Below are 226,487 nucleotides of genomic sequence, written 5' to 3' on the forward strand. Positions count from 1 at the left end.
GCCCGCCGTCGGCGATCGGGCTTCCCACACCCGCGGGGGTGAAGAACGCCGGAATCCCGGCTCCCCCGGCCCGCAACCGCTCGGCGAGCGTGCCCTGCGGCGCCAGTTCCACTTCGAGCTCACCGGCCAGGTACTGCCGGGCGAACTCCTTGTTCTCCCCCACGTACGACGCGGTGACCCGGCGGATACGACCGAGACTCAACAGGATTCCCAAGCCGTGGTCGTCGACACCGCAGTTGTTCGAGAAGACCTCGAGATCGCGGGCACCCGTCCCCGCCAGCGCCGAGATCAACGCATCGGGAATGCCGCACAACCCGAATCCACCGACGGCGATCGTGGCGCCGTTTCCGATATCGACAACGGCTTCCGCCGCCGTCCCGGCAATCTTCGTGCCCATGTCCAACCTTCCCGCAGCCCCGAGCGACCATCCATCCGCTCGATCAGTGAACGCATCTCCGCTGCCGATGACACAAACAAACTGGGCTATGAACTGGCAACTCATCCGGCGCCCGCGGCCGGAATTGATCGCTGAGCGAACCGGGTGGACACACGGCGTCCACTGAGTGGACGTACGATCGGCGGATGGACGACAGGCCGCACGTCATCGGACGCGCCACCGCTCTGCTCCGCGCGATCGGCGATCACGAACCGCACGGCGCGTCCACCACGGACCTCGCGCGCGAGGCACAGGTGGCCCGCCCCACCGCGCACCGCATGCTCACCGCGCTGGCCCGGGAGGGATTCGTCGATCGCGACAACGCGACCGGACGCTGGAGCCTGGGACCGGAGATCTACCTCCTCGGCGCGCTCGCCGCCGACCGCTACGACATCACCACCAGTGCGCACGACATCCTCCGTGACCTCGCCCGCGATACCGGCGAGAGCGCGTTCCTCTCGGCCCGGCGCGGCGACGAGACCGTCTGCCTCGCGGCCGAGGAGGGCAGTTTCCCGCTCCGCTCCCACGTGCTGCATCCCGGTATCCGTTTCCCTCTCGGCGTCGCCTCCGCCGGTCTGGTAATCCTGGCCCATCTCCCCGACCGCGATATCGGCGACTACCTGAACCGTGCCGAGCTCACCGCCACCCACGGCACCGCACACGCCACCGAGGCGCTGCGCGAACGCATCACCCGCACCCGCACCGACGGCTATGCCACCAACCCGGGCCTGCTCGTCGAGGGCAGTTGGGGCATGGGTGCCGCTGTCTTCGATCACCGTGATTCCCCCGCCTGGGCACTCAGCCTCACCGGCGTCGAAACCAGGTTCTCCGCCGAGCGGCGCCCGGAACTCGGCACCCTGCTGCTGCACGCGGCCCACCGGCTCACCCGCCGTCTCCGCACCCGCCATCAGCGGACGCCGGACCGTTTCCTCCCCTGAACCACGGCTCGAGGGTCCTCCGTCGATACGCCACCGGCCGGATCACCACATCGCGGCACTGCCGGAGCTCGCTGCGGCCCGCACTTGTCGGACCGGCCCCGGCACTGATTCGGACCACAACAATTCAGCGGCGGATAGATTCGGTACAAAAGATCCCCGGTAGAAACTCTGGAGAATTCGCATGACCGCGAGTGACACACCCTGCATCCGATCGCTCCCGTTGCACGGCGCGGTGAATGCCCGCGACCTCGGCGGGCTGCGTACCGACGACGGACGCACGGTGCGGCGACTGCGGGTGATCCGCTCCGACAGCCTGCACGAGCTCCGTGACGACGATATCTCGTTCCTGCTCGACCGCTGCGGTCTCGCCACGGTCGTCGATCTGCGCGCTGCCGACGAGATCCGGGTCGACGGTCGTGGTGTCCTGCCGGATACCGTCCGTGCCTACCGGCACGTGCATGTCACCGGCGGCAGCAGACTCCGGCTCGACCTGGCCCAGGTCACCGCCGAGGACACCATGTTCGCGCACTATCTCGGCTATCTCGAGCACAGTTCCGCCGCGATCGTCGAGGTTCTCGGCCTGCTCGCCGAGCCCGAAGACCTACCGGCCCTGGTGCACTGCGCCGCGGGTAAGGACCGGACGGGTGTGGTGATCGCGCTCCTGCTCGGCGTCCTCGGTGTCCGCGCCGACGAGATCGTCGCCGACTATGCCGCCTCCGCTGTCAACGCCGACCGCCTGCGCGACCGGGCCGGGCGGACCCGGTCGGTCCGCGACCGGGGCGTGGATGTGACCGGGCTACCCGCCTGGGTGTTCGCCGCCGAAGCCGCGACGATGCACCGTTTCCTCGAGCATATGGACACCGAATTCGGCGGCATCACCGAGTGGGCGACCGCGGCCGGGCTGGACGCCACGACACGGCGGCAGCTGGCCGCGAATCTGCTGGAGACCCCGGGTACCGAGTGACTGCGGGCCGGCCGGTGCAGGCAGGTTCCGGCCGGGCCCGCGACGCTAGGCTCAGTTCTGGAGCAGGGTGATCGGCAGGCCGTCCTTGGGGAACGGCAGCGAGTGGTAGTCCATCGGCGGCACATAGGCCGGGTCGAGGGTCCAGTGGTAGTCGCGCAGCAGCCGGTGCATGATCGCCTTCACCTCGAGGCCGCCGAAGTACAGGCCGATGCATTTGTGCACACCGCCGCCGAACGGCTCCCAGGCGAACCGGTGCGATTTGTCCTCGCGGCGGTCGGGGCCGAAGCGGGCGGGGTCGAAGGACAGCGGGTCCGTCCAGTAGTCCTCCATCAGGTGGGTGAACTGCACGCCCACGATCAGGTCGGTGCCGGCGGGGATGTGCACGCCTTGGATCACGGTGTCCTTCACCGCATAACGCACCAGCACCGGAACCGGGGCCTGCAACCGGAGCGCTTCGCGCATCACCAGGTCGAGGGAGACCAGCCCGTCCAGCTCCGCCATCGACGGTTCGGGACCGAGTGCGAGCGCCTCGTCCCGGCAGCGCTGCTGCCACTCCGGGTTCTGGCCGAGATAGCGCAGGATGGTCGAGGTGGTGATGGTAGAGGTGTCGTGCGCCGCCATCATCAGGAAGATCATATGGTTCACCACGTCGTCGTCGGAGAACCGTTCGCCGTCCTCGGTCTCGACATGGCAGAGCACCGAGAAGATATCGTCGGTCTGCTCGGCGCGTTTGGCGGGCAGATAGTGGCGCAGGAAATCCTCGAGCACCTTGCGGCCGCGATAGGCGCGGCCCCACCGGGTGAACGGAATGTTCGCGCGCACGATCCCGGCGGCGGCCTGAACGCAGGCGATGAACGCCTTGTTGATCCGGTCCATCTCGGCCTGGCTGGTGTCCTGCGCGCCGCCCATGAACAGGTCCGCGGCGATATCGAGGGTGAGCTGCTTGAGTTTCCAGTACGACGGGAACTCCTTGCCCGGCTCCCAGCCGGCCACACCCTGCTCGATGGCGGGATGCAGGCGGCGGGTGTAGGCCTCGAGCCGCGGGCGGGTGAAGGCCTGCTGCATGATCCGCCGGTGCCCGTGGTGCTCTTCGAAGTCGATGAGCATGAGGCCGCGATTGAAGAACGGGCCGACCAGCTCGGACCAGGCCGGACCGTTGGCCAGCGCCTTGTCCTTGTTCTGGAATGCCTCGCCGCAGGCATCGGGCCCCAGCAGCATCACCGCGTTCTTCCCGAGCGCGCGGAACGGCGCCACCGAGCCGTAGCGCTCCCAGCGGCCCCGGCACAGCGCGACGGGATCCTTCGCGTACTCGAAGACCTGGCCGATCACGGGCAGGCCCCGGTCGTCGCGGTGCTGAACCGGGATGGGCCGCGGTGTGACGGCCTCCTCGTGCACCGCTGTCTCGCGTGGTCCCAGGGCTTCGGCCGTCATGGCTCACCTCATGTCGTGTGGCTTGTGTCACGTCCAGCCTGATTCAGGAAGGACATCCTGTCAACCTTTGTCGCGAATCCCCTGTGGCATGCTGGTACCGTGGCCGTGCAATCGGGGGTCTACCGGGGTGTGAGCGCGGCCGATCGCGCCGCCGAACGCCGGGCCCGGCTGCTCGAAGCGGCCCTCACGGTCTGGGCCGACCCGGAAACACGGACCACCATGACCGCAGTCTGCGCCGAGGCCGGGCTCACCGAGCGGTACTTCTACGAGAGCTTCACCGGCCTCGACGCGGCGCTCGAAGCCGTGCTCGACGAGATCGCGGCCGAGATCGAGGAAATCAGCCGGCGGGCCGCCGATGACGCGGGGGCAGAGCCGGAGGCACGGGTGCGCGCATCGATCCGCTCATTCGTCCAGCTGCTACTCGACGATCCCCGTAAGGGCCGAGTGGCCATCGTGGAGTCCGTCGCCATCCCGAAACTGCGGCAGCGCCGGACCCAGCTCCTGCGCCACCTCGCGCATCAGTCGGCACTCGAAGCCCGGGAATTCCTCGGCACACCCGGCCGCAGCGTCACCGCGGACGAGACCGCGGGCCTGCTCTTCATCGGCGGGATGGCCGAACTGGTCACCGCCTGGCTGGACGGCTCCCTGCAGGTGACCGCCGACGACATCGTCGATGCGGCATCACGCGCACTACTCGGCCTGTACCGCTGAGAGCCCCGGACAGAATCCGCGATACAAAGCCACCTCACCGTTTCGGCCGTGAACTTCCGGGAATCGCCTCCGGTAACCGAGACGAAGGAGGCGGTGACTGTGCCGGACCCCGAGGGCACCATCGACAGCAACGCCGGTTCGCGGCGGGTCGTCATTGTGGGCAGCGGATTCGCCGGGTTCACCTGTGCTCGCCGACTCTGCCGCACGCTGGCGGCGGCGGGCGACGATACCGAGGTCGTGCTTGTCACGCCCACCGACTACATGCTGTACACACCGCTGCTGCCGGATGTGGCGGGCGGGCTCATCGACCCCCGGTTCGTGGCCGTCTCGCTGACCGACGCCCTGCCCCGGGTCCGCCTGGTGGTCGCCACCGCCGAATCGATCGATCCGATCCGCAAAACGATCACGGTGACCAGCGAATACCACGGCCCGCGCGAACTGTCCTGGGACCGCCTCGTGCTGACCCCCGGGTCGGTGACCAAGCTGTTCGATGTTCCCGGCCTCGCGGACCACGGACGCGGCCTGAAAACCGTCGCCGAAGCGCTGTACCTGCGCGAACAGTTGCTCCGCCAACTCGAACTCGCCGACCACGAAGACGACCCCGGAGTACGACAGGCGCGACGCACTGTCGTCGTGGTCGGTGCGTCGTACGCCGGCACCGAACTCGTCGCCCAGCTCCGGGCGCTGGCCGACGCCTACGCCGCCCGCCGCGCTTTCGCCCCGTCCGAGATCCGTTTCGTGCTGCTGGATATGGCCGACCGGGTGATGCCCGAGGTCGGCGAGAAACTGAGCGACCAGGTGCTGGCCGTTCTCCGCGACCGCGGCATCGATATCCGGCTCGGCACCTCGCTGAAGGAACTCACCGGCGACCATGTCGTACTCACCGACGGGACCACTGTCCCGACCTATACCGTCGCCTGGGTGACCGGCGTGACCGGGGCGCCGGTCCTCGGCACGCTCGATCTGCCGATGGAACGCGGACGGCTGATCGTCGACGCGAAACTCCGGGTACCCGGCCATCCCGACGTCTTCGCCGGCGGTGACGCGGCCGCCGTTCCCGACCTCACGAAGCCCGGCGAGATCACCCCACCGACCGCCCAGCACGCCACCCGCCAGGGCAAAACTCTGGCCCGTAACGTCGCCGCGAGCCTGGGAATCGGCGTGGCCAAGGCCTACAAACATCGGGATATGGGTTTGGTGGTCGACCTCGGACCTCGCTTCGCCGTCGCCAATCCCCTCGGTCTACGCCTGTCCGGTCTCCCGGCCAAGGCTGTCACCCGCGCGTACCACACGTACGCCGTACCGCGCGGGATCAACCGGTGGGCGATCACCTTGACGTACCTGACCAACGCCGTCACGTCGCGGCCCCTGACCCTGCTGGGCCTGGTCGGCCCCGAAGAGTCGAGCTTCGGCGCCAGCGAAGGCATCCGGCACCACGCGCGAACATGAGCGGCGTCACGGTCCCGCGACCCCGGCCACCACACCGGAGAGCTGCCTGAGAGCCTCCGCGAAGGCCCGCTCCACATCGGCGGTCTGATCGGCCGCACTGCCCCGCGTATGGGCCGCCACCGTGAATCCCGGACCGAAGGACGCCGACGCGACCTCCGGCGGCGGAATATCCGACCAGCCCCATTTGCTGCCCACAACCCCCGGGAGCCGGGCGGTGCCCCAGTTCTGGCGGGTGCCGTCCGCAGCGACCGGTGGTGCCGTGGCCATCCACCCGAGGATCGGCGAGGCCGCGTCGGTCGCCTGTTTCGCGGCGAGGAAGTCGGCGAGGTCGGCCGCACTGGTGGTGGAGGTGTGCCAGCTGGCGGTGGGTGTGGTCTGCTCCAGGCCGTACTCCGCGGCGATCGCACCGATGGCCTGCGGGTACTTCGCGGCGACGGCATCAGCGGCGGCATCGTCGGAGAGGCGGATCATGCGTTCCGCGTGGACCCGGTCTTCCGCGGAACCGTCACCGTGGCGCAGGGCGAAATCGGCCAGGTAGAGCTTGGCCATCGACAGCGCGCTCCGCGTTTCGTCCTCGTTCGCCGTACCCCAGCGGATGCCGTTGGGGCCGCGGAACGAGATGGCGCTGCGCGCGGGCACGCTCTCGACCGGGGTACCCGGTTCCGGGATCGGTTGCGCGGCCGACGGCACCACACCGGAACAGGCGGCGGCGAGCAGGGCCGTCAGGACCAGGATCCGATAGCTCATTCCCGTCTCCTCCGTAACACAACGCTGGACGCCCGCGACCGACTCGGGGCGCGGCCCGTCGGCTCGAAGGCCGGCGCAGGGACCCGCCTCCCGCAACCGTGACCATGCGGGTTGGGCGGCGGGACGGAGACTCCTTCCTGCTCGGACCACGGTCGGCCGATCGGATGTACCCCGCCCGCCGGTTTCGAACACCCCGGAACAGGCCGGCGGTGGCCACGACCGGGAACCGACGCGCAATCGAGACCACCGCGGGAGCCCACCCCGGACCGAGATGCTGTCACCGAGGCCGGAGACGGCGCCGGGCCTGGTAGCAGGTTCTCAGTTCTTCCGGCCGACCGCTCCGTAGAGCACCAGTTTGGTTTCCGGGAGGTCGTCGGCGAGCCACTGCTGCAACGGGACCACACCGGGCTCCAGGTTCTCGAAACCGTCCAGGAAGGAGGTCACCTGGTCGAGAGATCGGTATCTGACCTGCGCGGAGGTGTTCATGGCGTCCTGCGAGGTCCGCGCGATGATCTCCGGGTGACTGATATCGGCGCCGTGCGTGAAGGCCAGATAGCTGCCGGGCGCCATGGCATCGCGATACCGCGCGACGAGTTCGGCGGGATGCTCGTCGTCCATCACGAAGTGCAATACGCCGACCATCGTGATCGCCACCGGCTGGGTGAAGTCGATTCCCGATTCGGATTCGAGCAGTTCGAGCAGCCGGTCGGCGTGGCGTACATCGGCGTGCAGCGCTGTCACCGCGGGATGGTTTCCCATGAGCGCATTGCAGTGCACGAACACCACCGGGTCGTTGTCGACATAGGCGACCCGGGCCGTGGGATCGGTCTCGTGCGCCACCTCGTGCACATTCGGTGAGGTCGGGATGCCCGAGCCGAGATCGATGAACTGCCGCACCCCGGTCGCCCCGGCGATCCGGACCGCTTCCAGCAGGAAGTTGCGGCTGAACCAGGCCAGCGATCTGGTTTCCGGGGCCACCTGCAGGATGCGATGGGCGAACTCCCGATCGACGTCGTAGTTGTCCTTGCCACCGAGCAGGTAGTCGAACACGCGCGCCGAGCGCGGCTCCTGTGGAGCCACGCCCTCCGGTACGCGTTTCATCTCCGCCACAGCACCTCCGATCGTCTGCCACGGTGGGCGGCGAGTACACGGTCCGGGTTCACGCGGGCGGTTCTCCTGCCGCGAGTCGTTCGGCACGAGCCATCAGCGCGTCGGCGATATCGCGGGGACGGCGGCCCAGCCCGCAGGCGGTGGCGACACCGTCGAGCGGGCGCCCGAGCGCGTTCTCGACCAACGACAGCACCTTCCGCTGTTGCTGCTCGGAGGGTATATCGTGCACCAGCCCCGCGTAGAACGCGGTCCCCGCGCCCAATGCCAAACCGCTCAGGGGCGCATAGAATTCCGGCCGTCCCGGCGGCGGAATATCACCCGCGGCAAGTGGTGCGTGCACGAATTCCAGGGGCCGGCCAGGGGGCCACTGCCGGACGATCGCGTTGGCCAGGTCCACCAGCGGCCGGGTATCCCGCAGGGTGGCCCGTGCTTTGTTCCGCAGGCTGCCCAGGCACAGGTGCACCCCGAACCGGGTGCCCTCCGGCGCCGCGGCGGCCGTCGCCGCTATTCCGCGGGCCAGCCCCAGTGCCCGGTCGGCCAGTTGGTGTCCCGGCTGCGCCGTCGCCATCAACACCAGTTCGGCGGTGGCCTCGAGCTGGATCACGACGTCCTGCCCGGCGAGTTCGTGGACAGCGGCGATCTCGCGAACGGTCGCGCCCGCGAAGGCATTCCGATATCGCAGCACACCACCGGCCCCCAGCGCGATGAAGGCGAGAGTGAAATCGGTGGGCATGCCGATCTGCAGCGACATCCCGGACAGGCGACGGGCCGCGCGCAGCTCCGCGAAAATCGGTAGCGCCTCTTCGGTTTCCTGCCGGTACCCCAGTTCGATGGTTTCCGCGGTCAGCGCCCGGCCACGCGGCACCCGGTAGCGGGTGCGGTCCCGGCTCGTCCGCCACTCCCGGGGCTGTTCCACCTCGAGGACACCTTGCGTCACCAGATCCTCGATGATCGGCCGGATATAGAACTCGTAGCGGCGCGTCTCGCCGGTGGGCAGCGTGCGCAATCGGGTACCGGCGGCGTCGAGCATGGCCCGCATGGCCGCATCGGTACTCTCGGCCGGAAAACTTCCGACGAAATGTACGGCCCGCCTGGTCACCTCCCTGATCCTACTGGGCACATCCGGCCTGCGCCCCTCCATCGGCCACCCCCTGTCGAAGCGCAATTCGAGCCGGGCATTCGAGTAAAGGTGGGCGACAGTCGATATCGCGACAATGCCGTCCCGCACCTCGCCGCATCACGGTCGCCGTGCCACCCGTTGCGCGCCGGTGGACCCCCGATTAAGGTCCCGATCCGATGACTGCACACGCGCCGCTGCCCGGCCGCCCGCACGGAATACGTCGCGCGCGCGCCGCCGCACGAATCCTGGCCACCGCAACGGCCCTCATGGCGGGTCTGACACCCGGAGTCGCGCAGGCCGGCGAACCGGAACCCGCGCGCTGCGAGTCGATTCCCTTTACGGTGCGCGCCGGCGGCACCCTGGCCACCACGCTGTGCCGGCCGGCCGGGACACCGGCCGATACGGTCCTGGTGCTGATGCCGGGTTCCAACTACAACCACACCTACTGGGATTTCCCGCACGCACCGGAGACCTACAACTTCCGCCGCGCGATGAATGCCGCGGGATTCGCGACGCTGGTGATCGACCGGCTCGGTACCGGCGCGAGTAGCCGGCCGGCCAGCACGGCCGTCACCGCGACCGGCGATGCGCAGGCCCTGCACGAGATCATCGGCGCCCTCCGCGCCGGCCTGGCCGGCACGCAACCTTTCGATACCGTTGTCACCGGGGGCCATTCGCTCAGTTCCGGTGTCGCCGTGCTGGAGGCGACCACCCATCACGATGTCGACGGGGTCCTGCTCACCGGGTACTCACACGGCCTCAACGTGCCCGGCGCGCTAGGCGTGATCAGCACGTATCAACCCGCCGACCGGGATCCCGCTTTCGCCGGCCGCGGTTACGACACTGGATATCTCACCACCCGGCCGGGTACGCGGGAGCAGTCGTTCCACGCACCCGAGACCGCCGACCCGCAGGTCGTCGCGGTGGACGAGGAGACCAAGGACGTTTTCGCCGCGACGGAGTACCCGGACGGCCTGGCCTCGACCCTGCCGCCGATGTCCACGGAGATCACCGCCCCCGTACTCGTGGTCAACGGCAGCGCCGATGTGCTGTGCAGCGAGGTATGTGCCGATACCGCCACGCTGCAGGCGGCCGAAGCACCGCATTTCTCGCCCGCCGCACGCCTGCGCACATTCGTCCTGCCGGGCAGCGGACATTCGGTGAATCTCGCCCGCAATACCGGCGAGTACCAGGCCGTGGTCCGGGAGTGGATGGACTCGATCACCGGCTGATCGGTGGGCGGCCGGCTATCCGAGGTTCTCGGCGAACCAGTCGTAGACCAGCCCCGAGGTATAGGGGACGTTCCCCACACCGCAGTGGTCGGCGGCGCCCTGCCGGGCAGTCAGCTCGACGAATCGCTTGTGACCCGTCACCAGGTCGTGGAACCGCCGGGCCTGTTCCATCGCCACCGCTGTTTCGCCGGTCGCGGCCAGACTCAATGTGGGACAGGCGATATCGCCGGCCAACCCGTCCAGGGTGAATCGCGCGGCATGGGTAAGGAACTCCTCGGGTCCCGATACTCCGTGGTGCCACAGAACGTAATTCTCCACATAGGCCCGCGAACTCCACGGCGCGGCCCGCAACTCGTCCTCGACACCGGTGGTTCCGGCCGCCGTGCCCAAGATGATTGCCGGCAGGTCGAGTATCGGGGCGTTACATGCCAGCGCCCGGATCCGCCGGTCGTGGACCGCGGCGCGGGGCGCCAGATAGCCCCCGAAACTCACTCCGTACAGACCGATCCGAGCCTCGTCGACCTCCGGTCGAGAGGACGCATAGTCGACGACGGCGGCGAGGGGAACCTCGGCGTCCGGGCGGAAGCCGAGTTCCGGATGGTAGAGCTGCAACCCGCGCTGGCCGGGGCCATGGAAGGTCAGCACATTCAGTCCGCGGGCCAGCGCTTCCGGGACACCGGCCAGAAAGTACATTTCCTCACCGGCTCCGTCCTGCCCACCGTTGACGACGACGGTGGCCCGGGGTTCGTCGTCCGCCGCGGCACGGAACAGATAGCCGGGCAGCGAAACTCCGTCCCGATAGGGCACGTCGATCTTCTCCGCCGGGAACGGCATCAACGGGAGTGCGGTATCGAATTGCGCAACGCTTTCCGCGTATCTTTCTCTTCGCTCGTCCAGCAGATGCGCCGGGAAGAAATATTCCGCGGCCCGCAGATAGTTGTATGCACGCAGCGAGGCACTCAGCGCGGTGGCACGGCGCCCGGATTTCCGCGCTTCCGCCGCGGAATCGGCGACTCGCCTGCCGAGCTCGGTCCAGCAGTCGATATAGCCGGCCCGGGTTTCGCCCCGCGCCGCCACTTCACGCGCCACATGAAGCACCTCACCGAGCGTTGCGCCTCCATAGGGAGCTCCCGCCGCCGTTCGCACGTACTCGGCATGCAACGCCCTGTCTCTGCTGAACTCCGACCGGCCGGTCGGAGAAACTACTTCTTCGGACACCGGAACCCTCGCTTTCCGATTCGTTTTCCCCCGATACACCCGAGCGTAGGAACGGCCTAGGGTTGGCGTCATCCGACAGAATTCACTCTGTGTCGCAGAGACAACAGACGAGCGGAGTTGTCGCATGAGCCAGGATCCCGGCGACCGGCCCGATATCCGGGTGCGGCGCACCCGGGCGCAGCTGCGCTCCGCACTCCTGAGCCTCGCCGGCGAGCGCGGGTATCAGAAGGTGACCGTGGGTGATATCGCCGAGCACGCCATGATCAACCGGGCCACGTTCTACCGTTACTACGAGGACAAGGACGACCTCGCCGCGGATATCCTGGTGCACGCCGCCCGCAGTACCGGCCGGTCGTCACCGATCACCGGCGGCCCCCTCGATATGACCGCGCGGATCGCGAGCGGTGCGCTGTTGTTCGACCACATCGCCCAGCACGACCGGCTCTACCGGCCGCTCCTGGCCTATCCCCGCAGCAGGCGGTTCCTCATCCGGGCCAGGAGCCTGCTGGGTGATCTGGTCCAGGAGCGAATCGACGCCGTGCCGAAACCCGCGGAACGGCTCATGCCGGAGGAGATGGTCGTCACCTTCGCGGCCGAACTCTTCCTCGGGATGGCCGCGTGGTGGCTCGAGAACGGCACCGCCCACTCCTCGCGGCAGATGTCGACCTGGTTCACCCAGTTCCTCTTCTTCGGATACTTCAATGTCCTCGGCCTCGACGACCTGCTCCCCCGGCCACCACACCGGCCCGGACCATGAGATACCGGTCCGTCCGATCCACCGCGGCCGGATCGGCACAATTCCCGGACCGGGCGGAGGTGCCACGGACCCGGCGCAGGTACGCTGAGCGCATCAGTCGACCGTGACGGTCGGCCGGCGGCGGTCAGCGTGATCCACCGGCGAAACGACACCTGTGCACAGATCGGTTACCACATGACGGCAAACGCCGCCGAATACGACGTACCCGCCGACCGGATCCGGACATCGAAACCCGCCCGCACCACCGACTACTCCGTGCTGTTGCGGCAGGTCCGTGACGCGGGCCTGCTGGACCGGCGGCCGGGGTATTACGCCTGGAAGAGCGCGGTCGTCCTGCTCGCCCTGGTGGCCGGCTGGACCGCGTTCGTGCTGATCGGCGATTCCTGGTGGCAGCTCGCCACCGCCGCCTTCCTGGCCGCGGTCTTCGCCCAGTTCGCCTTCCTCGGTCACGATGCCGGGCACCGGCAGATCTCCGGCCGCCGCAGCACCGACTTCCTGCTGGGGCTGGTGTTCGGGAACCTGGCGATCGGGGTCAGTATCGGCTGGTGGACCAGTAACCACAACCGGCACCACGCCCATCCCAACACCGAGGATGCCGATCCGGACATCATGGGTGTGCTGGCCCATTCGAGTCTGCGCGCCCGTGCGGGCCGCGGGGTGCGCCGGCTGATCTTCCGCTACCAGGGCTGGCTGTTCTTCCCGCTGCTGCTCCTGGAGGGCTGGAGCCTGCACTTCGCGGGTGTCCGGGCGCTCGTGAACCGGTCCATCCCCCGGCGCCGGCTGGAAGCGGCGACGCTGCTCGCACACGCCGCCGGATATCTCGCGATCGTCTTCTTCGTACTCCCGCCGCTCCAGGCGGTCGTCTTCATCGTCGTGCACCAGGGTCTGTTCGGGCTGTACATGGGATCCACGTTCGCGCCCAACCACAAGGGTATGGAAGTGCTGCCCGCCGGTGACAACACCGACTACCTGCGCCGGCAGGTACTCACCTCGCGCAATGTCCGCGGCGGGCCCGTGGTCGACACGGCGTTCGGCGGTCTCAACTATCAGATCGAGCACCATCTGTTCCCCTCCATGCCGCGCCCCAACCTGCGCCACGCCCAGCCGATGGTCGCCGAGTACTGCGCGGAAATCGGGGTGCCCTACTGCGAGACCGGTCTGGTCGCCTCCTATGCCCAATCCGTCGGCCACCTCCATGCCGTCGGGCGCAGCATCGCCCGGCCCGAGCCCGTTCCGGCCGGCCGCGGATAAACCGGGCTCCGACAGCGGGCCCGGCCGCTACCCGTCGTCGCGGAGGGCAAGTTCCTGCCGGGTGAACCCGTCGCGGGCGACCGACGGCGGAACACTCGACGAGGACTCCTCGATCCGGCCGGAATCGCCGATCAGGAATATGGCCCGCCCCACCGGGATGTCCAGGAAGGCCAACGGGTCGCTTTCGTCGATCTCGACCGGCGCATAGACGGACCACCCCACGGAAAAACGTTCGGCCTTCAGTCCTTCGGTCGGATAGTCCAGACCGTGCGCTCTGATCCACAGGACCACCCGGGAGATCGCCTCGGTCTCGTCCATCCGGCCGGCAGCCGCGGTGGCACGTTGCCGTTGCTCGTGCTCGGCTTCGAGTTGGGTCGCCAGCGCCTCACGTTCGGCCTGATGACGCGCGAGCAACTCGGCGCTGTAGGCGCCCCAGGCGGCATCCTCGGCATCCGTCATGGGGATTTCGCCGAATTCGGGATCCGGGTGGGCGTCCAGAAACCGCTTGTGCAACTTGCCCATTTCCCGGCTGTGCCGGCGGTTGAGCTCGATCCGTCGCGGGTCCATCGCAGCACCGATCCCTTTCTCGCGGAAGTACACACGCCCACAGGTGTGCGTGGACGCCAAGTCCGCCGATGCTAGCGCAGCGCCACCAGAGTCATCGTGCCGCCGGGGCCGGTACGGGCCCCGCGACCGTGCGGCCCGAATAGACCACGGCGAGACCGGTGACCTCCAGCAGCGGAGCCGGCGCGGCCGCTTCCTGTTCGGCCGGGTTCGCCGCAAGGGCCGAATCGGCGTCGAGGTGCCGCAGCACAGAACCGGCGGTTGGAATCGCTGCGATTTCAACTACTCGGCACGGTCGTGAGCAAACGTAATATTTTCCCGGCTCGAGCGGGAAATGTTTCTCCGTGCCGAGATGTTTCCCGGCCTCCGCGGGAATGTGCCACCACGTGAAAGGAACTGCCACCGTGCCGGATTCGAGTATTCCCGCCGACGCACGAGGATATGAGGGGTTCGGCGGGCATATCGCGCGGACCAGCGCGGAGTCCACGCCGTGGTGGGCGCCGGAGCCGAAGGCGCCCGCCGGTGCACCCAATATCGTGGTCGTCCTGATCGACGATATGGGCTACTCCGATATCGGCCCCTTCGGCTCCGAGATCGCGACGCCCAATCTCGACCGGCTCGCGGGCACCGGGTACCGGCTGTCGAACTACCACACCACCTCCGTCTGCTCCCCCGCGCGGGCGGCGCTGCTCACCGGACTCAACCCGCACCGCGCCGGATACGGAACTGTCGCCAATTCCGACCCCGGCTTCCCCGGACTCCGGCTCGAACTGGCCGACGATGTCCTGAGCCTGCCGGAGATCCTGCGCGCCAACGGGTACGCGACGCATGCCGTCGGCAAATGGCATCTGGCCCGCGACACCAACCTGGCGCCGGGACGCACCCGCGACTCCTGGCCGCTCCAGCGCGGATTCGACACCTACTACGGGTCGATCGAGGGGATGAACTCCTTCTTCTATCCGAATGCCCTGATCGCCGATAATTCCGTCGTCGATATCGAGGAGTACCCGGCGGACTACTACGTCACCGACGACATCACCGACCGCGCCGTCGCACAGATCAAGAGCCTGCGCGCCCACGACGCCGGCAAACCGTTCTTCCTCTACTTCGCCCATATCGCGATGCACGGCCCCCATCAGGCGAAACCGGAGGACCTGGCCAAATACCGCGGCCGGTACGCCGAAGGCTGGGACGAGGTCCGGCGCAACCGGTTCGAGGCGCAGAAGGCGGCGGGTTTCTTCGCACCGGATACGGCAATGGCCGAGCGCAATACCGAGCCCGGTTTCGACGCCCCGCCGTGGGACGAGTTGAGCGACGAGGAGCAGCAGCGTTACGTCCGCTACCAGGAGGTGTACGCGGCGATGGTCGACAGCATCGACCAGAGCGTGGGCAGAATCCTCGACACCCTGGACGAACTCGGCGAAGCCGATAACACCATCATCGTGTTCACCTCGGACAACGGCGGTACCGCGGAGGGCGGCGCGGCCGGAACCCGCTCGTACTTCAGCCAGTTCGTGCACGGGCCGGTACCGCAGGACTGGGTGCGCGATGTACCCCTCGACGAAGAACTCATCGGTACCGACAAGATCGGCGTCCACTACCCGCGCGGCTGGGGCCAGGCCTCCAACACACCGTTCCGCTTCTACAAGGGGCAGACCTTCGCCGGTGGGGTGCGGGTACCGTTCCTGATCTCCTGGCCCGCCGGACTGCAGCGGCCGGAAGGCGACAGCGGACTGCGCAAGCACTACTCCTACGTCACCGATATCACGCCCACACTTCTCGATCTCGCCGGGCTGCGGACGCCCACCCATCGGCACGGCCGACCCGCCCAGGAACGGGACGGCGTCAGCATCGCCGAGGTACTGCGCGATGCCACGGTGCCGACCCCGCATTCCGAGCAGTACGCCGAGTTCGGCGGTCACCGCGGGTTCTACCGGGACGGCTGGAAGCTGCTCTCGCTGCACACTGATCCGGCCCGGGTGGACGATCCGCAGTGGCAACTGTTCGACGTGGAATCGGATCCGGCCGAAACCACCGATGTCGCTCACCTGTTCCCCGAGAAAGTACGCGAGCTCGCCGCAGCCTGGGACCGCGCTGCCTGGTACAACACCGTCTTCCCGCTGCTCAACGACCGGCGGGCGGGTGGCCGGCGCCCCGACGAGCGGCGACTCGCCCAGCCGGTGAAGATCCTCGCCGGAACGCCGCCCCTCGAGCGATACCGGTCGAGTGTGCTGATCCAGTACCGGGACTTCACCATCGACGTGGTCACCGACGAGATCTCCGACGGCACGGAGGGCGTGCTCGTCGCCCACGGCGACCCGCACGGCGGATACATCCTCTACGTGGAAGACGGGCAGCTCGTTTTCGCGCTGAACAGCTACGGCCGCGTAGCGCGCACCTCGGCGCCGCTGCCCGCGGGCGTGGTGGGTGTGCAGCTGCGGGCGACCGCCACCGAAACAGTGCGGTGGAATTTCGTCCTCGCCGTCACCGACACGGCCGGGAACACCACCGATATCGCCACCCTCGACAACCAGTTCCAGTTGGTCGGTATGGCGCCATGGACCGGTATCTCGGTCGGAGTCGACGCACGCGGCCCTGTCGTCTGGGACCTCCGCGAGCGACGCGGACCGTTCCGTTTCACCGGCCGCCTCCGCTCGGTGACCTATACGCCAGGCGAAGTACGCGTCCCTGCCCCGGTCATCCGCGAGGTGGAGGAACTCGCGGAGGTGATAGCGGACTGAGAAACACGCACCATCGAGTCCCACTCCACTCCGGTGGCCACGGTCGCTCCCCCACCACCCGAGCCGGGGCCACGTGACTCCTTCACCATCTGTGCAGGAGCCGCCGGCGCTATCCAGCGCCGTTCATTCAGCGACACGACAGCGCAGGTCACGGTCATATCCGATGCGGAAATGCTATAACCCTTCGGCCGGATACGATCACGCCCCTCCGTGGCCTACCAGCAAGGACCCGTCACCGGCGCCATTTCCGCGGCACCGGTTGTGGCGACCACGAGACCCGCGAAGCCACGGCAGTGGATCCGGAGATCCACTCGCTCGTCGACGTGGGCCTCCGCAGTACGGAGCCACGTCCACCGACCTCATGCCGACCGCGCTGTTGGGCCGGCACCCGAACACACCCCCTCCTGCACCTCGAGCCGGGTACCCCGGAAGCGTTCGCGGATCCGCCGGTCGTGGGTGACGACCACCAGCGCGCCCCGGTATCCGATCAGCGCCTCCTCGAGCTCTTCCACCAGCGCCGGGGAGAGATGGTTGGTCGGTTCGTCGAGCAGCAACAGGTCGACCGGATCGCTCACCAGGCGCGCCAGTTCGATCCGCCGGCGCTGCCCGTAGGAAAGGTCACCGACCCGCATGCCCAGATCGTCGGGCCGGAACAGGCCCAAGCGCAGCAATTCCCCGGCGTATTCCTCCGGATGCCAAGGGCGGCCGTCGGCGAACGCCTGCAGCACGGTCATCTTCGCGGGCCACGGAACCTCCTCCTGTCGTAGAAATCCGACGCGGCCGCGAACCCGCACCGAACCGCTGTCCGGATCCAGTTCCCCGGCCAGCAACCGCAACAGCGTGGTCTTACCGGCACCGTTGGGCCCGGTGACCAGCAGGCGCTCGCCGGCGGCAAGGGAGAGATCCCCGGCCGCGAGCCGGTCGGCGACCCGCACACCGGTCAGCTCGGCCACCGGCCCGTCCGGAACCGGCGCCTGGTTGTCCAGTTCCGGTGTGAAACTCAACGGGTCCGGTGGTGCGGCAACCGGGTTGCCGGTGAGCCGCTCGAGGCGTTCCTTCGCATTGCGGATACGCCCGCGGGCGCCGTGGTCGCGCCCGCGGGCCCGGAACGGCCCGGCCGCGAAGACCGCCAGCGGCAGTTTTCGCGGAATAGCGTCCAGCCGGGCACCATTCGATTCGGCCAGCCGGCGATTACGGGCCAGCTCCTCCTTCCATCGTTCGTATTCCTCGGCCATCCGCCGCCGTTGCGCCGCCTTGGCACGCAGGTAACCGTCGTAGCCGTCGCCGAACCGGGCGATCCGCCCGTCCGCGACCTCGAGCACCACGCTGGTGATCCGCTCCAGGAACACCCGGTCGTGCGTGACGGCGACAACGGTGCCGCGATGGCCGCGCAGATACTGTTCGAGCCAGGCCACCGCGGCATCGTCGAGGTCGTTGGTCGGTTCGTCGAGCAGCAGCAGCTCCGGTGCGGCCGCCAGCGTCGCCGCGAGTGCGAGCCTGGACCGTTCCCCGCCGGACAGCTCGCCCAGCAGCCTGTCTCGCGCCAGACCCGGGAGCCCGAGCCCGGCCAGGGCGATATCGACACGTCGATCGGCCTGGTATCCGCCGCGGGCCTCGAACCGGGTCAGCAGGTCCGCATAGCGGCGCAGCACCGGCTCGAGCGCGCCACCGGCACCCAGTTCGGCTTCCGCACTCCGCAACCGGGCTTCCAGGTCGCGAATATCGGCCAGCGCCAGGTCGATCGCGTCCGCGACGGTCGCGGTGCCGGGCAGGTCGAGTGTTTGCGGCAGGTAGCCGATCCCGCCTGGTGCCGAGACACCGACCTCGCCGTTATCGGGCAGTTCGCGCCCGGCGAGCAGTCTCAGCAATGTCGATTTCCCGGACCCGTTGTCGCCGACGACGCCGACCGCCTCGCCGGGTTCGATCGAGATCGAAACCCGGTCCAGGACGGTGCGGTCACCGTAGCGTTTGCTGGTTCCGGAGAGGGTGAGTTGAGCAGCAGTGAGCATGAATGTCCTCCTGTTCTCGGCCCGACGGCCGCGATCACGGGAACCCACACACGCCGAGAGAACCGGCGGGACCGGTGAACGTGGTGGGGGAAGAACGCGGAGGCCCACTCGGTAGATGAGGGCGCTCGACGCGTCGGGACGTGATTACAGGAAGAACAACAAAGTACCCATGAGGGGCACGACATTATCGACGGATGACCGCGCTGTCAATCGCTATTCGACGCGTGCACACCGGCTCGCGGCCCGGATCGGCAATCGACGGTGCCCGGCGCGGACCTATGCGCTGCGCAGATGCTGATGCGCCCAGGTCTCGAAGCTGGTGAGCGGAATCCCGAGAGCGCGTGCGTATTCCGGCCGGGCCGCCCCGCAGAGCTGAAGGTCCGGCTCGTGCACGGCCCGAGCGTCCACGACCGGGCCCAGGAGAACAACGCCGCCGGGGAGCGCCGCCGGGCCGCGCAGTACACGACCGGCCGCCCGGCCCTCGACCGTTTGATCGCGTCACTGCCCGGCTCCCGGGGTTGAACCCGACGCGGACGGTTCGACCGGCGCCGGTATGCGTGGCCGCTCGACAGCCGTCGATACCGGCGGTAAGCATGAGCGCGTGGTGAACCGCCGAGACCAGATCAAACATGTTGCCGCCGGGCTCTTCGTCGAGCACGGGGTGGCGGGGACCAGCGTCCGGGATATCGCCGAGGGCGTCGGCATGTTGTCCGGCAGCCTTTATCATCATTTCCCCTCCAAGGATGCGATCGCGTTCGCGATCCTCGACGATTTCCTGACCGACCTGAACGCCCGGTACCGATCGGTGCTGCCCCATGTCAGCGGAATGCGCGAGGAGCTGCGCGCCCTGGTCTATTCGTCGATCGAAATCGCCGAGGCGCATCCGTACGCGACCGAGATCTACCAGAACGAGCGGGCTTACCACGGACCCGATGCTCCCGAAGCGATCGCGGACGCCGTCCGCGAGGCGCACACCTTCTGGATCGACGCCGCCACCAGGGCCAGCACGTCCGGGGAACTCCGTGCCGGGCTCGACCCGGTCGAGTTCGCGCGGATGCTGCGCGAGGGTGTGTGGTGGTCGATCCGCTACCACCGAGAGCACCTGTCCGAGCGGCGCGACGAGGTGACCGACACCGTGGTGGCCGCGTTCGTCGACGGTGGCGCCGCCCCGGAGGCCCCCGCGATCAGCGGCCTGGCCAGTGACTCCAGGGTGGTCACCGAGCGTCTCGACCGGATCGAGCGTCAGCTCGCGGAGCTGACGAAAACGCTGCTCACCGACCCGTAGTCACGTTCACGATGGATACGTGCGCGGCAACCCGTTGACAGAAGCAGTGGCGCAGGACACACTCTCAAGCATCCGCTTGGTAATGCCCAAGCGTTTGCTTGATTGGTGGTGGTCCCATGAGACGTGCCCGGGTACTTGCCTGGGTGCTCGCCGCGGCGTTGTTGCCGGCGGGCTGTGCCCAGGTCCGTGAACCGGTGGACGACTACATCGTCATCGGTATGGACGAGGATTCGACCGGGCCGGGGGCGTCGTATTCGACGATCGCCGGTGACACCGTCCGCGCCACAGTGGATCGGCTCAATGCCGAGGGCGGAATCGGCGGCAAAGAGGTCCGGCTGGTGGTGGAGAACGACGAGAGCAGCCCGACGAATACGCCCTCCATCATTCGCAAGCTGGTCGACCAGGGCGCCTCCGCCGTCATCCTCGCCACGGGCAGTGGATCCGCACTCCAGGCCAAACAGATTTCGCAATCCACCGAGGTCGTCACCATCGCACCCACCGCGCTGACCGATGCGGTCGCCGGCCCGCCCGGCAACGAATTCGCCTATATGGTCCCCAACCCGCTGGCCCAGTACGCCGACGTCTATTGCGGGGCGTTCGCGGCGCAGGGCAAGAAACGGCTCGGTGTCCTGGCCGATTCGAGTCCGGCGATCGCGGGAATCCTCGATACGCTCTATCCGAAACTGCGGGAGTGCATCGACATCGTCGGCACCCAGAAGGCCGCCGTCGACGCCGCCGATCTCACCGCGGGCGTGAGTCGCCTCCTCGACAGTGATCCGGATGTGGTGCTCGTCGCGAGTGTCGGCGGCAATTTCGAACTGCTCGCGCAGAACACGGTGCACCGGCTGGCACCCGGGCTCCAGCGCTTCTCGCTGGCATCCATCGGAAACCAGCCCCAGTCGTGGAAACTCGCGGCGCCCGGATCCCTCGACGGCCTGGTCTATATGGGCAGCCTGAGCGAGGACAACCCCCGGACCGCGGAATTGCAGGACTGGCTCCGAACCGTCAAGGGGCCCACCTATTCCCTGACGGCCTACGATGCGCAGGCCTACGACTCGGTGATGCTGCTCGCGCGGGCGATCGAGGTCGCCGGCACCCATACCGATCGGCACCGCCTCAATGAGGCGATGCAGCAGGTCCGTGATGTTCCGGCGAGTTTCGGGCAGGCACCGCTCACCCTGTCGTTCGCGCCGGACGACCACATCGCTCCCGATTCGGCCTGCGGGCTGGTGCTCGTCGAATTCGGTCCCGGCAACGTTCCCGCCGGACCCTGGACGGAATATCAGCCGGAGTGCACGCCGAAGGGATCCGGTCGATGAGTGATCCACAGTTGTGGCTGGCTGCCACCGAAATCGGCTGTTTCTTCGCGCTGGTCGCATTATCGATCTACCTGGTCGTGGTGGGCGCTTCGTTCTTCAACTTCGCCGCGGGCCCCTATGCGATGGCCGCCGCGCTGCTCGCGGGCTACGCTGCCGCACACTGGGGTCTGCCGATCCTGCTCGGCGCGATCCTGGGCATCGCGGTGGCCGTAGGGATATCGCTGCTCACCGAGATCGTGGTGGTCCGGCCGGTGCAGCGACGCTCCGGGGGGGCCGAACTTCCCGCCCTGGTCGCCGTCACCGCGACCCTGTTCGCGATTCAACAGCTGGCGGGCACAGTCTTCGGCCGGACCCCGGTGTCGGTGCCGAATCTGCTCGGATTGCCGGACTTCCGCATCGGCTCGGTGGGCGTACAGGGAACGACAGCGACCATCATTCTGGTCACCGCGGTCGCCCTGGGGGCCACGGTCCTCTGGCTCCGCGCCACCGCGACGGGCCAGCTGTTACGCGCGGTCGGTGACAACCACGACGCGGCTCGGATGATCGGAGTGAATGTCAACCGGGTCCGGTTGTGGGCCTTCGGCTTGTCCGGAGCCGTCGCCGGGATCGCGGGAATCGTCTTCGCGGCCAAATCCGGTGCCCAGTTCACCAGCGGATTGTCCTGGACGCTCACCGGATTCCTCGCGCTCGTCGTCGGCGGCACCGGAAAGCCGTGGGCGCCCCTGATCGGCGGGCTCGCACTCGGCTTTGTGCAGGTGTTCGGCAGTTTCTATTTCGGCGCGACCGGTAGTTCGATCGCCATCTTCCTCGTCGCCCTCGTGTTCTTCGCGTTCCGGCCCGAAGGCCTGTTCCAACGAAAGGTGCGGGTGTGATGGCCGTGACCACTGGAACCGCTACCCCGACCGGCGCCGCCGCGCGGACCGTGCTCGGGGAACTGGGCATCTGCCTCGCCGTCCTCGCCGCGGTGCTGCTCTGGATGGGGCCCAGCCTGTATCGGCAGGACCTGGTTTTCCTGGCCGCCACCTACGCGCTGGTGGCGCTGGGCATGTATCTGCCTTTCGTCCTGGCCGGCTCGCTGTCCATGGCCTACAGCGCTTATGCCGCCATCGGCGCGTACGCGGTGGCGTATCTGTCGGTGAAGCAAGGGCTTTCGCCGTGGTGGGGCTGGCTCGCCGGAATGCTGATCGCCGCCGCGGTCGCCCTGGTGCTGGCGGTGGCGACCAGGAAGCTGTCGGGTTTCTATCTGGCTGCCGTGACCCTGCTGTTCGCCATCGCTTTCGAGCACTGGCTCGGCGATGCCACCACGATCACCGGCGGGTCCTCCGGGATCGCGAATATTCCGGTGCCGTCACTGTTCGGTTGGGATCCCCCGCGGTATGCCCAGGTGGTGGCCGCGATCGTGTTCGTCTGCGCCATCGCGGTGCTGATCGATCGGCTGCGCCGGTCGGCGTGGGGGCTGTCGCTGTCCGCCGCGCGGGAGAACGCGCCGGCGGTGCAGTCCGCCGGTATTTCCCCGGCCCATCTCACCGTGGTGGCGCTGGCCGTCGGTGCGGCGATCGCCTCGACGGGTGGCGCGCTGTTCACCGTATCGGTGCAGGCGGTGACTCCGGAGACGTTCGGATTGGACCTGGTGTTCCTCGCGATCTTCATGCCGATCATCGGTGGCCGGGGTTCGGCGTGGGGCGCTCCGCTGGGTGCGCTGATCGCCGTCGGCGTCACCCTGAACATGCCCGGATACCAGGGCTCGGGTGAGTTGCTGCTGGCCGTCATCGTGCTGGTGATCCTGTTGCTCGCACCGGGCGGCGTGATCGGCTGGGCACAGCGACTGCTGCGGCTCGTACCGTCCCGGAAACCGGACAGGAAGTGACGACGATGGCATCCACGGCTCTGCTGTCCGTGACCGGGTTGACCAAACGCTACGGCGGCGTCACCGCGGTCGACGACGTAAGTTTCGACCTGCCCGCCGGACGGGTGCTCGGTCTGGTCGGCCCGAACGGTGCGGGGAAAACTACCCTGGTCGACTGCATCGTAGGAACCCAGATCCCGAACGCGGGCACGGTGCATGTCGACGGCCACGCCCTGCCCGACGGCCCCGCCGTGCGGGCACGGGCCGGCCTGGCCCGCACTTTCCAGCACCCACAGCTGGCGCTGGAACTGACCCCCGTCGAGAACATCGTGCCAGGTATCGTCGGCCGGTCGATCGGCTCCTACGGCGCGTCGGTGCGTGCGCTCCTGCGCGGCCTCGCGGGCACTCCCCGTTCGGTGCTCGAGCAGGCGGCGGCGGTGGCCGAAGAGTACGGCGTCACCACGGACCGGGTACCCACGGGCAGCCTCGGTCTCGGCTCCCAGCGTCTCGTCGAAATCGCCCGCGCCATGGCCGCCGGGCCCCGGGTCCTGCTGTTGGACGAACCCTTCGCCGGATCCGATACCGAGGGAATCGCGGCGATCTCCCACGCTGTTCACCAGGTCCGCGACGCGGGGCAGTCGGTGGTCCTGGTGGACCACAATGTCGACCTGATCGCGGAACTCGCCGATGCGGTGGTCCTGCTGGCCGACGGCGCGGTGGCTTTCACCGGCAGCCCCCAGGACTGTATGCGCAGCGCGGAAATGCAATCCGTGTACTTCGGTACCGGCCCACAGGTATCTACCTCGGAGGAGTTGCAGTGATCGGGGTGCACGGACTCACGGTTCGGTACGGGAAGGCCGTCGCGGTCCGCGATGTGGCGTTCGAGGCCCACTCCGGGGAGGTCACAGCGGTGGTCGGGCCGAACGGCGCCGGTAAGTCGAGCCTGCTGTCGGCGGTGTTCGGCAGCACACCGGCCACCGGGACCGTCACCGTCGACGACCGCGACCTCCGTGGCGCGCCGGCCCGGACACGGTTGCGCGCCGGGGTCGCGTTCGTGCCGCAGGGCCGGCAACTCTTCCCGCGTCTGACCGTCCGGGAGAACCTCGAGATCGGGGCGCGCTTGCTGGGCGCCCGCAACGATGTGCTCGATTCGGCGTTCGACCGCTTCCCGATTCTGCGGACCCGCGCGAAACAGTTCGCCGGCGTGCTCTCCGGCGGAGAACAGCAGATGCTGTTGCTCGCCCGTGCCCTGTTGGTGCCGCCGCGCGCACTGCTGCTCGACGAGATGACCACCGGGCTCTCCCCCAAGATCGCCGGTGAACTGCTCGACCACGTACGGGAACTGGCGGATTCGGGGATCACGGTGCTGGTCGCCGAGCCGGCGCTGTACCGCGTGTCCCGGATCGTCGATCGCGGGTACGTCATGATCCGTGGTTCGCTCTCGGAGCCGAAGAACAGCGCCGACGACCTCGACACCGCCTACCGGGCGTCCATGGGGATGCTCGAGGAAGCTCTCTGATGCCACCCGCCTCTCGCACCGATATCACCGCCGCCCCGGATTTCACCACGGACCCCGAGGCATACACCGGCTACTCCGTCAGCGATCTGGTCCGTCGCTGGGGCAGCACCCGCGCCGACGAACCCGCCTACATCGGCCCGGACGGAACCACCAGCTGGGCCGGATACGACCACCTCGCCGACCGCGTCGGCGCAGCGCTGCTCTCCCTCGGGGATATTCCCGCAGTCACGGTGTATCTGCCCGACACCGTGGAGTTCCACGCCACACTCGTCGGCGCCTACCGGGCGGGGATCCTCGCCGTCGCGGTCGGGGCCCGCTCCGGGCCGGCGGAACTGGCCCATCTGATGTCGGCCTCGGGCTCCACCGTGCTCGTCACCGCGTGCGAGAACCGGGGCGTGCCTGTCTCGGAGTTGGTGCGGGAACTACAGATACGGAACACCGCCCCCGATCACGTGGTGCTCGTCGACGGAACACACGTCACCATCGACGGTTCCGCGGCGCCGGCAAGCATCGACCGGCCGGCCCGGGAATTCTCTGTCGACGATGTCTGCCTGCTCAACAGCACATCCGGCACCACCGGGCGGCCGAAACTCGTCATGCAGACGCAGCGCCGGTGGAGCGCTTTCGCCGCGATAGCCTGCCGGAACGCCGAGATGAGCGCCGCGGAGATCGTCGCCGCGTTCGTGCCCGCCCCGTTCGGATTCGGGCTGTGGACCTCGCATTTCCTGCCCGCGCTCCTCGGCCGGCCGGCCTTGGTGATGAGCCGGTTCGATCCGGCGGTCGCGATCGATCTGATGGCCGAGCACCGCGCCACGGTCCTCGCCTGCGTGAGCACCCAGTTCCGGATGATGCTGCAGACCCCGGACCGGGAGCTGTCCCGGGCGGAGGCTCTACGCGTCATGTTCACCGGCGGTGAAGCCGTGCCCTACGCCGAGGCCAAGCGTTTCGAGGACATCACCGGAGCCCTGGTCCTGCAGTTCTACGGCTCCAACGAAACCGGAGCGGCGAGCGCCACCACGATCCGCGACGACGAGGAGACCCGGCTGGGCACCGGCGGCCACCTCATCGAGGAGATGAACGTTCGCATCCTCGCCGACGACACGAACGAGGCCGGCCCGAATGTCCGGCGTGGCCAGCCCGCGGTCCGCGGACCGCTCATGTCCCCCGGCTACTGGAACGACGACACCGCGAACGCCGAACTGTTCACCGCCGACGGCTGGATCCGGCTCGGCGATATCGTGGAAGTCGACGATACCGGCCGATTGCGCGTGGTGGGCCGCCTGGCGGATTTGATCATCCGCGGTGGAAAGAACATCTCCGCCCTCGAAGTGGAGGATTTCATCCGCGAGCACCCCGCGATCGAGATGGTCGCGGCGGTCGGCGTGCCCGACCCGCTCTTCGGTGAGCGTCTCTGCGCGGCAGTCACAGTGACGCCCGGAGCGGCGCCTCTGTCGCTCGCAGAGCTGAATTCGTGGCTGCGCGACCAGGGCATCACCCGGGAGTACTTTCCGGAACGGCTGCGAGTGCTCGACCGGATGCCCTTGGCGCCCGGCGGAAAAATCGCCAAGGCTCAGGTCAAGCAGATGGTCGAGAGGAGCGCGGAAGACAATGCCGGATAACGCTGTGAAAGGTGATCTCGACGGCCGCACCGCCATCGTGACCGGTGCCGCGCGGGGCCAAGGTCGCGCCGTCGCGCGTGCCCTGGCCCGCCGCGGCGCCACCGTCCGACTCGCGGACCTGTGCGCACCCAGCGATACCGCCCCGTATCCGCTGGCCACCGCAGATGATCTCACCGAAACCGCCCGGCTGATCGAGGAGGAAGGCGGGCGCTGCCACGCAACCGCACTCGATGTCCGGGATTCCGGCTCCGTAACAGCCTTCGCCGACTCGGTGGCCGAAAATTCGGGCGGTATAGACATTCTCGTCACCTGCGCGGGAATCGTGGGATTCGCGCCGATCACCGAACTCTCGGACGCCATGTGGTCGGATATGCTCGCCACCAACCTGACCGGAACGTTCCATTGCCTCCGCGCGGTACTCCCCCATATGACCAGCGGGTGGGGCAGAATCGTCGCCATCTCCTCGATGAGCGGCCGGCAGGGAACCCCGAATCTCGCCCACTATTCGGCATCGAAATGGGGGGTCATCGGCCTGGTCAAATCCGTCGCCCTCGAATACGCGGAAACCGGCGTCACCGCGAATATCGTCTGCCCCACCAATGTGGACACCCCGATGCTCCACAACCCGGCGCTGTACTCCCTGTTCGCCCCCGAGCTCGACAACCCCGCCCGCGAGGATGTCGAAGATCGCTACGCACGCATGAGCCCCATGCGCATTCCGTGGTGCCCGCCGGAGGCGATAGCCGACGCCGTCGATCATCTCGTCGCCGAATCCGGGCGTTATGTCACCGGAACCGTCATCGACGTCGGTCTCGGGGCGGCCGCCCGGATGCCGTGAGAATCACCGGTTCGCTACTCGCTCAGTCCAGGTCGGACAGGTCGAGCACGAATCGGTAGCGGACGTCGTTACGTTCGAGCCGATCGAGGGCCTCGTTCACGCGCGCCGAGGGCAGGATTTCGATATCGGCGGTGATGTGGTGGCGTGCGCAGAAATCCAGCAGTGTGGCGGTTCCGGCGCGACCACCGCTGCCGGCCGAGCCGAGTTTCTTGCGTCCGATCAGCAGATCGGTGGTCTGCACGGTCACCGGTCCCAGGTATCCGACCTGGCTGAGTGTTCCGTCCAGCGCGACGAGCCGTAGGTAGGGCTCGAGATCGTGTGGGGCGGAAATCGTGTCGATGACGACATCGAATCGGTCTCGGGCAGCATCCATTTCGGCCTCATCGGCGGAAACGAGGAATTCGTGCGCGCCGAGCCGGTGGGCGTCGGCGGCTTTGTCCCGGGATCTGCTGACCACCGCGGTCTCGGCACCCAGCGCGACGGACAGTTTGACCGCCAGATGCCCCAGGCCACCCAGCCCGACCACCGCGACGCGGGTGCCCGGCCCGACACCGAGAGCGCGCAACGGCTCCCAGACGGTGATCCCGGCGCACAGCAAAGGAGCCCCGCCGGCCGGGTCGAGACCGCCGGGCAGGTGGAAGGCGAATCGGTCGCGGACGAGGTATTCGCGGGCGTAGGCCCCCAATGTGGTCGACCCGTCCCGCCGATCGGTGCCGCCATAGGTCAGCGTGGGAAACTCGCGGCAGAAGTTCTCCTGGCCTGCGAGGCACATGGCGCAGACACCGCAGGAGTCGACGATATTGCCGACCGCCACCGGATCGCCGACGGCGAATCCGTCCACCTCGCTTCCGACTTCGGTGACCACACCGGAGAATTCGTGTCCCGGCACGAGCATCGGCGCTGTCGCATCGCGATGACTGCGGACCGCATGGAGGTCGCTGTGGCAGACGCCGCAGTAGTCCACCCGCACCGCGAGATCGTCGGGGCGCAGACCGCGCCGCGGGATGGTTGCCCGCCGTAGCGTCGTGACGCCTTCTGCTTGCCATCCGACCGTAGTTCTCACATCAGCTCCCTAAACAGACTGTTCTGTCTATCCAGCGTAGACCTGAATCCGCCAACCGTAAACAGACTGTTCTGTTGTAAGTTGGGGGTATGACCGATCGGCCGCTGACCGCCCGCGGCGCCGCCACCCGCGAGCGCATTCTCGACGCGGCAACCCGCGAATTCGCCGAGCACGGGATCGCCGGTGCGCGTATCGAACGGATCGTGGCGGAAGCGCGCACGAACAAGGCGCAGCTGTACGGCTACTTCGGCAACAAGGAAGGCTTGTTCGACGCCATCTTCGCCGGTTCCCTCGAACGGATCGTGAACGTCGTTCCCATCGACGCGGCCGATCTCCCCGGCTGGGCCGTGCGGCTGTACGACGAATACCTCCGCCGCCCCGATCTCATCCGCCTCGCCACCTGGGCCCGCCTGGAGCGCCGGCCCGCGGGCCACCTGGTCGACGATCCCGACCGGCTCGACGACCACAAACTCCGCGCCATCGCCGGGGCACAGGCCGAGGGCATCGTGTGCCCGGGCGACCCGTTCGATGTGATGGCCCTGGTCATCTCGATGTCGATGGCATGGTCGCCGGTCAGCAATGTGTATGCCGCGACCGCGGGAGAACCGCCGGAAGAACATGCCCGGCGCCGTGCCCTGCTCCGGGAAACCGTCCACCGTGCCGTGATGACCGGCTGACAACCCTGCCCGGCGCACGGTCGCGTGAGCCGGGCCGATCGCCACCGGCGCCGGACTGCACTCACCGCTATGGCGGCTACGGTGGCGGAACAGTGTGGACAGGAGTCGTTCATGGTGCGGTTGGATCATCTGGTCAACGTGCTCGGCGGGTACGGGGTGCGGTTGCGCTGCTGCCCGGTGTCGCGGGCGACCATGATCCGCAGTGTCGCCATGCACGACGTGACCGGTGCTGAGGAGGCGACCGGCGATATCTTCCTCGCGGTGGGCGCGGGCTCCGCGAGCGAGGCCGTCACCGGGGCACGGGCAGCGAAAGCGGTGGCCGTACTGATCCGCGGGGGCGCCGACGCCGAACGGGAGGCAGCCGCAATCGGGCCCGGCGGTGGAGTCGCGGTGCTGATGGTCGATCCCGCGGTGTCGTGGAGCCAGCTCGCGGGCGTGGTGTACGGGCTGGTGCTGGAGGGGCGGGAAACCGCGTCCGGGCGTGGCCCGACGGACCTTTTCGCACTGGCGGACAGCCTGGCGGACGCGGTCGACGGGGCGGTGACCATCGAGGATCCGCTGTCGCGTGTGATGGCGCACTCCACCCTGCAAGGCGGTGCCGACGACGCCTTGGCGGAGACGGTGCTGTACCGGCGGCAACCCGCCGCGCTGCGGGAATTCTTCGAATCGCGGGGAGTCCACGCGCATCTGCTGAGGTCCGAGGAACCGTTGTTCGTCGAACCGGATTCCGGACACGGGCTGGACGGGCGGACGGTGATCGCGGTGCGGGTGGGCCGGGAACTGCTCGGCTCCGTGTGGGTGGCCTGCGTCGCGCCGTTGCCACCTGCTCGGCGGACCGCGCTGGCCGACGGCGCCCGGACGGTGGCCCTGCATCTGCTGCGGTCGCGGGCCAGCGCGGATCTGGAGCGTCAGGTGGAGTCCGACTCGGTGATCCGGCTACTGGAGGGCAGCCCGGACGCCGCGACGGTGGCCGGCCGGCTCGGGCTGGCGCCGGAACCGTTGCGGGTGGTGGCGGTGCGCGCCCAGATCGCCGCGGAACGGCATGCCGGGCTGCTGCTCGCCTTCGAGCAGGCCACGTTCGGTTTCGGCTGGTCGCGGCCGGGCCGCAGCACGCTGTCGGACAACACCGTCTACACGATTCTGCCCGGGGAACAGGTCCGCACCGCTCGGGACTGGGTGGCGGCGCTACGGGCCGCACTACCCGCCCGCGTGACGATGTCGGCCGGGATCGGCGGACCGGCCACGGCCACCGACCTGCCCGCTTCCCGGCAGGAGGCGGACGAGTGCCTGGCCCTGCACGAACAAGGGTCGACGGCCACGGCTCCCGCCTACGACGAGTCCTGGGGGGAAATTCTGCTGCAGCGGTTGCGGACCGCGGCGCGGACCGGCCGTATCCCGGCACGCGGCCCGATCGCGGAGTTGCGGCGATACGACCGCGTGCATGCCACGGACTACGTCGCGACACTCCGCGCATGGCTCGACGCACAGGGCGATCCGGCGGAGGCTGCCGTCCGGCTCGGTGTCCACCCGAACACCGTCCGCAACCGGGTGCGCAAGATGCGCGAGATCGCCGTGCTCCGGCTGGACGATGCCCGCACCCGGCTGGCGATGACGATCGATCTGGCGGCCTTCGGCGACGAGTGACCGCGTTGTGCAGATAGAACAATGCACAGGGTCGAAACTGTGCCGGACGGACATGCGCACCGCGGCTCCACCGGTCATGATGGCTTTAACAGCGCATCGTTCGACGTGGAGGTGAGCATGGCGCCCACAACGAGCCGGCTCGACCGCGAACGAGCAGCACAGCACCGGGTGGAGAACCCGACCCCCGGCTGAATCCTCGGCTATTCCCCCATCCGTGGAGCCGGTGTCGTCAGAACCCGGCTCCACGGAGTTCTGCCGTCGGGGCGGTCCTCCCTCTCTCCGCCGCCCCGACGGCCGGCACCGCTATTCCGATCGAACCTTCTAGGACGGATATGACCAGCAGCTCGCACATCTGGCTGACACCCCACGCCCGTGAACAACTCGAGGCCGAGCTGACCGAACTGCTCGCCGTCGATACCACCGGCGACGCCGAGTCCACCGCTCCGGAAGACCGGCTCGCCGCACGCCACCACCGCCTGGCCCGGATCGCGCATATCCGGGACCTGCTCAGCAACGCCGTGTTCGGCGAAGACCCGCCGGACGACGGAATCGCCGAACCCGGCATGGTGCTCACGGTCCACTACACCGGCACCGACGACACCGAAACGTTCCTTCTCGGCAGCCGGGACGCCGAGCACGGCTATCTCGAGGTCTACTCACCGGACTCTCCCCTCGGCGCCGCCCTCACCGGGGCTCGCCGCGGCGAACAACGCAGTTACCGAGTGCCCAACGGCACCGAAATCCGGGTCACCCTCCTCGAGGCCGTCCCCTACGGCCGCATGGTCACGGACGCAGCCCGCAGCGCCTGATGACCACAGGCGAACGATCGACCGCGAGGACACGCATGCCGGCGAGCGATATCACCCTGATCCACGTCGACTCCCCGGCGATCATGCGGGACGACCGGACGATCGCGCTGCCGATCCATTCGTGGCTCTCCGCCGGATTCTGGGATCTCTTCGGCCTGCCCCGCGTCGACTGGGCTCTGGCCGCGCTCGCGTTCGGCACCCCGGATTCCCCGCGCACCTACCTCGCCCGCTACTACGATTCCCCGACCACCTGGACCGCCGAACCCCTGACCGTTCACCTCCCCGTATCCCTGGGTCCGGGCCCGGGAGTCCTGGAGGTCTCCGGCCCGATGACCTGGGAGCGCCGCCGGCTGATCGAACGCACCACGGTGGTGATCGCACTGTCCGCACCCGTCGCGCCCCGGCCGCACGAAGCCCTTCCCGAGCAGTTGTGGGAGGAGAACCGGTGGCACACCACCGTCCTGGTGCCCGACGTCCGGCCCGGGGCGCATTCGCCGAGGCGGTACAGCGAATCCTGGTGACGCCGTTCAGTTCCGGCGCAACTAGCGCGAGGACCGTGTCGTGCATCTGCACCACGCCGTGGGATCCGCTGGTCCGCCAATCCGGTTCCGATTCCTCGAGTCCGGCGACCATACCGGGGCGAGACCGACGGCGACATCGCATTTGAGGGTCCGCAGTGCGATCACCCGGGTGGGAAAGTATTCGGTGAGTGCGGCGAACGATGTGGTGGCGGGCCGATTGCAGTCGCCGATGAGTTGTTGGTAGTTGAGGTCTCCTTTGACAGCGTGTCTGATAACTCGTAACGGGTTATCGGACACCGCCCTTCTCGGGCGTCCTCGGTTCACACCCCGACCGGGGTGCGAGCCTCGGTTCCCGCGTCGTCCGGGCCGGTTTCACCGGCACCCGTAGGGTGCCGGTCAGTGCCTTCCCGTCGGCGGGCATTGGTGACCCGGCCCCCTGCTCGGAGGTCCGGGGATCGTGAAACGGTCTCATGATGGGTCACCGCCCAGGCGGCGAGGTTCACCGCGGCATTCAGATCCCGATCGGCGTGGTATCCGCATCCGCAGGTGAAGACCCGGTCAGCGAGGGTGAGCTGGGTGTTGACGGCACCGCAGCCAGAACAGCGTTTGCTCGAGGGGTACCAGCGGTCGGCGGTGGCGACGGTACCGTTGCGCCACTGTTGTTTGTAGCGCAGTAGCCGCGCGAAATCGGCCCACCCGGCGTCACCGATCGCCCGGGCCAGGCGAGGGTTGCGTAGCATTCCGGCCACCTGCAGGTCTTCGATGACGAGCCGGTCGTGGGTTTTGACCAGCTCGTTGGTGACCTGATGCAGGAAACGACGGCGCACAGCGGCGACTCGGTGGTGGTGGCGCGCCAGGCGCGCGGCGGCATCCTTTCGGTTGCGTGACCCTTTCGTCTTCCGGGACAGCGTTGTGGCCAGCCGCCGCTGCTGTTTCAGCCCGGCGGCCAATGGTTTGGGCGGGGTGTCGACCCGGGCGAGTTCGCCGCCGCCGGTGTCGGCGGCGACCAGGAACGCCGACAATCCCCGGTCGATCCCGACCCAGCCACTGTGGTCGCCGGTGTCGCGGGGCCGATGGTGGTGGGCGGGGTGTAGATCGGCGGCTTGGGTGGCCAGGCTGATCCACCAGCGCCCGGCCCGGGTCGAGATCGTGGCGTACAGGATCTTCGCCCGCCCACCGGCGAGCATGCGCCGCAGCCGGCGAGTATCGTCACGCACCCGCAGTGTCCCGAGCCCCGGCAGGGTCACCGACCGCGGTATCCCGTGTTCACCGACCCGGATCGCTGGGCGTCCGGTCTTGGCGTGCTTGTTCCGCAGCCGGAACGACGGGATACCGGCGTGTTTCTTCTTGAATTTCGGAAACCCGACCCGTGGGCCTTGTCGATTGCCGGTGCGGGAGTCCGACCACGCGGCCAGGGCGCGGCCGCAGTCCACCGCGGCTTCCTCGAATACCTGCTGGCATATCTGGTTGCGCCAGGCCAGCCCCGTCCCCTTGATCTCGGTGACACCGTCGGTGTCGACGGCGAAGACGCGGCCTGCAGCTTCGGTTTTCTTCCAGGCGTTGAATGCGTTGATCAGACTGAACCCTGTCCACGGCACTGGATACTCGGGGTTGGTTCGGCGGCGGGTGAGGGCGGTTTTGACCATGTGCAGGCATTGATTGAACGCGAACCGCGCCGCGCCGGTGTGGCGGGCGAGCAGCACTTTCTGCTCGACTGTGGGGTCGAGGCAGTACCGGAACGTGGTGTGGCGGCTCATCATCGGCGAGTGTGGCACACGCCACCGACACAATCAGTGCGCGTCTGGGAACTCTGGTTCACTGTCGGGTGAGGCGCCGCGACAGTGTGGCGATCATCGCGATGTAGACCATGGCCTCGTGATGGTCGGCCGGGTTCGTAGTCACGGACGCAGCGGCAGTGTTTGACGATCCATCCGTAGGTGCGTTCGACGACCCAGCGGTGGGGTATCTCACCTGGAATACCTTGCTGGTGTCGCTGCGTCTGATGATCTGAAAGGTCAGTGCGAGAATATCTTTCGCCCATACGACGAGCCGTCCGGTGTAGCCGCCGTCGGCGAAGACTAGGGTGACTGTCGAGCACGCCGACTGCAGCGCGGTCAGCAACCGGTGCGCGCCGTCACGATCCTGGATACTCGCGGCAGTCACCACGACGGCCAGCAGCCAGACCACAGGTCCACTGCGATGTGGCGTTTACGGCCGTTGGTTTTCCTGCCGGCGTCGTAGCCGCGGCTCGGCTCGGACCGGGCACGGTGTCGGCGCCGCGCACGCTCTGGGAGTCGATGATCGCTGCCATGGGCTGCGGTGCGCGGCCCACACAGGCACGGTCGCGGAGCGCGTCGTGGACGCGCTGTCAGGTCCCGACCCGGGTCCAGCGGCGGTACATGTCGTAGACGGTTTGTACGGCGGGAAATCCGCCGGTAGCTGCGCCCAGGCGATACCGCCGGGACACAGGCAGAAAACGGCGTCCAACACCTGGCGGCGGCAATACTTTCACTCCTGCCGCCACGGCCGCCCGTGTTACCCGGGGCAGGTCAATGGTTGCAGTAATGCCCATTGGGCGTCGGTCATCGACGAGGACGGATACACCCGGCACCGGTGATCGGCGGCCGGGCACGACGAACACACGGCGATGAGCGATCATGACGCACGAGCTCCTGGTACTTGGTGACTTCAGCACTCACTTCAGTACCAGGAGTTCACTCAACTCACGAGCCCTACGAATCGGTCAACCCCGAGTTCCCAGACGCGCACTTGCACCCGCGCTGAACGCCGGGTGAACCGGGCTGCCCACCGGTTCCGATCACGCACCGGAATCGGTGGGCGGCGGGTTTGTGGTCAGCGCAGCACGCAGCGGAACCCGAGGTGGCTCATACCCGTATCGACCATCTGGGGCCGGCGGGCCGCGGGCCGGTATCGCATGCAGTAGCTGTCCGCACACAGGAACGATCCGCCCTTGACGACTCGTCGCGGGATGGGGAACTGCGGCTGGGAGCGGTCGTAGGACCCCTCGGCGCAGCACGGTGTGGTGGCGCGGTCCTCGCCGTAGTAGTCGGTGGTCCACTCCCAGACGTTGCCCGCCATATCGAACAGTCCGTAGCCGTTGGCCGGGAAACTGCCTACCGGGGTGGTCTGCCCGTATCCGGTGTCCGGGAGGTACGGAAACTCGCCGTGCCAGTAGTTGGCCAGTTTCCGGCCTGCCGGTTCGGGTTCGTCGCCCCAGGTGTAGGTCGCGTGGTCGAGCCCGCCGCGGGCCGCCACCTCCCATTCGGTCTCGGTCGGCAAGGCAAGTCCCGCCCAGTCCGCGTAGGCCTCGGCGTCTTCGAACGCGATATGCACCACCGGATGGTTCTCGCGGTCGCGGAGTGACGAGCGTGGTCCGCGGGGATGGTTCCAGCACGCGCCGGGCGTCCAGACCCACCACTGACTCAGGTGCTTCAGGTCGACCGGTCCCGCGGTACGACGGAACACCATCGAACCCGGGTGCAGATTCACCGGCGGTGCGTCCGGGTAGTCGGCGGGATTCAGCGGCCGCTCGGCGACCGTGACGTAGCCGGTGGCAGCGACGAATTCGGCGAACCGGCCGTTGGTCACCTGATACTTCTGTATCCAGAAACCGTCGGTGGTGACTTCCTCGGCCGGCCCTTCCTCCGGGTATTCGTTATCGGCCCCGACCGTCGTCGTCCGGGCCGGGATCCAGACCGAATCCGCGTCCACTCCGAGCTCGGATAAGCGAGTGTCAGTCACCGAAAACCGTGGTCCAATCGTTTTTTATACCGGCCACGGTCCAGCCCGCGGCGGTCGCCAGGTCCAGTGCCTTCTCCGCGCCCCCGGTATAGTCGAATTCGCGTTCGGCGTCGTCGTGCAGTACCAGCAGTTGCATCGAGGGGTGTTCGGACGCGGCGGTGAACTCCAGCATCTCGATATCGCCGTTCGAATTACCGGCCGCGAAGATCGGCCGGCGCCCGATCCGGCTCCACAGCCGGACGGGTTTGCCGGGCCCGTCGTCGACGAACTCCATTTCGGCGGTCGTGTACACGTCGGTGTTCTTGTAGACGAGGCCCACGGTGCTGCCGACCACCCGCTCCGGGGGAATTCCGTACATCGGCCCGGAGACGGGTCGCATGAAATCTCGACCACCGCCGGAGACGATGTAGCAGGTGAATCCGTTGGCTTCCAGATACCGCAGCAAGTCGATCATCGGCACATACCCGCATGCCGTGTACGGCCGCCCGAGTGTCGGATGCCGCGCCTCGTCGAAGAACGCCGCGACCCTGGCAGCGTGCTGCTCGACCGTGATCGCCGGGTGCGCTGCCAGGATCGCGGCCATCAGCGGTGGGAGATCACTGTCGTCACCCTGATAGTGCTTGGTCACCGCGTCGCCCAGCCAGGTCAGGTCTCCGGTGTAGGCGGCCCGGTAGGGCTGTTTGTCGCGTAACGACGGGTCGGCCTCGGCCTGTTCTCTGAAGCGTCGCAGCAGGAAATCGAGCTGGATGTACATCGGTTTCTCACACCACAGCGTGCCGTCGTTGTCGAAAACGGCCACGCGCGCGTCCGGCTCGACATAATCCGGCCCCTCGGTGGTGACCCGGCCGACGAAATCTACGATCGCCGACTTCGTCCGGCCGTCGGTCCAGGTATCGAGCACGGCTCAGTCCTTGGCCAGGAACTTCTGAAGCTTCTCGACCGCGTGGTCGACATTGAAGCTGGCGGGTTCGTGCCGCGGCGGGAATTCCCGGAACGTCTCCAGGAACTGCGACGCCATCGCGGTCATATAGAGGATGAAGTAGTCGTGGCGTAACAGCCACTCGTAGTACGTATTCGAGGTGACATCGGCGAATTCGAACGGATCGGTGCGCAGATTGAAGAGCTTGGGCACACGTAGATGGACGAACGGTTCGGCCCACACCTGCAGGGTCCCCGGGCACCGCTGCTCCAGGAAGACCGCTTTCCAGTTCTCGAACCGCATGGCGACCAGATCGCCGTCGTCGGAAAAATAGAAGAAACCGCGCCGCGGGCTCGTCTCTTCCTCGCCGGTGAGGTACGGCAGCAGATTGAAACCGTCGATATGGACCTTGTACTCGGTCTTGCCGTCGGCACCGGCGACGTGCCCCTTCTTCAGTTTGCCGGCGATATCCGGTTCACCGGCCGCGGCCAGCAGCGTCGGGAGCCAATCGTGGTGCTGGATGATGTCGTTGGACACCGAGCCGGCCGCGATCTTTCCCGGCCAGCGGATCAATTCCGGGACCCGGAACGCACCCTCCCAGTTGGTGTCCTTCTCACTCCGGAACGGAGTCATACCCGCATCCGGCCAGGTATTGCGGTGCGGGCCGTTATCGGTGGAGTAGATGACGATGGTGTCCTCGGCGATACCGAGTTCGTCGAGCACATCGAGCACGGTTCCGACATTCTCGTCATGGTCGATCATGGCGTCGTGGTAGGACGACTGCCACAGCCCGGCCTGGCCGCGGCTCTCGGGCTTCACATGGGTGTAGAGGTGCATATGAGTGAAATTGCACCAGACGAAGAACGGATTTCCTTCCGCATGCTGGCGCTTGATGTAATCGACGGTGGCGTCGGCGATATCGTCGTCGATGGTCTCCATACGTTCCGCGTTCAACGGACCGGTGTCCACAATGCTCTGCTTGCCGACCGGCCCGAACCTCGGATCGTCGGGCTCGGTGGAGACCTCGCGGGTCGCCTTGCACCGGAGTACGCCGCGGGGCAGTGCGAATTCGTGCAGCCGGGGGAATCGGTCGGCGTGCGGGTAGTCGTAGCTTTCGGGTTCCTCTTCGGCGTTGAGGTGATAGAGGTTGCCGAAGAACTCGTCGAAGCCGTGCGCGGTCGGCAGGTACTTGTTCAGATCCCCGAAGTGATTCTTGCCGAATTGGCCCGTCGCGTAGCCGAGGGGTTTCAGCAATTCGGCGATGGTCGGGTCTTCGGCGGCCCAGCCGATATCGGCTCCCGGCATACCGACCTTGCTCATTCCGGTGCGGTACACGCTCTGTCCGCTGATGAATGCGGCCCGGCCCGCGGTGCAGCTCTGCTCGCCGTAGGAATCGGTGAACCGCATCCCTTCGTCGGCGATCCGATCGATATTCGGGGTGCGATAGCCCATCAGACCGTCGCTGTAGCAACTCAGGTTGGTTATTCCGATGTCATCCCCCCAGATGACGAGAATATTCGGCTTTCCATCAGGCATATCGGCATCCCTCGGTTGTCGCGACCTGCACAGCGTGGAATATCGATCGTCGACCGCCGCAGCGGTCCGGCAGCCCTCCCCCGAGATGAGCGTCGAGGGTTGATTCCGGGCGTTGGCCAGCGTACTCGGCCCGCAGCGCCTTCCAAGCCTTCGTGCCTACGCGTGTTCCAGTGGTGGACCATGCCGACCCGGCCGCCGACACTTCCCCTCCCTCTCGTCGATTACGCGATTTCGCGAAACCCCCCAGCCGTCCTGTGTGATCACATAGGTTGGAGAAGATAATTCTCTCATGAGTAGAGGGACGTTTACTGCGCAGGTCGGAAGGAGTGAACCGTCCATGGCCGTCAGGAACCGGTCCCGGCGCGGTGCCGCGACATGCGTCGGATCATCGGACGCAGTGTGTTCGTGGCGGCGCACTATTCGCAGGACGAACAGGAGAGAACCGAAGTGACGAACGTGCAGGACGCCGGTGCGCTCGCCGGTGATGCCCAGATCGCCGCGCTGCTGTATCGGTACGCTCGCGCCGTCGACACCAAGGACTGGGAGCTGTACCGCTCGGTGTTCACCGCCGACGCCTACATCGACTACTCGTCGGCCGGCGCCACTGTCGGCAGTCGCGACGAGGTCATCGACTGGTTCGCCGCGAATTTCGGTGCGCTGCCGTGGAGTATGCACTACATCACCAACATCGAAGTGCTGGCGCGCGGTCCCGAGACCGCGACCGTGCGCGCCATGTTCTACAACCCCATGCAACTCCCGGGTTCGACCGAAGTCAGTGCGTGTGGCGGTTACTACCATCACGACCTGGTGCTCACCGGCGACGGTTGGCGCAGCCGGGCACTGCGCGAGGAGAACGTCTGGTTCACCGGCCGCCCCACCGATTCTCCCGGCTGAGGACGCGTATGCAGATCTGGACCGGTACAGCGTTCATGCACACCACCGAAGCCGTTCCCGTCGCGCGCATGCTCGATGAGGCGGGCTTCGACGGAATCGTGGTCTCCGACCACATGATCTACCCCCGGCACCTGACGTCTCCGTATCCCTCGCCCACCGGTAAGCCGATGTGGACACCGGAGACCGCCTGGCCCGACTCGTGGGTACTCATCGGCGCGATGGCCGCGGTGACCCAGCGAATCCGGTTCACCAATGCCGTGTACATCGCTCCGGCTCGCCCATTGCTCGAGGTCGCCAAACAGGTCGCCACTGCGGCGGTCCTCTCGGCGGATCGGGTAGCGCTGACCGTCGGTGCGGGATGGATGCGCGAAGAGTTCGACGTGATGGGCCAAGACTTCACCAATCGAGGCAAACGACTCGACGAGATGATTCAGGCGCTGCCTGCGCTATGGCAGGGCGGTTGGGTGTCGTGGCGTGGAAAGCACTACCAGGTGCCGGAATTGATGCTGGAGCCACATCCGAGCAATCCCGTGCCGATCATGTGTGGCGGAGAGTCCGACGCGGCGCTGCGCCGGGCAGCACGGCTGTGCGACGGGTGGGTGGGTAATGCCTACACCTGGGAAGACGCAGCGCAGAAAGTCACCCAGCTCAACACCATGCGTCGCGAGTACGGCCGCGAACATGAGCCGTTCGAGATCATGCTCGCCCTGCGAGACCCGCCGACGGTCGAGACCTTCACCCGCGCCGAGGATCTCGGGGTGACCGCGGTGATGTGCAGGCCGTGGGCGACAACCGACGGAATCGCCTCCGGTGCCCACCACGGCCTTGAACTGCCCGCTGAACGCTACCGGGAACCGATCGAGCGGTTCGCCGAAAACGTCCTGGCCAAGATCCCGTAGAGCTGCGTACTCGGCACCCGCCGCCGGCAAGGCCTCCGGAGACCAGCGCAGCCGGGCTGTGAATACTCGACACCGAAACACGCCCGCAAGCGTGGTGAAATGTCGGATCATTACTCTCACGCTGTCCAGGTGTCGTGTGTTCACCCGACGGAGACGAAATCCGTACGGGCAGCATCGTTGCGGGGAGTAGTGGAATGAGTGTCACCAAGCCCGGCGAGCCCGGACCAGGGATCGACGACGAATACCTCGGTAAGCGGACCCTGCGTGCCGGAACAGCGGGCTGGGTGCTGTTGGCCGGCCTCGGCATCAGCTACGTCATCAGCGGTGACTACTCCGGCTGGAACTTCGGCCTGGCCGAGGGCGGGTTCGGCGGCTTGGCCGTTGCCACGGTCGTGATCGCGGCCATGTACGGCGCGATGGTGCTGAGTATGGCCGAGATGTCCGCCGCCCTGCCGACAGCAGGTGGCGGCTATACCTTCGCGCGCCGGGCCCTGGGCCCGTGGGGCGGGTTCGCGACCGGAACAGCCGTGCTGATCGAATACTCGATCGCGCCCGCGGCGATCGCCACGTTCATCGGCGCCTACGTCGAATCCCTCGGATTGTTCGGCATCGTCGACGGGTGGTGGGTGTATCTCGCCGTCTACGCACTGTTCGTCGGCATCCATCTGGCCGGTGTCGGTGAGGCGCTGAAGGCGATGTTCGTCATCACCGCGATCGCCCTCGTCGGTCTCGTGATCTTCGCGATCGCGAGCATCGGAAGCTTCTCCTGGTCGAACCTCACCGATATCGTCCCCGACCCGGATGCCGCGGGCGCGAGTGAGTTCCTGCCGTTCGGCTACCTCGGGATCTGGTCGGCGCTGCCCTTCGCCATCTGGTTCTTCCTCGCGGTCGAGGGAGTCCCGCTGGCCGCCGAGGAAGCACGAGATCCCGCGCGCAATGTGCCGCGCGGCATCATCGCGGCCATGACGGTCCTCCTGGTGACAGGGGCGGTGGTGCTTGTCCTCGTCCCGGGCGCGGGCGGTGCGGCGGCGATGCAGGCATCCGGTAATCCACTCGTCGAAGCGCTGGGGTCGGGCACCGCGGCGACCGTCGTGAACTACATCGGCCTGGCCGGTCTGGTCGCCAGCTTCTTCTCCATCATCTTCGCCTATTCACGGCAGCTCTTCGCGCTGTCGCGGGCAGGCTATCTGCCGCGCGGACTCTCGATCACCAACGGCCGCAAGGCTCCCGCGGCGGCGTTGATCGTGCCCGGGGTCATCGGCTTCGTGCTGTCGATCCTCGGCAACGGCGCGACACTGCTCAACATGGCCGTGTTCGGCGCGGCACTGAGTTACGTGCTCATGATGATCAGTCATATCGTGCTTCGGATCCGGGAACCGGGTATGGAACGGCCGTACCGGACACCCGGCGGCCTCGTCACCGCCGGCTTCGCGCTGGTGATCGCCGTGCTGTCGGTGATCGCGACTTTCCTGGTGGACTCCACCGCGGCCTTCGGCTGCCTGATCGTGTTCGTGCTGTTCATGCTCTATTTCGCCCTGTACAGCCGGACGCGGCTGGTCGCCGGCTCTCCCGACGAGGAGTTCGCCGCACTGGCTGCCGCGGAGGACGAACTGCGCTGATCATCGTTCACCCCCTCCGGGTAAACTTCGAGGTTGCGCAGGGTTCGAGTGGAGTCTGTACCGGCACGGAGTCCGATCATGAGCACGCACACCGACGAGATCGCGGACGGACAGGACAGCCTGCAACTACGCGTGTACGCCGAACTCAACGACTTCCTTCCCCCGCGGTCCCGGTTCGCGGAACTGCGGCGTCCGGTGCGGTCCCATCAGACCGTGAAGGATATCGTCGAAGCGGCCGGTATCCCGCATACCGAGATCGATCTCCTGCTGGTGAACGGGGAATCCGTCGACTTCGGGCACCGGCCCCGGCCGGGCGATCGGCTGGCCGTCTACCCCGTGTTCGAAAGCCTCGATATCGCCGCGCTGACCCGGGTGCGACCGCACCCCCTGCGTGAACCGCGCCTCCTCGTCGACGTGAATCTCGGCGGTGCTGCTCGGCTGCTGCGGCTGATGGGCCTCGACGTCCGCTGCGAATTCGATGCCGAGGACACACAACTCGCCGAAATCGCCGTGGATGACCATCGCATCCTGCTCACCAGAGACCGCGGGCTGCTCGCGCGCCGAATCGTCACGCACGGCCTCTTCGTGCGCGCCGACCTCCCGTTCGATCAGGTCGTGGAGGTGATCGACCGGCTCGACCTGTCCAACTGTCTGTCCCCGCTCACCCGTTGCCTCCGCTGCGGCGCGCCGCTGGCGGATGCGGCCAAGACCGAGGTGATCGACCGGCTTCCGCCCCTCACCCGGCGCCATCACCACACCTTCCGCCGATGCACCGGCTGCGGCCGGATCTATTGGGCGGGCACGCACCAGGACCGACTCGACGAACTCGTCACCCGGATCCTGTCGACGATCCGGCGGACGTCTCCACCGAACGATGCCCGGCCCCCGGATACGCCGGCGTAGCAGCCGCGGACATGTTCGCCGCGCAGGTGGGTCTCAGTCGCCGCCACGCTCCGCTTCGATCGCACCGGCGGCACGGTGGAGCGTGGCGACGAGGGTCGGTAACCGGTGCCGGTCGTAGCGGACCGAGGGCATCGAGACCGACAGTCCGGCCACTGCCGCACCGTGTGCGTCACGCACCGGAACCCCGATCGCGACCACCCCGCGCTCGGAAAGCCCGTTGTTGAGGGCGAACCCCGCACGGCGAACACGGCCGAGCTGAGCGCGCAGGCTCGGTAGATCCGGCCGTTCGTCGGGACGCTCCGCGAACCGCCGTTCATCGTAGAGTTCCGCCACCTCGGCCGAGTCGAGATCCGCGAGCAGGACCAGACCCGCGGTCGTGCGGTGTGCCGGGAACACCATTCCCTCCCGCGAACCCACCCGCAGGGCCTGCCGGCATTCCACGCTGGCAATGAATCGTGTTGTATCCCCCGTCCGAATCGTCAGGTTCGCCGACTCCCCCACGAGGTCGACTACACGCTGCAGATGGGGCAGAGCCGCGGCCCGGAGTCGCGAAGTCCTCGACTGGGAGTGTGTGGCGAGCTCCAGTACCGGACCGGGGTGATAGAGGCGCTGGTCGTCTTGGATCGCGAAATCGCGGTAGACGAGCGTTTGCAGCAATCGGTGCGCGGTCGACCGCGCCACCCCGAGCCGCTCGGCGACTCGGCTGACCGAAAGCCCACCCTCGAGCTGCAGCATCACCGCAGCTCGCAGTGCGTGGTCGGCGCTGGTCACCACATACGCCGGCGGCGTCTTCGGTTCCGTACCCATTACCCGTCCGTTCTGCTGTGCAGAATTCTGTATTCCGCAGGTGCGGCAAGGGCCACTGTAGGCGATATGAGCACCACTGACACTCCCGTCCGGTTGCAGGCGGTCACCGCGCCGAACCAGCCGGATGTGACGCCTGCCCTCGAGGAGCTGTACCGAGGTTTCGAGCAGGAACTGCTCGTCCCGCTGTGGACCGAGATCGGCGACCTCATGCCGGCGAATCCCCGCTCTCGCGCGGTACCGCACGTGTGGCGGTGGGAGAACCTGCTCCGGCTGGCCGCGCAGGCCGGCGATATCGTGCCGGTCGGCCGCGGCGGGGAACGCCGGGCGATCGCGCTGGCGAATCCCGCACTCGGCGGGCGGCCCTTCGCTACTCCCACCCTGTGGGCGGCGATCCAGTACCTGATGCCCGGTGAGGACGCTCCCGAGCACCGCCACACCCAGAACGCCTTCCGTTTCGTGGTCGAGGGATCGGGGGTGTGGACCGTGGTCGGTGGCACCGGCGATATCGCGAACGGCGACGCTGTGCCGATGCGACGCGGCGATTTCCTGCCGCAGGCCGGCTGGAACTGGCACGCGCACCACAATGCGACCGCGGAGCCGATGGCCTGGATCGACGGGTTGGACATCCCCTTCCAGTACGTCGTGGAATCGCAGTTCTTCCAGTTCGGCCGGGAGGAACTCAGCGCGGCCGAGCGGATCACGCCGGAACGGTCGAGGTCCGAAAGGCTGTGGGGGCACCCTGGTCTGCGGCCGCTCTCGGTGGGGGAGATCGCGCCGGGGTCGCCGCTGCTGGCCTACACATGGGAGCACACCGATGCCGCGCTGAACGATCAACTGCTGCTGGAGAAGGAAGGGTACGGCGGCACCGTCGAACCCGGACATGCGGCGGTGCGGTTCTCGAACCCGCACAACGGCACCGACGTTCTGCCCACGATCCGCGCGGAATTCCACCGGATCACCCGCGGCGCGGAGACCGCGCCGGTCCGCGAGACGGGGTCGTCGGTCTACCAGGTGTTCGACGGTTCCGGCACGGTGACCGTGGGCGACAAGTCCTGGTCGGTCACTCGCGGCGATCTGTTCGTCGTCCCGTCGTGGGAACCCTTCTCCGCCGGATCCGAAGCCGGGTCGACCGATTCCGATTCCGGCGCGCTCGACCTCTTCCGTTTCTCGGACGCTCCCGTGTTCGAGGCCTTGCAGCTCAACCGTCAGGAGACCCTCCGATGAAACTCGCCACCCTCCGCGTCGACGGCGGCACCCGCGCGGTCCGCCTCGACGGTGACACGCTCGTCGATCTCGGCTGCCCCGACCTCGGCGCACTGTTCGCCCAGGACGATTGGGCCACGATCGCCGCGAACGCCTCCGGTGCGACCTGGTCCGCAGCGGGCGCGAACTTCGCCCCGGTCGTGCCGAACCCGTCCAAGGTGATCTGCGTCGGGCACAACTACACGAACCACATCAAGGAGATGGGCCGCGAGCTCCCCAGCTACCCAACTCTTTTCCCGAAGTTCGCCGACAGCCTCATCGGAGCGAACGATCCGATCGTGAAGCCCGGTGAAACCGAGGCGCTCGACTGGGAGGTCGAACTGGTGGTCGTCATCGGCAAGCCGGTCCGCCGGGCGACCGAGGACGAGGCCGCCGACGCCATCGCGGGCTTCACCGTTATGAACGATGTGTCGGTGCGGGACTGGCAGTTCCGGACGATCGAGTGGACCCAGGGCAAGATCTGGGATTCCTCCACCCCGGTCGGCCCGTATGTCGTGACACCCGACGAGGTCGGCGGGGTCCGTCCGGCGCTCGAGGTCGAGACGGTCGTCGACGGTGCCGTGATGCAGCACGACGACTCCGGCACGCTGCTGTTCGATCCCGTGCGCCTCGTGCAGTATGTCTCGACGGTAATCCGTCTCAACCCCGGCGACCTGATCGCCACCGGGACCCCCGCCGGGGTCGGCCACGCCCGGGACCCCAAGGTCTACCTCGTCGGTGGCGAGACCGTCGTGACCCGGGTCGCCGGCATCGGGGCCTGCACCAACCAGGTCGTGAAAGCCTCGTGAGCGCACGGGCACACGCCGACTCGCTGACATGGGCCGAGCACGGAACGGCCCTGTTCACGACACAGGTGGCGCGGCTCGACGAGCAGACGATGTCGCAACCGTGCGCCCTGCCCGGCTGGACCCGCAAACACCTGGTCGCGCACGTCGCCGCCAACGCCGACGCGCTCGGCAACCTCGTCCACTGGGCCCGGACCGGTGAGTGCACCCCGATGTACACCTCGGCGGAGCAACGCAACGCCGATATCGAATCCGGCGCGCACCGTTCCGCCACCGAACTCACGGAGTGGCTGAACACGTCGATCCAGAAGCTGGGCGTCGCGATGGACGCCCTGACCGGCGAGCAGTGGCGCACCGACGTCGTCACCGCCCAGGGCCGGACCGTCCCGGCCACGGAGATCCCGTGGCTGCGGGCGCGCGAGGTGTGTGTCCATGCCGTCGACCTCGGCACGGGCACCACCTTCGCGGATCTCCCCGGTGATTTCCTCGCCGCGCTGATCACCGATATCCGGGGCAAGCGCGGTCTCGGCACTGTCCCCGGCGGGCCGCTACCCGAGGTAGCCGCCTACCTCGCCGGCCGTCCCCATTCTCTCGCCGAGGTCCCCGGCCTCGGCCCCTGGCTGTAGAGGAGCTGCACCGTGAGCACCCCTGACGTGGTTGTCGTCGGCGGCGGAATCGGCGGACTGAGTACCGCCTACGCACTGTCCCGGATCGGTCTGCGGGTCCGGGTTCTGGAGCGGTCCAAGGAGTTCGGTGAGGTGGGGGCGGGGATCCAGCTCGCGCCGAACTGTACCCGGATCCTGGACGACTACGGTCTGCTGGCGGCGGCGAAGACGCGAGGGGTCGTCCCCGATCGGATGGTGATGCGCGATGCGGTCGACGGCAGTGATCTCACCGCCCTCGACCTGCGCGACCTCGAACGGAAGTACGGCTTCCCGTACATGGTCATCCACCGCAGCGACCTGCACGCCCTGTTCCTGGACGCGTGCCGGGACGCCGGTGTCGAACTGCTGACCGAACAGCGGGTCACGTCGTATGCCCAGGACGGCGAGAAGGCCACCGCGACAACGGTCACCGGGGCGGTCCACGAGGCGAGGGTGGTGATCGCGGCGGACGGATTGCACTCTGTCGCCCGGAAACTCTTCGTCGACGACGAACCGGTCTCGTCCGCCTACGTCGCCTATCGCGGCACGGTGCCGATGGCGGAGGTGGACGGTCCGGTCGATCTCTCCGAGGTGGTCGTGTATGTCGGGCCGCGCTGCCATTTCGTCCACTACGGACTCCGCGGTGGTGATCTGCTCAACCAGGTCGCGGTCTTCGAATCCCCCAAAGCTCGTGCCGGACTGGATGACTGGGGCACTCCCGATGAACTCGACGCCGCGTTCACCACGACCTGTGATTTCGTGCAGGAGCGACTGCCGCATATGTGGCGCGACAAATGGTGGCGGATGTACGACCGCGATCCGATCGGCACCTGGGTCGACGGCCGGATCGCTCTGCTCGGCGACGCCGCCCATCCGCCGCTGCAGTACATGGCCCAAGGAGCGATCATGGCGATCGAGGACGGCTGGGTACTCGCCGAGCACGCGAAGCGTCTACGCGGCGATGACGGCATCGTCGATTGGGCGGGTGCGCTCGCGGCCTACGAGGCGGTCCGGCCGGAACACTGCCGGCGGGTGATCCTGACGGCCCGGACATGGGGCGAGCTGTGGCATCTCGACGGTGTGCCGCGCGAGCAGCGCAATGTGCTGCTGCGGGCGCGGGCGGTGGACGACTACTCGTTCACCGACTGGGTCTACGGCCCGACCGCGCTCTTCCCCGAGGACGAACCCGCGATGTTCGAGCCGGTCCCGCTGGCCGCGGCCGACCGGGTGGGAGCCGGCCCGGCTGGCTCGTTCACGCCGTAACCGCCGTGGCCGGTTCACCGTCGAATATCCGGGTTCGGCTGCGGCACTTGCCGCGACCGCACCGTTGTGCCAAGGTCCTGGGTTTCGCACACCCAGGATCGCGAGTACCTGCATCGACAGGTATCGGGAGAAATGCCGCGCATGTCCGATGATGCGGAAGATCGCATCTAGGAAAGGAAGACCGCCATGCGCGTTCGTATGCGCCATCTCCTCCTCGGCCTGACGGCGGCGGTGACTCTCGCCTGCACCACTGCCGCCCCCACCGAGCCGCTCGACCACTATGTGATACCCGGTGATAGAGCGTTCCCCACCGGTCTGGCCTACGACCCGGATACCGGGCACTATTTCGTCGGCAGCGCCGCGGACGGCGCGCTCTATCGCGGGCATGTGGACCGGCCCGAAGCGGAACTGTGGTCGCCGGACGGCGCCGACGGGCGGACAGTGACCTCGGGGATGACCATGGACGCCGCGGGCCGGCTGTTCGTCAACGGCGCCGGCAGCAACGTGACCCGTGTCTACGACCCCGAAAGCGCCGGCCTGCTCGCCGAACTCCGTGGGCTCCCCGGCGGATTCGTCAACGAGGTATCCATCGCGGAAGACGGCACAGCCTACGTCACCGACTCCTACCTGCCGGTGATCTACCGGATCACCGAGAGCGCCGGTGGTTGGCGGATGGAACCATGGCTCGATATCGATCGGACAGCCATCGATTGGGTGCACGGGGAGCACAACCTCAACGGAATCCTGGCGGTCGGCCCGTATCTGCTGTCGGTGCAGAGCAATACCGGCCGGCTCTGGCGCATCGATCGTGCCACCGGAGAGGTCACCGAGGTCGACCTCGGTGGCGAACTGCTGCCCAGCGGGGACGCCCTGGTCTCCGATGACGGCCGGCGAATCTTCCTGACCCAGGGAAACCTCTATGCCGATACCGATCAGGAGCCCCGGGTGGCCGTGCTGGAGATGAGCGAAGATCTGACCAGCGCCCGGATAGTCGACAGTCTCGTCCCGCCGGGCGGGCTGCTGCATCCCAGCCAGGCAGCACTGACCGGGAACGGGCGCCTGCTGGTCGTGAACAGTCAGTACAACCGGCTGGTGGCAGGGCAGGAGCCACAGTCCCTGCCGTTCACGGTCTCCAGCATCCCGGTGCCCGCCGAGACCGAGACGACACCCGCCGTCTCCCTGGGAATCCGCCTACCCTGAGTAGGTGGACCGACGACACGAACTCCGCGATTTCCTCACCACCCGGCGGGCCCGGCTCTCCCCCACCGATGTCGGTCTCCCGCCGGCCGGCCCGCGCCGCACTCCGGGGCTGCGCCGGGAAGAGGTCGCGGTGCTCGCCGGGGTCGGGGTGTCGTGGTACACCTGGCTCGAGCAGGGCCGTGATATCCGGGTGTCGGAACGCGTACTGGATGCTCTCGCCGGCGCGTTACGTCTGAACGCCCACGAACACGCCTACCTGTATCGGCTGGCAGGCCTCAACCCGCCGTCCCTGATCGCCACGACCGCCGCGATCGCGCCGGAGCCCCCGATCACGCCGGAGTGGCATCGCATACTCGACGCGTGGCTGCCCCGCCCGGCCTACATCATCGACCGTTACTGGGGCTTCGCGGCCGTGAACAGCACCGCGCGGGAAATTTTCGGTCTCACCGAGGACGACGACAACTGCCTGGTGGCGTTTTTCACCAATGACCGCTACCGCGCCGCCTTCACTCACTGGGCGGAGGCGGCGCCCGAAATCGTCGCACGCTTCCGCGCGGATGCGGCGCGGCATCCCGATGATAAAATTTTTGACCGGCTCACCCGCGAACTCGGTGCGATCAGCGACGAGTTCACCCGGCTGTGGGCCCGGCACGATGTCACCGAGTCGGCGACGGGCACCAAGGCCATCACCCACCCGGACGGCGGTGAGCTGCACTTCGAGTACACCAGGCTGCCGGTGCCGGACCATCCGGGACACCATATGGTCCTGCACAATCCCACCCCCGGCACCGGCACCCTGGAATGGCTGGAGTCCTTCGCCGAGGAGTCCCGCCTCATCGGCTGAACCCGGGCACAGGCACGGTGCCTGGTGGTGCCACACCCAGTATCAGCTCGGTCTGTTCCCCGGCCGGTGGAACACCCACGCTCGAACCATGACTCGATACACCGACAAGGTCGCACTGGTCACCGGCGGAACCAGCGGAATGGGAAAGGCCACGGCGCAACGCCTGCTCGACGAGGGCGCACAGGTCGTCATCACCGGCCGCGACGCCGACCGCCTGAAAACGGCAGCGGCCGACCTCGGCGACCGGACCCACGGGTTCGTCGCGGACGTCGCCGACCTGACCGCCCTGGACGACCTCGTGCAGGACATCCGAAACCGGTACGGCCGGCTGGACGTGGTCTTCGCCAACGCCGGGGTGGGCATCTTCAAGCCGAGCCGAGAGATCACCGAGGACGATTTCGACCGGTCCGTGGCGGTCAACTTCAAGGGCGCGTTCTTCACGGTGCAGAAAGCACTGCCCCTCATCCCGGACGGTGGTGCCATCGTTGTCAATGCTTCGTGGACCCTGCACCGGGGCGTCGATGGGTTGTCGGTCTACTCCGCCACCAAGGCGGCGGTGCACAATCTCGCCCGCACCCTCGCCGCGGAGCTCGCCCCTCGCGATATCCGCGTCAATTCCATCAGCCCCGGCTATATCGACACGCCGATGTACCCCGAGGCCGGCCTCCCCGAAGAAGTCGCGGCCTCGAACAGAAACCGCGTCGCCGCGCATAGGTTCGGCCGCCCCGAAGAGGTCGCCGCGGCGGTCGCTTTCCTCGCCTCCGCCGAGGCTTCGTACATCAACGGCCAGGATCTGATCGTCGACGGCGGGCTCGTCGGCACCATCCCTGCCTGATCGCCGCGGCGCCGCTACCTTGCCGCCGCTACACCCGCCGCAGTAGAGTGTGATCCAGATCATATCTATTTTCCCGGGCGTGCCGGTTCGTACGGCGCCGCAGGTGGGTGGGGAACACGTCGACGCAGCGCGGCGCGGCGAACTCGATTGTGTGTCGACGTAATGAGGCGCAGAGCAGGACGAGCGATCGGCTGTGTGCTCGTACTCGGTGGCAACGAAGCGACCGGGGACGATTCCGACCCATCCGAAGCAGGGGCAGTAGTACCGAGGAGAACGGACATGTCCGGTTTGGTACGCAAGAATTTCGATTCGCCCGAGGAAACCCGCCCGTTCGAGGCGGGCAAGGGCAAACTCGACCTGGTCAATCTGGATACCGGTCCGGTGGGCCGGGCGGTGTTCGAACCCGGCTGGCGGTGGTCGGACCACGTCAAGCCGATTGCCGGGACCGATAGTTGCCAGGCGCCCCATATGGGCTACTGCGTGTCGGGACACCTGACGGTGGTCATGGACGACGGCGAGAAACAGGAGTACGGACCCGGCGATTTCATGATCGTGCCGCCCGGACACGACGCCTGGACCGTCGGCGACGAACCCTGCGTCATGATCGACTGGCAGGGTGTCACCGACTACGCCAAGCGGTGAACGCGAGGCCGGCACCGCACGCATACCGCAGTCCGGCCGTCATCTCGGCGGTTCCGCCCCAAGTCGTGGGGCGGAACTGCCGACCGGTGCCCGATAGGACCGCGGCGGAGCTCAGTTGACCTGCCGGCCGCGGCCACTCCAGTACGGTGCGCGCAGCTTGAACTTCTGCAGTTTGCCCGTCGCGGTCCGGGCCAGCTCGTCGCGGAACTCGACCGAGGTCGGCGCCTTGTAGCCGGCCAGCCGGTGTTTGCACCAGGCGATCAGCTCCGGCTCGGTCGCGCTGTCCGGCTCGGCGTCCGGGTGCAGGACGACCAGCGCTTTGATCGTCTCGCCCCACTTCTCACTCGGCACCGCGATCACCGCCACCTCGGCCACGGCGGGATGGGAGAAGAGGCAGTCCTCGACTTCGATCGACGAGACGTTCTCGCCGCCGGTGATGATGACGTCCTTCTTCCGGTCGGCGATGGTCAGGTAGCCGTCCTCGCCGAGGGTGCCGCCGTCGCCGGTATGGAACCAGCCGTCGGCGAGCGCGTCCGCGCTCTCCTCGGACCGGTCCCAGTAGCCCTCCATCACCACGTTGGACCGGGCCAGCACCTCCCCCGCGCCCTCCTCGGACTCCTCGACCCGCAATCGGACGCCGAGGGCCGGGGCGCCGGCGCGGGTCAGTTTCGCGGCCTTGGCCTCGGGGTCGAGATCGTCCCACTCCGCTCGCGTGCGGTTGACGGTCAGCAGCGGAGAGGTTTCGGTCAGACCGTAGATCTGGATGAACTCCCACCCGAGTTCCTGCTCGACGCGAGCGACGGTCTTCGTCGGCGGCGGGGCACCGGCCATGATGATCCGCACCCGGTCGCGCCCCGGGATCTCCCCCTCCCACGCCTGCGCGGCCTCGAGCACCGCGGCCGCGACCGCGGGTGCCGCACACATCACCGTCACCCCGTGGTCGCGGACCCGCCGCAGGATCTCGACGCCGTCGATCTTGCGGAGGACGATGTGCCGGGCGCCCACCCCCGTCATCGCGAACGGCTGCCCCCAGCCGTTCGCGTGGAACATCGGCAGGGTGTGCAGGTAGACGTCGCGATCACTGATCGTCGCGTGCAGTCCGAAGGTGACCGCGTTGACCCAGATATTGCGATGGGTGATCTGCACACCCTTCGGGCGCGCGGTGGTACCGGAGGTGTAATTGATGGTGGCGGTAGCGGATTCGTCCGGCTCCCACGGCGCCGGCACCGAACCCGGCGCAGCGTAGAGGTCGGCATCCGAGCCCAGCACGAACGTGTGCTCGCAGTCGATCTCACCGAGCGAGTCCGCGAGCTCCGGATCCACATACAGCACGCGGGCACCGGAATCTTCGAGGATGTAGCGCACTTCGTCCGGACGCAGGCGGAAGTTGATCGGCACCAGCACCCGGCCCCATCCGCTCACACCGAAGAACGAGGTGAGCAACCGGCTCGAATTGTGGCTGACGATCGCGACCCGCTCACCGATTCCGATGCCGAGTTCATCGAGCCGGGCGGCCTGCCTGCGGGCGAGGTCGGCGACCTGGGAATAGGTGAGCGCCCCCTGGCCGGGCGCCGGCTGCGCGGGTTCGTCGACCACACCGATCCGGTCGCCGTACACGGTTTCGGCGCGGTCGAGGAAATCGGAGACACTGAACGGGACAAACATGGTTCTCCTACGAATCTTGCCTGCGCCTGAGCGACGATTGTGCGGACCTTCCGACGGCTCGACGATTGTCTCCCCTGAAGCGGCCCCGGCGGGCCGGAATTCTTGCGGTGATCGCCCGGCGGGCCCGCACTCCGCCCGTTCCGCTCCCGCCGGGCGCCTGGAACTCGGCGGCTTCGCCGAACCCCCCGCCTCATGACCCATGTGTGCCAGCACCGTGACTTCACCGCGACCATTTCGTAATCTAACGGTGATCTTGTCTCCGAGCGTAATGAGTGGTCACGATAATGCCTGGTCAACACCGCAAACCGGCCCGAGTCAAGAAGATCGCCCCACTGGCCGGAAGCGCGATCGCGGCCACGGCGGTGATCGCCCTGTCGGTGACGGCCCGGCCGGGACCGGATCAACAGCCTGCCACCGCGGCCGTCGACTCGCCGGCAGTACCCGCCGCCGGCATGGACCAGGCCCCCCAGCCGGCACCGGACGCACCGCTGGCGGTCGCCGCGGTCGATCGGCCACGGGAGCCGGCCAGATACGCCAAACGTCTCGCACCCCCACCGCCGCCCCCGATGCCGTGTTCGACCGAACTCGCGGGGGCTCAGCCGCAGGTGGCAGCGGTGGGCAACCTGATCGACCAGACCTTCGGTGTTGCCGATATCGGTGGCGCGAACGGCCGGTACGACGGCGATCACGGCGCCGGCCTGGCGCTGGACTTCATGACCAGCGATCCCGCACGTGGTGACGCGATCGCCGACTTCGTCCTGGCGAACAAAGAACGGTTCGGCGTGACCTACGTGATCTGGCAGCAGCGATACAACGACGGCAGCGGCTGGTCGTACATGGAGGACCGCGGCAGTCCCACGGAAAACCACTACGACCACGTCCACGTATCCTTCGATTCGGCCGCCGACGTCCACGTGACCTGTTGATCACCCCTCGGAACACCCCTGTGGGCGAACTCACCCCTGAAGGTGATCTGTTGGCGCCGACAGGTTTTCGTACCGGGGCAGCACTACCGATATCGGGACCCCGGCGCCGGGATGCCCGAGAGTGTGGCAAGATAGTCGTCGAGACCGGGCCAATCGAAGTGATCTACTCGGCTCACCTACAGAAATGAAGTTGTAAAGCATGGCGCAAGGCAGTGTGAAGTGGTTCAACGGCGAAAAAGGCTTCGGCTTCATCGCCCAAGACGGAGGCGGACCTGACGTCTTCGTGCATTACTCGGCCATCAGTGGCTCGGGTTTCAAGTCCCTCGATGAGGGTCAGCGCGTGGAGTTCGAGATCGGCCAGGGCCAGAAGGGCCCGCAGGCTCAGGACGTCCGCGCCATCTGAGACGCGTGAGTTCCAGGCTCCGCACCCTATGGGTGTGGAGCCTTTCTCATTCTCGGGCGACGTTCCCACCCGGAGCGGGGACAAGCGCGGCGCGCAGGTGCCGGCCCGCGGCTACCTCACGACAGGCGGCCGGACGGGTTCTCCGGAAGAAGCGGACCGAGGGGTCCGAGGTCGATGTTGAGGTCTTCGGGTGTGAGGCCGAAATGCTCGCGCAGCTCGTCCATCCGCTGTTCGAGCAACATCAGTGTGGTGCCGATGCGCTCGATCTGTTCTTCACCGAGGCTGCCGTCGTCCACCCGCCGCAGCGCTTGGCGTTCCATCAGCTGCCGCAGCAGTTCCACCAGGGTCAGGACCAGCGTGACCAGGCCGCGCTCCACCGACTCCGGGTCCGTGTCGATACGCGGTGACAGGCCGTCGAATTCGGTCATCGTGGAAGCTCCGGCGGGGGCCCGGACAGCGCACTGATCGAGGAGATCAGGGCTCGCAGCGAGATCTGGACGAGGTCCACGTCCGCGATGGCGAGTTTGATATCGCCGGAGACGACCACCCCACCGGCGAGCACCCGGTCCAGCAGATCGACCAGGGCGACGCGGCGTTCGCCGTCGACGGTACTCACAACGGCTCGCGTTCCACGCCCGCGAACGAATACGGCGGCCACGGACCCGTCAGTTCCAATCGGATACCGGGGAATTCGTCGCCGAGAGCCTTGACCGTCGCGGCGAAATCATCGGACCGATCGTCGTCCACCAGGTAGGTGCCGTTGAGGACCATCCAGTCGCGGCGCCCGCTCAATGCCGGATCGGTGGTCGCCTGACGCCGGCCGGCCGCGGCTCGGCGGGTCAATCGTGCGTGGATCTTCTCCGCACGCTGGGCCGCATCGTTTTCCACGGTCTCCTGGGCGGACAGCTGCGCACGACGGCGGGCCAGGTAGGCGGTGCCGGCGCCCGCTGCGTTACCTTCGTCCGCGGCGCGAGCCGCGGCCACCGCCGCGGTGAGTGCGCCACGGTCACCGTAGGCTTTCACTCCCCACTCGGTCCGGCCGCTCACCAGGACCAGCGCCGCCTCCAACGCCGTTCGCCGGTCGCCCAGCAGCTCACGCACCCGCTCGTCGTCGAGGAAAACGGTGGCCAGGCGTAGCGGAACCGCGGCAGCGCGGCCCACCACGGCGGCGACCACGACATCGTGTGCCCGGGCCGTCGCCGCCAGCCAGTCCAGATCCTCCAGGTTCCGGCGCAGCGGTTGTTCCCCGAAGACCTCGAGCGGTACCGAACCGACAACGGCGGCCAGCGGGTCCTCCACAACCACCCGCACGGATTCCCCTGCCACACCGGTGATCTCGCCGAAGTCCGACACGGCGTCCGCGGCGAGCGTCACCGCGTACAGCCAGACCCCGTCGGTCACGGCTGCTCGTCTTCCTGGTACTCGCGCCGGGCCTCGAGGGCCGCGCGGCGTTCCTCGCGCGCCTCGAGTTCTGCGATACGGTCACGTAATTCGCGGTTCTCCAGCTCCACTGTGCGCTGCGGCCGTTCCAGTGACCGGGCTTTGCTGTTGAGCCACGGGTCGGTCTCCCACCAGTCGATACCCACCGCCTTGGCCGTCTCCAGCGAGGCGACGACCAATCGCAGTTTGATGGTGAGCAATTCGATATCGAGGAGGTTGACCTGGATATCGCCCGCGATCACCAAGCCCTTGTCGAGCACCCGCTCGAGAATATCGGCCAGGTTCGACGACTGATGGCCGCCGCCGTAGGGTTCCGGCGCATACGAGCCGCCGCCGACCACCGTCATCTCCGGCCACCGATGTCGGTGCTGCCGCGGGCATAGCGGGCCGTTCTCCGGTAGGCGAGCAGATTGCCGTCGAAGTCGATCTCCACTTCGTAGAGCGCGAGCATATCCGACGACGACGGAATGCGGTGGTCCTCGAGCACCTCGATCTCCACCAGGCGGCCGTCCTCGAGGGGTTCCATGGAGGTGACGCCTTCCACCGATTTCGAGGTCAGTGCCGTCAGCTGTTCGATCGCCGCGCTGGCGGCGGCCGTTGCGGTCATCGGACGCCCGGCCGAGCCGGTCTCGACCTCCCCGGAATCGTCGGCGGTTGTTCTACGGCTCACGCTGTTCACTCCCTTCATCGGCCGGTGCCGCACCGAGCGGCCGGCTCATCCGGGCGACAACCGTCCGGAGCGCCTGGTCGCGCTCGTCCTCGGAGATATTCCCGGCCTCGGCCGCCGCCTCGATCTCCTCGATCTCCCGCCGGATGGCGGCGGGGCTGCGCATCTCCTGTTCGACCTGGTCCTGGATCACTTCGCCCAGCCAGATCACCCCGCGGACCGGCGCCAGCGGCAACGAGACGATCGCGGAGAGCAAACCCATCACTCACCCCGTGGGCTCATGCGCGGTGACAAAATCGTAGGGCGCCATCGGCCCCAGCAGGCTCAGCCGGACCCGCCCGTCCCATTCGTCGCCGAGATCGGTCAGCGCCCGCGCCAGGGCGTCCTCTCGGGACAGGTCGATGAGCACAGCGAGGTGAGCGGCGTCCTCTTCGTGCGTGGGCTGCCGCTCCCGTACTTTCGCATCGACTTCGCCGAGCGCCGCGACCACCCGCTGCGTGTCCTGGGCACGTTTGGCCTCGATCGTCCGGTTCACGATCTCGCCCAGCGCGATCCGCGCGTCCCTGGTGGCCGCTTCCGGTCTGTCACGGATCTCCGCCCGTAACCGAGCCGCATCGGCGTTCTCGTGCAGCACCTCCCGCAGGATCGCGTCCTCGGCGTAGCGGCCGCGGATCACGAACTGCGCGTGACCCTCGAGCTCGTTCAGCGCCGCCCGGAACTCGTCGTAATTGGGGGCGAGCAGTTCGTTCTCCACCGCCGCCGTATCGGTCACGACACCGCCGAATCGCAGCGGCAGCACCGGGGCCACCGCCGCGGTCCCGTCGAGCAACCGCGCGTGCGCGGTGAGGTCGTCGGGGGTACCGAGCGGGCGGTCGAGCGAAATCTCGCTGATCAGTGCGGCGATCTCGCCGTGGCGCACGACGGCGACGTCCACCGGCGGATCGCCGATACCGCGCGCGTGCGGTTCCGTTTCGACATCGCCGGCCACGATGCCGTACACGTATACGGCGGTGCGCTCCGCACGATCGTTCTCCCGTACCGTGCCGGCCGCGGACATCAGTTGTCGTCCCGTCCCGGAGACCGCCCGGACGCCCGCTGTTTCTCCTGCATGTCACCGAGGAAGTCCTGGACCTTCTGCCCCGCGGCCTCGATCGCGCCCTTCGTCTTGTGCTCCGCCGCGCCTTCCGTGACATCGCCGACCAGATCGGTGAGGCCCTTGGGCTCGCTGCCGGATATCTCGAGGCGGTCGACAGCCTCGGCGAAACGCAGGTAGGTATCGACGCTGGCCACCACGACCCGGGCGTCGATGGTCAGCAGTTCGATTCCGACCAGCGAAACCCGGACGAACGCATCGACGACCAGTCCTTTGTCCAGAATGGTGTCGACGACTTCGGCCAGTCCGGAGGAATTCGGCCGGGCCAAGGTGCCGGTTCCGGCACCGCCGGCGGGTTCGATCGTCATGAGCGCGCTCCTCGCCTCTCCCGGGTACGCCGCGGTGTCGTGGCGCGACGCCCGGTGGAGCGGCGCCGCGTTCCGGACTCCCCCGCTGGGGCCTCCGCCTCGTCGTCGTGCTCGTCCGGCTTCTCGGCGTCGAGCGCCTCGTCGTCCTCGGCTGCCTCGTCGTCCTCGTCCGGCTCCTCGCCCTCGTCGTGGGTTTCGTCGGCTTCGTCGTGGTCCCGCTCCGCCGCTTCACCGTCGTCTTCCGGCGCCTCCTCCTCGTCTTCGGTGTCCTCTTCGGCCCGTTGCCGGGCGGTCTCGTCGTCCTCGACGATCTCGCCGTCGTGGATCTCCCCGTGCCAGCCCTCGATCGTCGGGATGGAGGACGGCCTCGGTCATCAGATGCCGCTCGAACAATTTGAGTTCCAACCGGCAGCGGCGGCCGGCCGCGCGCCACATATTGGCGGTCTTCTCGAAGAAACCGTTGGGGTGGTATTCGAGCACCACGATGATCCGCGTGAGATTCGGCCCGATCTCATGGAAGGTCACCGCACCGTCGATATAGCCCTTGGCGCCTTTCGATCGCCAGACGATCCGCTCGAAGGGCACCTGTTCGAGGATGGTGGATTCCCAGGTCCGCCGGGACCAGAACACATGGCCGGTCCAGGAGACCTTCTCGTCGGAGACCTGCTCGACCTGCTCGACCTTCTTCATGAACTTGGGATAGTCGGCGAACTGGGTCCACTGGTCGTAGACGAGGTCGATCGGCACTCCGACGTCGATATGTTCGACGATATTGGTGACTTTGGACTTCTTCGCCCCGGAGCCCTTGCCCCCACCACCGGTGAGCGATTCCTTGGCCGACGAGATCGTGCCTTTGACCGAGTGACCGAGTTTTGTCATCCCGGCGCTGAAAGCTGCCTTCACCGGGGACGCCCCCTCGGCCAGCTTCTCCGCCCCGGTCACCGCGGACAGCAGATTCCCGCCGTCACCCCCGGCATACTGATCGAGCCGGCCGGCCGCACCCGACACTCTGCCCGATAACCCGGACACAGCGCGTTCGGCCAGGGTGACCCCGAGGTTCTGCACCGACTGCCGGAGCAGTTCGGTGGGCGTGGGGGCCACGCCCTCGGCCGTCCGCCGGGCCGCCGAACCTGCCGCCGTCGCCGTGCCCGCGGCCCGCCCGGTGGCACCGGAGGCCGCCCGGCCGGCGCCGGACACTGTGTCGCGCAAAGCTTTCGCGGCCGCCATGACTGCTACCTCCTCGTGCGCCGTACAGGTGCTTCGTCCGTGCCGGACCGGGCCCGCCGTCGATTCGGTGCGGCGGCGGTCCGGTCCGTCGAGGCGGGAGATCGGCTGGATGTCCGGGAGCCGGACCGGCTCCCCTTCGCCGCCTCTGCCCGGCGGGCACGCGTTCGCGGCGCGGGCTCCTCGGTATCGTCTCGGTCCGTTTCCTCGTCGGCGGACTCGTCGAGATCGTCTTCGACCGGCTCCTGCTCGTCGTCCTCGGGCAGTTCGGCAGCCGTCGCACCCCGGTCGTCGCCGCCTTCGTCGCCGAGCGCGGCGGGCGGCCGCTGCAACCGGGCGTTCAGCGCATCGACCCGATTGGCCGCCGCGGTCACGGCGGCGGAGCGCACCGCATCCATCAGCTCGCCGCGCACAGTTTCGGTGATCTTGGTCAGCTCCGGCGACTTCAACGACGCGGCCCCCTGCTCGAGCAGTTCCCCCGCGACTCCCGACGAGCGTTTCGACATCGCGGCGCCGGCCAGCGCCAGCGCCCAGCGCATCTTGCGTGTACGCCCGAGCAGGTAACCGACACCCACCCCTACTGCAATTCTTGCTCCGCCTTTCATGCCCTCTCCTGACTCGCCCCGGCTGCCGCTGCGCCGGCGACGCGGAAGCGGCCGAGACTCGAGAATCCCCCACTGTGGCGTAGACCACATCATGCTGGACGAGCCTCCAGCGTATTCCTGGTTATCCCTGGGGTCGATAGGTGCGAGCGGCAAAAATCCAGGACTTCGAACGGATACCAGGCGGTCACGAATCGTCGATCGGTTCCGGGGCCCGTGATCACGAGTGGTTACATGGACGAGTTCATGCGCCCACGAGCGCCTTTCGCAGCACGTGCTTGGTGAGCTTGCCGGACGGGTTCCGCGGCAGCTCGTCCACGAGGACCAATTCGCGGGGAATCTTGTATCGGGCGAGCTTGTCCGAGAGGTAGGCGCGCAACTCCACGACATCGAGTTCCGCACCCTCGGCCGGGGCCACCACGGCGACCACGGTCTCACCCCACTCCGGATGCGGACGACCGATCACCGCGACATCCCGGACATCCGCACGAGGGCGGATCGCTTCCTCGACTTCCTGCGAATAGACGTTCTCACCTCCGGTGATGATGACGTCCTTGGTGCGATCGACGATGTAGATGTAGCCGTCCTCGTCCAGCCGCGCGACGTCACCGCTCCGGTACCACCGGCCGTCGAATACCTCGGCGGTGGCCTCGTCGTTGTTCAGATAACCGCTCATCCGGGTGTCGCCGGCGAGCCAGATCTCACCCGTCTCGCCGGGTCCGGCATCCGCGCCATCGGGCCGGACCACACGTAGATCCACCCCGGGCATACCGCAACGCCCGATCGAGCCGGCCTTCGTGAGCTGTTCGTCCGGGTACAGCGCGGTCCCGGCCGGTCCCATCTCGCTCATCCCGTACACCTGGTAGAAGTTCTCGGACCGGTACGCCTGCTGTAGCTGCCGCGCCACTTCGGCGCCGACGGGCGCACCGCCGTAGGTCCACCGCCGTACGGACGACAGGTCGAAGTCACTCATCTCGGCGCCGGCCGCCTTCGTCGCCTGCAACGGGGCCAGGTAGGCGATCGGCGCGCCGAAGAACGCCGTGATCCGCTGCTCTTCGATGATCTTCAGGACAGCCAGGGGGTGGTATTCGCGCATCAGGACGACCGTGCCGCCGAGGAACAACGTGGTGACGAACCAGACGTTGAGCGGGGCCGCGTGCCAGATCGGCATCGCGATCAGCACTCGCTCGTCCCGGTCGAGACCGAGCGTGGTCGCGATGTAGGACGCGACCGTGGTGATCGAGCGGTGGGTATGCAGGCATCCCTTGGGCGCACTGGTGGTGCCGGAGGTGTAGAGCACCTGCGCGATCTCGGACTCCGCCACCGGCGGCCCCGGCCACTCGTCCGCCCCGGCGACCAGCCCGTCGAAGTCGTCGTGCGCCCCGGTGTGCTCACCCAGCTCGGTCGACAACCAATCGACCTGCGGCGCACCGGCTTCCGCGGTCGCGCGGAGATCCGCCGACACCACACCCACCCGCGCGCCGCAGTGGCCGAGGGTGTATTCCACCTCCGGCACTGTCAGCTTGTGATTGACCGGCACCAGCGCCGCGCCGGCCCGCCAGGCACCGAACGCCGCGACCGCGAACCCGGGAGAGTTGTAGGTCATCACCGCGACCCGATCCCCGGGCTCGACGCCGCGAGCACGCAGCAGGTTCGCGGCCCGCTTCGACGCCGAGAGCAGCTCGGCATAGGTGATCTCCTCGGCACCGTAGGCGATGGCGACCTTGCCGGGATATCTGCGGGCGCTGCTCTCCAGCATCGTGGTCAGGTCCATCGGCTACTCCTCGCGGTCGGCATCGATCCAGCGGGCGTTGCCGTGGGTCGGGAATGGGTCTACAGTTCGAGCGGGAAGAATTGAATCACGATTCAAACCTTATGGAAAGGGGTCCGGACGAGTGGCGTACCGGCCGACCGAGAAGACGCGTGCCGCCCGGGCACGGCGTCGAGCCGCGCTCCTCGACGAAGCCGGCGCCTTGGTCGCGACCGGCGGATTCGCCGCCGCGACCGTCAAGGCGATCGCCGAGAGATCCCAGCTCAGCGTGGGTACGGTGTACTCGTACTTCGACAGCAACGCCGACCTGCTGGCGGCCGTGTTCCGGGCCGGCGCCGACCGGGAGCTCGCGGCCACCCGGGCAGCGGTCGAATCCGCGGAAGGTCCGGCGGCTCAGCTGCGGGCGCTGGTGGAAACGTTCGCACTCCGCGCCATCCGGGGCAGGCAGATGGCGTGGTCACTGCTCTTCGAGCCGGTCGATCCCCGTATCGAGGCCGAACGCCTGACCTACCGCGCGGCCTACCACCGGCTGACGACGGAGATCCTGCGCGACGGTATCGCGTCCGGGGTCTTCCCCGACCAGCATCTCGGCGTGACCGCCGCCGCCCTGATCGGCGCCATCAGCGAATCACTGACCGGGCGGCTGTCCGCCGGCCACGCGGTGACCGACGACGCCGACGACCACCGGATCGTCGAATCCATCCTCCGGTTCTGCTTCCACGGCATCGACTACACCGGAGACGCTCCGCCCATCCGCCCGTCGGCTTCCGCCGGCACCGTGCGGCGTATCGAAGGGAAAGACTCATGACAGCCACCGTCGCGCCGGGTTTCCGCACGCACGAAGTGTTCAATCAGGCCCCACCGCGCACCGGCGTGAACGAGTACACCTCGAATATTCCGCTGGCCGAGGGGGTGGCGCGGTACGACGCCGGCTGGGCGGCCGGGTCCCTCACCGATGTCGGCGACCTGGTGGGTACCGAGTCCTTCCAGCACGACGCCGAACTGGCGAATACCGTTCCCCCGGTCTTCCACTCCCACGACAGGTACGGCAACCGGATCGACGAGGTCGAGTTCCATCCGGCCTATCACCGGATCATCGGCGCCGCCGTCGCGCACGGAGCGCACACCTCCGCCTGGGCGGATCCCCGGCCCGGCGCCAATGTCGCACGAGCCGCGACGTTCATGCTTTTCGCGCAGGTCGAGGCGGGCCACGCCTGCCCGATCTCGATGACCCATTCGGTCGTTCCGGCGCTGGAATTCTCGCCCGAGATCGCGCACCTGTGGTTGCCGCGGCTCTACAGCCGCGGCTACGACGGCCGCCTGCGGGCTCCCGGTGACAAACCCGGAGTGCTGTTCGGTATGGCGATCACCGAGAAACAGGGCGGCTCCGACGTCCGGGCCAACACCACCCGCGCGGTACCCAACGGCAACGGAAGCTGGTCGCTGACCGGCCACAAATGGTTCTGTTCGGCCCCCATGTCCGACGGCTTCCTGATTCTCGCGCAGGCGCAGGACGCGCACCTGGCCGATTCCGCGGCGCTGTCCTGCTTCCTGGTGCCGCGCGTACTCGAGGACGGTACCCGCAACGTGTTCCGGATCCAGCGGCTGAAGGACAAGCTCGGCAACAAGTCCAATGCGTCGTCGGAGATCGAACTCGACGGCACCCTGGGCTTTCTCGTCGGCGAGCCGGGTCGCGGTGTGCGGACCATCATCGAGATGGTGTCCCGCACTCGCCTCGACTGCGTGTACGGCTCGGCGGCCGGGATGCGGCAGTCCGTCGCCGAGGCGCTGTGGCACGTCCGGCACCGCGCCGCCTTCGGCGCGACCCTGATCGACCAGCCCGCCATGACCGCGGTCGCCGCCGATCTCGCGCTCGAGTCCGAAGCGGCCACCGTCACCGCGCTGCGCCTCGCCCGCGCCCACGACGCGGACGCCGGCGATACGGAGCAGGCGTTCCGGCGGCTCGCCACCGCGGTCGCGAAGTACTGGATCTGCAAGCGCGGGCCGCACCATGCCTACGAGGCTCTGGAATGCCTCGGCGGTAACGGCTACACCGAGGCGTTCCCCCTCGCTCGCCGGTACCGTGAGCAGCCGGTCATGGCGGTCTGGGAGGGTTCCGGCAATGTCATCGCTCTGGACGTCCTGCGCGCGATGACCCGCGAACCCGAGTCGGTGGATGCCTTCGACGCGGAGCTCGCCACGGCTCGCGGTGCGTCGGCCCTGTTCGACAGCCACCACGATCGGCTTCGCGCCGCGCTCGCCGAACTGTCGTCGCTTCCCGCCGAGCAGGCACAACTGCGGGCCCGCGGAGTCGCCTCGGCGATGGCGCTGGGTCTGCAGGCATCACTGCTGCTGCGTCACTCGCCGGCACCGGTCGCCGAGGCGTTCCTCGCGGCCCGCCTCGGCGCGGACCGCGACTTCCAGTACGGATCCCTGCCGGCGGGAACCGATTTCGCCACCATCCTCGACCGCCACTGAGGCTCGGCGCCGGCGATCGGTCAGATCACCACTCCGACATCCTGGGCGACGAGGTTGTCCACGGCACGTTCGGCCACGGCCGCGATGGTCATCGACGGATTGCATGCCGCGGCATTGCCGGGCAGCAGCGCACCGTCGAGAACATACAGACCCCGCTGCCCCAGGACCCGCCAGGGCTATACCGGCTGTCGCCGCGGATCCGCCGAGGAAGGAACGTCGTCAAATTGCGGTCACGACCGACCTCCGAACAACTGCGCAGACACCTCCGCACGACGGCGCCGAGGCGCGCCGGCCCAGCGCTGGCGCAAGTAGTCGGCGGGGCGGAGGGCTCAGCGTCGCTGTCCCGATACGCGCGCATCGTTGTTCACGTCCTGCCGTGACCTGTCGCACCCCCGGAGTACGCTCAGCTCCGATCGGCGTGGCGGTGACGGCATGGAGGTCGGCGATGGATGTTTTGCTCGGAATCGGGACACGCAAAGGCTTGTTCCTGGCGCGTAGCAGGAACGGCCGGTCGAGCTGGGAGGTGAGCGCGCCGCAATTCGCGGTGGCCGATGTGAAGGCCTTGGCGATCGACACCCGGCGGGCGACCCCGCGCGTACTGGCGGGAGTACTGGACAGCCATTTCGGTCCGACGCTGGTGGTCAGCGACGATCTGGGCGAGACGTGGAGCGAACCCGACGATGCACCGCTGGCATTTCCCGCGGATACCGAAGCGGCGCTGCAGGGCGTATGGCAGATCGCCCCCGCGACGGCTGCGGAGCCCGATGTGGTGTACGCGGGCGTCGAACCGTCGGCACTGTTCCGCTCCACCGACCGAGGGCGGACCTTCGAACTGGTCCGCGGGCTGTGGGACCATCCGCACCGGCCGGAGTGGATGCCCGGCGGTGGTGGGTTGGCATTGCACACCGTCCTCCCCCATCCGGGCGACACCCAGCGGATCGCGGTCGCCATATCCACCGGGGGTGTCTATCAGTCCGCCGACGGCGGGGCATCGTGGAAGCCGACGAACAAGGGGGTCACCGCCGATTTCATGCCCGGTGAACTGCCGGAGTGGGGGCAGTGCGTGCACAAGGTCGCGATGGACGCCGAGACCCCCAGCACGCTATATCTGCAGAATCACGGCGGAGTCTTCCGCAGCACCGACGACGGCACGAGCTGGCAGTCCATCGACGGCGGCCTCCCGGCATCCAACTTCGGCTTCCCGATCGTCGCGCATCCCCGGCGTCCCGGCGTCATCTACACATTCCCGCTGGTCGCGGAGATGGAACGGTTCCGGTTTCCCCCGGAGGCCCGCTGCGCCGTGTATCGCAGCGACGACGGTGGCGAGACCTGGTCGGCGAAGACCGAGGGACTCCCGGACGAACCGTTCTGGGCGGCGGTCATGCGCGATGCCATGTGCGCCGACGACGCGGACCCGGCAGGTATCTATTTCGGCACCCGCAACGGCGAGGTGTACTGCAGCGCCGACGAAGGCGAACACTGGCAACTGGTGGCCGACAAGCTGCCGGACGTGCTGTGCGTGCGCGCGCGAGTCGTCGGATAACGCCGTGGCACGTGTGCATCTGCCGTCCATGCTGCGCACCTACGTCGACGGGGAGAAGGAATTCGATGTCGAGGGTGCCACTCTCCGCACCGTTCTCGACACCCTGCGCGAGCGATCCCCCGCGTTGGAACGCCGGTTGCGCGACGAGGCCGGCGCACTGCGTCGCTACGTGAACTTCTATATCGACGGCGACGAATGCCGCACCCTCGCCGGTCTGGATACACCCTTGAGCACCGGCACCGAGGTCATGATCATCCCGTCGGTCGCCGGGGGGTGAGCACGCCGGGCGGGCGGCGATCCGACGCCCCGCCCCGCGGACCATGTCTGCGACGGGGCGCCGCCACTTATGTGCCGGCCCCCGACCCGCTCGGCACGACGGCGTCTATCCGGGATCGGACCGGGCTCCCGGCCGTCACGGGCTGGGCGGCCGCCCGCGCCGGCAGACGAGCGTGCTGCTCCTCGAACCGTTTCACATCCTCGGGCGAGTTCTCGAGATACTCGCCGAGCTCCAGATCACTGGTGTCCGGCTGCTGTTGCAGCCGGACACCGGTGCGAACTTTCGGCCGGGCGGGAGATCGGTGACGTCCCCGGCCGTATATCTCGGGTGCTCTTCTCGGCCCGCAGGGCCTATGGATGCGGGTGCACTGGCGATCAGGGAATGGCGACCGGGCCCGCGACCGGCGACGGATCGTCGGCCCAGAGATGTCCGGTATCGCGCGGGGTGACGCCCGCCTCTGCCCACGCGGCGAGGAGCTGCTCGACCTTGCTGTGCATGATCGTGCGGAGGCGGTCGAACGAGTTCTCCGGGATATCGTCGACCTCGCCCAGAAGCAGCCACCAGGCCCACGCCACGGCCCCGGCGTTCGCCACGAAATCCGGTATCACCGGAATACCGCGGGCGGCGAGCATGGCCTCGGCCTCCGGTGTGGTGGCGGCGTTCGCGGCCTCGACGACGATCCGGGCCCGGACATCGAACGAGTTGTCCGGCGTGATGGCATAGGAGATCGCCGCCGGGACAAGGATATCGACGTCGGAGGACAGGATCGCGGCGCGCGGCAGCTGCTGGACGTCCGCAGGCAGGCGGGTGCGGTCGACCTCGCCGTAGCTGTCGCGCAGATCCAGCAGCGCCGGAACATCCAGCCCGTCGGGGCAGTACAGCGTGCCCGCGGCGTCGGCTACGGTGGTGACCTTCATCCCGGCCTCGTGCAGGTAGTAGGCCGCCGCCCCGCCCATGGTGCCGACGCCCTGGATCGCGACCGTGGCCTCGGCGGGCGCCTGGCCCCACCAGACCGCGGCGGCGAGGCAGGCGTGCGCGACGCCGTAGCCGCCGATCACATCGCCCAGCAGGAACCCGCCCTCGACGGCGGCGTTCAGTCCGGCGCGGACCCGCTCCAGCGTCGCGGCCGGATCAGCGGCACGGCTGATCGCGGCGTGGTAGCTCTGGCCGAGGCCGAGTTTCTCGAAGACCTCGTCGATCAGGTGCTGCGGGACCCCCAGATCCTCCGCGGTCACCCAGTGCGAGTCCAGCCATGGGCGCATGGCTTCGCAGAACCGTTCCAGCACCTCGACGGCGCGCGGGTCCTTGGGGTCGAAGTCGATACCGCCCTTGGCGCCGCCGACCGGCAGATCGAAGGTGGCGGTCTTGTTGGCCATCCCGCGGGCCAGATCCTCGACCTCGCCCAGCGTGCAGCCGGCCCGCATCCGGGTACCGCCGGTGGCCAGACCGGCGCGCATGGTGTGCACGACCAGATAGCCGACCGCGCCCGTGAGCGAGTCCGTCCAGTGCAGGCGCATATACGGCTCGGAACGCCGGATCGCGGGGGCGACGGTCACTGCCGCCGGGATGGACGGAACAGCCTGCGCGGTCACCTGCGGAGCATCCCCGACCGGGTCATGCATCGTCGTCACGACGAACCACCTCCTCTTCGTACTCGTGCCGGTCACCACCACCCACGGGGAAACGCCTGGTCGCTTTCTCTCCCGTCCGGGCCTCGTCGCCCCCGGCCGATGGCTCGGGTCCGGTGCTCTCAGCGTGCATTCGCACCGGTCCGCGCGTCTATTTACGGTTCGTTCACGGCAGTGTTCAGCGTTACTGCACAACGAATAGGCTCGAGGTATGGATCTGTCGCTGGCCCGCCTCCGGATGCTGCGTGAGCTGCACCGGCGCGGCACGATCACTGCGGCAGCGAATGCGCTGCACTACACCGCCTCCGCCGTCTCTCAGCAGCTCGCGCAACTGGAGCGCGATGTCGGTACCCGGCTGTTCGAGCGGCGGGGGCGCCGGGTGCAGCTCACCGATCTCGGGGTGCTGCTCGCCGAGCACGCCGAGGAGATCCTCGCCTCGGTGGAGCGCGCGACGCAGGCGCTCGAGGAGGCCGGCGAATCGGTGACGGCGAAACTCACCGCCGGTGTGTGGGCCTCGGTGGCGTCCGGGCTGCTTCCCGACGCGCTCACCGCCCTCGCCCGTAATCATCCGGGCATCCTGGTGCGCACGCGGGAACTCGCGCCGGAAGCGACCGCCGCGGCCGTCCGCGACGGCGCACTGGACCTCTCCTTCGTCCTCGACTACTCGAATTACCCGATGACCTGGGACCGCGGCTTGGAACGCGCGATCATCGCGGTCGAACGAATCTACGCCGCCGTCCCCGCGGGTGCGCTGCCGGCGGCCAGCGTGACGCTGGCCGAACTGGTCGAACACCCGTGGATCCTCGCGCCCGCCCGGTCGCATTTCGGGCATTCGGCCCGGCTGGCGTTCCAATCCGCCGGACTGAAACCACGGATCGATCACGAGGTCGAGGAGCAGGCGACCGCGATGGCGATGGTGGCGGCCGGGCTGGGTGTGACGCTCGTGTCGGACCTGGGGCTGGCGCTGCGCCCGCCGGGCGTCGACATCGTCGCACTGGGCGACCCGCTCACCCGGACCGTATCGCTGGCCTACCGCACCAATACCGCGCGCCGCGCGGCCCTGTTACTCGTCGTGGACGCGATCCGGACGGCATCGGCGGAGAAGGGACTGGGCGCCGACACCGCACTACCCGCCCCGACCGTCGCGGAACCGGCGGCTCCACCGCCGGAGCCACCCGAGGTGGGCGACAAGAACCTCGGCTTCGGCTGATCGCGGGGCGGTCGCGGGCCGAGGTCTTCCCGGCTTCCGGCACACTGGGCGGATGGCACGTTCCGCTGCGCCTCGTCCCACGCCGGCCGACCTGGCCGCGGCCGAAGGAAAGACCATCCCCGATGTCGTGGCGCCGGATCTGCGGGTGCTGTTCTGCGGGATCAATCCGGGATTGTGGTCGGGCGCCACCGGCCATCATTTCGCCCGGCCCGGAAACCGCTTCTGGCCCGCGCTGTTCCGATCGGGATTCACGCCTCGGCTGTTCCGTCCCGACGAACAGGAGGACCTGCTCGCCCTCGGCCTGGGCATCACGAATGTGGTACCACGGACCACCGCGAAGGCGGCCGAGCTGACCACAGAGGAACTCCGCGACGGCGGCCGCGCTCTCGCCGAACGGGTGAGCCGGTACGGCCCGCGAATTCTCGCGGTCCTGGGCCTCGGCGCCTATCGCACCGCGTTCGGTCGGCCGCAAACCACCGTCGGACGTCAGCCAGATGCTTTCGACGAGGCCGAGGTCTGGGTACTGCCGAATCCGAGCGGCCTGAACGCCCACTACACGCTGGATGCGCTGGCCGCCGAATTCCGCACCCTCCGCGAAGAGTCGGAACGGGTTTCCCGGCGCGGGCCGCACTAGGTTCTGTGGGTTGGTGCTCCCGGTTCTGACAGATCCGGGATCGACCCGCTGTATGCGAGAGGCCCCTACAGCAGGGCGCCGCCGGACACTTCGAGGCGCTGGCCGGTGACCCATCGCAGGTTCTCGGAGGCGAGCGCGGCGATGGCATCGCCGATCTCCTGCGGTTCGCCGACGCGGCCCAGCGCGGTCTGCGCGCCCAAGCTCTCGCGCATCTGGGCGTCGTCGCGCATGGCGCCGCCGTTGAAGTCGGTGGCCGTCGGCCCGGGCGCGACGGCGTTGACGCGGATCCCTCGTCCTCCCAGCTCCACGGCCAGGGTCCGGCCGAGAACCTCGATCGCCGCCTTGGACGCCGAGTAGACCGAGGTGCCGGCACTGGTGTGGCGGCTGAGGGAAGAGGAGACGTTGATGATCCGTCCGCCGTCGGCCAGCAGGGGTGCAAGCGCCTGGATGAAGAAGAACGTGCCGCGCACGTTGGTGTCCATCACCGCGTCGAAGTCGTCGACCGTGACTGCTTCCAACGGTCCGAACAGCCCGATCCCGGCATTGTTGACCAGGACATCCAGCCGCGTGGCGCCCCAGCGCTCCAGCTGCGCGGTCAGGTCCGAGGCGAAGGCGGGGAAGGAAGCCACATCGCTGATGTCCAGCCGCAGCGCGACGGCCTTCCCGCCCGCTTCCTCCACGCTCTCGACTGTCCGCTCGGCCCCGTCGGCGTCGCCGCGGTGTGTGACGATGACGTGCCGCCCGTGCCGGGCCAGCGCCTGGGCCGTGGCACGGCCCAGGCCACGGTTGCCGCCGGTCACCAATGCGATTCGGCCTGATTCCATGAGTGTTTCTCCTCCTGTGCGCGGATCGACGCCGGCCGGGAGTGCTTCCGCCGACTCGAGGTGAGTCGCACGACTCGCCTCTGCATCCACCAAAGCACCTGCGCAGTGGCGAGTCAAGTGACTCGTCTCGTGATGAGTCATACTGGGTCCATGAAGGCAGGACTCTCCGCGCACCATCAGCGACTCGCTCAGTCCAAGCGCGAGGCGATCACCGCGGCTGCCACGCGGCTGTTCCTCGAGCGGGGCTACGACGGGACTTCGCTGGCGAAGATCGCGCAGGAAGCGGTGGTGTCGAAGTCCACGCTGTTCAAGCAGTTCCCCACCAAGGCGGCGCTGTTCGAGGCCATCGTCACGGAGTACTGGAATGGCGGGCCGGACCTTGCTTCGCCCACGGTGCCGCCCGGCGACCTGAGCGCCGGCCTGAGCGCGATCGGCCGCCGGTACGCCGACCTGATCGGCAGGCCCGAGATGGCGGCCCTCTTCCGTATCGTCGTCGCCGAGCTGCCGCGCTTCCCGGAATTGGGGCGGGCGCAGTTCGAGCTGGGCAAGCTGCCCTACTTCATCTCCGTCCAGCGCTACCTGGAGGCCGAGCACAACGCGGGCACCGCCGTGGTGCTCGATGCGCAGAGCGCGACCAATCAGTTCCTCGGCATGATCGCGAATTACGTCCTGTGGCCGCGGATGCTGCTCGCCGACTGGAACCCTTCACCGGCCGACGTCCGTCACGCCGTGGAGGAGGCGGTCACGACGATGCTCGCCCGCTACGACCGCAGCAGCGTCGGCGGGCAGCCCGCCGGAGAGGACCCGGCCTAGCGCACGTCCGCGACGGGCCCGCCAACGGAATCCGCACCGGTGAGCCGGGTCGCAGGTCAGCTTCCGGGCTGCGGGACGAGTCGCTTGGTGGTGCGCCGGAATGCCCAGAGCACGATCAGCCCGGCCAGAATCGTCAGCGGCGTACCCAGGACGACCTTGGCGACCGCCAGCCATGTCGTGGAATCGGCGAGGTACAGCCACTCCTTGATGACGAACCGGGCGCCGAACACGGTCGCCGCGGCAAGGGTGGCGATATCGTGTGCGCGCAGCGCCACCTTGTCGGCGCGCCAGGCGACCTTGCCGCCGTGCACCAGGTTCCAGATCACGCCGGTCAGCGGGCGACGGGCCAGTACCGACGCGAAGGTCACGACGAAACCTGCCAGTGCGGCCCAGATCCCGATCACGAAGAAGTCCTTCGCCGAACCGGTCCACATCACGATGCCCACGGCCGCGGCGATGCCGAGCAGTCCGCCGATCGCCGAGGAGAAACGTTCGCCGCGGAACAAGCGGAATCCGGTCAGCAGGACCCCGACCGCGATCGAGAGCCCGATCGTCACCGAGAGCGGCAGGACCGCGTTGGCCGCCACGAACACGACAACGGGGAGGGTCGAGTAGACGAACCCCATCGGGCCGCCCATCTGGTCGAGCAGGGTCGGCCGCGCCGCCGGCTGTTCGGCACCCGGCGGCACCTCGGCGGGCACGGCGGTGGCGGGGGAATCCTTCTGGTCGGTCATATCTTCCGGCCTTTCCAGGCTAGGAGGCTGTGCGGTACCTCCATGAGAAACTGTGCCGCTGCGGCATACTCAAGTCGGTAGCGGCCGCCGCGGCCGGAGCATCACCGCTGCCCGCCGGGTTTCAGTCCCCCGACCAGGCACGTAAGGAATGTTCCGCTGTCGCACACAGATTCTCGATCACCTCGCGGGCGGGCCGGCTTCCGGTGAGCAGTCCGACGCCTTGGCCCGCGTCGACCGGGGCCACGGCCGGGTCGTCGGCGGCCATCGCCGCGGCCAAGGCATCCCGGGCCTCGGGTGCACCGGCCAGATCGTCCGCACGGCTGTCCCACCGCCGGGTGAAATCGTTGCGTAGCACCCGTGACGGGAACCGCGCCGGCCACGGCAGGTCCTGACCGATATCGAAGACACGGGTGGTCACGGTGTCGGTACCGTCCGCGCCGGCCAGCGCCGCGCGGCTGCGGTCCGGTGTGCGGGCTTCGGTGCACATCGACAGTCGTGTTCCCAGCCAGGCACCGGCGGCGCCCGCCGCGAGCACCGCGGCCAGGGTCCGGCCGGAGGAGATTCCACCGGCCGCCAGCACCGGGCCGTCGACGGCGTCCAGGACGGCATCCAGCAGCGGCAGCGTGCCCAGGGCCGGTGTCCCGTGACCGCCGCCCTCAGCTCCCCTTGCGACGAGGACATCCACTCCGGCATCCCGGGCGCGGCGCGCCTGTTCCGCGTCGTAGACCTGGGTCACCGCGGCGATCCCGGCCCGGTGCACTCTGTCGACCCAGGCGAAATCCTCGGTGAAGCTGATCGAGATCAGGGCCGGCCGCGCCGCGACGGCCGCGTCGAGCAGGCCGGGTTCGCGGGCCAGCACCCAGTCGACCACGCCGATCCCGAACGGCCCGGAGATCTCGCCGAGCGCCGCCAGCTCGCCGCTCAACCGGGAGACCGAGCCCGCGCTGCCCATCCCGATCATGCCGAGCCCACCGGCCGCGGTGACAGCGGCCGCGAGACGGCCACCCGCGACGCCGCCCATCGGGGCGTTGACGATCGGAGCACGCAGGCCCATATCCCGCGACCAGGGAGTCACCAGCATGACAGTCCACCTCGCTCGTCTGTGCACCGGCAGCGGAACACCGCGCCCGTTGCCGCCGGACGGTACCCGGCCGACGATATCGGCAGCCCGCCACCGACCGGACTCGACCGCCGCCTTCGCGGACGGGCGGCGTCTCCGACGGAAGCGCCGATACCGGCCCTCCCGCTTCCGGAATCAACTACTGTCGTTTATTCAGTAGTCGAATTGCCCTTGCCCGAGGGAGAGGTCGCGGTTCGGACCAGGACGACAGTCCCCACACCCAGGAGGACACCGATGGGCATTGCAGTAACCGACGTCCACCGCGAACTGGCGACAGTGGCCCGCTCATTTCTCTCCGCCGGAAAGGCCCGGGCCGCGGCACGCGCACTGCTGGAGGCGGAGGAAGAAGGCCGGCCACCGTTCTGGTCCGACTTCGCGGACCTGGGATGGCTGGGACTGCATATCGGCGAGGAATTCGGTGGCGCCGGCTCCGGGTTCCCGGAACTGGTGGTGATCGTCGAGGAGCTGGGGCGCGCCGTGGCGCCCGGACCGTTCGTCCCGACCGTGATCGCGTCGTCGGTGCTGTCGGTGTCCGGGGATACCGCTCAGCAGGAGCGGTTGCTACCAGGTCTCGTGGACGGCTCCCGCACCGCGGGCATCGGACTCGACGCGCGCATCACACTCTCCGGCGGGCGCGCCGGCGGCGACGCCGGAGTGGTGCTCGGCGCGGGTACCGCCGACCTGCTGATGCTGGTGGCCGGCGCGGATGTGCTGGTGCTGGAGGCCGATCGTGTCGGTGTGACGGTGGAGGTGCCGCAGAACCTGGACCCGACCCGCCGCTCCGGCCGGGTGCGCCTGGACAGCGTCGCGGTCACCGACGCGGACGTACTGCGCGGGGCCGGGCCGGGCGCGGTGGCCCGGGCCCGTACCCTCCTTGCCGCCGAGGCGGCGGGCGCGGCCGCTGATTGCGTGGACAGTGCTGTCGAGTACGCGAAAGTGCGCGAGCAGTTCGGCCGTACCATCGCCACGTTCCAGGCGATCAAGCATCACTGCGCGAATATGCTGGTGGCCGCCGAATCCGCGGTCGCGCTGGTATGGGACGCCGCCCGCGCGGAAGCCGAGAACGAACAACAGTTCCAGTTGATCGCCGCCGCGGCGGCAACGCTCGCGTTCCCCGCGTATGTCCGCAATGCGGAGCTGAATATCCAGGTCCATGGGGGCATCGGTTTCACCTGGGAGCACGATGCGCACCTGCACCTGCGCCGCGCACTGACCACCCGAGCCGTCGCCGGCGGTGACGGCCCGGCCGAGACGGTGTTCACGCTCACCGCGGCCGGCGTCACCCGGACCAACAGTCTCGACCTGCCACCCGAGGCCGAACAGTTGCGCACCCGGATCCGCGCCGACGCCACCGAGATCGCCGCGACCGCCCACAGCGCGGCGCAATTGGACCGGCTGATCGCGACCGGCTACGTGATGCCGCACTGGCCCGAACCGTGGGGCCGGGCGGCGACCGCGGTCGAACAAGTGGTCATCGACCAGGAATTCCGGGCCGCGAAGGTCGAGCGTCCCGACTATTCGATCACCGGGTGGGTGATCTTGACGCTGATCCAGCACGGAACCCCCTCGCAGATCGAACGATTCGTGGAGCGCGCCCTGCGGCGCGAAGAAGTGTGGTGCCAGCTGTTCTCCGAACCGGCCGCCGGGTCGGACGCGGCCGGGATCAAGACCAAAGCAATCCGGGTGGACGGTGGCTGGCGTGTCACCGGCCAGAAGGTCTGGACCAGCGGCGCCCACTATTGCCGCCGCGGGCTGGCTACGGTCCGGACCGACCCGGCCGCGGCCAAACACGCCGGTATCACCACGATGATCATCGATATGCACGCGGACGGCGTGACGGTGCGGCCGCTGCGCATGATCAACGGTGGCGCCGAATTCAACGAGGTGTTCTTCGACGACGTGTTCGTTCCCGATGCGGATGTAATCGGGGAGCCCGGCACCGGGTGGACCGTCGCCCGCGCCACGCTCGGTAACGAACGGGTCAGCATCGGCGGCGGGTCGGGCGCGGGAACACTTCCGGCGGACGCACTCGTCGCACAGGTCGGGAAACATCCGAACCCACCGGCCGGAACAAGGGTCCGGACCGGCCGCTACGTCGCCGAGGATCATGCCCTGCGCTTGCTGAACCTGCGGCGCGCCGCACGCAGCATAGAAGGCGCCGGACCCGGACCCGAGGGCAACATCACCAAACTCGTACTCGCCGAGCACATGGCCGAGTGGGCGGCCATCTCGGCCGGCCTGCTCGGCGGCGAGATGGCCCTGTCGGACGGCCCCGGGGCGGCGGTTTCGCTGATGACCTTCGGCGCGCGCGGAATGGCGATCGCCGGGGGAACCTCGGAGGTCACCCGCAACCAGATCGCCGAGCGGATCCTCGGTATGCCGCGCGACCCCTTGATCCGATGACACCGGGCGCGATTCCTCCGCGCCGCCACTCCCCCGGGCCGCATTTATCGAGTCGACTCTGTCGATTACCGGCACTCAGCTGAGCGAGTAGCGGATCGGCAGATGCTTGAGCCCGCCGACGAACGTCGTCGCGATCAATTCGGGTTCCCCCGCCGATTCGACCGACCGCAGCCGCGGGAGGAGCTCGGCGAAGAATTTCCCGACCTCCATCCGGGCCAGCCCGGCACCCAGGCAGAAGTGGATCCCGAACCCGAACGCCACATGCTTGTTCGGTTCGCGGTGGATATCGAACCGGAAGGGCTCGTCGAAGGCGTCCTCGTCGCGGTTGGCCGAGACATAGGACAGCAGCAGCGATTCCCCCTCGGCGATCGGCACACCGTTGACCGTGGTGTCCTGGGCCGCCGTGCGCATGAAGGCCTTCACCGGGGTGACCCAGCGGATCATCTCCTCGGTGGCCCGGGGCATCAGGCCGAGGTCCGCACGGAGTTGTTCTCGCTGTCCGGGGTGCTCGATCAGGGCGTGCATACCACCGCCGATGGTGGCGCTGGTGGTGTCGTGCCCGGCCGTGGCGATGATCGCGTAATAGGACATGGTGTCGATATCGGACAGCGGTTCCCCGTCGATCGTCGCGTTCGCGATGGCCGAGGCGAGATCGTCGGTGGGGTGCGCGCGCCTGGCCTCGGTCAGGCTCTGGAAGTAGGCGAACATCTCGCCGAGCGCATTCATCGTCTCCTCATCGGACATGCCCCGCTTGTATTCGTCGTCGTCGCTGCCGATCAGTTCCTGCGTCAGCTTCAGCATCAGGGGGAAATCGGATTCGGGGACGCCGAGCAGCGACATGATCACATACAGCGGATAGTTGACGGCGACCTCCTGAACGAAATCGCATTCGCCGCCCGCGTCCCGCATCTGGTCCACGTATCGCACGGCGAGCTGCTCGATCCGCTCACCCATGGCGCGCATGGATTTCGGGCTGAACCAGTCCGCCGCGATCGCCCGCACGACCCGGTGCTGCGGATCATCCATATGGATCAGCGTCCGGATACCCACCGCCGCCTGCATCTCGTCCGATGCCGCGGGCATCAGAACGGGCCGCGGCCAGTTGGTGAAGGTCCGGTTCGCGCGCTCGACCACCAGGACATCGGCGTGTTTGGTGATCGCCCAGAAGGGTTTGTAGCCGGGCACATCCACCCGCGAAACCGGTGCCTGCGCCCGGAGCGCACTCAGTGCGGCGTGCAGGCGCACCTCGTCCGTGTAGGCGGCCGGATCCGCAAGCACCTTCGCGGCATCGTCGACGATCGGCATGCTCATATGTGGTTCTTCCGTTCACTATCGATGTGCTGCGCCTGAGTGGAGGACTGTCTCCAGTGGCCTGCCGGCGCGTTGTGTCGCTCACCGCTGCCGGCCGTCGCGGAACTGGCCGGCCGAGCGTCGTTCAGGAGGCAGCCGCCGCCTGCTCGCGGGCCCATCGGTAGTCCGCTTTACCGGCCGGGCTGCGGACGATCGCCGGGCAGAACACCACCGCCTTCGGCAGTTTGTAGCGGGCCAGGGATTCGGCGGCGTGGGCGACCAGGTCGTCGAATCCGGCCGACGCACCCTCGACCAGCTCGACGACGGCCACCACCTCCTGCCCCCAGCGTTCGCTGGGCCGGGCGACCACCAGCACATCGGCGACCGCCGGGTGCGAGGAGATCGCTATCTCCACTTCTTCGGCGAAAATCTTCTCGCCGCCGGAGTTGATGGTGGCGGAATCCCGGCCCAGCAGTTCGACGACACCGTCGGCGAGATGCCGCGCGCGGTCGCCCGGCAGGACATAGCGGACACCGTCGATCGTCGGGAACGTCGCCGCGGTCTTCTTCGCATCGCCCTTGTATCCGAGCGGGGTGAACCGGCGTTGCGCCAGCCACCCGATACCGTCGTGGCCGGGCTCCAGCACGGAACCGAAATCCTCGGCAACCACCCGGGTATCGACTCCCGCCGAAAACTTCCCGGTGGAGACGAAACCTGCCGCCGACACATGGTGCATCTGCGTCCCGGTCTCCGAGGAACCGACACCGTCGAGAACGGCCAGGCCCGGCACCGCGGCGATCCAGCGCTCCTTGACCGCGGGACTGAGCACCGCACCGCCGTTGGCCAGCGCCACCAGCGAGGACGTATCCGCCGTGCCGGCTTCCACGGCCGCGAGCAGCGGCCGCGCCAGCGCATCGCCCACCACGATCGCGACGGATACCTGCTCCCGTTCGATGGTGCGCACGATCTCCTCGGCGTCGATACGGTCGGTGACCGGGGACAGCACGATCGTCTGCCCGGTGGTCATGGCCGTCAATAACGCCCACTGCGCCGCGCCGTGGATCAGGGGCGGTACCAGCAGCAATTTCACCCCGGGGTTGGCCGCCGCCCGCTCCGCGATCTCCGCGCAGGAGCCGACCGTGACGCCGCTGTTGACATCCTTACCGCCGCAGGCCCCCATGTAGATATCGTGCTGGCGCCAGAGCACACCCTTCGGCATCCCGGTGGTTCCGCCGGTGTAGAGCACATACAGGTCGTCCGGTGACGGTTCGACCGGAAGTGGTTCCGGTTCCGTAGACGCGATCACGGTCTCGTAGTCGACGGCGCCGTCGAGCAATGCGTTACCGGAGGAGTCGGCGATCTGGATCAGGACCCGCAGACCGGGCAGTTCCGGCAGGACTTCGGCGAGTGTCGGCGCGAACGCGGCATGGTAGACCAGTGCGGCCGCGCCCGAATCGGCCAGCAGATAATGTAATTCGTTCTCGACGTAGCGGTAGTTGACGTTGAACGGCGCGACCCGCGCCCGGAACGCGCCGATCATGCTCTCGACGAACTCGGAACCGTTGTAGGCGTATATGCCCAGGAGGTCCTGCCCGACTTCGTGGTTCGCGAGGTCCGGCCGTTCGGTCCGGCATCCGAGACCCTGGGCGTGCAGGTAGGCCGCCAGCCGTCGAGAGCGGTCGGCGATCTGCGCATAGGTGTGGGTCCGGTCGCCCTGGACGATCAACGCCCGGTCCGGGATCGCGGAGGCAGCGGCATCGGTGGCGGATACGAGCGTGAACAAGGGTTCGGCTCCGGTCGCGGAAGGGGTCAACGTGGCTCCTCGTTCGTCTGCTGCGCGCGAGCGCAGGGGGCGGTGGCTGCGCAGAAGTGCAGGCCGGGCCCGCAGCCGCCGGTGGGTGCGCCGGCGTGCGGAGCGGAGCGAGAAGTCGGTCACGCGCCCGATCATGCGGCCGAACGGCGGGGCGGCCATGCTGGTGATCGGAACCGGCAGGTCCGTACCGACCACGGTTCGATGGTGGCTGAAGGTGTCGAAACCGGCTTTGCCGTGATACGCGCCCATCCCGCTGTCGCCGACCCCGCCGAACGGCGCGTTGTCCGGGAACATGTGGATGGCGAATTCGTTCCGGGCCACGCCGCCGCTGCGAGTGTTGGCGACAAAGGTCCGGAAATCGGCCCGATCCGGCCCGTGCCAGTAGGCGACCAGCGGTGCGGGCCGCTGATTGATGTAGTCGATGACCTCGGTCAGCTCCCGGTAGGGCAGCACGGTGAGGACCGGCCCGAAAACCTCCTCCGAGGCGACGGCCATCTCGTCGGTCACCGCACGGATGATGGTCGGCGCGATCTTGCGTGTCCCCGGATCCGGCAGTGCTTCCGCGGCCGGAGCGATCTGCTCCACGTGCGCACCGTGGGCTCGCGCGTCCTCGATCAGGCCGATGATCCGCTCGTAGTTCGCGGTGTTCACCGCGGCCGTGTAATCCGCGTTGCCGAGAATCTCGGGGAACATGCGGCGCCAGGCCGAGCGCAGGGCATCGACGAAAGGCTCGATCCGGTCCTCGGGAACCAGCACGTAATCCGGGCACACGCACACCTGGCCACCGTTGACCATCCGGGCCCGGGCTATCCGGTCCGCGGCTCGGGAGAGATCCGCATCCGTGGCGACCACCACCGGATTCTTTCCGCCGAGCTCCAAGGTGACCGGCACCAGGTTCGCCGCCGCGGCGCGCTGCACCAGCCGGCCCACCCGTGTCGACCCGGTGAAGAACAGGTGGTCGAACGGCAGCTCGGTGAAGGCCGCCCCGACTTCGGGGCCCCCGGTGACGACCGCGAGCTCGGATTCGTCGAAATATCTCCCCGCCAGCAGGCGCGTCAGTTCCGCCGTATGGGAGGTGATCTCGGACATTTTGATCATCACCCGGTTACCGGCGGCGAAGGCGGTCGCCGCGGGCAGGATCACCAGGTTGAGTGGGAAGTTCCACGGCCCGATGATCCCCACGACACCGAGTGGGCAGGGCCGCACTTCCGCGCGGATGCCGTACAGCCGGGCCGTCCTGCCGGGCCGCCGGGGCCGCATCCACCGACCCAGGTGGGCGCGCACGTATTCGATGGCGGTGAGCATGCCCATGATCTCGGTGAACAGGCTGCCGGTCCGCGACCGGGTCCCGAAGTCCGTAGTGAGGGCATCGAGGTAGGCGTCGGTGTTGTCCAGCACCATCGCGAGCAACCGGTCGATGCGATCGCGGCGGACCGCGGCGTCCGGCGGGCCCTCGTTCCGGAACGCTTGCCGCTGGGCCTCCAGGGTCGCGGACAGATCGGGTGCGACCCGGTAACCCGCTCCGTCGGGCCGATCCCCCTCCGGCCCACCCCTCCGCCTCGCGCCGGCGGATTCGACGATCTGCGACATCAGCGCTCCTCACGCGAGTACGACCCGAGCCCGCCGGGACACGGCTCCCGACGGGACGGCGACCCACACCGGCAGATAAACCTCCAGTAATGGCAACAGTAACATCGTCCGAGCACGCTCGGCGCGCGTTCGCCGATTCCACCGAGTCGGCCGATCAGCCCTCCGGCCGGCGATCGACGACCCCCCTCGCCGACGACCGCGCCAGGCCCGCCGCGGGTCGGCAACGTCCCGGCAACACGCGGGCCCGGCTCCGTTCGGAGCCGGGCCCGCCCGGGGTCGCAATAGGTGCTCAGTCGTCACGGAACCGGCGATTCGATCCGCCCACCGGGTTATCCGGGCTGCTCACACCTCGATGACGACCGCGCCGCCCTGCCCGCCGCCGGCACACATGGCGGCGATCCCGATCCCGCCACCGCGCCGGCGCAGTTCGTAGACGAGAGTGGTGATCATCCGGGCGCCGGAGGCGGCGATGGGATGTCCGAGACTGCACCCGCTGCCGGAGAAGTTCACTCGCTCCTCGTCCAGGCCGTGTTCGCGGCAGGCGGCGATCGGGACCGAAGCGAAGGCTTCGTTGATCTCCCACAGGGCCACATCGGCAGCTTTCAACCCGGCCCGGTCCAGCACCTTGCCGATGACCTTGCCCGCGGCCAAACCGTTCTCCGCCGGGGTGACCGCGGCATTGGCCCAGGCCCGCACCCGCGCCAGGACGTCGAGGTTCTCCGCGGCCGCATAGTCGCCCGCGGTGAGCGCTACCGCCGCGGCGGCGTCGTTGATCCCACTGCTGTTGCCCGCGGTGACGGAGAACCCGTCGATCTCCGGATGTAGCACCGGCAACTTCGCGAGCCGCTCCACACTGGTGTCGCGGCGCGGATGCTCGTCGACGACGAAGTCGATGACGGTGCCGTCGGGGCGCTCGACCTTCAATGCCACGATCTCGTCGGCGAATTTGCCGTCATCGATCGCGGCGACGGCCCGCTGATGTGAGCGGGCAGCCCAGGCATCCATGTCCTCCCGGGAGATCCCGGCCAGCCGCGCGGTGTTCCAGCCGACGGTGATCGCCATATCCAGCGTCGGCGCGTCGGGAGTTTCCGGATGTGAGGGCGGCATCCAACCCTGCCGGATCTCGGTCGTTCCCGGCACCCGCCAGTTCATGAACGGATTCGTCGACAGCGACTGCACGCCACCGGCCACGATCACCCGCTCCATGCCGGTCCCGATATGGGCGGCGCCGTTGGCGATCGCGGTCAGGCTGCCCGCGCAATGCCGGTTCACCGCCTGTCCCGGCACCGCGGTCATCCCCGCCGCGACCGCGGCATACCGGGCCAGGTCACCACCGCCGTAATGGGATTCGGCCAGAATCACATCGTCGACCACGTCCGGATCCAGCCCGGCCCGGCGCACCACCTCCGGCACCACGGTCACCGCGAGGGTCTCCGAGGGCACATCGGTCAGCGTGCCTTTGAACGAACGTCCGATCGCGGTACGCACCGCGCCGACGATCACGGGTTCGGCCATAACTCTCAACCTTCGAACTGTCAGGGCGCACCCGGAGGGGACGGCGCCATTGGATAGTAATGCCTACAGTATGCGCAACAGCAGTTTACCGGCACACCGTTCCACGACTGCCGGATCGCCCGCGCGCCGAACCCGGTGAAGGAATCGGGCGCCGTCCGATCGGTTTCGGTCGCCCCAATGCGCTGTCCTGACATATGATTCCTCCTACCGGGTGGGAGGTTTGTGTGGTTTCCGGACGATCGTCGATCTCTCGCAACCAGGTCGGTGCGATGGTTGTCCGCTGTACCGCCGGGCCGCTGACGGCGGCATGGATTACCCGGCACGAACTGGCGCTGGTCTGGCGGCGATCCTGGGGATGGTTGATCGCCGCGGGCATCGTCTTCGCCATCGCGGCGTGCTGCGTCTTGTTGTACCTGATCGCGTGGACCGGGTTCCTCGGCACCTACTACGCCTGGATCCCCACCATGGGCGCGCTCGAGGTCGCGCTGGTGAGCTATGTGGGGGTGATCGGGATCCCCACCCTGCTGACGATTCTGGTCGCGGTCTCCCTGCAGGATGCCGGCCGCGGCTCGGCCCGGGTGCGACGGTATGCCGATCCCGGCGCGGAACTGCAGCTCCGGTATCTCAGCGACGGCCTGCTGCTGACGACGGCGGCCAGATCTGTCGCCATCCACTACCACCGGATCGGACGGATCCACATCCGGGAACACACCGTCGCTGTGACCGGTGAGGCAGGCGAGTGGGTCCTGCCCCGTGAGCTCTTCCCCATGGAGGCACTGCGATATCTCGCGCGCACAACAGCAACGAGAATCCGGTGACTGCGTCCGAACCCGGAAGGACCGCGGCCGTCCCGCCCGGCGGCACCGCACGTCGGCAGGACACCTAACCCTCCCGCGTGCGGCCGGTCCGCACCGAAACGGAACCGGTGTCGGCCGCGGTGTGTACATCATCCTGAACTATTTCGCCCGCCACGGCGTTCGAGCTGCCGGCCCGGCGACCGGGTGAAGGCGTGCCGTTTGTCCCGGCCGTTGAACTGATTTATAGTCGTCCTTACTGTCATACATTCTGTATGTATTTCGGAACTACGGGACGGCGGTGGCCCTATGGGGCAGGAACAGCGCAGGATCGTGGTGGTGGGCGCCGGTTCGGGAATCGGCGCCGGCACTGCGGCGCACTTCCATTCGGCCGGCGATCATGTGCTCGCCGTCGACCTGTGCGACAACGACACCCCCGCCACCGAACACCGGCGCTGCGACCTGCGGGACCCGGCGCAGATCGCCGAACTGCTCGCCGCGATCGGCGACGGCTGGGACCTGCTCGCCTACGTGGCCGGCGTCCCGGGCACGGCCCCTGCCGCCGATGTGCTGAAGGTCAACTACCTGGGTATGCGGCTCACCACCGAGGGTATGCTGCCCCGGCTGCGCACCGGCGGTGCCGTGGTCACCGTCGCCTCGGTTGCCGCCCTCGGCTGGCAGCAGCGGATCGCCGACCTCGCGGGCCTGCTCGCGGCCACCGACCCGGCTGCCGTCGAAACCTGGCAGGCCGCACAGGATCCGGCCTATCCCGTGTACAGCACGTCGAAACAAGCGGCTGTGCTCTACTCGAAGCGGCTGGCGATTGCCGCCTGGCAGAAATACGGCATCCGGGTCAACACCGTCAGTCCCGGCCCCACCGAGACGCCGATTCTCGGCGACTTCGAGACATCCATGGGCAAGGAACTGCTCGACGGAGTGAAAGCCACCGTCGGCAGGCACGCCACCGTGGCCGATATCGTCCCGGTCATCGACTTCCTCGGCTCACCCGCGGCCCGCTGGGTGAACGGGCAGGATATCCATGTCGACGGCGGCTTCGTCGCACCCATGTCGGTGGGCGGCCCGATCCCGCTGTGAATACGCTCGATAGCGACGCGGGTCAGGCAGACGGCCCACGCTCGGGAACGTGGTCCATGCGCGGCATTCCGCCGGCGTCCACAATTCGCACCGTCGGCACATTGTCGGAGGCCACATAGACCTGAGATGCCCGAAGATGTTCGCGGGCCAGTCGCCCGGTGAGTTCCGCGTCCCCCGCCGTAATAGCCCTCGCCATCGCATCGTGTGACTGCAAGACCATGCGACGCAGTTCGACCGATGGATAACGCGACTCCTCGGCGGCCTGACGAGCCCATCTGCGTTCCTGCACAGTCCAGACGCTTTCCAGCATGCCCGCGAAGATCCGCAGCGTCTGGTTGCCGGCGGCTTCGACCAGGGCCTGGTGAAATGCCATCGCGGCGGCGGTGAACGCCGGACCGTCCTCGATCACTTCGGCGGCTTCGGCGATGAGTTGCTGTAATCGTGCACCGATGACCTGATTGTCGTCGCGCAGCGCCGCCTCCTGGGCACAGAACGGCGCCAGCAGATCCCGGGCCGTTGCGAGATCGAGCAACGGAGTCTGCTGCGACTGCAGCAGCAGCCCCATATGATAAGCCGCCGTCCGCGGCACCGGGCTCCGCACCACGGTGCCCCCGACCTTGCCGCGACGCACCGTGACCAGGCCCTCCGTCTCGAGGATGCGGACAGCCTCGCGGAGACTGGGGCGACTCACCCCGTACTCCCGAATGAGCACCGCCTCCGGTGGCAGCTCGTCACCATCGGCCAGATCCCCGTCGAGGATGCGCAGCCGCAACTGCGCCGCGACGATTTCGCCGACCCGTGGAGTCGCCAGCTGCCCCCGTGAAGCCGGTACTGCTGTCTCGTACCCGTCCATCAGCGCACCTCCACGACGCGGGCGAACCGTGCATCCGTATCCCCGCCGATCAGAGGCAGATCACCCAGGACGCCCGAGTCCTCCCGGGAGTCCGGCAGCACGGACGTCCGGTCAGCGTCCGATACCTATCGAACTCGACAATGTGGACAGATTGCAGGGGATGTTGCCGGGGTAATTGACGCACGGCGGTGGTGCATCGACCGCCGTTGCCGACCCGGGGGCCGCCGGGGTCAACGACAATCCTTCCGCCGCGGCGGGTGCAGCCATTACCAGTGGCGCCGCAACGAGCCCGACAGCGGAGACCCAGAACTTCGAACCGATTTTCGTCATCAGTATCTTTCAGCCGTTTCGCGTTGACGTGAAGGCTTCATCGTAGGTGCGATGAACCGACTGTGGCAGCCCTTCCGATCGATATGCTGCACGCAGCTGTCCATCAGCCCTGTCCCCCTGAATTCGGCCTCGTCCACCGGCCCCGTGGGCTGTACGTAGGCGAGCAGTACGGCATGACTCATGCGTCGATCTCCTTGTTCCGGTGACCGTTGTCGCGGTGGACACCGGCGGGCGCGCGTTCCGCCCGGACAGCGCCACACCGAGGCCGGCGCTAAGTCGCTATCGAACTGTCTTCTCGCGGACAGGGACACACGCGCCCTGGGAGCAGGGCTGTGCGGGCAGGAACATGGCGAGCTGATCGGCCTCGATACCGATCCGCTTGTCGGGTCCGAAGGTGTAGGTACCGTTCGCACCCTCGAAGGGCTCACCGGCGACGAGTTGATCCTTGATCTTCTCCGGGTTCCCGGATTTCACTTTCTGTGCCGCCTGATGGACGAGCAGGACCCAGTCGAAGGACACGGCGCCCACCGTATCGAGAGCTACGAAATCGCTCTTTCCCTGAACCTCCAGGAACAGCTCGACGAACTCGGCCGCAATGCCCGTGGGTGAGCCGCCCGGGTGCTGGGCCAGGAACGTCTTTGCCATCGGACCCGCCGCCAGGGTTTCCCTCATCCCGGGGGGAATCAGTTCGGCAGTGGCCGGATCACCGACGCCGAGAACACCCGACATCTGCGGATTCCAGCCCATCCTGTTCAGACTCGACATCACGGCGACCAACGACGAACCGTAGGCCCAGACCACAGCGGACGGTGCCCCCGAATCGCGGAGCTTGTTCAGTTGCGCGGTGACATCGGACGCGGTCGCGGGGAAGCTCTCGCTGACGAGTTCGATCTGCGGGAACCGGTCGGCGGCAATCGATGTGGTCAGTTCCGCCTGGGAGGTGTTGAAAGCGGATGAGTCGTTCAGCATCGCGACCCGGTTCCCGGCACCGGCGGCGTACTCGAGCAGCGGTACGACCGAGGCTTCTCCGGACGTTCCCGCACCGGTGCTGAAGGCGTACTTGTAGCGTTTGCTGTCCCCGACCTCGTCCAGAATCGGACCGATCCCGCCCGCCGTATCGGCCGGGATCCGCACCTGGTTGAGGACGTCCTGCACCGGCGCGAACGCCTCGGTGGTGTAGTAGAGCGCGGTCACGCCCTCCTGGGCGAGCGAGCGGGTCGCGGCGACGGCTGCCGTCGGCTCCCCCTTCGTATCGCGCTGCACGATCTCCACTGTCGAACCGGGATGGTGGCTTTCGATGTACCGGGCGCCGGCTTTCAGCCCGTCGAGGGAGATCTTGCCACTGGCGGCGAGGGGCCCCGTCAGCGAGCCGACGAAACCGATCGTGATGACCGACCCGTCGGAATCGGCGGCCGGTCCCCCACTGCAACCGGCAACGGTACATGCCATGGCACCGGCCAAGCCGACGGCGAGCAGCCTGATCAGAGGTGTGAACATCGTTGTTGCTCCTCGGAATGATTACGAGAGGTACATGGAGTGCAGGAGGTCGGGCAACGCCGGATCGGTGCCCGAACCGCGGTGCGCTGTTTCCCCGTGCCGCAGCACGACGACGTCCGATCCGAGTTCTTGTGCGACCTCGAGTCGTTGTTCGACGAGCAGCACGGCATAGCCGAGGTCCCGGAGTTCCGCGATGATCTCGATCGTTCGCGCAACGAGTTTCGGGGACAACCCGTTCGTCGGTTCGTCGAGCATGACGGCCCGCGGCCCGCCGGCGATCGCACGCGCGATGGCCAGCATCTGCTGTTGCCCACCGCTCAATCCACCGGCGGGCCGGTCCAGGTGCGAGCGCAGTTCGGGGAGGAGTTCCAGCGGATCTCGCCGCGTTTCGCGGGGAGCGCGCCGCCGGGCGACCGCGATGTTCTCCGCGACGGTGAGACCGGGGAACACATGCCGTCCTTCGAGCACATGACCGAGGCCGGCGCCGGCCCGCCGGGCGGCGGACTTGCCGTCCAGCCGGCGTCCACCCAGGGTCACCGTTCCCGACGCCCGGATCAGTCCGCCGATACCGCGCAACGCCGAAGTCTTCCCGGCGCCGTTGGCTCCGAGCAGTGTCGTGCAGGTGCCCGCGCGCACCGTGACGGTCAGGTTCGTCAACGCCCGGACTCCGCCGTAATGGACGTCGAGATTCTCGATGATCAGATCGCTCGTCATGAGATCCCCATGTAGGCGGCGCGGACGGCTTCGTCGTCGTGCAGATCGTCCGGGTCGCCCTGCCACAGCACCTTTCCGAGGTCCAGCACGACGATCCGGTCCACCAGCCGGCTCACCATGTCGAGATGGTGTTCGACGATGATGGTGGAGACTCCGCCCGCCGCGACGGTCGCGACCACGTGTTCGAGCCCCGCGATCTCGGTGGCCGACAAGCCGGCCGCCGGCTCGTCCAGGAGCAGGACGGACGGGCCGGACGCCAGCGCCGTGGCGATCTCCAGGAATCGCAGTTGCCCATGACTCAGTACGCGCGCTTCCCGGGTGCGGATTCCGCTGTCCCGGGGGTCGAGCCCGCCGAGTTCCAGCAGTCGCAAGGCGCCCCGGCGGCAGGCCCGCAGACGTGAATCCGCACCCGTGCCCCGATCGATCGCAAGGGCCAGATGCTCCTCGACGCTCATCCCGGCGAAGGTTTTCGGTGTCTGGAACGTCCGGGCCAGCCCGAGCGCGGCGATCGAGGCGGGATTACGCGACGCGATATCCACTCCGTCGAGCCGGATGCGGCCACTATCCGGCGGATAATGGCCGCAGACGACATTCAGCAGGGTGGTCTTTCCGGACCCGTTCGGACCGATGAGGCCCAGCACCTCGCCCCGACCGAGCTGGAGCGACACACCGTCCAGCGCGTGCACACCACCGAAGCTCCGCCGCAGATCGGCCACTTCCAGGACAGGCTCGCCGATACTGCGCTCACCCGCGGGGCTCTCGGTCGCCGCCGCGATCTGCTCGGCGCCCCGCGGGGCGATCGCGGCGGTCCGGGTCAGGATGCCCTTGGGGCGGAGCCGCATGAGCAGTACCAGAAGCAGGCCGTAGACAATGACATTGACGTGCGGGTACTTGTCCAGTTGCAGGGGCACGAGAACGAGGACGACAGTGCCCACAACCGGTCCCAGGCGCGAGCCGGATCCGCCCAGGATGACCATCACCAGCAACAGGATCGACAGATTCGGCGAGAAGGCATCCGGCGCGATGTATGCGGAGAGGTAGGCGAACAGCCCTCCACTCAGCGCACCGAGACCCGAGCCGACCGCGAAGGCGCTGACCTTGGTCAGGTAGCCCCGGATTCCGAGCGCCGACGCCCCGAGTGGTTCGTCGCGCACCGCCGCGGTCGCCCGCCCGAACCGGGACAGCCGGTACCGGGCGTGCAACCAATAGGAGATCGCGGCGACCAGCACGATCGTGGCCGGCACGAACCACTCGGAATCCACGTACGGCCCGTCGAAGACGAGCAGGGCGTCGATCGCGGCGATACCGTCGTTGCCGCCGGTGACCGAACGGAACTGCACGATCATGTCGTTGACCACCAGGACCGTGCCCAGCGAGACCATGGCCAGCCCGATGACTCCCAATCGCCCCGCGGGAAGGCCGATCGCCGCCCCCACGAGTATTCCGCCGCAGAGCGATACGGGCAGCGTCGCCCACAGCGGCCAGGCATGGGTACCGGCCAGCACACCCGTGCCGTACGCACCGACCGCGAAGGCTGCGCCCTGCCCCAGGGACAGGGCGCCCGCGTACCCGGTCGTGATGTTCAGCCCCAGAGTGGCAACCAGGTACACCGCGATGAGCTGCAGGACATAGCCGTTGTAGGAGGCCGGGCCGTTGGCGGCGAGGAACGCCAGGGCCACGACCAGCAGCGTCACACTCTGCGCGAACGGGGCGCTCGCGACCCGGCGCACCGGACGCGGAAGCGCCCCGTACCACCTGCTCCACCGGGTCCGCGCCGACTCCCAGCCAAGGAGCGACCGCCGGATAGTTGCGTTCGTATCGAATCGCATCGGTCAGACCTCCCGGACGGCGGCGCGGCCGAACAGCCCGTGCGGACGGATCGCGTACACCACGAGCAGCAACCCGAACACCACGACGTTCACGTACAGGCCGTCGAGATAGACCGCGGCGGACTGACTCACGACTCCCACCACGAGCCCGCCGACGAGGGCGCCGGCAATACTTCCCATACCACCCATCGCGGTGGCGACGAAACCGTAGAACGTGTAGGTGAGCCCCAGCGACGGAGTCACCAGCTGGGTCGACGCCACCAGCACCCCCGTGACCGCCGCGACCAGGGTCGACAGGACCATCGCGGTCCGGGACACGCGAGCGCGCGAGATACCGATGGCCTCCGCGCCGTCGAGGTCCTCGGCCATCGCCCGAATTTCCAGGCCCATGGCCGTTTTGCGGTAGAAGATCATCAGCGCGACCGCGATGACGATCAGCGCGGCGACCGTCGCCACATTGGCCGGGCTCGTCGCGAATCCGAAGAGTTCCACGCGCTCGGCACTGATCCCGTGGGGGAAGTTCCTGGACTCACCGCCGTAAGGGATGGCCAGCAGTTCGGCGAGAACGACGCTCACGCCCAGGGTCGACAGGATCCAGGAGACCGAGTGACCCGACTGCATGAACGGCCGGACCGCCACGAATTCCTGGAGCAGGCCGACCGTCACCATGACCACCAGCGCCGCCGCGTAGGCGAACCAGATCGGCAACCCGGCCCCGACCGCTACCAGTACGGACATCGGCATCAGCATGACCATCTGCCCATGAGCGAAATTGATGACACCGGTTGTCGTGAACAGCACCGCAAAAGCGACCGCTACCAGGCCGTAGATCGCGCCCTCGGACAGACCGGGCAACAACGCGGACTGCACAAACTCATGCATCGGAGCTCCGAACCACACCATCATTTGAATCTTCATAAACTTAGATATGATTCAGCTCACGTGTCAACAGGCCCGCGCGACCCTGCTCGCGTGATGACTCGGACAGTCGCACAGTCGATGTCCAGCGTTGACCGCTATGCGACAGGCGCCCGCCCGCGACCGCCGGACGCGACAGCCGGCCACGCGGAGACCTCCGGTCCGGCCATGTTCTGTATCGGTTCCACACAATCGATCACCATCACCGAGATGGATTCTTACAGTAAGCTCAACGGTAGCCGCTTCTGCACACCGGTTCCGGTCAACAGCGGACCGGGACGCTCGTCCATCTCACGGGTCGACCGATTCGCTACGAGGTGGAGCCATGAACCCGAGGAGAAACTACCGGCCCCGGCACTTTCCGCATCGCTCCGATAGGCACCACGGTTCGGGCGTTCCACCCGTCCGACCGCGCTATAGTTTGACTTACTGTATAGGGCTCAGAAGGGAGCACCTAACGTGGACAAGAACGATATGATCCTCGTCAGCGTCGACGACCACATCATCGAACCGCCCGATATGTTCGCCAACCACCTGCCGGCGAAATACGCCGACGAGGCGCCCCGGCTGATGCATATGGACAACGGCGCCGATATGTGGAAGTTCCGCGATCGGGTGATCCCGAACGTGGCGCTCAACGCCGTGGCGGGACGGCCGAAAGAGGAGTACGGACTCGAACCGGAGGGTCTCGACGAGATCCGCCCGGGCTGCTACGACGTCGACGAACGCGTGAAGGATATGAACGCCGGCGGCGTCCTCGCGCAGATGAACTTCCCGTCGTTCCCCGGTTTCGCCGCACGCCTGTTCGCCACCGAGGACTCCGATTTCTCCCTTGCCCTGGTGCAGGCCTACAACGACTGGCATATCGACGAGTGGTGCGGCGCGTATCCGGGCCGCTTCATCCCCATGGCGCTGCCGGTGATCTGGGATGCCGAATTGTGCGCCCAGGAAGTGCGCCGCGTGGCGAAGAAGGGCGTGCACTCGCTGACCTTCACCGAGAATCCGGCGGCCCTGGGGTACCCGAGCTTCCACCACGAAGACTGGAATCCGCTGTGGAAAGCCCTCGTGGACACCGATACCGTGCTGAACGTCCACATCGGCTCGTCGGGCAAGTTGTCGATTCCCGCGGCCGATTCACCGCCCGACGTGATGATCACGCTCCAGCCGATGAACATCGTCTCCGCTGCCGCAGACCTGCTCTGGTCACGCCCGGTGAAGGAGTACAAGGATCTCAAGATCGCCCTGTCGGAGGGCGGCACCGGGTGGATCCCGTACTTCCTCGAGCGCGTCGACCGGACCTTCGACATGCATTCCACCTGGACGATGCAGGACTTCGGCGGCAAACTGCCCAGCGAAGTGTTCCGTGAGCACTTCCTGACCTGCTTCATCAGCGATCCGGTCGGCGTCCGGCTGCGGAACGACATCGGCATCGACAACATCGCCTGGGAAATGGACTACCCGCACAGTGATTCGATGTGGCCGGGCGCACCGGAGGAACTCGACACCATCTTCAAGGCAGAGAACGTGACCGACGACGAGATCCAGAAGATGACACACCTGAATGCGATGAAGTGGTACTCGTTCGACCCGTTCAAGCATGTTCCACGTGACAAAGCCACCGTCGGCGCACTTCGCGAAGCCTCGGCCGGTCACGACGTCAGCATCAAGGCGCGGAGCCACCAGCAGACCGCCCCCGCGGAGAAGCTGGCGGCCTTCCGGTCCCAGATAGAAGCGGCCACCGCGCATACCGCCACCCAATAAACCCTGACGGCGACGTGCCCGCTGACCGATACACCGGCCGCGGTGCGCGAAACTGGAGCGGTGAGTACCGACAACGACCGGACACCGCCGGTGACCAGCGCCTCGATCATCATATTGACGCTGGCACGGCGGGTGGAGACCGAACTGAACGCGGGGCTGTCTCCCCTGGACCTCACTGTCGGGCGCCTGGGACTACTCGGCCATATCTCCGGCATTCCGGGAGCATCGTTCAGCGAGCTGGCGCGGATGTCCGGAATCAGCGTGCAGAGCGTGCACACCGCCGTGAAGGCGCTCGCTGCCGCGGGACTGGTCCATGACCGCACCGCCCGCGCCGGATCGGCGTCCGCGATCGAGCTCACCCCCGAGGGTGAGCGGCTGCTGCAGGCGGCCCGGCAGGTGGTCGTGGCGGTAGACGAGCGCCTGTTCGGACCCGAGGCCGATCCGGTCCAGCGACGGATCGGTGCCGGTGTCATCGACGCGTTCCGCGACGCGACATCCTGATCCGAATCGCGCCTCGAGAGGCGCGTAATCGACGCAGCCTTCAACCTCCCTGAAGGACCTGTTAGGCTTCAGTCAGCCTGAAGGCTATAGGGAGTTGTCCATGCACAATCTGCTGCTGTCGGTCCATGTCCTGGCAGCCATCGTTTTCATCGGCGGCTCCGCCGTCGCGACCAGCCTGTTTCCCCGCTATGCGCCCGTCACCGAGACAGCAGGCGTGGACTCGGAGCGCCACCCCGCCGTCGCCGGCGTACTGCACCGGATCACCGGTACCTACGCGCGACTCGGTCTCATCGTCCCGGTCATCGGAATCGCGCTCGCCGTTCTCCAGGACCGGATGGGCGAAATCTGGATCACCGCGGCCATCATCCTCACTGCCTGCGCCGCCGCGATCATCGCCACGATCATCCACCCGATGCAGCGCGAAGCGCTCGGAGCGGCACACGACTACGGACCCTCGGCATGCTGGCCGGTATCTACAACACGCTGTGGCTCGTCGTCGTGATCCTGATGATCGGCCGGCCGGGCGCGCACGCCTGACACCACGGAAAATGCACCGGCGCAAGCCATTCCGTGACGGACGACCGGCCGGAAATCCCGCCCTGAACGAAACGAGGTTCAATCCCCATGAGCATCCGTCACTATCTCTACCGCGCACCCTCTCTTTCGGCAGCAGAAGCGATCGAAGCCGTCCGAAACGGTGCCTTGATCGTGGACGTGCGCCGGCCTTTCGAGTGGAACCGCACCCATATCCCGGGAGCGGTCCATCTCCCCCTGGAACAGCTGACAACCGGATGCGAAGAACTGCCGGACGATCGACTCCTGATCACTTTCTGCACCGGCGGCCTGCGGTCCTACGGCGCTGCCAATCTACTCATCGAGTACGGCTTCGATGCCGAGAACATGTCCGGCGGATTGGTCGACTGGCGCGCCGCCGGCGGCGCGCTCGAGGTAGGGCAGCGACAAGGCCGCTGAGCTACTACCGAACAGGCCCCAGCGCTCATCGTGCGATCCGACCCGAGCCGACAGGGTTCTGGGCGCTCTTCCGGTCTTCGATGCGCCTGCCGAGCATCCGGAGCAGAACCAGTTCCAGCGCAATGGTTATCGCGCCCACGAGAGCTGTTACCGGGGTGCCCGGCATCATGAACGCGGTATGGCCAACCGAGATGCCGCCGGCCAGCCGGACTCGGTGCCGGTCACTCCAACCGGTTGCGGAACACCACCGCAGCACCATCCACCCGGAGCCGAGCGCGACCAATGCAGCGACGGCGAACGGAATCGACAGCGGAATACTGTCGCCGAACACCGGATCAGGTCGCAGAGCAGGCGGGAGCAGGAGCACCAGGAACACCAGAGTCGCGGCGCCGGAGGCCGTGCCGACCACCGCCGGTTTCGGGACGTGCACCACCGGGAGCGGCTCGGGCACGGCCCGGAGCGGCAGAATCCGAAGCGCCGCGAACGCGAGCAATGCGATCGCGACGATGAATCCGGCTGTCCACCCCCACGGGGTCCGGTAGCCGGGATCTTCGCTGGCGGAGATCACCACCCTGAGCCCGAGTACGCCCAGCACCGCCACCGCGCCGGCACCCACGAATCCGGGGGTACGCAGGTACCGGCGTCCGCGGTGGGCCGGGAAGATCAAGTCGGTGATCATGATCGGGAGGAGCACGCTGAACACGACGTGCACGCCGACCTGGGATTCCCAGTAGGTCCAGTTCACACCGAGCGCTCGCCATCCCCACTCCGCCGCGCCGTACATGTTCGGGCTCGTCAGTGCCTGTAACCCGAGGCCGTCCTCGGCCAGCTGGTAGGCCAGTCCGAGCAGCACCAGGCTCGGCCATCCGGCTCCGGCCCGTACAGCGGCCTCACGGAGCACGAGGACACCCGCCCCGTACATCACCATCAACAGCGGCAGCAGCAGCCAGGTCAGCGGTACCGCGACTGCTGTGAACGTCAGCTCCGCGCACACTGTCGTCAGTACCACCAGCGTCCAGGCGGGACGCAACCGTCCCGGGGCCGAAGGCGCACCGGTGTAGGACACAGCCGTCCTCCTCGGTTGTCGTGGGACAGGGCTGCACCGCGCAGCGGCGGCACGGCGATTCCACCCCGGGTTTCACCGGTCGCGCGCGTCGACCAGTCCTCGGATTTCGATTTTCTTCATCGCATGCACGGCATTCAGAATGCGTTCTGCCGCCTCGGGTTCCGCGTGGCCGAGCAGCTCGCTCAGAACTTTCGGGACAACCTGCCAGGTCACTCCGAATCGGTCGGTCAGCGAACCGCCCGGCCCCTCCTCGCCCCCGTCGGTGAGGCCGGTCCATATCCGGTTCAGCTCCTCTTGTGTCTCGCAGTCGACATACAGCGAGATAGCTTGGGTGAAGCGGAACTGCGGGCCGCCGTTATGAGCGATATACCGCTGCCCGCCCAGATCGAAGGTCACCGTCGCGACCTTGCCGTCTGCCGTGCGTTGCCGGTCCAGAATCTCGGCGCCGGCAAAGAGCCCGGTGTAGTGTTCGGCAGCTTCTTCGGCTCGGCCGTCGAACCACAAGAATGTGCTCACCTGCATATTTCTTCTCCTCGGGTATCGGTTTTCAGTGGTGCACCGAGATCGGGTAGTCCTCGAGCGCGACGGTGTTGGCGACGTTCTCCATGCCGCGGCCGACGAAACGTTTCGGTAGGTACGGGAGCATCCGGATGGACAGGTTGCGCAGCCGGAGCTGGGCCCGCGAGTCCGGCATCAGACCGCCGTCGCCGGCGCCGCGGGCGAATTCCTGGGCGGCCCGTACGAATCGGCGCATTTTTCGTTCGTAGGCGGGATAGGCGAGCAGGTGGTCACCGGCGGCGACCGCGAGTTCACCCGCCAGTATGTACGCGCCGACAAGGGCGAGGCTGGTGCCGATCCCCGACATCGGCGAAGCACAGTAGGCAGCATCGCCGAGCAGCACTGCCCGCTGCCGCGACCAGCTGTCCATCTGCACCTGGACGACCCTGTCGAAGTAGAAGTCGGGTGCGTCCCAGATGGCGGACAACATCCGGGGGATCTCCCATCCATCTCCGTCGAAGGCACGAACCACGACCCGTTTCTGCGCGTCGATATCACCTCGGTCGTACGACAGGGGGTCGGAGCGCAGAAAGAACCCCGCCAACGCTCGACCGGGCTCGGACTGCGGATAGATTCCGGCCGTTCTGCCCGGCCGTCCGTCGCCTCCGGGCATGGTGTACATCAATTGCCAGCCATCGTGGTCGAGCGTGGTGTCGGTGCTGAACAGTGAGACGTAGCAGCCGAGGTCGCGGATATAGCGCTCCTCCGGGCCGAACACCAACCGGCGGACGGCGGAACGCACTCCGTCTGCGCCGATCAGCAGATCGAACCGCTCGGACCTACCGTTATCAAACTCGACACCGATGCCCTCGCCGTCCTGTTCGATCGCGGTGATGGAATCGCCGAAAATGTAGTCGACGTCGTCCCGGCTGCTGCTGTAGAGGATGCGGGCCAGATCAGTGCGACGAATCGCCAATTCCGCGACAGGGCCACCGGAATCGCCGAACACCTCGGTGCTCATCGTCGCGACCCGCTTGTTCGTGCGATCGACGAATGCCATCCCCCGGGCTCCGGTATGCGCCCCTCGGACTTGCGCGAGGATGCCGGTGCGATCGGCCACCTGCCGTGCGGTACCACGGATGTCCACCGCGTGCCCACCGCTGCGGAGCCCGGGTGCGCGCTCCACCACGGTCGGATGGAAGCCGTACTTGTGCAGCCAGTACGCCAGGGTCGGCCCGGCGATCCCGGCGCCGGAAACAAGAATGCTCCGGTTCTTCATAGGTTCTCCCTGCTCTCTCCTCGGGCGATACCACGCTCGACCGGCCGGGCATCCCGGGACATGTCACCGCGCAGACCGATCCGCACCCACCGGTGCGTACGGCGTATTTTCGCTTCGCCCCGAAAGTATCGAACCCAATTGCGTTGCACCATAGCCAGCGGCAGATAAGTGCACTGACCTATCGCAACAAGTGAACTAGTACACTATGGCCGGAACGATCACCTCGACGGGCTGGAGACCCCCATGTCGTCAACGCAACGTCCGGATTCGCCGTACCGGGTGATCGCCGCACATATTCGAACCCGGATCGAGACCGGCGAGTTGCGGCCCGGAGACCGGGTGCCGTCCATCCGGCAGATCGCCCGGCGGTGGGGTGTCGCGGTCGCCACCGCGACACGGGTGATGGCTACCCTGCGCGACGAGGGGCTGATCGACACCGAGGTCGGCTCGGGCGCAGTGGTCAGCGACCTCGCCCGCGCGCTACCGGCCGGCCCGATCGCTGCCGCCGCGGCAACGGCGTCGGCGCCCGGCAGGACTCCGCACCTCGCGCATGTACTGCGCACTGCCATAGCGATCGCCGACAAAGAGGGACTCGAGGCGGTATCGATGCGACGACTCGCGGCCGAACTCGGAATCGGTCCGATGTCGCTGTACCGGCATATAACGAACAAGGACGAACTCTTGGTCCAGATGGCCGACGAGGTGTTCGGCGAACTCGACCCCACCGACCCGGTTCCACAAGGATGGCGCGCCGAGCTCGAATCCATCGCCCGCCGGCAATGGCAGCTGTGCCGTCGGCACCTGTGGCTGCCCAGGGTCGTCTCGTTCACCCGTCCCCTGCTCGCGCCGAACATGATGGCACAGACCGAGTGGACCCTGCGCGCACTCGACGGGCTCGGACTGCCCATGGACATCCGGATGCGCGAGGCACTCACCCTGCACGCGCTGGTCCTCACTGCCGCCGCGTCCCTGGCGGAGGAAGCCGAAGCGGAGCAGAACACCGGCGTCACACTCGACCGCTGGCATGCCGAACAGCGAACCCGTGCAGCGGAACTCCTGGAGAGCGGACGATTTCCACTGCTGGCAACGATTCCCGCAGAAATCGCCACGGACCTGGACGAACTGTTCGAATACGGTCTCGCGCGCCATCTGGACGGTCTCGCCACCCTGCTCACAGAACCGGATCTCTCCCGATAGCTCTCGGCAGACCTGGACCGGAGCGAGACCGGTCGCGATATGTCCCGGCCGGCCACTGAGGCGACGGCCTCTGCGTCCGTCGATAGCCGATATTCGGCCGATATCGATCAAACTGTTTCTGGGACAGGATATTCTGTCGTCGGCCGGTTGGCCGACCGTACGACAGGATCGATGCCATGACAGAATCCCGGATACGCGGCCTGCGGGGGCCGGCCGCCGTCGTCACAGTGCTGGTGTTCGCCGTTGTGTTCATTCAGCTCATCTGGTGCGTGCGGATCTGGCAGGCCAACCACACGGTCGTCGAAACCCACAGTTGGGGAACGACCGCGAGTCATGGAGGCATCGACCGCATGCCGTTCGTGTACTCGACGCTCGGCTGGCTCGCCGCGGTGCTGGCCGCCGGAACAGTACTGCTCGTATGGCTCTGGCGGGCCCGGACCAACTCGGCGATTCTCGGTACGGCCGAGCATCGGCTCGGTCGCGGATGGACCATCGGGTCGTGGTTCACCCCGGTTCTCTCGCTGGTGTTGCCGGCCATCGTGGTGGAAGACATTGTGCGGGCCAGTGATCCGGCGTCACCGGCCGGTGGAACCAGCCTGAAAGGCGTCCCGCACAGCGGGCTGGTGTGGACCTGGTGGATCGTCTGGGCGCTCGCCTGGGTATCGGTCGTTGTCGAACGATCCGCCTTCATGTCGACCAACGACTCGTACAGCGACATCGACGAGGCTGCCGATGCCTGGACCCGGTGGGCAGCCACCTATACGGGTATGACGCTGCTCTTCGGTATCTCCGCCGCGCTGCTGGTCACGATTCTCGCGCGGGTCGGTGGATGGCAGGCCGGGCGCAGCTGAGAGACGACCGGCGCTCAGAGCCTGCCGTTCGCCGACAGCACCACGAAGGCGGCGTCGGCGCTGCGCCACAGCGCATCGATCTCGGCACGGGTAGCCGGTTCCAGCGCGGGGTCCTGCAGGGCCAGGCCGTTGGCGAAGATCACCGTGTTCGCCCCGGCGTCGGCCAGCCGCAGTAGCGCGGTGGAGCCCACCCCGGCGCCGAGCACCGCGTCGAGACCCTCACCCAGGAAATAGAACCGCCACAGCGGTCCGAGGTCGGCACCGTAGACGTCCTTCGTAACATCGACGATGAGCGAGCCCTGACTTGCGATGGCATCCACGATCCGGAAGTGGTCGGGCGCATTCGCCGGGGTGGCGCGCACCGCGGCGACCGCGTTGGCCAGGTCGACGGTGAGGTGCGCGTTGTATCCCGCCATCGCCACCCGGCCGGGTGACAGTCCGCAATCGCGGGTCAGGGTGAAGTAATACGCCCACTGCGGCTCGGTCGCGGCTCCGGTGAATTCGGCGTGGGTATTGCGCAGGAACCGCAGGAGCAGATCCAGACTGATCCGGTGCGCGAACTCCGGGTCGTCGAAAGCGGCCGGATCACGTTGCAGAGGCATGACCGCGGACCGTTCCACGGTATCGAGTCCGAGAGCGAACAGTCCGCGCCGATCGCGGTGCTGTACCAGTATTTCGGTGATCCGCCGGTGCTGTTCCACCGCCTGCTCCAGGCGCTGCAGCGAGGTACCGGCCAGAGTCGTGGTGTCCGAGAGCTGCACGATATCGTCCACCGCGGCAGCGGGTAGCGGAGCTCCGCAGGCGAGATCGAGCCGCGTGCCGGACGCATTCGCCGGGGCGATCAGCGCCGCGACGATCGTCGCGCACGCCAGCAGCGTCGCCGTCGTATGCCCGCGGAAGTGGACCCGCGGGCGCCGGTGCGGGACCAGCTCGGCATCGACACGCATGACTTCTCGCCTTCGTTCGGTTCGACTCAGCAGCGGGTCCCGATGCGCGCACAGCCTAACCTCGACCACGGCAGGATCCGCACGCGACGCGCGGCACATTGTGGTGCCCCGGACAAGGACCGGTTCGGCACGGGACACAGTCGCTTTCTTGCATTTGACCGATTCGAGCCATTTCGAAACAAGACACCGCACTCGGTTGGTGACAATACTGCCGAATTACACGGTCTCGGCGAGAGTTTTTTCTCCGACCCGGTGTAGCCCCCCTCGCGGCTGCCCGATTTCTACGCCCGCCAGGCCGAATTCAAACCATTTCGTTTGTCCTCGGCGGACCACAACCGAGCTTCACCTGATCGCGCCCTTCCACCGAACGCAGCCGGAGAATTCATCCCTGTGAGAAACTAATTCCCATGAAGGGAAATACCATTTCCGAATTATCGAAGGGCACCACCCAGGCCAGGTGGCCCCGACTGCGCAGATCCGTTCGTTCGCTGGGTGTCGCCGCCGCGGTCATCGTCGCGCTCACACCGTCCGGCCTCGGCGCCGGGATCGCCAGCGCCGAAAAAACCTCCGCCACACCGTCGTCGGGATGCGCCGCGACACCGGCCGCGCCGGGCAGCACAATCGAGCAGTTTGCGGCCGCCGGGCGGTCCGGCACCTACATCCGGGATGTCCCCCGCGATGCGCCCGGCCCTCGTCCCGTCGTGCTCGACCTGCACGGCTATATGGAACCCGCGGCGATCGCACACGCCAGCAGCGGGTTCGGTGACTACGGCGCTAGCCACGGATTCATCACCGTGACACCACAAATCGAGGAACCCGGTCTGCCACGCTGGAATTTCCAGCCGGGCAGCACCGATATCGACTGGATCGCCCAGTTGATCGACCACGTCGAATCGACGCTGTGTGTCGACACCCGCCGCGTCTTCGTCACCGGACTGTCGATGGGTGCGTTCACCACGTCTTCGCTCGGCTGCCAGCTCTCCGACCGGATAGCCGCCATCGCACCTGTCGCGGGCGTACAGGATTTCGCCTGGTGCACAACATCCCGTCCGGTCCCGGTCATCGCCTTCCACGGCACCGCCGACCCGATCATCGCCTACACCGGCGGCGCCGGACCCAACGCCCGGTTGCTGCCCGCCCCCGACGGCACCGGATCTTCCGTTGGCACCCAGCGCGAGGGTCCCGCGGTCAACGGGCCGGGACCCGCGAGTGTTCCGGACAGTATGGCCGGCTGGGCGCGGCGCAACGGCTGCGAAACCACGCCGGCCCGTCAGCCGGTGGCACCCGATGTCTACCGCGAAAGCTACCCCTGCCCGGCGGATGCCGACGTAGAGCTGTACTCCATCCAAGGCGGCGGCCACGTCTGGCCGGGGAACACCTCGGTCCCGTTCCCCGAGATTTTCGTCGGCAGCAACACGACGTCGATCAATGCCACACAGCTGATCTGGGATTTCTTCGAAGCCCACCCGCTACCCGAGTGAACCGCCTCGCCGGCCGAGCTCGAAACGCCGCATCGCCTCCGATGTGCTCCGCAAGTCCCACATCCACGCTGCCGAGGCGCATTCGACCGGTCGTCACGGTTCAGAACTTGCCGGTGTGATGTTCGATTCGGTGCCCGAGGCGGCCGGCGAATTCGGTGACGAAGTCCTCGGTGAGGGGCGGCCAACCCCAGAAGTCGAAGGCAAGGGCGCCCAGGGCGAAGCCGTCTGCCCACTGCCAGGTGGTGATGGGGCTGGATGTGGTGCAGGAGGGGCAGATTGCCGCGCCGGTGCCGGTTTCTTTCCAGGCGTCGATCGCGTCCGAGAACGGCTGCCATACCGCGGGATCGGCCTCCCATGCCTGTGGATAGTCGATGATCACGGTGGTGGCCCGGCACCGCGGACATTCCGCGGACGACGGTTCGATGGCGCCCTGTCCGGAATAGTGGTCGTGACGGCCGACGATGACGGCGACGGGGCCGGAGATCCAGTCGGCGCCCCAATCTTCGGCGATTCGCAGCCCGTCGGGCCCCAGCACATAGCCTTCATCGACCTGGAGGCTGTACATCGCGTCGCGGGATGTCTCCCGGAGCAGCCATCGCTGCGACACCATCCAGTCCACCATGTCCTCGGCCAGCGCACCCGCGTCGGCCGCGGTCACCTCGAGGTCAACGATTCTTTCGAAGAAGTCACCCACGCCCGCATCCTGCCAGAGCGGACCGACAGTCCGACCCGAGGCCAGCGGCGCCGAGTCGACTTCATTCCATCGGCCCCGACAACCTGCACCGGCGATGCGGCCACGGTGCACGCGATGCGACGCGGATCCCGCCGCCGGCGGCACTCCCCGGCGCGGATCCTCGGCAAAGCGTATTGGGCACGCGGGCGTAGCGGGCTCGCATGAACGGGTCTTCTTCGACGCCCGGCCGCTACCCCAGTGAGTCCTCGTCGACCCGATCGGACAGTTCGGCCGCGGCCTTGACGAGTCCGAGCGGTCCGTCGAAATCGAAGTTGCGGTAGACGGCTTGGTAGTGCGCGAACGGCGGGGCCTGGGCGAAGAGCTGGAAGGTCAGCCGGTGACCGGCGTAGTCGCTGTTGAGCAGGTCGCGGGCGAAGGCGAGCAGCTTGCGGCGGTCGTCGGCCTGCCACTGTTCGGTGATCGAGTAGTACTTCTCGAGCCACGGTGCGGCCTCCGGCACCGCGAAGGTCGCCGAATCCGGGGTGATGCAGATCTGCCCGCCGCACAGTTCTCGGGCCCAGTGCATCATCTGCGGCAACTGGGTCTGCGCCCAGACCCGGCCCGCGTAGAGCAGGGATTGATTCGGCATGGTCAGCCCGCCCGGGCTGGTCTCGGCGGTCGCGATCGCCGCGGTGAGGTGCGCGTCGATACCTTCGCGATAGCAGGCGAGCATCGCCAGCTTCTCCTGCACGGCGGGGTTCTTGTCGAGGCCGGTCTGCCGTACGTTCCAGAGCGCCGCGCCGATCATCAGGTCGGCGAACCGGATCGAGCGGTGCACATACGGCAGGGCGCTGTAGCGGTGCAGCGTGCTGCGCACGAAGGTGGCGGCGCGAGTGTGCCGGTAGAACAGCACGTTGTCCCAGGGGATCAGCACATTGTCGAAGATCACCAGCGCTTCCACTTCGTCGACCCGGTTGGCGAGGGGGTAGTCGGCGGGGGCGCGGCGTCCCGCGAAGCCGGTGCGGCAGATGAATTTCAGGTTCGGCGCGTTCAGATCCAGGACGAAACCGACGGCATAGTCGGACAGTTCACTGTCGCCCCAGTTCGCGATCGTCGGCTTGGTGAAGGCCTGCGTGGCGTAAGGGGCGGCCGTTTCGTACTTCGCGCCGCGCACGATGATCCCGTCCGCGGTCTCCTTCACCACATGCAGCAGCATGTCCGGATCCTGGTCCTGTGGGCGTTTGGAGCGGTCGCCCTTGGGGTCGGTATTGGCCGAGATGTGGAAAGGGTCGTCGGACACGGCGCGGTGCACATGATTACGGATGTTCTCAGCGAAGCGCGGGTCGACCTCGTTGAGCACGTCCTGGCCGTCGTAGAGGGCCCACATCTCGCCGATCGTCTCGTCGCCGACCCTGGTGACCACACCCCGGGCCTCGTCGAGCACCAGGTCGATGGCAGTGCGCTTATCGTGCCAATCCTGTTGGGAAAGTGGCAGTTTGTTGGCGACCGAGTTGCGTTCGCCGGCGCTGTCGACGTAGCTCATCACGTCCTGGCTGCCGGGTTCGTGGGCCAGGTCGTAGATGCGCGCCCGGATATCGACGATCGGCGCGAACATGGGGTGTTTCGTGATGTCGCCGACCCGCTCGCCGTCGATATAGATCTCCCGGCCGGTGCTGATGGACTCGCGGTATTCGTCCCCGGTTTTGATCATGAATGGATTCCTTCCGTATCGCTCGCGGCGAGAGCACGATGAGATCCGGCGTGGCCGCGTACGGCGGGTTCGCCGGAGGCTCGACTCGGAGCCGAGCCGGGGGATCGCGGAGTCGTGCTCGTCCGCGAGTTCGATACTTCCGCGCGGACGAGCATCCGGCAAAGAGCCGGTTCCGTTGCCCTGCATCTGTTTTCCCGTTTCAATCGCCGCACCCTTCGGCCATCACGACCGCGACCTTTCCCACACGACCAGGATCCTCGAATCTCCGGTGTGCTTCGGAGATCTGATCCAGCGGGAACCGGCGGTCGAGTACCGGCCGCAGTTCGCCGACGGCGATTCGGGGCAGCACCTCGCGTTCGACCTCGCGGCACAGGCGGAGGCGATACGCGTCGTCGAGCTTGCCGAGACTGGACGAGGAGATCTCGGCGCCGCGGGCCATCAGCATACTCAGGTCGAGTGCGGCACCGGCGCCACCCTGGGTACCGACTACGACGAGCCGGCCCAGCGGGGCCAGTGCGGCCAGGTTCGCGGCCAGGGTGGGACCACCCTGATTGTCGATGATCACGTCCACGCCGTCCGGAGCGAGGCGGCGCAGTTCCGCGAAGATGTCCTGGGCTCCGTAATCCAGCACGTGGCGGCAGCCGAGGTCCACGCACAGCCGGGTTTTCGACGGGCCGCGCGCCGTGCCGATCACCTCGGCGCCGAGGCCGCGGGCCAATTGCACCACGAAGGATCCGACACCTCCGGCGGCGCCGTGCACCAGCACCCGGTCGCCCGCGCGCACCCGCCCGCGGTGGACGAGATTCCACCAGGCGGTGGCCGCAGCCTCCGGAAGAATGCCGGCGACCACCGGGTCCAGTCCTTCGGGCAGCCGCAGGCACGCTCCTTCGGGAACCGCCACGTACTCGGCGTAGGCCCCGGAGCGAGTGAGCGCCGCGACCCGGTCGCCGGGGCGGAGCGCGGTGACTTCCGGGCCGGTGACAGCGACCGTACCCGCGCATTCGAGCCCCGGCACACCACCCGGCGGCGCGGGCAGTGCGCCGCGCCTCTGCAGTACCTCCGCGTTGTTGAGGCCGAACGCGGCCACTCGAATGAGCACTTCACCGGAGCGGAGCACCGGCACGGGTATTCGTTCGACACGCAGAGTCCCGGGTCCGCCGGTCCCGTTCAGGACCGCGGCGCGCATGGTCTCGCTCATCGTCGCGCCACCTCGCGGTGAAAGTCCGTCACGATGCCGGCGAACTCGGCGGGGCAGGTCTCGGGGCTGGCGATATCTCCGTCTTCCAGGACGATTTCCTTCGCCTGCGGGAACGCGGTGCGGACCCGGTCGCGCAGCGGGAACGCGCGCGGATCGCGCGCCGAGGCAAGACACAGCACCGGACCTGGATACCGCCCGGCACCGTCCTCGGAGCGATACGCCGCAACGGCAGCGTGCCCGCGGTCGGGATCGGGGTGGGCAAGAACATCGCGGACATACCGGGCCAGGACCCCCGGCTCCGGTTCGGCCAGGTAGGTGCTGCGCCGCTGCCACAGCTCGGCGAGATGACTGCCGTCCCTCCGCACATCCACGGCATTGAAAGCGGGTGCGTTGCGTCGGCGTGCACGTTCCGCGGCGTCGATATACGGCGTCGAGGACAGCACCAGCGAGGCGACGCGATCCGGTGCCGACACGGCGAGGTGGTAGCCGACCAGCCCGCCGTAGTGGTGGCCGGCGACGTGCGTCTCCCGGATTCCGAGCGCGTCCAATACGGCCAGGACCGCAGCCGCTGCCGCCTCGATGGTGTTCTCGGCGGACGGTTCCGACGCTCCGTAGCCGGGCAGGTCGGGTACGACGACACGGTAGCCGGCCAAGTGGCCCAGGACGAGACGGTATTCGTCCCAGGAACGCGGCGTCTGGTGCAGCAGCACCAGGCACGGCCCACCGTCGCCCTGGGTGACGGTGTGGACGCGCCCCGCGTGGGTGGGTATGTAGGCGGGTATCGGTTCGGCCTCGGCCACAGATCCTCCAGTACTGTTCGGGCTCTTCATATTTCGATCGAAGGCGCGGGAGAGCCGCGGTGGGCATCGGACGGGCCGATTTTCAGCGGGCCCAGGGGCGGGTAGCGCGGATCAGTGGGAGCGACCGAGGTCGTGTGCGACCACCGCCCGGCAGCGTTCGGCGAAGGCGCGCGCCCGCTGACTGATCCGCATCGACCCCAGCGTGGCCACCACCACGCGCAGCGGTTCCACGTCGTCGGCGATCGGCCGGGCGACGACGCGGCCGCCGCCGTAAGTCGTATCGGTTGCCGGGCGCTGGTGCAGCAGGCTGTAGCCGTGATCCTGTGCCACCATCGCCCGCACGGTTTCGTAATTGCTGGACCGGAATTGAATAGTGGGCTGCAATCCGCGATCGGTGAACACGCCGGTGAAGTAGTCCCGGCTGTGCGGTAGGTCGACCAGGATCATCGGCTCGGCCGCCAGATCGGCGAGGTGCACGGCACGCTCCTCCACCAGCTTGTGCCCCGCAGGCAGGGCGACGTACGGACGGATCTCCGCCAGCACCTCGCGGTCGATGCAGTCGCCGAGTGCCAGATCGTAGGTGAGGGCGATCTCGGCCCGGCCGGATTCCAGGTACTGGCCCACCTCGCTGGCGTCCGCCTCGCTGACGTGGACGTCCAGGGCGGGATGGGCAAGCTTCAGCCCGGACAGGACGGAAGGCAGATAGAACGGTGCCAGCGGAGAGAAACACGCCACCTGCAGCGTGCCCGCGAATGCCTGTGCGTCCCCGGCGATCACCTCCAGCGATTCCGCCAGCGAGGTGAGCAGTTGCCGGGCGCGCAGAAGTAACTCCCGGCCGGCCGCGGTGAGAATGAGGCCTTTCGCGTGGCGGCGGATGAACAGCTGGACGCCCAGCTCTTTTTCCAGGTGCGCGACAGCGGAGGACACTGCCGACTGGGCGACGTAGAGGTCCTCGGCCGCACGGGTCATGCTTTCCCGTTCGGCCGCGCGGATGAAATAGCGCAGCTGGGTCAGCGAGATCTCGCGCAGCAGGTCTCCGGTACTCATGGCTCTCCCAAGACGGACGGCAACCAGGTCGACAGCGACGGGAAAAGCATCACCAGCACGAGCACCAACACCGTGGCGAGCAGAAACGGCGTATTGGCGCGCAGCACCTGCCAGGCGTCGACCTTCGCGATCTTCGCCGCCACCACCAGCGACATCGCCACCGGCGGAGTCACCTGCCCGATAACGACCGCCATCACGATGATCACGCCGAAATGGACCGGATCGATTCCGGCCTGCAGCATTGTCGGCAGCAGTACCGGCATGATCACCGGGATCAGTGGATCGAACAGCATTCCCGCGACGATCGCCACGAGGGTGAGCACCACGACGTAGCCGAGCTGGGTGTCGCCGGGCACGATCGCGGTCGCGAGATCGGCCAGCGCCGCCGGGAGACCGGCCATCGCCAGCACGGCACCCAACGCCACGGACACCCCGACGATCAGCATCACCTCCCCGGTGAGCACGGCGGCCTCGACCAGGCAGCGGTACAGCTTGCGGACACCGAGCGAGCGATAAACAAAGGCGGACACCGCGATCGCGTACACCACTGCGAAGGCACCGGATTCTGTCGGGGTGAACACGCCGAGGGTGAGCCCGAGCAGGATGATCACCGGAACCCCGAAGGCCGCCGCCGACGACCACAGGGTGCGGCCGACCTCCGTCCAGCGGAACCGGGTCTTCTCGCCCCAGCCGTTACGGTGTGCCTGTACCCCGACGACGATCATGAGTACGACCGTGAGGATGATCCCCGGGACAACACCCGCGAAGAACAATGTGCCGAGCGAGGTACCGGTGGCCGCCGCGTACAGGATCATCGGTGACGACGGCGGGATCAGCGGCCCGATACCCGATGACGACGCGGTGACCGCCGCGGCATACGGGGCGGGATAGCCGTGCCGTTTCATCTGCGGGATCAGCGTGGAACCGGTGCCGGCGAGATCGGCCACGGAGGTGCCGACCATACCGCCGAAGAACAGGCTCGTCGACACGTCCACCTGGGCGAGCCCGCCCGGCAGTGATCCGAACAGCGAGCGGGCGAAGGCGAATACCCGGTCGGCGATACCGCCGGTATTCATCACCACTCCGGCGAGAATGAACAGCGGCATGGCCAGCAGTACGAAGCTGCCCATCCCGTCGGAGACCTGCTGCGGATACTGCAGCATCCACGAGCCCTCGACCGTCGCGTAGACCGCGACGCCGCCCGCCATGGCGACGATGAGCGGTGTGCCGAGTACCAGCAGGCCGATGATCACGGTCAGGGCCAGCGCCAGGGTCATGACTGGTCCTCCCGATCACGCAGCACCAACTCCCGCACCCGGGGCAGCTGCACCAGGACGATCAGGGCGGCTGCCAATGCCCCGACAGGGAGCGCCGCTGTGAAGAAACCGCGGGGCAGGCGCAGGTAAGGGGTGGTGTCGGAGCCGAATTCACTCACGTACAGAAAGGCGAACCAGGCCAAGTGCAGCAGTACCGCCGCGGTCACGAGGCCGGTGAGCAGTTCGAGCCACACCCGGACGGTGCCGGGCAGCCGGTCGACGAATGCGCGCACCGTAATCGTCTCCCGTCGGCGGACACCGAGCACGAAACCGAACATCGTCAGCCACAGCATCAGTCCGGTCACGATCTCCTCGGTCCAGCCGAGTGGTGAATCCGCCAGATACCGCAGGGATGCGTTGACGAACAACAGCACGGTGATCGAGGCGAGTGACAGCGCGGCCAGTGCTTCCAGGACGCGGTCGATCAGTGTGCGAGTCCCCGGCACCGGATCACTGCCGGCCGCCGAATCGAGCTGTTCGGCGATATCGGCCGACCCCGACAGGACATGGTCGTGTTCCGTGCTCATCCGGGTACTCCTTGTCCGGCGGCCGGGACGCGGGAGTTCAACAGCCGGCCGAAGCCCGGTTTCGCGGCATCCGCGCCGGCCAGCTCGAGGGCGTACCAGAACGACGCCTGCACCGCGCTGACAACAGGTTTGCCCAGTTCTTCCTCCAACGCGGCGATAGCGCCGACACTGGCGAAGTTGGTGCAACTGATGAATACCGCTGTCGCTTCGGGGGTATCGGTGCGCACGGCGAGGTCGTAGACGTCCTCCAGCGGAACCTCGGCGAGTTCGCGGTCGCTGGTGATCCCCAGCCCGACACTGTTCAGTACCGGGTGGCCGTTCTCGGCGAAAAACCGTTCCGCGCGCTCGATCACCTCGCTGCGGTAGGGCGTGACCAGCGCGATCGGACCGGCGCCGAGGGCATCCAGGGCGGCGATACTCGCCGTCGATGTCGTGGTACAACGTCCGGTGAGCCCGCTCCACCTCTCGAGGTGATCCACCAGCATCCGGTCCCATGCGGTGCCGTGCAGGAACGACGCGCTGGTACCGCCGAAGACGAGAACATCGAGCGGGGCCTGCGCGACGAGGTCGGCCGCGGTCCGCAATTCCGGGGAGCGCATCATCGCGTCGATACCGTCGACGGTGACACTCGGCAGGGTGATCCTGCTGGTGTGAATGGTCGCCGAATGCGTTGCCATCGCATACATCTCGGCCTCCATGAGCGTGCTGGACGCCATGTAGATCAGGCCGATACGGGTGGCAGTGTTCAGTGCGGCGAGCGGCAGGGGTGGTCGCATCTGTCCGTCTCCTCCGGTCACCGGCCGTACTCGGCCAGGACGCGTGCGGCGAAATCGCCGGGGATATCGCCGGCGATCTCGTCCCGTACCCCGGCGACCACCCGGCGCAACTGGTCGACATCGGCTTCGTTGACCTCCATACCGGCCGCCCCGAATTCGGCGATCAGCTTCGTATCGGCATCGGCGCCGAGCTGCCTGCTGGTCGCCGACGCCGCGGTGGCTGCTCGCTCCAGGCCCTGCCGGATCTCCGGGGAGAGGCGCTGCCAGCTGCGCTCGTTGACCGTCAGATACACCGGGCTGTAGATATGCGAGGTCAGCGAGAGGTAGCGCTGTTTCTCGTAGAAGGAGAACGCGTCGACGACCTTGAGCGGGTTCTCCTGACCGTCGAGCACACCCTGGTCCAGCGCGAGGTAGGCCTCGCCGAGATCGACCTGCGTCGGTGCGGCACCGAGGGCTTCGAACAATGAGACCCGCGCGGGGCTACCGGGGACGCGGATACGCAGGCCCGCGAGGTCGGCCGAGGTGGTGATGGGCCGCTCATTGTTGGTCACGTGCCGGAACCCGTTCTCACCGAACGCGAGCACCCGCGCACCGATCGATTCGACGAGTGAATCGCTGAGCTCGGTACCGAAATCGCCGTCCAGGAATCCGGAGACCGTATCGCGGTCGGTGAACAGGAACGGCATCTCCATGATGTTGAACATCGGATCCAGATTGGCGACCGAGCCGCTGACAGCGGCGATATCGACGGCACCGCCCCGCAGGGCCTGCAACACCGCTTCCTCATCGCCGATCGCGCCTCCGGTCTGCACCTTCAGGGTGACGGCATCGCCCAATTCTGTTTCCACTTCGTCGGCGAATGCGAGCAACATATCGGCCAGCGGATCACCCTCGCTCGTTTCGACGGCGAGCACCAATTCCGGTGTTCCCGACCCGCTACCGCCCGCGGCCGAGCACCCGGTGACCAGAAGTGCGGCGACAAGGCCGCAGACCGCGGCTGCTTTGTGGAGTGACCTCAACTGCGTTTCCTCTCCTGCGCCCGTAGATTCGCGACGGGCTCTGACGGCCGGAAGCTTCCGTTCCGGGCGTACCGCGCCGACGCGGTGGGCCAATTCAGATTCCGGCAGCGCCCGGAGTCCGTCAAACAATCAAAAGCGGCACTTTGCATCTGCCGGGGAGATACCGTTTACCGGGTTGGCAATTGTCGCGACGGAAACCTTGCGGTGACGGATAGGCAACCTGTTTCGACTGAACTGAAGAGTTCGCAACAGAATCGAGAAGCGCCATACAGGCGATTTCTTGTTTTGTCTCGGCCGGCCTGCTTGTCCGGCACACCCGATCCCGGTCGGGCGGCATGCGGGTGATAATCATCACCAGATCCTGTTACAGCACCGCAGGTAGATGGACCGCCCCGAGTCGGCTGCACGGCACGCCGACTCGCGCCGCCGGCTCGCGGATTCACGAATCCGGGCCGTTCGGAAGCGTATGGCGAGATTTCTACAGGAGTCGTCCGGTACCCGACGAAAAGGGCATGACAACCGCGATCAGCATTCCGATTATCCAGCCATGACACATTTGTTACGCTCCGGAAAATTCGCCCGGGCCGGGGTGGAACCATCTGTTCCGCAGATACAACGGCTCGGCTTTCTTTGTTTGACCGGTGGTTCCCCGCCGTGTGAGGCTGCAGCGACACGACGAAAACCTCGACCGTCCTCACCCGGAACGTTTCCCGGCTTTCCTCGTTACCGGCCATTGCCTATTTCGAATGGAGTTTCGGTGGGCCCACTATCCACACCGCGAAGGCTGCTGACCGCCACCCTGGCGACGATGCTCGCCGCAACTCTCACCGCATGCACGCTCGCGGGCAGCGAGCCGACCGACGATTCGAAGACGACGATCACCGTCGGCTTCATGTACGACGTCCACGCCGCGAACGCCTGGACCATGGACCGATGCGAATCCGATGCCGTCGCCATCGAGTTGACCGCGTTCAAACAATTCGCCGAAATCCAGCGCGGGCTGGAACAGGGTCAGATCGACGCCGCGATGATGGGTTACCAGAACCTGGGCCAGATGCTGGACAACGGGTTCGAGGAGTTCCGCGCGGTGGCGGGGGTGTACCGGGGCGGCGAACATATCACCGTGCGAGCGGGTTCCGGTATCGAAACCTGGGCCGATCTGCGTGGAAAGAAGATCGGCGTACCACCGAACAGCTTTGTCGAGATGCTGCTGCGCTCCTCGCTGCGGGAAGCCGGGGTCGATATCGCCGATGTCGAGCTGGTGCCCTTTGCGGGAGCCGGGCCTCCGCTACAGACCGCCCTGCGCGACGGCGCGGTCGACGCGATGGTGGCCTGGGAACCGAATGCCGCCACGGCACTGGTTCAGGGCTTCGGCGAGGCGCCGCCGTTCGATATCCAGGACGGCGCCCTCGGCGACGCAACCAGCCTCCTCTACGTCGCGAAGGCATTACACGATGATCCCGCAGCCGTCGACGCCCTGGTGGGTTGCCTCCGTGAACGCACCGACGCGCTCACCGGCGACGCCGAGGCATGGGTCACCGCGCTGACCGAGAAGACCGGAATGGACGAGCAGGTAGCCCGCGCCGCAGTGACCACCGGCACGATGGATATTGCCCTGCCGCAGGGTTCGGCCGAGAAGATCATCAGCGAATTCGCCGGCAACGGTTTGCTGTCCGACACCAGCAGCCGCGTCGCGGAGTTCTTCGACTACGGCCCGCTGGAGCGGGTCACCGGTTCCCCGCGTGCCGAACTGGGCGCCGCATGAGCGAGTCAGGGCCGGAGGCGGCAGCGCAGCGTCACCACGCAGGCCCCTCGCCCATGCGCAATCAACACAGCATGAGCGAGTCAGGGCCGGAGGCGGTAACGCCGAGTGATCACGCAGAGCCCTCGCTTCTGCGCAATGGACACAGTGCGCGCACCACGGCCGATCCGAGCCCGGCTCCGGTATCTCCGACCACTCCCCGTGCGAGCCGGCGAGGCGTGCGTGGGCTTCGAATCCGGTTCCGGCCGCAGTACTTGGCCGTGCCACTGCTCCTGATTGTGCTGTGGGAGCTGGCAACCCTTACCGGGCTGGTCGATACGCGATCGGTGCCCGCCCCGCACACGGTGGTGCAGACCTGGTGGACATGGACGTTCGGCAACGGAGGCGGTACCGCCGATCCCTACAGCGGCACCTGGCTCGCAGCGGTGTTCGCCAGCACGCAGCGGGTGGTCCTCGGGTTCCTCGTCGCCGCCGTCGCGGGCACGGCGATCGGACTGCTGATCGGATGGTCGCACTGGGCGCGGGTGCTGCTGCAGCCGGTGATCGATATCCTGCGACCCATTCCGACCACGGCGTGGGTTCCCTTCGCGGTGGTGTTCTTCGGTATCCAGCCGACCGCCTCGATATTCCTGATCGCCCTGGGGTGTTTTCCGCCCATCGTGCTCAATGCGTCGGCCGGAGCGCTCGGCACCCCGAAGGTTCTCGTCTCGGCCGCTCGGATGCTGGGTACGAGTCCCCGGATGACACTGTGGCGGGTAGGGCTGCCGTCGGCGCTGCCCGCCGTCCTCACCGGGCTGCGCGTCGGACTGGCCCTGGCCTGGGTCCTGGTCATCGTGTCCGAGATGGTGGCAGTCAAATCCGGTCTCGGTTTCAGCCTGTGGGATGCCTATTATTTCGGAAGGATGGACGTGATCGTGGTCGCGATGCTCACCGTAGGGCTGCTGGGCTACGTATCCGACAAAGTCCTCGCGCTCGCCGCGAGGCCGGTGCTGAGGTGGTCGCCCGATGTCCGTTGACGCCGAACACACTGCGACCGAGCGCACCGAGCGCGGCGCGATGATCAGCTGCCGGGATTTGGCCAAGACCTTCCCGTCGGGCGGCGCGGTATTCGTTGCGCTCGACGGCGTCGATCTCGATATCGCGGCCGACGAATTCGTGACCGTTCTCGGGCCGTCGGGGTGTGGTAAATCGACCCTGCTCAATATGATCGCCGGTTTCGACCGGCCGACCGGTGGATCGCTGCTGGTGGACGGTGCGCCGGTCGACGGTCCCTCCCCGGGCAAGGGCGTGGTGTTCCAGGATTTCGCGCTCTTCCCCTGGCTGTCCGTGCGGCGCAATATCGCCTACGGTCTGCGCGAAAAACGGACGGGGAAACGCGAAACGGCCCGGATCGTGGACGAGATGCTGGAACTGGTCGGGCTGCGGCAGGTGGCCGACCATTATCCGCACCAGCTCTCGGGCGGCATGAAACAGCGCGTCGCGCTGGCCCGCGTCCTGGCCATCGACCCGGCGATCCTGCTCATGGACGAACCCTTCGGCGCACTCGACGAACAACGGCGGATGCAGTTGCAGGACGAGCTGCTTCGAATGTGGGAACAGCGGCGCAAGACCGCCGTATTCGTCACCCACTCCATCGAGGAAGCGATCGTGCTGGGCGATCGGGTGGTGGTGATGGCTGCCGCGCCCGGCCGCATCAAGGCTGTCGTGGATGTACCGCTCCCCCGCCCTCGGGACCGGACCTCGGATGACTTCAACGCACTGCGCCGGCGCCTGACCGCCGAGCTCTGGTCCTGACAGGGGTCCCATGCACTTACCCGTCGTCTTGACCACCAGCCCCGCCGATATCGTTGTGCCCGTGCACCGGAAGACGCCGGGTCTGCCCGGCCACGAACTTCGGGTGCTGGATCCCCGCTCCCCGGAAGAACTGCTCGCCTGTATCTCCGAAGCCGATTTCCTCGTCGGCGACTGGGCGGGTGAAATACGCCTCGACCGGCGGGCGCTGGAGGCGGCGCGACGCTGCCGGCTCATCGTGCAACCGACCGCCGGATACGACTCGATCGATGTCGAGGCGGCTCGCGAGCTCGGAATACCCGTGGTCAATGCACCCGGCGCCAACGCCCGTGCGGTCGCCGAATGGACGGTCATGGCCATGCTGATGCTGGTCAAGAACGCGTTGATCAACCACGAGCGCACCGTACGGGGCGAGTGGTGGATGCTGGCCGCCGCCGACGAAGGGGTGCGCGACCTCGGCAGCCGGACCGTCGGGATCCTCGGGATGGGGCGCATCGGACAAGGTGTCGCCCGGCGGCTACACGCGTTCGGTGTCGAGCGCATCCTGTACCACCACCGCTCCGCGGTGCCCGCCGCGCTCACCGCGGACCTACCGCTCGAACGCGTCCCGGACGTGGACGAGTTGTGCGCGCGCAGCGATGTGCTGACGATTCATGTTCCCCTCGCCCAGGACACCCGGCACCTGATCGACCGGCGCCGGCTGCGGCTGCTCGGGCCGGACGGTGTCCTGGTGAACACCGCCCGCGGCGCTGTCGTCGACGAGGACGCACTGCACGCGGCGCTGGTCACTCGCGAGATCAGAGCGGCCGCACTCGACGTGTTCGCACATGAACCGCTGACCGGCCCGCACCGATGGGCCCAGGTGGACAATGTGTTCCTGTCGCCGCACCTGGCCGGATCGACCGTCGAGGCGAGAGCAGCCATGGTGGGCGCCGCACTGCGGGCACTCGACGAGGGTCTCCGAGGTGTCCTGCCCGGCAATGTAGTCAACGATGTCGGCGCCCTGCGCGCGCCGAACGGGTGAGCAGTTCTTCCCGCATGCGCGGGTCCGCGGCCGCACGGGCGAGGGTGAGCGCGAGCGCCTGCGCGCCCTGCACTACCGCGGTATCCGCCGCGGACCCCACCGCCGCGGCGGCGAACTCGGCCTGATGGTTGACCGCAGGGAGCGAATCGATACCGATATACGGGTGGATAGCGGGCACCACCTGGCTGACATTGCCGAGATCGGTGGAGGCACGGTTCATCCGCGCGGCCGGCCCGGGGTCGAAGGTTCTGCCCAGTTCACCGGCCGCGGCCGCGTAGAGATCGGTCAAGCCGGTGTCGTTGCGGAACTCGGCGTAGGGCTTGCTTTCCGGTTCGATGGCCAGCTCGCACCCGGTGGCGAGCGCGCCGGCCCGAAAACAGTCGAGGACGCGCTCCTCGATGACCGACAGTTCGGTGAGGTCGGCGGCCCGCACATACCAGCGCCCGGCCGAATCACCGGGGATGGCGTTCGGTGCGGTCCCCGCCGCGGTGACCACCCCGTGTACACGTGTGGTCGGTGGCAGGTGCTGGCGCAGCAGCCCGATCGCGACCTGGGCGACCGTGAACGCGTCGGCAGCGTTCACGCCGAGCTCGGGGTAGGCCGCCGCGTGGGCGGCGGTCCCCCGGTAGGTGATGTGGGAATGCGACACAGCGAACGGTTCGGCCCGAGCCACATCGACCGGCCCCGGGTGCACGAGCGCGGCGGCGTGGATATCGGCGAAGGCGCCGCGGTCGAGCAACTCGATCTTGCCACCGCCGCCCTCTTCTGCCGGGGTGCCCAGGACCCGCACGGTAAGACCGAGGTCGTCGGCGATTCGCGCGAGAGCGATTCCCGCTCCACAGGCGATCGCGGCAATGATGTTGTGCCCGCAGGCATGCCCCAGGCCGGGCAGCGCGTCGTATTCGGCACACAGGCCCAGATGCAGCGGCCCGCTGCCGATCGTGGCCCGGAACGCCGTCGGAAAGCCGAGGTAGGGCGTTTCCACCGTGAAACCGGCATCGGACAGTTCGCCGGCCACCCGGGCGCTGGACCACTCCTCTTCCCAGGCGACCTCCGGGTGTGCGTGGACATCGTGGGACAGTGCGAGGAGCGCCGGTGCCCGGGAAGCCACCGCACGGCACAGCATCTCGTCGCGGGGGTTCACCGGTCGCCTGCCACGCCGAACGAGGGGGCGCACCCGGGGTCGAGCGCCCGGATCCGGTAGTCCGTCTTCTGCGGCTGCCACAGCCGCCACAGCCGGTGCAGTTCGCCCAGGGGGTCGTCGGCATCGTCGACGCGGAGATCGGTGACAGGCCATGGCACATCCTCGGCGACGAGGAGCCCGGCTGACCGTACCGGCCCTTCCTCGCCGCCGGCCCGCACGGCCGCGGTGAACCCCGCCAGCAATCGCGCCTCGAACGACTCCTCGGCGCTCGAGTGGTAGCCGTCGAGCATGGCCGTGGCAACCTGCTCACCGCGCAGAAGGTTACCCGCCACGACCGCCTGACCGGTCGATACGACGGCGTACGTGCCGAGGGTCCGCGCACCGGAACGTCCGGCCGTGGTGCCGTCGGCCGAGACCACGGCGAGCTGCCGGAACTCCGTAAAGCCATCGGCGGCGACCATCGCTTCGAGGGCGCCGGGCGCATGCGCGCCCCGTGACAGGGCGTTCAGTCCGACCTCGCCCAGAGCGGGATTGGTGACATTCTGCGAGGCCACCGCCCCTACCCCGGCACGAATATGTGCGCAGCGCGCCGCCACGGCCGGGCTGGACGAACTCACGACTATGCCCAGGGCGCCGGTGCCCGGATCGCGGGCGGTGAGGGAGAAGGTCATGCGCCCGCGTCCGCACCGAGTACCGCCGTCGCATCTATTTCGACGACCCATTCCGGGCGCGCGAGACCATCGACGATGAGCCCGGTGGACACTGGGTGAACGCCTTTCAGCCAGCGGCCCATCTCCCGGTACACCGGTTCCCGATAGCGCGTATCGGTTAGGTACACAACGATTTTCACAATGTCGGCCAGTTCACTGCCTGCCTCGGTGAGCAACATGTCGATATTCGCCATCGCCTGCCGTGTCTGGGCGACCGGGTCACCGATCCCTACGCTCTCCCGGGTGTCGAGATCCTGGCCGACCTGCCCGCGCAGGTACACCACACCGCCCGCGACGACGGCCTGGCACAGATCGTTGTCCAGATTCTGTTCCGGGTAGGTGTCCGCGGTGTTGAAGGGACGAATTCGGCTGTGCTTCATACAATGTCCTCGGGGGAGAATCTCGGTCGATCGGGATCCGGCGGCACGCCACCGGAACGGACAGTGCGGCGGAGCCCACGGTGTGATGCACCGAAAGCGAATCCGTGCACCTGGCCCGCACCACAACGGCGGTATCGCCGGGCAGGTCAGGCGGAGGCGCGTTCGGTGAGCACCGCGAGCCGGTGGTAGCGGTGGCCGGTGTAGGCGAGCGGCGGATTCGTCCGATGCCGGGTTGAGGAGACAGCACCCAGATAGACGAAATGCGAGCCGGCGGGCACGATCTGCGCCACCACACAGTCGAAAACGGCGACGGCGTCGAGCAGCCGAGGTGGCCGGGCCCCGCCGGTATCCCAGTCACCGCAGGTGAAATCCCACGCCGCGTACCCCGGCCTCGGACGGCCCGCGAAGGAATCGGCGACCGGGCTGTGGTGGGCGGCGAGCGCGTTCACGCAGAACGTGCCGTTGGCGCGGACCAGGTCGTTGATCGGGCTACGCCGATTGACGCATACCAGCAGCATCGCCGGATCGTAGGAGGCGACGGACATGGCACTCACCGTCTGTCCGCCGCTGCCGGCCGGGCCGGCGGTACTGACCACGGACACCCCGGTCGCGAGCAGGCCGGACGCATGCCGGAATTCACCATCGTCTCGGTCCGCGGACGGATACTCGGTCACGGGACTCCTTTCGGACGCGCTGACTCACCTCTCAACAATGGCGCTGCCCGAGTCGATCTGTACAGCATGGATCAGCGATTCGCGGAATCGGAAAATGAGATGAACCCTGGTGCGCAATATCGGCACCGCAGGTCATCCGAGCAGGGCGCCGGTCCGGGTTCCGAGCAGGTGGGCGGCCACGTGTTGCCCGTACTCGGGTTCGACTCGGTCCAGCGCACTCCGTACCCGCCGCATGGCGGCCGGGGCCAGAGCGTTGTAGAGACGGACGAATGCCGCCTGCGCGTCCGCCCGGGGCCAGTTCCCGGGGAGCAGGGCGAGCGGAAGATCGGGATCGAGCCGCGGGAACGACCGCCAGACGTTGACCAGCTCGGTGCGGAGGACGAGGGCCGCGACCGGGTCGGTGCTCACCTCACCGAGGCCGTCGACACCGTCGAGGAACTCCCGGTACAGGCCCGCTATGGCCGCGATATCCCAGGCATCGGTGGGCTTTCCGTGTGACACCCCGATTCCCTCGATGTCGCCTTCGACGATGGAGGCCTGGACGATACCCAATTTCACGATGAGGGCCTGGGCGTCGTCGGCCACCGGCCGCGGGGTGATCCACAGGCCGTCGTACAGTGGCGCGAACCCGAGCCAGGGCCACGACGGCAACGAACTGGGTCGATGCCTGGCGCGCCCAGGACGCCCAGCGGGTCGCCCGGTTCAGCGAGGAAATGTACGCGGTCGCGCGCCGGCTCGTCGCCGACCGGAGCGGCAGCCCGCGCGAGATCACCCTGGATCCGGCGAGTTCGCTGCTGAGCGAACGGGTGGACCGCCGGCCCCTGGACACCGAACTCGTGGTCGGCGCACTGCGCCAATCGCTGGTGGTCGGAATGGTGGCACCCCCCGCTGCTCATCGGTGCGATCGCCGAGCATCTCGCGACCCATCCGGACCTCCAGGATCAGCTCCGGCGCTGCGCACACAGCCGCCCCGCCGCGGTGGAGGAATACCTCCGGCTGTTCACCCCGTATCGCGGTTTCGCTCGAACGGTCGCCCGCGAGACGACCATTCGCGGCACGACGATCAGGCCGGGTGGGGTCTCGGGCGTATATGAGGGACGCCCGAGACCCCACCCGCGGACGGCCGTATTGTCGGCTACGACCGCCCTGACCGCCGAGCAGAACGGGGACACCAGCCATGCCGAAGATCGTGTTGTTCGGAGCCACCGGATATACCGGCCGCTTGATCGCCGAGTCCCTGGTCGCCCGGGGCGCCGCACCCGTACTGGCCGCCCGCAATGCCGCATCGGTCGAGAAATTCGCCACGGAGATCGGTGGCGCGGAGACGGCGGTGGCCGATGTGACCGATCCCGGCTCGATCCGGGCACTGCTCGGACGGGGCGATGTACTGGTGACCACCGTGGGGCCGTTCCTGCGCTACGGCCAACCCGCACTGAACGCCGCGATCGCGTCCGGAGCACACTACTTCGACTCCACCGGGGAGGGTCCGTTCATCCGCACCGTGTTCGACCACGACGAGCAGGCGCGTAAGGCAGGCGTGGGGTTGCTGACCGCGTTCGGGTTCGATTACGTCCCGGGAAACCTGGCCGCGGCCCTCGCCCTGCGGGAAGCGCCGGACGCCGTCCGCGCGGATATCGGCTACTTCATCGCCGACCCCGGCACCAGCGGCGGCACCCGCGCGTCCATGGCGGGCATGCTGTTCGAAGGCGGGTTCGCCCTCCGTGGCGGCCGGGTCGTCCCGGAGCGGACCGCCGCGCACACACGGACCTTCGACGTGGCGGGGCGATCGCAGACGGGTGCGTCGGTTCCGGGATCGGAGCATTTCGCCCTCACCCGCTCGTATCCGCGCCTGCGGGAGGCCGACGTCTACCTCGGTCTGCCCGGGCCCGCGGCGCACGGCCTGCAGCTCACCTCGCTGCTCACCGGTGCGGTCGCCCGGGTGGAGCCGCTGCGGCGACTGGCCGAGGGCGCGCTGACGGGGATCGTCAAAGGATCGACCGGGGGCCCGACGCCCGCTTCCCGCGCCCGGACCCGCACGTGGACGGTCGCCGAGGTATCCGACGACACCGGCCGCACCGCGGCGTCGGTAACCCTCGCCGGGGTCGACCCGTACACCTTCACCGCCGCGATTCTGGCCTGGGGTGCGCAGTCCGCGCTGAACGGTGGTCTGCTCGGGACCGGTGCGCTCGGCCCGGTCGACGCCTTCGGCCTCGACGCACTCGAAGCGGGCGCACGCGAAGCCGGCCTGTCCCGGTAACCGGCGGCATCCGGAAAATGCCCGGCACGGTGAGTTCCGCCCGTCGGAACCAATCGGAGACCCGGGAACCGCACACCGGCCCCGCAACCGCCGGTCGGGTGCCTCTAGTTCAGTACGTCGAGCAATTCTTGTTCCAGCGCGACGAATTCGGGAGCCGTGATCATCGAGAGCTCCCGGGGCCGCGGGAGGTCGACACGCACCTCACGGCGCACTGTGGCAGGGCGGGCGGACAGCACGATCACCCGGTCGGACAAATACACTGCCTCGCGGATGTCGTGGGTGATCATCAGCACCATCCACCGGTACCGCTGCCAGACACCTTGCAGCCATGTCTGCATCTCGGTGCGTGTCAGCGAGTCGAGCGCGCCGAAAGGTTCGTCCAGCAGCAGGAGCTCGCGCTCCTGGACCACGGTCCGCAGCATCGCCGCGCGCTGCCGCATACCACCGGACAAATGAGCCGGACGGGCCTGCTCGAACCCGGACAGCCCGAAGACATCGAACAGTTCCCGGGCCCGTCGGCGGGCCTCGGATTTCGGGACACCGTGCACCTGCAAGCCCAGGATCGTGTTGTCGAGGACCGTGCGCCACGGGAACAAGAGATCCTTCTGCGGCATATAGGCGCAGTGGGCGGAGGCCGGTTCGCCATCGCTCGTGCCGAAGTGGATACTGCCGGAATCAGGATTTTCCAGGCCGGCCAGCATATTGAACAAGGTGCTCTTGCCACATCCGCTCGGGCCGATCACGGAGACGAACTCACCCGGTTGAGCCGTGAACGATACGCCGTCCAGGACCAGCCGGTTCGCGCGCCGCCGGCCGGGCTGCGGAAAGGATTTGCTGAGAGCGTCGACGACGATCCGGTGACCGCGCGCATCAGTCACGAGGGCCTCTGTTCTCCGCGCGCGACCAGGGCGCGACGACCCGTTCGATCGCGAAAGTCAGCAGGTACAGCGCGATACTGAGGCACGCGGTCACCAGAACCGCCGCCAGTACGAGGTCGGTGCGGAACGAATTCTTCTGCAGATTCATATAGATGCCGAGACCCTGGCGAGCACCTACGTACTCCGCGAACACCGCGCCGACGACGGCGTAGGTGATCCCGATCCGCAGCGCCGTGAAGAACCGGGGTATCGCGGACGGTAAGCGCACATACCGGAACACCTGACCCCGTGAGGCGCCCATACTCCGCAGCAGCGCACCGGCATCCCGGTCGGCCGCGGCGAAACCCTCGATCAGGCCGATCGCCATGGGAAAGAAGGTGACCAGCGCGACGACGAGGACTTTCGGCAGGATGCCGAAGCCGAACCAGATGACCATCAGCGGTGCGATCGCGATGATCGGCAAGGTCTGGGAGGCCACGAACAGCGGGACGAACGCGCGCCGCAGCCACGGCGAGAAGTCGACCACCACAGCCAGCAGCCAGGCCAGGCTGAGCGATACGGCGAAACCGATCAGTGTCACCTGCAGGGTGGCGGCGGCGTGGGTGCCGATCTCGTCGCGATGCGCCCACCCCTGTTCCACCACCCGCAGCGGTGACGGAAGCAGTTGCGGCCGGATACCGCTGAACCCGACATAGAGCTGCCAGATCGCGACGAGAACCGCCACCGTCACGACGGACGGCACCACCCAGCCGATTCCCACGGTTCGCCCGGACGCGGTACCGGCCGGGGGAATCTTCCCGCTAGGTGACGGGGTGGCGCCGTCGCTACGGGGTGGTGAGGTAGTCATCGGTGAAATACGTCGACCAGTCGGGTTCCTCGGTCAGCGGTGCGCCGTCGGGGCCGGTGAGCAGACCTTTGTCGTACAGGAAACCGGAATTCGCCGCCCACTGCTCCCGGGTCTGGGTACCCACCCGGCCGTCGGGAGTTTTCATGAACTGTTCGGCCAGCATGCGCTGGCTCTCGAACACCAGCTCCGGGTCGTTGAATGCCCCGGGGTCGGCGTCGATGAGGTCCTGTGCGGCCGCGTCCGGGTTGTCCGCGGCGAACTGGTATCCGCGCTGCAGCGCCTGGACGAATTTCGCCGCGCGGTCGGGGTTCGCGGCCAGCCAGTCCTCGTTGGCGTCGATCACGATGGCGTAGCTCTCGGGAAAGCCGAAATCGCTGTACCGGAAGTACTTCATCGGAGTTCCGTGGTGCTCGGCCTCGATACCTTCCCAGGCCAGGTAGGAGACGGTGAAATCCGCCTGGCCGGAGTAGACCGCCTCGTACGCCGACGTGCCCAGGGTGACCGATTCGAAATCACCGGTACCGCCGTCGTTGCGGATCACCTGCTGCAGTGCCTCCACCTCGCCGGGATCGCCGAAACCGGCGTAGGTTTTCCCGTCCAGATCCTTCGGTCGCGTGATATCGGCTCGGTCGGCTTTCACCCCGATACCGGTCGCCCAGCGTTGCAGGGGGGCCAGCACGGACAGTGTGTGCCCGCCGGAGGCGCGCGAGAAGGTCGACGAATTATGGGTGCTGACACCGAATTCGGCGTTACCGGCGTCGATGACCGTATCGACCGCGGTGTTGTTGTACGGAAGAACCTCCACGTCCAGCCCGGCGTCGGCGAGGTAGCCCCGCTGCTGCGCCACGAACAGCCCGGTGTGGTTGGTATTCGGTGTCCAGTCCAGCGCGAACCGGATCGTCTGATCGTCGCCGGTTCCCCCGGTGCACGCCGTGACCGCGGACAGTGTCGCCACCGCGGCGACGGCCACCGCCAGTGCCCGGCGCAGGCGGCCGCTCACGCAGCCGGCCAGGGCTGCGGGTTCAGGGCGGTATCCCAGAACATCAGCTCGTAGCGGGTGGCAATGGTGAACGCCGTCGCCATCGCCTCGCGTTCCCGCGCGCTCGCGGCCTCGGCCGCGGCGTCGACCCAGGTCCGGGCCGCGGCCGCCGACTCCTGAAATTCCGCGGCACCGTAGGTGGACACCCACTGCGCATACGGGTGATCGGGATCGGCGGCGAGCACCGCGGACGCACGGGCGGCCAGGTCACGCCCCACTTCGGCATAGATCCAGAAGCACGGCAGGGCCGCGGCGGCGCCGACGGCGTACGACTCGGTGGCCGCTGTCGCGATCAGATAGGACACATAGCCGAGGCAGGCGGCCGAATGTTCCGGCTCGCCGTCCCGCGCGGGCAACCGGCCCCCGCTGAGCATGTCGTCGTGCAGCGCCGATTCGACGGACACCGCCGTGGCGGCGGAACTCGCCCAGAACTGCGCGGCGGCCGCGTCGGGCGATTTGGACGACAGGATGGCCAGCACCTTGGAGTACCCGGCGAGATACAGCGAATCCTGCTCGATATAGGTGCGGAACACCTCGGGCGGCAGGGTGCCGTCACCCAGCAGCCGGAGGAACTCGAGGTCGTCGATGGCGCCGCGCAGGCCCTTCGTCCGGTCCCAGAGGTGATCGGTGAATCTGCCGGATTCGGCGGTGTGCGCGAGCAAAACCAGACATCCCTTCGTCAGCATTACCTGGACAGGTTCTCGGGTGTGATCTCAGCCCCGCAGTCGCGGAGCACCCCGTGTCAGAACAAAACCGACCATACCAGTGGCGCGTCGCATGACAAGCGGCCAGGTCGCCCGGATAATGCGCGGCCCGGCACGCTCCGGTCGACCACGGCCACCTAGCGCACCGGCCGGGTGGCGCTGCCGGATACGATCGCACGCGGTCCACTCGCCCTCGGCTTCTTCGGCGACGCACCGAAGGTCTCCCCCACCCGGCACAACCCGGACACTGTCTACCGGTGGCTCGACTACAACGAACTCGACGCCACCGCAGCGGCTTTCACCTCTCCTGGCAGTGAGGTCACGTCGATCGCCCAGCTGGCCCGGAGTCTGTGTGAGCCACCGCGGGACTTCACCGAGTGGTACTTCCCGACCCGCCTGGCACTGGACCTGCAACAGAAGACCGCGCCCTCGATCGCCGCGAACACCGGCCCGGCGGCTCACCCGAACCGGTCGCAGCCCACCTGGCCGCCTTCGCCGCCACCTGAGCCGCGTCCACGGAACTTCCCGAGCGCCTCCGGCCGACGGACACGTTCACTCCCGCCCCGACCTATCGCCGATATCCGCGATGCCTGACTGTTCCCCGGTCCGGCATTCGGGTCTGCGATGGCACCGAGCACCGCGACGGCGGTAGCGTGGGTGAACGAGATGCGCGCCGGGGCGTGCTCGTGTCGACCGCCGGCGTCCACGGCAATATCCTGAAAGCGCGTCCGCTGCTGACCCTCACCGCCGGCGATTTCGGCTACTTTCCCGACGTGACGGCGGACGCATCGACGGAGGTGGCGGCACGATGACGAGATACCGGCAGCAGCTCGCGGGAGTGTCCTACGAATTCCACGGCCTGGTGGACCTGATGGCGAAAGCCACCCCGCTACGGTCCGGTGACGAGCTCGCCGGCTGCGCGGCCCACTCGGATGCCGAACGGGCCGCCGCCCAGTGGGCGCTGGCCGAGGTCCCCCTCGCCACGTTCCGCACCGAAGCCCTCGTTCCCTACGAGACCGACGAGGTCACCCGCCTGATCTTCGATACCCACGACACCGCGGCATTCGCACCGATCGCCCACCTCACCGTGGGCGGGCTGCGCGATCATCTGCTGGCCGCCGCGGCTGCGGACGACCACGCGGAACGGCTCGGCGCGCTCGGCCCGGGGCTCAAGCCCGAAATGGTCGCGGCGGTCTCGAAGATCATGCGCAACCAGGATCTGATCGCGGTCTCCGCGGCACTCACCGTCACCAGCGGCTTCCGGACGACGATCGGGCTGCCCGGCCGCCTGGCCACCCGGCTGCAACCGAATCATCCGGTCGACGACCCGCACGGAGTGGCCGCTGCCGTGCTGGACGGGTTGCTGCTGGGGTGCGGCGACGCCGTGGTGGGGATCAACCCCGCCGGTGATTCACCGGCCCGTGCCGCCGAACTACTGTCTCTGCTCGACGAGATCCGGCAGCGCTTCGATATTCCGGTCCAGTCGTGTGTACTCACCCATGTCACCACGACCCTCGACCTGATCGGCCGCGGCACCCCCGTGGATCTGGTGTTTCAATCGGTGGCCGGAACCGAGCGCGCGAATAGCGCCTTCGGCGTCGATATGGCATTGCTACGCGAAGGCAACGAAGCAGGCCGGGCCCTGCGCCGCGGGACCGTCGGCAACAATGTGATGTACCTGGAAACCGGTCAGGGGTCGGCGTTGTCGTCCGGCGCTCACCTGGGCACCGACGGCCGGCCGGTCGACCAGCAGACTCTCGAGGCCCGCGCCTACGCGGTCGCCCGGGAACTGGATCCGCTCCTGGTCAACACCGTGGTGGGGTTCATCGGCCCCGAATACCTCTACGACGGGAAGCAGATCATCCGGGCCGGCCTGGAGGATCAGTTCTGCGGCAAGCTGCTGGGTCTGCCGATGGGCGTCGATGTCTGCTACACCAATCACGCCGAGGCCGACCAGGACGATATGGATACCTTGCTGTCGCTACTCGTGCTCGCCGGAACAGCGTTCGTGATCACCGTGCCCGGCGCCGACGACATCATGCTGGGCTACCAATCGCTGTCGTTCCACGACGCGCTCTACGCCCGCGCGGTCGGAAAACTCCGCCCCGCACCGGAATTCGAACGCTGGCTGCAGAACCAGGGCCTGGCCGACGACACCGGCCGCGTCCTGGACATCGACCTCTCGGCGTCACCCCTGCGGGCCATCGCATGACCCCCGACCCCTGGGACGCGCTGCGCCGGCACACCCAGGCCCGGATCGGCCTGGGCCGGGCCGGCTCCGGCCTGCCCACCCGCGAGCATCTCGCCTTCGTCGCGGCCCATGCCGCCGCGCGCGATGCCGTGCACACGCCGCTGGACGTCACGGCCCTCACCCGGCAACTCGGTGAGCTCGGGCTCGGCGAACCGCTCACCGCGGCCTCCGCCGCCCCGGATCGCGCCACCTATCTGCGGCGCCCCGATCTCGGCCGGCAACCCGCGCCCACCACCCGGCTGCCCCGGCTCGGCGCCGATCTCGGGATCGCCGTGTTCGACGGGCTGTCGGCGCAGGCAGTGGCCGCCCACGGGCCCGGTCTGGTACGGGCGATCACGGCCGCCCTGCCCGGCCTCACCCTCGCGCCACCGGTCGTCGCGACCCAGGCACGCGTTGCGCTCGGCGACCACCTCGGAGAACAACTCGGTGTCACGACCGTGCTCGTCGTCATCGGTGAGCGGCCCGGGTTGTCGGTCGCGGACAGCCTGGGCGTGTACCTGACCCATCACCCGCGACCGGGCCGTAGCGACGCCGAACGCAACTGCGTATCCAATATCCGCCCGCCACACGGCCTGAGCTACGAACACGCGGCACGGGTGATCGCCGCCCTGGTCGACGGGGCCCGGCAGCTCGGCGCGTCCGGGGTCGGCTTGAAGGACACCACCACGAGGGATTCGGCCGCGCCCCTCACCCCCTGACTCCCGGATCGATACGCGGGGTCGGGGTTTGCCACCAGCACCGCACGTGCCATGCGTGCCCCGGCAATTACGGGTGCGAGGTAGCATCGGCCCGTGTCCGAGACTCCCGGAGGAATATCGCGCCGGGTGCTCGACTGGGCCGAGAGCGGCATCCCCGCGCTCACCGGATATCCGGACGGACCAGCACTGATTCCCCCCGGTTCCGCGGCAACGGCCGCCCGGCGGCATACCGACCGGATCGCCACGATCAGCGACGGCCGGGTCCGCCTCGACGGGGCCCGCTTGCTGTCCGAACGCGCCGCCTTCACCGGTTCCCGGCGCGGCGGCACGATATCGGCCGGCCGGCACTGCCGGTTGTTGCCCACCGCAGACGGCTGGGCTGCTGTCAGCTGCGCACGCCCCGACGATCCCGCCTTGCTCGGCGCCCTCGTGGGCCGGGACGTCGGTGACGATCCATGGCCCGCCGTGACGGACTGGTTGGGCACACATTCCGGCGCCGAACTGGCCGAACGCGCGGAACTGCTGGGGCTTGCCGCCGGTCCGGTCACGGACGCGGAGTCAGTGGTTCCGGGACCACTGACTCCCCGTCCCGTGGCCGGACTGCGGGTGGTCGACTTCAGCGCACTGTGGGCCGGCCCGCTGTGCGCCCACCTGCTCGGGTCGGCCGGAGCACGCGTCATCAAGGTCGAGACCCCCACCCGCCCCGACGGCGCCCGCCGGGGCAATCCGGACTTCTACCGTCTGCTGCACGGCGGCCACGAATCGGTCGTACTCGACCCCGGCGACAACTCCCAGCGCCGGGCGCTGGCCGAACTCGTCGAATCCGCCGATATCGTGATCGAGGCGTCCCGGCCGCGCGCACTGGCCGGATTCGGGCTGGACGCAGCGGCATTCGTCGACGCGGGCGGGACCTGGGTATCGATCACCGCCCACGGCCGCGCCGCGGACCGGATCGGATTCGGCGACGATATCGCCGCGACCGCGGGACTCGTAGCCCGCCCCGACGGGAACACACCACTGTTCGTGGGCGACGCGATCGCCGACCCGCTGGCGGGACTGACGGCGGCGGTACTGGCGATGTCGGCGCCCGCCGACGGCTCCGGCCGGCTGTGGGATATCGACATGTCCTCGGTCGTTGCCGCGACACTCGATCCCGGGTCGGCCACCCTCCCGATCGACGAATCGGAAATCCGCGCGCCGAGCCGGCGGGAAAGCGCCGGGCCGGCCCCCGGCAGCGGCGTGGATACCGCCGCGGTGCTCGCCGAACTGGGCATACGGCCCGGATGACAGATCTTGTGATCCGTGACGCCGAGGTCCGCGCCGGATCCCTGACCGATGTCCTGGTCCGCGACGGCGTCATCGCCGCGCTCGGGCCCGGCCTGCCCACCGCCGGCCTCCGGGTGATCGATGCCGCGGGTGGGGCGCTGCTTCCCGGACTGCACGACCATCACCTGCATCTGCATGCGCTCGCGGCGGACGCGAATTCGGTGCGCTGCGGTCCGCCACAGGTGCATACCGCCGGCGACCTCGCCCGCGCGCTCGCCGCCGCGCCGGGCAGGGGATGGATCCGCGGGGTCGGCTACGTCGAAACCGTGGCCGGGCTGCTCGATGCGGCCGCGCTCGACACACTGTGCCGCGAGCGCCCGGTCCGTATCCAGCATCGCAGTGGCGCGATGTGGATCCTCAACTCCGCCGCCGCGGATCGGGTCGGCCTCGAGGCGGCGACAGAGCCGGGGGTGGAACGCGATGACAACGGCCGTGCCACGGGTCGCGTATGGCGCGCGGACACCTGGTTGCGGGCGCGCTTGCCCCCTACCGACCCGCCGGATCTGACGGCGGTGGGCGCCCGTCTCGCCCGCTACGGCATCACCGGAACAACCGATGCCACACCCGATCTCACCGAGAGTTCGCTGTCGGGGCTGATCGATGCGGCGGATTCCGGTGCGCTGCCACAGCGACTGAATATCCTGGGTGTCCCGCTGGGCCGAACCGGTGGCCCCGGTGTCACCACCGGCCCGTACAAGATCGTTCTCGCGGATTCCGGTCTGCCCGATATCGACACCCTCGCCGCCACCGTCGCTCGCGCGCACGATCTGGGACGTCCGGTCGCCGTGCACTGTGTGAGCCGCGAGGCCCTGCTCATACTCCTCGCCGTTTTCGGCGAGACCGGGACGGTGCCGGGTGATCGGATCGAGCACGGCGCGTTGATACCGGCCGAATCCCTCGGCACACTGCGGCGTCTGGGAGTCACCGTTGTGACCCAGCCGGGGTTCCTCGCCGCGCGCGGCGACGACTACCTGCACCGCGTGGACCCCGTCGATCTGCCCGATCTGTACCGTTGCCGGAGCCTCTGCGATGCCGGCGTCGAGCTGGCACTGTCCAGCGATGCACCGTTCGGCCCCGTCGATCCCTGGCAGGTGATCGCCGCGGCCGTCACCCGGCGTGTGCCCGGTGGGACCGTGGTCGGCCCCGCGGAAACACTGCGGGCGCCGACCGCTCTCGCGCGATATCTGGCGCCGCTGGACGATCCGGGTGGCCCGGCCCGTGCCGTCGGCCCGGGCGCACCGGCCGATCTGGTACTCCTGGATCGACCGGTGGCGCGGGTGTTCGCGCACCTGTCCGCCGACGTGGTGCGTGCGACGCTCATCGACGGACATGTGGTGTTCGAACGCTGACAGCCCGGATCAGTGGTAGTACCGACCGAAGGATCGACCAGAATGACCCCACCGGACCACCCCGCCGACCGGCCGCTCGCCGGACTGCGCGTCGTCGAGATCTCGAGTTTCGTCGCCTCGCCTCTGTGCGGGCTCACGTTGTGCCAGCTGGGCGCCGAGGTCATCCGGATCGATCCGCTCGGCGGCGCCGCCGATATCGACCGCTGGCCGCTGACCGGGGCCGGCGAATCCATCTACTGGACAGGGCTCAATCGCGGGAAGCGCTCGCTCGCACTCGATCTGCGCAGCGATTCGGGTCAGGAGATCGTCCGCCGCCTGGTGACCGCGCCCGGACCCGGGGCCGGAATCCTGGTGACGAACGCGGGAGGCCGGTCCTGGATGAGTCACGAAAAGCTGTCCGCGCTCCGCCCGGATGTCATCACGCTGGAACTGCTCGGCCGTCACGACGGCCGGCCCGCCGTCGACTACACGGTCAACGCCGCCCTCGGATTCCCGCAGATCACCGGTCCCGTCGACCACGACGGTGTGGTGAACCACGCGCTCCCCGCCTGGGATATCGCCGCCGGACTCCACGCGGCACTCGCGATCACCGCGGCGGCCCACCGCCGGGCGGCCACCGGGACGGGTTCGCGGATCGTCCTCCCGCTCGAGGATGTCGCGCTCGCGACCGCGGGCGCACTCGGCTACCTCACCGAAGTACAGGTCAACGGTTCCGGCCGGCCCGGGATCGGCAATGCCGTATATGGCACGTACGGCACCGATTTCGGAACCGCCGACGGCGAGCGGTTCATGGTGGTCGCGCTCACCGCGCGTCATTTCCGGGATCTCGCCGCCCTCACCGGCACCGAGCAGACAGTTACCGCACTGGAGTCCGCTCTCGGCGCGGATTTCGGCCGCGAAAGCGATCGGTTCGAACACCGGGATCTGCTCACGGCCCTGTTCGCGCGCTGGTTCCGGTCGCACGATGCCGACGAGGTCGGCCGGGCCCTCGCCGGGTCCTCGGTTCTGCACGAGCGGTATCGCAGCTTCGAACAGACCGTCCGCTCCGGCGATCTCGAATCGAATCCGCTGTTCGCCCCCCTGACCCAGCCACGAATCGGCGACTACCTCGCCGCTGCCCTGCCGGCCTCGTTCGACGGTGTCCACCTGCGGACCGGACCGGCAGCCGAACTCGGCGCGAACGGCTCGGATATCCTGCGTGACGTCCTCTCGCTCGACGACTCCGAGATCGCCACACTCACGGACGCGGGAGTTCTCGGTGTACAGCCGAATCCATGACTGCCGTATGGCCCGCTCGGATCGAGCGGTTCCCTGCACACCGCCGATCACGGCGCGGCGACCCGGCCCGGTGTAGGAACGCCTACCGCTCGGGACCGCCGATGATCTCGTCGACCAGTCCCCATTCGAGCGCATGCCGGACGTCGAGCGAGGCACCCGTCACGAACAGATGCAACGCGCGCCACCGGCCGATGCGGCGAGGCACGCTCACGGTGCCCCCGGCGCCGGGTATAAGCCCCATACCCACTTCGGGCAACCGGATCACCGTATCCGCGGCGGCGACCACCCGGCCGGCGAAGGCGGAGATCTCGATTCCGGCCCCGACACAGTGCCCGTGCAACCGGACCTCGGTGCGATCGGCCAGGCGCGCCATCAGCCGGGCCGCCCCGCCGCGCGTCCGGATCTGATGAGCGGTCGCGGTATCGGGGGCGTGACCGAACTCGTCGAGATCCCCGCCGGAGCAGAACGAGGAACCGGCACCGTCGAGCACGATCGTGCCGAACGTCTCCGCGAGCAGCGCGATCCGCAGGGCATCGACCAACGCGTCACGCAGGGCCGTGCCGTAGGCGTTGCGCCGCTCCGGACGATTGAGGGTTATCCGCAAGGTGTCGCCGTCCGCCGCGAGCAGGACCGGATCGGTCTCCGGGGGCGGCGGAAGCGGCCGGCCGAGGCGGCGCCGTTCGCCGAGCCAGTCGCCGAACTCCGCACCGCCCTGCAGTGTGGAGTAGGCGAACGACTCCACATCGATCGCGGCGGGCACCGGCAGGCTTTCCGAAGCCCGCAGAACCTGCGCGGCGATATGCGACGCCTGCGGATACCGCCGCACGCAGTCGACGAACTCGGCGACGGCGAGTTCGACATCGCCGGTCCGGACGATCGCCCGGTCGGCGGCATCCGCTTCCGCCGCATAGGTCACGTCCAGCGCCGCGGTCAGGGGCGCGAGCTGCGACGGAACCGTGCCGGAGCAGAACCCCACCGCCAGGCCCCCGAGCGCCGGTAGCCGACCGGCAGCTGCCGCGGCGGTCACCCCGTCGGTGCCGTCGAGATCGACCAACAGCACCGGTTCGAGCAGGGAGGTCGCATCCAGGACCGGTTCGGCCACCGCCCCTGCGGCGAGTTCCGCCGCGCTGAGCGTCCGCACGTCGATGCCCATCTCCACCGTCCTGATTTCGTGTCCCGAAACCTAGCAGGGGAGGCTGCCGAGCCACGCCGCCGCCCCGGCCGCGGCCGAACTCCCTGCGCCCGCGACGCCCGCCACGGCCGCCGGTCAGACGGTTTGGACACGGAGATGCCAGACCAGGGTGCCAGGTATCCGGCGTAGTCGGCGTTCCAGCTCGTCACTGTGATGGCTGGGCAGCACGTGGTCCCATCCGCTGGGCGGGTCGATCTCGGCGACGAGGACTACTGTGCGGCCGCCGATGTTCGACTCCCGCACGAAGCGGGCGATGGGCGCGCCGACCGTGGCCTATCAGGGCTTGCCGCACCGCGGCGACAACCGTGGTGAGACCCATCCCGGCTCACCAGCGTCACTCGTCGCTGTACAGGGACAGGCGCTGCCGGAGAGCCGGCCCGTTTCGGGCGCACCGGCGGCAGCGCCACCCACGCCCCGATTTCAGATGATCAAGGAGCCCAGGGCGAACAGCAGGCTGACGGCAGCCCCTGCGGCCGCGGAGCCGAGACCGATTACCGCACTCATGACGTTTCTCTCTTCCTCCGAGGAAATATTCGGATTGTTCTCCGGCAAAGAAACCCTGAAACGACGAAGCCCTCGGATCCATAATCCGGGATCGGCGAGCGCACCGAAACACCGCCACCGAGAATTTTCGTCCGGCTGGGATCTCCCTGTCCCGGGCGATCCCCGTGTGCAGATTAGCACCGTGATTCGATATCGTCAGGGCCCCTTCGGGGAATAACGGTCGCACGAACACCGGCGCCACGGTAGCAAGATTCCATGTACCGGAATTGTTAGACCGATCCGCCGCAGAATAACGAACCGGACGGCGAAAAAAGCCGGTAAACCTCATTGTCATTCGCTCTCCGGAAACGACTACTGGAACAACAATCGAATTGTGACGGTCCCCCGAATACGGGAAAACAGCGAGAAATTATGTGATCAGAATTTTTCCTGAGAGACGATCCTGTGAGCAATTTCGAATTCAGCTCGATAACTGCGCCGGAATCCGCAGGACCATTCGCCGACCGGTTCGTCAGCACGTAGGCAGCCGCCGTATCTGCGCTCCGCGGCACCGCCGGGACGCGCACGTCCGGCGGGCGGGCCCACTCAGTCCCCGAGGTAGGCGACCAGGGCGCCGATCAGGCCGTCCAGTGCGTCGTCGAGATCGCCATAGGTGCCCAGCGTCCGTTCCGAGGTGATGCCGCGCATTGCGGCGGGGACGAGTGCGGCGACCTGCCGGATTTTCACCGGGTCCACCTGCAGGTCCGCGAAGGCCCGCTCGCATGCCTTGTCCCAGCTGGGTTTCCAGGAGGACAGCTCGGCGGCGGTCCGCGGGTAGTCGCGTTCGAGTTCGGCATGGTCGCGCGGCAAGGCCGCCCGGAGGGTTTCGATCGCCAGCGACTCCGGCTCGCGCAACCCCGTCGCCATCGTGCGGATCAGGGCGGATACCCGTTCCTGCAGCGTCCCGGTGGGTTTGATCCCGGCGGGGAGGTCGCCACGTTTCTCGGCTGTGTGGCGCAGGACCGCGGCCCACAAGCCGTCGATATCGCCGAACTGGTACTTGATCACACCCCAGGTCGAGCCGATATCGCGGGCGATCCGGTTGCCCGATACCGCGGCGGGGTCGCCGGTGGCCAGCGAGGTGATGGCCGCTTCGAGCATGCTCTCGCGGGAGGCGATACCGCGCTTGTTCGCACGTCGCCCGCCGATCACCGCATCCGTCACGAGGCCCGAGTGTACTGGCCACGACCGGGCCGGAACAGTTTCACAGAGGGCTCTTGTTTTCTTTCACAGAGGCTTCTATGCTCGGGGTCGCCGCGCGGCCGGGTCCACCCGTGAAGGTCGCCATGGCTCCCGCAGCGCCCTCGAAAGCCGGAGGATCGAGATGGCAAAACCACCACTGTCGATGGAGCCGACGGGCTGGTTCCAGGTGGCCTGGTGTGCCGAGATCACGGTCGGGACGGTGCACAAGATGACGTACTTCGGCCGCGAGATGGTCGCCTGGCGATCAGTATCGGGGCAGGTCGCGGTGTTCGACGCCTACTGTGAGCATCTCGGAGCCCACCTCGGGTACGGCGGCCGGGTCGAGGGCGAGAATCTCGTCTGCCCGTTCCACGGCTGGGAATGGAACCGGGAGGGCCGCAATGTCTGCATCCCGTACGAGAACCACCCGAACAAGGGCCGCCGCATCCGCAGCTACCCGGTCGTCGAGCGCAACGAAGCGGTCTGGATCTGGTACGACGTGCAGGGACACGCTCCCTACTTCGATATCCCGGATATGTTCACGGCGTTCGGCGACGGCAAGACCGCGGCCGACTACTACCCGCCGGTACCCGCGGCCGCCCTGTACCGGCCGGGCCTGGAGCTGCATCCGCAGTACGTCATGGAGAACGGCGTGGACTTCGCGCATTTCAAGTTCGTGCACAAGACACCCTTCGTCCCGGAATTCACCCGGCACGATTTCACCGGACCGGTCTCCTACGTCGACTTCACCATCGCCTTCGACGAGGGCGTGACCGAGGATCAGGTCAACAGCGGGGTCGAGTCGATCAACGCGGGGTTGGGCTGCTCGATCACCAAGAGCTGGGGCATGGTCGACAACCGCACCATGCCCGCCGTCACGCCGGTCGACGACCGGACCTGCGACGTCCGATTCACCGTCTGGATCGGGCGGAAACCCGGTGACGACAGCCCGGATATCACCCGGTACGGCAAGACGATGGCCGATTTCGTCATCGAACAGTTCGAGGCCGATATCGAAATCTGGTCACACCAGCGCTATTCCGACCCACCCGCACTGTCGCGCAAGGAATTCGAGGGGTTCACGGCGCTGCGGAAATGGGCCGAGCAGTTCTATCCCGAACCGATGACAGAAAGGCCCACGCGATGAGCGACTCCGAGAAAGTCCGGGTTTTCCAGGTAGCGACCGGCAACCTCGGCACCGAGATGATCGGCCGGATCCGCGATCACCCCGACCTCGAACTCGTCGGCCTGCACTGCTATTCACCGGACAAGATCGGCCGGGACGCAGGCGAGATCGTCGGCATCGACCCGGTCGGCGTGACTGCCACCGGCACGGTCGAGGAGATCCTCGCCGCACGTCCCGATGTCCTCACCTTCCACGGGGTGTTCCCCGACGAGGACCTGTACGAGAAGGTTCTCGAGGCCGGGATCAATGTGGTGACGACCGCCGACTGGATCACCGGCTTCCACCGCGACACCAACCATCCGCATCCGTCCGGCCGGAAGGTCAGCGAGATCATCCAGGCCGCCTGCGAGCGCGGTAATTCGACCTTCTACGGCACCGGAATGAACCCGGGCCTGGCCCAGATCCTCGGTATCGTGCACACCGCGGATGTCGCCGAGATCGAGAACATCACCGTCACCGAATCCGTCGATGTCTCCTGTCACCACTCCGTCGACACCTGGAAAGCCGTCGGCTACGGCCGCCCGGTCGACGACCCGACCATCCCGGACTCGCTGCACAAATACACCGCCGTCTTCGCCGATTCGGTCTACCTGATGGCCGATGCCTTCGACCTCGCACTCGACGAGGTGACGTTCAGCTACGAACTCGGCGCCTGCACCAAAGATGTCGATCTGGGCTGGTACTTCCTGCCCAAGGGCTCCCTGGGTGCGAACTACATCAAATACCAGGGCATGGTGGACGGGGTGGCGCGGGTGGAATCCCATCTCGAATGGCAGATGACACCGCATACCGACCCCGCGTGGAATATCAAGGGCTGCTACATCACCCAGGTCACCGGCGACCCCAGCATCTACAGCAAGCATATGATCTTCCCCCGCAAGGGTTTCGACCTGTCCAACCCGGAGAACTTCGCCTCCATCGGCATGACCGTCACCGGCCTGCCCGCCCTCAATTCGATCAGGTCCGTCGTCGCCGCCCGGCCCGGCATCATCACCAGCGCCGACCTGCCCCTGCGCAGCTTCGCCGGACGTTTCAAGCACTGAGGTGCCGCAGGTACGTAGGCAAGCACGTACCCGCTCCACGAGCCCGTCCGGATCCTGGACACCGACCCGCGGGGAGCCTCCGCGCCTCCCACTCTGCCGGGCGGTCTGCTCCTACGCTGGGGCGGTGCCCCCGAACGCCTCCGATGCCTCCGGTAGTTCACCCCGCGATGTGCCGGCGCCGACCGGTGTGGGCCGCACGGCCCTGATGGTCGCCGCCGCCCGCGCGGCCGAGAGCCGGCGCGACGATCGCCTGTTCACCGATCCGTACGCCGCCGATTTCGTCGCCGCGGGCGGCGTAGATTTCTTCACCGGCGACCCCGCCCCACCCGAGGGCGCGGCAGACCGGGCGTCGGGTTCGTTCGCCGACTACGCCCCGATCCGGACTCGCTTCTTCGACGACTATCTGCGCGCTACCGCCGGCACGATCCGGCAGGTGGTGATCGTCGCGGCCGGCTTGGACACTCGCGCCTTCCGGCTCGGCCTGGCCGCGGAGACGACGGTGTACGAACTCGACAGTGCCGAAGTGCTCACGTTCAAACAAGGCGTGCTGGACCGGCGCGGTGCGCAACCGACCGGTCGGCGAGTCCCGGTGCCGACCGACCTGCGCGGGCCGTGGGACGGCGCACTGGCCGAGGCCGGGTTCGATCCGGAGATTCCCGCGGCGTGGCTGATCGAGGGGCTGCTCCCCTATCTCGAACCGGAACAGAACGACCGGCTACTGACCGCCGTCACCGCCCAGTCCGCCGCCGGAAGCCGGCTGGCGATCGAATTCCTGCACGTGGACGCCGTAGCCCTGATGACCCAGGCACTCGCCGGCGCCGACGCCGGCGAAATGACGTCCTTGTGGACCCGCGGCGGTGTCGACGAGGACCCGGATTCGTGGCTGCGCCGGCACGGCTGGGACCCCGAGCCCTTCGACGTCTACGAACGCGCACGCAGCTACCACCGCGACCTGCCGCCGCTCGGCGACACCCCGGTGGACCGCTTTGCCGAGGCCGCACGCAACAGCCTGATCATCGCGCGGCGCAGCTGAGCCGGTGCCGAAACCGGATCGTGTCCGTCGTGGCCGGCGTGATTGTCGCGTCATGGTGCCGCAAGCACTACTGGGCCCGGCATCCGCACGGCCCCTCGCTGCTGACCCCCGTCTGCCTGGTCGTCACCGGCTATACCTATCTGCACCTCGATCGGCACGAACCGCTCGCAGAATGACTCGGCGCCGGCCGCCGGGCCTTCGAGCGGAGCAGGTCAGGCCGGGCCGTTCAGCTGTTCGAGGACGCGCTCGGCAATGTCGGCCAGCGCATCCACCTGATCGTCGGTGAGCACATCGAAGACCAGTGTGCGCACGGTTTCGACATGCCTGGGCGCCGCGCGTTCGATGGCCGCGCGTCCCTGTTCGGTGAGCACGACGAAGGCGCCGCGGGCATCGTCCGGACAGTCCTCGCGCAGCACCAGGCCACGCTTCTGCATCCGGCCGAGATGGTGCGAGAGCCGGCTCTTCTCCCATTGCACGGCCTGTCCCAGCTCACCGACGCGCATCCGCGGCTCCGGCCGGTCGGTGAGCTGGACCAGCACCTCGAAATCGGCCAGGGACAGTCCCGAGTCGTTCTGCAGCTGCCGATGCAGGCGGGCCTGCAGCTGGGCATGCATCGTCAGATATCCCCGCCAGGCGCGGTCCTCACGCTCGTCCAGCCATCGCGTCTCGGTCATAAGACCAGGTTATCGCATTAGTTGACACATCACCAACTAGGGCGCATCATCTATATGACACGTCAACTACTGCAGAACAGGGAGACACGAGATGACCACTGCGACCACCGTGAAAGAGCTGAGCGGAACCTACGCACTCGACCCGACACACACCCGGATCGGTTTCGTGACCAGGCACGCCATGGTGACCAAGGTGCGCGGCGCGTTCAACGAGTTCAGCGGTAGCGCCTACTTCGACGGCGAGAACCCGGCGAACTCCTCGGGCGAGGTCACGATCCAGGCCGCCAGCATCGACACCCGCAATGCCGATCGCGACCAGCATCTGCGCAGCCTCGACTTCCTCGGGCTGGACGAGTACCCCGAGATCACCTTCCGCTCGACGGCGATCACGCCGACCGGCCCGGACGCGTTCGACGTCACCGGCGACCTGACCATCAAAGGCATCACCCGATCGGTAACGGTTCCGTTCACCTTCGAAGGCCAGGCGAACGACCCGTTCGGCAATGTCCGGGTCGGGTTCGAAGGCTCGACCACGGTCAACCGCAAGGACTTCGGCATCACCTGGAACGCGGCACTGGAGACCGGCGGCGTGCTCGTCGGGGAAAAGGTCGTCCTGGAATTCGAGGTCTCCGCGATCAAGCAGGACTCCGAAACCCAGAACTGACCGCCGGAGACCTGGGCCCGGGGGCTCCGGCGGCGGCCTGCGCTATGTATCGGCCGTGGCCCGCACCCCGTCCTCGTGTGCCATCCAGTGCACGAAACGGTGCAGCGGATACATCGCGTCGTGCGGGTTGCCGATCGTGCTGGGGCCCGCATCGCCCAGCCGGACGATCCGCTGGACACCACCCGCGGCCATTCGGTCACGGTAGTCCGCCATGCGCTCGAACGGGTAGAAACCGACGGTCTGGGTTGCCACGTTGACGTGTTTCATCGCGTCGTCGAGCGAGTTCACCCGCACCACGTTGGCCGTCTTGTTGATCGGGTGGAAGTCCACGGGTTCGTCCGAGCGGATCACCAGCCCCTTACCGTCGGTCCTGCCCCAGACCCCGAATTCGTCGTCCAGCATGGTCAGCGTCTCGATCTGTTCGCGCAGGTCCATATCGAGCGGCCGGGTGTCGCCGGAGGCGGCCGCCTTCGCGGCGATGCGGGCGTGCAACCGCTCGCAGAAGCGGTCGGCGTCGCCGGCACTCGCCTCGACGAACAGGAAGCGACTGGCGACACAAGCCTCCTGATTCAGGATCATGACATCGGAGGCGGCCAGTTCAGCGGCCTCCTCCAGCGTCGCGCCGGACGCGAACGCCTCCCGGCCGACCATGGAGATCGATGTCTTGGGGTCGAAGGACACCAATTGGAGGCCGGGGCCCAGATATTTCACGACATTGTCGATCGCGTCGCCGCCACCCCAGGCGACGATCTTGTCGAAATACTGTGGCCGATAGAGCACCCGCTCCACCGCATCGTCGCCGCCGCGCCAGTAGACCGCGGACATGGACTGCACAATGGGATGATCCGGATCGATCTCGGCCATCGTCCGCAGCACGGCAACCGTGGTGAACGGGTCACTCGATGCCATCTTGAACAGGTTGACCGCCTTCACCAGCGCCCCCTGGGCGATGGATTTCACCGCCACCCCCGGGGAATTGCCGGGCAGCACATGGACCAGGCGCGGCGCGAACGCACGGATGAAACTCGTACGGCCGGTGAAGTCCTGTTTGGGCACCCATTCGTCCAGCGCCCGGGGGTCGGGGAAGTTCTGCTCGACCACGGTCTGCAGCAACCGCTTGTCCAGGTACATGGTGGCGCCGTGGACCTGTTGTTCCAACACCGCACGCGGAAGTACGTGGGTGAGGGCCATGCGGTCGATGCATTCGCGGACGAAGGGATTTCCCGGTTCGCGGATCCGCCGGCCGGTCTCCACCAGGAAATCGATGATCTCGGCGAGCGGAACATCGAGCAGTGGCGGCACTTCGCTCCGTGGATGCACCGCACGGTCCAGGTCGACGGCGGGCGTGGTGAACGCGATGCCGAGATCACGCGAGCGATGCGTCTCCGCGTGGCCTTCCACCAACTCGCCACGCAGGAAGAACGGGGCGGAGACAACGGGTTCGGTCACGGTCATGACAGACCTCGCACGTACGCGTCGACGGTGCCGGCGCAGCCGATCTTGTCGTCGCCCTTGATATCCGCATAGCGGGCGATGGTGTTGCGTATCGAGGGCCCCGCGCAGCCGCAGGCGCAGGGGTCGAAGTCCAGCGAGATCTTGTCGCCGGTGATGACGCCACCCCAGCGGCCGTCGAGGGACAGATCGAAGAACGCCGCGCGGCCTTCGATCTCGCCGGACTCGTGCGGCAGCAGTTGCTCGCCCGTCTCGTCGAGGATGAAGGGCACGATCCACGGCGGTACGTGATAGCGGTCGCCCGCGCGGCATTTCGGCATCCCCGAGTTGAGCTCCTGCATGGAGTAGTTCTGGAAGTCGCGGTTGTCCGGGATATTGAATGTATCGTGGACGAATTCCCGGTAGTCGGGCGGTAATTGCGCCCGTTTGAGACCCCCGCCGACGTAGATGCAGTTGTCGGGATGGAAGTCCTTCGCCGAGAACCCGCGTTCGCGAACAATCCGGGCGACCTGGTACAGGGTGTTCCACATCCCCGAGATCAACAGCTTGTCGGCGCGGTGCTCGATGAACTGCTCGGCGGCCAGGATCATCGCCTTGTCCAGGGCGTCCTGCCGCTCGGCCGACGTTCGCTCGAAATCGGCGAGCTCCTCGGGCCGCGCGGTGCCCTCGGCGATCTTCTTGCGCAGGACGACCATCTTCGTCAGCGACCCCACGGTGATCGGCGGAATCGGTAGCCGGAAATCCTCTTTCGCGGGATCACAGAATGCCTCCCTCTGGGCCTCGCCGATGATGAGATTCTTCGGCACCGCCGCGCTGGTCCCGATACCGAGCCTGCGCCGGTCCCGCGCCGGCGCGACCCCGGATCCCCAGGCGAACACATTGACCGTATCTATCCGCGACCAGTCCATATCCTTCTGCGAGGCCAGCAGCATCGCCGACTTGCCGGTGGTACCGCTGGAACAGGACACGTAGTGCCCCGCGGCCTGCAACCGCGCGATCCAGTCGTCGATATCGGTGATATCCGAGGTCTCGATCGGAGTGATCGGATACGGCGAGACGGTACCCAGCCAGGTGCCGAGCCGATCCCAGCGCTGCCGGGACAGGAAACTCTCGGGGTAGCTCTTGTAGGCCGTATGCGGGAACAGCAGCGGCACCATCTCCGCGCGATCGCGAATCTCGCTGATCCCGGCCTCGCGGGCTCGGTGCCCGAGCAGCTTGATCCGGTCCCGGCGCTCCTGGAACTGCTCGTTCAGCGCGGCGATCTGCGTCTCGCGCAGTTCGGCCGGGGAATGGCGGAAGCGATCCTCGGCGGCGACCAGCCGAGTCAGCTGCTCCGTAGGTGACTTCATCAGGCGTCCCTTCGGGTTGAGATTCCCAAAATAGCAACTCGTGCGTATCATTAATTGGGTATTCCAATACTGAACCCGGATCCCGGTGCCGGGCAAGAGGGAATTTCAGCGAGGCGACTTGACGGACAAAACTTCACCCACCCGCCGCGGGGCCGGCCGGCCCACCCGCGAGCAGGCCGAGGCCCGCCATCGCGAGCTGCTCGATACCGCTCTGAAGCTGTTCCTGGAGAACGGTTTCGAGATGACGACGATCGAGACGATCGCCACCGAGGTCGGGATGACCAAGCGCACGGTCTACGCGCGCTATCCCGACAAGGCCACGCTGTTCCTCGCCGCGGTCCAGCGCGCGATCGAACGGCAGATCGTGCCGCGTGAAGTCCTCGAGGAGTTGGACCGCGGCGATCTGGCCGACACCCTCGAGGCGATCGCCCGGATGCGCATCGGCCAGGTGATGACACCCGAGGGCCTGCGCCTGCAGCGCATCATCAACACCGAGGGATACCGCTTCCCCACCATCTTCACCGCACACCTCGCGCAGAGCGCCCGGCCGTTGATCGAGTTCGTCGCCGGGCTCCTCGACCGGAACGTCGCGTCCGGCGCCATCGCCCCCACCGATACCGTCCTCGCCGCCAATTCGTTCATGAGCATGGTCGTGGGCGGCTCGGTCCGCGCGATCGTCAACGGCAGAACGCCCACTCGAGAAGATATAGACCGGAAGGTGCACTTCACCGTTCACCTCCTGCTCAACGGCCTCCGGCCACGCTGAACAACAGGAGCGCAGCTGTGCGATTCGATACGAACAAACCCGTTGCGATCGTCACCGGAGCCAGTTCGGGCATCGGCCGGGCGACGGCCCGCGAACTCGTGGCACGCGATTGGCAGGTGATCGGCGTCGGCCGCGATCGGCAGCGCAGCGCCGACGCCACCGCGCAGATCGCCGAAACAGCCTGCACGACCGGCGATTTCGTCATGATGCGCGGTGACTTCACGCTGATGTCGGAAGTCGCGCGGATAGCGGACGAGATCGCGGCGCTCACTCCCCGACTCGACGTCCTCGTCAACAATGCGGGCGGTGTCCGCGACCGGCGCACGATCACCGCCGAGGGCACCGAGGCGACCTTCGCCGCGAATCACCTCGCGCCCTTCCTGCTGACCCGGAAACTCATGCCACTGCTCAGGGCGACCGCCGCGAGCGGACCGGACGGAATCATCGCCCAGGCCATGCATCCCGGCGTGGTCGCCAGCAATTTCGCTTCACACGGCCCCGGGGCACTACAGGCCCATATGGCCGCCGCCGACACCGTATCGCCGGACGAACCCGCCGAAACCCTTGTGTGGCTGGCCACCGGCTCCGAAGGCGGTCGCGCCGGCGGACGGTATTTCCACCGAATGGCCGAGGAAGAACCCGCCGCGGCCGCGCAGGACGACAACGTCGCCGCTGCCCTGTGGACCGAGTCCGAAAAGCTGCTGGCGGAACTCGGTTTCGGCATCAACCCGGCGAGCTGACGGCTCGAGCGTATATCGCGGGGCGGCAGGGTTGAATCGGCAGCCGGGTACCGCCGAGGAAAGAGCCGGGGGCGACACCCATCAATGAACGGAACTCCGCGGTCAAATGGGATTGGTCGTAATAGCCGACGCCGGCTGCCAGATGCGACCACGGTGATGTTCCGAGGCGGGTCAGCACTCGCCGGATCCGGTCTATCCGGGTGTAGTGCTTGGGAGATACGCCGATACCGGAACTGAAGAGATTACGGAGCTGGCGTTCGCTCACCGCCAGGGTGCCGGCCAGCGCCGGGACCGTGGCCGGGACGGCACGGCCCGAGACAGATTCGACGGCGGTACGGAGCAGTTCCCGATGCGATATCTGGGTCGGGCTCTCCCGGATCCGTTGCGGCAGCTTCTGTTCCAGGTAGGGAAGGAGCTCGTCGTGCCGCAATTCGACGAGTTCGCCGGCGAATTGCGCCGCCGGACCGGGCAGGTCGGCAAGGCGGACGATCCGGTCGGTCAGCTCATCGGCGCGCACCCCCAGCAGTGGTCCGACGGCGCCCGGAGCAAGCCGCAACCGGAGACAGCCCATGGGTTTGTCCGCTTCGGCATAGGACGCCCTCGTTCTCGGCCCGAGTACGAGGGCATCATGGGGGCCGTAGTCCTCGGTACGCAGGACGATCATGGTGGCAGCCTGGGGGATATGGGCGAACGGGACAGATGTATCGCGCACCGTGGGTATGTGCCCGAGCTCGGTGAACCAGGGGCGCAGGGATGCCGGTGCGGGCGTCGCGCTCTCGGTGAGGTCGGTTGTCACGGGCGCCTGGCCCTGCGCAATGGTCACCCTTGGACTGTATGCAGATCAGGACGATTTCGCCGTGCCGAAATTTCCTATCGGGCCGGTCCGCGGAACGGCATGGTTGTGCCCATGATCATCATCACCGGTGCCACGGGCACCATCGGCGGCGAGATCGTCCGCCTCCTGTCGGCGCGTGGCGAGCGCGTTCGCGCAATAACCCGGAGACCGGACGCGGCCCGGTTCCCCGCCGGGGTGGAAGTCGTATACGGGGACTACGCTGATCTCCCCGGAATGCAACGCGCGCTGACCGGTGCGGTGGCGGTATTCATCGTCGGCGTCCTCGGCCCGGAGTACGCCGAAGCCGACCGCGCACTCGTCCGGGCCGCGCGCGACGCCGGCGCCCGCCGGATCGTGAAACTATCGGCGATCGGCACCGGGGATCCGGTCCTCGGCCAGGTCGGTACCTGGCATCTGCCCGGCGAGGAGGCAGTTCGTGCCGCCGGCGTCGACTGGACGATACTGCGTCCCAGCTCCTTCGCGTCGAACACGCTCAGCTGGGCACCGGCCCTCCACAGCGGTCTACCCGTCTCCAACCTGACCGGCTCGGGTGCGCAGGGTGTGGTCGACCCGCGTGATGTCTCCGCGGTCGCGGCGGAGGCATTGTCGTCTTCCGCGCATTCCGGGCGCGTCTATACGCTCACCGGCCCCGAACTGCTGACCACTCACGACCAGGCCGCCGCCTTGGCGGCCGCGCTCGGGCGGGCCGTCGAAGTGGTCGATATCGCCGAGGCCGCCGCCCGCGACCATATGCTCGCCGCGGGAGCCACACCGGAATTCGTGGAGGGTGCGCTTGCGGGTCAGGCCTTCGCGCGCGCGGGCGGCAATGCCGTGCTGACCGACGATATCGCGGCAGCTCTCGGGCGTGGCCCGCGTTCCTATGCGGACTGGGTCGGCGATCATGTTTCGGCGTTCGACCGGCCCCCGCTGTCGAGCGACTGGCGGTCGTACTGAGCCTCGCCCACGTGGCCGCGAGCGGGAACTTCGCGCGGGCGTGCGGCACACCGTGAAGGCACGGCTGTATCACATGTGGAATGCGCCGCTGAAGTCCAAAGGATCCGCCTGCAGATGCCGGCCGCGAGGCGTCGCGTCGACAAGTATTCCGTCCTCGACGACAACGAAACCGCCGACCAGCACAGTGACCGGTTTGCCCCGGAGACGCCGGCCCTCGTACGGGGTGTAGTCGGTGGCCATATGCAGGTCGCCGGTGGTGACCGTCCACTCGAGTTCGGGATCCCAGATCGCGATATCGGCGTCGGATCCCGGCATCAGCGAGCCCTTGCGGGGGTAGAGGCCGTTGGTCCGCGCGGGATTCGCCGCCGTGAGCTCGACAAACCTGCTCGGCGACAATCCCAGACCGTCGACATAGTGGGAGAAGATGACCGGAAGCCGCGTTTCGACGCCCGGCAGCCCATTGGGCATATGCCGGACGTCGTGCCGGTGCGATTGCTTCTGCGCCGTGTCGTAGCAGCAGTGATCGGATCCGATGGTGGTGATGTTGCCGGTGAACAACTGCCGGCCGAGGCCCTCGACGATCTCGGCGGAGCGCAGCGGCGGACAGCAGACGAAACGTTCCGGTTCGGCACCGGTGTATTCGGTGTCGTCGAGCGTGAGATGGTGTGCGACCGTCTCGGTGAAGGCGACCAGTCCCCGTTTCCGCGCGTCGACCACCAGTTCGACCGCCGCGGAACTCGATTGATGCACGAAATAGACCGGCGCACCCTGCGATTCCGCGATCGCGAGTATCGCGGCGACCGCCGCCGTCTCGGCGAGTTCCGGTCGCGTCCGCGACATATGGGAGGCGTCGATACCCTCGGTGGCGGCCGCGAGGTTCTGCGCGTCGGTGACGATGGCATCCGATTCGCAGTGGATGACGACCATCCCGCCGAGATCGCGGGTGGCCTGCATGGTGTTCAGGATCGTGTGTTCGTTCGCCATGGTTTCACCGGCGTACGTGGTGAACATCTTCACGGTACGAATACCGGCGTCGGCCATGGTCGCCAGTTGGGCGGCCGTGGACTCGTCCCATTCGACGACACAGGCGTGCAGCGCCGAATCACACAGTCCCTGTGTCGCTTTGGCGCGTTGCTTCTCGGCGGCGTCGAGCGGCCGCTGGCCCGGACGTGGAATGGCGAAGTCGACGATCGTGGTGGTTCCACCGAAGACTGCCGCGGTGGTGCATTCGAGGTAGGAGTCCAGCGAGGTGAATTCACCGGAGGTGAAGCCGACGTGGCAGTGGGGGTCCACTCCCCCGGGCATGACGAGTTTGCCGGTGGCATCGATGATCTCGGCGGATTCATCGACCGGGGTACCGGGTGCGACCACGGCCACGATCGTGCCGTCCTCGATCACCACGTCGGCCGGGGCGGACCAGCTCGATTCCACCACCGTCCCGCCGCGCACGACTGTCCTCATTTGCCCTCCAGGTAGGCCAGCCATCCGCCCCGGTCACTGATATCGGTGACGCCGGGTGCGCCGAGCGCGCTCTCCCGCATGCGCATGGACAACGACCCGCTGCCGTCCGCCAGTTCGATCACGCCGAGTTCGAGTTCGGCCGGTTCGCGGGGCAGGAGCTTCTCCCGCAGGACGTCGTAATCGACCTCGTACAGTTCCCCCGGCACCGTGGCGCCGCCTTCGGTAACCGGGTGCAGGCCGGGGAATTCGTCCCGGACAGAGTAGAACCGGTACTTCGGTGCCGTCTCGACCTTGCCGAGAAATCGTGCGTCGTGCAACGCGTCGTTGAGGGTGCCGCCGGACATCGCCTGCCCGTTGACGAACATTGTGACCCGATCCATGAGAAAAGTCCTTTACTGCGCCGGAAGTCGAACGAGGCGGGAGGGAGCATAGGCCGAGATGTCGAGCCCGGTCTCCTTCCCGAGCACCAGTGCCGTGAGCAGTTCTGCCCACAGGGGTGCGAAGGTGAACGAATAGGTACCACCGGCGACGAAAAGCCCGGGTGCGCCGTCGAGTTCACCGATGACGGGCATTTCGTCGGGGGTGGTGACGACGGGCCCGGTCCATGTCTCGAGGAGCTGCGCATCGGACAGGTCCGGCAGGAGCCGGGCCACTTGGGCCAGGTTGCCGGTGGTGCTGCTCTCCAGGATCGGAGCCGGGCCGGTGGGGTGGAACGGTCCCGCGGGCCATCCACCGCCGAGGACGAGCCGGTTACGGCGGTCCTGTTTGATCGACATCCCCTCACCGACGTGCTGGACCAGCACCTCGAGCGACTTCGGGGCGGCGGCCAGGGAATGCATCTGCAGTGACATGGGGGTCAGGTCGAGTCGCACCCCGGCCAGTACGGCGATATCGGCCATCCACGGGCCGGCGGCGTCGATCACCGCAGGCGCATGCCAGGTCCCGGCAGGTGTGCCGACCTCCCACGTCTCGTTCACCCGGTGCAGCGCCGTCACGGGCGTATCCGCATGCACGGCCGCGCCTTCGGCGACCGACTGGCGTAACAAGGCCGGGCCTGCCATATCGGGTTCGGCGAAACCGTCCCACCCGCACCAGGTGGCGCCCTCGATCTCCGGGCCGAGGAGCGGGAGCGCGCGGCGGGCTTCGTCGCCGGTCAGCACCTCCGTCGGTATCCCGGCGGCGCGTTCCCACTCGTGCTTGGTGCGCAATCGGCGCACCTGGTCCTCGGTCTCGGCGACCATGAATCCGCCGCAGCGGACGAGACCGAGATCGGGGACGGATCCGGCGAGCTCGTCCCACAGTCCGCTGGTCGCCTTCTGCAGCGGAAGCAGGCGTTCGACATCGACGGCGACGCCTTGGCCGGGCCGGCGAGCGTGGATGGTCTGGATGTGCAGGTTTCCCGCGGTGGTGCCCGAGCCTGCCGTGTTCGGTGTCGTCCGGTCCAGGACGGCCACCCGGCACCCCGCCCGGGTGAGCGCCAATGCGGTAGTGGCGCCGACTATTCCGGCACCGATGACAACAGCGTCGACCTCAGTGTGCACTGCCGGCTCCCAGCGTGTGCGCCGACGCTTCGGCGATACCGGATTCGTCGATGACGTTCTGCAGGGCCGCGAGGGTCGTCGCATCCGTGACCGGGAGCAGTGGTTCGCGCACCGCACCGCCCGGCTGGCCCAGCAGGTTCATGACAGCTTTCAGCTGCGGAATGGGTGAGGCGAACACACCGCTGTAGTCGCCATTGATCAGCCGCCCGGAGAACGCGCGATACCTGTCGGCCCAGACGCGAGCGGTTTCGGCATCGCCGGCCGCCACCGCGCGGTAGAACGGCACGGCGAACGGTGCGCCGACGCCGCCGCCGTCGATATTGCCGTCGCCACCCAGTTCGAGCAGCGCCGCGAGACCGCGGCGGTGCAGGAAGCTGCCGAAGACCCGGACCTTGCCGGCCACCGCTTCGACGGTGTCCAGCATCGACAGCCAGTCCCCCGTGCTGTCCTTGATCGCCACGACGTTGTCGAGGTCGGCCAGCCGGGAGAACAGCCCCGGGCTGGTGCCCATATCGACGGAGACACCGCGCGGCCAGTTGTAGACCATGAACGGCAACGAGGTCGCCGCGGAAACCGTGGCGTAGAACTGCAGCGTCTCGTCGGGCGAGGTGTGGACGTAGGGCGGAGGTGTGGCGAGCACACCGTCGGCGCCGGCCGCGGCGGCGTGTACCGCCAGCGCCGAGGATTGCTGTGCGGTGTACGCGCTGACACCGACGACGACGGGGAATCGGCCGGCGACGGCTTCGACCGCCACCTCGGTCACGGTCCGGCGCTCGTCGTCGGTCTGGCTGAACCATTCACCGGTGCTGCCGTTGACGAGCACCCCGTTCACGCCCATACCGGCGTACAGGTTCATCAGCGACCCGAGCGCCTCCGTGTCGAGGGCACCCGACGGGGTGAACGGTGTGGGGGCCGCGGGCCAGTATCCGGACCACGAGACGTCATCGCGATTCATGTGCTGATGCCTTTCGAGGGAAATCCACCGGAGATGGTCATTTTGCCGACCATGATGGGATCGATTGCATACACTGCCGTCACAGGACACCCGCCGTCAAGCCGGAAACGTGGTTGTAACGCCGGCGGTGTCGAATACCGGAAGCCGGGAAACGGAATGGAGACAAGAGGAGTCGATGGCGGTCACTTTGATTGATGTGGCGGTCGCCGCGGGCGTATCGCGCAGTACCGCATCACGCGCACTGAGCGGATCCAGGCTGATCTCGGCCGAGACCCGGGCGGCGGTGGAGAACGCCGCCCGCACGCTCGGATACCGGCCCAACCGGGCCGCGAGCGCACTCCGGTCGAACAGATCGCATCTGATCGGCCTGGTGATGAACAACCTGCTGAACGCGACCTTCCACACGGTCGCGGAAGTGGTGCAGAAAAGAGCGTCGGCGAGCGGGTTCCAGGTGATCCTGTGCATCACCGACGCGGATCCCGGCCGGGAGAACGATGTCCTCGCGATGCTCGACGAGCACGGGGTGGACGGCACGATCGTCATCGGCAGCGGCCGCAGCGCGACCGCCTCCAACACGTTGTTGTCGCAGGGTCGCGCGGTGGTCAACCTCATCAGGTCGGTGCCGGGCAGCAAGGCCTCCACCGTGCTCGCCGACGACCTCGACGGCGCCCGGGACGCCACCGCGCATCTGCTGACGCTGGGACACCGGCGCATCGGCTACATCGGCGGCACCGCCGACGCGACCTCCGGCCGGGAGCGGTTCGAGGGGTATCGCCTGGCGCTGGCCGACGCCGGAATCGAGGTCGACGACGACCTCGTCCGCAAAGGCCCGTTCACCACCGAATTCGGCGCCGAGGCGGTGAACTCCCTGCTCGACGGGCCCGCGCCGATCACCGCGCTGTACGCGGCCAACCACGAGGCGGTATTCGGCATCCTGCCCACGCTGTCGGGACGCGGCATATCCCTCCCGAGCGAATTGTCCCTGGTCTGCCACGAGGACATGCCGTGGCTGGCGATGTGGAAACCGGCGATCACCGTGGTGGACAACGGTGCCGCGCAACTGGCGAACGTCGCGATGGATCTGCTCTTCCAGCAGATCAACGACGCGGCCGAACCGGACGGCCGGACGTATCGGATCGGTGCGCGCCTGATCGAACGTGAATCATGCCGTTCGCGGGATGGCGCCCACCCGAATTCGTCGCCCGATCCGCCGTCTCGTTAACAGTTGATTACTTCGGTGCCGGACGCGTTAACCGTATTGACGGTCACCCCAAGTTTTGCCACTCTCTATGCAATCGATCCCATAACTACAGGCGAATCGGTTTCGACTTTTTCTCGACCTCGGCTGCGGTGCAGTTCATCTCGAAAGGCTCGTCAATGCACAAGATCATCGGATTCGCGGTAGCGGTCGTCACTGCCGCCGCCGTCACCGGATGCAGCTCGGCCGAGGAGGTCGCCGCCCCGGCGGATTGCTCACCGACGCTGGGCGCCGCCGACCTCGCGGAAGCGGGCGCGCTGACCATGGCGACCAACGCCACCCTCCCGCCCATGCAGTACGTGGACGCCGACGGTGAAGTCACCGGCATGCGGGTCGACCTCGGCAAAGAGCTCGCGAAGCGCCTCTGCCTCGTGCCGAAGTTCGTCAATATCGAGTTCGACGCGCAGATTCCCGGGGTACAGAGCGGCCGCTGGGACATGATCGATACCGGGATGTTCTACACACCGGAACGGGCGGAGACCATCGACCTCGTGCCCTACGAGGTACAAGCGGTCTCCATCTCGGTTCCGGCCGGCAACCCGGAGTCGATCTCCCGTATCGACGACCTGGCCGGCAAGACCATCGGAGTCGAGGCGCCCGGGTACGAGTTCGACACCCTGACCGAACTCGCCGCGCAGTTCGCCGTCGACGGCAAGCCCCCGCTGAACGTCCAGACGTTCAAGACGAACGCCGACGCCTACCAGGCACTGTCCGCCGGGCAGATCGACGGCGCGTCGATCGTGGAGTCGGTCACGTCCTTCTACCAGAAGGACGGACGGTTCGAGACGGCCGTCGGCGGAATCAACGAGGCCCCCTTGGCCATGGGCTTCGCCAAGGGCAGCAAGGCGGCGACCGAGGTGGCGCGGGTGCTCACCGAGATGCGCGCGGACGGTTACCTCCCGGATCTGTTCGGTCAGTACGGCGTCCACGGGTACGAGGGCGATATCGCCGTGAGTACAGGTCCGCTGGACAGCTGATCCACCGCACTATCCGAAAGGCATCCCCATGTGGTCCTGGGACGCATTCTTTTCCATCCTGACCAGCGAGCAATTACTCGAAGGCGCGTGGGTCACGATCTGGCTCACGGTCGTGAGCATGATTCTCGGCCTGGTTCTCGCGGTGGTGGTGGCCGCGGCACGGTCGTCGCGGTTCCTGCCGCTGCGCGCGGTCTCCGGCTTCTATGTCTGGTTGATGCGCGGTACTCCCCTCCTGGTTCAGCTCGTCATCATCTACACCGGGTTGCCGCAGGTCGGGATCAAGCTCGGAGTGATTCAGGCCGCACTGCTCGGATTGGTGCTCAACGAAGCGGCCTACCTCTCCGAGATCGTGCGGTCGGGTCTCATGTCCGTGCCCGCCGGTCAGACCGAAGCCGCCCGGGCGCTCGGAATGTCGCCGGCGAAGGTGTTCCGGGTGGTCGTGCTCCCCCAGGCGCTGCGCGTGATGATTCCACCGCTCGGAAACAGCTTCAACGGGCTCCTGAAAACCACGACCCTGGTGTCGGTGATCTCTGTTCAGGAACTCCTCCGGCGAACCCAGTTCCTGGTACAGGTCAATTTCCGGGTACTGGAAGGACTGTGTGCGGCCGCGTTGTACTTCCTGGTCCTGACCACTCTGTGGGGCTTGATCCAGCGGATGCTCGAAACCCGCGCCGGGCGGGGCTACGACCGCAACTACAAACGTAAGGGCACCCGGGATTCGAAAGTCCTGGACGACAGTGCACTGGAGGCAGAGGCGGTGAATCGATGACCGAGGTCCTGGAGAAAACCCCGATGATGGTCGAAGTCCGGAACATGACAAAGGCCTACAACGATCTGGTTGTGCTCGACGGAATCGACTTCACCGTGAGCAAAGGAGAAGTGGTCCTGCTACTGGGCCCCTCGGGGAGCGGGAAAAGCACCCTGCTCCGGACGTTGAACTGCCTCGAAACCATCGAATCGGGCACGATTCGTGTCTGCGGCGAAATGATCGGATTCACCGACGACGACCGGCGACGCCCGCTCCCGGAAGCCCAGCTCGCGAAACAACGCCATCACACCGGCATGGTGTTCCAGAGCTTCAATCTCTTCCCCATGATGACAGCGCTGGACAATGTCGCGTCGGGTCCGCGGCATGTCTTGGGCACCCCGAAGGACGTCGCGCGCCGGCAGGCCCGGGAGCTGCTCGAACTGGTCGGATTGGGAGACAAGGGCGACAACTATCCTTCGCAGCTGTCCGGCGGGCAACAGCAACGAGTAGCAATCGCCCGGGCTCTCGCCATGAAACCGAAAGTCATGCTGTTCGACGAACCCACCTCCGCACTCGACCCCGAGATGGTCAAAGAAGTACTCGACGTGATGATCCGCTTGCGGGACGAGGGGATGACCATGGTCGTCGTCAGCCACGAAATGGGCTTCGCCAAAGCGGCCGCCGATCGCATCGTTTTCATGTGCGACGGAAGAATCGTCGAAGACGCGAGCCCGGATCAATTCTTCGACAATCCGCAGAATCCAAGAACCCAGCAGTTCCTTCGCCAGATTCTCTGATTCGTGACCGGACCCCGCACCCTCGGGCACTGTCGCTCAATTGGTCGATGGGTGTGGTGGAACGCGCGCTGGTTTACGCTCTGATGAAGGCTGGTCCTCGCTCTGCACCTGGCTCCGCCGCCGGATGCTGCGGCGGCCGGTCTCATCGAATCCTTAAGAGTAGATAGCTGAATTTTTACTTTCACTAATTACCTTGCGTGGTCGTGCGTCCCCGTCTGATAATCCTGTGCATCGCCGTGTCCGGCCTGATTCTTGTCGGGGTCGGTGCCACGTTCGCCTACCTCGAGACTCCCGAAACGTCCGTCTCGGTCCAGCAGGCGTCCGAGCCCGTGGGTATCGATTCCACCCGAAGCAGCTTGCAACAGGTGAGCCTGCCACTGGCGATGCTCGGCGGTGGTGTCGGGCAGCTCACCGATGGCAGCCATCAGCTCGACGACGGCGCTCATCAGCTCTCCGACGGGCTGCGCCAGGCGCGGGACGGTGGTCAGCAACTCGCGGACGGGCTCGGACAGCTGCACGGTGGCGTCGGGTTGCTCGGCGACGGCGCCACCCAGATCAGTGGCGGCGTTACCGAGGTTGTCGACCGGCTGACCGGGTTCGGGGCGATGCAGGGCGATGTGGTCACGCAGCTGACATCTGTCGCCGACGTACTGGGTGCGTCACCGGACCCGGTCTCGCGGAATGCGGCCGGGCAATTACGTTCGTTGATCGAGGTATTGAATACCCAGGGTCTGGGACCGGACACCCTCGACCAGCTGAGTCAGCTGCGTGCCGGTGCGCAGCAACTCGCCTTCGAACTCACCGACCCCGCTGCTCAGTTCACCGCGGGTATGGCCCTGGCGGCGGACGGTTCCCGTCAGCTCCGCGACGGTCTCGTGCTTCTCGACGACGGTGGCCGCGCGTTGACCGACGGCACGGGCATGCTCGTCGACGGTGTCGGCCCGGTGGCCGGTGTCGTGGACGGGATCGCAGAGAACGTGCGATCGGCGACCGACGCACTGCCGACCACGACTGTCGCGGCGGGACACCCGGTTGTTGTGACCGCTCCTCGCCAGTGGTGGCCGTATGCGGTGATCGCGCTCGGCGCGGTCCTCCTTATCGCGGCTGTGGCAGTTCCCCGCCCTGGACCGGGCCGGCCGACCGGACACCGCACCCGGCGACCGGAACACCCCCACGACGTGCACATCCAGACCCCCGCCAACGGGTAACGTTCCGAGTCTCACGGGCTGCGTTCTGGCTGAACTTCGCATGGCTGCCGCCACGACCGTCGACGCGGCGGGGCTGACACCGGGGATCGCGTCACGACTTTTCGAGTTAGATCTTTTCGATGACACCCTGCAGGGGGGTGGGGTTCTTGACGTTGTCGAACATCGGCGAGGTCGCTTCCGCGGCCGCCCGGATCTCTTCCAGGACCTCGGCGGGGGCGTCGGTGTCGACGTGCACCACATAGTTCACGCCGCTGAACCCCGGCCGGACCTGTTGATCCAGCGCGAGGTAGCCGCGCAGATCGTAGTCACCGGTGACCTCGATCCGCAGATTCCGGTACTCCACACCACGTTGGACAGCTTGGGTCACCCAGCCGATTGTCAGACAGGTACCGACTGCGGCCAGCACCAACTCCATCGGATCGATGGCCTTGTCGGTGCCACCCAACGGTGCGGGCTCGTCGGTCTCCAGAGTGAACGACCGAGCAGTGGTGCGCGCTTGGGCGCCCTCGGTCCAGGTCGTCACCGTACGGAACGCTCCGGCGCCGGTGGTCGCGTCGCCGGCCACTGCGGCCTTGGTGGCCTCGTAGGCCGAGATGTCGAGCGTATGAGCCTTCGTCATCGTTACCCCTGTGTCTCGTCGAGAAGTATGAATTGTCCGGACTATTGCCGTATCGTACGGACTATTGGCCTCACCAAGTATGGCTGATCGGGGCTTGTACCGCTGCCTGTTACCGGCAGACGGGCAAGTGAGAGGAGTTGCGGTGCCGAAAGATTCGAGACCAGGGCCGAGCTTGTGGGCCACGGTGCTGGCCGACCTGCGCGCACGGCTGGCCGCCGGAGAGTTCACGGACCGCTTTCCCGGCGATCGGGAACTCATGGAGCACTATGGGGTGAGCAGACACACTGTCCGAGAAGCGGTCCGGCATCTGGAGGGCATCGAGCGCCGCCCCCGCGTGGGTGGACGGGTAACCGCCCCACCCACCGTGCTGCGTCGGCTGCTCGACACCCTCGCCGCGCTCGGTGTCCGCACCGCCGTCGACACACCCACGACGAGTGAGCACCATTCGCCGGAGATCGCCGGGCGGCTGGACCACGACCCGCACACCCTGCTCACGGTCCACACCGGGGTGTTGCGCGCCGACGGGGCGCCGCTGATCTGTCTGCAAATCTTCTCCGACGTAACGGATTCGGTACCGGCCGAGTTCGCGGGCCTTCTGCTCGATACCTCCGCCCGGCAATCCGGTCAGCTCACTGTTGCCGGTCAGACCACCGTGCCCACGGCTCCGGAACCCACAGTGTGCGAAGTCCTCGGGATTCCCGCCGGCAGCGCCACTTTCTGTATCGAGGCCCGGCTCGAGACCGGCGACGGGGCAGCGATGTGGCAGCGCGCGTTCATCCGTCCCGACCGTTACCCCTGCATCCTGCAGTTCACACCAACGTGAGCGAGCCCATGACCATTCCCGCCCTGTCCTCGCAGCCGCCGATCTATGCTCGCGGCCCGGTCGGTGTGGATACCACCCGCCCGAGTATCGCCCGTGTCTACGACTACAGCCTCGGCGGAAAAGACAATTACGACGTCGACCGTGCCGCCTACATGCATATCGAACACGTCGCACCCCGCTACGACGCGGTAGCCCGAGCGAACCGCCGTTGGCTGCACCGGGTGATCCGCCACCTCGCCGGTACGGCCGGAATCGATCAGTTCCTCGACATCGGCGCCGGGATGCCGACAACGCTCAACACCCACCAGGTCGCGCAATACGAAAACCGCCACGCCCGAGTCGTGTATGTCGACAACGACCCCCTCTGCGCCGTCCACGGCAGCGCACTACTGGTCCAGAACGAGAACACCCGCTACATTCGCGGCGACCTTCTCGAACCCGGCACCCTGCTCGAAAACCAGGAAGTGACCAGTCATCTCGACACCAACCGGCCGATCGGCCTGCTCGTCTGCGGGCTCCTGCACCACCTCGACGACGGCCTCGACCCCGCCGCCGTCGTGCGCGACTACACCACACGCCTCCCCGCCGGCTCCTACCTGGCCACCACCAACTTCTGGGACCCCGCCGACGAATACCCCGAACTGCACACCCTCGCCACGAAACTCGAACGGGCCTTCACCACCAGCGGTCTGGGCCCGGCCCGGTTCCGCACCCGCGCACAGCAACTCGAATACTTCGACGGACTACACCTCATCGAACCCGGATTGACCCAACTCGACGACTGGTGGCCTCCGGGCCCACCGACCCGACCACGACGGCCCGCACAACGACTGATACTGGGCGGCGTCGGCTACAAACAACCACCCCCACCGCCCCAGATCCACGCCCACTGAAAACAGTGCACCGAATCGGGACGGAGACCGGCCGGCCCAACCGGTGTACAGATCGGCCGCCGCGCTCGCCGAGGTCGAGGCACTCATCACGGACGGCTCAGCTCACGTCGATCGCCGACCGCGCCGGTCCGCGATCGAGGGCGAACGGTGGGGCCCGATCGGTGAGGTGGAGTCAGGGAACGAGCACGACAGTCTTGCCGGGCAGCCGCCCCGCGCCGGCGTCCGCATGCACAGCCGCCAACTCGGAGAACGTGCGACGGGCGGCGACGTGGAGCTGGAGTGTGCCGGCATCCACTTGGGCAACCAGATCGGCCAGCTGGGTGCCGTCGCTGCGCACCCACAGATTCGCGCTGCGCACCCCGCGGGACGGGTCCTCGGGGATCGGACCCGCGGAGCTGGCCGCCGCCCCACCATCGGCGACGTAGGACGTCAGCCGGGAGAGCTCCTGCGGAGAGACGCGCACATGGTTCACCACCACCTGGAACGGGCCACCGATATCGGCGGGGCCCGCGGCGAGGTCGAGCGGACCTGCGGTCCGGTGCGCGCCGTAGCCGCGAAGGCGGCCGGCGTTCTGCGGCGCATCCACCGCGGTCACCTGCGCTCCCGCCGCGACGGCGAGCTGCACCACGAGGCTGCCGACCGCGCCTCCCGCGCCATTGACCAGGACATTCTGCCCGGGCTTCAGTTCGGCGAGCTCGAACAGCAGCTGCCAGGCTGCCAGGCCCGTGAGTGGTAGCGCGGCGGCGTCGACCAGATCGGCGGTCCGGGGCGCGGGTGCCAGGGACGCGGCCGGGGCGAGCACGTACTCGGCGGCGGCGCCGCCACCGTCCGCCGCGAACTCGAGGGCAAATGAGGACCTGCCTATCTGCGGGTCCGGCTCGAACGCCTTCCGAGCGACGGGACCCGGATAGCAAGCGGCATGACCCGCACCGCTGCCTCGACGACTTCCAGGTCAGGACTTAGGCGCTGTCGTAGTGCATGGTGAACCGGATCCGGTCGCCGCGGAGCCGGCGGCGCAGGTACATGGTGGGGCGGCGATCGGTGTCGACATTGACCCCGTCCCGGAGCATCACCGGGCTTCCCGGTGGCACCTCGAGCAGGCCGGCGTCCGCCGTGCTCGCGACCGTTGCGGTGAGACCGCGCCAGGAGTGGCGGAGCCGGAGGTCGTAGCGTTCGTGCAGGATCTGGAACAGCGCGACCCGTTCGGTAACCAGCCCGGTGAAGCCGGCGAACCGGCGTGCCTCGAGCCAGTAGCTGCACACCATGAACGGCTGCTCGCCCGTTCGGACCAGGGTGTCGACGCGGATGAAGGGCGCTGCGGTTTCCAGCGCTTCGGCGGCGTCGCGGGCGGTATCCCGGTCGGTGATGTCGACCAGGGTCTCGGTCTGGTCCTGCTGAACGTAGTCGGCGACCGAGGCGGTACTGCCCGCGTCGGCGTCCGTGGACGGCATCGCCGGCAGACCGAGATCGATGACCAGTGGCGGCTCGGCCACGTAGGTCCCCGATCCCTGCCGGACGACGACATGACCCGCGCGGGCGAGTTCGCCGACGGCCTGCCTGATGGTGAGGCGGTTGACCCCCCATTCCGCGGCGAGCTCGGGTTCGGTCGGGAGCCGCTGGCCGGGGGTGAGTTCGCGGTCCCGGATCCGGCGCAGCAGTTCGGTTTCCACTTGGCGGTAGAGCGGGACACGGCCCTGTCTGCTGTTGCGGGTAGCGGTCATTTCAGCCCGGAGCGCACGAACGCGTTGACGACCTGGCGTTGCAGCAGGATGTAGACGGCGAGGATGGGCAGGCACAGGGCCCCGGCGGCGGCCATCATTGCACCATAGTCGGTTCCGGCTTCGGTGATCAGACTGCGCAAACCGATCTGGACCACCGAGGACGGGTCGGACAGCACGAGCAACGGCCAGAAGTATTCGTTCCACGCGGTGACGAACAGCAGGATGGCCAGTGCGGCGAGCGGTCCGCGCAGTGAGGGCACGACGACGGTCCACAGGGTGTTCCAGTGCGAGCGGCCGTCCATGCGGGCGGCGTCGAGCAGTTCACGCGGGAACGAGCGCATGTGCTGGCGCAGCAGCAGCACCGCGAACGGCGCGGTGATCTGCGGGACGATCACGCCGGTGAGGGTGTTGAGCCAGCCCAGGTCCGACAGCAGGACGTAGTTGGGCAGCATCGTGACCTGGAACGGGACCAGCCAGGTCGCCACGAAGATCAGGAACAGCAGCCGTTCGCCGCGAAACTGCCAGCGCCCGAAAGCATACGAGGCGAGAAGCGCGGTGAACAGCTGGCAGGCCGCGACCCCGACGGCCATGAGCGCGGTGTTGCCGATGAGGCCGCCGAGCGGCAGCAGGTCGGCGGCGGCCCGCAGGTTGTCCAGGCTGACCCCGCTGGGCAGCACGGACTGACCCAGCACATCGTCGCGGGGGCGCAGCGCGGTGACATACATCCAGATGATCGGCACCAGGCTGAACACCGCGATCGCGGCCAGGACCAGATGGCCGCCGAAGATATCGAATCGGCGGGTGCGGGCGACAGTTTCGGGCGTGGTCAGGTCAGTCGTCATGGAAGCTCCAGCGGTCCATCAGCCACACCGCACCCCAGGCGATGAGCCCGAAGCCGAGGAAGAACAGCACGCTGGCGGCGGAGGCTAGGCCGACGTCGAACGAGCCGAATGCGGTGTCGTAGAGGAGGTAGTAGAGGTTGGTGGTGGAATCGCCGGGACCACCCTGGGTGAGGGTTTGGATCATCGGGAACATCAACTGGGCGGCGGACAGGATGGTCAGCGTCGCCATGAACAACAGTGTCGGCGACAGCAGCGGCAGCGTGATGCGCCGGGTGATCTGACGTTCGGTGGCGCCGTCGGTGCGAGCGGCGGCGGCGTAGTCGTCGGAAATGCCGGACATGCCCGCGGAGACGACGAGGACGGCGAAGCCGAGCAGCTGCCAGCCGACGATCACCACAATCGACCACATCGCCCATTTCGGGTCGCGCAGAAAGGAAATCGGTGCGGCACCGAACAGCCCGAGTACCTGGTTGACCAGCCCGCCGTTGGGATCGAGCAGCCAGCGCCACACGATGGCGGTGACGATCGGGGCGATGAGATACGGCGCGAAGATCGCGGTCCGGTAGAAGGCGCGGGCCCGGCCGTGCACCCGTTGCGACAGGAGCACGACCACCACCGGGATGACGATGGTGAAGGGCAGTAGCGCGAGGAGGTAGAGCAGGGTGTTCAGGGTTGCCCGGCCGAGCTGCGGGAGGTCGAATGCCTCGGCGTAGTTCGACCAGCCCGCCGGGCGGGCGGGTGAGGTGGGCACCAGATTCCAGTCGTAGAACGATAATTGGATGGTCTGGACGAGCGGCGAGTACACCCACACCACCAGCCCGGCCAAAGCCGGCACCAGATAGAGGTAGGGCGTCACACCACCGGCGAGCCGCCGCAGCAGCGGGCGGCGGGCCACCGGACGCGGTTCGCTCCGCTTCGGCGGCGGGGCCGTTTCCACGAAGCGTCCGGGAGCCGGCCGGTCGAGGACGGCGGTCATTTCGGCATGAGGGCTTGGGCGCTGGTCTGCGCGGCGGACAAGGTCTGCTGTGGGTCGGCGCCGCGGAACACGATCTCGTCGGTGGCTTTACTCAGCAGTGTGCGGATCTGCTGGTAGTTCGGCCCGGGGTAGGAGACCCAGGGTTCGAGCCGGTCGAGTTGGGCGACATTGGGCCGGACGAAGCCGGGGTGCTCGTCAGCGAAGGCCTGAAGATAGTCGGGGTCGTCGATCAGGGAGGCACGCAGGGGGACGTACCCGATATTCGAAGTGATCGTGGTCTCGCTTTCGGCGCTGGTCAGGAACTTGATCAGTTCCCAGGCAGCGCGCTGCTTCGCCGGGTCGCCGGTCATGACGAACAACGCCGACCCGGAGTTGGTGGGCACGGACGGAGTGCTGCCGAAGCCCGGCATGGGTGCGGCGGCCGCCTGCCATTTGCCCGCGGAGGATTCGAGTATGGCGTTCTGGAGGGCGGCCGAGGTCAGCAGCATGCCGAGGTTGCCGCGCAGGAACGCGTCCTGCGCGTCGGATCCGCTGAGATTCGGCAGTGCGTTCGGACCGGCCTGGGCGATTTTCTGCATACCGTCGAACGCGGCGACCGATTCGGGATCGGTCCAGGTGAGGGACTTTCCGTCCTCGGACAACAGCCGGCCACCCGCGGACCGGACGATCCCGGTGAGGCACCAGTCGCCGCCCGATGCAGCATCGAGGCAACTGAGGTAGGCACCACCGCTGGTACCGGGCACCTTGGCGATGGCCTGGGCTGCGGCCGCGACCTCGTCCCAGGTTTTCGGCGGGTTCGCGGGATCGAGTCCGGCCTTGCGGAAGAGGTCGGCGTTGATGAACAGCATCGGCGTCGAGAAGACGTACGGGATGCCGTAGGTGGTGCCGTCGACATCGCCGAGCACGGCGGCCCGGGGAGCGTAGGGGTGCGGACCGTCGGTGAGCAGTCTCTGCACCTCGTCGCGGCCGACGAGGGCATCGAGTGGCCTGGCGCCGAGATCACTGGCGGTGTAACGGAGGTCGGCGAAGGTCAGCTGGGCGACATCGGGCGGGCTGCCGGCGATGACCTGGCGCTGCACGCTCTGCGCGATCTCGTTCGACGAGCCCTGCGGCGGCACCGCCTCCACATCGATATTCGGGTGCAGGCGCTCGAATTCGGCCACCAGGCCCCGCGTGGTATCGCCGAAGATGCCGGCGCTGGCGAGGTTGTAGCTCTCCCAGCGGATCGAAACCTGCTGGCCGGGGGCCAGTTCGGGGATGATCTCGGTGGCCGCGCCGGACCCCGTATCCGAGGTCGTGGGGATGGTGGCACAGCCGGAGAGAGCTGCGGCGAGCGCGACCACCAGAACCGGCAGGACGCGTGGGAACTTCATGGGGATCACCTTCACGAAACGAGGGCGGGGACCCGTTCGGGCTCCCAGGTGAGGCGCCGGCCGCTCTGCCGCGCGAAGAGGTGGACATGCTCGGGACGCACCGCCAGGGTGGTGATATCGCCGGGCACGAGGTGGATCGGCCGGGCGCCGCGAACGCTCACCCGCAGGTCCCCGATCTCGACCTGGGCGATCTCCTCGTTGCCGAGGTTCTCGACGATATCGACGCGCCCTCGCAGAGTGGGCCCGTCGTGATCGGCGGGCACCGGGACGAGATGTTCCGGGCGCACACCCAGCAGCACCTCGCGGACGCCTGGGTCGTCACCGGCGCGGTACGGCAGCTCGACTTCCATTCCGGGAGCCTGTAATACGAGTTGACCGTCGAGCCCGGTACCCAGCTCGGCAGGCAGCAGGTTCATCGGCGGTGCGCCCATGAACCCGGCCACGAACGCCGACGCGGGTTCGTCGTAGATCTCCACCGGGGTACCGAACTGTTCGACCCGGCCCTCGTTCAGCACCGCGACCTTGGTGGCCATGGTCATCGCGTCGACCTGATCGTGGGTGACGTAGACGAAGGTGGTGTCCAGCCGGCGGTGCAGCGAGATGAGCCGGGTCCGGGTGCTCGACCGCAGTTTCGCGTCGAGGTTGGACAGCGGCTCGTCCATGAGGAACGCCATCGGTTCACGCACCATCGCGCGCCCCAGTGCCACCCGCTGCCGCTGCCCACCGGACAACTCCTTCGGGCGCCGCCGCAGCAGGTGGCCGAGGTCGAGCAGCTCCGCGACCTCGTCGACGCGGCGGCGGATCTCCTGCTTACCGGTCTTGCGCACACTCAGGCCGAAACCGAGGTTCCGCTCGACGGTCAGATGCGGGTAGAGGGCGTAGTTCTGGAAGACCATCGCCAGGTCGCGCTCCCGCGGCGGCAGCGTGGTGACATCCTTGCCGTCGACCAGGATGCGTCCCTCGCTGGGCGGAAGGAGTCCGGCGATCATGCGCAGCAGGGTGGTCTTACCGCAGCCGCTGGGACCGAGCAGCACCAGGAATTCGTTGCGTTCGGTGGTCAGCGAGACGTCGGCGACCGCGGTGGTGTCACCGAAACGGCGGACGATCCCGTCGAGTTCGAGTGTCGCCATCAGACCGCGGCAGCCGTCATGGCCTCGATCGCCTGGGCGATCTCGGGGACGTCATCGGTGGTGATCTGCGGCATCCCCGGCACCAGCCGGAACTCGGCGGTGACCTCGCCGCCGGCCACGGTGTACTCGACGTAGCCCAGCTCCTCCCGCGCTTCCGGAAGACCGCCCTCGCCGGATGCGAGGAACGCGGTGGCGGGCGCCCACACCTCGATCGCGTTGTCCCGCTGCGTCTGCCGGTAGCGGTGCAGATGTCCGCAGCCCACAGCGCGCAGCTCGATCTGCGCCAGCAGCCCGAGCAGCCGGTCGCGGGAAACGGGCCCGATATCGACCTGATGGTCTACCGGTTCGTCGGTGACCGCCCACAGCGGCTTGTGCAGGAACAGCAGCACCGGGCGGCCCGCGGGCAGGTCGGCGAGGGTTTCTTCGAGCCAGCGCCACTGGTCGGCCTCGAGCTGCAGGCCGGAACCCAGCAGTTCGCTGTTGATCCCGAGCAGGATCGCCTCGTCGGTGTCATGGCGCCAATGGCCGGGGCCGAACGCGGACTCGTGAGCGGCCACGCGCTCATCGGTCACGCCGAGGCCCGCCCAGGCGTTGAGACCGGGCATGCCGATGTCGTGGTTGCCCGGAACCACCAGCAGCGGAGCGCTGATCAGGTCGAGCAGCTCACGGGAGTGGGCACGGTCGGCGGCGTCGTCCGGGTGCAGGACCTGGATATCGCCGGAGTGCACGACCAGGTCGGGCCGGACCTCCTCGTTGAGATGCTGCGCCAGGAGCCGGAACGCGGCTGTGGTGGGGCCGCCGGACGCGGTCAGGTGGGTATCGGAAATCTGCACGATTTTCATGGGGAATCTCCTCTGGGATCAGCGGGTGAGGGTGATGCGGAGCTGGTCGATGGCCTCGTCCGGCACGCCGTGGCCGGTGAGGTAGGCGCGGGCGCCGCCGTATTCGGCGGTGAGCACCCGCAGCATCGCGGTCATGGATTCGGGGCGAGCGCCGCGGAGCACCTCGTCGGTGGGGTCGGCGGCGCCGGATTCCACCGGTACCGCGGCGAAGAAGTCGGCGGTGAGATAGTCGGCGGTGAGCGCGTAGTCGGCGGCGACGACATCGTCGGAAACCCCGATGGCGGAGAGCACGAGAGCGATCACCACACCGGTGCGGTCCTTACCCGCGGCGCAGTGCACGAGGGCGGGCAGCGCACCCGGCCGGGCGAGGTCGGCGACGATGGCCGCGAGCTCGGCGCCCCGTTGGCGAACGAGCGCCACATAGAGCTCGCCGAGCGGGTCCGGCGAGCCGTCCGGCAGCGCGGACAGCAGTGAACGGGGATCCAGGGGCCGGTGGAGAACCTTTGGGACGAACGCGTCGAGACCGGTGGGCAGCACCGCGATCTCGGCGTCGTCGCGCAAGTCGATCACGGTCTGCAGGCCGAGACCGGCGATCTCGGCACCCTCGGTGAATCGGGCGGCGTCGGAGCGGAACAGCCGGCCCCAGCCGGTCCGGGCACCGCCCGCCACCTGGTAATCACCGATATCGCGCAAGTTGTACGTGCTGCCGACGGGGAGTCGGCGAAGCGGGGCTGATGTGGTCACGCCCTACATTCATCTAGATGAAAGTGTCGTGTTGATCCCCGAGTAGGTGAACAGTCACCCACCGCTGGATGTCGAAAACCGCCGGTCGCCACAAATCGGGCGTCTCACGGGACACACCGGGTTACCTGGATTCGCCCACCTTCTTCACAACCCGGACTCCTGGCTGCAGGCAGCGAGGGCGGTGAGGATCACGTCGACCAACCGGTCCTGCGAGTAGGGGTCTACCCGCTCACCTGCGGCCGAGAGCGTCTGGGGTCGCGCATGGGCGAGCCCGACCAGGCAGTCCAGGGCAAGGTGGGTGTCCAGGTCGACAGGAAGCTCACCCCGGTCGACCGCTCTGCGCAGCATGGCCGCGCCGGCGTCTCTGCGGGGTTGCCGCAACGCGGAGTAGAAGGCCTGGGCCAGCCGCGGATTCCGGGTCGCTTCGGCCCCCAGATCGGCGACAATCCGGGTCGTGCGCTCATCGTTGCGAGCCTCGGTGGCATCCGCGACGTAACGAGCGACATCCCCACGGAGCGACCCGGTATCGGGCACCGGTACAGCGTTCCATGTCAGATCGGCCACGATTTGCTCGATCATGGCCTGCTTGGATCCCCAGCGCCGATAGATCGCCGCCTTGCCGACACCGGCGCGACGCGCTACCGCTTCCATGGACATCCGGGAGTAACCGCATTCCGCGATCTCGTCCCACGCGGCGGCAGTGATCGCATCGGTGACATGCCCGCGCAGCAGGGCCGCGCCAGCGGGACGGGAGCGGGTCGGATCGGTCATCGCAGCCAGTCTAATGGAACGGAACGATACGGTTGCGTTCCATCAGCCCGGGCGCATATTCTCATATACGGAACGGAACCGTTCCGACGTATCAGCGACGGAGTCCACGAGGTTGTCATGAATGCTGCGGAAACCGATGTACTCGTCGTCGGCGCCGGCCCCACCGGACTGGTACTGGCCTGCGCCCTGCGTCTACATGGCGCCGACGTGCGGGTGGTGGATGCGGCGCCGGGGCCGGCGACGACCTCACGGGCGAACATCCTGCATGCCCGAGGCACGGAGGTCCTGGAACGTATCGGTGCACTCGGAGATCTACCGGAACGCTCCCTGACCGCCCTCACCGTCACCCAGTATCTCGATGGCCAACCGGCCGTCACAGTACGTTTCGGCGACCTCGGACCGGGAACCGCACGCCCGGCCCTGTACGCCTCGCAGGCCGATGTGGAAGAACAACTACGGCAGCGTCTCCGCGAACTGGGCACCGAGATCGAATGGAACTGCGCGATATCCGGCATGACGCAGGACAACAGCGGTGTCACCGCAACCCTGCACACCGGCGCTTCCGTCCGCTGCCGATGGCTGGCCGGGTGCGACGGTGCGCACAGCACCGTGCGGAAGCTGACCGGCATCCCGTTCCCCGGGGTCCGGCTCACCGAACGGTTCCTGCTGGCCGACGTCTACGCCGAGTGGCCCGTCGACCGGTCCGGCGGGCACGGCTGGCCCCACCGAGACGGCCCCCTGTTCGCCGTACCGATGCACGAAGTCGGCCGCCCGGACAACCTGTGGCGACTGATGGCCTACGACCCCACCGGCAGCGAAGACGAGCAAAGTCCGGAACAGATCGTCGACCGCTTCCGGCAGTTGATACCGGAACGCACCGGCCGCACCGACATCCGCATCACCGACTCCGCATGGACCTCGGTGTTCCGCGTCCACCGGCGGCTCGCCGACACTTACCGCAGCGGCCGAGTCTTCCTCGCCGGCGACGCCGCCCACATCCACAGCCCCCTGGGCGGACAAGGAATCGTCACCGGAATCGGTGACGCGGAAAATCTCGCCTGGAAACTCGGTCTCGTCCTCCGAGCACGCGCCGCGGCCGCCCTACTCGACACCTACGAGGCCGAACGCCGGCCACTGGCCACCGAAGTGCTGCGCAACACCACCACCGCGACCCGCCTGCAAGTCGGCAGCAGCCCCTTCTACCGGTTCCTCCGGCGGCGGCTGCTCGTACCGATCGCCGCCATGCCGTCCGTGCAGCGCCGAGCCAGCCGGCTAGCGTCCCAACTCTGGGTCACCTACCGCCGCGGCCCCCTGAATCGCGGCATACGCTCCCGCATCGGACGCTCCCCCAGGCCCGGCGACCGCATCCCGAACCTGTCCTGCCGACATATCGACGGCAACCCCACCGATCTCTACAACCACCTGGGCCGGAACTGGGTCCTGCTGATACCCGGCCGGGGCGCCGCCACCCCCTTCACCGCACCGGCAACCCGCCTCGGCCACAACGTCGTAACGCTGATCGCCGAACACAACACCGGCCGACCGGACGTACAACTCATCCGCCCCGACGCCCACCTGGCCTGGCGCGGCACCGACCCACAGCGACTCACCCGATGGCTCGACGAAGCTCTTCGATACTGCCGGTAGATCCAAGGAGCCGTGGCAGATCTTGCCGTTGAGAAAGTCCGCCGGGCGCGGCGCGCGTCCGGCACGGTGGGCACACAGCCTTGCACTCACCTCGACGTGGCAGTAGCTTCCGGCTGGTCCACCTGTCAGCAGCGTCGACCGCTGTGTCGCTGCGCCCCGGCCAGAGGATCGACCCTGAGTACTACACCCACGACACCCGGTGCTGCGTACATGCGGCGTGGCCGCGCGGCGGCGCGCGGGTTCGGTAGCTGGTTACGACAGCCGCGGCATCCGGCGCGGCTGGTGGTGTTCGGTTTCGGTGCGGCCACCGTGACGGGAACATTGCTGTTGATGCTTCCGATCGCGGCAGAGTCGCGGGCGGTCACCGATCCGGTCACGGCGTTGTTCACTGCGGTGTCGGCGGTGTGTGTGACCGGTCTGGTGGTCGTGGATACCGAAAGCCACTGGTCGCTGTTCGGTGAGCTGGTGATTCTCGGGTTGATCCAGGTCGGCGGGCTGGGGATCATGACCCTGGCGTCGCTGCTCGGATTGCTGGTGGCGCGGCGGATGGGTTTGCGGATGCAGCTGATCGCGCAAACGGAAACCAAAACGGTGCGGCTCGGGGAAAGCCGGCGGGTGGTCATCGGGGTGCTCCGGATGAGCCTGCTGGTAGAGGCGCTGGTGGCCGTCGTACTCGCGGCACGGTTCATGATCGGCTACGGCGAACGCGGCTGGCATGGGGTGTATCTAGGGGTGTTCCATGCGGTCTCGGCGTACAACAACGCCGGATTCGCGCTGTATCCGGACAGTCTGGTGGGTTATGCCACCGATGCGTGGATCATCGTGCCGATCTCGCTGGCTCTGGTGATCGGGGGTTTGGGGTTCCCGGTGATCTTCGAGGTCACCCGGTCGCTGCGCCGGCAACGGGTGCCCGGAAATCGGTGGCGGCGGTGGTCACTGCACACCCGGATCACGCTGATCGCCTATGCGTTGTTGAGTGTGGTCGGGGTGGTCGCGGTGACCGCGTTCGAGTGGTCCAACCCCGGCACCTTGGGGCCGTTGGGTACCGCGCACAAATTGCTGGTGGGCGGGTTCCACGGGCTGACGCCCCGCACGGCCGGTTTCAACTCTCTCGATATGGGGTCCATGCATTCGGCGACGTTGCTGGTCAATGATGTGCTGATGTTCATCGGCGGTGGCAGCGCCGGTACCGCGGGCGGGATCAAGGTGACCACGTTCGCGCTGCTGGCGTTCGTGATCATGGCCGAGATCCGCGGTGAGCCGACCGTGCATGTGATGGGCCGCAGGCTCGCCGCCTCGGTGCAGCGCCAGGCGATCACGGTGGTGCTGCTGGGCGGTGGCGCCGTGGTGATCGGCACCCTGCTGCTGCTGACGATCACCGGCATGGATCTGGACTCGGTGCTGTTCGAGGTGGTGTCGGCGTTCGGAACGGTGGGTCTGTCGACCGGTATCACCGCCGATATCCCCGATCCGGGGCTTATCGTGTTGATCGTGTTGATGTTCATCGGGCGGCTCGGCCCGATCACCCTGGCCACCGCGCTGGCGCTGCGCGACCGCGGCCGCCGCTACGAACTACCCGAGGAGCGTCCCATTGTCGGGTAGGACTCCGCGTAAGCAGGGCACCCGGGTCGTGGTGGTCGGACTCGGGCGGTTCGGGAGCGCGCTGGCCCGGGAGCTGGTCACCCACGGCTCGGAGGTCTTGGCCATCGATTCCGATCCGATCCTCGTACAGCAGTATTCCGACGAGCTCACGCACGTCGCGGTCGCCGACACCACCGATATGGCAGCCCTCGAACAGCTGGGTGTCCCGGACTTCCCGCACGCGGTGGTGGGGATCGGCAGCAATATGGAGGCCAGCATCCTGACCACCTCGCTGCTGGCCGATTTCCGGATACCGAAGATCTGGGCGAAGGCCATCAGCCGCCGCCACGGGCAGATCCTCGAGCGGGTCGGCGCCCATCATGTCGTACTGCCCGAACACGATATGGGCGAGCGAGTGGCGCATCTTGTCACCGGCCGGATGATCGACTACATCGAATTCGACACCGACTACGCCATGGCAAAAACCAGCGCACCCAGGACCAGCATCGGCAAAACCCTCACCGCCAGCGGCCTGCGCCAACATTTCGATATCACCGTGGTCGCCATCAAACACCGCGGCGGCGAATTCACCTACGCTACCGCCGATACGGTGGTCGCCGTCGGCGATGTGCTGATCGTGTCCGGCCGCGTCGACGAAGTGGAGCGGTTCGCGGATCTCACCTGAACCGCACGCGCAGAACAGGTGGGCCCCGCAGCCGGGAAGCGACTGCGGGGCCCGGTAATGCAGGTCAGGAACGCAGGTCGCGCCGGTTGAACCGGAGGAACCCGAGCGATACGAGGGCGACGCTCACCGCGAACAGGATTGCGGTATCGGCCCACTGCATTCCGTTACGCAGGGGTTCGCCGCCGATGTAATAGTGGAACGGCGAGAAATATTTCAGCCAGTCCACGCCGATCACTCCGGCGAGGTTGCCCGCAATGTAGGTGAGCACGCCGATACCGACCGATATACCCAGCACCTGACCGCGTTTACCGAGCGCGGCGCCCAGACCGATGGCCAGCGCGCCGAAAGTTGTCCCGAGCAGCGCCAATTGCACACACTGGGCGGCGAGCTCGGCGATCCCGATCGATTCCAGCTCCGCGGCGGACCGGATCGCCAACATGCCGGCGAACACCAGGACCGCGATGGCGGCGGCGCCGGTGACCAGCCCGGCGTACCGTTCCGCGGCCAGCCGGGTGCGGCTCACCGGGTGGGCCAGCAGGAGGTCGAGGTAGCCGGTTTCCTCGTCGCCGGCGACGGCGCGCGCGCCGAAGGTGACCCCGAAGGCCATGACCAGCAGGGGCAGCAGTAGCCCGAAAACCGTTGAGCCCAGGTACCCGGCGGCTGAGCCGATGTCCTGCATACGGAGCGCTTCGCGCATGGCTTCGGGGTAGTTCTGGACAGTTTCGGCCATCCCGCCGCTGCCGCCGATCTGCGGGTAGAACGCGGCATACATCAGGCCGACCGCCGCGGTGCCGATCGACCAGGCCGCCAGCGCGCGGCGGTTGTCGGCGAGGGTCCGGGTGTAGATATCAGGCAGCATCGGATTCTCCGGTGTAGTAGCTGTGGAACAGGTCTTCGAGGGCGGGCTCGGTGACCAGCAGGCCCGCGACGTGATGACCGGCCAGCGCACGCAGCAGGGCATCGGGGCTGCCGGTCACCTGGCAGCGCAGGGTCGAGCCCTCGATCCGCACCTCGGCCACCCCGGTCAGACCGGTGAATGCAGAGGTGTCGACGGGCCCGGTGAAGGTGACTTCGACATCGCGAACCGCGCCGGCACGCAAACCGGCGACGGTGTCGAGCGCGACCAGACGGCCCTCGCGGATGATGGCCACACGGTCGGCCACTGCTTCGACTTCACTCATGATGTGACTGGACATGAACACCGTCTGCCCGCCGGTAGCGGCCTCGGTGACCATGTCGAGGAAGATCTGCTGCGCCAGGGGATCCAGGCCCGAGGTGGGTTCGTCCAGGATGAGCAGTTCGGGTTCGTGCATGAATGCCTGCACCAGGCCGACCTTCTGCCGGTTGCCCTTGGACAGCGCCGAAATCTGTTTGCTCTGATCCAGTTCCAGCCGCTCACACAGGACGTCGATACGGTCGGCGCCCACTCCCCCGCGCAGGGCGGCGAGGAAGCGCAGTGCCGCCCCGACCTTCTGCCGCCCGGGGGCGACGAAATCTCCTGCCAGGTAGCCGATCCGCTCGTGCAATGCCACGGCGTCGGCGCGGGGGTCCATGCCGAGGACCCGGGCGGTGCCGCTGGTGGGGCGGATGAGGTCCAGCAGCAGGCGGATGGTCGTGGATTTCCCGGCGCCGTTGGGGCCCAGGTATCCGAAGACCTCGCCCGGTTCGACCGACAGTGACAGTTCGACCAGGCCCCGGGACGAGCCATAGGTCTTCGTGAGCCCATTCAGCTCGATTGCTTTCACCATGAGACAGAACTTATCGAACTTTCAGAGATTCGTAAATACTCAGAAAATTCGGAGCTCTGATACCTTCGTGGTATGGGAACCAACGAGCGACTGCGGGACGCCGCGGAGAAACTGGCCCTGACCCTCTCGGCCGGCGGCGGAATGCAGCGATCGACCGCGCGTGTGCTGACGGCCCTGCTCTACACCGAGCAGGACACGATGACCGCCGCCGACCTGTGCGCGGAGTTGTCGATCAGCTCCGGTGCGGTATCGACCGCGATCAAACATCTGATGCCGGTCGGCCTGATCGAACGGGTCCCCGCGCCGGGCAGCCGCCGCGACCACTACCGTTTCCGCGCCGGAGCCTGGGCAGCGCTGATGTCACAGCAGAACACCTTGCTGGCCACCATGCGCGACTCCGCGCAGGAAGGCATCGACGCCACCGCCCCGGACACTGTCACCGCCCGCCGCCTGCACGAGATGCAGGACTTCTACACGTTCATGCTCAACGAACTCGTCCCCCTGATCGACCGGTGGCGGGAGCAATACGCCGCCGACCACCCCTCCCCCAACTGAACTCGTAGCCCCTCAGCGGGAGCATGAGCTGGGCCTGCATTTCAGCAGCCGGGAATCCGCCGCGACACCCGCCGGTCGCGGGGCCCGCGGTTTGCGTTCGCGGTGGTCTTTACGGCATCTTTACAGGGGGAGAGCCGGGAAGTCTGGTCGGCACACCTGGCCCGGATGTGGGCTGGGGTCGCCGCCGACGAAAGACGACCCACGCCGATGAACTCTCCCCAATCCCGCCCGCCACTCTTCGCTCGTGGTTCCTGGCCCGAAGCACGGCGGATCACCGCGATCCTGCGCACCGAGACCGCCGGCGGGGTGCTGCTGATCATCGCCGCGGCCGCCGGCTTGATCTGGGCCAACACCCCCTGGTCGAGCGCCTACGAGGCGTTGCGCGACTTCCAAGTGGGGCCATCGCGCCTGCACCTGGACCTATCGCTGGAGACCTGGGCCGCCGACGGACTGCTGGCGGTGTTCTTCTTCGTCGTCGGCCTCGAGCTCAAACGCGAGTTCGTCGCCGGTGATCTCCGCGATCCGCGCCGCGCCGCACTACCGGTGGTGGCCGCGGTCGGCGGCATGATCGGGCCGGCGGCGATCTTCGTCGCGTTCAACGCCGGCAACGGTGACGCCGTACAGGGCTGGGCGATTCCCACTGCGACCGATATCGCGTTCGCGCTGGCGGTCCTCGCGGTGGTGAGCTCGCACCTGCCCACCGCCCTGCGGACCTTCTTGCTCACGCTGGCCGTGGTCGACGATCTGCTCGCGGTAACGGTTATCGCGATCTTCTACACCGACGAACTGCATCTGCCCTACCTGGGATTGGCACTGATACCGCTGACCGCCTTCGCCTTCGCCGTTCAGCGCGGAACCCGGTCGGTGTGGCTGCTGATACCGCTGGCATTGCTGACCTGGTGGCTGGTGCACGAATCCGGTGTCCATGCCACGGTCGCCGGGGTGCTGCTGGGCTTCACCGTTCCCGTCTTGACGACCCGCTCGGGGCGGGGCACCCCGTCCACCCGGGACCCCGGCCTCGCCGAATGGTTCGAACACCGCATCCGGCCGTTGTCGGCCGGTGTCGCGGTACCGATTTTCGCGTTCTTCGCCGCCGGGGTCACCCTCGGCGGGCTAGACGGGATGGTCGACTCCCTCACCGATCGGGTGACGCTCGGGATCGTCGTGGGCCTGGTGGCCGGCAAGGCAGTCGGAATCGTGGCCACGACCTTCGTCACCGCGAAACTGACTCGCGCCGAGTTGGATACCGATTTGAGCTGGGTGGACGTCGTCGGAGTGGCCTTGCTCGGCGGTATCGGGTTCACGGTCTCGCTGCTGATCGGCGAGTTGGCGTTCGCGGACCAGCCGCTGTGGGAAGACCACGTCCGGATCGGTGTCCTCGTCGGCACCCTCACCGCAGCATTGCTGGCGAGCATTCTGTTGCGGTTACGCAATCGCGTCTACCGCCGCATCGCCGAAGAAGAAACCCGGGACGACGACAACGACGGCGTTCCCGATATCTACCAGCAAGGGTCCTGACATGCCGTCACCTTTCGACGCCCACCCCACATCGGAAAAGGGGGCCCGGCAAATGCTTTCGGCTTACGTCAATCGCCCCGTCACCTGCCCGAACAGACCGGCTTCTGCAGCTGATGACGGGCCCGGCACGAACTGCGCCACCGCATCTGGTGGATTGGATGACCCTGGTCGCCCGCTACTGCCGGACCACCCTGGCGCCCGGGCCGCTGGCTCCCGAGGTACTCGCGAGCAGCAGGTCGGCACCCTGCGTGGTGGCCACAGGCTCACATGACATCTTCCTACCACCGGCCCGTCTGGAACCCGCCGTTCGCGACCTGCTCGGAACCGAATTGCGCGTGCTTCCCGGCTCTGGACATCTGGCCCTCGACGACGACCCTGCCGGGATCATGGAACTGGTCGACGACCTCGCCGGACGCCTGTGATGCCGCCTGCTCCGCATGTCGTCCGCTGACGATCGATCGAAGGTGAGACGTGCAGGTCAGTGGTCGTCGGGGAACATCTCGCGCCGGTGCTTCTGCCAGCGGCTCATCATTTCGGGAAGTTCGGCACGCATGAACCGGTAGTACTCCAGCGTCTCGCGGACCCGGCGACCGCCGGGCCGGGCGGCGTCGAGCAGCTCGACACCGTCGCTGAGGAAGCGCAGCGCCCGGTCGAGAGATTCCTGACGCTGGGCGGTGATCGCGTACCAGACGTCCTCGTCGTAGACACGATAGGTGTCGGCGCGTGCCCCGGGTTCACGTTCCCGGCCCAGCAGCCCGGCTTGGACGAGGTAGCGAACGGCTCCCGAGATCGCGGCCGGACTGACCTGCAGTCCGGTGGAGAGTTCTTGGGCGGTGTAGCGCTCGGCATCGTCGGCGAGGACGTAGGCGAATACCCGGGCCGCCATCCGGGGAGTCCCGGAGTCGGCGAGCAGTAGCGCAAACTGCTCGACGAACCGCAGGACAGCCTGTTCCTGCGGGTCCCGTTCGTTCACACCAGCCTCCTCGACCCCCATTGACAACCGCCGTTACATCATATCGTTCACACTATTCATACTTTTATGAACTCTATGTACGCTTGGTCAATGGATATCGCGATCTCCTGCCTGCGCAAAACATTCGGCCGCACCACCGCGCTCGACGGCCTCGACCTCGAGGTGCAACCGGGCGAGGTACACGGGTTCCTCGGCCCCAACGGCGCCGGGAAAACCACCACCATCCGGGTCTTGCTGGGCCTCCTGCGACCGGACAGTGGCTCGGTCCGGCTACTGGACGGGGATCCCTGGCGGGACGCGGTATCGCTGCATCGGCGCCTGGCCTATGTGCCCGGCGATGTCGAACTGTGGCCGAACCTCACCGGAGGTGAGGCGATCGACGTGTTCGCGCGGCTGCGCGGCGCGGTGAACCCGGGCCGGCGCGACGAGCTCATCGAACGGTTCGACCTGGATCCCACGAAGAAATCGCGCACCTACTCCAAGGGCAATCGGCAGAAGGTCGCATTGATCGCGGCGCTGGCCTCGGACGCGGATCTGTTCCTGCTCGACGAACCCACCGCGGGGCTCGACCCCTTGATGGAGGTGGTATTCCAGGATGTCGTCGGCGAGGTGAAGGCGCGCGGCGGCACGGTCCTGCTGTCCAGCCATATCTTGGCGCAGGTCGAGAAGCTCGCCGACCGCGTGAGCATCATCCGCAATGGCCGGGTCGTGCAGACCGGCACCCTCACCGAACTACGGCATCTGACCCGGACCACGGTCGAAGCCGTCACCGAACGCCCGGTCGGCGACCTGAATGCGCTGGCCGGCGTCCACAATGTGATCACCGAGGACGGCCGGACCCGCTTCGACGCCGACGCCGACGCCCTCGATGCCGCCATTGCGGCGGTCTCCCGGGCGGGGGTCCGCGCACTGACCAGTCATCCGCCCACACTCGAGGAACTCATGCTGCGTCATTACGGCGACGAGCTCGCCCCCACGGGTAACGGAGCGGGCGAATGACCACCACCGCAACACATCCCGGGACACCTGCCGCAACGCCGGCCGGGCCACCGCGCAGCACCTGGCGCGATACGCTGGCCGGTACCGGCGCGCTGGTGCGGCTGGATCTGCGCCGGGATCGCATCAAACTTCCGGCATGGGTGCTGGGCATCGCACTGATGAGCGTCTACTACGCGTCGGCACTGCAGCAGGTATACAAGACTCCCGAAGATCTGCGGGCGGTGAGCCAGTTCAGCGAGGGGGTGGTGGGCGCCCTCATCTCGGGACCCGGCTACGGGCTCGGCGAACCCACCACCGAATCGGTGATCGTCGCCGTCTACGGGCTCTACTACCTGCTCCTGGCCGCGCTGATGAATATCCTGCTCATCTCCCGCCATACCCGGGTCGAGGAACAGGCCGGCCGTGCGGAACTCGTCCGCGCCAATGCCGTGGGCCGCCACGCCCAGCTCACCGCCGCGCTCGTCGTCGCATTCATCGCCGACCTCGCGGTGACAGTGCTGGTCGCCGGCTCATTCGCCGCAGCCGGACTCAGCACCTCCGATGCCCTGCTCTTCGGTACGAGTGTCGGTGCGGCGGGCCTGGCCTTCGCTGCGATCACGGCCGTCACCGTCCAGGTCACCGAGTATTCCCGCGCCGCATCCGGATTGGCCGGTCTGGCATTGGGCATCGCCTACGTTATCCGCGCTGCGGGCGATGCGATCCGCGAGGGCGGCAGCACGCTGTCGTGGTTCTCGCCACTGGCATGGTCGCAGCAAACCCGCGCCTACGCCGACGGCCGCTGGTGGCCGCTGCTGCTGTCGGTGGCGTTCATCCTCGTGGTCGTCGCGGTCGCCTTTGTCCTGTCGGCACGTCGCGATCTCGGTGCCGGACTGGTCCCGCCACGGCCGGGGGGCCGCGAAGCCCCGGCCTGGCTCGCGACACCGGTCGCATTGGCAGCACGGCTGCAACGAGCCGGGCTCATCGGCTGGGCTTGCGCACTGGTCGCCAGTGCCGCGCTCTACGGCGGGATCGGCAACACGATCGTCGACTCCTTCGAGGACCTGCCCGACGGCGTCGTCGACGTCATGGGCGGCGACGCGACCCGCCTGCTCGACGGCTACCTCGGCACCATGGCCTTTTTCGACGCCCTCCTGGTCGCCGTCTTCGCCATCCTCGCCGTCCAGTCGCTGCGCACGGAGGAAACCATCGGCCGCACCGAACCGGTCCTCGCTACCGCGACCGGCCGGATCGTCTGGTTCGCCGGATATATCGGCGTCGCCGCCGCCGGCGCAATCGCCCTCCTGGCCGTGACGGGCGTGGCATTCGGCATCGCACTGGGACTCTCGGTCGGCGACGATGGCTACCTCGCGGACGCGTTCGTCTCCCATCTGGTGTTCGCCCCCGCCGTCCTGCTGGTACTCGCCGTGGCCGCACTGCTCTACGGCTTCCTCCCGCAGGCGATCGGCGCCACCTGGGCCCTGTTCGGGTTCGCCCTGATCCTCGGTTTCTTCGGGCCCCTCATGAACCTGCCGCAGTGGCTGCACGATCTGTCCCCGTTCCAGCACATCAGCCGCATCCCGATGGAGGAGCTGCGCTGGCCGGCACTGATCGTGCTGACCGTCCTAGCCCTCGCGGCCGCGGCGGCGGGCGCCTACCGGTTCCGCGAACGCGACCTCGACACCAAATGATCCGGTGCCCCAGATAGGGACGACGCGGGGAGCGCAGCAGCGGCCAGCACTGCCGCGAGGCCTTCTTGCAAATCCTTGACAAAATACTCCGGAACCTCCAGCGACGGGAAATGCCCACCGCTTTCGGGCAACCTGTATCGGACGATCTGCCGGTACCGCTCCTGTGCCAAGGGGCGCGGACACTTCTCGACGTCGTAGGGATACATAGTGAGGGCCGACGGGACGTCGACCCGAAGTTCGGGGTCCAGCGAGTTGTGGCTTTCGTAGTAGATGCGGGCCGCAGAGGCGCCGGTCCGCGTCAGCCAGTACAGAGTGACATTGTCGAGTAGGCGGTCGATGGAAATCGTCTCGAACGGACTGTCTTCGGTGTCCGACCACTCAGCGAACTTGTCGAGGATCCAAGCGAGTAGCCCGACCGGTGAGTCGACGAGCGAGTAGCCGATGGTCTGCGGCCGGGTCGCCTGCTGTTTCGCGTACGCCGCGCGGTGACGCCAGAAATCGCGGGTTTCCTCGGTCCATTTCCGCTCGATCTCCGTCAGCCCGTCCGTGGTCGACCCGGGTGGCGCCTCCGCGAACGTGGTGTGGATGCCGAGAACGTGCGCCGGGAACCTGCCGCCGAGGACCGTGGTGATATTGCCTCCCCAGTCGCCGCCGTGGGCTGCGAACGTGCTGTAGCCGAGCCTTCCCATCAGTTCCACCCATGCTGCCGCGATCTTTTCGGTTCCCCACCCGGTGGTGGCCGGCTTATCGCTGTAACCGAAGCCCGGTAGCGAGGGAACCACGACGTGGAATGCCGGCGCGTCTGCGTCTTTCGGATCTGCCAGTTCGTCTACTACATCGATGAACCGAACGATGCTGTCCGGCCAGCCGTGCGTCATGATCAGCGGCGTGGCGTCTGCCCGCGCGGATCGGCGGTGCAGGAAGTGGATTCCCAGACCGTCGATGGTCGTGCGGAACTGGCCGATACGCTTGAGGCGGTCTTCGAACGCCCGCCAGTGGTAGCCGGTGCGCCAGTAGTTCACGACCTCGACGAGGTCGCCGAGCGGAACGCCCTGGTCCCATCGGCGAGGGTCGGGCGCGGCGCGATACACCGTCTCGGCTTCCGGCAGGCGCGCCGCCGCTAATCGCGCGCGCAGATCGTCGAGGTCAGCGTCGGTCGCATGGGCTTCGAATGGTTGCACGTCGGTGGCTGGCCGGTTCATGAGATGCCGCCGACGCGAGCTGTCGTGGTGACAACGCCACGATCACTGCCGGTCGCAGTGCCGGTGACGAACCGATGTGTGGGCATGAGACCTCCTGGTCAACGTAGAACCGGCTTAGGCAGTTCCGAACCGGCTAAGGCGGTTCTAACATGACCGATTCCCGTGCGCAACCGGCTAAGGTGGTTCCATGCGCGATCGGTTCCCTGACTTTCGTCTCGGCAGCGTGCTGGCGACCAGCTTCACGGCGACCCTGACGGAGCGGTGCGGTGACGCAATGGAGCGCATCCCCACCCCACAGCGGCTCGTAGACTGGCTGGCAGTGAACGGCTTGACCGTGGAGTCCTGCACTACCGCCCAACTCGAACTCGCCCGGGAACTGAGGGAATCAATTCACGCTGCCGCGACAGCGGCCGCGAAGCGAGACGCCCTCCCTGCGTCTGCCCTCCGAGTCATCAATGACTGCAGCATTCAGGGCCGGGCCGCGGCTGTCCTGACACCCGAAGGCAATCGGCAGTGGCAACTCAGCTCGACTTCCTGCGTAGAAGATGCCCTGAGCGTGATCGCCGCCGATGCGATCAGCATCATCGCCGGCGAACGAGACGGAAAATTGGCCTTGTGCGCATCGCCGACCTGCCGAGCCGCCTTCTTCGACACCAGCCAAAGCCGCACCCGCAAATGGTGTGACATGAACACGTGCGGGAATCGCCAGAAGAAGGCGCGCTTCAACGCCAACCACCGCACCCACACGCGGCGGCACTGATACCGCTGTTACGCATTGGTACTCACACACCGGTGGATAGAATCGATCCCTCTGCTACCCAGGAGTCAGGCAGCCGGGGACGATCCATAACCCACACCCTCGCGCGTGGCCCGGGGGTCGGAGAGGCCGGAATGACAATGATAAAAATTGCCCTGACCAGGACGGTAGGGGTCGTGGCGTCCAGCGCTCTGTCCTTGGCCGCAGCACTCGTTCTCGCGGGCCCGGCCGCCGCCGAAGCCGCTCCCCAGCACGCCACACCAGTGGCCGGTATCCCGCTGCAGAAGAGCGAGGATATCGCGACCAACCCGCACTCACTGATTCCCGATCCGGTACTGAACGGCTCATCGGTGGGCGGATCGGTCGGTTCCGCCGTCGGATCGGCCACCGGGTCCGCCGGCTCGCTCATCGGCGCCGCGATCGGCGCACTCGTGGGATATCTTCACCCCGACGTGATCCCGCAGGTTCTCCCCTGACCCCGGTTTCCTCATCGCGAGAGGGCCACCGGCCGACCTACCTGGCACACGGCAGCGGCCCCGCACCGTGTCGGTGCGGGGCCGCGAAGGCCGAACCTGATGCTATCTGTCTCACCAGGCGTTCGCTGGATGCAACGTCGAGCGACGATTGCCGTGAGCGCGCTGGTAGTTATGGGATTCGTGGTGGCGATAGGACTGTCCCTGGCAGTGATCGCAGCGGCAGTCTGGTGGCCCACGCAATGATGACACCGAAGCGTGTTTCGTACCTGCACAATTCAATGTGATCGCGTCGGACCGGCTCAGAGTACTCCGCGTGCTCCCACGGAAAATGGTAAGCCGCGAATGTCCGGGGCGGATTTCGCGAACCACCGATTCCTCGGCCGCGCAGATCTCCTGTGCGAGCGAGCATCTGGTGCGGAACCGGCAGCCGCTCGGAGGATTCGAGGCGATGGGGGGCACCCGCCAGCTCAGCGTCCCACACCAAAACAAGCCGTCGACCGGATCACCGGGAATCAATTCCAGGAGGAGGAAGACCGCCACACTGACCATCACGATCAGCAGGGCCAATTATGCCACCGGAACCAGATATCGCCGGAGCAGTTTCCCATTCACGCCTCGCTCACCTCCGTTCACTCGACAGGCCGCCGCTGGTCGGACCCGACCGCGGCGCACAGTGGTGCCCGCCGCGTATTTCCCGGAGTGCTATTTGTCGATCCATGCCCGATCCAGCTGCACCCCGGCGCCCCATACGTGCCGACGATAACCAGGCCCTTTACGTTCTTGGGCGTATAGATATAGCCCGTCTGGTATCGCCAGGTCCGCAGCGGCGCATCCTTCGAGATCTCCCCGTTGACCACCTTGTACGCCTCGGTGACCACTCCCGGATCGTTGGATGTCCGGCTCGTTTCGAGCGCCTGGTCGACCTTCGGATTCGAGTAGCGCGTGGTGTTGGCCGACCCACCGGAATGGAACACTTCGTAGATCGCATCCATCTGCTCCGACAGCGTGGCACCCAATCCCAGTTGGTACGCCCCGGACCGGAACTTACCCTGCAGCATCGCATTATCCATCTGCTCGATACCGACTTCGAGGCCCTCGATCTGCTGCAGTTGCGACTGCAGAATCTGTGCCACCCGATCGAGTGCGGGAATACCCGCGTAGGCGGTCAACCGCAATGTCAGGCCCGCCTTCCCGGTCTTGGCCAGATATGCATCGAACAGCTTCTGCGCACCCGCCAGGTCCTGCTCCGGGAATTTTCCGCGTGAGTCGTCACGGTAGGGATTGCCGGGGTACAAGAACACGTCGACCGGCTTGTCACCCGGATACAGCGCGCTGTTGATCTGCGCACTGTCGAAGGTCTTCTGCAGCGCCAGTCGCAGCTGTGGATCCTTCAGGTCCGGGTCGTCGAAGTTGAATTTCAGACCGGTGCCGCCGATGAGCGGTAGCGAATGGACCGTGTAGCCCTCGGCTTCGATGGTTTTGGCGTCCTTGCTGAGCAGCGACCAGTTGATGTTGATCTGTCGCGTGCGCAACGCGTTGAGACGCTGGTCGTCCTGGCCGATCACCTTCAGCACAAAACTGTCGACATACGGTAATCCCGGATCCCAGTAGTTCGCGTTCGCCGTGAACTCGGCCTGCGAATTACGGGTCCACTTCTTCAGCACGAACGGGCCTGCTCCGATCGGTGCATTGCCGAAGTTCTTGCCCAGCTGCGTGATCGCGGTCGGCGAACCGATCATGCTGAGGCCCTGTGTCAGAGCCCGGGGCAGTTGGAAGTTGATATTCTCCTGGGTGACCTCCAAGGTCAGTGGATCCACCACCTTCCACGAGAGCTGCGCGGCGATTCGGGCCGCCGGGGAAAGTGTCGCCGGGGCTTTGACCCGCTCCCAGTTGAATGCCACGGCCGCGGCGTCGAAGTCCGTGCCATCAGTGAACTTCACACCTGGGCGCAGCCTGAGTGTCCAGGTCTTGCCGTCTACGGAATCGAATGACGCCGCCATGCCCGGTATGTACTGCTCATTCGTGGTGTCGTAACGCAGCAACGTACCGAATACCGGTGCGCACCGGTCGTACGCGAGCGTTGCGCACCAGGCGGGATCCATGGTTTGCCCCTCGGTGTTCACTGCCATCACCAGTTCCCCGCCGCGCACAGGCGTCGCCGAGCCACCTTCGCTTCCAGCCGAGCCGCCACTACAGCCGGCGGTCACCATTACCAATGACACTGCTACGCCCAAGGATCGTGACACCGTTCGCCACTTCACCATTTCTTATTGCTCCTGTCGTAGCTACTCGCGCAGGCACTGGATGCGCATGCGCCACTGAAGCGTGCCCCTTGCGTCAATCTGGGGCCTCCTCGCTGGTGAAGGGGGGATCGGAACGGGCACTGCGTGATCCGGCGGCGCCGAGATCGTGACGCAGGCCACTTTTATGGACGAACGCGAGTGTAATCAGCAAACGTTGGACATCACAAGTATTGCTATACTTGCAATGATTGCGTATTCTGCGCAGGACGCTTCACAGCTAGTGTTCTGCGCCTGAAATCATCGGGCGAGGGAGTCGAGCATCTCCTCGGCGCTCTTGCGCCAGACGAACGGCCGGGGATTCTCGTTCCAGCATTCGATCCACGTGGTGACGTCTTTCTCCAGTGCCGCAACGCTTTTGTGGACACCATGGCGGGTCAGCTGATCGGTGAGGTATCTGAACCAGCGTTCGACCTGGTTGAGCCAGGACGACCCGCTCGGGGTGAAGTGGACATGGAAGCGAGGGGGCCGGGCGAGCCATTCATTGACGATCGGGGTCTTGTGGATGGCGAGGTTGTCGCAGGCCAGGTGGACATCCAGCTCGGCGGGCACCGTCTTGTCGATCGTGACCAGGAATTTGCGGAACTCGGTCGCGCGGTGGCGGCGGTGCAGTTCGCTGATCACGGTGCCGTCGGCGAGCCTACCCGTCGATACGCTCGCCGGATACCGGATGGAACAGGTGGACGGCCCCGTCCGGACGCACAGCCAGCGTCACGCTCTCGCCGAGTTCGGCCGGCGACCGGCTCGCCGACCGGGCGACGAAGGTCAGCGGTGTTCCGTCCGGACCGAGAGTGAGTCCGGTGGCGGGGCGCGCGTAGACGTAGGACTCGCTGCCCAGTTCCTCGACCAGCTCGACAATGACACCGAAACCGGTTCCGTCCCGGTGCAGTTCGACCTGTTCCGGTCGCACACCGACGGTCACCGTGTCGAGTCCGGCCGCCGCCAACCGGTCGATCGCATCCCGCGGCAGAGCGAGAGTGGTTCCGCCGACCTCGACACCGCCGGTGGTGATAGGTGCGGTGAAGAGGTTCATCGCGGGCGAGCCGATGAACCCGGCGACGAAAGCGTTCGCGGGGCGGTCGTACAGGTCGGTCGGCGAGCTGAACTGCTGGAGCCGGCCGGACTTCAGCACGGCGACCCGGTCCCCCATCGTCATGGCCTCGATCTGGTCATGGGTGACATAGACGGTCGTCGTGCCCAGCCGCCGCTGCAGCGCGGCGATCTGGGTGCGTGTCTGGACCCGCAGCTTCGCATCCAGATTGCTGAGCGGCTCGTCCATGCAGAACACCCGCGGTTCCCGGACTATGGCGCGCCCCATCGCCACGCGCTGCCGCTGCCCGCCGGACAGTTTGGCCGGTTTGCGGTCCAGGTATTCGGTGAGGTCGAGGAGTTTCGCGGTTTCGGCGACCTTACGCTTGCGTTCCTCCGCCGGCACCCCGCGCATTTTGAGCGCGAATCCCATGTTCTCGCCAACTGTTTTGTTCGGATACAGCGCGTAGTTCTGGAACACCATCGCGATATCGCGATCCTTCGACGGTACGCCGGTCATATCCGCGCCGTCGATCGTGATCGAGCCGCCGTCGATCTCCTCGAGCCCGGCCAGCATGCGCAGCGCGGTGCTCTTTCCGGATCCGGACGGGCCGACGAGGACGACGAATTCACCGTCGCCGATATCGAGATTCAGCGAATCGACCGCAAGCTGGTCGGCGCCCTGATAGACGCACGACGCATTCCGGTACGAGATCTCGGCCATGACGATTACTCCTGATCCTGCGACAAGCTGATGTTCTGCGATATGCGTGGGTACTGCGGGGAGGTCATTTGATCGCACCGAACGACAGGCCGCGCACGAGTTTGTTCTGTGCGATCCACCCGGCCAGCACCACCGGCAGCGCGGTCAGTACCGCTGCCGCCGAGAGCTGCGCCCAGTAGAGGCCCTGGCCGGTGATGAACCCGACCAGGAACACCGGAATCGTCTGTGCTTGAACGGCAGTGAGGTTCACCGCGAAGAAGAATTCGTTCCAGGAGAAGATGAGGCAGATCAGTGCCGTCGCGGCGATACCGGGCGACACCACCGGCAGGATCACCTCGCGGACCGAGGTCCACAGACCCGCGCCGTCCATGCTCGCGGCCTCGAGGAGTTCGCCGGGAACCTCGAGGAAGAACGAGCGCATCATCCAGACCGCGATCGGCAGATTCATCGCCGTATAGAGGATCACCAGCGTCCAGATATTGTCGAGCATCCCGATATTCCCGACGATGACGTAGAGCGGAATGATCGCCGCGACCACCGGGAGCATTTTGGTGCTGATGAAGAAGAACAGCGCGTCCCGGGTCTTGCGCACCGGCCGCAGCGACAGGGCGAATGCCGCGGGGATTCCGAGGAGCAACACCAGGAGTGTCGAAATACCGGTCGCGAAGGCGGAATTCAGCAGTGTGGTACCGACACCACTGTCGAGCACGTCGCGGAACTGCTGCAGTGTCGGGGTGAAGAACAGTTTCGGCGGGTCGGTGTAGGCATCGCCTTCCTCCTTGAAGGCGGTGAGTACCATCCAGAGCACGGGGAAGAAGAACCCGAGGGCGATCACCCAGGCCAGCACGGCCCACAGGGAATCACGGGCCCGGTGCCGGGTGGCTTTCACCGGCGCCTCGTCGATGCGTGCGGTCGTCGCGGTACTCATCAGGCCGCCTCCTCGTTCCCGGTGAAGCTCTTGAAGATCAGGCGCAGGGCCAGCGTCGAGACGATGATGGTCGCGACCACGGTGATCACACCCATGGCGGCGGCCTGGCCGATATCGAACCCGAGGAACGCGCGCTGGTAGATGTAGTAGGGCAGGTTGGCGCTGGCCACGCCGGGCCCACCGGAGGTCATCATGTACACCGCATCGAAGGTGTTGACCAGGTAGATCGCACCGAGCACGGCGCCCAGTTCGATGAATCGGCGCAGATGCGGCAGGGTCAGCTCACGGAATATCGCGAACGAGCCGGCGCCGTCCACCCGGGCGGCTTCGACAGTGTCGCGGGGCATCGACTGCAGTCCGGCGAGGATCAGCAGCATCATGAACGGCGTCCACTGCCAGACCAGATTCGCCATCACCGCGGGGAGCGGGAATCTGCTGATCCAGTCGATCTCGCCGACCCCGAACGGCTGCAGGACGAAATTGACCAGGCCGAAAACGGGATCGAACATGGTCGTTTTCCAGATGAGTGCCGCGGCGACGGGCGTCACCAGGAACGGCGTGATCAGCAGGGTGCGCACGACACCGCGGCCGAAGAACTTCCGGTCCAGCAGCAAGGCCAGCAGCAACCCCAGGATCACCGAGATGACCACGGTGCCGGCGATCATGACGACTGTGTTCAGCGCGACGGTGCGGAACTGACTGTCCTGGAAAACATCGACGTAGTTGTTCAGCCCATTGAAGTGCTGCGAGCCGGGACGCACCAGGTTCCACGATTGCGTCGAATAGTAGAGCGTCACCAGGAACGGGATCTGGGTGACCACGATCATGAAGATCAGGGCGGGCAGCAGCGGACCGCGGCGCCGCCAGCCCTCTGCCCGGGAGATGCGGCGTTCGGGCCGCGTTATCGGCCCGGACGGGCCCGGATCCACCGGGGGCGCCTCTGCTGTGGTGGTACTGGACATGGCTACTGCGCCTCCCGATAGGTCTCGCCGACGACCTCGGCATACTGCTGCGCCTGTTCCAGCGCTTCACCCACGCTGATCCGCCCCGCGATCGCGGCGCTGATCTGCTGACTGACCCGGGTACCGAGATCCTGGAACTCGGGAATCGTCAAGAACTGCACGCCGGTGTAAGGGACCGGCTGAACGGTCGGCTTCTCGGGATCGGCCTTCTCCATCGCCGACAGGGTCGGCGGACCGTAGGCCGCGGCGGCCTTTTCGTACTCGGGAATCTCATAGGTGGACAGCCGGCTACCGGGCGGGACCCGCTCCCAGCCGAGCTCGGTGCCGACCATCCGGAGGTATTTCTTATCGGTCATCCACGCCACGAACTTCCAGGCTTCGTCGGGCTTGTCGCTGGTCTTCGGAATCCCCAGCGACCACGAATACAGCCAGCCGTTATCGGATTTCGCCGCGGCGGGGGCGGGGACATAGCCGATATCGCCGACCACCTTGCTCGACGACGGATCCTCCAGCACCGAGACCGCGGCCGTGGAGTCGTACCACATGGCGGTACGCCCCTGGGCGAGCTGCGTCGCGCATTCACTGAACCCGCTCGTCGCGGCGCCGGACTGACCGTGGCTGCGGACCAGGTCGACGTAGAACTGCACCGCCCGCGTGGTCTCCGGGCTGGTCAGCTGCGCATTCCAGTCCTCGTCGTACCAGCGTCCGCCGAACGCGTTGATCACCGTGTTCAACGGGGCGAGCAGTTCACCCCAGCCCGGTTTGCCGCGCAGGCAGATACCGGAGACATCGCCGGGTGCGTCGAGCCGCGCGGCGAATCCGGCGACCTCGTCCCAGGTGGGCTCGGCCGGCATGGCCAGCCCGGCCTGCGCAAACAGATCCTTGCGATACATGAGGAACGAGGATTCGCCGTAGAACGGGACCGAATACATGCTCCCGTCGTAGGACAGCGATCGGCGCAGGGACGGGATGAAATCTTCTTCGTCGTAGCCCGGTGTCTGTGCGGCGTAATCGGAAAGATTGGTGAGCCAGCCGTTCTCGGCCCACTGCGGTGTCTCGTAGTTACTGATCATCACGACATCGAATTCACCGCCACCTGTCGCGACCGAGGCGGTGATCTTGGCCCGGGCCTCGTTCTCCGACAGTGAGACGAACTTCAGTTCGATACCGGGGTTCTCGCGTTCGAATCGATCGGACAGGGCGATGGCGTCCTGCATCTGCGAATTCGAGATGATCGCGATGGTCACCGCATCGGCGCCTCCCCCGCCGATCGAACCGGCACCGGCGCATCCGGACAGAGCCACGGTTGTCGCCATCGCGAGCACGGCGGCGAGATATTTCGAGCGAATCCTCATCGGGCGGCTGCCTCCTCTTGTTCGACCAGCCAACGTGCGGTGTCGACATCGGTGACCACGACGGTGGCCAGGCCCGCGTTGAGTCCACCGAGAATTGCCTCGTGCTTGGACTCGCCGCCGGACACCAGAACCGTGGTCGGGCAGGCGCGGACCGCGTCCAGCGAAACCGACACCGTGCGGGCGGTGAGTGAACTCTCGACATCGGCGCCGTCCCGCGTGTAGAAACGCCCGCCCACCTCACCGACGGCACCGAGCCGGCGCAGTTCGTCCAGAATCGCCGTATCGAGAAAGCTGCCCTCGAACAGGGTTGTCGCCGTCGAGACCGGCCCGATACCGAAGATCATCACATCGGCATCGCGGCCCGCGTCGAGCGCGCGGCTCATCAGCGAATCCTTGTGCAGGGCGGTGACGGTCGCCGCATCGGCGTAGAGCGGCGCGTGCAGCCGTAACGAGTCGGCCTGCAGGAGCCGCGCGCAGGTGCCGAGGGTGAAATCGACGCCTGTTTGATAGTCCGTGGCCGTCATCGAGCCGTCCAGCTGGACCACGGTGGCGCAGCGCGCGGACCGTGGTCCGAGGGCCTGTGCCATCGCGACGGTTTCCGGGCCCCAGGTGAAGCCGAGGGTGTCGCGCTCGTGCAACCGGCGCGCGAGGACTCCGACCGCTGCCCGGCCGAGCGCCTGGTACCCGAAGGGCGTTCCGTCGGGTACGGAACCGACGACAAGGGCTTCGGTCAGCCCGAAGATCCGCTCGAGTTCACGTTCGAGTTCGGTGTGCACGGTCGCACTCAGATCGTCGGGGACGCTGATCTCGATGCGGACGAGACCCTGGGCGCGGGCCCGGGCGATGAGCCGGCCCGCCGTCGGGCGCGACACGCCGAGTTTCGCGGCGATCTCGGCCTGGGTCACACCCTCCAGGTGGTAGAGGGTCGCCGCGCGGAGCGCCAGCCGGACATCGTCGGATGCGACCGGACGGGGCGGCTCGGTGGTCACGTGCACTCCTCGGTGAGCGGATCGGTCGACAGCCGGACCGGGCAGGGCCCTCGGCGCAGGGGTACCGCGAGTCGCTACCCTGTGAGCAGATGATCAGACTATGAGCGATTGCTCATCCAAAGTAACATCGTCATGTGACGTGCACAACAGTTGGAGCGCCGGACAATTGAGCCCCTGCGTCGCCCGGAGCGGAGGGATCGGACGGGTCCCGCGCTTTCTCCGAGGGAGCCGAGGGCTTCGGAAGGACAAGGATGCAAGCACAGTCAGCGCGGGACCAACCGGTGCGGTTGCGGGCCGGCACGCTCGGCGACCTGGCCGGCGTCGTCTCCGTCCCCACCTATGAACGCTCCGGTATCGAGACCGGAATCGTGCATTTCGGCGTCGGCGGATTCCACCGCGCCCATCAGGCGATGTATCTGGACCGGCTGCTCGAACTCGGCGAGGCCCGGGAATGGGGCATCTGCGGTGTCGGTGTGCTCCCGTCCGATCAGCGGATGCGCGATGTCCTGCGCGGACAGGACTGCCTGTACACGCTGACGGTCAACCGTCCCGACGGGACCTGGGAGACCCGGGTGATCGGTTCGATCGTCGAATACCTGTACGCGCCCAATGATCCCGAAGCCGTTGTCGAGAAGCTCGCCGACGCGGGCACCCGCATCGTGTCGCTGACGATCACCGAGGGTGGTTACAACTTCTCAGCGGCCACCGGCGAATTCGATACGCACAATCCGGCGATCGTCGCCGACCTCGCGCCCGGCGCGGTTCCCGCGACGACCTTCGGGCTCGTGGTCGAGGCACTGGCGCGACGCCGGGACCGCGGAATCGCACCGTTCACAATCATGTCGTGCGACAACATCGAGGGCAACGGGCACGTCGCGCGCGCCACCTTCACCGCCTTCGCCCGGCTGCGCGATCCCGGGCTGGCGGAATGGATCGACCGGCACGGCGCCTTCCCGAATTCCATGGTCGACCGGATCACGCCGGCCACGTCGGACGAGACGATCGCCGCGGTGACGCAACGCTGTGCGATCGAGGACCACTGGCCGGTGGTGACCGAGCCGTTCACGCAATGGGTACTGGAGGACACCTTCACTCTCGGCAGGCCCGCCTACGAAAAGGTCGGGGTACAGCCCGTCGCCGATGTCACGCCGTACGAGCTGATGAAACTGCGCTTGCTCAACGCGAGTCATCAGGCGCTGGGCTATTTCGGTTATCTCAGCGGATACCGGCTGGTGCACGAGGCAGCCCAGGATCCGATGTTCGAACGGTTCCTGCTGCGCTACATGAACACGGAGGCCACACCGACCCTGCGCCCGGTGCCCGGTGTCGATCTCGACGAGTACAAACGCACACTGATCGAACGGTTCGCCAACCCGACGATCCGGGACACCCTCGCCCGTCTCTGCGCCGATTCGTCCGACCGGATTCCGAAATGGCTGCTGCCGGTGGTCCGTAGCCAATTGCAGACCGGCGGTGATATCAGCTGCGCCGCAGCGGTGGTGGCCAGTTGGGCGCGCTATGCCGAAGGTCTGGACGAACAGGGCGGACCGATAGATATTGTCGATCCACTCCGCGACAGCCTGATGGCGCGCGCCCGAACCCAGCGTACGGAACCCACGGCCTTTCTCACCGACCGCGCCGTATTCGGTGATCTCATCGACGAGCCGAGGTTCGTCGCTGCGTATCTGGCCGCCTTGCAATCACTGCACGAGCACGGCGCGCGCGCGACGGTCGAGGTGCTGGCCGAGGAGGCGTGAACCCTCGGCCAGGTCGCTGCGCCTTGTGCCGAGATCGGCTGAGTCCCCGGCCCAGATCCGCCGTGGCCCTTGGGTGGGAACGCTGTGAATGCTCGGTGAGGTCCGCCGTGGCTCTTGATGGGAGCGCTGTCAGTGCTCGGTGAGATCGCGGACGGCGGCGTACCGTTCACGGATATGCGGAGCCGGTTCGGCGGTGAACTCGGCGGCGGCCGGTCGCGGCCACTCCGGCGGTGCGGTCGTACCCGACAGCGCCCACGCCGCCTGACGGGCCGCGCCGTCGGCGACATATTCACCGGGTTCGGGCACCGCTACCGGCATTCCGAAAATCGCCGGTGCGAGCGCACGAACGGCCCGCGACCTCGCGCCACCGCCGACGAGCAGTACCCGTTCGGTCCGTACTCCCTGATCACGGAGCCGATCGATACCGTCGGCGAGTCCGCACAGCAGGCCCTCGACCGCGGCCCGCGCGAGATGCCCCGGTGTCGTATTGGTCAGACGCAATCCGTGCAGTGCGCCGGCGGCCCCGGGCCGATTGGGTGTTCGCTCGCCGCTCAGATAGGGGACGAGAACCAGACCGTCACTCGTGCTGTTCAGCGCGAGCTCGGCGAAGCGGTCGTGGTCGACGCCGAGTAGTCCGGCCACCGCGTCGAGCACCGGTGCGCCGTTGAGCGTGCACAGCAGTGGCAGCTGCCGCCCGGTCGCATCGGCGAACGCGGCGACCTCCCCGGACGCGTCGTCGACGACTGCAGAGCTCACCGCCGAGACGACGCCGGACGTGCCGATCGACACGATCACATCACCGTCGCGGGCGTCCAGCGCCAGTGCCGCGGCCGCATTGTCGCCGGTTCCGGCACCGAGGATCGCACCGGGCGCGAATATCTCGGCAACACCGGTGCTCTCGTTCGGCGCGGCAACCCGCGGTAGCACCGGGCGGCGGGCACCGAAGGCGAGTTCGAGCAGATCGGGCCGGTAACTGTCGCTCGCAGTCGAGTAATAGCCCGTTCCACTCGCGTCACCGCGATCGGTGACAAGTGTGTCGAGCCCATCCGCGCCGGATAGTTTCCAGGTGAGCCAATCGTGTGGCAGGCACACGCCCGCCGTCCGGTCTGCCGAAGCGGGTTCGTGATCGGCCAGCCAGCGCAGTTTCGTCACGGTGATCGCCGCGACCGGGACGACACCGACCGCATCCGCCCATGCCTGCGCACCACCCAGCTCGGCGACCAGCTGTTCGGCTGCCGCCGCCGAGCGGGTGTCGTTCCACAGCAGCGCGGGACGGACGCTCCGGCCGTCCTCGTCGAGGCAGACCATGCCGTGCTGTTGCGCACCGACCGACAGGGCGTCGATATCGTCGAGCCCACCGGCCGCGGCCACCGCCTGCTCGAATGCGGACCACCAATGGCCCGGGTCGATTTCGGTACCCGGCGGATGCGCCGCGCGGCCCTGCCGGATCAACGCCCCGGTCTCGGCATCGCGAACAACGATCTTGCAGGACTGCGTGGAGGAGTCGACGCCGGCAACGAGTGGCATGCGACCGAGGGTAGGCGTCCGATGCGACCGCCGGCCACCGATCACGGTGACCGGCGGCCCCGCCGGGCGGTATCCGGTTATCGTGGGATTCGGCTCGCGACTCGCTCGATCGCGTCCATCGTCTGCTGGAGCGCGAAGGCCGGGTTCAGTTCGAGCGCCTCGGTGGTTTCTTCATAGATCAGAATGTGACCGGCCGGAAAGAAATACGCCTCGCCCGCGGTCGCGACCTCGTCCGGCACATCGGTGTTCGGGTAGGTGGCACGAATGGTGCCGGTGAAAATGTATCCGTAATGCGGGCACTGGCACACTCCGCCGGGCAGTCCGGCTACTTTGTAGAGCTCGGTGCAATCACGCGCGCCCACTGTTGTGGTGTAGCCGATTTCCATATCTCCCCACTGTTCGGAGCGGAATCCCGCCCCGCACGCGGGCCAGCGACCACCGCCGCCCGCAGGCAACTGGTCCAATTTCGAATGCGGCACGGCTGTCTCCCTTTCGTCCGGTACCGGTTTCGGTGCTATTCATCGTTGAATGTGTGGTGCGCCCGGCACTCCGGACCGAAGTGGCAGAAAATCAGACGTCGAGCAGGTCGAGACTGTCGTGCCGCGCTACCGCCCGAGCCAACCGGCCGGCCAGATGCTCGATGATCGGCCGCTCCACGGCCCGGGTGATGGACCACAGGAACAGGCCGTAGGGCAGGTACGCCCGGTACATCCACCATGCTTGTTCCCAATCGGGGGCCGTTCCTCCGTGCGCGGCCAGCCGGTCGAGGTAGTGGGCTACCAGACGGCGTTCGTTGCGAGCGAGCTCGTCCGGGTCGAGCACAGTCGCCAAGTGGTAGCCGACATCCTGCGCCCAGTTGCCGAATTGGACCACCTGCCAATCGATCAGGCCCGGGTTTCCGTCTGCCAGCTGGTAGATATTGCCCGCGTGCAGGTCACCGTGGATCAGGCAGGACGGATGCTCGGCGCTCAACGCCTCCATCGCCCGCATCGCTGCCGTCAAACGGTCCGCGTCGCGAACCTGCGCCGGAACTCCCGCTGCCCGGCCGTCATCGACCAGCCGTTGCAGCGTTTCGCGGTCCAGCACCCGGGTCAACCCGGTCAACCGTGGCGGGAACAGCTTCCGCCACACCGCATGCTTGCCGTCCTGGGTCGCGGCGTGCAGCGCCGCCAGCTGGTCCAGCGTCGCCGCGGCTTCCTCGGCGGTGTAGCCGACCAGAGGGTCCAGAAACCGGGCCCCGCGCGCCACCAGGTCGTGTAACACGATCAACGGGTGACCGGATTCGTCGTCGACGGCCGCATGCAGCCAGGGCGGGGTGCGAACCGGTAGCTGGTCGGCGACGAGCCGGTAGAAGTCGGCTTCCGCGCGGGTCGCCCGGCGCCGCGCGGGATCGAAGTATCCCTTCGCGCACAGGGCGCCCGGGGCGTCGGTGTCCTCGGCGTATTCGAGGCGGAAACGAAGCTTGGTAGCGACTGTCTCGATCCGCTCCACCACCTCGACCCGTATCGGGACTGCTCCCGGATAGCGGGTGGACAGCATCCCGGCGAGCCAGCCGGGGGACAGCACCTCCTTCTCGTCGAAGGGTGCCGAGCCGGCCGTCGCGCTCATAGGAGCTCCTTTTCTGTGGCCACTCCGGTCATTTCGCAGGCCCGGCGCAGGAACGAGAACCGTTCGTGCTTGGTGCTCGGCAACTGGTGCCGCATCCGGCGGCTGCGCAGACTGAGCAAACCGGCTTTGAGGCTCGCGAACGACTCGTGCCACGGCAGGTCGCCGCTGGACAGTCCGGTCAGTTCTTCCCACAGCGCGATCGTTTCGTCGCGGGTGCCGAGGCCGGCCAGGCGGGGCACACCCACACCGTGGCTGTGCGCTTCGTCGAACATCAGCCACCACGCCAGATCGGCGACCGGCCCCGCGAGCGACACCTGCTCCCAATCCATCACGCCGACCACACGGAAGTTGTCGTCGAACATGATGTTGCCCATCCGGGCATCGCCCCAGGACAGACCCGCGACGGGATCTCGGGGCCGGTTGTCGTCCAGCCACCCGAACAGCTGCAGAATTGTCTCCGGGACTTCGTCTTCCAGGGCCCAGGCCGCGAAACGCCGCCAATAGGTCAGCTGCTGTTCGTCGCCCGTTGCTCCGTCTTCCGGATGGTCGACGAAGGACACCAGCTCGGTGGGCACCCGGTGGATCGCGGCCAATTGGTGCACGGCGTCGGTCCACAGTGTTCGTCGTTGCGCGGGGGTGGCGTCCACCAGCCAGCCGGTGGAGTTGTATACCGGCATACTCACCGGCACATTGCCGCGCATTCTGCGCATGAGATAGAACGGGCGGCCCAGCACGGCCGGATCATCCTCCAGCCACAGCACATCCGGAACGCGGACCGTCCCGTGCCGGCGCAGCGCGACGACAATGTCGTATTGCACCCGGAATCTGGGATCGTAGAACATCTGGTGCTCGGCTCCCGGCGCGATCCGCAGCACGAAATGGTCCACGGTCCGGCCATCGCGTGCCCGGAACAGGATTGTTTCGTTGGATACCCCGGCGCCTTGCGGGTAGGCGAGATCATCGATCTCGACGTCAGCGACTCCGAGTCGATCCGCCAGCCACGGGCGTAGCCGTTCGGCGGTGGCCTCGACATCGCCGCGTTTGGGAAAGACAGGTGCTTGCTCCATTGCTCACCTTCATCTCAACTTTTCACCGACCGGACGGCCGCAGCACCACGATCGGAATCGTGCGGCTGGTGCGTGCCTTGTAGGCGTCGTAATTCGGCCAATAGCCGGTGACGATCCGCCAGAGCCGGTCACGTTCCCCGGGTCCGGCGGTATGGGCGATCACCGGGATGTGGTCGTCCTTGACCTGTATCCTGGCGTCGGGTTCGGCCTGGAGATTCAGGTACCAGGCCGGATGGCTGTCGGCTCCCCCTGCGGAGGCGACCACGAGATAGTCGTCGCTGTCCGTTCCGTAGATGAGCGCTGAGGTCCGCGGTTGACCGGTCTTGCGCCCGGTGGTGGTCAACAGCAGGATCGGAACGCCGTTCCACTCGTATCCGATGCGTCCGTCGGTTTCCCGATAACGCTGTACGTGCTCGGCGCCGCGCAGCGAAATATCCGGCTTGCGGTAGGTGGGCTGTTCCATGGCAGTTCCTTCTCGGGGCTCTCGGCGGGCCCTAGTCGAAGCGGACCGGTATTTCGGTGGCGCCGCGCTCGTACATTCCGATGAACCGGGGCGGTTCGGCGTCCGGGTCGAGCCGCAGATTCGGCAGCCGGTCGAGCAGGGCGCCGATTCCGGTGGCCATCTCGGCGCGCGCGACGTGCATGCCGAGGCAGGCGTGCGCGCCGCTGCCGAACGCGAACGAGGGCCGCAGGCGCCGGGTGATGTCGTACTCGTCGGGGTCGTCCCAGCGCGCCGGATCCCGATTCGCGGCGGCCACGCACAGGTGCAGAACCGCACCTTTCGGCAGGTGGACGCCCTGCAGCTCGGTATCCTCCATCACGTACCGCGCGAACATCGGATCGGTCGACTGCCACCGCAGGGCCTCTTCGATGGCCGGGCGGAGCAGCGCCCGGTCCGCGGACACCGCCTGCAGGACCTCGGGACGTTGCAGGAGCGCGGTGAGGGTTATGCCCATCTGTTTCCAGGTGGTACCGGACCCGGCGGTCAGCAGCAGCACGGCGAAGGAATAGATTTCGGCATCGGTGAGCCGGTGCCGGCTTCCGTCCTCGGCCGCCAACTCCGCTTCGACCAGCACACTGATGAGATCGTCGCGCGGCTCGTCGCGGCGATCGGCCACCACCGGGCGCAGCATGTCGACCACGACATCGAAACGCCGGGTTGCCAGAGCCTCGCGGATTTCCAGGGCCTGCGATACCGGCACACCGAAGCTGCCGGTGATGGTCAGGACAGGGATGGCGGCGCAGAAGTCGACATTGAGTTCGGCCCGTCCCTCGGCGGCGAAGCCGTCGACGAGATGGTGCACGACATCCTCGATCCAGTTGCGGATCCACCACTGCGCGTTGGCCGGCATGAACGACGGCTGCACCAGCGACCGGTAGCGGCGGTGCTGGAAACCACCCATCGCGAGCATGCTGTTGAGCGGTTGCAGAAATCCTTCGTTCGGGTCCACCGGCACCGGTGACGACGCGAAGAGTTCCGGATTCCGGTAGGCGGTATCGCAGGCCGCGAAACTGAAGGCGGAAAAGTGCGGGCGGTCCGGTTCCGGCAGGCCGGCGAACATCGCAGGCCGGGAATAACCGGTCAGTTCGTGCACCACACCCGGATGGACCTCGGCCTCCGCCCGCAGCCGGTGCCACACGGGATAGGGGTCGGCATCGAAGTCACCGCCGGTCTGGACCAGATAGGCGCTTCGCAGATCGAACAGTTCTCGGATCCGGTCACGGTCCAGCGCCGCCAACGGGCTCGTCGGGGTCATGTCAACTCATTTCGCCACGTAGCCGCCATCGACCGGGAGCAGAACCCCGGTGATGTTGGCGGCGCGATCGGATACCAGGAATACGGCGGCCTCGGCACAGTCCTCCGCGGTGATCGGTTGGCCCAGGGGATGATTGGCGGCGGTGCTGCGCGCCGCCCGCTGGACCGACTCCGGATCGTCGCCCAGTCCGCCGGTGGCCATGAACTGCGTATACGGCATGCCCGCCGGGCACAGCGCGTTCGCGCGGATCCCGAACGGCGCGCCCTCGATCGCCACCGACCGGGTGAGCTGGTGCACCGCGCCTTTCGTCGCCGCGTACACGGCACCGCCCCAGGCGACCAGACCGGCGACCGACCCCGTGTTGAGGATGACTCCCCCGCCCGTCTGCCGCTTGAACTGCCGGACCGCATGTTTACAGCCGAAGAACACGCTGCCCACATTCACCGCGACCAGGCGCTGGAAATCCTCGGCAGAGTGGTCCTCGAGGACGGCGCCCAGGCGCGGCGTCGGGACTCCGACATTGTTGAAGAGAATGTCCAGGCGTCCGAGCCGATCCACCGCGGTGGCGATCAGGTCGGTGATCTCCTGCTCGCGGGCGACATCACAGGCCACGGCGATACCCGTCCCGCCGGCGTCCTCGATCCGGGCCACCGTTTCCTTCGCCTGTTCCACCCGGATATCGGCGCACACCACCCGTGCGCCCTCCGCGGCGAAACGCAGGGCCGACGCGGCACCGACCCCCGATCCGGCACCGGTGACGATCGCGTTCTTACCTTCCAGCAGCACGTGTTTCACGCTTTCTTCTCGTAGTCGGCCCGGTCCCGGTCGTCCGCGGCAGCCGCGGACAACCGCAGCGCGCCGGTCGGACAGCCGTCGACGGCCATCCGGATATCCGGCTCCGGATCGGCCGGTGGGTCGAGGAAGACCGCCTGGCCCTCATCGTCCTGCTCGAAACTTCCCGGCGCGTAGGCCACGCACACCCCGCAACCCAGGCACGCCGCGCGGTCGACCTCGACAGTCCATCCGGCCATATCTCAGACTCCGGCGACGACCGGCGGTTCGGCGGGCGTGAAGCGATAGAGCCGCTCGGCGTTTCCGCGCAGAACCTTGTACTGGACCTCCGGCGTCAGGCCGGCGACCATCTTCTTCGCTGTCTCGATGCAGTTCGGCCAGGTCGAATCGGAGTGCGGGTAGTCGGTTTCGCACATGATGTTGTCCTCGCCGATTTCGGCCAGGCTGGCGATTCCGTGGGTGTCCTCGATGAAGCAGCCGAAGATATGGTTGCGGAAGGTGGCGCGGATATCGAGGGTGTCGAGGTCGACATTGCGGCTCACTTCGTGGTCGCCGAATTTCATCCCCTTCTTCACCCAGTGGCGCTGTTTGTCCAGGACCTGTTCGGCCCGCTCGAGGAAGTACGGCATCCAGCCGATCTCCCCCTCGGACAGCGCGATCTTCAGCTTCGGGTACCGCTGGAACATGCCGCTGAACAGCCACGACAGCATGGCACCCGAGGTCCGGGTGGCACCCCAGGCGAGGTTGGCCAGGAACGGGGAGTCGGGTGCGATCTGCGGGACTGTCGAGGACGAACCGACATGCATCGAGACGACCATTTCCAGGTCATTGGCCGCGGCCATCACCGGATCCCAGTAACCGTTCGCGTCATGGATGGTCGGAAGTCCCAGCGGTGCCGGGTTTTCCGAGAAGGCGAACGTCGTGGCTCCCTTGGCGGCGCAGCGCTCCAACTCCGCGACCGCCAGCGCCGGATCCCACAGCGGGATCAGTACCAAGGGGATATAGCGGCCGGGCGCGGCGCCACACCATTCCTCGATGATCCAGTCGTTGTAGGCCTTCAAGCAGACCAACCCGAACTCACGGTCGCTGCCCTCCATGAACATTTGACCGCAGAACCGGGGGACGGTCGGAAAACACAGGGAGGCAAGAATTCCCGCGCGATTCATATCTTCGATGCGGGCCTTGGGATCGTAGCAGCCCGGCCGCATCTCACTGTAGGACAGCGGTTTGGGGCTGAATTCCTCTTTCGACTTGCCCGCCACCGCGGACAGGCCGGAACTGGGGAACCGCTTACCGTCGTATACCCAGGCATCCATACCGTTGTCGTCGATTTCGATATGGGGCGCGCGGTCCCGGTCCGCCCGGGGTACGCGGTCCAGCCAGAGGTGGCCGGGCTCGAGGATATGGTCGTCGACCGAGATCAACCAGTCGAGGTTCGGTTCAGTAGACACGATGTGCTCCTTCGGATCGAGGAATGTCACCGGAGTTCACCGATGGCCAGATGTTTGACTTCCTGGAAGGCGCGGATACCGTCCGGGCCGCGCTCGCGGCCGAGGCCGCTCTGTTTGTATCCGCCGCTGGGGGCGTAGGCGCTGAACAGCGCGGTGTTGACGTTGACCGCGCCGGTGCGCAACCGGCGGGCGATGGCCGTCGCGGCGGCCGGGTCGGCTCCGTAGACCTGCGCGGACAGCCCGTAGCGGCTGTCGTTGGCGATGGCGACGGCCTCGTCGATATCGCGATAGCCCAGCACCGTGAGAATCGGCCCGAAGATCTCCTCTTGTGCGGCCGGATTCGCATTGTCCGGCACATCGAGCACCGTCGGCCGGACGTAATAGCCGCGATCGAGGCCCGCCGGGCGGCCCCCGCCTTCCACCACCGTTGCCCCGTGCTCGACCGCGAGACCGACGAAACGCTCACAGCGTTCCCGGGCCGCGGCCGATATCACCGGGCCGATCATGGCGGAAGGGTCGGTGGGTGCGCCGACAACAAGCGCCGAATAGGCTTTCGACACCCGCTCCAGGACCTCGGCCTTGCGGTTCTGCGGGACCAGCATCCGGGTGGCCGCCACACAGGCTTGGCCGGCCGTTCCGGCAACCACGGCCGCCGCACCGGCTCCCACCTTGCCGAGGGCGTCGTCGAGGTATATCTGCGCCGATTTGCCACCCAGCTCCAGTGCCACCTGCTTCACCGTCGGCGCCGCTTGGGCCAAGATCTGCTTACCGACCGCCGTGGATCCGGTGAACGACACCATATCGACCGCGGGATGGCCGGTGAGCAACTCAGCTCCGGCCGCACCGGCTTCCACGACCACACTGAACACCCCGGGCGGCAGCCCGGCGGCTGCGGCCGCCGACCCGAGGATCAGCGACGATACCGGGGTCAGCGGGCTGGGTCGCAAGATGACGGAGTTACCGGTCAGCAGCGCCGGTACCACCTTCTGCAGCGCCATGATCAGCGCCGCGTTGTACGGGGTGATCGCCGCGACGACGCCGACCGGTTCGTACCGCCGGATACTCAGCGCGACCCGGCCCCGCACCGCCTCGTCCACCGGCACCGGATTGGCTTCCTCTTCCGGCAGCGAGCAGTACAGGTCGACCGTGCCGCGGGCGATGCCCAGTCCGCCGAGGAACTGCGAGCGTTCGGCGAAGGCCGTCGGCTGTCCGGCCTCGGCCACCATTGTCGCCACCAGTGCGTCGCGCGCGGATTCGATATGGTCGAGAAACGCGGTCACCGCCCGCACCCGTTCAGCGGCCGGGGCGTGCGCCCAGATACCGCTGTCGAAGGATCGGCGCGCCTCCACAATCGCGCGCTCGAACTCGTCGGGCGTGGTGGCGACTACGTCCACGAGGTGCGACTCGTCTGCCGGATTCTCCACGGCGACAAGGTCTTTTCCCGTGCCCCAGGTTCCTGCTACGTAGGATCGGCGCTCACTGATCAACTCTGCCACCGGAGTGCCTCCTCGCGACCACCACGTGGCCTCTTGTTCGATGTCATCGTGTTCCTCCTGCCCGCCGGGGCTCGGTGCTGTAGACGACCGCGCCACCGAAATGCGGCGAGGAATGGCACGCGAGACCGACCGTCGCCTTGTCGCGCTGGCGCGATCCCGCCCGCCCGGACAGCTGCAGATAGCACTCGAGCATCTGCGGTATGCCGTGCATGCGGCCGTTGCCGAGGGCACCCCCGCCGGAGAGCACAGGGAGCCCGCCGGGCCGATCGCTGTCGATACCGCCGTCCCGGACGAATCGGTGGGCCTCGCCCACCGGGCACAGGCCCAGCGCTTCCAGCCAGAAGTAGACGAACGGGGAGAACCCGTCGTAGAGCTGGGGCAGGTCGACGTCCTGTATGCCGAAACCCGTTGCTTCCCAGAGCCGCCGGACGGTGTCGACGCCGCCCGCCATGATGTCGTCCAACGGCCAGTGCAGCGGCAGCCGCTGCGGTGGCGGACCGCTCTGGGCATAGCCGGCCACGTAGACGGGGCGATGGGGAAGGTCGCGGGCCCGGTCGGCGGAGGTGAGCACGAACGCGGCCACGCCGTCGACGGGGATATCGCAGTCGACCCGCCGCACCGGATCGCTGATCATCGGCGCGGCCGAATACTCTTCCGGCGTCAGCGGCCGGTGATGCCAGTACGACCACGGGATCCGGGCCCCGTTCTTGCGAGCCTCGACCACCACGCTCGCCATGGCCTCCGGGTCGGCCCCGTAGCGCTGCAGATATTCGTTGTACGGCAGCGCGATCATCGGCAGCGGCCCGCCGAAACCCTGCGGTGCCGTCCACTGGTGGTCCCCGGAAACGGACCGGACGGGGTTGTCGTGGTAACCACCGGCGGGGTTGTGCAGGGCCCGGTGCAGCAGAACGTACTCCGCGGCGCCGCTGACTATCGCGTTCACCGCCAGCGCGACAGCGCCCGGCAGCTGGCCGATCCCCTGGAAGCCGGCCACGTACCGCGGTGCCGGCGAGATCCGTCCGGCCAGCCACTGCGCCGATACCGTACTGACCCCGTCGCTCACCGCGTGCGCGCCCGAGGTCGGGAACAGGGCCGAGGTGACGAACCCGTCGATCACCTCGGGTGTCAATCCCGCGTCCGCGATCGCCGACCGGGCGACCTCGACGGCCGACGCACCGAGCGGACGGTCGGCATGCTTGCGCACGGCACTGTGCGCGAACCCCACGAGCGCGACCTCGCCGGTCGCCCGGAACCGCCCGGTCATGACCGGCCCGCCAAAACGAATGCCGGAACCGAAACCTCCGCGGTGACATCCTCGAACGCCACCTCGACCGGATCGCCCGCCCGCACCACGGCATCCGGACCGTCCAGCAGACGCCCGATCATCCGGAGCTCGGCCTGGGCCGCGAGTTCGACATCCACGAGCAGGTAGGGCACCTCGCCGGCGAACCCGAGCAGGGACGCCCGGCGGATCACCGTCCAGGATCGCACCGTGCCCCGGCCGCTCACCGGCTCGAACTCGTACGCCGGTTCCGCGGTGCGGCAATGCGGGCAGGTCAGGCCGGGTGGGATCGCGAACCGACGACATCGGCGACACCGGGCCAGCGCGAGCACGTGCCGGTTCGCCTGGGTCCAGTACGGACCGGACAGGTCGTCCGGGACCGGGAGAGGCCGGTCGGTCACAGAACCACCCCCGCATCCTTCAGCTCACCGATCTGATCCCACGAGTAGCCGAGCGAGAGCAGGATCTCCTCGGTGTGCTCGCCGTGTTCGGGGGCGCGCCGTAGCGCCGGCGGGCGTCGATCGATCTGCACGGGTCCGGTCGGCAAGGGATAGGACCGGCCGTCCGCCAACTCGACCGTGCCGAGATAGTCGTTGGCGAGAACCTGTGGATCGTCGAGTAATTCGTCGACGGACTGCATGGGCGCCCACGGCGCGTCCAGACCCGCCAGCAGTTCCTTCCACTCGTCGAATGTCCGGTTGGCGAACTCCGAATCGAGTTCTGCCACACAGGCGTCCAGGTGGTTGCGGCGCGCGGCCATATCCACGAACCGCGGGTCCTCGATCAAGTCGTCCCGCCCGAGGAGGCGGCAGAAAGGTGCCCAGTATCGGTCGGCCTGTAGGAAGACCAGCTGAATGTGCCGGCCGTCCTTCGTCCGGTAGGCACCCACGAGCGGGTTGACCGCACTGCCTCGGCCCGTTGCCGCGCGAGGGGTGCCACCGGCCAGCGCCGACAGCACATCCGAGGACAGCATCCACATCGCGGTGGCGAGCAAGGATACGTCGACCACCGCGCCCCGGCCGGAACGCTGCTGGCGCACCAGTGCGGTCGCGATCCCGAACGCCAGGGCCATCGCGCCGTTGCGGTCCCCCATCGCGCCGCGCTGGCTGATCGGATGCTCCCGCTCCGGCGGGGTGAGAATATGCGCGACCCCGCCCTGCGCCCAGAAGGCGGAGGAATCGTAGCCGGGTTTGTCGGCGTCCGGGCCGCGCGCACCGAAACCGTGGCCGCTCGCGTACACCAGACGCGGATATCGCCGGGTGAGCGTTTCGGCGTCGAGACCGAGGCGGCGCAGTGCGCCCGGGCGCAGATTCGTCAGGAAGACGTCCGCCGTCTCCAGGAGCCGGTCCAGCAGTTCGAGTCCTTGTTCGTTGTGCAGATCGATCGACACCGAGCGCTTTCCCCGATTGGCCAGCGCCACGGAGAGATTCACGCCCGAGCTGTCGCTGCCGATGCCCTGCGTCGCGAGATTGCGGTAAGGATCGCCGTCCGGACGTTCGACCCGGACGACATCGGCGCCCCAATCGGCCAGCAGCGCACCCGTAACGGGTACGAAGACCCACTGCGCGAGTTCGACCACCCGCACACCATCCAAGGCCTCGTCGTCCACCACATACCTCCCGAAGACCATTGCAGAATGCGACTCTACATAAAGGTAGAACATGACTCTCGTTTTGGGGAGTAAAACTCCGGAATCCGCAAGAATCGAACTTCATCTACTGCGATTACCAGGCGCATTGCACGTCGAAAGGCCGCGACGGCACCACCTCCGGGTACCGCCGCAGCCCCCCCGGAAGCCCGCGAGGACGATCCGTGGCGGCCGGCAGGCGACTGTGGAAGGCCCACCCAGCCGCTACGGAGACCATCCCGCCCCCGGCGAGAACCGGTGGCCCCGCGGACCGGCGCCGGCACAGCGGCGGACGCTTCGACCATCAGCGACACCGGCCGATCGATAATCCCATTCTCCTACGAGTGGAAGTCACGTTCTACATAATGACATCGGCGCTCTCGCGAACGCGGCGGATCCGGCAGCCGAGAAAGACGAGGGCCGCGTTTCCTCTCCCAGCCCGGAGATGAGCGCCGACGACCCGGGCACCGTCCGGGTCGCACTCCGCCGGGTCGCCACGGCCGGCCGGTGACACGTTCCCGGACCGCGCCGTCGTCGAGGAGAAGTTCGAGGGAGAACTGTGATGTCAGTGATCGGAATGGATGCGACAGCAGCCTTTACACCACGTCCACGCCGGATCCCCGACGAGCTCCGCCGCCGATACGAGCAGGAGGGCTGGTGGACGGACGAAACGCTCGGGACCGCACTCGCGGAAGGCTTGGAAAAAGCTCGGGAACTGGAATTCTGCGTGCATTCGCAGATCCGGCCGTACCGCGCGACAGTGGGTGAGGTGGAAACGACCGCCCGCCGGCTCGCCGCCGGTCTCCGTGAACGCGGCGTCGGGCCGGGCGATATCGTGGTCTTCCAGTTGCCCAACTGGCAGGAGGCCGCGGCGACGTTCTGGGCGTCGGCACTACTGGGCGCGATAGTCGTACCGGTCGTGCATTTCTACGGCCCCAGCGAACTCGGCTACATCCTGTCGGTGACACGCCCACGGGTTTTCATCACCGCCGCGGAATTCGGCCGGATGAAGTACCACCCCGAACTCACCACCGAGGTGCCCGTCGTGGGCGTCGTGGGACTCGACTTCGACGAGTTGCTCGCCACCGAACCTCTCACCGAGCCGGCGCGGCACGACCCCGCCGAGCCTGCCCTGATCGCGTTCACCTCCGGCACCACCCGCAGCCCGAAGGGCGTCGTCCACAGCCACCGCACCCTGGCCTTCGAAACACGCCAGCTGATGGCCAACTACCCGGCCGATCAACCGGCGCAGCTGACCGCGCTACCGGTCGGGCATTTCATCGGCATGCTGGGCGCGTTCCTGCTCCCGGTCCTCCAGGGCACGCCCATCCATCTGCTCGACGCCTGGGATCCGGGTCGCGTCATCGGATTGATGGACAGCGACGGCGTCGCCATCGGCGGTGGACCTCCGTATTTCGTCACCAGCCTGCTCGACCATCCCGATTTCCATCCCCGCCACCTCCGCTATATCTCGCATATCGGCCTGGGCGGCTCGACAGTCCCCACCGCGGTGGCCCAGCGGCTCACCGATCTCGGAATCATCGTGACCCGCTCCTACGGCAGCACGGAACATCCGTCGATCACCGGTTCCCACCACACCGCGGACGCGGCGAAACGGCTGTTCACCGATGGTGCCGCACGTCCGGGAGTGGAGATCAAGCTGAACGAGGACGGCGAAATCTACAGCCGTGGACCGGATCTGTGCCTGGGGTACACCGACGACTCGCTGACCGCCGCGGCCTTCGACGAGGACGGCTGGTATCGCACCGGAGATATCGGGGAGATCGACGCGGACGGCTATCTGAGCATCACCGACCGGAAATCCGACATCATCATCCGGGGCGGCGAGAACATCAGCGCCCTGGAGGTCGAGGAAACCCTGCTCTCGATGCCCGCGGTCGCCGAGGCCGTCGTCGTGGCCGCACCGCATGAGCGTTTCGGCGAACAGCCCGCGGCGGTGCTGCGAATCCGCGAGGGTTCGGCCATGCCGACGCTGGCGGATGTTCGCGAGCATTTCGCGGCGGCGGGGCTGGCACGGCAGAAATGGCCCGAGGAGCTGCATTGCGTCGACGATTTCCCGCGCACCGCCAGCGGCAAGGTGCAGAAGTTCCGGGTGCGTCAGCAGGTCGCCGACAGCCGGCCCTGAACCGGTGCGGCGCGTTCCGGCACTCGCCGCACAGATGAGTTCCGCTACATCACCGGGGTAGGCCCGCCGGTGGTCACATCACGTGTCCTCCGGCGACCCGGCGGGCGCTACCCGGGTCAGCCCGCCGAACGCGGCCAGGCAGAAGTTCCACAGCCGCTCCGGGGCGTCGCCACTGTCCCGGGCGGGTGTGAACGCGAAGTGGTGGAATACCGACATCACCAGTTTCATCGCGAACCACGCGTCACCCGCCGGATCGTTCGGCCGGAGCAGACCCGCCGCCTCCGCCTCGCGGAGTTCCCGTTCGATCAGCACGGCGAACGGCTGGTTGGCCCGCTCCATCTCCGCCGGGAACCGTTGATGCAGCCGCCAGTGCTCGGCGGTGACGAACCGCGGACCGAAATCGGCATTCTCACTGACCGACCGGAGCACTCGGACGATATAGAAATGCAAACGCTCCACCGGGTCCGGCAGGTCCCGCGCGGCCGCCTCGAGCTCAGCCGTCCGTTCGGTGATGACGTCCTCGAACACCGCCAGGAGCAGTTCGTCCTTGCTGGGGAAATGCCGGTAGAAGGTCTGCAGGGCGATCCCGGCTTCCTTCGCGAGCTCCTGGGTGGTGAGGGCGGCGCCATCGGCCTGCAGCAGCCGCCGGGCCGCCGCAACGATCGCCTGCGCCTGCTCGACACTGCGCGCACGCGACCGCTGTACCGAACGGGACCGATCGGCCGCGCGATCGGCCCACGCGGGCGCCGGAGTATCGGCGCCGTCGTGGCCCGGCGAACTCGACATGGTCAACAGGGTGTCCCTTCTACCTGACCGATCACGACGTTATGCATGCCACTCGCCGGTGAGTCGCCTTCCCGCAAGTACGAGAGTGTAATTCCTGCAGAATACAGACTCACATTATCCCCCGGTCCTCTTGCACCCGTACCGGGGCGAGACCGAGGTGCTCGCGCGGCTGTCGGCAGGGGCTGCCGGGCACCGTCGACGACGCTGCGGGCCACCGGACCGGCGCCCACCACAAGCGGGGGCAGATCCCGGGGTTTCGGCCGACCGGGCAGAATATGCCCGGTGAGCGCAACATTGCAGGCCAGCGGCCTCTCGGCCGGGCACGCCGAACGCACCCTGTTCGCCGACCTCGATGTCACCCTCGCTCCCGGCGATGTGATCGGCCTGGTCGGCGTCAACGGGGCGGGCAAATCGACCCTGTTGCGCCTGCTCGCCGACGGCACCCCCGACGACGGCACGATCACGCTGAGCCCGCCCGATGCCACCGTCGGCTACCTGGCCCAGGAACCCGAGCGCGTCCCCGGCGAGACCGTCCTCGAATTCCTCGCTCGCCGAACCGGTGTCGCGCCCGCCCAGCAGATCATGGACGCGGCAGCCGAACGTCTCGGCGAGGGCGGCGCCGACGACTACTCCCCCTCGCTCGAACACTGGCTGGCGCTCGGCGGCGCCGACCTCGAGCAGCGCGCCGCGGAGGTCGCCGCCGATCTCGGCCTCACCGACGGTCTCGCCGGTGGACTCGACACCCCGATGACCGGACTGTCCGGCGGGCAAGCCGCCCGCGCCGGCCTCGCGTCGGTCCTGCTGTCGCGCTTCGACATCCTGCTTCTCGACGAACCCACCAACGATCTCGACCTCGACGGACTCGAACGCCTGGAACGCTTCGTCACCGGTATCCGGGTCCCGCTGATGATCATCAGCCACGACCGGGAATTCCTGACCCGCACGGTGAACGGCGTGCTCGAACTCGATCTCGCCCAGCAGCAGGTCGGTTTCTACGACGGGGGTTACGACGCCTACCTGGCCGAACGCGAGATCGCCCGCCGGCACGCCCGCGAGGCCTACGAAGAATTCGCCGATACCCGAGCCGGTCTGGAAGCCCGGGCGCTGATGCAGCGCAATTGGCTGGAATCGGGTGTCCGCAACGCGCGCCGCAAGAGCAAGAACGACTCGGACAAGCACGGCCGCAAGGTCCGCGCCGAATCCACCGAGAAACAAGCCGCGAAGGCCCGCCAGACGCAGCGGCGCATCGAACGACTCGATGTGGTCGAGGAGCCGCGTAAAGAGTGGGAACTCCGCATGCAGATCGCGGCGGCTCCGCGCAGCGGTTCGGTCGTCGCGACAGCGAACAACGCCACGGTCACCCGCGGTGAATTCACCCTCGGACCGGTGACCACCCAGATCGATTGGGCCGACCGCATCGTCCTGGCCGGTGCGAACGGCTCCGGTAAGACCACCCTGCTCTCCCTCCTACTCGGCAAACTCACCCCCGATACCGGCACTGCCGCGCTCGGTTCGGGCGTGCAGATCGGCGAGGTCGACCAGGCACGTGGCCTGTTCCGTGGCGGTGCCGCTCTCGCCACCACCTTCGGTGCGGCCATGCCCGATTGGCCCGATGCCGAGGTCCGCACCCTGCTCGCCAAGTTCGGACTGCGCGGCCCGCACGTCATCCGCGCCTGCGACACGCTGTCCCCCGGCGAACGCACCCGCGCGGCCCTGGCCCTGCTGCAGGCGCGCGGCGTGAACCTGCTCGTCCTCGACGAGCCGACCAACCACCTCGACCTGCCGGCCATCGAACAGCTCGAGCAGGCCATCGACTCGTTCACCGGCACATTGATTCTGGTGACACACGACCGCCGGATGCTGGATTCGGTGCGCGCGACCCGCCGCTGGCAGATGGCCGGCGGGCAGCTCACCGAGAAGTAGGAACACGCCTCACCGGGCCGGGTGACTGTTATCCGGCTCGGCCCAGAAGCGTGTCCCGGCGGTCGTCGACCACGGACCGGATGGCGGCCACCACCGCGGCGACTTCCGGCCGGCGCAGGGTTTCGGTGCGGGCCACCAGCCAGTAGCCGAGGGTCACCGCCACCGGATCCGCCAGGACACGGACCAGGTCGGGGTGGCGGTCGGCCATGAAACAGGGCAGCAGGCCCAGGCCGGCGGCCGCACGGGTCGCTTCGACGTGCACGAAAACATTGGTGGAGGTCACCGATTCCCGCATCGCGGGGACGACACCGGACGCCAGATCGAGTTCGTCGACTTGCAGCATGGAGTCGATGAAGTACACCAGCGGATACCTGTCCAGATCGTCGATCGTGGCGGGGGCCCCGTGGTCGCGCAGGAATTCTCGCGACCCGTAGAGGCCCAGGCGGTAGTCGGCCAGGTGGGTGGCCGTGGCGCGGCGGACCCGCGGCTCGCCGACGACGACCTCGAGGTCGAGCCCGGAGCGCTGTTGCGAGGCCCGGCGGGTGGTCGCCACGATCTCGACCGCGATACTCGGATGCTGACGCTGCACCTCCGCCGCCGCGGGCGCGGCGATATAGGCGCTGAAGCCGTCGGTCGCCGAGATCCGGACCACGCCCTCCAGCACGCGATTCCCGCCGGGCGCGAGCGATGTCACCGCCGATTCCACTGCCTCGGCCGCGGCCAGCGCCTCCCGGCCGAGCTCGGTCAGTTCCCAGCCGCCGGTCACCCGGGTGAGCACCCGGCCGCCGAGGGTCTGCTCCAGCGCGGCGATGCGCCGGGAAATGGTGGTGTGATTGAGACCGAGGGCGTCCGCCGCCGTCACGAATCGGCCGGAACGCCCGACAGCCAGCAGCACGAGAAGATCATCCGCGCTCGGACGCCCTGAGAAGGCCCCACTCATATCTGCATTTTCGCACAGCCGTGGTGCAGTAATGGTCATTGCGACTCCCTTCGTCTGCACCAATACTCAACGCAGCCGAAAGTTGTGGGGTCCGTCACATCGACGAGACGGGTGGCCCCGGGCACGAAGGAGTGGCGATGAGGGAGCAGAGTGCCGGGTTCGACCCGGCCGGCCCGAAGGATGCGGATACCGGCGGTCTGCGGCGCGTGGTGGCCGCGTCGATGGCAGGCACCGTCGTGGAGTGGTACGAATTCTTCCTCTATGGCACCGCCGCTACCCTGGTGTTCAGCAAGGTGTTCTTCGCCGAGGGCACCAGCGACCTGGATGCCATCCTCGCCGCGTTCGTCACCTACGCGGTCGGCTTCGCGGCGCGCCCGCTGGGCGGGGTGGTCTTCGGGCATTACGGCGACAAGTACGGCCGCAAGAAATTGCTGCAATTCAGTCTCGTCCTGGTCGGCAGCGCGACGTTCCTGATGGGCTGTCTGCCGACGTTCGGGCAGATCGGCTACTGGGCCCCGGGCCTGCTGGTGGCGCTGCGCTTCATCCAGGGTTTCGCGGTGGGCGGCGAATGGGGCGGTGCGGTACTGCTGGTCGCCGAGCACAGCCCGAGCCGCGGCCGCGGATTCTGGGCGAGCTGGCCACAGGCGGGCGTGCCCGCGGGCAATCTGCTGGCCACCGTGGTGCTGCTGGTGCTGACCACGACACTGTCCGACGAGGCGTTCCTCGGCTGGGGCTGGCGGGTCGCCTTCTGGTTGTCCGCGGTGGTGGTGCTGATCGGCTACTACATCCGCACCAAGATCACCGACGCGCCCATCTTCGTCGCGGCGCAGCAGGAGGCCGAACAGATCAAGGCCACCTCGCTCAGCGTCGTCGAGGTGCTGCGCCGGTACCCGCGCGGTGTGCTCACCGCGATGGGGCTGCGTTTCGGCGAGAACATCATGTACTACCTGGTGGTCACCTTCACCATCACCTACCTGAAGGTCGAGGTGCACGCCGACACCACGGTGATCCTGTGGTGGCTGCTCGCCGCGCACGCGGTGCACTTCGTGGCGATTCCGCTGGTGGGCCACCTGTCCGACCGCTTCGGCCGGCGACCGGTCTATATGATCGGCGCGCTGACCGCCGGAACCTGGGGGTTTTTCGCCTTCCCGATGATGGACAGCGGCAACAACCTGATCATCGTGTCCGCCATCATCATCGGCCTGGTCTTCCATGCCTTCATGTACGCCGGGCAGCCCGCGATCATGGCCGAGATGTTCCCCACCCGGATGCGCTATTCCGGTGTGTCCCTGGGCTATCAGGTGACCTCGATCGTGGCCGGATCATTGGCGCCGATCATCGCCGTACGACTGCTCGACACCTACGGCTCCGCGGTACCCATCGCCTGGTATCTGGCGGGCGCGGCGGCGGTCAGCGCGATCGCGGTGCTCGCCGCACGAGAGACGAAGGGGCTGGCCCTGGAAAGTATCGATCGCGCCGACGCGGAGAGCCTGGACGCACGCACCGCCGAAGTACCCGCGCGATGAGCGACCTGGTCGGACGTAAGGCCCTGGTCACCGGCGGCGCGAGTGGGATCGGCGCGGCCTGCGCCCGGGCGCTCGCGGCGCGCGGGGCGACGGTCACCGTGGCCGACGTCGACAGCGCCGGCGCCGCGGCCGTGGCCGCGGAACTGGGCGGCGCGGCGTGGGTGGTGGATCTGCTCGACGTCGCGGCGCTCGAAGATCTCGAACTCGCCACCGACATCCTGGTGAACAACGCCGGGGTGCAGCACATCAGCCCGATCGAGGAGTTCGCGCCCCAGCGGTTCCGCGAACTGCACCGGCTGATGGTCGAAGCGCCGTTCCTGCTGGTACGGGCCGCGCTGCCACATATGTACCGGCAGGGATGGGGGCGGATCGTCAACATCTCCTCGGTGCACGGTTTGCGTGCCTCCGCGTACAAGGTCGCCTACGTGACCGCCAAGCACGGCCTGGAGGGGCTGTCCAAGGTGACCGCGCTGGAGGGCGGCCCGCACGGGGTGACGAGCAACTGTGTCAACCCCGGCTACGTACGAACACCGCTGGTGGACAAACAGATCGCGGATCAGGCCGAGGCGCACGGGGTGGCCGAACAGGAAGTGCTGGAGAAGATCCTGCTCACCGAGAGCGCGATCAAACGCCTCGTCGAGCCGGACGAGGTCGCGGCCCTGGTGGCCTGGCTGGCGTCGCCGGAGGCCGGCATGGTCACCGGGGCGGCCTACACCATGGACGGTGGGTGGAGCGCGCGATGAGGGTGCGCTCCACCCACCGGGGGAAGTCTCCCGGGCGGGCGAGCCGAAGCGAAACCGCTCGCCGTCGAAATAGACCGTGCCGCGATGGAATTCATCTCGCACATCACCGAAAATCAGGCCCGGGCGTCCATTACCCTCCAGCGAAATAGACTTCAACTGCGGCGATTAACTGGCGAACAGTTCGAATACCATCGGGGCGAGGGGAATTGCGCGTTACACCCCCCGGCCCGGAGAGTAACGGACCGCCGCAGGTCCATAACCGTTCATGATCGAATATATCTGCCGAACCAATTGGATCCCACACCGGCGGTCCGCGGAGAAACTCCGAGGAAATACCATGACGGTTCGAGAAGAATCCATCCGGCCCACCGTCGGACACCATTCGCCACGAACCGGTTTTCGTCGCTCACACAAAAACTGAAGAAAGGCATTCACCGACAGAGGATGCCCCCCCCCGCAGCCATCCGTGCAGCGCCACTACCTGCCTATACATGCCCATCGAGGATCTGGGTCCGAAAATGCGACAGCCCGCCGGACTACATCCAGCGGGCTGCCCACGCAGCGTACTGCATTGCACTACAAGCTATTCGGCGGACAAACTCGACAGATCGCCGAAACCACTGAAGATGCTGCCGAATGCGCTCAAAAGAGTGCCGAGGCTGCCCAAGTCGACCGAACCCATAGTTCCCACTCCTGTTTGTTCTGTGTTTATCCACGACACCTTTTGGGCCGCCGCACACCTTGATAATTCCGTAATCTTAACTTGACCGGCCGGTTATCTTAACATCGGACGACCGCAAGGTGAACTCGAGGTGAACTAGCGGACGGACGCATACAAAACCTCGCAAATCGGTAATTACACGGATGTAACCTTGATCTTTATGCAATAAAACCCTCCGAATCAGCGCATGCGATTTTCGTCGAACACCGGCAAGGGGGTCCGTAGCATTGGGCCATGAGTACTTATGTGACGACGAACCCGGCCACAGGTACTACAGAGCACGAATACCCGGGCCTGGCCGACGATCAGATCTCCGATATCGCCGAACGGTGCGCCGAGGGCTTCGCGACGTGGAAGCGCACCCCGGTAGCCGAGCGCGCCGCCGCGCTGGCGCGGACCGCGGACCTGTACGAGAAGCGGTCGGCGGAGCTGGCCGCGACGATCACCCGAGAGATGGGCAAACCCACCGAGCAGGCGGCCGGGGAGGTGCAGCTCGCCGCCGACATCTATCGCTGGTACGCCGAGAACGGGCCAGCCCTACTGACGACCGAGCAGCTCGATCCCCAGGGCTCCGCGGAGTCGGTGGTCCAGAAAGTGCCGATCGGACCGCTCGTCGGGGTGATGCCGTGGAACTATCCCTACTACCAGGTGGCTCGCTTCGCCGCACCGAACCTGCTGCTGGGCAATACGATCATTCTCAAGCACGCCTCTATCTGCGCGGCCTCGTCGAACCTCATGGCCGAAATCCTGCACAGTGCGTCCGTGCCGGAGAACGCGTACATCAACGTGTACGCCAGCGCAGGCCAGATCGCCGAACTCCTGGCGCATCCGGCCATCCGCGGGGTCTCACTCACCGGTAGCGAGCGAGCGGGAGCCGCGGTCGCGGCGGAGGCCGCGAAGAATCTGAAGAAATCCGTCCTCGAACTGGGCGGATCCGATCCGTTCATCCTCCTGGACACGGACGATATGACGCGCACGGTCCGCACCGCGGCCCGGGCCCGCCTGGCGAATGCGGGCCAGGCCTGCAACTCCCCGAAACGCTTCATCGTCCTCGACGACCTCTACGACGACTTCGTCCGGGGACTGGTGGACGAGTTCGATCGCGCGGTCGTCGGGGATCCGCGGGATCCCGGCACCGAGGTGGGGCCGTTGTCCTCGGTTTCCGCGCGGGACACCGTCGCGGACCAGATCAGCACCGCCGTGCGGCAGGGAGCGACACTGCACACGGGCGGCGCGCCCATGAAAGGCAACGGAGCATTCCTGCGGCCCGCCGTTCTCACCGGAATCACCCCGGAGATGGACGCCTACTCCGAGGAGATCTTCGGTCCGGCCGCGATGGTCTACAAAGTCGCCTCCGCCGACGACGCGGTGCGGCTCGCCAACGACGTCGACTTCGGGTTGAGCGGGTCGGTATGGAGTACCGACACCGGCCGGGCCGAGGAGGTCGCCGATCGTCTCGAGGTCGGGATGGCCTATATCAACGAACACGGCACGACATTGCCCGGTTTACCCTTCGGCGGTGTCAACCACTCCGGTTACGGTCGTGAACTGGGTCGCTGGGGTATGGGCGAATTCGTCAACACCAAACTCCGGCGAACGGCCGCGCACTGACTCACGCGCCCGACCGGCCTCACCGCCGGCGGCCCGACCGTCACGCCGCACGCACCCGCCTGTACGGCAGGCGGAGGTACCCGCGGCGAAATCCCTGCGAGCTCGTTACCGGCTCCGAGACCGGCGACGACACCACGGATACGTGTTCCGCTGGTTCGTCGCCGGCATCGCGTACGGTCGAGCCGACGGGGCCGCTCGGGCCCCCCGGCAGAAGGACGCGCTGATGTCCGATAAGTCTCCGCGCAGTTCCACCTCGAAGAAGACCGGAAAGTCTCTGAAGGAAAAGCGAGCCGACAAGAAAGCGAAGGCCGACAAGAAGTCCGAGGTCGAGTCCACTGTCGAAGCCAAGCGCTAGCACAGCCGCGTGAACTCGGGCGGCCGGCGCCGCCCGGTTCCGCTCCCGTCGGCGGCGCGGTCGCCCGAGCTGCGACGATCACCCCTCAGGCCAGTTCATGTACCGAGCAGCCCCTCTCCGAGATAGCTTCCGGGCCCGATCCCCGGCGGGACCGCGAACACCGCGGAGCCGACGGGGGTGGTCCATTCGTTGAGTGCATCGAATTCGTCGAGACGTTGCTGGATCGGCAGGAACTGCGTGGTGATATCGCGCTGAAAGGACACGAACAGCAGGCCCGAGTTCGATACGGCGCCCGACGCCGGCGGATCGTCGTAGTTGTAGACACGTCGGAAGATCCGCTCGCCCGCCCGCGTGTGGTGGGCGCGGGCGATATGCGCGCCCGGCGCGATAACCGGTATGCCGTTGCGGTCGGTGGCCGTGAAATCGGGTTCGTCGGTTTCGTGCACGCCCGTCAGCGGGGCACCGGTGGCCAGGCTGCGGCCGACGCTGATCTCGCGGCCCGGCCGGTCCAGTTCGTCCCAGGTATCCAGTTCGACCCTTATCCGCCGCAGCACCATCGACGTCGGGCACGGTGCACGTCGGCGACCGCCCCGTCACCGGACCCGATCCGGACCGTGGCGTGGTATTCCAGCAACCGGCCCTGTATCCGTGGCTGTCGGTCCGGCAGAATGTCGAATTCGGTCCGAAGGTACGCGGGGTCGCCCGCGCCGAACGTACAGCCGAGGCCGACCGGCTGCTGACCATGGTCGGCCTGGACCATCTCGGCGGCCGCCGCCCCTACGAATTGTCCGGTGGCCAGCAGCAACGCGCCCAGATCGCCCGGGTACTCATCAACGACCCCCGGATCATCCTCATGGACGAACCCTTCGGCGCCCTCGACGCGCTGACCAGGGAGAACCTCCAGGGTGAACTGCTGACCCTCTGGCGGGACCGCCGCAAGACCGTCCTGTTCGTCACCCACAGCATCGACGAGGCTCTACTGCTGGGCACCCGGGTCCTCGTCATGGGCACCCGCCCGGGACGCATCATCTACGACCGTCCCACGGCATTCAAAACCGGACTCGGCGACGTGCCCTTCACCGCGATCCGCGCGGCCCCGGAGTTCACCGCCATGCGCGACGAGGTCGCCCAGCACATCTACACCACCCACGCGACCCCATGACCGGCCGCCCAGTTCTGCGACGGTCCGTAGTGGGTGCGTCACCGGCTCCCCCGGCTCGCGGCCGGCGCTCTCGACATCGGCATAAGACCCGCTGAAGGCCGTGATCGTGCTGATCGGGATCGTCGGCTGAGCGCTCGGCACGCGTCCCGGATGGCTCTCCGCCGGCGCTGGAACATTCACAAAATAGGTATGTGCCGGGCCATTCGACCGACGTGGTGGGAGCCGGGACGGGAGATGCTGGCAGCTGACCCCGTCAGTACCAGGACACCGAGGCGTATCGATGGAGCAAGGGCACACCGACCATATCCGAGAAGCCGGCGACGACTATCTGAAATTCGCGGCGAACGCGCTCATGATCCGCCGCTGTGTGGCCTGTAGCAGGCTGTTCGCACCGCCGGTCGGGCGATGTTCGTCCTGCTGGTCCGACACGTGCGAAGAAGTGGCGGCGGCCGGCACCGGATCCATCGTGTGCTGGCGCATCGTGCAGTGCGCCGCACATCCGCGTGCCGTACCGGTAGCGACGACCATTGCCATTGTCGAACTCGACGAGGGCCCCTGGGTCTATACGGCGATCGACGGTGACGTGCCGGCATCCGGGCACGAGCCGGTACGGGTGCGATTCTGCGCGCCGCCGTGCGGCGACAGGTTCCCGATCTTCGAGGTGCTGACCTCCGGATCCGCCCTGGCGGGGTAGCCGGCGGAGACCGGCCGGGCAACCCGGTCACCGCGCCGGACGGCCACGGTGCCGGTTTCCCGTATCTCGGCACTGAAGTCCGCTCGGCGATAGAGTTGACAGTGGCGAGAGGTGAACAGATGTTGCCCGATGCCCTGGCAGCTGCTCGACGGAGCGTATCGAGCCCATGACCGGCGACGACCCGCTGCGGACCCGTCGTGACACGACGACGTCGGTCGCGGCGGAACTCGATGCGGCCGGTTTCGCGGCGCCCGCCGAGATCGGGCGCGGCGGTTTCGGGGTGGTCTACCGCTGCACCCAGCAGGCGCTGGACCGCACAGTGGCCGTCAAGGTCCTGTCCGGCGAATCGGACGAGGACAATCGCGCGCGCTTCGTTCGTGAGCAGCGGGCCATGGGCCGCCTCACCGGACATCCGAATATCGTCCCTGTTCTGGCGGAGGGAATCACGGACGGTGGGCGTCTCTATCTGGTGACCCCCTATTACGCGTCGGGTTCGCTCGAGAACCGGATTCGCCGGCACGGGCCACTGGCCACCGAAGAGGCACTGCAGCTCGGCGTGAAGATCGCGGGCGCACTCGAGAGCGCGCACCGGGTCGGCATCGTGCACCGGGACGTGAAACCCGGCAATATTCTGCTGACCGACTACGGGGAACCGGCGCTGACCGATTTCGGTATCGCGCATATCGCCGGCGGGTTCCGGACGGCCGAGGGCACCGTGACCGGGTCCCCGGCGTACACCGCGCCCGAAGTCCTGGAGGGCGGCACTCCCACACCGGCTGCCGATGTGTACGGGCTGGGCGCCACGCTGTTCAGCGCGCTCACCGGGCATGCGGCATTCGAACGCCGATCCGGCGAGAAAATTGTCACCCAGTTCCTGCGGATCACCTCCCAAACGCTTCCCGACCTGCGTGAACTCGGTATCCCCGGCAATGTCACGACGCTGGTCGAAGCGGCGATGAACCGGGACCCCCGGGCACGTCCCTCCGCCGCCGGTTTCGGCGAGGACGCCCGCCGGGTACAGCAGCAGCACGGATATCCGATGGGGTCGATGGCACTACAGGACGCTCCGATTCGCGGGGATCGGGAAGAGAAACCAGCGGACCCGCGCACCCGCGGGCCGGTCACCGGGGACCGCACCGGCAATCTTCCCCTGGAGCTGACCAGTCTGGTGAATCGGCGGACCGAGCTGACGGAAGTGAAGAATCTCCTGTCCACTTCGCGGCTGGTGACCTTGACCGGGATCGGGGGTGTCGGGAAAACCCGCCTGGCGTTGCGGGCCGCGTCGCAGGTGATCCGCGATTACGCCGACGGTGTGTGGCTGGTCGACCTGGCCGACGTCTCGGATTCCTCGCTACTGGTCGATATCGTCGCGGCCACGGTGGGGGTGCGGGACGAATCGGCCGTCCCGCTGACCGATGTGCTGCTGCAGTTCCTGTGCCCCCGCGACATGCTGCTCGTCCTGGACAATTGCGAACAGGTGGTGCAGGCCGTTGCCGAACTGAACGAGGTATTACTGCAGGTATGCCCGGAGTTGCGTGTTCTCGTGACCAGCCGGGAACCGTTGAATATCGCCGGCGAAGCCGTGCTGCGGGTCGCGCCACTGTCGGTACCCGATCCGGGCCGCGAACCGAGTCTGAAGGGGATGCCCCGATTCGACTCGGTCACCTTGTTCGCGGAGCGGGCAGCCGCGGCAGTTCCGGGATTCGAGCTGGACGAAGACAACAAGGGCACTGTCGCCAGGATCTGCGCGCGGCTGGACGGTCTGCCGCTCGCGATAGAGCTGGCGGCCGCCCGGATGCGCACACTGTCACCCGAGCAGATCCTGCAGCGGCTCAACGATCGGTACTCGCTGCTCACGCGGTCCGCGCGCACCGCCCCGACGCGCCAGCAGACGCTGCGTTTGTCCATGGACTGGAGCTACGACCTGTGTACCCCGGCAGAACAGCAGCTGTGGGCGCAGCTCGTGGTGTTCGCCGGTAGCTGCGAACTGGACGCTGTGGAGGGGGTCTGCGACGTCGATACGGCACCGGACAGTCTGCTGGACGTGCTGTCGTCGCTGGTCGACAAGTCCATCCTGGTCCGGGAGGAATCCGGTCCCGTCGTGCGCTTCCGGATGCTGGAGACGCTGCGCGACTACGGCCGGCAGGAACTGCGGAGAGCGGGCCGGTTCCGGGAGCTGCGCCGGCGGCATCACGACTGGTACCAGCGGTTGATATCCGATGCCGCGGCCGGCTGGATGAGCGCGGAACAGCCGCGCTGGATCGCGCGCCTCGAACGTGAACAAGCCAATCTGCGCGACGCGCTCGAATACTGCTTGTCCGAGGACACCGCCGAGGCAGCCGAAGCGGGCCTGCGCACCGCCCAGGGTCTGTACGAGTTCTGGAACTTCCGTGGCCTGTACGGGGAGGGGCGCTCCTGGCTGGACCGCCTGCTCGCGTATCCGATAGCGAATTCGATATCCGGCCGCATCGAAGCGCTCTGCGCCGCAGGCAAATTGGCCGCATCGAGCGGAGAGTTCACGGCGTCGGCGGCGCGACTGGAGGAAGCCCGGGCCCTGGTCACCGCCGAACTCGGGAAGTCGACCCGGGCGCAGATCGCCTACACCGACGGCTTGCTCGCACTCTCACGCGGGGAATCCGGGCACGCACGGGAACAGTTCGAACGCGCGGTGGAGCTGACGAGTTCGGATCCCCTGGGGCAGTTCCGGATGAGCGCGCTCGCCTTGCTCGCCTGGGCGCACGAGCTGAGCGGTGACGTGGCCCGCGCGGGTGAACTCTACCGGGACGTCCTCTCGGCGACCGAACCGCGGGGCGAGGTGCTGCACCGTACCGCCGCGTTGCGCGGTCTGGGTGTCGCGGAGTGGCAGCACGGTACGCGCGAACGGGCCCAGCCGCTGATCCAGGAAGCGTTGCGCGTGAACAGTGGGTTGAACAGCACGGTGCTCACCGTGTACTCCCTGGAGGCACTGGCCTGGACTATCGACGTCCGTGCCGATGCCGAACGGGCAGCCGTGCTGCTGGGGGCCGCGGAGGGGCTGACGCCGACAGGTACCCAGGTCCCCATCGTTTTCCACAACCTGGGGCGCTTCCACGAGGATTGTGAGCGGGAAGCACGCCGTGTGCTGGGCAATCGCGGCTTCGCCGCCGCCCATCGCCGGGGCATGACGATGAAAATGGACACTGCTGTCGCCTACGCTCTCGGGGCGCCGGACACCGACCGGCCGGCCGCGTCCGGCTCGGCGGGCGCCTTGACCAAACGCGAGCGGCAGGTCGCCGACCTGGTGGCCCAGGGGCTCAGCAACAAACAGATCGCGGCGAAACTGGTGATCTCCCAGCGCACCGCGCAGAGCCATGTGGAACATATCCTGACCAAGCTCGGGTTCACCTCGCGCGCCCAGATCGCCGCGTGGATCACGGAGGACTCCGGACGCTGACCGCCCCGCTACCGCGGTTCGACGAGCTGGATTTCCAGTTCGATCTTCACGACGTCGCTCAACAGCCCGGGCAGTGCGTCGCCGACGCCGAAATCGGAGCGTTTGATCGTGCCGGTCGCGGAGAACCCGGCATGCCGTTCGCCGCTGGGACCGAAATCTTCGATTCCGCCCCATTCGGCCTCCAGGGTGACCGGCGCGGTGACCGTTCCCAGCGTGGCCTCCCCTGCCACGGTGAAGTTCTCGGCGACCCGGACCGGCTCAGTGGCACGGAAGGTGAGGGTCGGACGGTTGGCGACGTCCAGGAAATCGGCGGTGCGGATATGCGCGTCCCGATCGGGATTACCGGTGTCGAACGAATCCAGGTCGATGGTCGCGCCGATCACCGCCGCGCCCGAGTCGTCGACTTCGAACCGGGTGGCGAAGCGGCCGAATCCGCCACGCACTTTGGCGATTCCGAGATGGCGGATGGTGAACGCGACCGAGGAGTGCGCGGGATCGAGCGCCCACTCGCCGGCCCGCAGGGTGGTTCCGGTGGTTTCGGGTGTTGTCGTCATGACCTCACGATCTCCGGGCCGCGGCCCGCCCGCCAGACCCTGGTTATCCTCGTCCTGAGAGGGCGCGGCTAACCGCGTCGCGGCAGGGCACCATGGTGTGATGACCCGCAACGCATTCGCGGATTTCCTGGTCAAGCGGCGCGCCGAACTGCGCCCCGCCGATATCGGCCTGCCCGAGGGCGGCCGGCGCCGCACGCCGGGCCTGCGCCGCGAGGAGGTGGCCGTGCGGGCCGGCGTGAGCGTCGACTATCTGGCCCGGTTGGAGCAGGGCCGCGATACCAACCCGTCGATCGCGGTGGTGGAAGCACTGGCCGAGGCCCTGCTGCTCGACAACCAGGAGAGCGCCGTATTCGGCTGGCTGGCGCTGACCAGCACACAGGAGGCACACTGCCCCGAAGTGCCCCCGGCGCGGGAGCAGGTCTCGGACACGATGGAGGCGATCCTCCGGTCGCTGGAGCCCACCCCGGCATTCGTCCTCGGACTGCGGCTGAACGTCCTGGGCTGGAATTCGGCCTGGGAGGATTTCGCCGTCCCTCTCGGCCTCCTGGACCAGCGAGAGAACGTGAACCTGGCCCACTACGTCTACTCGCATCCGCTCGCCCGCAGGACGCTGCGCAACTGGGCCGCGGCCGCCGACACCTTCGCCGAGATCCTGCGCCGCGCCACGCTGCGCCGGCCGGGCGACGCGACTCTGCGCGAGACCATCGACACGTTGCGCAGGAACCCCGATTTCGCGGCGCGCTGGCGACCGCAGGGCGCCGGGCTCGATATAGCCAAGGTGCTGCGGTTCGACCATCCCGAACTCGGCACCGTCGACGTCCCGTTCGAAACACTGGACAGCGATACGGATCAGAGCCTCGTCGTATGGCTCGTCGACCGCACCGCTACCTCGGGCCACGGCCTCCGGCTGGTACCGCCGCACGCCGCGGGCCAGTGATACGTCCGCACGGTGCGCCGAACCAGTTCCTGGACCTGCTCGTCGTCGCCGGTATCGGTGGCGACCGCGAGCACCCGCCGGCCCGTCTCAGCGGCCACCGCGGGCCGCGGCCGCGAGCGGTTCGGGCGAGCGTGCGGCGAGCACCATGTCCACGCCTTCGGCGGCGAGCCCGCGGGCGACGGCAAGTCCGATACCTTTGCTACCGCCCGTGACGATGGCACGTTTTCCGTCCAGTCTCAGATCCACCGAACCACGCTAGCAACGGTCGCGGGCCAGTCGTGGATCTCGATCGACTCGAGCGCGCTGGGGTGCAGGGCATCCAATTCCTGGGGAGTGGGTTGGCGCGCAAGGTACTTCGCCGCTGATCCCGATCCCCGGGGAGAACGGTGCCGAGCCGGAACAGTACACGGTGGGGATCGAGCCGGGGCACCACGATGACGCAGCACCAGGGACCACCGGCCCCCACCCAGAGCACACCGACCGGGCTCGAATGGCTGGGCTACGAATCTCCCGACCAGCACACGCCACATTCGACAAGGCCGCAATCAACATCGGACGCGGCCGGCTCGGCAACCCGACCCTCGACAGTTTAAGCAGATATGCTTAAACTACGGATGGATCTCGCCCCGTCACCAGACCGGCGGAGCGGCAACAACACTGCCGATCCCAGGACCGGAACGACAGGAAAGACCCGCGGGAACAAGCACCCCGAGGTCATCGAGCCCGGTGACCGCGCGACCGGCGCTCGGGTGTGCAAATCCGCGCGTTCGACGCCTACCGGTCACGAGTATCGACAACCCGGGTGAACAGGAACAATCATGACCAGCAAGACGGGCGTCCGTTCGATCGATATCGGAGCGAACCGCACGCGCTATGCCCGGGGCTGGCATTGCCTCGGCCTGTCCGACAGCTTCCGCGATGGAAAACCCCACTCCGTACAGGCATTCGGCACGAAGCTGGTGATCTGGGAGGATGCCACCGGCACACTCCGGGTGCTCGATGCCTACTGCCGGCACATGGGCGCGGATCTCTCCCGGGGAACGATCAAGGGCGACTCCATCGCCTGCCCGTTCCACGACTGGCGCTGGGGCGGCGACGGCCGCTGCACGATGGTGCCCTACGCGAAACGGATTCCGAAGCTCGCGCGCACCCACACCTGGATCACCACCGAGCAAAATCTTCAGCTGTTCGTGTGGAACGACCCGGAAGGCAACCCGCCACCACCGGAGTTGGCGATCCCGCACATCGACGGTATCGGCACCGACCAGTGGAGCGACTGGACGTGGGAATCGGTGCTGATCGAAGGGTCCAACTGCCGCGAGATCATCGACAACAACGTCGATATGGCCCACTTCTTCTACATCCACGGCGCCTACCCCGTCTACTTCAAGAATGTCTTCGACGGTCACGTGGCCACCCAGTTGATGCATTCCGAGCCACGCCCCGACATCAGCAAGATCGAGGACGCGCTCCTGCGCTCCGAAGCCTCCTACTACGGGCCGTCCTACATGATCAATTACCTGCACAACGACTTCGGCGGCAACACCGTCGAAGTCGTGCTGATCAACAGCCACTACCCGGTGACCCAGGACTCGTTCGTCCTGCAATGGGCCGTCAGCGTCCAGAAGATCCCGGGCATGTCCCAGGACGCCGCCGGCAAACTCGCCGCCGCGTTCTCCAGGAACTTCTCCACCGGTTTCCTCGAAGACGTCGAGATCTGGAAAAACAAGACCCGGATCGACAATCCCCTGCTCACCACCGAAGACGGCCCGGTATACCAGCAACGCCGCTGGTACGAACAGTTCTACGTCGACGTCGCCGACGTCACCCCGGAAATGACCAACCGCTTCGAATGCGAAGTCGACACCCGTCACGCACACGAGGAATGGCAGAAGGAAGTCGCCATCAACCTGCAACGCGCCGAGGCCCACGCAAACAGCTGACCACCCGCCACGGGCATCACCTCGGCCGCGCCCTCTCGAACGACGAACGAACAGCACCCGCGATCGCACCCCTTGTACCGCGGGCGCTTCGGTGAGAATATCCTTCTCATGTGTCATGAACAACATTCTTAAAATGGCTGTAAGCAGCGCAAACCGCCCGACCCGGGCACGTGGACAAGGGGCCGGCGGTGAAGGCTGACGACCACTTCCATACCGGGGTCGCCACCACCGATATGGCAGCGACAGCCGCCACACTGTCGGCAACTCTCGGCTACGAATGGGGCGACCGGATCGGCTCAGTCGTCCAGGTGACCGTGGCCGGCGGCGTTACCGATATCGAGCTCTCCTGTATGTTCTCGATCAACGAGCCGCGGCTCGAAGTTGTGCGTGCCGTATCGGGAACGCTGTGGGAGCCGGTGCCGGGCGGCGGCATCCACCACGTCGGCTACTGGTCCGACGACGTGGCCGCAGATGTCACGGAACTGATCCGGCACGGCTGGCAGGTAGAGGCGACCCGGAAAACGCCGGATGGCGCGCTGCACTTCGCCTTCCTGTAGAACCCACTGGGTTTCCGTATCGAACTCGTGGACCGGCGAGCCGAGCCGGCCATGCGGCAATGCTGGCAAGCCCCAGCAGGCCCCGGGTAACCCGTGCACCGCGTTGCGTATCAATGCACGTTGCGGAAGCCCAGGTGATGGCCGAGGTAACGGACGTCTGCCGTTCCTATGTGCTGCGGATCGACGCCACCTGGTTGTTCAGTGGGCATCACAGCCCGCCGGGTTGACCACCGTTACTGCCGTATTGCGGGCCCACAAGGGACTTCACGAGCCAGTCCAGAAATTCCAGAACGGCGCGAGTGACTTCGGCCGCGTCCAATGGCCACATGATCATTTCTCCCTCTTCTGATGGATTACGAGATTCAGTGTGGCCAGGTTGGTCGTATGCGGCAACGGTTGTCGTGCCCGCATGATGAGACTTCTCGAATCACCCTGCTGGACCTGCCCTTCGGGCGTACCCGAGGCCATCGGAACACGGTGGAATCACCCGGTTCGGCAATTCCCCTCGGCGGCGCCTGCCCGGTGATCGGCAGTCGCCGACATATGGGTTTCCGCCCACTCCCGCAGGCCGGCAAGTCGCTCCTCGAGGGATCGCCCGAGCTCAGTGAGCCCGTAGTGGTAACCGAGGAGGCAGCCGTGCCGATCGATGCCCCACACCAGCCACATCGAATACCGGCGAACTCCGTCGAACTCACCGTCACGATCACCGGCTCCGGCCCCGCGCTCGTCCTGCTGCACGGCGGGCCGCACACCCGGCGGGTATGGGACACGGTGGTTCCGATAGCCGCTTGCTGCCTATCCGAGGTAGAAAGGAAATCGTGAGGCCGACCCATGCAATCCGGCGTGCCTGGTCCGTCCGCAGATTGCAGTTCGTCGCGCACGCACGGGCGGCTACCCAGCCGGGGAGGCACAGTGACGGTTGAGGTCGACCCCCGATTTCGAGATGCCTTCGAGCGGCTGCTGGCCGCCGTCGACTTACTGGACTTCGACGGGCTGATGACGTGTGACGGATATTTCGACGAGCTCCCACTTTTCACGACGTATTCCCAAATCGCTTTCCTGGAAGAGCTGTCGCTCATCGAACGCAATCGGGTGCTGGTTCAGGCGGCCGCAGCTCATCTCGACCGTATCCTCCGGCACGCCGAGCGCTACTATGCTGGACGCAAGTTCGACTTCTTCTGCTCGGTAACGGTCACCGGTTGGGACTTCTTCCCGGAAGGGGACCTGCTGACACCGCGCTTCTGGCGGGCGAACACCAGCAAGGGCGTTTTCGACTACCTGAGACTCCAGCCGCCGACCAGCGAGGGCAGCAACACGGTCGCGTACTTACTCGACCACGACCCCAATTACCTGATCAACGATGACATCGTGGACGAGTTCGGCGAGAAACGCCTGGAACGAATCTTCGTCCAGCACGTCGACTGCCCGGTGCCAAGGGGCAACGTCGAAGCGTTATGAGAGCTACGGTCAACCATGAGCCATTTTCCGCGAACTGCCGGCTGCCATGACTTCCCCGGCAGCGGCCGATCCAGCCAGGCAGGAACCGACGGCCGAAACAGTGCTCATCGCACGGGCACAACAGAATTCAGCACACGCGACACTCTCGAGGTGCTCTGAGATTTGGCGGGTACGATGGCTGTTCCTGCTCGAGTGGCTGACTCGCGCCGGCAACGCGATCACAGAATCGACCGGATTTCATCGGCAATCAGCCTTGCCAGTGGTTCGTGTGAGTCGCGGCTCAGGTGTATACCGTCAATTCCCGGACACGCGACGGTAGCGGCGTCTACGAAGAGAGTCCTGCGCTTGTCAGCAACGCGGCGTATCGCCGCGCCGAGCTCCCGCGACTTGCGCACAGAGCCGGCGTCGTATTCGGAACTCTGCTCGGCGAATGCGGATTGGCCGGCATCGAGATGGATCGGACCGACCAGCAACACCGTCGGCACTACCCCGGTACGAGTCCAGGCAGTGCGCTCCACATCGTCGATATAGCCTTCGATCGCGCCGGCTACGGCGTCGGTTTCCCGACCGAACTTGCTCTTGAGATCGTTGTTGCCGAGCATGATGACGACCATGTCCAACGGTGAATGGCTGCGCAGGCACGGCCGAAAGTACTTGCGGCCGTTCCGGTCGTCACGATCAGGGTCGTCCAGGTCGGTGGTGCGACCGCCGAGACCTTCCTCGACAATTGCGTATCCGGTACCCAGATATTCTTGTAGCCGCCCCGTCCAACGCACGTCGGCCGGCCATCGGCCACTTTTTTCGGCAGGTTGGCCGAAGGTGTTGGAATCGCCGAAGCACAAGACAGCGAGCGCGGCAGGATTGACGATCAAGGTCGAGTTCCTCCCATTTGGTCCGATACACCCAGGTGTTCGGCGATTCCGACAAGCCCGTCCAACTGTTGCTTACCCCGGCGGGTCAGCAGCTCGTTGATCAGTGTGTGCGCCAGGGGAACGTGACCGATGAACTCCGGTGCCATCAACCACGCCCAACGAAGGGTATCCACGGCGTCCGCATCGTCCCGGTTGTGGATCTGGGCTTGCGCGACGTTGACGAACCAGCGGCTGCGCAGGGTGGGCGGGATTCCGGTATCCGGACCGGTGACAACGGAGGCAAGTCTCAGAGCTTCGCGCGGGCGATTCGCACTGATTTCGTTGACAACCCCGAAACTAGCGGCCGAGGCGTAGCCGAACACATTGGACACCTCGGGGCGACTGGCATAATCGCCTTCCAACTGTATTCCGGCCGACTCGCACAAGCGTAGATACCTTCGCGCTTCGCGATAGTCCCCTGTTCCGGAAGCCGCGAATGCGGCATAGCAGAGAAGTTCGCCCCAAATAGCGATATGGCGTGGGGAGGCTGTAGACAACCGCGGTTCGATATCGGTTGCTACTCGGTCGGCATACGCGGCCGCATCGTCATGCATTCCGTTTTTCACAAGAAGCCACGACTGCGAGGCTTTGATAGCAGCCAGTGTCAGCTCGTCTCGGCTGTCGTCGGCCAGTGCCTCTGCGCGCAGGAGCGCGAATGCGGCCAAGTCTTCGTGTGCCACGTAGCCCAGTAGATTCGAAGCGGCGTGCAAGAGTTTCGCGATCGAAATATTGATCTGACGCAGGGGCTCGCCTACCGCGAACTCTGCTGCACTGTAAGCGCTGGCCAAAGCAGCGGGGAGCTCGCGTTTCAACTCGTCGAATCGAGCCGAGAAGAATAGATCCCATGCGCGATTCACCGCAGCGGTCAGATCGAACTGCTCAGCTGGGGGCGAATCTGGAATACAACCCATTATGACTCGCCTCAGTTGAAAGATGCTGCCATCGCGTATGCCGCTACTTGACTTGTCCACGATCCCGTCGCTGCCAGGGTGGGCCATTTCCGTATGAGGCCGTGGCGGATAGGGAGCCGCAACTCGGGTAGGTAGCAAGGCCAGGGGATCGGATTTCTCGCGCCGGTCATCGAGCGCGGCATAGAAGCGCGCTCGCTGTTCGTCATCGAGCCGCCTGTGGGTGGTGTCCATGCACAAGGAGTACTTCGCCCCCAGAGTGATGTCTGCACCCCTACGTTCCCATTTGCCGACCGCTTCGAGCGAACAACCGATCCGGTCGGCGAACTGAATCTGAGTATCCCGCAGCGCACGCAGCGCTGCGACCTCGAGACCGGTCCACGTAACGATCGCCATCTCTCGAACTTCCTCCCCTCACTTGTAATACCGCCAGCGTACGGGCTCAGTACGGGTTCGGTGTCTCCTTCGAACACAACAACACGGCAATGCTGAAGCAATCAGGGGCCGCCACTCACAGGCGCCCGCTTGCCCCTTCCGCGTGTTCGGTCACCGGCGGCAGACCTGATCACCCGAGCCCGCGTGTACATGACCGACTCGTCACGCGCTTCGCAACTCAGCTGTGCATCTGGAGCCGCATTCCACCCGGCTCGCCCTGATCTCAATCGTTGACATCGCCTGGTCCGGGCCGCGGCGCGAACCGCGGCAGCGCCCCGGCCAGCCGATACCGGTAACCGGGACGTCGTCGCGACATGCCTCTCCGAGATCTCCTGCGAGCAGTGATCGACCGGAACCGGCCCGGGAAGGCGAACCTCGGCGTTCACCCGTACCACTCGCGTACGCACAGAAACGGGAGACGATGGCACAGCAACTACATCGCGGCGTAGCGCTCGACGGGGCAGGCGCGCATCCGGGCGGTCAACCTCCCCTGCGCCTACACCGATTTGGCGACCTGCCCGCTGCCACCGGCCGAGAACCGGCTCCCGGTCGCGGTCGAAGCGGGCGAGAAGATCCCGTACGAGCGCAGTTGACCCATGAGCGCCGTGACACCATCGATCACGAACCTGTCGCTGCTGACCCCGGGCAACTATCCCGACAATGATCCCGCCACCGGCCTCGAGGACACCCTGCGCCTGTTCGAATTCGCGGAACGCCTCGGTGTCGACGGTGCCTGGATCCGGCAGCGTCACCTCGAGCACGGTGTCGGATCGGCGGCGGTCTTCCTGGCCGCCGCCGGCCAGCGCACCAGCCGGATCGAGCTGGGCACCGCCGTGATCCCCATCGGCTACGAGAGCCCGTTCCGGCTGGCCGAGGATCTGTCGATGGCCGATGTGCTCTCCGGTGGCCGGCTGCAACCCGGCTTCAGCGCGGGCACTCCACCGCACGCGGACCTGATCGGCGACCTCGTCTTCGACGGCGAGTGGCGTAGCTACGACCTGTCCTACGGACGGATCGCCCGGCTCATCGACAATCTGCGCGGTGACTATCTGGGCGAACCTGATGCGGTGATCCACTCCCCCGGCAACACCCAGCGCCCGCGGCTCCAGCCGCACAGTCCGGGCCTCATCGACCGGCTCTGGTATGGGGGCGGCAGCGCCCGTTCGGTGCGCTGGGCCGGCGAGAACGGCCTGAATATTCTCACCGGCAATATCGTGTTCGGTGAGCACAGCGATGATTTCAGCACCACACAGCTGGCATTGATCGAGGAATACCGTCGCCGCATCGTTCCGGGCCGCCCGGCCCGGATCGCGGTGGGCCGGGTGATCGTCCCCGTCGACAGCGCCGACCGGGCGACCCGTGAACGCTACCGCCGGTATGCGGCCGGGAGGCAGCAGCGAACCCTGGCCCCGCAGGGCGAACGGCGCGTTCTGTTCGCCCCCGATCTGGTCGGCACCGCCGAGCAGATCATCGAAAGGCTGTACGCCGAACCTGTCCTCGCCCACACCACCGAACTGCGCCTGGAACTACCCTACGAATTCCACCGCGGCGACTACGAACAGATCCTGCACGACACCGTCGAACTGATCGCCCCCGCGCTGGGCCGGCGGCCCGCGGTGAACGATCCGCCGACCAACGGCGGCATCCCGGCACGCGAGAAAACCCCGGGCGAAATTCCGCTGCACACGCAATGATCCATCACATGACCGACTCCGAGGCCCATCACCGCCCCCGTCCCCGTACCGACTCGGAGTAACAGTGAGCACCCCCGACAAACCCGAACGCCCGGACCTCACCGGATGGCGACGACGCCAGCAACTCCGCCGCTCCAGTGCCGCCCAGCCCATCCCCTCCGGCAAGACCTACCGGCGCAAGCCGAAGAGCACCAGGGCACAAGAGATCCGCGACGCCTACCGCTGAGATCAGCGGGACCAGGGCGCGGCTCGATCGTCCGAGCCGTAGTCCTCGAGCGATATGTTGGCGGCCGAACGCTCGGTGAATGTCATCAGACGCGAGAACAGAGCGGATACGGAGAAGAGCGCGTTCCGGGCGCGCAGGCCGAGACAACGGAGGGTCTCGCGGGCGTTCCGGTCGCCGCGGCCCGGTCGAAATACGTCGCGGCCGAGTCGAGGATTCGCCAGGTCGTCACCGGTAGTTCACCCTGTCTCACCTGTCTTTACGCCTACGATCTCCCCAGCGAGGGGAGGTGGCGAATTGCTTTATCGCCGTGGGTCATTGTTGGCTGCCGTATTCGTACTGCTGTCTGCCGTACTGGCGGGTTGCGGGCAGGACGGTGAATCCGGTGCCGTGACCGAATACGACGCCGATTCCGGTGTGCTGAACATCGTCGCGGGGTCCGAGCACGAGGCCGTGTTCCAGCAGATCGTGCAGCCGTGGTGCCGGGAGCAGAATCTGACCTGCACCATGACGAAACTGGGCTCGGTGGACCAGGCCCGGCTGCTGGAGAACGGGGACGCGCCCTACGATGCCTTCTGGTTCGCCAGCAGCGTGTTCCAGCAGTTCGGTGATACCGCGCACCGGCTGCAGGACGTGCAGCCGATGTTCAGCACGCCGCTGGTGTTCGCGGGACGCCGCGCCGAGCTGGACGCGCTGGGGTTCACCGGACGGGACGTCGGCGTCGAGGAGATCCTGGCGGCCGCCGAATCGAAGAAGACAACGGTGTGGACCACCAACCCCACCCAGTCCAATTCCGGGGCTACCGTGCTGCTCGGTTTCCTCAACCATTTCGCCGGCAACGGACCCGGCGTGCCGCTGACCCGGGAGCAGCTCGATTCGGAACCCGTGCGCACCGGATTCACCCGATTCGCGCGGGCCGTCACCAAAACCCCACCGTCCACGGGCCTGCTGATGGACGAATGCCTGGCCGCACCGGACCGGTGCAAGACGATGTTCACCTACGAAGATCTGGTGATCGAACGCAATCAGCAGCTGGTGCGCGACGGCGAAGAGCCGCTGCAGGTGATCTATCCGAAAGGCGTGCAAGCGATCTCGGATGCGCCGCTCGGGTTCCTGCCGCACGGCGACAATCCCGGGAAGCTCGCCAATTTCCGCAAGCTCCAAGACTTCCTGCTCACGGCGGATACTCAGCAGCAGCTCGTGCAGCTGGGCCGCCGGCCGATCACCAGTATCGGACTCTCGTTACCGGATGCGCCGCGTGCGGTATTCGATCCGGCCTGGGGTATTCGCACGACCCTCGACGAGCAGCCGATGACCTTTCCGGCGGCGCCGGTGATCGCGGCGGTTCTGCAGGACTACCAAACCGTCTACCGCACCCCCACCGACCTGGTGTACTGCATCGACGCGTCCCGCAGTATGGACGGTAACGACGGCTGGGACGGGGTGCTGCGGGCCGCGGATCTGCTGTTCGATCCGGCGCAATCCGAGCAGTATCTCCTGCAGACCGGACCGCACGACCGGACCGCGGTCCTGGTCTTCAACCACACCAGCGCCACCACGGAATGGGTCACCGGCAACGCGGAACCGGCACTCACCTCGCTGCGTGACCGGGTGCATTCCCGATATCCCTCCGGCGACACCGGCATCTACCGCTGTCTCGGCACCGCCGCCCACCAGTTCTCCGGCGCGGCGGAGCCGGGTCGTAAGCAATTGGTCATCCTGATGACCGACGGCGCCGATACCGAGGGCGGCAACGGTCTCGACGACATCGCCGCCACCGGGATCCCGGTGGTCGTCATCGGTTTCGGTTCCGATATCGAGGAGGACGCGCTCCGGTCGATCGCCGACCGTACCGGCGGCTCGTATCTCACCGGCGACGATATGGTCGCGGCATTGCGCCAGGCGACCGGCTACCGGTAGGAGCTGCCGGTGCCGAACAATTCCGCCGTGATCGCGGCCTTGGCCGTTCTCGTGGCCTCGTTCCTCGGTCTCTATGCCGTGCTCGGTTCGGCCGGTGGTGCCGCGCTGGTGGCGGTGGGGGCGGCCGTGCTGGCCGGGCTCGCCGGGCACACGGTGTCGCAGTCGGCGCGGCGCCGGCGCTTGGCGCGGGACGTGTCGGAGGTGAACGGCCGGGTGGCCGCCCTGGCGGCTCGGGTGAGTCATGCCGCCACCCGTTCTTCCCTGCTCCGGGCCTGCGATACCGTGCCGCGCCTGCTGGAACGCACCGGAACAGTCGACCCCGCCGCGCTGCCCGCGACCCTGCACAAACTGCACGACTACCTCCTCAGCGTGGAGTCGGCCCTGCGCCGGTATGCCGAAATCCAGGATCATCCGTCGTCCTACCGCGATGCCGAGAACCTCCTGGCCGCCGGCCGCCGGACACTCACCGGATTCGAATCGTTCGCCGCGCATGCCGCCGGACAGGTCGGCGACGCGAATCTGGAGAGTTTCTTCCGGGATCTGGCGCACCTGGAACTGATGACTCCGCCGCGACTACCCCCGAGCGAGGAACTGTGAACCGATCCCGTCTCCCCGTCCTCGTCGCGGTGGTGGTCGCCGTGGTCGCCATTGTGGTGGGTGTGGTGGTGATCCAGAGCTCGAAAGAGACCCCGGCCGCGGTGCAGCAACTCACCTGCCTCGGCGGCTCCGA

Annotated in this window: 223 protein-coding genes, 3 pseudogenes and 1 riboswitch (2 of these 227 only partly in view); of the genes and pseudogenes, 109 read left to right on the forward strand and 117 right to left on the reverse strand. The window is 67.3% G+C overall.

The annotated features are described in order from the left end of the window. Positions 1–397: the 5' portion of a CoA transferase subunit A gene (locus ACIA75_RS22665; protein ID WP_397107085.1), read on the reverse strand. Its footprint begins 371 nt before the window's first position; 397 of the gene's 768 nt are visible here — the first part of the coding sequence; it begins with the start codon at positions 395–397; the stop codon falls past the left edge of the window. 185 nt (positions 398–582) lie between these two features. Here ACIA75_RS22665 and ACIA75_RS22670 point away from each other — a divergent pair, with 185 nt between their 5' ends. Both ACIA75_RS22670 and ACIA75_RS22675 read left to right on the forward strand, forming a co-directional pair. Then, positions 583–1,374, forward strand: a complete 792-nt coding sequence (locus ACIA75_RS22670; protein WP_397107088.1) for an IclR family transcriptional regulator — start codon at positions 583–585, stop codon at positions 1,372–1,374. 181 nt (positions 1,375–1,555) lie between these two features. Then, positions 1,556–2,338 carry a tyrosine-protein phosphatase gene (locus ACIA75_RS22675; RefSeq protein WP_397107090.1) on the forward strand — a complete coding sequence of 261 codons (783 nt, stop codon included), beginning with the start codon at positions 1,556–1,558 and terminating at the stop codon, positions 2,336–2,338. Between the two features lie 51 nt (positions 2,339–2,389). On the opposite strand, the gene ACIA75_RS22680 is transcribed toward ACIA75_RS22675, so the two are convergent. After that, positions 2,390–3,769, reverse strand: a complete 1,380-nt coding sequence (locus tag ACIA75_RS22680; protein ID WP_397107092.1) for a cytochrome P450 — start codon at positions 3,767–3,769, stop codon at positions 2,390–2,392. 99 nt (positions 3,770–3,868) lie between these two features. On the opposite strand from ACIA75_RS22680, the gene ACIA75_RS22685 reads away from it, so the two are divergent. Together ACIA75_RS22685 and ACIA75_RS22690 are read left to right on the forward strand one after the other, a co-directional pair. Beyond that, entirely contained in the window at positions 3,869–4,480 is a 612-nt protein-coding gene (locus ACIA75_RS22685; RefSeq protein WP_397107094.1) for a TetR/AcrR family transcriptional regulator, read from the forward strand. 99 nt (positions 4,481–4,579) lie between these two features. Further along, positions 4,580–5,929 (forward strand): NAD(P)/FAD-dependent oxidoreductase, encoded by a 1,350-nt coding sequence (locus tag ACIA75_RS22690; RefSeq protein WP_397107996.1) that lies wholly within the window; start codon positions 4,580–4,582, stop codon positions 5,927–5,929. A gap of 6 nt (positions 5,930–5,935) precedes the next feature. Here ACIA75_RS22690 and ACIA75_RS22695 read toward each other — a convergent pair whose 3' ends face one another. The 3 genes from ACIA75_RS22695 to ACIA75_RS22705 form a co-directional block, all read right to left on the reverse strand. Continuing rightward, positions 5,936–6,676, reverse strand: coding sequence for a hypothetical protein (locus tag ACIA75_RS22695; RefSeq protein WP_397107096.1), 741 nt, complete (start codon positions 6,674–6,676; stop codon positions 5,936–5,938). A gap of 318 nt (positions 6,677–6,994) precedes the next feature. Continuing rightward, positions 6,995–7,777 (reverse strand): SAM-dependent methyltransferase, encoded by a 783-nt coding sequence (locus ACIA75_RS22700; protein ID WP_397107098.1) that lies wholly within the window; start codon positions 7,775–7,777, stop codon positions 6,995–6,997. A 58-nt stretch (positions 7,778–7,835) separates the two neighbouring features. Beyond that, a complete protein-coding gene (locus ACIA75_RS22705) occupies positions 7,836–8,885 on the reverse strand; it encodes a hypothetical protein (protein ID WP_397107100.1) in 1,050 nt (349 codons plus the stop codon). A gap of 197 nt (positions 8,886–9,082) precedes the next feature. On the opposite strand from ACIA75_RS22705, the gene ACIA75_RS22710 reads away from it, so the two are divergent. Further along, a complete protein-coding gene (locus tag ACIA75_RS22710; protein ID WP_397107102.1) occupies positions 9,083–10,138 on the forward strand; it encodes an alpha/beta hydrolase in 1,056 nt (351 codons plus the stop codon). A 15-nt stretch (positions 10,139–10,153) separates the two neighbouring features. Here ACIA75_RS22710 and ACIA75_RS22715 read toward each other — a convergent pair whose 3' ends face one another. Then, positions 10,154–11,227, reverse strand: coding sequence for an alpha/beta hydrolase family protein (locus ACIA75_RS22715; protein ID WP_397107104.1), 1,074 nt, complete (start codon positions 11,225–11,227; stop codon positions 10,154–10,156). Positions 11,228–11,480: 253 nt separating this feature from the next. On the opposite strand from ACIA75_RS22715, the gene ACIA75_RS22720 reads away from it, so the two are divergent. Further along, positions 11,481–12,113, forward strand: coding sequence for a TetR/AcrR family transcriptional regulator (locus tag ACIA75_RS22720; RefSeq protein WP_397107106.1), 633 nt, complete (start codon positions 11,481–11,483; stop codon positions 12,111–12,113). A gap of 174 nt (positions 12,114–12,287) precedes the next feature. After that, on the forward strand, positions 12,288–13,364 hold the full coding sequence (locus ACIA75_RS22725; protein WP_397107108.1) for a fatty acid desaturase family protein: 1,077 nt from the start codon (positions 12,288–12,290) through the stop codon (positions 13,362–13,364). Between the two features lie 27 nt (positions 13,365–13,391). Here the strand turns inward: ACIA75_RS22725 and ACIA75_RS22730 are convergent, their stop codons facing one another. Both ACIA75_RS22730 and ACIA75_RS22735 read right to left on the reverse strand, forming a co-directional pair. After that, on the reverse strand, positions 13,392–13,931 hold the full coding sequence (locus ACIA75_RS22730) for a hypothetical protein (RefSeq protein ID WP_397107110.1): 540 nt from the start codon (positions 13,929–13,931) through the stop codon (positions 13,392–13,394). A gap of 91 nt (positions 13,932–14,022) precedes the next feature. After that, positions 14,023–14,178 (reverse strand): hypothetical protein, encoded by a 156-nt coding sequence (locus ACIA75_RS22735; protein ID WP_397107112.1) that lies wholly within the window; start codon positions 14,176–14,178, stop codon positions 14,023–14,025. A gap of 124 nt (positions 14,179–14,302) precedes the next feature. On the opposite strand from ACIA75_RS22735, the gene ACIA75_RS22740 reads away from it, so the two are divergent. Further along, positions 14,303–16,669, forward strand: coding sequence for an arylsulfatase (locus ACIA75_RS22740; RefSeq protein ID WP_397107998.1), 2,367 nt, complete (start codon positions 14,303–14,305; stop codon positions 16,667–16,669). Positions 16,670–17,028: 359 nt separating this feature from the next. Here the strand turns inward: ACIA75_RS22740 and ACIA75_RS22745 are convergent, their stop codons facing one another. Then, on the reverse strand, positions 17,029–18,678 hold the full coding sequence (locus ACIA75_RS22745; RefSeq protein ID WP_397107113.1) for a TlrC/CarA/OleB/SrmB family ABC-F type ribosomal protection protein: 1,650 nt from the start codon (positions 18,676–18,678) through the stop codon (positions 17,029–17,031). A gap of 291 nt (positions 18,679–18,969) precedes the next feature. On the opposite strand from ACIA75_RS22745, the gene ACIA75_RS22750 reads away from it, so the two are divergent. The 9 genes from ACIA75_RS22750 (at position 18,970) to ACIA75_RS22790 (ending at position 27,104) form a co-directional block, all read left to right on the forward strand. After that, a complete protein-coding gene (locus tag ACIA75_RS22750; RefSeq protein WP_397107115.1) occupies positions 18,970–19,200 on the forward strand; it encodes a hypothetical protein in 231 nt (76 codons plus the stop codon). Positions 19,201–19,279: 79 nt separating this feature from the next. Further along, the gene (locus tag ACIA75_RS22755; RefSeq protein ID WP_397107117.1) at positions 19,280–19,963 is read left to right on the forward strand and encodes a TetR/AcrR family transcriptional regulator; all 684 of its coding nucleotides are present in this window, start codon (positions 19,280–19,282) and stop codon (positions 19,961–19,963) included. Between the two features lie 116 nt (positions 19,964–20,079). Beyond that, positions 20,080–21,282, forward strand: coding sequence for an ABC transporter substrate-binding protein (locus ACIA75_RS22760; RefSeq protein ID WP_397107119.1), 1,203 nt, complete (start codon positions 20,080–20,082; stop codon positions 21,280–21,282). After that, positions 21,279–22,154, forward strand: coding sequence for a branched-chain amino acid ABC transporter permease (locus tag ACIA75_RS22765; RefSeq protein ID WP_397107121.1), 876 nt, complete (start codon positions 21,279–21,281; stop codon positions 22,152–22,154). Before ACIA75_RS22760 ends, ACIA75_RS22765 begins: the two co-directional genes overlap by 4 nt. Then, entirely contained in the window at positions 22,154–23,149 is a 996-nt protein-coding gene (locus ACIA75_RS22770; protein ID WP_397107123.1) for a branched-chain amino acid ABC transporter permease, read from the forward strand. Before ACIA75_RS22765 ends, ACIA75_RS22770 begins: the two co-directional genes overlap by 1 nt. A gap of 5 nt (positions 23,150–23,154) precedes the next feature. Then, positions 23,155–23,949, forward strand: a complete 795-nt coding sequence (locus ACIA75_RS22775; protein ID WP_397107125.1) for an ABC transporter ATP-binding protein — start codon at positions 23,155–23,157, stop codon at positions 23,947–23,949. Beyond that, the gene (locus ACIA75_RS22780) at positions 23,946–24,647 is read left to right on the forward strand and encodes an ABC transporter ATP-binding protein (RefSeq protein WP_397107127.1); all 702 of its coding nucleotides are present in this window, start codon (positions 23,946–23,948) and stop codon (positions 24,645–24,647) included. Before ACIA75_RS22775 ends, ACIA75_RS22780 begins: the two co-directional genes overlap by 4 nt. After that, positions 24,647–26,266 carry a class I adenylate-forming enzyme family protein gene (locus ACIA75_RS22785; RefSeq protein WP_397107130.1) on the forward strand — a complete coding sequence of 540 codons (1,620 nt, stop codon included), beginning with the start codon at positions 24,647–24,649 and terminating at the stop codon, positions 26,264–26,266. The genes ACIA75_RS22780 and ACIA75_RS22785 overlap by 1 nt, the downstream gene beginning before the upstream one ends. Then, a complete protein-coding gene (locus tag ACIA75_RS22790; RefSeq protein WP_397107132.1) occupies positions 26,256–27,104 on the forward strand; it encodes a mycofactocin-coupled SDR family oxidoreductase in 849 nt (282 codons plus the stop codon). Before ACIA75_RS22785 ends, ACIA75_RS22790 begins: the two co-directional genes overlap by 11 nt. A gap of 22 nt (positions 27,105–27,126) precedes the next feature. Here the strand turns inward: ACIA75_RS22790 and ACIA75_RS22795 are convergent, their stop codons facing one another. Then, a complete protein-coding gene (locus ACIA75_RS22795; RefSeq protein WP_397107134.1) occupies positions 27,127–28,167 on the reverse strand; it encodes an NAD(P)-dependent alcohol dehydrogenase in 1,041 nt (346 codons plus the stop codon). An 89-nt stretch (positions 28,168–28,256) separates the two neighbouring features. On the opposite strand from ACIA75_RS22795, the gene ACIA75_RS22800 reads away from it, so the two are divergent. From ACIA75_RS22800 to ACIA75_RS22815, 4 genes are all read left to right on the forward strand, one after another. Next, the gene (locus ACIA75_RS22800) at positions 28,257–28,844 is read left to right on the forward strand and encodes a TetR family transcriptional regulator (RefSeq protein WP_397107136.1); all 588 of its coding nucleotides are present in this window, start codon (positions 28,257–28,259) and stop codon (positions 28,842–28,844) included. A gap of 111 nt (positions 28,845–28,955) precedes the next feature. After that, positions 28,956–30,488 carry a PucR family transcriptional regulator gene (locus tag ACIA75_RS22805; RefSeq protein ID WP_397107139.1) on the forward strand — a complete coding sequence of 511 codons (1,533 nt, stop codon included), beginning with the start codon at positions 28,956–28,958 and terminating at the stop codon, positions 30,486–30,488. A 332-nt stretch (positions 30,489–30,820) separates the two neighbouring features. Then, a complete protein-coding gene (locus tag ACIA75_RS22810) occupies positions 30,821–31,297 on the forward strand; it encodes a GreA/GreB family elongation factor (protein WP_397107142.1) in 477 nt (158 codons plus the stop codon). A 35-nt stretch (positions 31,298–31,332) separates the two neighbouring features. Further along, positions 31,333–31,818, forward strand: coding sequence for a hypothetical protein (locus tag ACIA75_RS22815; protein WP_397107144.1), 486 nt, complete (start codon positions 31,333–31,335; stop codon positions 31,816–31,818). 21 nt (positions 31,819–31,839) lie between these two features. Here the strand turns inward: ACIA75_RS22815 and ACIA75_RS22820 are convergent, their stop codons facing one another. From ACIA75_RS22820 to ACIA75_RS22845, 6 genes are all read right to left on the reverse strand, one after another. Continuing rightward, positions 31,840–32,142 (reverse strand): ARMT1-like domain-containing protein, encoded by a 303-nt coding sequence (locus ACIA75_RS22820; protein WP_397107147.1) that lies wholly within the window; start codon positions 32,140–32,142, stop codon positions 31,840–31,842. Beyond that, the gene (locus ACIA75_RS22825; RefSeq protein WP_397107149.1) at positions 32,139–33,575 is read right to left on the reverse strand and encodes an RNA-guided endonuclease InsQ/TnpB family protein; all 1,437 of its coding nucleotides are present in this window, start codon (positions 33,573–33,575) and stop codon (positions 32,139–32,141) included. Before ACIA75_RS22825 ends, ACIA75_RS22820 begins: the two co-directional genes overlap by 4 nt. 58 nt (positions 33,576–33,633) lie before the next feature. After that, positions 33,634–34,005, reverse strand: a complete 372-nt coding sequence (locus ACIA75_RS22830; RefSeq protein WP_397107152.1) for a transposase — start codon at positions 34,003–34,005, stop codon at positions 33,634–33,636. Between the two features lie 666 nt (positions 34,006–34,671). Further along, on the reverse strand, positions 34,672–35,580 hold the full coding sequence (locus tag ACIA75_RS22835; RefSeq protein WP_397107154.1) for a formylglycine-generating enzyme family protein: 909 nt from the start codon (positions 35,578–35,580) through the stop codon (positions 34,672–34,674). Further along, positions 35,573–36,481, reverse strand: a complete 909-nt coding sequence (locus ACIA75_RS22840) for an HAD family hydrolase (protein WP_397107156.1) — start codon at positions 36,479–36,481, stop codon at positions 35,573–35,575. The genes ACIA75_RS22835 and ACIA75_RS22840 overlap by 8 nt, the downstream gene beginning before the upstream one ends. A gap of 3 nt (positions 36,482–36,484) precedes the next feature. After that, complete coding sequence (locus ACIA75_RS22845) at positions 36,485–38,035, reverse strand: arylsulfatase (RefSeq protein WP_397107158.1); 1,551 nt, start codon at positions 38,033–38,035, stop codon at positions 36,485–36,487. Between the two features lie 375 nt (positions 38,036–38,410). Here ACIA75_RS22845 and ACIA75_RS22850 point away from each other — a divergent pair, with 375 nt between their 5' ends. The 4 genes from ACIA75_RS22850 (at position 38,411) to ACIA75_RS22865 (ending at position 42,350) form a co-directional block, all read left to right on the forward strand. Further along, complete coding sequence (locus ACIA75_RS22850; protein ID WP_397107160.1) at positions 38,411–38,929, forward strand: nuclear transport factor 2 family protein; 519 nt, start codon at positions 38,411–38,413, stop codon at positions 38,927–38,929. An 8-nt stretch (positions 38,930–38,937) separates the two neighbouring features. Then, on the forward strand, positions 38,938–39,828 hold the full coding sequence (locus tag ACIA75_RS22855) for a TIGR03619 family F420-dependent LLM class oxidoreductase (RefSeq protein ID WP_397107162.1): 891 nt from the start codon (positions 38,938–38,940) through the stop codon (positions 39,826–39,828). A 194-nt stretch (positions 39,829–40,022) separates the two neighbouring features. Continuing rightward, entirely contained in the window at positions 40,023–41,447 is a 1,425-nt protein-coding gene (gene eat, locus ACIA75_RS22860) for an ethanolamine permease (protein WP_397107164.1), read from the forward strand. A gap of 78 nt (positions 41,448–41,525) precedes the next feature. Continuing rightward, on the forward strand, positions 41,526–42,350 hold the full coding sequence (locus tag ACIA75_RS22865; protein ID WP_397107166.1) for a Mut7-C RNAse domain-containing protein: 825 nt from the start codon (positions 41,526–41,528) through the stop codon (positions 42,348–42,350). Between the two features lie 33 nt (positions 42,351–42,383). Here the strand turns inward: ACIA75_RS22865 and ACIA75_RS22870 are convergent, their stop codons facing one another. Then, positions 42,384–43,157, reverse strand: coding sequence for an IclR family transcriptional regulator (locus ACIA75_RS22870; RefSeq protein ID WP_397107168.1), 774 nt, complete (start codon positions 43,155–43,157; stop codon positions 42,384–42,386). A gap of 66 nt (positions 43,158–43,223) precedes the next feature. Here ACIA75_RS22870 and ACIA75_RS22875 point away from each other — a divergent pair, with 66 nt between their 5' ends. From ACIA75_RS22875 to ACIA75_RS22910, 8 genes are all read left to right on the forward strand, one after another. After that, positions 43,224–44,381 (forward strand): cupin domain-containing protein, encoded by a 1,158-nt coding sequence (locus ACIA75_RS22875; protein WP_397107170.1) that lies wholly within the window; start codon positions 43,224–43,226, stop codon positions 44,379–44,381. Next, positions 44,378–45,208, forward strand: coding sequence for a fumarylacetoacetate hydrolase family protein (locus tag ACIA75_RS22880; RefSeq protein ID WP_397107172.1), 831 nt, complete (start codon positions 44,378–44,380; stop codon positions 45,206–45,208). Before ACIA75_RS22875 ends, ACIA75_RS22880 begins: the two co-directional genes overlap by 4 nt. Beyond that, on the forward strand, positions 45,205–45,831 hold the full coding sequence (locus tag ACIA75_RS22885) for a maleylpyruvate isomerase family mycothiol-dependent enzyme (RefSeq protein WP_397107174.1): 627 nt from the start codon (positions 45,205–45,207) through the stop codon (positions 45,829–45,831). Before ACIA75_RS22880 ends, ACIA75_RS22885 begins: the two co-directional genes overlap by 4 nt. 12 nt (positions 45,832–45,843) lie before the next feature. Beyond that, a complete protein-coding gene (locus ACIA75_RS22890) occupies positions 45,844–47,112 on the forward strand; it encodes an FAD-dependent oxidoreductase (protein WP_397107176.1) in 1,269 nt (422 codons plus the stop codon). Positions 47,113–47,298: 186 nt separating this feature from the next. After that, positions 47,299–48,312: a hypothetical protein gene (locus tag ACIA75_RS22895; RefSeq protein ID WP_397107178.1), complete on the forward strand. Its 1,014-nt coding sequence runs from the start codon at positions 47,299–47,301 to the stop codon at positions 48,310–48,312. Between the two features lie 4 nt (positions 48,313–48,316). Continuing rightward, positions 48,317–49,156, forward strand: a complete 840-nt coding sequence (locus tag ACIA75_RS22900; protein ID WP_397107180.1) for a helix-turn-helix transcriptional regulator — start codon at positions 48,317–48,319, stop codon at positions 49,154–49,156. A gap of 88 nt (positions 49,157–49,244) precedes the next feature. Then, a complete protein-coding gene (locus tag ACIA75_RS22905) occupies positions 49,245–49,991 on the forward strand; it encodes an SDR family NAD(P)-dependent oxidoreductase (protein WP_397107182.1) in 747 nt (248 codons plus the stop codon). 279 nt (positions 49,992–50,270) lie between these two features. Further along, on the forward strand, positions 50,271–50,633 hold the full coding sequence (locus tag ACIA75_RS22910) for a cupin domain-containing protein (RefSeq protein ID WP_397107184.1): 363 nt from the start codon (positions 50,271–50,273) through the stop codon (positions 50,631–50,633). A gap of 111 nt (positions 50,634–50,744) precedes the next feature. On the opposite strand, the gene ACIA75_RS22915 is transcribed toward ACIA75_RS22910, so the two are convergent. Then, a complete protein-coding gene (locus ACIA75_RS22915; RefSeq protein WP_397107186.1) occupies positions 50,745–52,298 on the reverse strand; it encodes an AMP-binding protein in 1,554 nt (517 codons plus the stop codon). A 284-nt stretch (positions 52,299–52,582) separates the two neighbouring features. On the opposite strand from ACIA75_RS22915, the gene ACIA75_RS22920 reads away from it, so the two are divergent. Then, positions 52,583–53,224, forward strand: coding sequence for a hypothetical protein (locus ACIA75_RS22920; protein ID WP_397107188.1), 642 nt, complete (start codon positions 52,583–52,585; stop codon positions 53,222–53,224). 199 nt (positions 53,225–53,423) lie between these two features. Beyond that, complete coding sequence (locus ACIA75_RS22925) at positions 53,424–53,627, forward strand: cold-shock protein (protein ID WP_357232778.1); 204 nt, start codon at positions 53,424–53,426, stop codon at positions 53,625–53,627. A 116-nt stretch (positions 53,628–53,743) separates the two neighbouring features. On the opposite strand, the gene ACIA75_RS22930 is transcribed toward ACIA75_RS22925, so the two are convergent. The 11 genes from ACIA75_RS22930 to ACIA75_RS22980 form a co-directional block, all read right to left on the reverse strand. Further along, positions 53,744–54,055: a gas vesicle protein K gene (locus ACIA75_RS22930; RefSeq protein ID WP_397107191.1), complete on the reverse strand. Its 312-nt coding sequence runs from the start codon at positions 54,053–54,055 to the stop codon at positions 53,744–53,746. After that, positions 54,052–54,243, reverse strand: coding sequence for a gas vesicle protein (locus ACIA75_RS22935; RefSeq protein WP_397107193.1), 192 nt, complete (start codon positions 54,241–54,243; stop codon positions 54,052–54,054). Before ACIA75_RS22935 ends, ACIA75_RS22930 begins: the two co-directional genes overlap by 4 nt. Beyond that, positions 54,240–55,028 carry a GvpL/GvpF family gas vesicle protein gene (locus ACIA75_RS22940; protein ID WP_397107195.1) on the reverse strand — a complete coding sequence of 263 codons (789 nt, stop codon included), beginning with the start codon at positions 55,026–55,028 and terminating at the stop codon, positions 54,240–54,242. The genes ACIA75_RS22935 and ACIA75_RS22940 overlap by 4 nt, the downstream gene beginning before the upstream one ends. Then, positions 55,025–55,414, reverse strand: coding sequence for a gas vesicle protein (locus ACIA75_RS22945; protein ID WP_397107197.1), 390 nt, complete (start codon positions 55,412–55,414; stop codon positions 55,025–55,027). Before ACIA75_RS22945 ends, ACIA75_RS22940 begins: the two co-directional genes overlap by 4 nt. Further along, positions 55,411–55,737: a gas vesicle protein GvpO gene (gene gvpO / locus ACIA75_RS22950; RefSeq protein ID WP_397107199.1), complete on the reverse strand. Its 327-nt coding sequence runs from the start codon at positions 55,735–55,737 to the stop codon at positions 55,411–55,413. Before gvpO ends, ACIA75_RS22945 begins: the two co-directional genes overlap by 4 nt. Next, entirely contained in the window at positions 55,727–55,996 is a 270-nt protein-coding gene (locus tag ACIA75_RS22955; RefSeq protein WP_397107201.1) for a gas vesicle protein GvpG, read from the reverse strand. The genes gvpO and ACIA75_RS22955 overlap by 11 nt, the downstream gene beginning before the upstream one ends. Before the next feature lie 3 nt (positions 55,997–55,999). Beyond that, a complete protein-coding gene (locus ACIA75_RS22960; protein ID WP_397107202.1) occupies positions 56,000–56,791 on the reverse strand; it encodes a GvpL/GvpF family gas vesicle protein in 792 nt (263 codons plus the stop codon). After that, positions 56,791–57,195, reverse strand: a complete 405-nt coding sequence (gvpJ, locus tag ACIA75_RS22965; protein ID WP_397107204.1) for a gas vesicle protein GvpJ — start codon at positions 57,193–57,195, stop codon at positions 56,791–56,793. Before gvpJ ends, ACIA75_RS22960 begins: the two co-directional genes overlap by 1 nt. A 228-nt stretch (positions 57,196–57,423) precedes the next feature. Next, a complete protein-coding gene (locus ACIA75_RS22970) occupies positions 57,424–58,422 on the reverse strand; it encodes an SRPBCC family protein (protein ID WP_397107206.1) in 999 nt (332 codons plus the stop codon). Between the two features lie 5 nt (positions 58,423–58,427). Beyond that, positions 58,428–59,024 (reverse strand): hypothetical protein, encoded by a 597-nt coding sequence (locus ACIA75_RS22975; protein WP_397107208.1) that lies wholly within the window; start codon positions 59,022–59,024, stop codon positions 58,428–58,430. A gap of 241 nt (positions 59,025–59,265) precedes the next feature. Continuing rightward, positions 59,266–60,795: a class I adenylate-forming enzyme family protein gene (locus ACIA75_RS22980; protein ID WP_397107210.1), complete on the reverse strand. Its 1,530-nt coding sequence runs from the start codon at positions 60,793–60,795 to the stop codon at positions 59,266–59,268. A gap of 121 nt (positions 60,796–60,916) precedes the next feature. Here ACIA75_RS22980 and ACIA75_RS22985 point away from each other — a divergent pair, with 121 nt between their 5' ends. Together ACIA75_RS22985 and ACIA75_RS22990 are read left to right on the forward strand one after the other, a co-directional pair. Continuing rightward, positions 60,917–61,600: a TetR/AcrR family transcriptional regulator gene (locus ACIA75_RS22985; protein WP_397107212.1), complete on the forward strand. Its 684-nt coding sequence runs from the start codon at positions 60,917–60,919 to the stop codon at positions 61,598–61,600. Further along, a complete protein-coding gene (locus tag ACIA75_RS22990; protein ID WP_397107214.1) occupies positions 61,597–63,270 on the forward strand; it encodes an acyl-CoA dehydrogenase family protein in 1,674 nt (557 codons plus the stop codon). Before ACIA75_RS22985 ends, ACIA75_RS22990 begins: the two co-directional genes overlap by 4 nt. Before the next feature lie 20 nt (positions 63,271–63,290). Here the strand turns inward: ACIA75_RS22990 and ACIA75_RS22995 are convergent. Beyond that, positions 63,291–63,440: pseudogene (locus ACIA75_RS22995) on the reverse strand (cholesterol oxidase); the annotation flags it as partial. 275 nt (positions 63,441–63,715) lie between these two features. On the opposite strand from ACIA75_RS22995, the gene ACIA75_RS23000 reads away from it, so the two are divergent. Both ACIA75_RS23000 and ACIA75_RS23005 read left to right on the forward strand, forming a co-directional pair. After that, positions 63,716–64,813, forward strand: a complete 1,098-nt coding sequence (locus tag ACIA75_RS23000) for a WD40/YVTN/BNR-like repeat-containing protein (protein ID WP_397107216.1) — start codon at positions 63,716–63,718, stop codon at positions 64,811–64,813. A 4-nt stretch (positions 64,814–64,817) separates the two neighbouring features. Continuing rightward, the gene (locus ACIA75_RS23005) at positions 64,818–65,090 is read left to right on the forward strand and encodes a MoaD/ThiS family protein (RefSeq protein ID WP_397107218.1); all 273 of its coding nucleotides are present in this window, start codon (positions 64,818–64,820) and stop codon (positions 65,088–65,090) included. Between the two features lie 374 nt (positions 65,091–65,464). Here the strand turns inward: ACIA75_RS23005 and ACIA75_RS23010 are convergent, their stop codons facing one another. Beyond that, the gene (locus tag ACIA75_RS23010) at positions 65,465–66,607 is read right to left on the reverse strand and encodes a Glu/Leu/Phe/Val dehydrogenase dimerization domain-containing protein (RefSeq protein WP_397108000.1); all 1,143 of its coding nucleotides are present in this window, start codon (positions 66,605–66,607) and stop codon (positions 65,465–65,467) included. 322 nt (positions 66,608–66,929) lie between these two features. Here ACIA75_RS23010 and ACIA75_RS23015 point away from each other — a divergent pair, with 322 nt between their 5' ends. Both ACIA75_RS23015 and mug read left to right on the forward strand, forming a co-directional pair. Then, positions 66,930–67,928: a LysR substrate-binding domain-containing protein gene (locus ACIA75_RS23015; protein ID WP_397107220.1), complete on the forward strand. Its 999-nt coding sequence runs from the start codon at positions 66,930–66,932 to the stop codon at positions 67,926–67,928. A gap of 52 nt (positions 67,929–67,980) precedes the next feature. Next, positions 67,981–68,562: a G/U mismatch-specific DNA glycosylase gene (mug, locus tag ACIA75_RS23020; protein WP_397107223.1), complete on the forward strand. Its 582-nt coding sequence runs from the start codon at positions 67,981–67,983 to the stop codon at positions 68,560–68,562. Between the two features lie 65 nt (positions 68,563–68,627). Here the strand turns inward: mug and ACIA75_RS23025 are convergent, their stop codons facing one another. Further along, positions 68,628–69,386 (reverse strand): SDR family NAD(P)-dependent oxidoreductase, encoded by a 759-nt coding sequence (locus ACIA75_RS23025; protein WP_397107225.1) that lies wholly within the window; start codon positions 69,384–69,386, stop codon positions 68,628–68,630. A 150-nt stretch (positions 69,387–69,536) separates the two neighbouring features. On the opposite strand from ACIA75_RS23025, the gene ACIA75_RS23030 reads away from it, so the two are divergent. Then, positions 69,537–70,199: a TetR/AcrR family transcriptional regulator gene (locus ACIA75_RS23030; RefSeq protein WP_397107227.1), complete on the forward strand. Its 663-nt coding sequence runs from the start codon at positions 69,537–69,539 to the stop codon at positions 70,197–70,199. Positions 70,200–70,255: 56 nt separating this feature from the next. On the opposite strand, the gene ACIA75_RS23035 is transcribed toward ACIA75_RS23030, so the two are convergent. Next, on the reverse strand, positions 70,256–70,933 hold the full coding sequence (locus ACIA75_RS23035) for a DUF3159 domain-containing protein (protein ID WP_397107229.1): 678 nt from the start codon (positions 70,931–70,933) through the stop codon (positions 70,256–70,258). A gap of 121 nt (positions 70,934–71,054) precedes the next feature. Further along, complete coding sequence (locus ACIA75_RS23040; protein WP_397107231.1) at positions 71,055–72,014, reverse strand: NAD(P)H-dependent flavin oxidoreductase; 960 nt, start codon at positions 72,012–72,014, stop codon at positions 71,055–71,057. Between the two features lie 273 nt (positions 72,015–72,287). On the opposite strand from ACIA75_RS23040, the gene ACIA75_RS23045 reads away from it, so the two are divergent. Further along, on the forward strand, positions 72,288–74,456 hold the full coding sequence (locus tag ACIA75_RS23045; protein WP_397107233.1) for an acyl-CoA dehydrogenase: 2,169 nt from the start codon (positions 72,288–72,290) through the stop codon (positions 74,454–74,456). A gap of 75 nt (positions 74,457–74,531) precedes the next feature. On the opposite strand, the gene ACIA75_RS23050 is transcribed toward ACIA75_RS23045, so the two are convergent. The 3 genes from ACIA75_RS23050 to ACIA75_RS23060 form a co-directional block, all read right to left on the reverse strand. Further along, positions 74,532–75,767, reverse strand: coding sequence for a cytochrome P450 (locus tag ACIA75_RS23050; RefSeq protein ID WP_397107235.1), 1,236 nt, complete (start codon positions 75,765–75,767; stop codon positions 74,532–74,534). 124 nt (positions 75,768–75,891) lie between these two features. Next, the gene (locus ACIA75_RS23055) at positions 75,892–79,149 is read right to left on the reverse strand and encodes an aldehyde dehydrogenase family protein (protein ID WP_397107237.1); all 3,258 of its coding nucleotides are present in this window, start codon (positions 79,147–79,149) and stop codon (positions 75,892–75,894) included. A 342-nt stretch (positions 79,150–79,491) separates the two neighbouring features. Beyond that, entirely contained in the window at positions 79,492–80,664 is a 1,173-nt protein-coding gene (locus ACIA75_RS23060; protein WP_397107239.1) for a thiolase family protein, read from the reverse strand. A gap of 224 nt (positions 80,665–80,888) precedes the next feature. Between ACIA75_RS23060 and ACIA75_RS23065 the strand changes: the two genes are divergently transcribed. Further along, positions 80,889–81,482: a hypothetical protein gene (locus tag ACIA75_RS23065; protein WP_397107241.1), complete on the forward strand. Its 594-nt coding sequence runs from the start codon at positions 80,889–80,891 to the stop codon at positions 81,480–81,482. 285 nt (positions 81,483–81,767) lie between these two features. Continuing rightward, entirely contained in the window at positions 81,768–82,553 is a 786-nt protein-coding gene (locus tag ACIA75_RS23070; RefSeq protein ID WP_397107243.1) for a coniferyl-alcohol dehydrogenase, read from the forward strand. A gap of 22 nt (positions 82,554–82,575) precedes the next feature. Here ACIA75_RS23070 and ACIA75_RS23075 read toward each other — a convergent pair whose 3' ends face one another. The 5 genes from ACIA75_RS23075 to ACIA75_RS23095 form a co-directional block, all read right to left on the reverse strand. Beyond that, the gene (locus ACIA75_RS23075; RefSeq protein WP_397107245.1) at positions 82,576–83,406 is read right to left on the reverse strand and encodes a FadR/GntR family transcriptional regulator; all 831 of its coding nucleotides are present in this window, start codon (positions 83,404–83,406) and stop codon (positions 82,576–82,578) included. A 609-nt stretch (positions 83,407–84,015) separates the two neighbouring features. Beyond that, positions 84,016–85,233: an ABC transporter substrate-binding protein gene (locus ACIA75_RS23080; protein WP_397107247.1), complete on the reverse strand. Its 1,218-nt coding sequence runs from the start codon at positions 85,231–85,233 to the stop codon at positions 84,016–84,018. 21 nt (positions 85,234–85,254) lie between these two features. Further along, the gene (locus tag ACIA75_RS23085; protein ID WP_397107249.1) at positions 85,255–85,947 is read right to left on the reverse strand and encodes an ABC transporter ATP-binding protein; all 693 of its coding nucleotides are present in this window, start codon (positions 85,945–85,947) and stop codon (positions 85,255–85,257) included. Continuing rightward, positions 85,944–87,776, reverse strand: coding sequence for an ATP-binding cassette domain-containing protein (locus tag ACIA75_RS23090; protein ID WP_397107251.1), 1,833 nt, complete (start codon positions 87,774–87,776; stop codon positions 85,944–85,946). The genes ACIA75_RS23085 and ACIA75_RS23090 overlap by 4 nt, the downstream gene beginning before the upstream one ends. Before the next feature lie 3 nt (positions 87,777–87,779). Further along, entirely contained in the window at positions 87,780–88,658 is an 879-nt protein-coding gene (locus ACIA75_RS23095) for a branched-chain amino acid ABC transporter permease (RefSeq protein WP_397107253.1), read from the reverse strand. Positions 88,659–89,153: 495 nt separating this feature from the next. Here ACIA75_RS23095 and ACIA75_RS23100 point away from each other — a divergent pair, with 495 nt between their 5' ends. The 4 genes from ACIA75_RS23100 (at position 89,154) to ACIA75_RS23115 (ending at position 91,928) form a co-directional block, all read left to right on the forward strand. Next, complete coding sequence (locus ACIA75_RS23100) at positions 89,154–90,455, forward strand: amidohydrolase family protein (protein ID WP_397107255.1); 1,302 nt, start codon at positions 89,154–89,156, stop codon at positions 90,453–90,455. 60 nt (positions 90,456–90,515) lie between these two features. Beyond that, positions 90,516–90,956, forward strand: coding sequence for a MarR family winged helix-turn-helix transcriptional regulator (locus ACIA75_RS23105; RefSeq protein WP_397107257.1), 441 nt, complete (start codon positions 90,516–90,518; stop codon positions 90,954–90,956). Between the two features lie 100 nt (positions 90,957–91,056). Further along, positions 91,057–91,458, forward strand: a complete 402-nt coding sequence (locus ACIA75_RS23110) for a hypothetical protein (RefSeq protein ID WP_397107259.1) — start codon at positions 91,057–91,059, stop codon at positions 91,456–91,458. Between the two features lie 122 nt (positions 91,459–91,580). Then, complete coding sequence (locus ACIA75_RS23115; RefSeq protein WP_397107261.1) at positions 91,581–91,928, forward strand: rhodanese-like domain-containing protein; 348 nt, start codon at positions 91,581–91,583, stop codon at positions 91,926–91,928. A 25-nt stretch (positions 91,929–91,953) separates the two neighbouring features. Here the strand turns inward: ACIA75_RS23115 and ACIA75_RS23120 are convergent, their stop codons facing one another. From ACIA75_RS23120 to ACIA75_RS23130, 3 genes are all read right to left on the reverse strand, one after another. After that, positions 91,954–92,994, reverse strand: coding sequence for a hypothetical protein (locus tag ACIA75_RS23120; protein WP_397107263.1), 1,041 nt, complete (start codon positions 92,992–92,994; stop codon positions 91,954–91,956). 72 nt (positions 92,995–93,066) lie between these two features. Further along, entirely contained in the window at positions 93,067–93,516 is a 450-nt protein-coding gene (locus tag ACIA75_RS23125; RefSeq protein WP_397107265.1) for a VOC family protein, read from the reverse strand. A gap of 25 nt (positions 93,517–93,541) precedes the next feature. Then, positions 93,542–94,771: an FAD-dependent monooxygenase gene (locus ACIA75_RS23130; RefSeq protein ID WP_397107267.1), complete on the reverse strand. Its 1,230-nt coding sequence runs from the start codon at positions 94,769–94,771 to the stop codon at positions 93,542–93,544. Positions 94,772–95,014: 243 nt separating this feature from the next. On the opposite strand from ACIA75_RS23130, the gene ACIA75_RS23135 reads away from it, so the two are divergent. Together ACIA75_RS23135 and ACIA75_RS23140 are read left to right on the forward strand one after the other, a co-directional pair. Further along, positions 95,015–95,968 (forward strand): TetR/AcrR family transcriptional regulator C-terminal domain-containing protein, encoded by a 954-nt coding sequence (locus ACIA75_RS23135; RefSeq protein ID WP_397107269.1) that lies wholly within the window; start codon positions 95,015–95,017, stop codon positions 95,966–95,968. A 176-nt stretch (positions 95,969–96,144) separates the two neighbouring features. Continuing rightward, positions 96,145–96,819, forward strand: coding sequence for a DUF4328 domain-containing protein (locus tag ACIA75_RS23140; RefSeq protein WP_397107271.1), 675 nt, complete (start codon positions 96,145–96,147; stop codon positions 96,817–96,819). Positions 96,820–96,833: 14 nt separating this feature from the next. On the opposite strand, the gene ACIA75_RS23145 is transcribed toward ACIA75_RS23140, so the two are convergent. Further along, positions 96,834–97,766: a DUF5995 family protein gene (locus ACIA75_RS23145; RefSeq protein ID WP_397107273.1), complete on the reverse strand. Its 933-nt coding sequence runs from the start codon at positions 97,764–97,766 to the stop codon at positions 96,834–96,836. 407 nt (positions 97,767–98,173) lie between these two features. On the opposite strand from ACIA75_RS23145, the gene ACIA75_RS23150 reads away from it, so the two are divergent. Continuing rightward, positions 98,174–99,247 (forward strand): alpha/beta hydrolase family esterase, encoded by a 1,074-nt coding sequence (locus ACIA75_RS23150; protein WP_397107275.1) that lies wholly within the window; start codon positions 98,174–98,176, stop codon positions 99,245–99,247. Between the two features lie 100 nt (positions 99,248–99,347). Here the strand turns inward: ACIA75_RS23150 and ACIA75_RS23155 are convergent, their stop codons facing one another. The 9 genes from ACIA75_RS23155 to ACIA75_RS23195 all read right to left on the reverse strand — a co-directional run bounded on the left by ACIA75_RS23155 (position 99,348) and on the right by ACIA75_RS23195 (position 108,314). Beyond that, positions 99,348–99,941, reverse strand: a complete 594-nt coding sequence (locus tag ACIA75_RS23155; RefSeq protein WP_397107277.1) for a hypothetical protein — start codon at positions 99,939–99,941, stop codon at positions 99,348–99,350. A gap of 229 nt (positions 99,942–100,170) precedes the next feature. Then, the gene (locus tag ACIA75_RS23160; protein WP_397107279.1) at positions 100,171–101,631 is read right to left on the reverse strand and encodes a 4-hydroxyphenylacetate 3-hydroxylase family protein; all 1,461 of its coding nucleotides are present in this window, start codon (positions 101,629–101,631) and stop codon (positions 100,171–100,173) included. A gap of 199 nt (positions 101,632–101,830) precedes the next feature. Further along, positions 101,831–102,829, reverse strand: coding sequence for an NAD(P)H-quinone oxidoreductase (locus ACIA75_RS23165; protein WP_397107281.1), 999 nt, complete (start codon positions 102,827–102,829; stop codon positions 101,831–101,833). Further along, positions 102,826–103,629 (reverse strand): alpha/beta fold hydrolase, encoded by an 804-nt coding sequence (locus ACIA75_RS23170; RefSeq protein WP_397107283.1) that lies wholly within the window; start codon positions 103,627–103,629, stop codon positions 102,826–102,828. The genes ACIA75_RS23165 and ACIA75_RS23170 overlap by 4 nt, the downstream gene beginning before the upstream one ends. A 111-nt stretch (positions 103,630–103,740) precedes the next feature. Continuing rightward, positions 103,741–104,676, reverse strand: coding sequence for a LysR substrate-binding domain-containing protein (locus ACIA75_RS23175; protein WP_397107285.1), 936 nt, complete (start codon positions 104,674–104,676; stop codon positions 103,741–103,743). Further along, the gene (locus tag ACIA75_RS23180; RefSeq protein WP_397107287.1) at positions 104,673–105,953 is read right to left on the reverse strand and encodes a TRAP transporter large permease; all 1,281 of its coding nucleotides are present in this window, start codon (positions 105,951–105,953) and stop codon (positions 104,673–104,675) included. The genes ACIA75_RS23175 and ACIA75_RS23180 overlap by 4 nt, the downstream gene beginning before the upstream one ends. Then, the gene (locus tag ACIA75_RS23185) at positions 105,950–106,519 is read right to left on the reverse strand and encodes a TRAP transporter small permease (protein ID WP_397107289.1); all 570 of its coding nucleotides are present in this window, start codon (positions 106,517–106,519) and stop codon (positions 105,950–105,952) included. The genes ACIA75_RS23180 and ACIA75_RS23185 overlap by 4 nt, the downstream gene beginning before the upstream one ends. After that, positions 106,516–107,295, reverse strand: coding sequence for an Asp/Glu racemase (locus ACIA75_RS23190; RefSeq protein ID WP_397107291.1), 780 nt, complete (start codon positions 107,293–107,295; stop codon positions 106,516–106,518). Before ACIA75_RS23190 ends, ACIA75_RS23185 begins: the two co-directional genes overlap by 4 nt. A 17-nt stretch (positions 107,296–107,312) precedes the next feature. After that, complete coding sequence (locus ACIA75_RS23195; RefSeq protein ID WP_397107293.1) at positions 107,313–108,314, reverse strand: TRAP transporter substrate-binding protein; 1,002 nt, start codon at positions 108,312–108,314, stop codon at positions 107,313–107,315. Between the two features lie 757 nt (positions 108,315–109,071). On the opposite strand from ACIA75_RS23195, the gene ACIA75_RS23200 reads away from it, so the two are divergent. The 4 genes from ACIA75_RS23200 (at position 109,072) to ACIA75_RS23215 (ending at position 112,891) form a co-directional block, all read left to right on the forward strand. After that, positions 109,072–110,079: an ABC transporter substrate-binding protein gene (locus ACIA75_RS23200; RefSeq protein ID WP_397107295.1), complete on the forward strand. Its 1,008-nt coding sequence runs from the start codon at positions 109,072–109,074 to the stop codon at positions 110,077–110,079. A 257-nt stretch (positions 110,080–110,336) separates the two neighbouring features. Next, positions 110,337–111,092, forward strand: coding sequence for an ABC transporter permease (locus ACIA75_RS23205; RefSeq protein ID WP_397107296.1), 756 nt, complete (start codon positions 110,337–110,339; stop codon positions 111,090–111,092). Beyond that, entirely contained in the window at positions 111,082–111,870 is a 789-nt protein-coding gene (locus ACIA75_RS23210; RefSeq protein ID WP_397107298.1) for an ABC transporter ATP-binding protein, read from the forward strand. Before ACIA75_RS23205 ends, ACIA75_RS23210 begins: the two co-directional genes overlap by 11 nt. A gap of 10 nt (positions 111,871–111,880) precedes the next feature. Beyond that, the gene (locus ACIA75_RS23215) at positions 111,881–112,891 is read left to right on the forward strand and encodes a 2-hydroxyacid dehydrogenase (protein ID WP_397107300.1); all 1,011 of its coding nucleotides are present in this window, start codon (positions 111,881–111,883) and stop codon (positions 112,889–112,891) included. On the opposite strand, the gene ACIA75_RS23220 is transcribed toward ACIA75_RS23215, so the two are convergent. The 5 genes from ACIA75_RS23220 to ACIA75_RS23240 form a co-directional block, all read right to left on the reverse strand. Continuing rightward, entirely contained in the window at positions 112,854–114,017 is a 1,164-nt protein-coding gene (locus ACIA75_RS23220; protein ID WP_397108002.1) for an amidohydrolase, read from the reverse strand. The genes ACIA75_RS23215 and ACIA75_RS23220 overlap by 38 nt on opposite strands. A 14-nt stretch (positions 114,018–114,031) precedes the next feature. After that, complete coding sequence (locus ACIA75_RS23225; RefSeq protein ID WP_397107302.1) at positions 114,032–114,706, reverse strand: DUF1028 domain-containing protein; 675 nt, start codon at positions 114,704–114,706, stop codon at positions 114,032–114,034. Continuing rightward, on the reverse strand, positions 114,703–115,125 hold the full coding sequence (locus ACIA75_RS23230) for a RidA family protein (protein WP_397107304.1): 423 nt from the start codon (positions 115,123–115,125) through the stop codon (positions 114,703–114,705). Before ACIA75_RS23230 ends, ACIA75_RS23225 begins: the two co-directional genes overlap by 4 nt. 146 nt (positions 115,126–115,271) lie before the next feature. After that, the gene (locus ACIA75_RS23235; protein WP_397107306.1) at positions 115,272–115,799 is read right to left on the reverse strand and encodes a flavin reductase family protein; all 528 of its coding nucleotides are present in this window, start codon (positions 115,797–115,799) and stop codon (positions 115,272–115,274) included. Between the two features lie 132 nt (positions 115,800–115,931). Continuing rightward, a complete protein-coding gene (locus ACIA75_RS23240) occupies positions 115,932–116,450 on the reverse strand; it encodes a PaaX family transcriptional regulator C-terminal domain-containing protein (protein ID WP_397107308.1) in 519 nt (172 codons plus the stop codon). 526 nt (positions 116,451–116,976) lie between these two features. Here ACIA75_RS23240 and ACIA75_RS23245 point away from each other — a divergent pair. Further along, positions 116,977–118,056, forward strand: a complete 1,080-nt coding sequence (locus ACIA75_RS23245) for a saccharopine dehydrogenase family protein (RefSeq protein WP_397107310.1) — start codon at positions 116,977–116,979, stop codon at positions 118,054–118,056. Between the two features lie 104 nt (positions 118,057–118,160). On the opposite strand, the gene ACIA75_RS23250 is transcribed toward ACIA75_RS23245, so the two are convergent. The 4 genes from ACIA75_RS23250 to ACIA75_RS23265 all read right to left on the reverse strand — a co-directional run bounded on the left by ACIA75_RS23250 (position 118,161) and on the right by ACIA75_RS23265 (position 121,506). Continuing rightward, positions 118,161–118,934 (reverse strand): ABC transporter ATP-binding protein, encoded by a 774-nt coding sequence (locus tag ACIA75_RS23250; protein WP_397107312.1) that lies wholly within the window; start codon positions 118,932–118,934, stop codon positions 118,161–118,163. After that, the gene (locus ACIA75_RS23255; protein ID WP_397107314.1) at positions 118,927–119,781 is read right to left on the reverse strand and encodes an ABC transporter permease; all 855 of its coding nucleotides are present in this window, start codon (positions 119,779–119,781) and stop codon (positions 118,927–118,929) included. The genes ACIA75_RS23250 and ACIA75_RS23255 overlap by 8 nt, the downstream gene beginning before the upstream one ends. Further along, complete coding sequence (locus ACIA75_RS23260) at positions 119,759–120,781, reverse strand: ABC transporter substrate-binding protein (protein ID WP_397107316.1); 1,023 nt, start codon at positions 120,779–120,781, stop codon at positions 119,759–119,761. The genes ACIA75_RS23255 and ACIA75_RS23260 overlap by 23 nt, the downstream gene beginning before the upstream one ends. Then, positions 120,778–121,506 carry a TenA family protein gene (locus tag ACIA75_RS23265; protein ID WP_397107318.1) on the reverse strand — a complete coding sequence of 243 codons (729 nt, stop codon included), beginning with the start codon at positions 121,504–121,506 and terminating at the stop codon, positions 120,778–120,780. Before ACIA75_RS23265 ends, ACIA75_RS23260 begins: the two co-directional genes overlap by 4 nt. Further along, positions 121,475–121,570, reverse strand: a riboswitch (TPP riboswitch). (Overlaps the previous gene by 32 nt.) A 107-nt stretch (positions 121,571–121,677) precedes the next feature. Between ACIA75_RS23265 and ACIA75_RS23270 the strand changes: the two genes are divergently transcribed. The 7 genes from ACIA75_RS23270 (at position 121,678) to ACIA75_RS23300 (ending at position 128,426) form a co-directional block, all read left to right on the forward strand. Then, positions 121,678–122,118, forward strand: coding sequence for a hypothetical protein (locus ACIA75_RS23270; RefSeq protein ID WP_397107320.1), 441 nt, complete (start codon positions 121,678–121,680; stop codon positions 122,116–122,118). A gap of 59 nt (positions 122,119–122,177) precedes the next feature. Beyond that, a complete protein-coding gene (locus tag ACIA75_RS23275; protein WP_397107322.1) occupies positions 122,178–122,336 on the forward strand; it encodes a hypothetical protein in 159 nt (52 codons plus the stop codon). Then, positions 122,333–123,736, forward strand: a complete 1,404-nt coding sequence (locus ACIA75_RS23280) for an ethanolamine ammonia-lyase subunit EutB (RefSeq protein ID WP_397107324.1) — start codon at positions 122,333–122,335, stop codon at positions 123,734–123,736. Before ACIA75_RS23275 ends, ACIA75_RS23280 begins: the two co-directional genes overlap by 4 nt. After that, the gene (eutC, locus tag ACIA75_RS23285; RefSeq protein WP_397107326.1) at positions 123,733–124,473 is read left to right on the forward strand and encodes an ethanolamine ammonia-lyase subunit EutC; all 741 of its coding nucleotides are present in this window, start codon (positions 123,733–123,735) and stop codon (positions 124,471–124,473) included. The genes ACIA75_RS23280 and eutC overlap by 4 nt, the downstream gene beginning before the upstream one ends. 93 nt (positions 124,474–124,566) lie before the next feature. Further along, entirely contained in the window at positions 124,567–125,760 is a 1,194-nt protein-coding gene (locus ACIA75_RS23290; RefSeq protein ID WP_397107328.1) for a CoA transferase, read from the forward strand. Beyond that, positions 125,757–127,148 carry an amidohydrolase family protein gene (locus ACIA75_RS23295; protein WP_397107330.1) on the forward strand — a complete coding sequence of 464 codons (1,392 nt, stop codon included), beginning with the start codon at positions 125,757–125,759 and terminating at the stop codon, positions 127,146–127,148. The genes ACIA75_RS23290 and ACIA75_RS23295 overlap by 4 nt, the downstream gene beginning before the upstream one ends. Positions 127,149–127,190: 42 nt before the next feature. Further along, positions 127,191–128,426, forward strand: a complete 1,236-nt coding sequence (locus ACIA75_RS23300; RefSeq protein ID WP_397107332.1) for a CoA transferase — start codon at positions 127,191–127,193, stop codon at positions 128,424–128,426. 82 nt (positions 128,427–128,508) lie between these two features. On the opposite strand, the gene ACIA75_RS23305 is transcribed toward ACIA75_RS23300, so the two are convergent. The 3 genes from ACIA75_RS23305 to ACIA75_RS23315 all read right to left on the reverse strand — a co-directional run bounded on the left by ACIA75_RS23305 (position 128,509) and on the right by ACIA75_RS23315 (position 131,325). Continuing rightward, complete coding sequence (locus tag ACIA75_RS23305; RefSeq protein ID WP_397107334.1) at positions 128,509–129,579, reverse strand: enoyl-CoA hydratase/isomerase family protein; 1,071 nt, start codon at positions 129,577–129,579, stop codon at positions 128,509–128,511. Positions 129,580–129,693: 114 nt separating this feature from the next. Beyond that, entirely contained in the window at positions 129,694–129,861 is a 168-nt protein-coding gene (locus tag ACIA75_RS23310; protein WP_397107336.1) for a hypothetical protein, read from the reverse strand. An 846-nt stretch (positions 129,862–130,707) separates the two neighbouring features. After that, complete coding sequence (locus tag ACIA75_RS23315) at positions 130,708–131,325, reverse strand: TetR/AcrR family transcriptional regulator (RefSeq protein ID WP_397107338.1); 618 nt, start codon at positions 131,323–131,325, stop codon at positions 130,708–130,710. Positions 131,326–131,485: 160 nt separating this feature from the next. On the opposite strand from ACIA75_RS23315, the gene ACIA75_RS23320 reads away from it, so the two are divergent. The 4 genes from ACIA75_RS23320 to ACIA75_RS23335 all read left to right on the forward strand — a co-directional run bounded on the left by ACIA75_RS23320 (position 131,486) and on the right by ACIA75_RS23335 (position 134,781). Then, positions 131,486–132,490 carry a Rieske 2Fe-2S domain-containing protein gene (locus tag ACIA75_RS23320; RefSeq protein ID WP_397107340.1) on the forward strand — a complete coding sequence of 335 codons (1,005 nt, stop codon included), beginning with the start codon at positions 131,486–131,488 and terminating at the stop codon, positions 132,488–132,490. Then, positions 132,487–133,572: a dihydrodipicolinate reductase gene (locus tag ACIA75_RS23325; protein ID WP_397107342.1), complete on the forward strand. Its 1,086-nt coding sequence runs from the start codon at positions 132,487–132,489 to the stop codon at positions 133,570–133,572. The genes ACIA75_RS23320 and ACIA75_RS23325 overlap by 4 nt, the downstream gene beginning before the upstream one ends. Before the next feature lie 124 nt (positions 133,573–133,696). Continuing rightward, complete coding sequence (locus tag ACIA75_RS23330; protein ID WP_397107344.1) at positions 133,697–134,605, forward strand: SAM-dependent methyltransferase; 909 nt, start codon at positions 133,697–133,699, stop codon at positions 134,603–134,605. A gap of 29 nt (positions 134,606–134,634) precedes the next feature. Continuing rightward, positions 134,635–134,781 carry a hypothetical protein gene (locus tag ACIA75_RS23335; protein WP_397107346.1) on the forward strand — a complete coding sequence of 49 codons (147 nt, stop codon included), beginning with the start codon at positions 134,635–134,637 and terminating at the stop codon, positions 134,779–134,781. A 36-nt stretch (positions 134,782–134,817) separates the two neighbouring features. Here ACIA75_RS23335 and ACIA75_RS23340 read toward each other — a convergent pair whose 3' ends face one another. Further along, positions 134,818–135,279, reverse strand: a complete 462-nt coding sequence (locus ACIA75_RS23340; protein ID WP_397107348.1) for a MarR family winged helix-turn-helix transcriptional regulator — start codon at positions 135,277–135,279, stop codon at positions 134,818–134,820. A gap of 91 nt (positions 135,280–135,370) precedes the next feature. Between ACIA75_RS23340 and ACIA75_RS23345 the strand changes: the two genes are divergently transcribed. Further along, positions 135,371–135,943: a YceI family protein gene (locus tag ACIA75_RS23345; protein WP_397107350.1), complete on the forward strand. Its 573-nt coding sequence runs from the start codon at positions 135,371–135,373 to the stop codon at positions 135,941–135,943. Between the two features lie 42 nt (positions 135,944–135,985). Here ACIA75_RS23345 and ACIA75_RS23350 read toward each other — a convergent pair whose 3' ends face one another. Both ACIA75_RS23350 and ACIA75_RS23355 read right to left on the reverse strand, forming a co-directional pair. Further along, complete coding sequence (locus ACIA75_RS23350) at positions 135,986–137,398, reverse strand: acyl-CoA reductase (RefSeq protein ID WP_397107352.1); 1,413 nt, start codon at positions 137,396–137,398, stop codon at positions 135,986–135,988. Beyond that, positions 137,395–138,744 carry a hypothetical protein gene (locus ACIA75_RS23355; protein ID WP_397107354.1) on the reverse strand — a complete coding sequence of 450 codons (1,350 nt, stop codon included), beginning with the start codon at positions 138,742–138,744 and terminating at the stop codon, positions 137,395–137,397. The genes ACIA75_RS23350 and ACIA75_RS23355 overlap by 4 nt, the downstream gene beginning before the upstream one ends. Positions 138,745–138,862: 118 nt before the next feature. On the opposite strand from ACIA75_RS23355, the gene ACIA75_RS23360 reads away from it, so the two are divergent. Together ACIA75_RS23360 and ACIA75_RS23365 are read left to right on the forward strand one after the other, a co-directional pair. Further along, a complete protein-coding gene (locus ACIA75_RS23360; protein WP_397107356.1) occupies positions 138,863–139,510 on the forward strand; it encodes a TetR/AcrR family transcriptional regulator in 648 nt (215 codons plus the stop codon). A gap of 17 nt (positions 139,511–139,527) precedes the next feature. Continuing rightward, positions 139,528–140,250, forward strand: coding sequence for an SDR family NAD(P)-dependent oxidoreductase (locus tag ACIA75_RS23365; RefSeq protein ID WP_397107358.1), 723 nt, complete (start codon positions 139,528–139,530; stop codon positions 140,248–140,250). Here the strand turns inward: ACIA75_RS23365 and ACIA75_RS23370 are convergent. Beyond that, the gene (locus tag ACIA75_RS23370) at positions 140,234–141,073 is read right to left on the reverse strand and encodes a helix-turn-helix domain-containing protein (RefSeq protein ID WP_397107360.1); all 840 of its coding nucleotides are present in this window, start codon (positions 141,071–141,073) and stop codon (positions 140,234–140,236) included. The genes ACIA75_RS23365 and ACIA75_RS23370 overlap by 17 nt on opposite strands. An 84-nt stretch (positions 141,074–141,157) precedes the next feature. On the opposite strand from ACIA75_RS23370, the gene ACIA75_RS23375 reads away from it, so the two are divergent. Beyond that, on the forward strand, positions 141,158–142,039 hold the full coding sequence (locus ACIA75_RS23375) for an NAD(P)H-binding protein (RefSeq protein ID WP_397107362.1): 882 nt from the start codon (positions 141,158–141,160) through the stop codon (positions 142,037–142,039). 69 nt (positions 142,040–142,108) lie between these two features. Here ACIA75_RS23375 and hydA read toward each other — a convergent pair whose 3' ends face one another. Genes hydA through ACIA75_RS23395 form a run of 4 tightly spaced genes read right to left on the reverse strand, consistent with a single transcriptional unit; the run spans position 142,109 to position 145,996 of the window. After that, positions 142,109–143,500 carry a dihydropyrimidinase gene (gene hydA / locus ACIA75_RS23380; protein ID WP_397107364.1) on the reverse strand — a complete coding sequence of 464 codons (1,392 nt, stop codon included), beginning with the start codon at positions 143,498–143,500 and terminating at the stop codon, positions 142,109–142,111. Beyond that, positions 143,497–143,880 (reverse strand): gamma-glutamylcyclotransferase, encoded by a 384-nt coding sequence (locus ACIA75_RS23385; protein WP_397107366.1) that lies wholly within the window; start codon positions 143,878–143,880, stop codon positions 143,497–143,499. Before ACIA75_RS23385 ends, hydA begins: the two co-directional genes overlap by 4 nt. Before the next feature lie 12 nt (positions 143,881–143,892). Continuing rightward, on the reverse strand, positions 143,893–145,041 hold the full coding sequence (locus tag ACIA75_RS23390; protein ID WP_397107368.1) for an NAD(P)/FAD-dependent oxidoreductase: 1,149 nt from the start codon (positions 145,039–145,041) through the stop codon (positions 143,893–143,895). Further along, entirely contained in the window at positions 145,031–145,996 is a 966-nt protein-coding gene (locus ACIA75_RS23395; RefSeq protein WP_397107370.1) for a dihydrodipicolinate synthase family protein, read from the reverse strand. The genes ACIA75_RS23390 and ACIA75_RS23395 overlap by 11 nt, the downstream gene beginning before the upstream one ends. Before the next feature lie 175 nt (positions 145,997–146,171). Here ACIA75_RS23395 and ACIA75_RS23400 point away from each other — a divergent pair, with 175 nt between their 5' ends. The 5 genes from ACIA75_RS23400 to ACIA75_RS23420 all read left to right on the forward strand — a co-directional run bounded on the left by ACIA75_RS23400 (position 146,172) and on the right by ACIA75_RS23420 (position 150,984). Continuing rightward, positions 146,172–147,218: a LacI family DNA-binding transcriptional regulator gene (locus tag ACIA75_RS23400; RefSeq protein ID WP_397107372.1), complete on the forward strand. Its 1,047-nt coding sequence runs from the start codon at positions 146,172–146,174 to the stop codon at positions 147,216–147,218. A gap of 155 nt (positions 147,219–147,373) precedes the next feature. Further along, positions 147,374–148,231 (forward strand): ABC transporter substrate-binding protein, encoded by an 858-nt coding sequence (locus tag ACIA75_RS23405; RefSeq protein ID WP_397107374.1) that lies wholly within the window; start codon positions 147,374–147,376, stop codon positions 148,229–148,231. A gap of 28 nt (positions 148,232–148,259) precedes the next feature. Then, positions 148,260–149,000, forward strand: a complete 741-nt coding sequence (locus ACIA75_RS23410) for an amino acid ABC transporter permease (protein WP_397107376.1) — start codon at positions 148,260–148,262, stop codon at positions 148,998–149,000. Between the two features lie 26 nt (positions 149,001–149,026). Further along, entirely contained in the window at positions 149,027–149,776 is a 750-nt protein-coding gene (locus ACIA75_RS23415; RefSeq protein WP_397108004.1) for an amino acid ABC transporter ATP-binding protein, read from the forward strand. Between the two features lie 203 nt (positions 149,777–149,979). Next, entirely contained in the window at positions 149,980–150,984 is a 1,005-nt protein-coding gene (locus ACIA75_RS23420) for a hypothetical protein (protein ID WP_397107378.1), read from the forward strand. Positions 150,985–151,090: 106 nt separating this feature from the next. Here the strand turns inward: ACIA75_RS23420 and ACIA75_RS23425 are convergent, their stop codons facing one another. Beyond that, positions 151,091–151,603, reverse strand: a complete 513-nt coding sequence (locus ACIA75_RS23425) for an OsmC family protein (protein ID WP_397107380.1) — start codon at positions 151,601–151,603, stop codon at positions 151,091–151,093. A 142-nt stretch (positions 151,604–151,745) separates the two neighbouring features. On the opposite strand from ACIA75_RS23425, the gene ACIA75_RS23430 reads away from it, so the two are divergent. Further along, on the forward strand, positions 151,746–152,426 hold the full coding sequence (locus ACIA75_RS23430) for a GntR family transcriptional regulator (protein ID WP_397107382.1): 681 nt from the start codon (positions 151,746–151,748) through the stop codon (positions 152,424–152,426). A gap of 8 nt (positions 152,427–152,434) precedes the next feature. Further along, the gene (locus ACIA75_RS23435) at positions 152,435–153,319 is read left to right on the forward strand and encodes an SAM-dependent methyltransferase (RefSeq protein ID WP_397107384.1); all 885 of its coding nucleotides are present in this window, start codon (positions 152,435–152,437) and stop codon (positions 153,317–153,319) included. 172 nt (positions 153,320–153,491) lie between these two features. Here the strand turns inward: ACIA75_RS23435 and ACIA75_RS23440 are convergent, their stop codons facing one another. The 9 genes from ACIA75_RS23440 to ACIA75_RS23480 all read right to left on the reverse strand — a co-directional run bounded on the left by ACIA75_RS23440 (position 153,492) and on the right by ACIA75_RS23480 (position 161,718). After that, positions 153,492–154,121 carry a zinc-binding dehydrogenase gene (locus tag ACIA75_RS23440; RefSeq protein ID WP_397107386.1) on the reverse strand — a complete coding sequence of 210 codons (630 nt, stop codon included), beginning with the start codon at positions 154,119–154,121 and terminating at the stop codon, positions 153,492–153,494. 157 nt (positions 154,122–154,278) lie between these two features. Beyond that, the gene (locus tag ACIA75_RS23445) at positions 154,279–155,040 is read right to left on the reverse strand and encodes a GntR family transcriptional regulator (RefSeq protein WP_397107388.1); all 762 of its coding nucleotides are present in this window, start codon (positions 155,038–155,040) and stop codon (positions 154,279–154,281) included. Then, entirely contained in the window at positions 155,037–155,882 is an 846-nt protein-coding gene (locus ACIA75_RS23450) for a carbohydrate ABC transporter permease (RefSeq protein ID WP_397107390.1), read from the reverse strand. Before ACIA75_RS23450 ends, ACIA75_RS23445 begins: the two co-directional genes overlap by 4 nt. Further along, positions 155,872–156,858 carry a carbohydrate ABC transporter permease gene (locus ACIA75_RS23455; protein ID WP_397107392.1) on the reverse strand — a complete coding sequence of 329 codons (987 nt, stop codon included), beginning with the start codon at positions 156,856–156,858 and terminating at the stop codon, positions 155,872–155,874. The genes ACIA75_RS23450 and ACIA75_RS23455 overlap by 11 nt, the downstream gene beginning before the upstream one ends. Beyond that, positions 156,855–158,231, reverse strand: a complete 1,377-nt coding sequence (locus ACIA75_RS23460; RefSeq protein ID WP_397107394.1) for an ABC transporter substrate-binding protein — start codon at positions 158,229–158,231, stop codon at positions 156,855–156,857. The genes ACIA75_RS23455 and ACIA75_RS23460 overlap by 4 nt, the downstream gene beginning before the upstream one ends. Before the next feature lie 11 nt (positions 158,232–158,242). Then, positions 158,243–159,361, reverse strand: coding sequence for an ABC transporter ATP-binding protein (locus ACIA75_RS23465; protein WP_397107396.1), 1,119 nt, complete (start codon positions 159,359–159,361; stop codon positions 158,243–158,245). Beyond that, positions 159,361–160,203, reverse strand: coding sequence for a metallophosphoesterase family protein (locus tag ACIA75_RS23470; protein ID WP_397107398.1), 843 nt, complete (start codon positions 160,201–160,203; stop codon positions 159,361–159,363). The genes ACIA75_RS23465 and ACIA75_RS23470 overlap by 1 nt, the downstream gene beginning before the upstream one ends. An 18-nt stretch (positions 160,204–160,221) precedes the next feature. Next, the gene (locus ACIA75_RS23475; protein ID WP_397107400.1) at positions 160,222–160,947 is read right to left on the reverse strand and encodes a tyrosine-protein phosphatase; all 726 of its coding nucleotides are present in this window, start codon (positions 160,945–160,947) and stop codon (positions 160,222–160,224) included. A gap of 144 nt (positions 160,948–161,091) precedes the next feature. Then, a complete protein-coding gene (locus ACIA75_RS23480) occupies positions 161,092–161,718 on the reverse strand; it encodes a TetR/AcrR family transcriptional regulator (protein ID WP_397107402.1) in 627 nt (208 codons plus the stop codon). A 117-nt stretch (positions 161,719–161,835) separates the two neighbouring features. Here ACIA75_RS23480 and ACIA75_RS23485 point away from each other — a divergent pair, with 117 nt between their 5' ends. From ACIA75_RS23485 to ACIA75_RS23495, 3 genes are all read left to right on the forward strand, one after another. Further along, complete coding sequence (locus ACIA75_RS23485) at positions 161,836–163,365, forward strand: FAD-dependent monooxygenase (protein WP_397107404.1); 1,530 nt, start codon at positions 161,836–161,838, stop codon at positions 163,363–163,365. A 210-nt stretch (positions 163,366–163,575) separates the two neighbouring features. Next, positions 163,576–164,967, forward strand: a complete 1,392-nt coding sequence (locus ACIA75_RS23490) for a TrkH family potassium uptake protein (RefSeq protein WP_397107406.1) — start codon at positions 163,576–163,578, stop codon at positions 164,965–164,967. Next, the gene (locus ACIA75_RS23495) at positions 164,957–165,631 is read left to right on the forward strand and encodes a potassium channel family protein (RefSeq protein WP_397107408.1); all 675 of its coding nucleotides are present in this window, start codon (positions 164,957–164,959) and stop codon (positions 165,629–165,631) included. Before ACIA75_RS23490 ends, ACIA75_RS23495 begins: the two co-directional genes overlap by 11 nt. 64 nt (positions 165,632–165,695) lie before the next feature. On the opposite strand, the gene ACIA75_RS23500 is transcribed toward ACIA75_RS23495, so the two are convergent. Further along, positions 165,696–166,490 carry an ABC transporter permease subunit gene (locus ACIA75_RS23500; RefSeq protein WP_397107410.1) on the reverse strand — a complete coding sequence of 265 codons (795 nt, stop codon included), beginning with the start codon at positions 166,488–166,490 and terminating at the stop codon, positions 165,696–165,698. Then, positions 166,480–167,379, reverse strand: coding sequence for an ABC transporter ATP-binding protein (locus tag ACIA75_RS23505; protein ID WP_397107412.1), 900 nt, complete (start codon positions 167,377–167,379; stop codon positions 166,480–166,482). The genes ACIA75_RS23500 and ACIA75_RS23505 overlap by 11 nt, the downstream gene beginning before the upstream one ends. Before the next feature lie 72 nt (positions 167,380–167,451). Between ACIA75_RS23505 and ACIA75_RS23510 the strand changes: the two genes are divergently transcribed. The 3 genes from ACIA75_RS23510 to ACIA75_RS23520 all read left to right on the forward strand — a co-directional run bounded on the left by ACIA75_RS23510 (position 167,452) and on the right by ACIA75_RS23520 (position 169,874). Then, positions 167,452–167,934 (forward strand): GbsR/MarR family transcriptional regulator, encoded by a 483-nt coding sequence (locus ACIA75_RS23510; protein WP_397107414.1) that lies wholly within the window; start codon positions 167,452–167,454, stop codon positions 167,932–167,934. 207 nt (positions 167,935–168,141) lie between these two features. Further along, positions 168,142–169,452: a Na+/H+ antiporter NhaA gene (gene nhaA / locus ACIA75_RS23515; RefSeq protein ID WP_397107416.1), complete on the forward strand. Its 1,311-nt coding sequence runs from the start codon at positions 168,142–168,144 to the stop codon at positions 169,450–169,452. Positions 169,453–169,565: 113 nt separating this feature from the next. Further along, on the forward strand, positions 169,566–169,874 hold the full coding sequence (locus tag ACIA75_RS23520) for an alpha/beta fold hydrolase (protein WP_397107418.1): 309 nt from the start codon (positions 169,566–169,568) through the stop codon (positions 169,872–169,874). A 56-nt stretch (positions 169,875–169,930) separates the two neighbouring features. Here the strand turns inward: ACIA75_RS23520 and ACIA75_RS23525 are convergent, their stop codons facing one another. Beyond that, positions 169,931–170,425, reverse strand: a complete 495-nt coding sequence (locus ACIA75_RS23525; protein WP_397107420.1) for a GbsR/MarR family transcriptional regulator — start codon at positions 170,423–170,425, stop codon at positions 169,931–169,933. A gap of 90 nt (positions 170,426–170,515) precedes the next feature. On the opposite strand from ACIA75_RS23525, the gene ACIA75_RS23530 reads away from it, so the two are divergent. Further along, complete coding sequence (locus ACIA75_RS23530; RefSeq protein WP_397107422.1) at positions 170,516–171,424, forward strand: ABC transporter ATP-binding protein; 909 nt, start codon at positions 170,516–170,518, stop codon at positions 171,422–171,424. Continuing rightward, positions 171,421–173,091 carry an ABC transporter permease gene (locus tag ACIA75_RS23535; protein ID WP_397107424.1) on the forward strand — a complete coding sequence of 557 codons (1,671 nt, stop codon included), beginning with the start codon at positions 171,421–171,423 and terminating at the stop codon, positions 173,089–173,091. Before ACIA75_RS23530 ends, ACIA75_RS23535 begins: the two co-directional genes overlap by 4 nt. Here ACIA75_RS23535 and ACIA75_RS23540 read toward each other — a convergent pair. Then, on the reverse strand, positions 173,055–174,293 hold the full coding sequence (locus tag ACIA75_RS23540; protein ID WP_397107426.1) for an epoxide hydrolase family protein: 1,239 nt from the start codon (positions 174,291–174,293) through the stop codon (positions 173,055–173,057). The genes ACIA75_RS23535 and ACIA75_RS23540 overlap by 37 nt on opposite strands. Before the next feature lie 187 nt (positions 174,294–174,480). Here ACIA75_RS23540 and ACIA75_RS23545 point away from each other — a divergent pair, with 187 nt between their 5' ends. Beyond that, positions 174,481–175,053: a CGNR zinc finger domain-containing protein gene (locus tag ACIA75_RS23545; RefSeq protein WP_397107428.1), complete on the forward strand. Its 573-nt coding sequence runs from the start codon at positions 174,481–174,483 to the stop codon at positions 175,051–175,053. Between the two features lie 131 nt (positions 175,054–175,184). Then, positions 175,185–175,526 carry a glycine zipper domain-containing protein gene (locus ACIA75_RS23550; protein WP_397107430.1) on the forward strand — a complete coding sequence of 114 codons (342 nt, stop codon included), beginning with the start codon at positions 175,185–175,187 and terminating at the stop codon, positions 175,524–175,526. A gap of 629 nt (positions 175,527–176,155) precedes the next feature. Here ACIA75_RS23550 and ACIA75_RS23555 read toward each other — a convergent pair. From ACIA75_RS23555 to ACIA75_RS23585, 7 genes are all read right to left on the reverse strand, one after another. Continuing rightward, the gene (locus ACIA75_RS23555; protein ID WP_397107432.1) at positions 176,156–177,655 is read right to left on the reverse strand and encodes an ABC transporter substrate-binding protein; all 1,500 of its coding nucleotides are present in this window, start codon (positions 177,653–177,655) and stop codon (positions 176,156–176,158) included. 411 nt (positions 177,656–178,066) lie between these two features. Next, complete coding sequence (locus tag ACIA75_RS23560) at positions 178,067–178,450, reverse strand: transposase (RefSeq protein ID WP_397107434.1); 384 nt, start codon at positions 178,448–178,450, stop codon at positions 178,067–178,069. Between the two features lie 16 nt (positions 178,451–178,466). Continuing rightward, positions 178,467–179,579 carry an ABC transporter ATP-binding protein gene (locus ACIA75_RS23565; protein WP_397107436.1) on the reverse strand — a complete coding sequence of 371 codons (1,113 nt, stop codon included), beginning with the start codon at positions 179,577–179,579 and terminating at the stop codon, positions 178,467–178,469. Positions 179,580–179,643: 64 nt separating this feature from the next. Beyond that, entirely contained in the window at positions 179,644–180,507 is an 864-nt protein-coding gene (locus tag ACIA75_RS23570; protein WP_397107438.1) for a carbohydrate ABC transporter permease, read from the reverse strand. Beyond that, entirely contained in the window at positions 180,507–181,469 is a 963-nt protein-coding gene (locus ACIA75_RS23575) for a carbohydrate ABC transporter permease (RefSeq protein ID WP_397107440.1), read from the reverse strand. Before ACIA75_RS23575 ends, ACIA75_RS23570 begins: the two co-directional genes overlap by 1 nt. 2 nt (positions 181,470–181,471) lie before the next feature. Next, on the reverse strand, positions 181,472–182,824 hold the full coding sequence (locus tag ACIA75_RS23580; RefSeq protein WP_397107442.1) for an ABC transporter substrate-binding protein: 1,353 nt from the start codon (positions 182,822–182,824) through the stop codon (positions 181,472–181,474). Then, positions 182,821–183,813, reverse strand: a complete 993-nt coding sequence (locus tag ACIA75_RS23585; protein WP_397107444.1) for a sugar-binding transcriptional regulator — start codon at positions 183,811–183,813, stop codon at positions 182,821–182,823. The genes ACIA75_RS23580 and ACIA75_RS23585 overlap by 4 nt, the downstream gene beginning before the upstream one ends. A 281-nt stretch (positions 183,814–184,094) precedes the next feature. On the opposite strand from ACIA75_RS23585, the gene ACIA75_RS23590 reads away from it, so the two are divergent. Continuing rightward, complete coding sequence (locus ACIA75_RS23590) at positions 184,095–185,570, forward strand: mannitol dehydrogenase family protein (protein WP_397108006.1); 1,476 nt, start codon at positions 184,095–184,097, stop codon at positions 185,568–185,570. Between the two features lie 129 nt (positions 185,571–185,699). On the opposite strand, the gene xylB is transcribed toward ACIA75_RS23590, so the two are convergent. The 13 genes from xylB to ACIA75_RS23655 all read right to left on the reverse strand — a co-directional run bounded on the left by xylB (position 185,700) and on the right by ACIA75_RS23655 (position 198,180). Continuing rightward, complete coding sequence (xylB, locus tag ACIA75_RS23595) at positions 185,700–187,097, reverse strand: xylulokinase (protein WP_397107446.1); 1,398 nt, start codon at positions 187,095–187,097, stop codon at positions 185,700–185,702. A gap of 77 nt (positions 187,098–187,174) precedes the next feature. Next, a complete protein-coding gene (locus ACIA75_RS23600; RefSeq protein ID WP_397107448.1) occupies positions 187,175–187,576 on the reverse strand; it encodes a hypothetical protein in 402 nt (133 codons plus the stop codon). A 91-nt stretch (positions 187,577–187,667) separates the two neighbouring features. Beyond that, entirely contained in the window at positions 187,668–188,705 is a 1,038-nt protein-coding gene (locus tag ACIA75_RS23605; RefSeq protein ID WP_397107450.1) for a phosphotransferase, read from the reverse strand. Next, complete coding sequence (locus ACIA75_RS23610) at positions 188,702–189,772, reverse strand: phosphotransferase family protein (RefSeq protein WP_397107452.1); 1,071 nt, start codon at positions 189,770–189,772, stop codon at positions 188,702–188,704. Before ACIA75_RS23610 ends, ACIA75_RS23605 begins: the two co-directional genes overlap by 4 nt. A gap of 22 nt (positions 189,773–189,794) precedes the next feature. Next, positions 189,795–190,235 (reverse strand): nitroreductase family deazaflavin-dependent oxidoreductase, encoded by a 441-nt coding sequence (locus ACIA75_RS23615; protein WP_397107454.1) that lies wholly within the window; start codon positions 190,233–190,235, stop codon positions 189,795–189,797. Between the two features lie 31 nt (positions 190,236–190,266). Beyond that, on the reverse strand, positions 190,267–191,529 hold the full coding sequence (locus tag ACIA75_RS23620; protein ID WP_397107456.1) for a cytochrome P450: 1,263 nt from the start codon (positions 191,527–191,529) through the stop codon (positions 190,267–190,269). Positions 191,530–191,535: 6 nt separating this feature from the next. Beyond that, the gene (locus ACIA75_RS23625) at positions 191,536–192,315 is read right to left on the reverse strand and encodes an SDR family NAD(P)-dependent oxidoreductase (RefSeq protein WP_397108007.1); all 780 of its coding nucleotides are present in this window, start codon (positions 192,313–192,315) and stop codon (positions 191,536–191,538) included. A gap of 5 nt (positions 192,316–192,320) precedes the next feature. Continuing rightward, positions 192,321–192,560 (reverse strand): ferredoxin, encoded by a 240-nt coding sequence (locus ACIA75_RS23630; RefSeq protein ID WP_397107458.1) that lies wholly within the window; start codon positions 192,558–192,560, stop codon positions 192,321–192,323. A gap of 3 nt (positions 192,561–192,563) precedes the next feature. Further along, entirely contained in the window at positions 192,564–193,772 is a 1,209-nt protein-coding gene (locus tag ACIA75_RS23635) for an amidohydrolase family protein (protein WP_397107460.1), read from the reverse strand. Positions 193,773–193,798: 26 nt separating this feature from the next. After that, the gene (locus ACIA75_RS23640) at positions 193,799–195,268 is read right to left on the reverse strand and encodes an aldehyde dehydrogenase family protein (protein WP_397107462.1); all 1,470 of its coding nucleotides are present in this window, start codon (positions 195,266–195,268) and stop codon (positions 193,799–193,801) included. A 43-nt stretch (positions 195,269–195,311) separates the two neighbouring features. Beyond that, positions 195,312–196,532, reverse strand: a complete 1,221-nt coding sequence (locus ACIA75_RS23645; RefSeq protein ID WP_397107464.1) for a thiolase family protein — start codon at positions 196,530–196,532, stop codon at positions 195,312–195,314. Next, entirely contained in the window at positions 196,529–196,951 is a 423-nt protein-coding gene (locus tag ACIA75_RS23650; RefSeq protein ID WP_397107466.1) for a Zn-ribbon domain-containing OB-fold protein, read from the reverse strand. Before ACIA75_RS23650 ends, ACIA75_RS23645 begins: the two co-directional genes overlap by 4 nt. Further along, entirely contained in the window at positions 196,948–198,180 is a 1,233-nt protein-coding gene (locus ACIA75_RS23655) for a CaiB/BaiF CoA transferase family protein (RefSeq protein ID WP_397107468.1), read from the reverse strand. The genes ACIA75_RS23650 and ACIA75_RS23655 overlap by 4 nt, the downstream gene beginning before the upstream one ends. 559 nt (positions 198,181–198,739) lie before the next feature. On the opposite strand from ACIA75_RS23655, the gene ACIA75_RS23660 reads away from it, so the two are divergent. Further along, positions 198,740–200,323, forward strand: a complete 1,584-nt coding sequence (locus ACIA75_RS23660) for an AMP-binding protein (RefSeq protein WP_397107470.1) — start codon at positions 198,740–198,742, stop codon at positions 200,321–200,323. 78 nt (positions 200,324–200,401) lie between these two features. Here the strand turns inward: ACIA75_RS23660 and ACIA75_RS23665 are convergent, their stop codons facing one another. After that, positions 200,402–201,109, reverse strand: coding sequence for a TetR/AcrR family transcriptional regulator (locus tag ACIA75_RS23665; protein ID WP_397107472.1), 708 nt, complete (start codon positions 201,107–201,109; stop codon positions 200,402–200,404). A gap of 282 nt (positions 201,110–201,391) precedes the next feature. On the opposite strand from ACIA75_RS23665, the gene ACIA75_RS23670 reads away from it, so the two are divergent. Beyond that, on the forward strand, positions 201,392–203,032 hold the full coding sequence (locus ACIA75_RS23670) for an ABC-F family ATP-binding cassette domain-containing protein (RefSeq protein ID WP_397107474.1): 1,641 nt from the start codon (positions 201,392–201,394) through the stop codon (positions 203,030–203,032). Between the two features lie 28 nt (positions 203,033–203,060). Here the strand turns inward: ACIA75_RS23670 and ACIA75_RS23675 are convergent, their stop codons facing one another. Further along, positions 203,061–204,011 carry a LysR family transcriptional regulator gene (locus ACIA75_RS23675; RefSeq protein ID WP_397107476.1) on the reverse strand — a complete coding sequence of 317 codons (951 nt, stop codon included), beginning with the start codon at positions 204,009–204,011 and terminating at the stop codon, positions 203,061–203,063. Positions 204,012–204,109: 98 nt separating this feature from the next. Here ACIA75_RS23675 and ACIA75_RS23680 point away from each other — a divergent pair, with 98 nt between their 5' ends. The 4 genes from ACIA75_RS23680 (at position 204,110) to ACIA75_RS23695 (ending at position 208,928) form a co-directional block, all read left to right on the forward strand. Next, positions 204,110–205,498 (forward strand): MFS transporter, encoded by a 1,389-nt coding sequence (locus ACIA75_RS23680; RefSeq protein WP_397107479.1) that lies wholly within the window; start codon positions 204,110–204,112, stop codon positions 205,496–205,498. Further along, entirely contained in the window at positions 205,495–206,241 is a 747-nt protein-coding gene (locus ACIA75_RS23685) for a 3-hydroxybutyrate dehydrogenase (protein WP_397107481.1), read from the forward strand. The genes ACIA75_RS23680 and ACIA75_RS23685 overlap by 4 nt, the downstream gene beginning before the upstream one ends. A 955-nt stretch (positions 206,242–207,196) precedes the next feature. Continuing rightward, a complete protein-coding gene (locus ACIA75_RS23690) occupies positions 207,197–208,573 on the forward strand; it encodes an NAD-dependent succinate-semialdehyde dehydrogenase (protein ID WP_397107483.1) in 1,377 nt (458 codons plus the stop codon). A gap of 223 nt (positions 208,574–208,796) precedes the next feature. After that, a complete protein-coding gene (locus ACIA75_RS23695) occupies positions 208,797–208,928 on the forward strand; it encodes a hypothetical protein (protein ID WP_397107485.1) in 132 nt (43 codons plus the stop codon). Between the two features lie 95 nt (positions 208,929–209,023). On the opposite strand, the pseudogene ACIA75_RS23700 reads toward ACIA75_RS23695, so the two are convergent. Further along, a pseudogene (locus ACIA75_RS23700) lies at positions 209,024–209,491 on the reverse strand (Dyp-type peroxidase); the annotation flags it as partial. A gap of 8 nt (positions 209,492–209,499) precedes the next feature. On the opposite strand from ACIA75_RS23700, the gene ACIA75_RS23705 reads away from it, so the two are divergent. The 3 genes from ACIA75_RS23705 (at position 209,500) to ACIA75_RS23715 (ending at position 214,217) form a co-directional block, all read left to right on the forward strand. Continuing rightward, positions 209,500–210,090, forward strand: coding sequence for an ABC transporter ATP-binding protein (locus tag ACIA75_RS23705; protein WP_397107487.1), 591 nt, complete (start codon positions 209,500–209,502; stop codon positions 210,088–210,090). A gap of 280 nt (positions 210,091–210,370) precedes the next feature. Next, positions 210,371–210,784: a Zn-ribbon domain-containing OB-fold protein gene (locus ACIA75_RS23710; RefSeq protein ID WP_397107489.1), complete on the forward strand. Its 414-nt coding sequence runs from the start codon at positions 210,371–210,373 to the stop codon at positions 210,782–210,784. Positions 210,785–210,950: 166 nt separating this feature from the next. Continuing rightward, the gene (locus ACIA75_RS23715; protein ID WP_397107491.1) at positions 210,951–214,217 is read left to right on the forward strand and encodes a protein kinase; all 3,267 of its coding nucleotides are present in this window, start codon (positions 210,951–210,953) and stop codon (positions 214,215–214,217) included. Between the two features lie 8 nt (positions 214,218–214,225). On the opposite strand, the gene ACIA75_RS23720 is transcribed toward ACIA75_RS23715, so the two are convergent. Then, positions 214,226–214,771: a YceI family protein gene (locus ACIA75_RS23720; RefSeq protein WP_397107493.1), complete on the reverse strand. Its 546-nt coding sequence runs from the start codon at positions 214,769–214,771 to the stop codon at positions 214,226–214,228. A 100-nt stretch (positions 214,772–214,871) separates the two neighbouring features. Between ACIA75_RS23720 and ACIA75_RS23725 the strand changes: the two genes are divergently transcribed. Continuing rightward, positions 214,872–215,708, forward strand: coding sequence for a helix-turn-helix domain-containing protein (locus ACIA75_RS23725; protein ID WP_397107495.1), 837 nt, complete (start codon positions 214,872–214,874; stop codon positions 215,706–215,708). Between the two features lie 87 nt (positions 215,709–215,795). Here ACIA75_RS23725 and ACIA75_RS23730 read toward each other — a convergent pair whose 3' ends face one another. Further along, positions 215,796–215,954, reverse strand: a complete 159-nt coding sequence (locus ACIA75_RS23730) for an SDR family NAD(P)-dependent oxidoreductase (protein WP_397107497.1) — start codon at positions 215,952–215,954, stop codon at positions 215,796–215,798. A 572-nt stretch (positions 215,955–216,526) separates the two neighbouring features. Here ACIA75_RS23730 and ACIA75_RS23735 point away from each other — a divergent pair. Both ACIA75_RS23735 and ACIA75_RS23740 read left to right on the forward strand, forming a co-directional pair. Further along, positions 216,527–217,651 (forward strand): Rieske 2Fe-2S domain-containing protein, encoded by a 1,125-nt coding sequence (locus tag ACIA75_RS23735; protein ID WP_397107500.1) that lies wholly within the window; start codon positions 216,527–216,529, stop codon positions 217,649–217,651. Between the two features lie 188 nt (positions 217,652–217,839). Further along, positions 217,840–218,208: a VOC family protein gene (locus ACIA75_RS23740; RefSeq protein ID WP_397107502.1), complete on the forward strand. Its 369-nt coding sequence runs from the start codon at positions 217,840–217,842 to the stop codon at positions 218,206–218,208. Between the two features lie 483 nt (positions 218,209–218,691). Here the strand turns inward: ACIA75_RS23740 and ACIA75_RS23745 are convergent, their stop codons facing one another. Beyond that, positions 218,692–218,958, reverse strand: coding sequence for a hypothetical protein (locus ACIA75_RS23745; RefSeq protein ID WP_397107504.1), 267 nt, complete (start codon positions 218,956–218,958; stop codon positions 218,692–218,694). A 162-nt stretch (positions 218,959–219,120) separates the two neighbouring features. Between ACIA75_RS23745 and ACIA75_RS23750 the strand changes: the two genes are divergently transcribed. Beyond that, on the forward strand, positions 219,121–219,666 hold the full coding sequence (locus tag ACIA75_RS23750; protein WP_397107506.1) for an Imm15 family immunity protein: 546 nt from the start codon (positions 219,121–219,123) through the stop codon (positions 219,664–219,666). 218 nt (positions 219,667–219,884) lie between these two features. Here the strand turns inward: ACIA75_RS23750 and ACIA75_RS23755 are convergent, their stop codons facing one another. After that, positions 219,885–220,538: a GDSL-type esterase/lipase family protein gene (locus tag ACIA75_RS23755; protein WP_397107508.1), complete on the reverse strand. Its 654-nt coding sequence runs from the start codon at positions 220,536–220,538 to the stop codon at positions 219,885–219,887. Beyond that, positions 220,535–221,881: a hypothetical protein gene (locus ACIA75_RS23760; protein ID WP_397107510.1), complete on the reverse strand. Its 1,347-nt coding sequence runs from the start codon at positions 221,879–221,881 to the stop codon at positions 220,535–220,537. The genes ACIA75_RS23755 and ACIA75_RS23760 overlap by 4 nt, the downstream gene beginning before the upstream one ends. A 512-nt stretch (positions 221,882–222,393) precedes the next feature. Between ACIA75_RS23760 and ACIA75_RS23765 the strand changes: the two are divergent. The 6 genes and pseudogenes from ACIA75_RS23765 to ACIA75_RS23790 all read left to right on the forward strand — a co-directional run. Beyond that, positions 222,394–222,513 (forward strand): annotated as a pseudogene (locus ACIA75_RS23765) (DUF1684 domain-containing protein); the annotation flags it as partial. A 3-nt stretch (positions 222,514–222,516) separates the two neighbouring features. Further along, the gene (locus tag ACIA75_RS23770) at positions 222,517–223,614 is read left to right on the forward strand and encodes an LLM class flavin-dependent oxidoreductase (protein WP_397107512.1); all 1,098 of its coding nucleotides are present in this window, start codon (positions 222,517–222,519) and stop codon (positions 223,612–223,614) included. Between the two features lie 64 nt (positions 223,615–223,678). Beyond that, positions 223,679–223,840, forward strand: coding sequence for a hypothetical protein (locus ACIA75_RS23775; protein ID WP_397107514.1), 162 nt, complete (start codon positions 223,679–223,681; stop codon positions 223,838–223,840). 294 nt (positions 223,841–224,134) lie between these two features. After that, a complete protein-coding gene (locus tag ACIA75_RS23780) occupies positions 224,135–225,757 on the forward strand; it encodes a VWA domain-containing protein (protein WP_397107516.1) in 1,623 nt (540 codons plus the stop codon). Between the two features lie 9 nt (positions 225,758–225,766). Then, on the forward strand, positions 225,767–226,354 hold the full coding sequence (locus ACIA75_RS23785) for a hypothetical protein (protein WP_397107518.1): 588 nt from the start codon (positions 225,767–225,769) through the stop codon (positions 226,352–226,354). Continuing rightward, on the forward strand, positions 226,351–226,487 hold the 5' end (the start) of the coding sequence (locus ACIA75_RS23790; protein WP_397107520.1) for a hypothetical protein. It continues 997 nt past the right edge of the window; the window shows 137 of its 1,134 coding nt (coding positions 1–137); its start codon is at positions 226,351–226,353; the stop codon falls past the right edge of the window. Before ACIA75_RS23785 ends, ACIA75_RS23790 begins: the two co-directional genes overlap by 4 nt.

Source organism: Nocardia sp. NPDC051750 (assembly GCF_044453135.1).
In the GTDB taxonomy this organism is placed as follows: domain Bacteria; phylum Actinomycetota; class Actinomycetes; order Mycobacteriales; family Mycobacteriaceae; genus Nocardia.

Bases quoted from the DNA above. Each gene is read 5' to 3' on its own strand.
- ACIA75_RS23630 (WP_397107458.1), bottom strand. From the start codon at position 192,560: ATGGCCGGATGGACTGTCGAGGTCGACCGCGCGGCGTGCCTGGGTTGC.
- ACIA75_RS23490 (WP_397107406.1), top strand. From the start codon at position 163,576: ATGCGGCGTGGCCGCGCGGCGGCGCGCGGGTTCGGTAGCTGGTTACGA.
- ACIA75_RS22695 (WP_397107096.1), bottom strand. From the start codon at position 6,676: ATGAGCTATCGGATCCTGGTCCTGACGGCCCTGCTCGCCGCCGCCTGT.
- ACIA75_RS22855 (WP_397107162.1), top strand. From the start codon at position 38,938: ATGCAGATCTGGACCGGTACAGCGTTCATGCACACCACCGAAGCCGTT.
- ACIA75_RS22845 (WP_397107158.1), bottom strand. From the start codon at position 38,035: ATGCCTGATGGAAAGCCGAATATTCTCGTCATCTGGGGGGATGACATC.
- ACIA75_RS22760 (WP_397107119.1), top strand. From the start codon at position 20,080: ATGAGACGTGCCCGGGTACTTGCCTGGGTGCTCGCCGCGGCGTTGTTG.
- ACIA75_RS23220 (WP_397108002.1), bottom strand. From the start codon at position 114,017: ATGCTGTGCCGTGCGGTGGCTTCCCGGGCACCGGCGCTCCTCGCACTG.
- ACIA75_RS22675 (WP_397107090.1), top strand. From the start codon at position 1,556: ATGACCGCGAGTGACACACCCTGCATCCGATCGCTCCCGTTGCACGGC.
- ACIA75_RS23295 (WP_397107330.1), top strand. From the start codon at position 125,757: ATGACAGATCTTGTGATCCGTGACGCCGAGGTCCGCGCCGGATCCCTG.
- ACIA75_RS23685 (WP_397107481.1), top strand. From the start codon at position 205,495: ATGAGCGACCTGGTCGGACGTAAGGCCCTGGTCACCGGCGGCGCGAGT.
- nhaA (WP_397107416.1), top strand. From the start codon at position 168,142: ATGAACTCTCCCCAATCCCGCCCGCCACTCTTCGCTCGTGGTTCCTGG.
- ACIA75_RS23325 (WP_397107342.1), top strand. From the start codon at position 132,487: ATGAGCGACTCCGAGAAAGTCCGGGTTTTCCAGGTAGCGACCGGCAAC.
- ACIA75_RS23210 (WP_397107298.1), top strand. From the start codon at position 111,082: ATGTCCGTTGACGCCGAACACACTGCGACCGAGCGCACCGAGCGCGGC.
- ACIA75_RS23605 (WP_397107450.1), bottom strand. From the start codon at position 188,705: ATGAGCGCGACGGCCGGCTCGGCACCCTTCGACGAGAAGGAGGTGCTG.
- ACIA75_RS23575 (WP_397107440.1), bottom strand. From the start codon at position 181,469: ATGTCCAGTACCACCACAGCAGAGGCGCCCCCGGTGGATCCGGGCCCG.
- ACIA75_RS22865 (WP_397107166.1), top strand. From the start codon at position 41,526: ATGAGCACGCACACCGACGAGATCGCGGACGGACAGGACAGCCTGCAA.
- ACIA75_RS23025 (WP_397107225.1), bottom strand. From the start codon at position 69,386: ATGGAATCAGGCCGAATCGCATTGGTGACCGGCGGCAACCGTGGCCTG.
- ACIA75_RS23485 (WP_397107404.1), top strand. From the start codon at position 161,836: ATGAATGCTGCGGAAACCGATGTACTCGTCGTCGGCGCCGGCCCCACC.
- ACIA75_RS23445 (WP_397107388.1), bottom strand. From the start codon at position 155,040: ATGACCGCTACCCGCAACAGCAGACAGGGCCGTGTCCCGCTCTACCGC.
- ACIA75_RS23505 (WP_397107412.1), bottom strand. From the start codon at position 167,379: ATGGTGAAAGCAATCGAGCTGAATGGGCTCACGAAGACCTATGGCTCG.
- ACIA75_RS22700 (WP_397107098.1), bottom strand. From the start codon at position 7,777: ATGAAACGCGTACCGGAGGGCGTGGCTCCACAGGAGCCGCGCTCGGCG.
- ACIA75_RS23130 (WP_397107267.1), bottom strand. From the start codon at position 94,771: ATGAAGAACCGGAGCATTCTTGTTTCCGGCGCCGGGATCGCCGGGCCG.
- ACIA75_RS23395 (WP_397107370.1), bottom strand. From the start codon at position 145,996: ATGAATCGCGATGACGTCTCGTGGTCCGGATACTGGCCCGCGGCCCCC.
- ACIA75_RS23710 (WP_397107489.1), top strand. From the start codon at position 210,371: ATGGAGCAAGGGCACACCGACCATATCCGAGAAGCCGGCGACGACTAT.
- ACIA75_RS23465 (WP_397107396.1), bottom strand. From the start codon at position 159,361: ATGGCGACACTCGAACTCGACGGGATCGTCCGCCGTTTCGGTGACACC.
- ACIA75_RS22800 (WP_397107136.1), top strand. From the start codon at position 28,257: ATGACCGATCGGCCGCTGACCGCCCGCGGCGCCGCCACCCGCGAGCGC.
- ACIA75_RS22960 (WP_397107202.1), bottom strand. From the start codon at position 56,791: ATGTCCGCGGCCGGCACGGTACGGGAGAACGATCGTGCGGAGCGCACC.
- ACIA75_RS23095 (WP_397107253.1), bottom strand. From the start codon at position 88,658: ATGCATGAGTTTGTGCAGTCCGCGTTGTTGCCCGGTCTGTCCGAGGGC.
- ACIA75_RS23620 (WP_397107456.1), bottom strand. From the start codon at position 191,529: ATGACCCCGACGAGCCCGTTGGCGGCGCTGGACCGTGACCGGATCCGA.
- ACIA75_RS23660 (WP_397107470.1), top strand. From the start codon at position 198,740: ATGTCAGTGATCGGAATGGATGCGACAGCAGCCTTTACACCACGTCCA.
- ACIA75_RS22670 (WP_397107088.1), top strand. From the start codon at position 583: ATGGACGACAGGCCGCACGTCATCGGACGCGCCACCGCTCTGCTCCGC.
- ACIA75_RS23215 (WP_397107300.1), top strand. From the start codon at position 111,881: ATGCACTTACCCGTCGTCTTGACCACCAGCCCCGCCGATATCGTTGTG.
- ACIA75_RS23000 (WP_397107216.1), top strand. From the start codon at position 63,716: ATGGATGTTTTGCTCGGAATCGGGACACGCAAAGGCTTGTTCCTGGCG.
- ACIA75_RS23345 (WP_397107350.1), top strand. From the start codon at position 135,371: ATGACCACTGCGACCACCGTGAAAGAGCTGAGCGGAACCTACGCACTC.
- ACIA75_RS23075 (WP_397107245.1), bottom strand. From the start codon at position 83,406: ATGGACGGGTACGAGACAGCAGTACCGGCTTCACGGGGGCAGCTGGCG.
- ACIA75_RS23555 (WP_397107432.1), bottom strand. From the start codon at position 177,655: ATGGCAGTGAACACCGAGGGGCAAACCATGGATCCCGCCTGGTGCGCA.
- ACIA75_RS22745 (WP_397107113.1), bottom strand. From the start codon at position 18,678: ATGCTCACTGCTGCTCAACTCACCCTCTCCGGAACCAGCAAACGCTAC.
- ACIA75_RS23720 (WP_397107493.1), bottom strand. From the start codon at position 214,771: ATGACGACAACACCCGAAACCACCGGAACCACCCTGCGGGCCGGCGAG.
- ACIA75_RS23255 (WP_397107314.1), bottom strand. From the start codon at position 119,781: ATGACTACCTCACCACCCCGTAGCGACGGCGCCACCCCGTCACCTAGC.
- ACIA75_RS23500 (WP_397107410.1), bottom strand. From the start codon at position 166,490: ATGCTGCCTGATATCTACACCCGGACCCTCGCCGACAACCGCCGCGCG.
- ACIA75_RS22720 (WP_397107106.1), top strand. From the start codon at position 11,481: ATGAGCCAGGATCCCGGCGACCGGCCCGATATCCGGGTGCGGCGCACC.
- ACIA75_RS23135 (WP_397107269.1), top strand. From the start codon at position 95,015: ATGTCGTCAACGCAACGTCCGGATTCGCCGTACCGGGTGATCGCCGCA.
- ACIA75_RS23535 (WP_397107424.1), top strand. From the start codon at position 171,421: ATGACCACCACCGCAACACATCCCGGGACACCTGCCGCAACGCCGGCC.
- mug (WP_397107223.1), top strand. From the start codon at position 67,981: ATGGCACGTTCCGCTGCGCCTCGTCCCACGCCGGCCGACCTGGCCGCG.
- ACIA75_RS23010 (WP_397108000.1), bottom strand. From the start codon at position 66,607: ATGCGCCTGCACTGGACGGACTCGCTCACGGGCGCGGTCGGCTATCTG.
- ACIA75_RS22905 (WP_397107182.1), top strand. From the start codon at position 49,245: ATGACTCGATACACCGACAAGGTCGCACTGGTCACCGGCGGAACCAGC.
- ACIA75_RS22750 (WP_397107115.1), top strand. From the start codon at position 18,970: ATGCTGATGCGCCCAGGTCTCGAAGCTGGTGAGCGGAATCCCGAGAGC.
- ACIA75_RS23410 (WP_397107376.1), top strand. From the start codon at position 148,260: ATGTGGTCCTGGGACGCATTCTTTTCCATCCTGACCAGCGAGCAATTA.
- ACIA75_RS23030 (WP_397107227.1), top strand. From the start codon at position 69,537: ATGAAGGCAGGACTCTCCGCGCACCATCAGCGACTCGCTCAGTCCAAG.
- ACIA75_RS23085 (WP_397107249.1), bottom strand. From the start codon at position 85,947: ATGACGAGCGATCTGATCATCGAGAATCTCGACGTCCATTACGGCGGA.
- ACIA75_RS22825 (WP_397107149.1), bottom strand. From the start codon at position 33,575: ATGAGCCGCCACACCACGTTCCGGTACTGCCTCGACCCCACAGTCGAG.
- ACIA75_RS23530 (WP_397107422.1), top strand. From the start codon at position 170,516: ATGGATATCGCGATCTCCTGCCTGCGCAAAACATTCGGCCGCACCACC.
- ACIA75_RS22975 (WP_397107208.1), bottom strand. From the start codon at position 59,024: ATGAAAGGCGGAGCAAGAATTGCAGTAGGGGTGGGTGTCGGTTACCTG.
- ACIA75_RS23160 (WP_397107279.1), bottom strand. From the start codon at position 101,631: ATGATCAAAACCGGGGACGAATACCGCGAGTCCATCAGCACCGGCCGG.
- ACIA75_RS23735 (WP_397107500.1), top strand. From the start codon at position 216,527: ATGACCAGCAAGACGGGCGTCCGTTCGATCGATATCGGAGCGAACCGC.
- ACIA75_RS23695 (WP_397107485.1), top strand. From the start codon at position 208,797: ATGTCCGATAAGTCTCCGCGCAGTTCCACCTCGAAGAAGACCGGAAAG.
- ACIA75_RS22870 (WP_397107168.1), bottom strand. From the start codon at position 43,157: ATGGGTACGGAACCGAAGACGCCGCCGGCGTATGTGGTGACCAGCGCC.
- ACIA75_RS23480 (WP_397107402.1), bottom strand. From the start codon at position 161,718: ATGACCGATCCGACCCGCTCCCGTCCCGCTGGCGCGGCCCTGCTGCGC.
- ACIA75_RS23435 (WP_397107384.1), top strand. From the start codon at position 152,435: ATGACCATTCCCGCCCTGTCCTCGCAGCCGCCGATCTATGCTCGCGGC.
- ACIA75_RS22765 (WP_397107121.1), top strand. From the start codon at position 21,279: ATGAGTGATCCACAGTTGTGGCTGGCTGCCACCGAAATCGGCTGTTTC.
- ACIA75_RS23770 (WP_397107512.1), top strand. From the start codon at position 222,517: ATGAGCGCCGTGACACCATCGATCACGAACCTGTCGCTGCTGACCCCG.
- ACIA75_RS23265 (WP_397107318.1), bottom strand. From the start codon at position 121,506: ATGCTGACGAAGGGATGTCTGGTTTTGCTCGCGCACACCGCCGAATCC.
- eat (WP_397107164.1), top strand. From the start codon at position 40,023: ATGAGTGTCACCAAGCCCGGCGAGCCCGGACCAGGGATCGACGACGAA.
- ACIA75_RS23320 (WP_397107340.1), top strand. From the start codon at position 131,486: ATGGCAAAACCACCACTGTCGATGGAGCCGACGGGCTGGTTCCAGGTG.
- ACIA75_RS23190 (WP_397107291.1), bottom strand. From the start codon at position 107,295: ATGCGACCACCCCTGCCGCTCGCCGCACTGAACACTGCCACCCGTATC.
- ACIA75_RS22740 (WP_397107998.1), top strand. From the start codon at position 14,303: ATGTGCCACCACGTGAAAGGAACTGCCACCGTGCCGGATTCGAGTATT.
- ACIA75_RS22910 (WP_397107184.1), top strand. From the start codon at position 50,271: ATGTCCGGTTTGGTACGCAAGAATTTCGATTCGCCCGAGGAAACCCGC.
- ACIA75_RS23715 (WP_397107491.1), top strand. From the start codon at position 210,951: ATGACCGGCGACGACCCGCTGCGGACCCGTCGTGACACGACGACGTCG.
- ACIA75_RS23375 (WP_397107362.1), top strand. From the start codon at position 141,158: ATGATCATCATCACCGGTGCCACGGGCACCATCGGCGGCGAGATCGTC.
- ACIA75_RS23045 (WP_397107233.1), top strand. From the start codon at position 72,288: ATGGGCATTGCAGTAACCGACGTCCACCGCGAACTGGCGACAGTGGCC.
- ACIA75_RS23300 (WP_397107332.1), top strand. From the start codon at position 127,191: ATGACCCCACCGGACCACCCCGCCGACCGGCCGCTCGCCGGACTGCGC.
- ACIA75_RS22730 (WP_397107110.1), bottom strand. From the start codon at position 13,931: ATGGACCCGCGACGGATCGAGCTCAACCGCCGGCACAGCCGGGAAATG.
- hydA (WP_397107364.1), bottom strand. From the start codon at position 143,500: ATGAGGACAGTCGTGCGCGGCGGGACGGTGGTGGAATCGAGCTGGTCC.
- ACIA75_RS23050 (WP_397107235.1), bottom strand. From the start codon at position 75,767: ATGAGCATGCCGATCGTCGACGATGCCGCGAAGGTGCTTGCGGATCCG.
- ACIA75_RS22810 (WP_397107142.1), top strand. From the start codon at position 30,821: ATGACCAGCAGCTCGCACATCTGGCTGACACCCCACGCCCGTGAACAA.
- ACIA75_RS23450 (WP_397107390.1), bottom strand. From the start codon at position 155,882: ATGACGACTGACCTGACCACGCCCGAAACTGTCGCCCGCACCCGCCGA.
- ACIA75_RS23615 (WP_397107454.1), bottom strand. From the start codon at position 190,235: ATGGAACAGCCCACCTACCGCAAGCCGGATATTTCGCTGCGCGGCGCC.
- ACIA75_RS22930 (WP_397107191.1), bottom strand. From the start codon at position 54,055: ATGACCGAATTCGACGGCCTGTCACCGCGTATCGACACGGACCCGGAG.
- ACIA75_RS23550 (WP_397107430.1), top strand. From the start codon at position 175,185: ATGACAATGATAAAAATTGCCCTGACCAGGACGGTAGGGGTCGTGGCG.
- ACIA75_RS23055 (WP_397107237.1), bottom strand. From the start codon at position 79,149: ATGTCGCAGATCGTCGAATCCGCCGGCGCGAGGCGGAGGGGTGGGCCG.
- ACIA75_RS23340 (WP_397107348.1), bottom strand. From the start codon at position 135,279: ATGACCGAGACGCGATGGCTGGACGAGCGTGAGGACCGCGCCTGGCGG.
- ACIA75_RS23350 (WP_397107352.1), bottom strand. From the start codon at position 137,398: ATGACCGTGACCGAACCCGTTGTCTCCGCCCCGTTCTTCCTGCGTGGC.
- ACIA75_RS23070 (WP_397107243.1), top strand. From the start codon at position 81,768: ATGGGGCAGGAACAGCGCAGGATCGTGGTGGTGGGCGCCGGTTCGGGA.
- ACIA75_RS23415 (WP_397108004.1), top strand. From the start codon at position 149,027: ATGGTCGAAGTCCGGAACATGACAAAGGCCTACAACGATCTGGTTGTG.
- ACIA75_RS22680 (WP_397107092.1), bottom strand. From the start codon at position 3,769: ATGACGGCCGAAGCCCTGGGACCACGCGAGACAGCGGTGCACGAGGAG.
- ACIA75_RS23150 (WP_397107275.1), top strand. From the start codon at position 98,174: ATGAAGGGAAATACCATTTCCGAATTATCGAAGGGCACCACCCAGGCC.
- ACIA75_RS22785 (WP_397107130.1), top strand. From the start codon at position 24,647: ATGCCACCCGCCTCTCGCACCGATATCACCGCCGCCCCGGATTTCACC.
- ACIA75_RS23110 (WP_397107259.1), top strand. From the start codon at position 91,057: ATGCACAATCTGCTGCTGTCGGTCCATGTCCTGGCAGCCATCGTTTTC.
- ACIA75_RS23510 (WP_397107414.1), top strand. From the start codon at position 167,452: ATGGGAACCAACGAGCGACTGCGGGACGCCGCGGAGAAACTGGCCCTG.
- ACIA75_RS23185 (WP_397107289.1), bottom strand. From the start codon at position 106,519: ATGAGCACGGAACACGACCATGTCCTGTCGGGGTCGGCCGATATCGCC.
- ACIA75_RS23225 (WP_397107302.1), bottom strand. From the start codon at position 114,706: ATGACCTTCTCCCTCACCGCCCGCGATCCGGGCACCGGCGCCCTGGGC.
- ACIA75_RS23305 (WP_397107334.1), bottom strand. From the start codon at position 129,579: ATGGGCATCGACGTGCGGACGCTCAGCGCGGCGGAACTCGCCGCAGGG.
- ACIA75_RS23125 (WP_397107265.1), bottom strand. From the start codon at position 93,516: ATGCAGGTGAGCACATTCTTGTGGTTCGACGGCCGAGCCGAAGAAGCT.
- ACIA75_RS23675 (WP_397107476.1), bottom strand. From the start codon at position 204,011: ATGACCATTACTGCACCACGGCTGTGCGAAAATGCAGATATGAGTGGG.
- ACIA75_RS22880 (WP_397107172.1), top strand. From the start codon at position 44,378: ATGAAACTCGCCACCCTCCGCGTCGACGGCGGCACCCGCGCGGTCCGC.
- ACIA75_RS23060 (WP_397107239.1), bottom strand. From the start codon at position 80,664: ATGGCCGAACCCGTGATCGTCGGCGCGGTGCGTACCGCGATCGGACGT.
- ACIA75_RS22980 (WP_397107210.1), bottom strand. From the start codon at position 60,795: ATGGACCTGACCACGATGCTGGAGAGCAGCGCCCGCAGATATCCCGGC.
- ACIA75_RS23545 (WP_397107428.1), top strand. From the start codon at position 174,481: ATGCGCGATCGGTTCCCTGACTTTCGTCTCGGCAGCGTGCTGGCGACC.
- ACIA75_RS23470 (WP_397107398.1), bottom strand. From the start codon at position 160,203: ATGAAAATCGTGCAGATTTCCGATACCCACCTGACCGCGTCCGGCGGC.
- ACIA75_RS23645 (WP_397107464.1), bottom strand. From the start codon at position 196,532: ATGACCGGGCGGTTCCGGGCGACCGGCGAGGTCGCGCTCGTGGGGTTC.
- ACIA75_RS23280 (WP_397107324.1), top strand. From the start codon at position 122,333: ATGACGAGATACCGGCAGCAGCTCGCGGGAGTGTCCTACGAATTCCAC.
- gvpJ (WP_397107204.1), bottom strand. From the start codon at position 57,195: ATGACGATCGAACCCGCCGGCGGTGCCGGAACCGGCACCTTGGCCCGG.
- ACIA75_RS23580 (WP_397107442.1), bottom strand. From the start codon at position 182,824: ATGAGGATTCGCTCGAAATATCTCGCCGCCGTGCTCGCGATGGCGACA.
- ACIA75_RS23090 (WP_397107251.1), bottom strand. From the start codon at position 87,776: ATGCGATTCGATACGAACGCAACTATCCGGCGGTCGCTCCTTGGCTGG.
- ACIA75_RS22970 (WP_397107206.1), bottom strand. From the start codon at position 58,422: ATGGCGGCCGCGAAAGCTTTGCGCGACACAGTGTCCGGCGCCGGCCGG.
- ACIA75_RS23080 (WP_397107247.1), bottom strand. From the start codon at position 85,233: ATGTTCACACCTCTGATCAGGCTGCTCGCCGTCGGCTTGGCCGGTGCC.
- ACIA75_RS23520 (WP_397107418.1), top strand. From the start codon at position 169,566: ATGACGGGCCCGGCACGAACTGCGCCACCGCATCTGGTGGATTGGATG.
- ACIA75_RS23180 (WP_397107287.1), bottom strand. From the start codon at position 105,953: ATGACCCTGGCGCTGGCCCTGACCGTGATCATCGGCCTGCTGGTACTC.
- ACIA75_RS23015 (WP_397107220.1), top strand. From the start codon at position 66,930: ATGGATCTGTCGCTGGCCCGCCTCCGGATGCTGCGTGAGCTGCACCGG.
- ACIA75_RS22915 (WP_397107186.1), bottom strand. From the start codon at position 52,298: ATGTTTGTCCCGTTCAGTGTCTCCGATTTCCTCGACCGCGCCGAAACC.
- ACIA75_RS23400 (WP_397107372.1), top strand. From the start codon at position 146,172: ATGGCGGTCACTTTGATTGATGTGGCGGTCGCCGCGGGCGTATCGCGC.
- ACIA75_RS22775 (WP_397107125.1), top strand. From the start codon at position 23,155: ATGGCATCCACGGCTCTGCTGTCCGTGACCGGGTTGACCAAACGCTAC.
- ACIA75_RS22895 (WP_397107178.1), top strand. From the start codon at position 47,299: ATGCGCGTTCGTATGCGCCATCTCCTCCTCGGCCTGACGGCGGCGGTG.
- ACIA75_RS22920 (WP_397107188.1), top strand. From the start codon at position 52,583: ATGCCTGGTCAACACCGCAAACCGGCCCGAGTCAAGAAGATCGCCCCA.
- ACIA75_RS23725 (WP_397107495.1), top strand. From the start codon at position 214,872: ATGACCCGCAACGCATTCGCGGATTTCCTGGTCAAGCGGCGCGCCGAA.
- ACIA75_RS22805 (WP_397107139.1), top strand. From the start codon at position 28,956: ATGGTGCGGTTGGATCATCTGGTCAACGTGCTCGGCGGGTACGGGGTG.
- ACIA75_RS22955 (WP_397107201.1), bottom strand. From the start codon at position 55,996: ATGGGTTTGCTCTCCGCGATCGTCTCGTTGCCGCTGGCGCCGGTCCGC.
- ACIA75_RS23040 (WP_397107231.1), bottom strand. From the start codon at position 72,014: ATGCTGGTGACTCCCTGGTCGCGGGATATGGGCCTGCGTGCTCCGATC.
- ACIA75_RS23540 (WP_397107426.1), bottom strand. From the start codon at position 174,293: ATGAACCGGCCAGCCACCGACGTGCAACCATTCGAAGCCCATGCGACC.
- ACIA75_RS23035 (WP_397107229.1), bottom strand. From the start codon at position 70,933: ATGACCGACCAGAAGGATTCCCCCGCCACCGCCGTGCCCGCCGAGGTG.
- ACIA75_RS23665 (WP_397107472.1), bottom strand. From the start codon at position 201,109: ATGTCGAGTTCGCCGGGCCACGACGGCGCCGATACTCCGGCGCCCGCG.
- ACIA75_RS23115 (WP_397107261.1), top strand. From the start codon at position 91,581: ATGAGCATCCGTCACTATCTCTACCGCGCACCCTCTCTTTCGGCAGCA.
- ACIA75_RS22790 (WP_397107132.1), top strand. From the start codon at position 26,256: ATGCCGGATAACGCTGTGAAAGGTGATCTCGACGGCCGCACCGCCATC.
- ACIA75_RS23145 (WP_397107273.1), bottom strand. From the start codon at position 97,766: ATGCGTGTCGATGCCGAGCTGGTCCCGCACCGGCGCCCGCGGGTCCAC.
- ACIA75_RS23455 (WP_397107392.1), bottom strand. From the start codon at position 156,858: ATGACCGCCGTCCTCGACCGGCCGGCTCCCGGACGCTTCGTGGAAACG.
- ACIA75_RS22945 (WP_397107197.1), bottom strand. From the start codon at position 55,414: ATGACGGTGGTCGGCGGCGGCTCGTATGCGCCGGAACCCTACGGCGGC.
- ACIA75_RS23175 (WP_397107285.1), bottom strand. From the start codon at position 104,676: ATGAGTACCGGAGACCTGCTGCGCGAGATCTCGCTGACCCAGCTGCGC.
- ACIA75_RS23680 (WP_397107479.1), top strand. From the start codon at position 204,110: ATGAGGGAGCAGAGTGCCGGGTTCGACCCGGCCGGCCCGAAGGATGCG.
- ACIA75_RS23355 (WP_397107354.1), bottom strand. From the start codon at position 138,744: ATGAAGTCACCTACGGAGCAGCTGACTCGGCTGGTCGCCGCCGAGGAT.
- ACIA75_RS23565 (WP_397107436.1), bottom strand. From the start codon at position 179,579: ATGGCCGAGATCTCGTACCGGAATGCGTCGTGCGTCTATCAGGGCGCC.
- ACIA75_RS23570 (WP_397107438.1), bottom strand. From the start codon at position 180,507: ATGAGTACCGCGACGACCGCACGCATCGACGAGGCGCCGGTGAAAGCC.
- ACIA75_RS23165 (WP_397107281.1), bottom strand. From the start codon at position 102,829: ATGAGCGAGACCATGCGCGCCGCGGTCCTGAACGGGACCGGCGGACCC.
- ACIA75_RS23245 (WP_397107310.1), top strand. From the start codon at position 116,977: ATGCCGAAGATCGTGTTGTTCGGAGCCACCGGATATACCGGCCGCTTG.
- ACIA75_RS23460 (WP_397107394.1), bottom strand. From the start codon at position 158,231: ATGAAGTTCCCACGCGTCCTGCCGGTTCTGGTGGTCGCGCTCGCCGCA.
- ACIA75_RS23760 (WP_397107510.1), bottom strand. From the start codon at position 221,881: ATGGCGATCGTTACGTGGACCGGTCTCGAGGTCGCAGCGCTGCGTGCG.
- ACIA75_RS23655 (WP_397107468.1), bottom strand. From the start codon at position 198,180: ATGGTCTTCGGGAGGTATGTGGTGGACGACGAGGCCTTGGATGGTGTG.
- ACIA75_RS22925 (WP_357232778.1), top strand. From the start codon at position 53,424: ATGGCGCAAGGCAGTGTGAAGTGGTTCAACGGCGAAAAAGGCTTCGGC.
- xylB (WP_397107446.1), bottom strand. From the start codon at position 187,097: ATGCCACTCGTTGCCGGCGTCGACTCCTCCACGCAGTCCTGCAAGATC.
- ACIA75_RS22875 (WP_397107170.1), top strand. From the start codon at position 43,224: ATGAGCACCACTGACACTCCCGTCCGGTTGCAGGCGGTCACCGCGCCG.
- ACIA75_RS22725 (WP_397107108.1), top strand. From the start codon at position 12,288: ATGACGGCAAACGCCGCCGAATACGACGTACCCGCCGACCGGATCCGG.
- ACIA75_RS23425 (WP_397107380.1), bottom strand. From the start codon at position 151,603: ATGACGAAGGCTCATACGCTCGACATCTCGGCCTACGAGGCCACCAAG.
- ACIA75_RS22990 (WP_397107214.1), top strand. From the start codon at position 61,597: ATGACAGCCACCGTCGCGCCGGGTTTCCGCACGCACGAAGTGTTCAAT.
- eutC (WP_397107326.1), top strand. From the start codon at position 123,733: ATGACCCCCGACCCCTGGGACGCGCTGCGCCGGCACACCCAGGCCCGG.
- ACIA75_RS23610 (WP_397107452.1), bottom strand. From the start codon at position 189,772: ATGGAGCAAGCACCTGTCTTTCCCAAACGCGGCGATGTCGAGGCCACC.
- ACIA75_RS22770 (WP_397107123.1), top strand. From the start codon at position 22,154: ATGGCCGTGACCACTGGAACCGCTACCCCGACCGGCGCCGCCGCGCGG.
- ACIA75_RS23690 (WP_397107483.1), top strand. From the start codon at position 207,197: ATGAGTACTTATGTGACGACGAACCCGGCCACAGGTACTACAGAGCAC.
- ACIA75_RS22710 (WP_397107102.1), top strand. From the start codon at position 9,083: ATGACTGCACACGCGCCGCTGCCCGGCCGCCCGCACGGAATACGTCGC.
- ACIA75_RS23385 (WP_397107366.1), bottom strand. From the start codon at position 143,880: ATGGATCGGGTCACAATGTTCGTCAACGGGCAGGCGATGTCCGGCGGC.
- ACIA75_RS22815 (WP_397107144.1), top strand. From the start codon at position 31,333: ATGCCGGCGAGCGATATCACCCTGATCCACGTCGACTCCCCGGCGATC.
- ACIA75_RS22850 (WP_397107160.1), top strand. From the start codon at position 38,411: ATGCGTCGGATCATCGGACGCAGTGTGTTCGTGGCGGCGCACTATTCG.
- ACIA75_RS23140 (WP_397107271.1), top strand. From the start codon at position 96,145: ATGACAGAATCCCGGATACGCGGCCTGCGGGGGCCGGCCGCCGTCGTC.
- ACIA75_RS23230 (WP_397107304.1), bottom strand. From the start codon at position 115,125: ATGAAGCACAGCCGAATTCGTCCCTTCAACACCGCGGACACCTACCCG.
- ACIA75_RS23405 (WP_397107374.1), top strand. From the start codon at position 147,374: ATGCACAAGATCATCGGATTCGCGGTAGCGGTCGTCACTGCCGCCGCC.